This is a genomic window from Streptomyces sp. NBC_01381 (genome assembly GCF_026340305.1).
In the GTDB taxonomy this organism is placed as follows: Bacteria; Actinomycetota; Actinomycetes; order Streptomycetales; family Streptomycetaceae; genus Streptomyces.
Window position 1 is genome coordinate 3,702,565 of the sequence record NZ_JAPEPI010000001.1, and the last position, 227,036, is coordinate 3,929,600.

At 70.7% G+C, this 227,036-nt stretch carries 210 protein-coding genes, 8 tRNA genes and 3 pseudogenes (2 of these 221 only partly in view); 136 read left to right on the forward strand and 85 right to left on the reverse strand.

Going from position 1 to position 227,036, the window contains the following annotated elements:
• The 3 genes from OG453_RS17255 to OG453_RS17265 all read right to left on the reverse strand — a co-directional run.
• On the reverse strand, positions 1-683 hold the 5' portion of the coding sequence (locus OG453_RS17255) for an SDR family oxidoreductase (RefSeq protein ID WP_266869905.1). Its footprint begins 82 nt before the window's first position; only the first 683 of its 765 coding nucleotides appear in the window; the start codon lies at positions 681-683; its stop codon lies off the left edge, out of view.
• A 5-nt stretch (positions 684-688) separates the two neighbouring features.
• Complete coding sequence (locus OG453_RS17260; RefSeq protein WP_266868775.1) at positions 689-1,327, reverse strand: TetR/AcrR family transcriptional regulator; 639 nt, start codon at positions 1,325-1,327, stop codon at positions 689-691.
• Positions 1,328-1,751: 424 nt separating this feature from the next.
• Positions 1,752-2,648, reverse strand: a complete 897-nt coding sequence (locus OG453_RS17265) for a DMT family transporter (RefSeq protein WP_266868776.1) — start codon at positions 2,646-2,648, stop codon at positions 1,752-1,754.
• Between the two features lie 221 nt (positions 2,649-2,869).
• On the opposite strand from OG453_RS17265, the gene OG453_RS17270 reads away from it, so the two are divergent.
• The 5 genes from OG453_RS17270 (at position 2,870) to OG453_RS17290 (ending at position 8,710) form a co-directional block, all read left to right on the forward strand.
• Positions 2,870-4,525, forward strand: a complete 1,656-nt coding sequence (locus OG453_RS17270; RefSeq protein WP_266868777.1) for an FAD-binding dehydrogenase — start codon at positions 2,870-2,872, stop codon at positions 4,523-4,525.
• 211 nt (positions 4,526-4,736) lie between these two features.
• The gene (locus tag OG453_RS17275) at positions 4,737-5,696 is read left to right on the forward strand and encodes a hypothetical protein (RefSeq protein ID WP_266868778.1); all 960 of its coding nucleotides are present in this window, start codon (positions 4,737-4,739) and stop codon (positions 5,694-5,696) included.
• Between the two features lie 42 nt (positions 5,697-5,738).
• Positions 5,739-7,325: an APC family permease gene (locus tag OG453_RS17280; protein ID WP_266868779.1), complete on the forward strand. Its 1,587-nt coding sequence runs from the start codon at positions 5,739-5,741 to the stop codon at positions 7,323-7,325.
• A gap of 136 nt (positions 7,326-7,461) precedes the next feature.
• Positions 7,462-8,130, forward strand: coding sequence for a molybdopterin-dependent oxidoreductase (locus OG453_RS17285; RefSeq protein WP_266869907.1), 669 nt, complete (start codon positions 7,462-7,464; stop codon positions 8,128-8,130).
• The gene (locus tag OG453_RS17290; RefSeq protein ID WP_266868780.1) at positions 8,099-8,710 is read left to right on the forward strand and encodes a cytochrome b/b6 domain-containing protein; all 612 of its coding nucleotides are present in this window, start codon (positions 8,099-8,101) and stop codon (positions 8,708-8,710) included. The genes OG453_RS17285 and OG453_RS17290 overlap by 32 nt, the downstream gene beginning before the upstream one ends.
• A gap of 323 nt (positions 8,711-9,033) precedes the next feature.
• Here the strand turns inward: OG453_RS17290 and OG453_RS17295 are convergent, their stop codons facing one another.
• The gene (locus OG453_RS17295; RefSeq protein WP_266868782.1) at positions 9,034-10,440 is read right to left on the reverse strand and encodes a gluconate:H+ symporter; all 1,407 of its coding nucleotides are present in this window, start codon (positions 10,438-10,440) and stop codon (positions 9,034-9,036) included.
• Positions 10,441-10,529: 89 nt separating this feature from the next.
• On the reverse strand, positions 10,530-11,039 hold the full coding sequence (locus tag OG453_RS17300; RefSeq protein WP_266868783.1) for a gluconokinase: 510 nt from the start codon (positions 11,037-11,039) through the stop codon (positions 10,530-10,532).
• 190 nt (positions 11,040-11,229) lie between these two features.
• On the opposite strand from OG453_RS17300, the gene OG453_RS17305 reads away from it, so the two are divergent.
• The 8 genes and pseudogenes from OG453_RS17305 to OG453_RS17340 all read left to right on the forward strand — a co-directional run bounded on the left by OG453_RS17305 (position 11,230) and on the right by OG453_RS17340 (position 19,172).
• Positions 11,230-11,931 (forward strand): FadR/GntR family transcriptional regulator, encoded by a 702-nt coding sequence (locus tag OG453_RS17305; protein ID WP_266868784.1) that lies wholly within the window; start codon positions 11,230-11,232, stop codon positions 11,929-11,931.
• Positions 11,932-12,048: 117 nt separating this feature from the next.
• Complete coding sequence (locus OG453_RS17310) at positions 12,049-12,459, forward strand: YchJ family protein (protein ID WP_266868785.1); 411 nt, start codon at positions 12,049-12,051, stop codon at positions 12,457-12,459.
• 457 nt (positions 12,460-12,916) lie between these two features.
• Entirely contained in the window at positions 12,917-15,802 is a 2,886-nt protein-coding gene (locus OG453_RS17315; RefSeq protein ID WP_266868786.1) for a peroxidase family protein, read from the forward strand.
• Positions 15,789-17,186 carry a hypothetical protein gene (locus tag OG453_RS17320; protein WP_266868787.1) on the forward strand — a complete coding sequence of 466 codons (1,398 nt, stop codon included), beginning with the start codon at positions 15,789-15,791 and terminating at the stop codon, positions 17,184-17,186. The genes OG453_RS17315 and OG453_RS17320 overlap by 14 nt, the downstream gene beginning before the upstream one ends.
• A 291-nt stretch (positions 17,187-17,477) precedes the next feature.
• Complete coding sequence (locus tag OG453_RS17325; protein WP_266868788.1) at positions 17,478-17,804, forward strand: hypothetical protein; 327 nt, start codon at positions 17,478-17,480, stop codon at positions 17,802-17,804.
• A 328-nt stretch (positions 17,805-18,132) separates the two neighbouring features.
• Positions 18,133-18,438, forward strand: a complete 306-nt coding sequence (locus OG453_RS17330; protein WP_266868790.1) for a roadblock/LC7 domain-containing protein — start codon at positions 18,133-18,135, stop codon at positions 18,436-18,438.
• Positions 18,435-18,668: pseudogene (locus tag OG453_RS17335) on the forward strand (DUF742 domain-containing protein); the annotation flags it as partial. The gene OG453_RS17330 and the pseudogene OG453_RS17335, both read left to right, overlap by 4 nt.
• Positions 18,669-18,677: 9 nt before the next feature.
• Positions 18,678-19,172, forward strand: a complete 495-nt coding sequence (locus OG453_RS17340; protein ID WP_266869908.1) for an ATP/GTP-binding protein — start codon at positions 18,678-18,680, stop codon at positions 19,170-19,172.
• 124 nt (positions 19,173-19,296) lie between these two features.
• On the opposite strand, the gene OG453_RS17345 is transcribed toward OG453_RS17340, so the two are convergent.
• A tRNA-Leu gene (locus OG453_RS17345) sits at positions 19,297-19,381 on the reverse strand.
• A 238-nt stretch (positions 19,382-19,619) separates the two neighbouring features.
• Between OG453_RS17345 and OG453_RS17350 the strand changes: the two genes are divergently transcribed.
• From OG453_RS17350 to OG453_RS17360, 3 genes are all read left to right on the forward strand, one after another.
• Positions 19,620-20,918 (forward strand): M20/M25/M40 family metallo-hydrolase, encoded by a 1,299-nt coding sequence (locus OG453_RS17350; RefSeq protein WP_266869909.1) that lies wholly within the window; start codon positions 19,620-19,622, stop codon positions 20,916-20,918.
• A 184-nt stretch (positions 20,919-21,102) separates the two neighbouring features.
• Positions 21,103-21,336, forward strand: coding sequence for a chaplin ChpH (gene chpH / locus OG453_RS17355; protein ID WP_266868791.1), 234 nt, complete (start codon positions 21,103-21,105; stop codon positions 21,334-21,336).
• 140 nt (positions 21,337-21,476) lie between these two features.
• A complete protein-coding gene (locus OG453_RS17360; RefSeq protein ID WP_266868792.1) occupies positions 21,477-22,214 on the forward strand; it encodes a chaplin in 738 nt (245 codons plus the stop codon).
• A gap of 105 nt (positions 22,215-22,319) precedes the next feature.
• Here the strand turns inward: OG453_RS17360 and OG453_RS17365 are convergent, their stop codons facing one another.
• Entirely contained in the window at positions 22,320-22,508 is a 189-nt protein-coding gene (locus tag OG453_RS17365) for a DUF5703 family protein (RefSeq protein ID WP_266868793.1), read from the reverse strand.
• Between the two features lie 47 nt (positions 22,509-22,555).
• On the opposite strand from OG453_RS17365, the gene OG453_RS17370 reads away from it, so the two are divergent.
• Positions 22,556-23,353, forward strand: coding sequence for a hypothetical protein (locus tag OG453_RS17370; RefSeq protein ID WP_266868794.1), 798 nt, complete (start codon positions 22,556-22,558; stop codon positions 23,351-23,353).
• A gap of 179 nt (positions 23,354-23,532) precedes the next feature.
• Here the strand turns inward: OG453_RS17370 and OG453_RS17375 are convergent, their stop codons facing one another.
• Positions 23,533-25,653: a helix-hairpin-helix domain-containing protein gene (locus OG453_RS17375; protein WP_266869910.1), complete on the reverse strand. Its 2,121-nt coding sequence runs from the start codon at positions 25,651-25,653 to the stop codon at positions 23,533-23,535.
• A 149-nt stretch (positions 25,654-25,802) separates the two neighbouring features.
• Positions 25,803-26,783, reverse strand: a complete 981-nt coding sequence (locus OG453_RS17380; RefSeq protein WP_266868795.1) for an aldo/keto reductase — start codon at positions 26,781-26,783, stop codon at positions 25,803-25,805.
• Between the two features lie 164 nt (positions 26,784-26,947).
• On the opposite strand from OG453_RS17380, the gene OG453_RS17385 reads away from it, so the two are divergent.
• Entirely contained in the window at positions 26,948-27,997 is a 1,050-nt protein-coding gene (locus OG453_RS17385) for an LLM class F420-dependent oxidoreductase (protein ID WP_266868796.1), read from the forward strand.
• 227 nt (positions 27,998-28,224) lie between these two features.
• Complete coding sequence (locus OG453_RS17390) at positions 28,225-29,013, forward strand: ferritin-like domain-containing protein (RefSeq protein WP_266868798.1); 789 nt, start codon at positions 28,225-28,227, stop codon at positions 29,011-29,013.
• Positions 29,014-29,031: 18 nt separating this feature from the next.
• On the opposite strand, the gene corA is transcribed toward OG453_RS17390, so the two are convergent.
• Positions 29,032-30,030 (reverse strand): magnesium/cobalt transporter CorA, encoded by a 999-nt coding sequence (gene corA / locus OG453_RS17395; RefSeq protein ID WP_323178655.1) that lies wholly within the window; start codon positions 30,028-30,030, stop codon positions 29,032-29,034.
• A gap of 62 nt (positions 30,031-30,092) precedes the next feature.
• Between corA and OG453_RS17400 the strand changes: the two genes are divergently transcribed.
• The 5 genes from OG453_RS17400 (at position 30,093) to OG453_RS17420 (ending at position 36,911) form a co-directional block, all read left to right on the forward strand.
• Positions 30,093-30,779 carry a histidine phosphatase family protein gene (locus tag OG453_RS17400; protein ID WP_266868800.1) on the forward strand — a complete coding sequence of 229 codons (687 nt, stop codon included), beginning with the start codon at positions 30,093-30,095 and terminating at the stop codon, positions 30,777-30,779.
• 81 nt (positions 30,780-30,860) lie between these two features.
• Positions 30,861-31,451, forward strand: coding sequence for a DUF3090 domain-containing protein (locus tag OG453_RS17405; RefSeq protein ID WP_266868801.1), 591 nt, complete (start codon positions 30,861-30,863; stop codon positions 31,449-31,451).
• Positions 31,415-32,263 (forward strand): SCO1664 family protein, encoded by an 849-nt coding sequence (locus tag OG453_RS17410; RefSeq protein ID WP_266868802.1) that lies wholly within the window; start codon positions 31,415-31,417, stop codon positions 32,261-32,263. The genes OG453_RS17405 and OG453_RS17410 overlap by 37 nt, the downstream gene beginning before the upstream one ends.
• 235 nt (positions 32,264-32,498) lie before the next feature.
• Complete coding sequence (mshC, locus tag OG453_RS17415) at positions 32,499-33,728, forward strand: cysteine--1-D-myo-inosityl 2-amino-2-deoxy-alpha-D-glucopyranoside ligase (RefSeq protein ID WP_266868803.1); 1,230 nt, start codon at positions 32,499-32,501, stop codon at positions 33,726-33,728.
• Between the two features lie 111 nt (positions 33,729-33,839).
• Entirely contained in the window at positions 33,840-36,911 is a 3,072-nt protein-coding gene (locus tag OG453_RS17420; RefSeq protein WP_266868804.1) for an NPCBM/NEW2 domain-containing protein, read from the forward strand.
• A 73-nt stretch (positions 36,912-36,984) separates the two neighbouring features.
• Here OG453_RS17420 and OG453_RS17425 read toward each other — a convergent pair whose 3' ends face one another.
• The 4 genes from OG453_RS17425 to OG453_RS17440 form a co-directional block, all read right to left on the reverse strand.
• Positions 36,985-37,656 carry a hypothetical protein gene (locus OG453_RS17425; RefSeq protein ID WP_266868806.1) on the reverse strand — a complete coding sequence of 224 codons (672 nt, stop codon included), beginning with the start codon at positions 37,654-37,656 and terminating at the stop codon, positions 36,985-36,987.
• A gap of 79 nt (positions 37,657-37,735) precedes the next feature.
• Complete coding sequence (locus OG453_RS17430) at positions 37,736-39,520, reverse strand: S8 family peptidase (RefSeq protein ID WP_266868807.1); 1,785 nt, start codon at positions 39,518-39,520, stop codon at positions 37,736-37,738.
• A 269-nt stretch (positions 39,521-39,789) separates the two neighbouring features.
• Complete coding sequence (locus tag OG453_RS17435; protein ID WP_266868808.1) at positions 39,790-40,758, reverse strand: PAC2 family protein; 969 nt, start codon at positions 40,756-40,758, stop codon at positions 39,790-39,792.
• Between the two features lie 151 nt (positions 40,759-40,909).
• Positions 40,910-41,581, reverse strand: coding sequence for a FadR/GntR family transcriptional regulator (locus tag OG453_RS17440; RefSeq protein ID WP_249590945.1), 672 nt, complete (start codon positions 41,579-41,581; stop codon positions 40,910-40,912).
• A gap of 170 nt (positions 41,582-41,751) precedes the next feature.
• On the opposite strand from OG453_RS17440, the gene OG453_RS17445 reads away from it, so the two are divergent.
• Positions 41,752-42,294: a MarR family winged helix-turn-helix transcriptional regulator gene (locus tag OG453_RS17445; protein WP_266868810.1), complete on the forward strand. Its 543-nt coding sequence runs from the start codon at positions 41,752-41,754 to the stop codon at positions 42,292-42,294.
• On the opposite strand, the gene OG453_RS17450 is transcribed toward OG453_RS17445, so the two are convergent.
• Genes OG453_RS17450 through OG453_RS17500 form a run of 11 tightly spaced genes read right to left on the reverse strand, consistent with a single transcriptional unit; the run spans position 42,276 to position 53,031 of the window.
• The gene (locus tag OG453_RS17450; RefSeq protein ID WP_266868811.1) at positions 42,276-43,304 is read right to left on the reverse strand and encodes an aromatic ring-hydroxylating dioxygenase subunit alpha; all 1,029 of its coding nucleotides are present in this window, start codon (positions 43,302-43,304) and stop codon (positions 42,276-42,278) included. The genes OG453_RS17445 and OG453_RS17450 overlap by 19 nt on opposite strands.
• Before the next feature lie 5 nt (positions 43,305-43,309).
• Positions 43,310-43,534 (reverse strand): recombinase-like helix-turn-helix domain-containing protein, encoded by a 225-nt coding sequence (locus tag OG453_RS17455; RefSeq protein ID WP_266868812.1) that lies wholly within the window; start codon positions 43,532-43,534, stop codon positions 43,310-43,312.
• A 45-nt stretch (positions 43,535-43,579) separates the two neighbouring features.
• The gene (locus OG453_RS17460) at positions 43,580-44,518 is read right to left on the reverse strand and encodes a PDR/VanB family oxidoreductase (RefSeq protein WP_266868813.1); all 939 of its coding nucleotides are present in this window, start codon (positions 44,516-44,518) and stop codon (positions 43,580-43,582) included.
• Between the two features lie 13 nt (positions 44,519-44,531).
• Positions 44,532-46,850, reverse strand: coding sequence for a thiamine pyrophosphate-binding protein (locus tag OG453_RS17465; RefSeq protein WP_266868814.1), 2,319 nt, complete (start codon positions 46,848-46,850; stop codon positions 44,532-44,534).
• Between the two features lie 10 nt (positions 46,851-46,860).
• Positions 46,861-47,646 (reverse strand): SDR family oxidoreductase, encoded by a 786-nt coding sequence (locus OG453_RS17470; RefSeq protein ID WP_266868815.1) that lies wholly within the window; start codon positions 47,644-47,646, stop codon positions 46,861-46,863.
• A gap of 46 nt (positions 47,647-47,692) precedes the next feature.
• Positions 47,693-48,433 (reverse strand): SDR family oxidoreductase, encoded by a 741-nt coding sequence (locus OG453_RS17475; protein WP_266868816.1) that lies wholly within the window; start codon positions 48,431-48,433, stop codon positions 47,693-47,695.
• Positions 48,426-48,947, reverse strand: a complete 522-nt coding sequence (locus OG453_RS17480; protein ID WP_266868818.1) for a cupin domain-containing protein — start codon at positions 48,945-48,947, stop codon at positions 48,426-48,428. Before OG453_RS17480 ends, OG453_RS17475 begins: the two co-directional genes overlap by 8 nt.
• 10 nt (positions 48,948-48,957) lie before the next feature.
• The gene (locus OG453_RS17485) at positions 48,958-49,791 is read right to left on the reverse strand and encodes an alpha/beta fold hydrolase (RefSeq protein WP_266868819.1); all 834 of its coding nucleotides are present in this window, start codon (positions 49,789-49,791) and stop codon (positions 48,958-48,960) included.
• Positions 49,788-50,585 (reverse strand): aspartate dehydrogenase domain-containing protein, encoded by a 798-nt coding sequence (locus OG453_RS17490; RefSeq protein WP_266868820.1) that lies wholly within the window; start codon positions 50,583-50,585, stop codon positions 49,788-49,790. The genes OG453_RS17485 and OG453_RS17490 overlap by 4 nt, the downstream gene beginning before the upstream one ends.
• Positions 50,582-51,520, reverse strand: a complete 939-nt coding sequence (locus OG453_RS17495; RefSeq protein WP_266868821.1) for a VOC family protein — start codon at positions 51,518-51,520, stop codon at positions 50,582-50,584. The genes OG453_RS17490 and OG453_RS17495 overlap by 4 nt, the downstream gene beginning before the upstream one ends.
• Before the next feature lie 23 nt (positions 51,521-51,543).
• Entirely contained in the window at positions 51,544-53,031 is a 1,488-nt protein-coding gene (locus tag OG453_RS17500; protein WP_266868822.1) for an aldehyde dehydrogenase, read from the reverse strand.
• Positions 53,032-53,355: 324 nt separating this feature from the next.
• Here OG453_RS17500 and OG453_RS17505 point away from each other — a divergent pair, with 324 nt between their 5' ends.
• Positions 53,356-54,738: an MFS transporter gene (locus tag OG453_RS17505; protein ID WP_266868823.1), complete on the forward strand. Its 1,383-nt coding sequence runs from the start codon at positions 53,356-53,358 to the stop codon at positions 54,736-54,738.
• Between the two features lie 86 nt (positions 54,739-54,824).
• Here OG453_RS17505 and OG453_RS17510 read toward each other — a convergent pair whose 3' ends face one another.
• The 8 genes from OG453_RS17510 to OG453_RS17545 are packed head-to-tail and all read right to left on the reverse strand — an operon-like array spanning position 54,825 to position 63,140.
• Complete coding sequence (locus tag OG453_RS17510; RefSeq protein ID WP_266868824.1) at positions 54,825-55,577, reverse strand: ferredoxin reductase; 753 nt, start codon at positions 55,575-55,577, stop codon at positions 54,825-54,827.
• The gene (locus tag OG453_RS17515; protein ID WP_266868826.1) at positions 55,570-56,199 is read right to left on the reverse strand and encodes a sulfite oxidase-like oxidoreductase; all 630 of its coding nucleotides are present in this window, start codon (positions 56,197-56,199) and stop codon (positions 55,570-55,572) included. Before OG453_RS17515 ends, OG453_RS17510 begins: the two co-directional genes overlap by 8 nt.
• Positions 56,196-57,569, reverse strand: coding sequence for an amidohydrolase (locus tag OG453_RS17520; RefSeq protein WP_266868827.1), 1,374 nt, complete (start codon positions 57,567-57,569; stop codon positions 56,196-56,198). Before OG453_RS17520 ends, OG453_RS17515 begins: the two co-directional genes overlap by 4 nt.
• Positions 57,570-57,617: 48 nt before the next feature.
• On the reverse strand, positions 57,618-58,382 hold the full coding sequence (locus OG453_RS17525; protein ID WP_266868828.1) for a purine-nucleoside phosphorylase: 765 nt from the start codon (positions 58,380-58,382) through the stop codon (positions 57,618-57,620).
• The gene (locus tag OG453_RS17530) at positions 58,379-59,299 is read right to left on the reverse strand and encodes an ABC transporter permease (RefSeq protein WP_266868829.1); all 921 of its coding nucleotides are present in this window, start codon (positions 59,297-59,299) and stop codon (positions 58,379-58,381) included. Before OG453_RS17530 ends, OG453_RS17525 begins: the two co-directional genes overlap by 4 nt.
• Complete coding sequence (locus OG453_RS17535) at positions 59,296-60,393, reverse strand: ABC transporter permease (protein ID WP_266868830.1); 1,098 nt, start codon at positions 60,391-60,393, stop codon at positions 59,296-59,298. The genes OG453_RS17530 and OG453_RS17535 overlap by 4 nt, the downstream gene beginning before the upstream one ends.
• 1 nt (position 60,394) lies before the next feature.
• On the reverse strand, positions 60,395-62,110 hold the full coding sequence (locus OG453_RS17540; RefSeq protein ID WP_266868831.1) for an ABC transporter ATP-binding protein: 1,716 nt from the start codon (positions 62,108-62,110) through the stop codon (positions 60,395-60,397).
• Positions 62,094-63,140: a BMP family ABC transporter substrate-binding protein gene (locus OG453_RS17545; RefSeq protein WP_266868832.1), complete on the reverse strand. Its 1,047-nt coding sequence runs from the start codon at positions 63,138-63,140 to the stop codon at positions 62,094-62,096. The genes OG453_RS17540 and OG453_RS17545 overlap by 17 nt, the downstream gene beginning before the upstream one ends.
• Before the next feature lie 350 nt (positions 63,141-63,490).
• On the opposite strand from OG453_RS17545, the gene mtnA reads away from it, so the two are divergent.
• Entirely contained in the window at positions 63,491-64,552 is a 1,062-nt protein-coding gene (mtnA, locus tag OG453_RS17550) for an S-methyl-5-thioribose-1-phosphate isomerase (RefSeq protein ID WP_266868834.1), read from the forward strand.
• A gap of 166 nt (positions 64,553-64,718) precedes the next feature.
• Here mtnA and mtnB read toward each other — a convergent pair whose 3' ends face one another.
• The 9 genes from mtnB to OG453_RS17595 all read right to left on the reverse strand — a co-directional run bounded on the left by mtnB (position 64,719) and on the right by OG453_RS17595 (position 74,223).
• On the reverse strand, positions 64,719-65,324 hold the full coding sequence (mtnB, locus tag OG453_RS17555) for a methylthioribulose 1-phosphate dehydratase (protein WP_266868835.1): 606 nt from the start codon (positions 65,322-65,324) through the stop codon (positions 64,719-64,721).
• Positions 65,321-66,055 carry an acireductone synthase gene (gene mtnC, locus OG453_RS17560; RefSeq protein ID WP_266868836.1) on the reverse strand — a complete coding sequence of 245 codons (735 nt, stop codon included), beginning with the start codon at positions 66,053-66,055 and terminating at the stop codon, positions 65,321-65,323. The genes mtnB and mtnC overlap by 4 nt, the downstream gene beginning before the upstream one ends.
• Entirely contained in the window at positions 66,052-66,636 is a 585-nt protein-coding gene (locus OG453_RS17565; RefSeq protein ID WP_266868837.1) for an acireductone dioxygenase, read from the reverse strand. The genes mtnC and OG453_RS17565 overlap by 4 nt, the downstream gene beginning before the upstream one ends.
• A 58-nt stretch (positions 66,637-66,694) precedes the next feature.
• On the reverse strand, positions 66,695-67,759 hold the full coding sequence (locus OG453_RS17570; protein ID WP_266868838.1) for an LLM class flavin-dependent oxidoreductase: 1,065 nt from the start codon (positions 67,757-67,759) through the stop codon (positions 66,695-66,697).
• A 33-nt stretch (positions 67,760-67,792) separates the two neighbouring features.
• Complete coding sequence (locus tag OG453_RS17575) at positions 67,793-68,917, reverse strand: LLM class flavin-dependent oxidoreductase (protein WP_266868839.1); 1,125 nt, start codon at positions 68,915-68,917, stop codon at positions 67,793-67,795.
• Positions 68,918-69,048: 131 nt separating this feature from the next.
• Complete coding sequence (locus tag OG453_RS17580) at positions 69,049-70,671, reverse strand: glycerol-3-phosphate dehydrogenase/oxidase (protein WP_266868840.1); 1,623 nt, start codon at positions 70,669-70,671, stop codon at positions 69,049-69,051.
• Between the two features lie 13 nt (positions 70,672-70,684).
• The gene (gene glpK / locus OG453_RS17585) at positions 70,685-72,226 is read right to left on the reverse strand and encodes a glycerol kinase GlpK (protein ID WP_266868841.1); all 1,542 of its coding nucleotides are present in this window, start codon (positions 72,224-72,226) and stop codon (positions 70,685-70,687) included.
• Positions 72,227-72,295: 69 nt separating this feature from the next.
• On the reverse strand, positions 72,296-73,087 hold the full coding sequence (locus OG453_RS17590) for an MIP/aquaporin family protein (protein WP_266868842.1): 792 nt from the start codon (positions 73,085-73,087) through the stop codon (positions 72,296-72,298).
• 371 nt (positions 73,088-73,458) lie between these two features.
• Positions 73,459-74,223, reverse strand: a complete 765-nt coding sequence (locus OG453_RS17595) for an IclR family transcriptional regulator (protein WP_266868843.1) — start codon at positions 74,221-74,223, stop codon at positions 73,459-73,461.
• Positions 74,224-74,454: 231 nt separating this feature from the next.
• On the opposite strand from OG453_RS17595, the gene metH reads away from it, so the two are divergent.
• From metH to OG453_RS17615, 4 genes are all read left to right on the forward strand, one after another.
• Complete coding sequence (metH, locus tag OG453_RS17600) at positions 74,455-77,976, forward strand: methionine synthase (protein ID WP_266868844.1); 3,522 nt, start codon at positions 74,455-74,457, stop codon at positions 77,974-77,976.
• A 110-nt stretch (positions 77,977-78,086) separates the two neighbouring features.
• On the forward strand, positions 78,087-78,788 hold the full coding sequence (locus tag OG453_RS17605; RefSeq protein ID WP_266868845.1) for an HAD family phosphatase: 702 nt from the start codon (positions 78,087-78,089) through the stop codon (positions 78,786-78,788).
• A gap of 324 nt (positions 78,789-79,112) precedes the next feature.
• Positions 79,113-80,720, forward strand: a complete 1,608-nt coding sequence (locus OG453_RS17610) for an ABC transporter substrate-binding protein (RefSeq protein WP_266868846.1) — start codon at positions 79,113-79,115, stop codon at positions 80,718-80,720.
• Positions 80,721-80,810: 90 nt separating this feature from the next.
• On the forward strand, positions 80,811-82,397 hold the full coding sequence (locus tag OG453_RS17615) for an ABC transporter substrate-binding protein (RefSeq protein WP_266868848.1): 1,587 nt from the start codon (positions 80,811-80,813) through the stop codon (positions 82,395-82,397).
• Between the two features lie 77 nt (positions 82,398-82,474).
• On the opposite strand, the gene OG453_RS17620 is transcribed toward OG453_RS17615, so the two are convergent.
• Both OG453_RS17620 and OG453_RS17625 read right to left on the reverse strand, forming a co-directional pair.
• Entirely contained in the window at positions 82,475-83,146 is a 672-nt protein-coding gene (locus tag OG453_RS17620; protein ID WP_135332738.1) for a response regulator transcription factor, read from the reverse strand.
• 14 nt (positions 83,147-83,160) lie between these two features.
• Positions 83,161-84,042 carry a RecB family exonuclease gene (locus OG453_RS17625; protein WP_266868849.1) on the reverse strand — a complete coding sequence of 294 codons (882 nt, stop codon included), beginning with the start codon at positions 84,040-84,042 and terminating at the stop codon, positions 83,161-83,163.
• A gap of 128 nt (positions 84,043-84,170) precedes the next feature.
• On the opposite strand from OG453_RS17625, the gene OG453_RS17630 reads away from it, so the two are divergent.
• The 3 genes from OG453_RS17630 (at position 84,171) to OG453_RS17640 (ending at position 87,844) form a co-directional block, all read left to right on the forward strand.
• Complete coding sequence (locus OG453_RS17630; protein ID WP_266868850.1) at positions 84,171-86,057, forward strand: site-2 protease family protein; 1,887 nt, start codon at positions 84,171-84,173, stop codon at positions 86,055-86,057.
• 50 nt (positions 86,058-86,107) lie between these two features.
• Positions 86,108-87,010: a tRNA (adenine-N1)-methyltransferase gene (locus OG453_RS17635; protein ID WP_135335457.1), complete on the forward strand. Its 903-nt coding sequence runs from the start codon at positions 86,108-86,110 to the stop codon at positions 87,008-87,010.
• A 255-nt stretch (positions 87,011-87,265) separates the two neighbouring features.
• The gene (locus tag OG453_RS17640) at positions 87,266-87,844 is read left to right on the forward strand and encodes a hypothetical protein (RefSeq protein ID WP_266868851.1); all 579 of its coding nucleotides are present in this window, start codon (positions 87,266-87,268) and stop codon (positions 87,842-87,844) included.
• Between the two features lie 84 nt (positions 87,845-87,928).
• Here the strand turns inward: OG453_RS17640 and OG453_RS17645 are convergent, their stop codons facing one another.
• Entirely contained in the window at positions 87,929-88,240 is a 312-nt protein-coding gene (locus tag OG453_RS17645) for a ferredoxin (protein WP_266868853.1), read from the reverse strand.
• 254 nt (positions 88,241-88,494) lie between these two features.
• On the opposite strand from OG453_RS17645, the gene arc reads away from it, so the two are divergent.
• The 6 genes and pseudogenes from arc (at position 88,495) to prcA (ending at position 94,272) form a co-directional block, all read left to right on the forward strand.
• Positions 88,495-90,261 carry a proteasome ATPase gene (gene arc, locus OG453_RS17650; protein WP_266868854.1) on the forward strand — a complete coding sequence of 589 codons (1,767 nt, stop codon included), beginning with the start codon at positions 88,495-88,497 and terminating at the stop codon, positions 90,259-90,261.
• 213 nt (positions 90,262-90,474) lie between these two features.
• On the forward strand, positions 90,475-91,986 hold the full coding sequence (gene dop, locus OG453_RS17655) for a depupylase/deamidase Dop (protein WP_266868855.1): 1,512 nt from the start codon (positions 90,475-90,477) through the stop codon (positions 91,984-91,986).
• A gap of 125 nt (positions 91,987-92,111) precedes the next feature.
• A complete protein-coding gene (locus OG453_RS17660) occupies positions 92,112-92,330 on the forward strand; it encodes a ubiquitin-like protein Pup (RefSeq protein WP_055555575.1) in 219 nt (72 codons plus the stop codon).
• Positions 92,331-92,423: 93 nt separating this feature from the next.
• Positions 92,424-92,627 (forward strand): annotated as a pseudogene (locus OG453_RS17665) (endonuclease VII domain-containing protein); the annotation flags it as partial.
• Positions 92,579-93,424 (forward strand): proteasome subunit beta, encoded by an 846-nt coding sequence (gene prcB / locus OG453_RS17670; protein WP_266868856.1) that lies wholly within the window; start codon positions 92,579-92,581, stop codon positions 93,422-93,424. The pseudogene OG453_RS17665 and the gene prcB, both read left to right, overlap by 49 nt.
• Positions 93,425-93,477: 53 nt before the next feature.
• Positions 93,478-94,272: a proteasome subunit alpha gene (gene prcA, locus OG453_RS17675; RefSeq protein WP_266868858.1), complete on the forward strand. Its 795-nt coding sequence runs from the start codon at positions 93,478-93,480 to the stop codon at positions 94,270-94,272.
• Positions 94,273-94,346: 74 nt separating this feature from the next.
• Here prcA and OG453_RS17680 read toward each other — a convergent pair whose 3' ends face one another.
• Entirely contained in the window at positions 94,347-95,369 is a 1,023-nt protein-coding gene (locus tag OG453_RS17680) for a LacI family DNA-binding transcriptional regulator (RefSeq protein WP_266868859.1), read from the reverse strand.
• 132 nt (positions 95,370-95,501) lie between these two features.
• On the opposite strand from OG453_RS17680, the gene OG453_RS17685 reads away from it, so the two are divergent.
• From OG453_RS17685 to OG453_RS17740, 12 genes are all read left to right on the forward strand, one after another.
• Positions 95,502-96,761: an MFS transporter gene (locus tag OG453_RS17685; protein WP_266868860.1), complete on the forward strand. Its 1,260-nt coding sequence runs from the start codon at positions 95,502-95,504 to the stop codon at positions 96,759-96,761.
• Between the two features lie 9 nt (positions 96,762-96,770).
• On the forward strand, positions 96,771-98,132 hold the full coding sequence (pafA, locus tag OG453_RS17690) for a Pup--protein ligase (protein ID WP_135334215.1): 1,362 nt from the start codon (positions 96,771-96,773) through the stop codon (positions 98,130-98,132).
• 145 nt (positions 98,133-98,277) lie between these two features.
• Positions 98,278-99,279 (forward strand): FKBP-type peptidyl-prolyl cis-trans isomerase, encoded by a 1,002-nt coding sequence (locus tag OG453_RS17695; protein ID WP_266869911.1) that lies wholly within the window; start codon positions 98,278-98,280, stop codon positions 99,277-99,279.
• A gap of 61 nt (positions 99,280-99,340) precedes the next feature.
• The gene (locus tag OG453_RS17700) at positions 99,341-99,715 is read left to right on the forward strand and encodes an FKBP-type peptidyl-prolyl cis-trans isomerase (protein WP_266868861.1); all 375 of its coding nucleotides are present in this window, start codon (positions 99,341-99,343) and stop codon (positions 99,713-99,715) included.
• Between the two features lie 138 nt (positions 99,716-99,853).
• Entirely contained in the window at positions 99,854-100,807 is a 954-nt protein-coding gene (locus OG453_RS17705; protein WP_266868862.1) for a YafY family protein, read from the forward strand.
• A gap of 15 nt (positions 100,808-100,822) precedes the next feature.
• On the forward strand, positions 100,823-101,812 hold the full coding sequence (locus OG453_RS17710) for a YafY family protein (RefSeq protein ID WP_266868864.1): 990 nt from the start codon (positions 100,823-100,825) through the stop codon (positions 101,810-101,812).
• A gap of 11 nt (positions 101,813-101,823) precedes the next feature.
• Positions 101,824-102,075, forward strand: a complete 252-nt coding sequence (locus OG453_RS17715) for a hypothetical protein (RefSeq protein WP_266869912.1) — start codon at positions 101,824-101,826, stop codon at positions 102,073-102,075.
• 9 nt (positions 102,076-102,084) lie between these two features.
• Entirely contained in the window at positions 102,085-102,282 is a 198-nt protein-coding gene (locus tag OG453_RS17720; RefSeq protein ID WP_266868865.1) for a hypothetical protein, read from the forward strand.
• A gap of 249 nt (positions 102,283-102,531) precedes the next feature.
• Complete coding sequence (gene tatA / locus OG453_RS17725; protein ID WP_266868866.1) at positions 102,532-102,819, forward strand: Sec-independent protein translocase subunit TatA; 288 nt, start codon at positions 102,532-102,534, stop codon at positions 102,817-102,819.
• Positions 102,820-102,866: 47 nt separating this feature from the next.
• Entirely contained in the window at positions 102,867-103,820 is a 954-nt protein-coding gene (gene tatC / locus OG453_RS17730) for a twin-arginine translocase subunit TatC (RefSeq protein ID WP_266868867.1), read from the forward strand.
• A gap of 17 nt (positions 103,821-103,837) precedes the next feature.
• Positions 103,838-104,737: a diacylglycerol kinase gene (locus OG453_RS17735; protein WP_266868868.1), complete on the forward strand. Its 900-nt coding sequence runs from the start codon at positions 103,838-103,840 to the stop codon at positions 104,735-104,737.
• Between the two features lie 71 nt (positions 104,738-104,808).
• Complete coding sequence (locus tag OG453_RS17740; RefSeq protein WP_266868870.1) at positions 104,809-107,619, forward strand: RNA helicase; 2,811 nt, start codon at positions 104,809-104,811, stop codon at positions 107,617-107,619.
• A gap of 179 nt (positions 107,620-107,798) precedes the next feature.
• On the opposite strand, the gene OG453_RS17745 is transcribed toward OG453_RS17740, so the two are convergent.
• The gene (locus tag OG453_RS17745; RefSeq protein ID WP_266868871.1) at positions 107,799-108,905 is read right to left on the reverse strand and encodes an LLM class flavin-dependent oxidoreductase; all 1,107 of its coding nucleotides are present in this window, start codon (positions 108,903-108,905) and stop codon (positions 107,799-107,801) included.
• 525 nt (positions 108,906-109,430) lie between these two features.
• Between OG453_RS17745 and OG453_RS17750 the strand changes: the two genes are divergently transcribed.
• The 5 genes from OG453_RS17750 to OG453_RS17770 are packed head-to-tail and all read left to right on the forward strand — an operon-like array spanning position 109,431 to position 113,966.
• Positions 109,431-111,065 carry an ATP-binding protein gene (locus OG453_RS17750; RefSeq protein WP_266868872.1) on the forward strand — a complete coding sequence of 545 codons (1,635 nt, stop codon included), beginning with the start codon at positions 109,431-109,433 and terminating at the stop codon, positions 111,063-111,065.
• Positions 111,062-111,469, forward strand: a complete 408-nt coding sequence (locus tag OG453_RS17755; protein ID WP_266868873.1) for a roadblock/LC7 domain-containing protein — start codon at positions 111,062-111,064, stop codon at positions 111,467-111,469. Before OG453_RS17750 ends, OG453_RS17755 begins: the two co-directional genes overlap by 4 nt.
• Positions 111,466-111,843 (forward strand): DUF742 domain-containing protein, encoded by a 378-nt coding sequence (locus tag OG453_RS17760; protein WP_266868874.1) that lies wholly within the window; start codon positions 111,466-111,468, stop codon positions 111,841-111,843. The genes OG453_RS17755 and OG453_RS17760 overlap by 4 nt, the downstream gene beginning before the upstream one ends.
• Positions 111,824-112,447 carry an ATP/GTP-binding protein gene (locus tag OG453_RS17765; RefSeq protein ID WP_266868875.1) on the forward strand — a complete coding sequence of 208 codons (624 nt, stop codon included), beginning with the start codon at positions 111,824-111,826 and terminating at the stop codon, positions 112,445-112,447. Before OG453_RS17760 ends, OG453_RS17765 begins: the two co-directional genes overlap by 20 nt.
• A 34-nt stretch (positions 112,448-112,481) precedes the next feature.
• Complete coding sequence (locus tag OG453_RS17770) at positions 112,482-113,966, forward strand: cytochrome P450 (RefSeq protein WP_266868876.1); 1,485 nt, start codon at positions 112,482-112,484, stop codon at positions 113,964-113,966.
• Here the strand turns inward: OG453_RS17770 and OG453_RS17775 are convergent.
• The 4 genes from OG453_RS17775 to OG453_RS17790 form a co-directional block, all read right to left on the reverse strand.
• Positions 113,960-114,919, reverse strand: a complete 960-nt coding sequence (locus OG453_RS17775; protein WP_266868878.1) for an RluA family pseudouridine synthase — start codon at positions 114,917-114,919, stop codon at positions 113,960-113,962. The two genes, OG453_RS17770 and OG453_RS17775, sit on opposite strands and share 7 nt — an antisense overlap.
• Before the next feature lie 38 nt (positions 114,920-114,957).
• The gene (locus tag OG453_RS17780) at positions 114,958-115,554 is read right to left on the reverse strand and encodes a GNAT family N-acetyltransferase (RefSeq protein ID WP_266868879.1); all 597 of its coding nucleotides are present in this window, start codon (positions 115,552-115,554) and stop codon (positions 114,958-114,960) included.
• A 155-nt stretch (positions 115,555-115,709) separates the two neighbouring features.
• Complete coding sequence (locus OG453_RS17785) at positions 115,710-116,543, reverse strand: siderophore-interacting protein (RefSeq protein WP_266868880.1); 834 nt, start codon at positions 116,541-116,543, stop codon at positions 115,710-115,712.
• A 52-nt stretch (positions 116,544-116,595) separates the two neighbouring features.
• On the reverse strand, positions 116,596-117,501 hold the full coding sequence (locus OG453_RS17790; protein ID WP_266869913.1) for a 5'-3' exonuclease: 906 nt from the start codon (positions 117,499-117,501) through the stop codon (positions 116,596-116,598).
• Positions 117,502-117,780: 279 nt separating this feature from the next.
• On the opposite strand from OG453_RS17790, the gene OG453_RS17795 reads away from it, so the two are divergent.
• The 7 genes from OG453_RS17795 (at position 117,781) to OG453_RS17825 (ending at position 125,378) form a co-directional block, all read left to right on the forward strand.
• Positions 117,781-118,896 (forward strand): glycine betaine/L-proline ABC transporter ATP-binding protein, encoded by a 1,116-nt coding sequence (locus OG453_RS17795; RefSeq protein WP_266868881.1) that lies wholly within the window; start codon positions 117,781-117,783, stop codon positions 118,894-118,896.
• Complete coding sequence (locus OG453_RS17800; protein ID WP_266868882.1) at positions 118,889-121,501, forward strand: ABC transporter permease/substrate binding protein; 2,613 nt, start codon at positions 118,889-118,891, stop codon at positions 121,499-121,501. The genes OG453_RS17795 and OG453_RS17800 overlap by 8 nt, the downstream gene beginning before the upstream one ends.
• A gap of 305 nt (positions 121,502-121,806) precedes the next feature.
• Complete coding sequence (locus OG453_RS17805; protein ID WP_266868883.1) at positions 121,807-122,148, forward strand: helix-turn-helix transcriptional regulator; 342 nt, start codon at positions 121,807-121,809, stop codon at positions 122,146-122,148.
• A 148-nt stretch (positions 122,149-122,296) separates the two neighbouring features.
• Entirely contained in the window at positions 122,297-122,821 is a 525-nt protein-coding gene (locus OG453_RS17810) for a phospholipase A2 (RefSeq protein WP_266868884.1), read from the forward strand.
• Between the two features lie 150 nt (positions 122,822-122,971).
• Positions 122,972-123,964: a hypothetical protein gene (locus OG453_RS17815; RefSeq protein ID WP_266868885.1), complete on the forward strand. Its 993-nt coding sequence runs from the start codon at positions 122,972-122,974 to the stop codon at positions 123,962-123,964.
• Between the two features lie 105 nt (positions 123,965-124,069).
• On the forward strand, positions 124,070-124,642 hold the full coding sequence (locus tag OG453_RS17820) for a helix-turn-helix domain-containing protein (protein WP_266868887.1): 573 nt from the start codon (positions 124,070-124,072) through the stop codon (positions 124,640-124,642).
• 13 nt (positions 124,643-124,655) lie between these two features.
• Positions 124,656-125,378 (forward strand): helical backbone metal receptor, encoded by a 723-nt coding sequence (locus OG453_RS17825; protein WP_266868888.1) that lies wholly within the window; start codon positions 124,656-124,658, stop codon positions 125,376-125,378.
• Here the strand turns inward: OG453_RS17825 and OG453_RS17830 are convergent.
• A complete protein-coding gene (locus OG453_RS17830) occupies positions 125,347-126,465 on the reverse strand; it encodes a TDT family transporter (RefSeq protein ID WP_266868889.1) in 1,119 nt (372 codons plus the stop codon). The genes OG453_RS17825 and OG453_RS17830 overlap by 32 nt on opposite strands.
• A 70-nt stretch (positions 126,466-126,535) precedes the next feature.
• On the opposite strand from OG453_RS17830, the gene OG453_RS17835 reads away from it, so the two are divergent.
• On the forward strand, positions 126,536-127,477 hold the full coding sequence (locus OG453_RS17835; protein WP_266868890.1) for a LysR family transcriptional regulator: 942 nt from the start codon (positions 126,536-126,538) through the stop codon (positions 127,475-127,477).
• A gap of 328 nt (positions 127,478-127,805) precedes the next feature.
• On the opposite strand, the gene OG453_RS17840 is transcribed toward OG453_RS17835, so the two are convergent.
• The 3 genes from OG453_RS17840 to OG453_RS17850 all read right to left on the reverse strand — a co-directional run bounded on the left by OG453_RS17840 (position 127,806) and on the right by OG453_RS17850 (position 130,877).
• Positions 127,806-128,519, reverse strand: a complete 714-nt coding sequence (locus OG453_RS17840; protein ID WP_266868891.1) for a gamma-glutamyl-gamma-aminobutyrate hydrolase family protein — start codon at positions 128,517-128,519, stop codon at positions 127,806-127,808.
• Between the two features lie 2 nt (positions 128,520-128,521).
• A complete protein-coding gene (gene eat, locus OG453_RS17845) occupies positions 128,522-129,970 on the reverse strand; it encodes an ethanolamine permease (protein ID WP_266868892.1) in 1,449 nt (482 codons plus the stop codon).
• A gap of 160 nt (positions 129,971-130,130) precedes the next feature.
• A complete protein-coding gene (locus OG453_RS17850; protein WP_266868893.1) occupies positions 130,131-130,877 on the reverse strand; it encodes a FadR/GntR family transcriptional regulator in 747 nt (248 codons plus the stop codon).
• A gap of 77 nt (positions 130,878-130,954) precedes the next feature.
• Here OG453_RS17850 and OG453_RS17855 point away from each other — a divergent pair, with 77 nt between their 5' ends.
• From OG453_RS17855 to OG453_RS17880, 6 genes are all read left to right on the forward strand, one after another.
• Complete coding sequence (locus OG453_RS17855; RefSeq protein WP_266868895.1) at positions 130,955-132,325, forward strand: glutamine synthetase family protein; 1,371 nt, start codon at positions 130,955-130,957, stop codon at positions 132,323-132,325.
• A gap of 8 nt (positions 132,326-132,333) precedes the next feature.
• Positions 132,334-133,725, forward strand: coding sequence for an aldehyde dehydrogenase (locus OG453_RS17860; protein WP_266868896.1), 1,392 nt, complete (start codon positions 132,334-132,336; stop codon positions 133,723-133,725).
• A 6-nt stretch (positions 133,726-133,731) separates the two neighbouring features.
• On the forward strand, positions 133,732-134,514 hold the full coding sequence (locus tag OG453_RS17865; protein WP_266868897.1) for a 3-oxoacyl-ACP reductase: 783 nt from the start codon (positions 133,732-133,734) through the stop codon (positions 134,512-134,514).
• Positions 134,515-134,617: 103 nt separating this feature from the next.
• Positions 134,618-135,910 carry a haloacid dehalogenase-like hydrolase gene (locus tag OG453_RS17870; protein WP_266868898.1) on the forward strand — a complete coding sequence of 431 codons (1,293 nt, stop codon included), beginning with the start codon at positions 134,618-134,620 and terminating at the stop codon, positions 135,908-135,910.
• Between the two features lie 34 nt (positions 135,911-135,944).
• Positions 135,945-137,249 (forward strand): haloacid dehalogenase-like hydrolase, encoded by a 1,305-nt coding sequence (locus tag OG453_RS17875; RefSeq protein WP_266868899.1) that lies wholly within the window; start codon positions 135,945-135,947, stop codon positions 137,247-137,249.
• 28 nt (positions 137,250-137,277) lie between these two features.
• Positions 137,278-138,231, forward strand: coding sequence for a DUF2510 domain-containing protein (locus OG453_RS17880; protein WP_266868900.1), 954 nt, complete (start codon positions 137,278-137,280; stop codon positions 138,229-138,231).
• Positions 138,232-138,238: 7 nt separating this feature from the next.
• On the opposite strand, the gene OG453_RS17885 is transcribed toward OG453_RS17880, so the two are convergent.
• Positions 138,239-139,441 (reverse strand): amino acid deaminase/aldolase, encoded by a 1,203-nt coding sequence (locus tag OG453_RS17885; protein ID WP_266868901.1) that lies wholly within the window; start codon positions 139,439-139,441, stop codon positions 138,239-138,241.
• A 138-nt stretch (positions 139,442-139,579) separates the two neighbouring features.
• On the opposite strand from OG453_RS17885, the gene OG453_RS17890 reads away from it, so the two are divergent.
• The 3 genes from OG453_RS17890 to OG453_RS17900 are packed head-to-tail and all read left to right on the forward strand — an operon-like array spanning position 139,580 to position 142,981.
• Positions 139,580-141,034, forward strand: a complete 1,455-nt coding sequence (locus tag OG453_RS17890; protein ID WP_266868903.1) for a hypothetical protein — start codon at positions 139,580-139,582, stop codon at positions 141,032-141,034.
• Entirely contained in the window at positions 141,031-142,194 is a 1,164-nt protein-coding gene (gene mycP / locus OG453_RS17895) for a type VII secretion-associated serine protease mycosin (RefSeq protein WP_266868904.1), read from the forward strand. The genes OG453_RS17890 and mycP overlap by 4 nt, the downstream gene beginning before the upstream one ends.
• Before the next feature lie 52 nt (positions 142,195-142,246).
• On the forward strand, positions 142,247-142,981 hold the full coding sequence (locus tag OG453_RS17900) for an SseB family protein (protein ID WP_266868905.1): 735 nt from the start codon (positions 142,247-142,249) through the stop codon (positions 142,979-142,981).
• 4 nt (positions 142,982-142,985) lie between these two features.
• On the opposite strand, the gene OG453_RS17905 is transcribed toward OG453_RS17900, so the two are convergent.
• Positions 142,986-143,363, reverse strand: coding sequence for a DUF1844 domain-containing protein (locus tag OG453_RS17905; protein WP_266868906.1), 378 nt, complete (start codon positions 143,361-143,363; stop codon positions 142,986-142,988).
• A 321-nt stretch (positions 143,364-143,684) separates the two neighbouring features.
• Between OG453_RS17905 and infC the strand changes: the two genes are divergently transcribed.
• The 10 genes from infC to OG453_RS17955 all read left to right on the forward strand — a co-directional run bounded on the left by infC (position 143,685) and on the right by OG453_RS17955 (position 154,804).
• Positions 143,685-144,428 (forward strand): translation initiation factor IF-3, encoded by a 744-nt coding sequence (infC, locus tag OG453_RS17910; RefSeq protein ID WP_266869915.1) that lies wholly within the window; start codon positions 143,685-143,687, stop codon positions 144,426-144,428.
• Between the two features lie 120 nt (positions 144,429-144,548).
• The gene (gene rpmI / locus OG453_RS17915; RefSeq protein WP_135330421.1) at positions 144,549-144,743 is read left to right on the forward strand and encodes a 50S ribosomal protein L35; all 195 of its coding nucleotides are present in this window, start codon (positions 144,549-144,551) and stop codon (positions 144,741-144,743) included.
• Positions 144,744-144,840: 97 nt separating this feature from the next.
• Positions 144,841-145,227, forward strand: coding sequence for a 50S ribosomal protein L20 (gene rplT / locus OG453_RS17920; protein ID WP_266868907.1), 387 nt, complete (start codon positions 144,841-144,843; stop codon positions 145,225-145,227).
• 167 nt (positions 145,228-145,394) lie between these two features.
• The gene (locus OG453_RS17925) at positions 145,395-146,240 is read left to right on the forward strand and encodes an RNA methyltransferase (RefSeq protein WP_266868908.1); all 846 of its coding nucleotides are present in this window, start codon (positions 145,395-145,397) and stop codon (positions 146,238-146,240) included.
• 52 nt (positions 146,241-146,292) lie between these two features.
• A complete protein-coding gene (locus OG453_RS17930; protein ID WP_266868910.1) occupies positions 146,293-147,408 on the forward strand; it encodes an ATP-binding protein in 1,116 nt (371 codons plus the stop codon).
• A gap of 167 nt (positions 147,409-147,575) precedes the next feature.
• A complete protein-coding gene (gene pheS, locus OG453_RS17935; protein WP_266868911.1) occupies positions 147,576-148,727 on the forward strand; it encodes a phenylalanine--tRNA ligase subunit alpha in 1,152 nt (383 codons plus the stop codon).
• On the forward strand, positions 148,727-151,237 hold the full coding sequence (gene pheT, locus OG453_RS17940; RefSeq protein ID WP_266868912.1) for a phenylalanine--tRNA ligase subunit beta: 2,511 nt from the start codon (positions 148,727-148,729) through the stop codon (positions 151,235-151,237). The genes pheS and pheT overlap by 1 nt, the downstream gene beginning before the upstream one ends.
• A 211-nt stretch (positions 151,238-151,448) precedes the next feature.
• A complete protein-coding gene (locus OG453_RS17945) occupies positions 151,449-152,537 on the forward strand; it encodes a PP2C family protein-serine/threonine phosphatase (protein ID WP_266868913.1) in 1,089 nt (362 codons plus the stop codon).
• 298 nt (positions 152,538-152,835) lie between these two features.
• Entirely contained in the window at positions 152,836-154,185 is a 1,350-nt protein-coding gene (locus tag OG453_RS17950; RefSeq protein WP_266868914.1) for a transcriptional regulator, read from the forward strand.
• 76 nt (positions 154,186-154,261) lie between these two features.
• Complete coding sequence (locus OG453_RS17955) at positions 154,262-154,804, forward strand: NUDIX hydrolase (protein WP_266868915.1); 543 nt, start codon at positions 154,262-154,264, stop codon at positions 154,802-154,804.
• Here the strand turns inward: OG453_RS17955 and OG453_RS17960 are convergent.
• Positions 154,801-155,058, reverse strand: a complete 258-nt coding sequence (locus OG453_RS17960; RefSeq protein ID WP_266868917.1) for a hypothetical protein — start codon at positions 155,056-155,058, stop codon at positions 154,801-154,803. The genes OG453_RS17955 and OG453_RS17960 overlap by 4 nt on opposite strands.
• A 177-nt stretch (positions 155,059-155,235) precedes the next feature.
• Positions 155,236-156,096: a 3-hydroxybutyryl-CoA dehydrogenase gene (locus OG453_RS17965; protein WP_266868918.1), complete on the reverse strand. Its 861-nt coding sequence runs from the start codon at positions 156,094-156,096 to the stop codon at positions 155,236-155,238.
• A 180-nt stretch (positions 156,097-156,276) separates the two neighbouring features.
• Here OG453_RS17965 and OG453_RS17970 point away from each other — a divergent pair, with 180 nt between their 5' ends.
• Positions 156,277-157,509 carry a glycoside hydrolase family 10 protein gene (locus OG453_RS17970; RefSeq protein ID WP_266868919.1) on the forward strand — a complete coding sequence of 411 codons (1,233 nt, stop codon included), beginning with the start codon at positions 156,277-156,279 and terminating at the stop codon, positions 157,507-157,509.
• A gap of 26 nt (positions 157,510-157,535) precedes the next feature.
• Here the strand turns inward: OG453_RS17970 and OG453_RS17975 are convergent, their stop codons facing one another.
• Together OG453_RS17975 and OG453_RS17980 are read right to left on the reverse strand one after the other, a co-directional pair.
• Complete coding sequence (locus tag OG453_RS17975) at positions 157,536-157,730, reverse strand: DUF1918 domain-containing protein (protein WP_266868920.1); 195 nt, start codon at positions 157,728-157,730, stop codon at positions 157,536-157,538.
• A 77-nt stretch (positions 157,731-157,807) separates the two neighbouring features.
• Positions 157,808-158,773 carry a DMT family transporter gene (locus tag OG453_RS17980; RefSeq protein WP_266868921.1) on the reverse strand — a complete coding sequence of 322 codons (966 nt, stop codon included), beginning with the start codon at positions 158,771-158,773 and terminating at the stop codon, positions 157,808-157,810.
• On the opposite strand from OG453_RS17980, the gene OG453_RS17985 reads away from it, so the two are divergent.
• The 3 genes from OG453_RS17985 to OG453_RS17995 all read left to right on the forward strand — a co-directional run bounded on the left by OG453_RS17985 (position 158,772) and on the right by OG453_RS17995 (position 161,395).
• Positions 158,772-160,217: a PLP-dependent aminotransferase family protein gene (locus OG453_RS17985; RefSeq protein WP_266868922.1), complete on the forward strand. Its 1,446-nt coding sequence runs from the start codon at positions 158,772-158,774 to the stop codon at positions 160,215-160,217. The genes OG453_RS17980 and OG453_RS17985 overlap by 2 nt on opposite strands.
• A 62-nt stretch (positions 160,218-160,279) precedes the next feature.
• Entirely contained in the window at positions 160,280-160,720 is a 441-nt protein-coding gene (locus tag OG453_RS17990; protein ID WP_266868924.1) for a GNAT family N-acetyltransferase, read from the forward strand.
• Between the two features lie 81 nt (positions 160,721-160,801).
• Positions 160,802-161,395 (forward strand): histidine phosphatase family protein, encoded by a 594-nt coding sequence (locus OG453_RS17995; RefSeq protein ID WP_266868925.1) that lies wholly within the window; start codon positions 160,802-160,804, stop codon positions 161,393-161,395.
• A gap of 5 nt (positions 161,396-161,400) precedes the next feature.
• Here the strand turns inward: OG453_RS17995 and OG453_RS18000 are convergent, their stop codons facing one another.
• From OG453_RS18000 to OG453_RS18010, 3 genes are all read right to left on the reverse strand, one after another.
• Positions 161,401-161,862, reverse strand: a complete 462-nt coding sequence (locus OG453_RS18000) for a DUF6314 family protein (RefSeq protein WP_266868926.1) — start codon at positions 161,860-161,862, stop codon at positions 161,401-161,403.
• A gap of 35 nt (positions 161,863-161,897) precedes the next feature.
• On the reverse strand, positions 161,898-162,884 hold the full coding sequence (locus OG453_RS18005; protein ID WP_266868927.1) for an aldo/keto reductase: 987 nt from the start codon (positions 162,882-162,884) through the stop codon (positions 161,898-161,900).
• Between the two features lie 93 nt (positions 162,885-162,977).
• A complete protein-coding gene (locus OG453_RS18010; protein WP_266868928.1) occupies positions 162,978-163,451 on the reverse strand; it encodes a VOC family protein in 474 nt (157 codons plus the stop codon).
• A 341-nt stretch (positions 163,452-163,792) separates the two neighbouring features.
• Between OG453_RS18010 and OG453_RS18015 the strand changes: the two genes are divergently transcribed.
• From OG453_RS18015 to OG453_RS18040, 6 genes are all read left to right on the forward strand, one after another.
• Entirely contained in the window at positions 163,793-164,209 is a 417-nt protein-coding gene (locus OG453_RS18015) for a hypothetical protein (RefSeq protein ID WP_266868929.1), read from the forward strand.
• A 126-nt stretch (positions 164,210-164,335) separates the two neighbouring features.
• On the forward strand, positions 164,336-165,376 hold the full coding sequence (argC, locus tag OG453_RS18020) for an N-acetyl-gamma-glutamyl-phosphate reductase (protein WP_266868930.1): 1,041 nt from the start codon (positions 164,336-164,338) through the stop codon (positions 165,374-165,376).
• Entirely contained in the window at positions 165,373-166,527 is a 1,155-nt protein-coding gene (argJ, locus tag OG453_RS18025; protein WP_266868932.1) for a bifunctional glutamate N-acetyltransferase/amino-acid acetyltransferase ArgJ, read from the forward strand. The genes argC and argJ overlap by 4 nt, the downstream gene beginning before the upstream one ends.
• A complete protein-coding gene (argB, locus tag OG453_RS18030) occupies positions 166,524-167,435 on the forward strand; it encodes an acetylglutamate kinase (RefSeq protein WP_266868933.1) in 912 nt (303 codons plus the stop codon). The genes argJ and argB overlap by 4 nt, the downstream gene beginning before the upstream one ends.
• The gene (locus OG453_RS18035; protein WP_266868934.1) at positions 167,432-168,658 is read left to right on the forward strand and encodes an acetylornithine transaminase; all 1,227 of its coding nucleotides are present in this window, start codon (positions 167,432-167,434) and stop codon (positions 168,656-168,658) included. The genes argB and OG453_RS18035 overlap by 4 nt, the downstream gene beginning before the upstream one ends.
• Before the next feature lie 7 nt (positions 168,659-168,665).
• Entirely contained in the window at positions 168,666-169,220 is a 555-nt protein-coding gene (locus OG453_RS18040; RefSeq protein WP_135330399.1) for an arginine repressor, read from the forward strand.
• A 110-nt stretch (positions 169,221-169,330) separates the two neighbouring features.
• Here OG453_RS18040 and OG453_RS18045 read toward each other — a convergent pair.
• The 3 genes and pseudogenes from OG453_RS18045 to OG453_RS18055 all read right to left on the reverse strand — a co-directional run.
• A pseudogene (locus OG453_RS18045) lies at positions 169,331-170,310 on the reverse strand (bile acid:sodium symporter family protein); the annotation flags it as partial.
• A gap of 92 nt (positions 170,311-170,402) precedes the next feature.
• A complete protein-coding gene (locus OG453_RS18050; protein WP_266868935.1) occupies positions 170,403-171,119 on the reverse strand; it encodes a L,D-transpeptidase in 717 nt (238 codons plus the stop codon).
• Positions 171,120-171,122: 3 nt separating this feature from the next.
• Positions 171,123-171,710: a pyridoxamine 5'-phosphate oxidase family protein gene (locus OG453_RS18055; RefSeq protein ID WP_266868936.1), complete on the reverse strand. Its 588-nt coding sequence runs from the start codon at positions 171,708-171,710 to the stop codon at positions 171,123-171,125.
• Positions 171,711-171,869: 159 nt separating this feature from the next.
• Here OG453_RS18055 and OG453_RS18060 point away from each other — a divergent pair, with 159 nt between their 5' ends.
• The 5 genes from OG453_RS18060 to OG453_RS18080 all read left to right on the forward strand — a co-directional run bounded on the left by OG453_RS18060 (position 171,870) and on the right by OG453_RS18080 (position 177,800).
• A complete protein-coding gene (locus tag OG453_RS18060) occupies positions 171,870-173,063 on the forward strand; it encodes an argininosuccinate synthase (protein WP_266868937.1) in 1,194 nt (397 codons plus the stop codon).
• A 59-nt stretch (positions 173,064-173,122) separates the two neighbouring features.
• Positions 173,123-174,553 (forward strand): argininosuccinate lyase, encoded by a 1,431-nt coding sequence (argH, locus tag OG453_RS18065; RefSeq protein WP_266868938.1) that lies wholly within the window; start codon positions 173,123-173,125, stop codon positions 174,551-174,553.
• An 87-nt stretch (positions 174,554-174,640) separates the two neighbouring features.
• Positions 174,641-175,615 (forward strand): aldo/keto reductase, encoded by a 975-nt coding sequence (locus tag OG453_RS18070; protein WP_266868939.1) that lies wholly within the window; start codon positions 174,641-174,643, stop codon positions 175,613-175,615.
• A gap of 95 nt (positions 175,616-175,710) precedes the next feature.
• Positions 175,711-176,262 (forward strand): TetR/AcrR family transcriptional regulator, encoded by a 552-nt coding sequence (locus OG453_RS18075; protein ID WP_266868940.1) that lies wholly within the window; start codon positions 175,711-175,713, stop codon positions 176,260-176,262.
• Positions 176,259-177,800, forward strand: a complete 1,542-nt coding sequence (locus tag OG453_RS18080) for an MFS transporter (protein WP_266868941.1) — start codon at positions 176,259-176,261, stop codon at positions 177,798-177,800. Before OG453_RS18075 ends, OG453_RS18080 begins: the two co-directional genes overlap by 4 nt.
• A gap of 70 nt (positions 177,801-177,870) precedes the next feature.
• Here OG453_RS18080 and OG453_RS18085 read toward each other — a convergent pair whose 3' ends face one another.
• A complete protein-coding gene (locus OG453_RS18085) occupies positions 177,871-178,491 on the reverse strand; it encodes a 1-acyl-sn-glycerol-3-phosphate acyltransferase (protein WP_237330157.1) in 621 nt (206 codons plus the stop codon).
• Positions 178,492-178,908: 417 nt separating this feature from the next.
• On the opposite strand from OG453_RS18085, the gene OG453_RS18090 reads away from it, so the two are divergent.
• The 3 genes from OG453_RS18090 (at position 178,909) to OG453_RS18100 (ending at position 181,209) form a co-directional block, all read left to right on the forward strand.
• Positions 178,909-180,078: a glycerophosphodiester phosphodiesterase gene (locus OG453_RS18090; RefSeq protein WP_266868942.1), complete on the forward strand. Its 1,170-nt coding sequence runs from the start codon at positions 178,909-178,911 to the stop codon at positions 180,076-180,078.
• A gap of 74 nt (positions 180,079-180,152) precedes the next feature.
• Positions 180,153-180,668, forward strand: coding sequence for an RNA polymerase sigma factor (locus OG453_RS18095; protein ID WP_266868944.1), 516 nt, complete (start codon positions 180,153-180,155; stop codon positions 180,666-180,668).
• Between the two features lie 37 nt (positions 180,669-180,705).
• Entirely contained in the window at positions 180,706-181,209 is a 504-nt protein-coding gene (locus tag OG453_RS18100; protein WP_266868945.1) for a GNAT family N-acetyltransferase, read from the forward strand.
• Here OG453_RS18100 and OG453_RS18105 read toward each other — a convergent pair.
• On the reverse strand, positions 181,199-181,636 hold the full coding sequence (locus OG453_RS18105; RefSeq protein WP_266868946.1) for a hypothetical protein: 438 nt from the start codon (positions 181,634-181,636) through the stop codon (positions 181,199-181,201). The genes OG453_RS18100 and OG453_RS18105 overlap by 11 nt on opposite strands.
• 1 nt (position 181,637) lies before the next feature.
• A complete protein-coding gene (locus tag OG453_RS18110; protein WP_266868947.1) occupies positions 181,638-181,997 on the reverse strand; it encodes a hypothetical protein in 360 nt (119 codons plus the stop codon).
• 71 nt (positions 181,998-182,068) lie between these two features.
• On the opposite strand from OG453_RS18110, the gene OG453_RS18115 reads away from it, so the two are divergent.
• The 10 genes from OG453_RS18115 (at position 182,069) to OG453_RS18160 (ending at position 195,203) form a co-directional block, all read left to right on the forward strand.
• Positions 182,069-182,716: an HAD family hydrolase gene (locus OG453_RS18115; RefSeq protein WP_266868948.1), complete on the forward strand. Its 648-nt coding sequence runs from the start codon at positions 182,069-182,071 to the stop codon at positions 182,714-182,716.
• A gap of 402 nt (positions 182,717-183,118) precedes the next feature.
• Positions 183,119-184,174 (forward strand): methionine ABC transporter ATP-binding protein, encoded by a 1,056-nt coding sequence (locus OG453_RS18120; protein ID WP_266868949.1) that lies wholly within the window; start codon positions 183,119-183,121, stop codon positions 184,172-184,174.
• On the forward strand, positions 184,171-184,890 hold the full coding sequence (locus tag OG453_RS18125) for a methionine ABC transporter permease (protein WP_266868950.1): 720 nt from the start codon (positions 184,171-184,173) through the stop codon (positions 184,888-184,890). Before OG453_RS18120 ends, OG453_RS18125 begins: the two co-directional genes overlap by 4 nt.
• 91 nt (positions 184,891-184,981) lie before the next feature.
• Complete coding sequence (locus OG453_RS18130; RefSeq protein WP_266868951.1) at positions 184,982-185,821, forward strand: MetQ/NlpA family ABC transporter substrate-binding protein; 840 nt, start codon at positions 184,982-184,984, stop codon at positions 185,819-185,821.
• 2 nt (positions 185,822-185,823) lie between these two features.
• Positions 185,824-186,651 carry a MetQ/NlpA family ABC transporter substrate-binding protein gene (locus OG453_RS18135; RefSeq protein WP_266868952.1) on the forward strand — a complete coding sequence of 276 codons (828 nt, stop codon included), beginning with the start codon at positions 185,824-185,826 and terminating at the stop codon, positions 186,649-186,651.
• A 135-nt stretch (positions 186,652-186,786) separates the two neighbouring features.
• Positions 186,787-187,431, forward strand: coding sequence for a GNAT family N-acetyltransferase (locus OG453_RS18140; RefSeq protein ID WP_266868953.1), 645 nt, complete (start codon positions 186,787-186,789; stop codon positions 187,429-187,431).
• 118 nt (positions 187,432-187,549) lie between these two features.
• Positions 187,550-188,761, forward strand: coding sequence for a precorrin-6y C5,15-methyltransferase (decarboxylating) subunit CbiE (cbiE, locus tag OG453_RS18145; protein ID WP_266868954.1), 1,212 nt, complete (start codon positions 187,550-187,552; stop codon positions 188,759-188,761).
• Between the two features lie 354 nt (positions 188,762-189,115).
• The gene (cobT, locus tag OG453_RS18150; protein ID WP_266868955.1) at positions 189,116-192,817 is read left to right on the forward strand and encodes a nicotinate-nucleotide--dimethylbenzimidazole phosphoribosyltransferase; all 3,702 of its coding nucleotides are present in this window, start codon (positions 189,116-189,118) and stop codon (positions 192,815-192,817) included.
• A gap of 227 nt (positions 192,818-193,044) precedes the next feature.
• Entirely contained in the window at positions 193,045-194,277 is a 1,233-nt protein-coding gene (cobA, locus tag OG453_RS18155) for a uroporphyrinogen-III C-methyltransferase (protein ID WP_266868956.1), read from the forward strand.
• Positions 194,278-194,384: 107 nt separating this feature from the next.
• Complete coding sequence (locus OG453_RS18160; RefSeq protein ID WP_135336239.1) at positions 194,385-195,203, forward strand: RNA methyltransferase; 819 nt, start codon at positions 194,385-194,387, stop codon at positions 195,201-195,203.
• On the opposite strand, the gene OG453_RS18165 is transcribed toward OG453_RS18160, so the two are convergent.
• Positions 195,194-196,486: a serine/threonine-protein kinase gene (locus OG453_RS18165; RefSeq protein ID WP_266868957.1), complete on the reverse strand. Its 1,293-nt coding sequence runs from the start codon at positions 196,484-196,486 to the stop codon at positions 195,194-195,196. The genes OG453_RS18160 and OG453_RS18165 overlap by 10 nt on opposite strands.
• 195 nt (positions 196,487-196,681) lie before the next feature.
• Between OG453_RS18165 and OG453_RS18170 the strand changes: the two genes are divergently transcribed.
• The 4 genes from OG453_RS18170 (at position 196,682) to OG453_RS18185 (ending at position 198,926) form a co-directional block, all read left to right on the forward strand.
• The gene (locus OG453_RS18170; protein ID WP_266868958.1) at positions 196,682-196,948 is read left to right on the forward strand and encodes a hypothetical protein; all 267 of its coding nucleotides are present in this window, start codon (positions 196,682-196,684) and stop codon (positions 196,946-196,948) included.
• 198 nt (positions 196,949-197,146) lie between these two features.
• Positions 197,147-197,353: a hypothetical protein gene (locus OG453_RS18175; protein WP_266868959.1), complete on the forward strand. Its 207-nt coding sequence runs from the start codon at positions 197,147-197,149 to the stop codon at positions 197,351-197,353.
• A 247-nt stretch (positions 197,354-197,600) separates the two neighbouring features.
• Positions 197,601-198,551: an aminoglycoside phosphotransferase family protein gene (locus tag OG453_RS18180; RefSeq protein ID WP_266868960.1), complete on the forward strand. Its 951-nt coding sequence runs from the start codon at positions 197,601-197,603 to the stop codon at positions 198,549-198,551.
• Between the two features lie 69 nt (positions 198,552-198,620).
• Positions 198,621-198,926, forward strand: coding sequence for a zf-TFIIB domain-containing protein (locus tag OG453_RS18185; RefSeq protein WP_266868962.1), 306 nt, complete (start codon positions 198,621-198,623; stop codon positions 198,924-198,926).
• Positions 198,927-198,979: 53 nt separating this feature from the next.
• Here the strand turns inward: OG453_RS18185 and OG453_RS18190 are convergent.
• The 5 genes from OG453_RS18190 to OG453_RS18210 all read right to left on the reverse strand — a co-directional run bounded on the left by OG453_RS18190 (position 198,980) and on the right by OG453_RS18210 (position 199,461).
• Positions 198,980-199,054, reverse strand: a tRNA-Val gene (locus tag OG453_RS18190).
• Between the two features lie 29 nt (positions 199,055-199,083).
• Positions 199,084-199,155, reverse strand: a tRNA-Val gene (locus OG453_RS18195).
• A gap of 46 nt (positions 199,156-199,201) precedes the next feature.
• A tRNA-Val gene (locus tag OG453_RS18200) sits at positions 199,202-199,273 on the reverse strand.
• A 1-nt stretch (position 199,274) separates the two neighbouring features.
• Positions 199,275-199,348 (reverse strand) — tRNA-Cys (locus tag OG453_RS18205).
• A gap of 40 nt (positions 199,349-199,388) precedes the next feature.
• A tRNA-Gly gene (locus tag OG453_RS18210) sits at positions 199,389-199,461 on the reverse strand.
• 199 nt (positions 199,462-199,660) lie between these two features.
• Between OG453_RS18210 and OG453_RS18215 the strand changes: the two genes are divergently transcribed.
• The 3 genes from OG453_RS18215 (at position 199,661) to OG453_RS18225 (ending at position 202,391) form a co-directional block, all read left to right on the forward strand.
• On the forward strand, positions 199,661-200,683 hold the full coding sequence (locus tag OG453_RS18215; RefSeq protein WP_266869916.1) for a chorismate-binding protein: 1,023 nt from the start codon (positions 199,661-199,663) through the stop codon (positions 200,681-200,683).
• Positions 200,684-201,505, forward strand: coding sequence for an aminotransferase class IV (locus tag OG453_RS18220; RefSeq protein WP_266868963.1), 822 nt, complete (start codon positions 200,684-200,686; stop codon positions 201,503-201,505).
• A gap of 61 nt (positions 201,506-201,566) precedes the next feature.
• Complete coding sequence (locus tag OG453_RS18225; RefSeq protein ID WP_266868964.1) at positions 201,567-202,391, forward strand: N-acetyltransferase; 825 nt, start codon at positions 201,567-201,569, stop codon at positions 202,389-202,391.
• On the opposite strand, the gene OG453_RS18230 is transcribed toward OG453_RS18225, so the two are convergent.
• Positions 202,388-202,912, reverse strand: coding sequence for a DsbA family protein (locus OG453_RS18230; RefSeq protein ID WP_266868965.1), 525 nt, complete (start codon positions 202,910-202,912; stop codon positions 202,388-202,390). The two genes, OG453_RS18225 and OG453_RS18230, sit on opposite strands and share 4 nt — an antisense overlap.
• A gap of 155 nt (positions 202,913-203,067) precedes the next feature.
• Here OG453_RS18230 and OG453_RS18235 point away from each other — a divergent pair, with 155 nt between their 5' ends.
• Positions 203,068-203,532: a hypothetical protein gene (locus OG453_RS18235; protein ID WP_266868966.1), complete on the forward strand. Its 465-nt coding sequence runs from the start codon at positions 203,068-203,070 to the stop codon at positions 203,530-203,532.
• 69 nt (positions 203,533-203,601) lie between these two features.
• Here the strand turns inward: OG453_RS18235 and OG453_RS18240 are convergent, their stop codons facing one another.
• On the reverse strand, positions 203,602-205,140 hold the full coding sequence (locus tag OG453_RS18240; RefSeq protein ID WP_266868967.1) for a DUF4874 domain-containing protein: 1,539 nt from the start codon (positions 205,138-205,140) through the stop codon (positions 203,602-203,604).
• Positions 205,141-205,323: 183 nt separating this feature from the next.
• On the opposite strand from OG453_RS18240, the gene OG453_RS18245 reads away from it, so the two are divergent.
• Positions 205,324-205,500 carry a hypothetical protein gene (locus OG453_RS18245; RefSeq protein ID WP_167828961.1) on the forward strand — a complete coding sequence of 59 codons (177 nt, stop codon included), beginning with the start codon at positions 205,324-205,326 and terminating at the stop codon, positions 205,498-205,500.
• Positions 205,501-205,516: 16 nt separating this feature from the next.
• Here the strand turns inward: OG453_RS18245 and OG453_RS18250 are convergent, their stop codons facing one another.
• On the reverse strand, positions 205,517-206,080 hold the full coding sequence (locus OG453_RS18250) for a CGNR zinc finger domain-containing protein (RefSeq protein ID WP_266868969.1): 564 nt from the start codon (positions 206,078-206,080) through the stop codon (positions 205,517-205,519).
• A 198-nt stretch (positions 206,081-206,278) separates the two neighbouring features.
• Positions 206,279-206,692, reverse strand: coding sequence for an SsgA family sporulation/cell division regulator (locus OG453_RS18255; RefSeq protein WP_003959770.1), 414 nt, complete (start codon positions 206,690-206,692; stop codon positions 206,279-206,281).
• 191 nt (positions 206,693-206,883) lie between these two features.
• Here OG453_RS18255 and OG453_RS18260 point away from each other — a divergent pair, with 191 nt between their 5' ends.
• Positions 206,884-207,315, forward strand: coding sequence for a TIGR02611 family protein (locus OG453_RS18260; protein ID WP_266868970.1), 432 nt, complete (start codon positions 206,884-206,886; stop codon positions 207,313-207,315).
• A gap of 66 nt (positions 207,316-207,381) precedes the next feature.
• Positions 207,382-207,453, forward strand: a tRNA-Val gene (locus tag OG453_RS18265).
• Between the two features lie 105 nt (positions 207,454-207,558).
• On the opposite strand, the gene OG453_RS18270 is transcribed toward OG453_RS18265, so the two are convergent.
• Positions 207,559-210,324 (reverse strand): SCO7613 C-terminal domain-containing membrane protein, encoded by a 2,766-nt coding sequence (locus OG453_RS18270; protein WP_266868971.1) that lies wholly within the window; start codon positions 210,322-210,324, stop codon positions 207,559-207,561.
• A gap of 90 nt (positions 210,325-210,414) precedes the next feature.
• Between OG453_RS18270 and OG453_RS18275 the strand changes: the two genes are divergently transcribed.
• Positions 210,415-210,861: an SRPBCC family protein gene (locus OG453_RS18275; RefSeq protein ID WP_266868972.1), complete on the forward strand. Its 447-nt coding sequence runs from the start codon at positions 210,415-210,417 to the stop codon at positions 210,859-210,861.
• 62 nt (positions 210,862-210,923) lie between these two features.
• Positions 210,924-210,995 (forward strand) — tRNA-Val (locus OG453_RS18280).
• A gap of 95 nt (positions 210,996-211,090) precedes the next feature.
• On the opposite strand, the gene OG453_RS18285 is transcribed toward OG453_RS18280, so the two are convergent.
• Positions 211,091-211,816: a 3'-5' exonuclease gene (locus tag OG453_RS18285; protein WP_266868973.1), complete on the reverse strand. Its 726-nt coding sequence runs from the start codon at positions 211,814-211,816 to the stop codon at positions 211,091-211,093.
• A gap of 167 nt (positions 211,817-211,983) precedes the next feature.
• On the opposite strand from OG453_RS18285, the gene OG453_RS18290 reads away from it, so the two are divergent.
• The 3 genes from OG453_RS18290 (at position 211,984) to thrS (ending at position 215,885) form a co-directional block, all read left to right on the forward strand.
• The gene (locus OG453_RS18290) at positions 211,984-212,550 is read left to right on the forward strand and encodes a DUF4365 domain-containing protein (RefSeq protein WP_266868974.1); all 567 of its coding nucleotides are present in this window, start codon (positions 211,984-211,986) and stop codon (positions 212,548-212,550) included.
• The gene (locus OG453_RS18295) at positions 212,547-213,779 is read left to right on the forward strand and encodes a hypothetical protein (protein ID WP_266869917.1); all 1,233 of its coding nucleotides are present in this window, start codon (positions 212,547-212,549) and stop codon (positions 213,777-213,779) included. Before OG453_RS18290 ends, OG453_RS18295 begins: the two co-directional genes overlap by 4 nt.
• A gap of 129 nt (positions 213,780-213,908) precedes the next feature.
• Positions 213,909-215,885: a threonine--tRNA ligase gene (gene thrS, locus OG453_RS18300; RefSeq protein WP_266868975.1), complete on the forward strand. Its 1,977-nt coding sequence runs from the start codon at positions 213,909-213,911 to the stop codon at positions 215,883-215,885.
• Between the two features lie 40 nt (positions 215,886-215,925).
• Here thrS and OG453_RS18305 read toward each other — a convergent pair whose 3' ends face one another.
• Positions 215,926-216,582: a potassium channel family protein gene (locus tag OG453_RS18305; RefSeq protein ID WP_266868976.1), complete on the reverse strand. Its 657-nt coding sequence runs from the start codon at positions 216,580-216,582 to the stop codon at positions 215,926-215,928.
• A gap of 67 nt (positions 216,583-216,649) precedes the next feature.
• Between OG453_RS18305 and OG453_RS18310 the strand changes: the two genes are divergently transcribed.
• The gene (locus tag OG453_RS18310; protein ID WP_266868978.1) at positions 216,650-217,210 is read left to right on the forward strand and encodes an HIT domain-containing protein; all 561 of its coding nucleotides are present in this window, start codon (positions 216,650-216,652) and stop codon (positions 217,208-217,210) included.
• A 92-nt stretch (positions 217,211-217,302) separates the two neighbouring features.
• On the opposite strand, the gene OG453_RS18315 is transcribed toward OG453_RS18310, so the two are convergent.
• Positions 217,303-218,970: a hypothetical protein gene (locus tag OG453_RS18315; protein WP_266868979.1), complete on the reverse strand. Its 1,668-nt coding sequence runs from the start codon at positions 218,968-218,970 to the stop codon at positions 217,303-217,305.
• 174 nt (positions 218,971-219,144) lie between these two features.
• On the reverse strand, positions 219,145-221,343 hold the full coding sequence (locus tag OG453_RS18320) for an elongation factor G-like protein EF-G2 (protein WP_266868980.1): 2,199 nt from the start codon (positions 221,341-221,343) through the stop codon (positions 219,145-219,147).
• Between the two features lie 258 nt (positions 221,344-221,601).
• Here OG453_RS18320 and pgsA point away from each other — a divergent pair, with 258 nt between their 5' ends.
• The 7 genes from pgsA to OG453_RS18355 form a co-directional block, all read left to right on the forward strand.
• Positions 221,602-222,297, forward strand: a complete 696-nt coding sequence (gene pgsA / locus OG453_RS18325; RefSeq protein WP_266868981.1) for a phosphatidylinositol phosphate synthase — start codon at positions 221,602-221,604, stop codon at positions 222,295-222,297.
• Positions 222,294-223,220 (forward strand): phosphatidylinositol mannoside acyltransferase, encoded by a 927-nt coding sequence (locus tag OG453_RS18330; protein ID WP_266868982.1) that lies wholly within the window; start codon positions 222,294-222,296, stop codon positions 223,218-223,220. Before pgsA ends, OG453_RS18330 begins: the two co-directional genes overlap by 4 nt.
• The gene (locus OG453_RS18335; protein WP_266868983.1) at positions 223,217-224,377 is read left to right on the forward strand and encodes a glycosyltransferase family 4 protein; all 1,161 of its coding nucleotides are present in this window, start codon (positions 223,217-223,219) and stop codon (positions 224,375-224,377) included. Before OG453_RS18330 ends, OG453_RS18335 begins: the two co-directional genes overlap by 4 nt.
• A 74-nt stretch (positions 224,378-224,451) precedes the next feature.
• Positions 224,452-224,997, forward strand: a complete 546-nt coding sequence (locus OG453_RS18340) for a hypothetical protein (protein ID WP_135333393.1) — start codon at positions 224,452-224,454, stop codon at positions 224,995-224,997.
• A gap of 136 nt (positions 224,998-225,133) precedes the next feature.
• Positions 225,134-226,048 carry a pyridoxal 5'-phosphate synthase lyase subunit PdxS gene (gene pdxS, locus OG453_RS18345; RefSeq protein ID WP_266868985.1) on the forward strand — a complete coding sequence of 305 codons (915 nt, stop codon included), beginning with the start codon at positions 225,134-225,136 and terminating at the stop codon, positions 226,046-226,048.
• The gene (gene pdxT / locus OG453_RS18350) at positions 226,048-226,650 is read left to right on the forward strand and encodes a pyridoxal 5'-phosphate synthase glutaminase subunit PdxT (protein WP_266868986.1); all 603 of its coding nucleotides are present in this window, start codon (positions 226,048-226,050) and stop codon (positions 226,648-226,650) included. The genes pdxS and pdxT overlap by 1 nt, the downstream gene beginning before the upstream one ends.
• A gap of 78 nt (positions 226,651-226,728) precedes the next feature.
• Positions 226,729-227,036, forward strand: partial view of a YebC/PmpR family DNA-binding transcriptional regulator gene (locus tag OG453_RS18355; protein ID WP_190082512.1) — the 5' portion only. Its footprint extends 445 nt past the window's final position; the window shows 308 of its 753 coding nt (coding positions 1-308); its start codon is at positions 226,729-226,731; its stop codon lies off the right edge, out of view.

Sequence of the window (227,036 nt, forward strand, 5' to 3'; positions counted from 1 at the left end):
GCGGCGTCCGACAGGAGGAAGACCATGGCACCGGCGATCTCGTGCGGCTCGCCGACCCGGCCCATCGGGGTGTTGGGGTACTTGCCCTCACCCTTCTCGATGCCGAGCTCGGCCGTCATCGGGGTGTACGTCATGCCCGGGTGGACGGAGTTGACGCGGATCCGCGCGGTGCCGAGCTCCACGGCACCGATCTTGGTGAGGCCGCGCACGCCCCACTTGGAGGCGCCGTAACCGGCGGTGAGAGCGAGGCCCATGAGCCCGGCGGCGGAGGAGATGTTGACGATCGACCCGCCCCCGTTCTCCTTCATCACCGGGATGACGCTCTTCATGCCGATGAAGACGCCGGTGAGGTTGATGTCGAGGACCTTGCGGAAGTGCTCGACCGACTCCGACTCCAGGAACTGGCCGGTGGATATCCCGGCGTTGTTCACGAGCCCGTGGATCCCGCCGAACTCGGCGACCGCGAACTGGGCGACGCGCTGCCAGTCCTCCTCGGACGTCACGTCGTGGTGCGCGAAGCGGGCGCGCTCGCCGAGTTCGGCGGCGGTGGCCTTGCCCTCCTCGTCGAGCACGTCCGTCAGGACGACGTTGGCGCCCACCGCGACCGCCTGCCGCGCGGCCTCGGCGCCGAGTCCGCGGGCGGCGCCGGTGATGATGACGGTCTTGCCGGTGAGGTCGTGCAGCTCGCTCATGGTTCTCTCCGCGGGGTGGGGGCCCCAAGCAGGGCCGTGGTGGTCTCGACGAGGTCCGCGAGGAAGAGCGGCTCGTCGGTCAGGGGGGTGGTGCCGGCCAGGTACTGGCGGGCGCGGTCGCCCATGGCGGCGCCGATGAGGGTGAGCGCGAGGTCGAGCCGCTCAAGGCGTACGGGCTCGGGGAGCCGGGCCGTCAGGCAGTCCTCCACACGGCCGATCAGCTCCCAGTAGACGGTGCCGTCGATGGTGGGGTGCGGGGTCCGGGTGCGTACGCCGCTCTCGTGGCTGAGCTGGGCGGAGATGCGCAGGCAGCGGCGACCCCGCTCCGAGCGGAGCTCGGTGGCTTCGGCGTTCACCAGGGCGGTGAGGAGGCGGGGCAGGCTGTCGGACGCGTCGCCGAGCTGCGCGAGTTCGGCCTCGAGGACCTGCTCGGTGCGGGTCTGGCGGGCGGCCATCACGGCGTCGAGCAGTCCTGCGCGTGAGCCGAAGTGGTACTGGACGGCGGAGGGATTGCTCTGCCCGGCGCTCCGCACGATGTCCCGGAGCTGGGCGCCGTCCACGCCTTGCGCGGCGAAGAGTTCTTCCCCGGCGCGGATCAGCTTCTCCCGGGTGTCGGATCCTGAGGTCCTGGCCATACGGCCACTGTAATGCTGCCCATTATTAAAAGCGAGGGAGTCCCTGCTCAAGCCCGCCGCTCCGCGGCGGATCTTTCCCGCCCACCCACCCGATTGCCCCGCAGCGGCCCCGGTCTGCCCACGCGCCGTCGTCGGCCGCGCCGCCGTACCGCCGCTTCGCGGCGAGTTTTCCCGCCCACCCGCCCGATTGCCCGGCAGCGGCCCTGGTCTGCCGACGCGTCGTCGTCGGCTGCGCCGCCGTACCGCCGCTTCGCGGCGAAAGCTTTCCCGCCCGCCCACCCGATTGCCCGGCAGTTGCCCGCCCATCCGTCGGTAGCTCTTTCAGCCCGTCCGGCGTTTGAGGACGAACTCGGCGGAGCCGGTGATGACGGCACGCGAAGCCCCCGCGCAGCGGGTTTTCGGGAAGGGGCGGGGTTGGGGAAAATCACCTGCGTTCCAGTTGCCGCACCCCTAAGCGCGTCTTGGCCCGCGGCATCGCCGGGTGCAACCCGAGCAGCACGATGCCGCCCACGATGGCCGCGAGGCCGACCACCTGCCAGGTCAGCGCGGCCGCATCCATCCGCAGCTGGTCCCCGAGAAAACCCACCCCGCACACAATCCCCGCCAAGGGCTGCGCAGCAGTCAGCGCAGGCAGCGACATCCGCAGCGGCGCGGTCTCGAACGCGCTCTGGACGAGCAGCAGCCCCGTCACGCCGAGCACAAGCACCGCGTACGGCTGCCACCCCGTGAGCAGATGGGTCAGGCCCCCGTCGTCGAACCGCTGCCCGCTCACCCGCGTCAACGCGTCCTGCACCCCGTAGAGGAGACCCGCCGCCACCCCGAGCAGCACGGGCCCGACCGTCCACCGGTGCCGGGACGCCTTCGCGTACGCCGTGAGGAGCATCGCCGTACCCACCATCACGCCCATGATCAGCCACTGCCGCAGCTGACCGGACTCCGCGGTCCCGCCCTGCGGCTGCCCCGCCACGATGAACGCCGTCACCCCGCCCGCGAGCAGCACGAGACCCGCCCAGCCCTGCCGCCCCAGGGGCTGCTTCGTCCGGTACCGGGAGAGCGTCAGGGCGAACAGCAGGTTCGTGGCGAGGAGCGGTTCCACCAGGGAGATCTCACCTTGGGCCAGCGCGAGCGCGCCGAGGACCATGCCGCACACCATCAGGCCGATCCCGCCGAGCCACTCCGGCACCTTCACCAGGTCGAGCAGGAGCCGCGGCGAGAGGAAGTCGCTCAGCGGGGCGCGCTGGGCGGCGTCCTGCTGGAACACGAAGCCGAAGCCCAGGCAGCAGGCGGCCGATACGCCGAGGACGAGGATCAGGACCGACACGTCGTACCTCGAGACGGGGGACGGGACAGGTGCTCAAGGCGGGCCACGGGGTGGGGACTTGGCGGGTACCAGGCCGACGATAGTCCCGTTCTCCGTGCCCCGCTCCGCGAGTGACCCGAACCGGGTAGTTGACGTGGGTCACCTGGGTACTCAGGATCTGACTCACCAGTAACTCCCCCCTTTGGTGCGCCCCCGCCCCCGTACTAGGAGGAACGACCCTTATGGCCTACGACGCAGATGTGATCGTGATCGGCGCGGGTCTCGCCGGGCTCGCCGCGACGGCCGAGCTCGTCGACGCCGGCCGCCGGGTCATCCTCCTTGACCAGGAACCCGAACAGTCCATCGGCGGGCAGGCGCACTGGTCCTTCGGGGGACTGTTCTTCGTGGACTCGCCGGAGCAGCGGCGCCTGCGGATCAAGGACTCGCACGCGCTTGCCCTGCAGGACTGGATGGGCACGGCCGCCTTCGACAGACCCGAGGACCACTGGCCGCGGAAATGGGCCGAGGCGTACGTCGACTTCGCGGCCGGCGAGAAGCGGTCCTGGCTGCACGGGATGGGCGTGCGGTTCTTCCCCGTCGTGGGGTGGGCCGAGCGCGGCGGGTACGACGCGCAGGGGCACGGGAACTCCGTGCCGCGCTTCCACATCACCTGGGGGACGGGACCGGGTCTAGTCGCACCGTTCGAGCGACGGGTTCGAGAAGGCGTCGCCCGCGGTCTCGTCCAGCTCAAGTTCCGCCACCGCGTCTCCGGTCTCTCCCGCAGCGCGGGCAGCGTCGACACCGTCACCGGAGAGGTCCTTGAACCCTCCGGTGTCGAGCGCGGCAAGGCCAGCAGCCGTGAGGTCACCGGATCCTTCGAGTACCGGGCCCAGGCGGTGATCGTGACGTCCGGCGGCATCGGCGGCAACCACGATCTCGTACGTGCCAACTGGCCCGAGCGGCTCGGCACTCCGCCCGAGCGGATGATCGCGGGCGTGCCCGCGCACGTCGACGGGCGGATGCTCGGCATCGCCGAGGGCGCGGGCGCCCGCCTGATCAACCGCGACCGCATGTGGCACTACACCGAGGGCATCCAGAACTGGAACCCCATCTGGGAGAACCACGGCATCCGCATCCTGCCGGGCCCCTCGTCGCTCTGGCTCGACGCGCGCGGCGACCGCCTGCCGGTGCCGCTCTTCCCCGGCTTCGACACGCTGGGCACGCTGGAACACATCATGAAGTCCGGGTACGAGTACACGTGGTTCGTGCTCAACCAGCGCATCATCGGCAAGGAGTTCACGCTCAGCGGCTCGGAGCAGAACCCCGATCTGACCGGGAAGTCCGTGCGCGGTGTCATCGAGCGCGCACGTGCCGATGTGGCGGCCCCCGTCAAGGCGTTCATGGACCACGGCGCCGACTTCGTCGTGGAGAAGGAGCTCGGCGCGCTCGTGCGCGGCATGAACGCGCTGACCAAGGAGCCCCTCATCGACGAGGCGGCGCTGCGCCGCACGCTCCAGGCGCGCGACCGCGAGATCGTCAACCCCTTCACCAAGGACCTGCAGATCACCGCGATCCGCGGCGCCCGCAAGTTCGTCGGGGAGCGGCTCATCAGGGCGGCTCCCCTGCACCCGATCCTCGACCCGAAGGCGGGCCCGCTCATCGCGGTGCGGCTCAACATCCTCACCCGCAAGACACTCGGCGGCCTGGAGACCGATCTCTCGTCGCGCGTCCTGGCGCAGGGAGGGGATCCGCTTCCCGGTGTGTACGCCGCCGGCGAGGCCGCCGGATTCGGCGGCGGGGGAGTGCACGGCTACCGCTCGCTCGAAGGCACCTTCCTCGGGGGCTGTCTCTTCTCGGGGCGCGCGGCCGGGCGCGCGGCCGCCAAGTCCGTGAGCTGAGAGGTCCGTTCGCCGCTGCCGCCGAGCGATCGGCGGCAGTTGTCCGAATCGTGTCCAAACGGGCGACCGCGCAGGTCGGGGTGAAGTCTGAGGGATTTGAAACGAGTTGGTGAAGGCCGCGACAGTGGGCTCACCTTGACTGGAGCGCTGCCTACCGCTTTGCTAAGCGTGATCATCCGTAAGCGAGCCGCGCCGGGGAGGAAGTCCCGCGGTGTCACCACCCCCACCCCCCTTGGGCCGTTCCCGCAAGCGAGCGGCGCACACCTTCGACTCCGCGCTCGACGACGCCGAACTGGTCACCGCCCGCACCGCGTTGGCCCAGGGCCGTTGGACCGAGGTCCGTACGCTGTTCGCCGACACCGGCGACGACTGGGACCGCAGGGGCCACCGGTTCGACGTACTCGCGCAGGAGCACTCCACCACCGCCTGGACCCGTGACTGGCGGCTCGCCGAGCCCGAGAGCACCGACGCCGCCGTGCTGCTCGGCTTTGCCGCGGTGCATCTCGCGCTGCGCGGCAAGGGGCGCCCGGAGAAGGCGCGGGAAGCCTGCCGGGATGCGGCGGCGCTGGTCCCCGCCGACCCCACGCCCTGGCTCGCGCTGCTCACCCTGGAGCGCACCCTTGGCCGCGAGGAGGACGTCGTGCGGCTCTTCGACGAGGTCCGCCACCGCCACCCCGAGCACCACCACGCCCACCATCTGATGGTGGCCAGGCTCGCCGAGCGGCGCCCCGCCGCGGGCCAGGACCCGCTGCACGAGGTGTACGACTTCGCCGCCTGGGCGGCCGAACAGGCCCCCGAGGACTCGCCGTTGGCGGTCCTGCCCGTCATCGCGCACGCCGAGCGCTACCGCGTCCTCGCCACCATCGGCAGCGAGCCCGCCGACCCCGCAGCCTCCGGGCACTGGACGGGCCGCCGGGCCCGCCAGGTCATGAAGGCGGCCTTCGACTGGTGGCTGGAGTGGGAGATGCCCGAGAGCAGGGCCCATCCGCGCTGCCGCGTCGACCTCAACTTCCTCGCCCACGCGAAGTTCTGCGAGGGCCGGGCCGCCGAGGCGGCCGCGCTCTTCCACCGCATCGGGCGGCACGCGACCAAAGACCCCTGGTCGTACCCGGACCGGGACCCGTACACGGCGTTCACCGCCGCGCGCGACGTCGCGCGCGGAGCAGCCTGACCCACCGCACCAATTCGTCCCCCCTGAAAGGACCACCGCGCCATGGCGACGGGAAGTTCGAGCAGTACGAGCGGCAGCAGAGCCGCCGGCGCACCCGCCACGAGCGCCGCCACCGACAGCGGGATCAGCACTTACGTGGGCGAGGAGCGGGCCCTGCGCGCGGGCCGCCTCGGCACCGCGGGACTGCTGCTCTCCGTGCTCGCCGCGACAGGCCCCCTGATGGTCGTCGCCGGTGTCATGCCCACGACGTACGGCGTGATGGGCGTCGTCGGACAGCCGCTGCTCTTCCTCATTCTCGGCGTGGTCCTCGGTCTCTTCAGCTTCGGGTACGCCGAGATGAGCCGTCACGTGCACAACGCGGGCGCCTTCTACGCGTACATATCGCGCGGCCTCGGCGGCACCGCGGGCGCCGGCGCCTCGCTGGTCGCGCTCGTCGCGTACAGCGCGCTGCAGGCGGGCCTCTACGGCCTCCTCGGCTTCGAGGTCTCCGGGCTGCTCAACACGTACTTCGAGGTCGAAGTCGCCTGGTGGATACCGGCACTTGTCACCGTCGCCGTCGTCGGCGTGCTCGCCTGGCTGAAGATCGACCTGAACGCGCGGGTCCTCGGCGTGCTGCTCCTGGTCGAGGTGGCGCTCGTCGTCATCTTCGACATCGCGGCCATCGCCGACCCGGCCAAGGAAGGCCTGTCCCTGCACGCCTTCAACCCCGACACCCTGACGGGCGCGGGCCTCGGCACCGCCCTGTGCTTCTGCATCGCGGCCTTCCTCGGCTTCGAACAGGCGCCGGTGTACGCCGAGGAGACCAGCCGTCCGCAGGTCGTCGTCGCCCGCGTGATGTTCTTCGCGGTGGGCTTCGTCGCGGTCTTCTTCGCGATCAGCTCCTGGGCGCTCACGGTGGCGGCGGGCCCGTCCGGCATCGTCTCCGCCGCACAGGAACAGAGCGCGGGGCTGCTCTTCGGGCTCACCGAGTCCCGGCTCGGCTCCACCTTCACCGACGTACTCCATGTCCTGTTCGTCACGGGCATGTTCGCCGCGCTCCTCTCCTTCCACAACGTGGTCGCGCGGTACGCCTTCGCCATGGGCCGCGAGGGACTGCTGCCCGCCGCTTTCGGGAAGACCAACACCTCCACCGGCGCCCCCGGCACCGGCTCCCTGCTCCAGACGGTCGTCTCCGTCCTGATCGTGGTGCCCTTCGCTGTGACCGACGACGGCCCGTTCGGCGACCCCACCGCGCCGGTCCTGCACCTGTTCACCTGGCTCGGCAACATCGGCGCCCTGGGCGTCATCCTCCTCATGGCCACGGCGTCCGTCGCGGTTATCGTCTTCTTCGTGCGCCGCGGCGCCGCCCGCGCCCAGGCCTGGCGCATCACCGCGTCCGCGCTCGCCGCGATCGGCCTGCTCGTCATCGCCGGCTACACGGTCAAGGACTTCGACGTCCTGGTCGGCGCGGGCCCCGGCTCGACGCTCAGCTGGGTGCTGCCCGGCATCATCCTGCTGGCCGCCCTGATCGGCGTGGTCTACGGCGCGGTCCTGCGCTCCACCAGGCCGGACGCGCACGCCAGGATCGGCCTGGGCAACGAGGCGTTCCAGCTGGAGAAGGCGGCGCGTCCGGATATGACGGAACGCTGACGGACACCCGTGGCCCCTGTACCCCGGGGGCCGCGGGTGCTCGAATCGAAGGGTGACAACTCCCCATCCGCACCAGCCCGAAGAAGACCTACGCGAGCGCGGCGGCGCACCGGTCGGCCGCCGTCTTGTCCTCGGGATGCTCGGCCTGGGCGTCGCGGGCGTGGCCGCCGCGCCGCCCCTCCAGCGGGGCCTGGAGTCCTTCCTGGGCGCCGCCTCCGACAAGGACCCCACCGGCCTGACGGACCTGCTCCCCAACGGCGGCGGCTTCCGCTACTACTCGGTGGCCTCGTCCGTCCCGCACCGCGACGCGTCGTCGTACCGCCTGAAGATCGACGGCCTGGTGGACAGGCCGACAACGCACTCGCTCGCGGACCTGCGCGCCCTCCCGCAGACCCGCCTGGTCCGCGACGTCCAGTGCGTTACGGGCTGGCGGGTGCCGAGCACCCCCTTCGAGGGCGTACGGCTCTCCCGGCTCCTGGACGCGGCGGGCGTGCGCCCCACGGCCCGCGCCGTGCGCTTCACCTGCTTCGACGGGACGTACAGCGAGAGCCTGACGTTGCGGCAGGCGCGGCGGGCGGATGTGCTGGTGGCCCTGCGCATGCAGGACAAGGACCTGGGCCACAGCCACGGCGGCCCGGTCCGCCTCTATGTCGCCCCCATGTACTTCTACAAGTCGGCGAAGTGGCTCTCCGGGATCGAGCTCACCGACGAGGTGGTGCCGGGGTACTGGGAGCGCCGGGGTTACGACGTGGACGCCTGGGTGGGTGATTCGAATGGCCGTGACGACGAGCCGACGGCGGTCTGAGGTCGCGCGGTTCAGCCCTGCGCAACGGTGGGCGCATCGACTGACGGCGCTCTTGATGGGCGTCTGCGTGGCGACGGCGGCCTGCCTCTACCTCCCGTTCCTCGCCGAACTGGTCGGCCGCCGGGCCCTGGTGGTGACCCTCCACACATGGTCGGGCCTGCTGCTTCCGGCCCCCTTCCTGGCGGGCCTGGCCTCCCGCGCCTTCCGCGGCGACCTGCGGCTCCTGAACCGCTTCGGCGCGCACGACAAGGTCTGGCTCCGGTCCGCCCTGCGCCGCAGGGCCGCGCCGCGCCCCGCGGGCAAGTTCAACGCGGGGCAGAAGCTGTACGCCGGCTGGATCGGCGGGGCGGTCCTGGTGATGCTGGGCACGGGCCTGCTGATGTGGTTCACGCATGTCGCCCCGCTGGCCTGGCGGACGGGAAGCACGTTCGTCCACGACTGGCTGGCCCTGGCGATGGGGGTGGTGCTTGCCGGGCACGTGGGGATGGCACTGGGGGACCCGGAGGCGAGGCGGGGAATGCGGACCGGGTCGGTGGACCCGGAGTGGGCGCAACGGGAACACCCACTGTGGCGCAGGTAGCCACCGCCCCGCTCCGCGGCGGATCTTTCCCGCCCACCCACCCGATTGCCCGGCAGCGGCCCCAGCCCGCCGACGCGCCGTCGTCGGCCGCGCCGCCGTACCGCCGCTTCGCGGCGAGTTTCCCGCCCACCCGCCCGATACCCGGCACTTGCCCGCCCACCCATCGGTAGGTCTTCGAGCCCGGCCGCAGGTATTTCAGCCCGTCCGGCGTTTGAGGACGAACTCGCCGGAGGCGGTGATCTGCGGCCACCTCGCGGCCGGCGGAGCCGGAAGTGATTCGGGTAGGGGCGGGGTTGGGGAAAAGAACCCCGCCCTGACCCCGGCTAAAGCACCAGCGAAAGCAGCAGCACGAACCCACCCGCGACCACGGAGATGATCGTCTCCATGACCGACCAGGTCTTGATCGTCTGCCCCACGTCAAGCCCGAAGTACTCCTTCACCAGCCAGAACCCCGCATCGTTCACATGCGAGAAGAACAGCGACCCCGCACCGATCGCCAGCACCAGCAACGCCGTGTGCGAGTCGGACATGTCCGCCGCCAGCGGAGCCACAAGCCCCGCCGCGGAGATCGTGGCCACCGTCGCCGACCCCGTGGCGAGCCGGATCACCACAGCGATCAGCCACGCCAGCAACAGCGCCGGAATCGACCAGTCCTTGGAGATGTCAAGGACCATCTGACCGACACCCGAGTCGATCAGCGTCTGCTTGAAGCCACCACCCGCACCGACGATCATCAGCACACCGGCGATCGGCGCGAGCGACTTCTCGACTGTCGTCGAGAGACGGTCCTTGGTGAAGCCGGCCGCCCGGCCCAGCGTGAACATGCCCACGATGACCGCGGTGAGCAGCGCGATCAGCGGCGACCCGATGACGTCGAAGACGCGCTGCACGGTGTGCTCGGGGTTGTCGACGATGATGTCGACCAGCGCCTTGGCCAGCATCATGACCACCGGAAGAAGGATGGTCGCGACGGAGGCGCCGAAGCTGGGGCGCTTGTCCAGGTTGTCCGAGGTGCGCTCGGGGATCATGCGGTCGGGCACCGGGACGTCGACCCAGCGGGCGGCGTACTTCGAGAAGACCGGACCCGCGATGATCACCGTCGGGATGGCGACCAGAACGCCGAGCGCCAGCGTGATCCCCAGGTTCGCGCCCACCGCGTCGATCGCGACGAGCGGACCGGGGTGCGGTGGAATGAGGCCGTGCATCACGGACAGGCCGGCGAGGGCCGGGATGCCGATCCGCATCAGGGAGTAGTTGCCGCGCTTGGCGACCATCAGGACGACCGGGATCAGCAGCACGATGCCGACCTCGAAGAAGAGCGGAAGGCCGATCACCGAGGCGATGAGGACCATCGCCCAGGGCATCGAGCGCCCGCCGGAACGCCCCGCCTTGGCCAGGATCGTGTCGACGATCTGGTCCGCGCCGCCGGAGTCCGCGAGCAGCTTGCCGAGGATCGCGCCGAGGGCGATCAGGACACCCACGCCCGCGACCGTGGTACCGAGCCCCGTCGTGAAGCTGACGATCGCCTTGTCGAGCGGAGCACCCGCGAAGGCGCCGAGGGCGAGCGACCCGATGGTCAGGGCCAGGAACGCGTGCAGCTTGAACTTCGTGATGAGCAGGACGATGACGGCGATGCCCGCGAGGACGGCGATTCCCAGCTGGGCATGGCCAGCGGAGGTGATCGGCTCGAGGGGGTCCGCTGCCAGCATCTCAACGCTGAGACCGGTCACGGTGTCTTCCTTGTACGTCAGGGGGAGGGGACGGGGGTGCGGGGGGTGTGAGGGGGGTTTCCGCCGGCGGAGCCACCCGCCGGGCGGGTCTACTTGTCGAGGGCGAGCAGGGCCTCGTACGCCCGCTCGCTGATCTCTTGGGGAGTGCCGGTGACATCGACGGCGACGCCCGCCTCGTCCGCGCCGAGCGGCTGGAGCGTGGCGAACTGCGAGTCGAGGAGGGCCGTCGGCATGAAGTGGCCCTGCCGGTGGGACATCCGGTCCTCGATGAGATCGCGGGTGCCGGTGAGGTGGACGAAGACGAGGCCGGGGGCCTCGGCCCGCAGCCGGTCGCGATAGCTCCGCTTGAGCGCCGAGCTGCTGACCACACCGCCGCGTCCGGCGCGGCCGTGCGCCCAGGCGCCGATGGCGTCGAGCCAGGGCCAGCGGTCGTCGTCGGTCAGCGGGGTCCCGGCCGACATCTTGGCGATGTTCGCCGGGGGGTGGAAGTCGTCGCCTTCGGCGTAGGGAACGCCGAGCCGATCTGCGAGCAGGGGGCCGATCGTGGTCTTGCCGGTTCCTGCCACGCCCATCACTACGACGACGTGTGGGGTGCTCATCGCTGTCCTGCCTCGCTGTCCTCATCGACATCTTCGACGTCATCGACATCGGTCGTGCACGGACCGCCGGTCGGGGGAGAGCCGACGGTCCGTTCACGTCACTGAAACCCATTAGGTCTGACGAATTCAAGAGTCTGTGACGCAAAAGTCTGACTTTTTGTTCCCGAGGGTCCCCACATACCCTGACGTCATGACCGAACCTGCCCGTGGGCTGCACGCTCGTGTACTGGAAAGCCTCGGGCCCGCCATCACCGGCGGTGAGTACCCGCCGGGCAGTGTGTTGCGCACGGATGAACTGGCGCAGCGCTTCGAGGTGTCACGTTCCGTCATCAGGGAAGCCGTGCGGGTGCTCGAATCCATGCACCTCGTCGAGTCCCGCCGCCGGGTGGGCGTGACCGTACGGCCCACCGAGGAGTGGAACGTCTACGACCCGCAGGTCATCCGGTGGCGGCTCGCGGGCGCCGACCGGCCGCGCCAGCTGCGCTCCCTCACGGTCCTGCGCTCGGCGGTCGAACCGGTCGCCGCGGGGCTCGCCGCCGAGCACGCCACGCCCGAGCAGTGCGCCGCCCTCACGGAGTGTGCGCTCGGCATGGTCGCCACCTCGCGGGGTCAGCAGCTGGAGGGCTACCTCTTCCACGACATCAACTTCCACCGCATTGTTCTGAACGCGTCGGGCAACGAGATGTTCGCCCGGCTCGGCGATGTCGTCGCCGAGGTCCTCGCGGGCCGTACGCATCACCAGGTGATGTTCGAGGACCCGGATCCGGCTGCCGTCACGTTGCACGTGCGGGTCGCCGAGGCGGTGCGGGAGGGGGACGCGGCCCGTGCGGAGGCGCTGACGCGGGAGATCGCGGTGGGTGCGCTGCACGAGCTGGACATTCTTGCCCCGTAGCGGCTCTTCCCCTGCGGGCGGGTCGTCTGTATCTGCGGGTGCGTGGTGGCTGGTCGCGCAGTTCCCCGCGCCCCTGAAGGGGCGCCCCCTCCGCGCCATTTCCGGCCGTCGGGGACAATGAGCCGCATGTCCCGACGCCCCACCCGCCCCAAGACCTGCCCCTGCGGGCACCCCGAGCCGTACGAGTCGTGCTGCGGACGGCTGCACCGGGGCGAGGCGAAGGCCGCCGTGCCCGAGGAGCTGATGCGCTCCCGCTACAGCGCCTTCGTGAAGCGGGACGAGGCGTACCTCCTGCGTACCTGGCACCCGAGGACCCGGCCGCCCCGCGTCGAGTTCGATCCGGGCATGCGCTGGGTGGGCCTGGAGATCCTGGCGACCGCCGAAGGCACGGCGTTCCACAGCACGGGCACGGTCGAGTTCCGGGCCCGGTACACCGACGGGGGTCGCCAGGACGCGCTGCACGAGCGCAGCAGGTTCGAGCGGGTCCACGGGGCCTGGGTGTACGTCGACGGCGACTTCATCGAGTAGCGGGGGGCGCGCGGCGACCCGTACGGGACCGGCCATCAGCGCCCTCTCGCTCTTGGGGCTGCTGGGAGTGGAGGCCCCAGAGGGACTCGCGGACGATCACACGCGCCACGCCACAGGCCCGCCACGGCCCGCCGACGGGCCCAAATACCGCCGCCCGCCTGCCTGTTCGAGCTGCGACGCAGGCCCCACACATAGGCGAGATCCCGCGCTGCGGCCGTCCGGTGCCGCCACTAGCGTCCTAGGCCCTGTCGTCGGACTCCCGCCTGCCCCGCGACGCCTGGCACGTACTCTCGCCGCACCAGGCGAAAGCCCGAGTACGCCCAGTACGAGGGCTTCCGCCCGGCACGCCGATAGCACGCACCAGACGCCGTGAGGCCCGCCCTTCAGGCGGACGGCGGGAGTCCGACGACAGGGCCTAGCCCCCGTCCCGTACGCCTGCGTGCGAAGGAAGCGCCTGATGGCCGACACCGGACAGTACGAGCAGAGTTACGAGCGTTACGTGGGCGGCAGCCCCGAGGCGGAGCGGCGGCTTTTCGAGCGCCTGGCACACGAACTGATGAAGGTTCAGGTCAAGAACCGGCGGGCGGGCGGCGCCGGTTCGCTCGCCCGCACCCAGCACGCGAAGTCCGCACTCGGCGTGGAGAACGCCCGCCTCTCCTTCCGCGACGATCTGCCCGATGCGCTGCGCACCGGGTTCGCCCGGCCCGGCGCCGAGTACCCGGCGACCGTGCGGCTCTCCAACGCGAGCGGCATCCGGCAGGGCGACGGGGTGGCCGATCTGCGCGGCGTCGCCGTGCGGGTGACGGTGTCGGCCGAGGAGAGCCACGACCTGCTCGCCACCAACTACCCGGTGTCGCACGCCCGTGACGCCCGCGAGTTCGTCGCCTTCGCCAAGGCCATGGCGGGCGCGACGAGCCCGCTGAAGAAGGCCCTGGGCCTGTTCGTGAAGCTTCCGCTCGCCGTCGGTCTCTCCGCCGCGACGCGGATGCGCCGCAACATCCAGGCCGCCACCCGCCACAAGGTCGACAGCCTTGCCAGGGAGACCTATTGGAGCCGCGGCGCGATCCTGTGGGGTGACGCGGGCCCGGTCCGCTATCTGCTGCGCCCCGTCGTGGGCAGCGCCCCCGAGCCCAGGCCCGAGCGCCGCGACCCCCGCTTCCTGCACCGCGAACTCGCCCACCGCCTCGTCACGTCGGACGTCGCCTTCGAACTGTGCGTACAGCGCTACGTCGACGAGCGGCGCACGCCCGTCGAGGACGGCTCCGTGGACTGGAAGGACGCCATCACCCCCGCGGTGCCCATCGGGCGCCTCACCGTGCCACGCCAGGACATCAGCACCGCCGAGGCGCAGGCCGCGGCCGGGCGCGTCGAAGAGCTCGCCTTCAACCCCTGGTACACCACCGACGAGTTCCGCCCCCTGGGCAACCTCAACCGCGCCCGCAAGGCCGCGTACGAAGCAAGCGCCGCCCACCGCCAGGGGCTGCGCTTCACCACCCAGGAGCCGCTGCGCAACAAGGTGCTCGGCATCCCGGTCGGCGGCTTCTTCCGCGCGCTCAACCGCTATGTCCCCTGGCACCGGCTGCCGTTGGAGCCGAGCCTGCTGAACCTGGTCTTCCTGCGCAAGGTGCTCAGGCGCCTCAACCTCATCGACACCGACGTGCACGAGGCGCCCCCGAAGGCCGTTCCCGTGCCCGCGCCCGTAGACGAGCGGCTGCGCACGGCCCGGTCCTACGACGGCACGTACAACGATCTCTCCGCGCCGTCCATGGGAGCCGTCGGCGCGGCCTTCGGACGCAACCTGAAGCCGGACTACCGGCCCGACCTCTTCGACACCCCGAACCCGGTCACCGTCAGCCGCGAACTCCTGCAGCGCGACACCTTCGTACCGGCGACCACGCTCAACATCCTGGCCGCCGCCTGGATCCAGTTCCAGGTCCACGACTGGGTCAACCACCGCCGCTACCCGGCCGGCGGCAAGACCGTCGAAGTCCCGCTGCCGCCCGGCAGCACCTGGCACAACACCCCCGGCGGACCCCCCGAGAACGTGATGCGCTTCGCCGAGAACGAAGGCAGCCCCCTACCTGGCCTACCCGGCGACCGTCCCCCGGTCCTCTTCGCCAACACCGCATCGCACTGGTGGGACGGCTCCGAGGTGTACGGCGCCGACGAGCGCACCGCCAGGTTCCTGCGCGCCCCGGACGGCGGCGCCGACCTGCGCCTGGAGGACGGGCATCTGCCCATCGGCCAGAACGGCGTCCCGCTCACCGGCTTCAACGACAGTTGGTGGCTCGGCCTCAGCGCGATGCACACCCTCTTCGCCCGCGAGCACAACGCGGTCTGCGCGGCGCTGCGCAGCGAGTACCCGGCGATGAGCGAGGACAGCGTCTACCACACGGCACGCCTGGTCGTCTCCGCCCTCATCGCCAAGATCCACACGGTGGAGTGGACCCCGGCGATCCTCGCCACCAAGGCCATCGACCTCGGCCTGCACACCAACTGGGAGGGCCCGCCCGACAATTGGCTCAACAAGCTGGGCCTGTGGCTCCTGGAGTCCCACTCGCTGACCGGCATCCCCAAGACCCTGCCGGACCACCACGCGGCGCCGTACTCCCTCACCGAGGACTTCGTCACCGTCTACCGGATGCATCCGCTGATCCCCGACGACTACGTGATGCGCGAGCACCACTTCGGGCAGCGCCTGGAGAGCCTCGGCTTCAACGACATCCAGGGCGCCGCCGCCGAGGCCGCCATCCGCAAGACGGGCCTGGCCGACACCCTCTACTCCTTCGGCATCGCCCACCCCGGCGCGATCACCCTGAACAACTTCCCGCGCGCGCTGCAGCGCTTCGAGCGCGACGGGGAGATCATCGACCTGTCCGTCGTCGACCTCGTGCGCACCCGCAGGCGGGGCGTGCCGCGCTACAACGACTTCCGCGCGGGCCTGCACAAGCCGCGGATCAGCCGCTTCGAGGACCTGACCCAGGACCCCGAGACCCTCGCGCGCCTCAAGGACGTCTACGACTCGGTCGACGAGATCGACACTGTGGTCGGCCTGTTCGCCGAGAACCCGCCGACCGGCTTCGGCTTCAGCGACACCGCCTTCCGCATCTTCATCCTGATGGCCACGCGCCGCCTGCAGAGCGACCGCTTCCTGACCGTCGACTACCGCCCCGAGATCTACACGCCGCTCGGCATGGACTGGGTCGAGAAGGGCGGCATGAAATCCGTCATCCTGCGGCACGCCCCGGACCTCGCGGGGCTGCTGCCGCGCGACGCGAGCGCGTTCGCGCCGTGGCGGCAGGTGCAGCCGATGCGGGACGGCGGCAGCGATGCCGCGGGATGACGGCGGGGACGGGCCCCGGGCGGACGGGCACCACCCGGGGCTCGACGACCTCTTCGTACGCCCCCTCCTGGAGACGGTCTGGCGCCGCCGCACCCACCGGGTGAGCCGCGGCGCCAACGTCCCCGCGGGGTCGATGAGTCACGTGTCCGAGCAGGCCCCGCAGCCGCTCACCGAACTGGAGGAGGCGGTCCTGATCGCCCTGACCGGCTGCACCGGTCTGACGATGCCGGACCGCCCCTTCGACGACCCCCGCAACGGCAAACCGATCATGGCGAAGCCGAACCTGACGATGGCGGGGCGCACGGCAGGCAGCCCCGACAACGCGCAGGGCACGCACTTCTTCCTGATCAACGACACGGGGACGTACTACCTGCGCAAGCTGGACCCGGCGCCCGGGGAACCCTTCGACGCGCTGACCCTGACCGACCGCGCACGGCAGTCCAAGGTCCAGGTCCTCGACCACCGTCTCGACGTCGCCGAGGGCCTGCGGGACTTCCCCGCCTACCTGGACTCGAACCGCTTCCTGTCCAACCTTCCCGGTACGACGCTGCTGTTCCCGGTGGTGGACCTCTCCCACCAGTACATCAACGCCCTGATGTACCTGCTCACGCAGCCGGACGGCGCCCGCCCCACCCTGGTCGACGACCGCAACTTCTACCGCCCGGCGGGCGTGAAGAAGTGGATCCGCAACGGCTTCCTGAACGAGAAGCTGAAACTGCCCCTGGGTGCGCTCGGCCCCCTGCGCACCCAGATCGAGGCGGACCTGCTCCTCCAGAACCTCATGCTGGTGGCCGACGCGATGGGCCTCGGCGCCTGGATCCACGCCTCCATCAACCCCCAAATAGCCCTGGGCGACCCGAAGTTCAGCCGCGCCTACGGCAAGATGCTGGGCTTCACCTTCGTCACCCCGCGCTGGCGCATCGCCGACCTGTGGCGCTGGCACATCCCTCTTCCCAAGTACGCCAACGTCCGCTCGCACCCGGTGGGCCTCAAGGCACCGAATGGCGAGCAGCTGATCTCCGCCATGTGCCCGCCCGCGTTCGCGTCGATGTCCGACGCGGTGGATGCCGTCATCCGCGAGAAGTTCGGCCCCGGCGGCGTCTACGGCGACAAGGACGTCTTCTCCCGCATCTACCGCGAGGACTACGGCCGGCGCTACCTGGCGGAGGCGAGCGAGTACGAGGACCGGGTCGTCGAATGCGCCCGCGACATCTGCGCGTACATCCTGCGCACCCACCGCCGCTTCCCCGCGCACACGGACGCGATCCACGTCCCCGGCGTCTGGCTGCAGGCGCACCACGTGGAGCGGCCCTACTACGAGAAGTACTTCACGAACGGCCTGACGGACGCGCATCGCCGGCACGGGGAGCTGTGGGACGACTAGCCCTCATACCGTCCAACTCACCCTCCCTTGGCCGAAGATCACCCACGGCCCTCGGTCAGTAACCCACAGGGTTGATCGATACCACTGCCTACCCGATAAGCTCCGTGCCGGCACCCCGAGTTGACCCGATTTGCGGTCTGTCGCGTCCCGCGGCGCTGTCGCTCTGTCGCACGGGGGATCACGCAAAGGCGTGGCAGTGGCGGCTCGACCGGCAGCAGGCCCTCATGGCCCGCTTGGCGGACGACTTCCTGCCCAAGGCCTTCGAGGGCCTGCGAGGCGATCGACGACGTCATGCCGCTCGCGCCCGATCGAGAGACCGAGATCACACCGGAGTTCAGGCTCGAACTCCGCAAGGTCCTGCGAACCGCCCTGATCGCGGTCGAGGAAGAGTTCAACCGCAGCACCTCCGCCGAGCAGGTCGTCATCAGCATCGGAAGCCGGATCCACGTACTGACCGGAAAGATCCGTGGCCGTCTGCACGAGATGCAGGGCGAGCACGGCAGGACCCCGGCCGTCGCCCAGGGCCTGATGGAGCTCGACCAGGCGATCGGCCCCGCCGACTGTCTGGCCGCCAGCATCGGCGTGCTCGGCGGCACGGACCGTCCTGGACGTCAGTGACAGGAGTCGTACTTCAGCCCGCTACCCGCCGTCTCGGTGACGGGACCGACTGAAGCCCAGATGAAGCCCCAGCCGCCCGCCGGTCAGGACGAGCCCGTCGCTGTACTCGCCCAGCCGGGAGAGACCGATGTCGAGGACGCCGCGGATGTCACGCCGGGCGGCCTGCCCAGGCGCAGGAGAAGGCGCACCGATTCCCCGAGAGGGGCCGAAAGCAGGTCAGAAGCCACGACGGCCACTCCCGCGCAGCCCGTAGCGCCACCGGACGCGGCCTTCGCCACCGCTGGACGAGAGACCGACGAGCCCCGCACCGAAGAGAGCGACTAGCCACATGACGCAACACGAAACCGACGTGAGCTGGGCGCTCCGCGATCTGACCGAGAGCATCCAGGAGATCCGCTTCGCCCTGGTCGCGTCGAGCGACGGCAAGGCCATCACGTCGTACGGAGCCGACGACCCGGACGACGTGGACGGCGGGCATCTGTTCGTGGTGCGGGCCGGAGTGGAGACGTACCTCGGCGTCCTCGCCAAGGAAGGGCTCGATCAAGGGCTGCTCGGTCACCAGATGAGGGACCTGTCCCGCAGGATGGGTGAGCTCCTCGGCACCACTCCGCGCCAGGAGGAGCAGTCTGGATGAGCGGCCCTCACCGGTCCGGCCCCCCACGGCCCACGGAACCGCCCGGTCTCGAGCGCTACTACGTGCTCACCGGCGGTCGCAGTGGTCCCGGCGGGCCGGCCGCCGGTCTCGACGTGGCGACCCTCATCATCTCTCGCTCCGCCCCCTCCCTCGCCCACGGCATGCAGCACGAGCACAAAGAGATCGTCCGCCGGTGCCGGGATCCACTGTCGGTGGCCGAACTGGGCGCCCATCTCGGACTGGAGTTCAAAGGCTTTGACCGTCCGGACCAGCCGACGACAGATGGCTCACAACTGCCCGCCGAGAGCCGCTCGGTCAAAGTGATGATCGCCGGGGGCTTCGGCACCGGCAAGACCACCATGGTCCGCTCCGTGAGCGACATCAAACCGCTCACCACCGAGGAGACCCTGACCCAGGCGAGCATCGACGTCGGCCACCTCATCGGCGTCGCGGACAAGACCGAGACCACGGTCAGCCTGGACTTCGGACGGATCGGACTCGACGAACAGCTGGTGCTCTACCTGTTCGGCACGCCGGGCCAGGAGCGCTTCCGGTTCCTGTGGAACGGCCTGTTCAAGGGGGCGCTCGGCGCGGCCGTCCTGGTGGACACGCGGCGCCTCGCGTCCAGCTTCCGGGCGATCGAGGAGATGGAGCGGCAGGGCGTGCCGTTCGTCATCGCCCTGATCCGCCATCTCAAGGAGCGGTCCGCCGCCATCCTGGAGGCCGCTCGATGAAGTCCCCGCTCCCGGACGTCGATGCTGTGGGGTGTGGGTCGCGCTCCAGACTGGTGGGGCCCAGGGAGCATGACGCGAAGAGCGGGCCAGGAGATCCTGGCCCGCTCTTCGCGGTGTAACTCTGTGTCCGAGGGGGGACTTGAACCCCCACGCCCGATAAAGGGCACTAGCACCTCAAGCTAGCGCGTCTGCCATTCCGCCACCCGGACCAGGTGGTGTCTGTCGCGGTTTCCCGCGGCGACGTGGAAAACCATAGCAAACATTCGGGGCCCTCTGATCACACAGGTCACGCGCGTGAACGGCGTATGTCGGCCGGTGCCCGGCCTTGGGTGTCAGGGGGTGGGCGCGGGAGGATGAAGGGGACCACCAGGAGCGATAGCGGGAGGAACCAGCGTGAGCGAGTCGAGCAGGGCCGACAGGGCAGGCAAGACGGACCGGTCGCAGCCCGTGACCGGCGAGGACGAGGTCGTCGATCTCTGCCGCGATCTCATCCGCATCGACACCAGCAACTACGGCGACCACTCCGGCCCCGGCGAGCGCAAGGCGGCCGAGTACGTCGCGGAGAAGCTCGCCGAGGTGGGTCTGGAGCCGCATATCTTCGAATCGCACCCCGGACGGGCCTCCACGGTGGCGCGCATCGAGGGCGAGGACCGCTCCCGGCCCGCGCTGCTCATCCACGGCCACACCGATGTCGTACCGGCGAACGCCCAGGACTGGACGCACCACCCCTTCTCCGGGGAGATCGCGGACGGCTGTGTCTGGGGCCGTGGCGCCGTCGACATGAAGGACATGGACGCGATGACCCTCGCGGTCGTGCGCGACCGCATGCGCAGCGGCCGCAAGCCCCCGCGCGACATCGTGCTGTCGTTCATGGCCGACGAGGAGGCCGGCGGCACGTACGGCGCCCGGTACCTGGTCGACAACCACCGGGAGCTCTTCGACGGCGTCACGGAGGCGATCAGCGAGGTCGGCGGCTTCTCCTTCACCGTCAACGAGCAGCTGCGGCTCTACCTCGTCGAGACGGCCCAGAAGGGCATGCACTGGATGAAGCTGACCGTGGACGGCACCGCGGGCCACGGTTCGATGATCCACAAGGACAACGCCATCACCGAACTGTCCGAGGCGGTCGGGCGGTTGGGGCGGCACAAGTTCCCGGTGCGGGTCACCAAGACGCTGCGGCACTTCCTCGACGAGCTCGGCGACGCCCTCGGCACCGAGCTCGACCCCGAGAACATGGACGAGACGCTCGCCAAGCTCGGCGGCATCGCCAAGCTCATCGGCGCCTCGCTGCAGAACACCGCCAACCCGACCCAGCTGGGCGCGGGCTACAAGGTCAACGTCATTCCGGGGCAGGCGACAGCGCATGTCGACGGGCGCTTCCTGCCGGGGTACGAGGAGGAGTTCCTCGCCGACCTGGACCGGATTCTCGGCCCGAACGTGAAGCGCGAGGACGTGCACGCGGACAAGGCCCTGGAGACCACCTTCGACGGCGCGCTCGTCGACGCCATGCAGACGGCGCTGCAGGCCGAGGACCCCATCGCCCGCGCCGTCCCGTACATGCTCTCCGCGGGCACGGACGCCAAGTCCTTCGACGACCTCGGCATCCGCGGCTTCGGCTTCGCGCCGCTGAAGCTGCCGCCGGAACTGGACTTCGCCGGCATGTTCCACGGCGTGGATGAGCGAGTGCCCGTGGACGGCTTGAAGTTCGGCGTGCGCGTGCTCGACCGGTTCATCGACGCGTCCTGAAAGCCGGTCCGCGCGCCCCCGATTGACCGTATTGTGCGCTGAAACGACACATCGGTAATCGTCAGCGCGTACGCACCGGACTGAAAAGAGTGAAAGCGACCATAAGCTCGTAGCCTCATTAGTTCCTCCTCGTTACAGGTGGTGCGGTCCGCGGCTGGGATCGCATTGCCAACAAGGAGGAATAATGATCAAGAAGGTCGTCGCTGCTGCGGCTGCCACTGGTGGTCTGGTGCTCGCGGGTGCGGGCATGGCCGTCGCCGACGCCGGTGCCCAGGGTGCCGCCGTGAAGTCTCCCGGTGTGCTTTCGGGCAATGTCGTTCAGGCCCCGGTGCACGTTCCGGTGAACGTCTGTGGCAACACGGTCTCCGTGATCGGGCTGCTGAACCCCGCCTTCGGCAACACCTGCGTCAACAAGTGACGTTGCTGTGCCTCACCCCATGAGGGTCTGAGTCGGTCGGCCCCGGAGTGCGTGCCATGCGCTCCGGGGCCTTCGGGCATTCCGCGCACGTACCCCAAGGCGCGTGCGCATTCCAGAAGGTCATAAGGCAGGTAGAACCTATGCGACAGGTCACTCGAAAAGGCCTGATCACAGTGGCGGCCGCGACCGGCGTACTCGCCATCGGCGGTGGCTACGCGCAGGCCGACTCGGGCGCCGCCGGAAGCAGTTCGGATTCGCCGGGGGTACTCTCCGGCAATTCCGTGCAGCTCCCCGTGGACATTCCGGTCAACGTGTGCGGCAACAGCGTCAATGTGGTCGGCGTACTCAATCCCGCGGCGGGCAACAGCTGCGCCAACACCTCGGACAGGGGCGACAGCGGTGCGCGGCCCTCGGGTGGCGGCGCGCAGGCCGAGGCGCACACCAGTGACTCGCCGGGCGTCGGCTCCGGCAACAGCGTCCAGGTGCCGGTCGACGTGCCCGTGAACGTCTGCGGCAACAGCGTCACCATCGGCGGTCTCGGCAACGCGACCACCGGCAACGAGTGCGCCAACGACTCGGGCGAAGCGGCCCCGCCGGGCGGCGAGAAGCCGCCGACGGAGCCGCCGGGCAAGCCTCAGCCGCCCGAGAAGCCGCAGGAACCGGGCGACCCGGAGGACCCCGGTACGCCGGGGGAGAAGCCGCCGGGCGACCGGACCGAGCCGAACCGGCCGGGTACGCAGCTCGTCACCCCGCCCAAGGGCTCCGACCAGCTCGCTCAGACCGGCAGCTCGCTGCCGGTGGGTGTGGCGCTGCCGGTGGGCGCGGGCATGCTGCTCGCGGGGACGGTGCTGTACCGCAGGGCGCGGTCCGCGGCCTGATCGCGGGCGCCGGGCGCCGGGCGTCAGCGCGGAACGGAGTGGGCCCCGCCTCGGCGGGGCCCACTCCGTTCCGTACGTATCAAGTCACTCTGTGTCCGTCTCGCGTTACCAAGTGGCCCGCAGCTGGCGGATGATCCGCCGCTTCAGCCGCACCCTGCGGCTGCCGTCCGAGTGCAGGCTCAGGCGGTCCAACTCCCAGTGTCCGTACTCCGCGTGGTCTGTCAGCAGACGCGTGGTTTCCTTGCGGGTGAGCCCGCGTGGCACATACACGTCGACAAATTCGTATTCCGGCATCGCATCTATTGTGCAAGTACAGCCCCGGTACGGATAGCGTCTGCACTATGTCTGATGCTGCGCAGCCCACCGCTGCCGAGGTACGTGCCGCCGCCGAGGCGGTCAAGACCGCGCTCGACCGCCACCTTGCCGCGGTCGAACGCAGGTCGGGGGAGGACGACCCGGCCGTCTACGAAGCGTTCAATGAGCTGGCCGCCGCGGCCGAGACCTATGACGAGCTGCTCTACGACCGCTACGACGAGGTCACGCCCTTCGAGATCCCCGGCGCGGACGGCGACGTGCCGCCGTACCAGGGGCCCGAGGAGCCGAACGCGCTCAGCGTGCTGATCCGCAGGGACTACACCGTGGCGGAGCCGCATCGGCTGCTCGCCCAGGCCCAGCGGGTCGCGGATCTCGACGCGGACACGGTGGCGGGCGAGAGTCCGGCCGCCGTGGCGGCCGGCAGCAGCGTGCACGCCGCGCTCGGCGTGCTCTTCGGCGAGTTCGAACCGGACGAAATCGCCTCCCGGCACAAGGAGTTCGGCCTGGAGGAGGGCGACTCCACGCTCTGGGTGACCGCCCTCGACGAGCCCGCCGAGCCGGGGGAATGGCTCGAGCTCCCCTTCGACCAGGCGGACCCGCACCGGATCGTCTGCCGCTTCGACGTCAGCACCGTCTTCGACGACGAACTGGACGACGAGGACCTCGACGCGGAGGTCGCGGCGGCGGCCGCGCTGGCGCTGGAGGCGGTGGAGGAGCTGGACGAGGCCGATGACCTCGACGATGCGGACGATGCGGGCGGGGCGGACGCGGTCGACGTCGTCGACGTGGACGACGACCGCAGTCCGCTGGACGCCGATCGCTGATTTCCGCGGGCCCGGGGGCCTGGGGGCGGTGCGGTGCCGTCCGCTGCTGTGGGCAGGCGTTCCGCAGGGCGGAACGGGTGGGCACAGCGCCAATCGCCGGGTGAGCGATTGACCAGGCGGTCAGGCCAAGGTGGAGGCCGGGGAGCCGGGGTTTCCCCCGCCTCCCCGGCCGCCCGCGGTCAGGTGGTGGACGGGATCTGGGGGCGCAGGAGGGGCTGCAGGCGGGTGGTGCGGTCCTTCGGGAGGACTTCCGCCACCGCCCGCGGCAGCGCCTGTTCCGCGCCCTGGACCACCGACAGGTGGCGCTCTCCGCGGCTGAACGCGGTGTAGACCCAGGCCCGGGTCAGCGCGGCCGTCGCGTCACCCGGCAGCACCACGACCACCGCGGGCCACGTCAGACCCACCGCCTGGTGCGCGGTCAGCGCCCAGGCGTGGCGGACCGTCTGCTCCACCCGCTCCTTCGGTACGACGACGGGCGCGCCGTCACACTCCAGGTGCAGCCCCTCCGCGTCGGCCCGGACCACCCGGCCCAGAGTCGTGCGGCCCGGCGCCGGGACGTGGGCGACGCGGTCGCCCGGGTCGAAGCCGCCGAACCGGCCGGGGCCGGGGTTCAGCCGCTCCTTGAGCGCCGCGTTCAACGCGCGCGTACCCGCCGCCCCGCCGTGCCCGGGGGTGACGACCTGGGTGTCCTGCGGGGGCACCCCGATCGCCCGCGGCACCGAGTCGGCCACGAGCTGCACCGTGCGGTGCACCGCCTCGCCCGCGTCCCGCACGGGGACGATCACGACCTCCTTGCCCGGCGCGTCGACCTGGTTCAGCTCGCCGATGCCGACACCGGAGACCAGCTCCCCGATGGGGCCCGGATCCGGCGTGCGGGAGACGACCTGCGGGCAGCAGCGCGCCGTGACGAGGTCCGCGAAGACCCGTCCGGGGCCCGCCGACCACAGCACCCCCGGGTCACCGCTGAGCACCAGACGGGCGCCGTCCGGCAGGGACTCCACCAGCATCGCGGCGCTCTCCACGTCCAGCTGCGGCGCGTCCAGGACCACCAGGAGGTCGAGGGCGAGCGCACCGTCCCTGTCCCGCCCCGGCCCCTCCGCCCCGGAGAGCAGCCCCGCCACGGTCACGGCGGCCGCCTCGTCCGAGCCGACGAGCCCGGCAAGGCGCCGGCGCCCCGCGGTGCTGTGCGTGGCGGCGCACACCCGCAGGCCGAGCGCCTCGGCGGCGGCCGCCAGGGCGGCGGGCTCCGCGCGGGCCGTTTCGCCGCCGGTGTGCAGGACAAGCCCGTGCCCGGCGACCTCGCGGATCAGCTCGGCGGTGGAACCGGACGCCTCGCCCGCGGCGGACTCCCAGTCGGCCGCCGACGGTCCCGAACCGTCCTCCTTCGGCAGGGAGTTGATCACCCGGGCGAGCCCGTCGGCGAGGCTCTCCTCGGCCAGTGCGTACTGCTCGAGGCCCACCAGGACGCGGACCGGGCGCTCGGTCTCCTCGCCCTCGCCCTCGTCGTCCGCCGGTGCCGGTGCAGGCGCTCCCGGCGTCTCGATGGCGTCCTGGAAGACGAGGATGTCGCCCTCCGCGATGGCACCCTGGACCGCCGCGTCCGGGTCCGGCACGGCACGCTGCCCGAGCGCGGCGGTGAGCGCCGACGCGTCCAGGGCCGTGTGCCCGGCGACGGCCGCCTGCTCCAGGAGCCATACGGTGATCGCGCGCCCCCTGCGCTCGTCGTCGGGCCCGCACTCCGCGCCGAGCAGCGCCCGCGCGAACCCGTCTGCCTGCTCGGTTCGCACGCCGCCGACCCGGAGCAACTGCCAGGGGTCGTCCCGCAGTTGAGCGTCGGCCCCCTCGCCGAGCGCCGCCGCCGTGCGCGAGGCGAGGGCTGCGGGGCCCCCGCCCTCGGCGAGCACGGCACGGACCGCCTCGATGGCCTCGTCGTCGGGCCCCGCGGCGGCCGCCACGGGCTGCGGCCGACGCACCGGCTGGGGCTCGGGCGCCCTGCGCGGTGCCGGCGCGGGCTCGGTGAAGGCGCTGGCCACCGGTTGCTCGCCGCTCTCCACGGCCCGGACGGCCGCCAGCAGGTCGGCGGCCTTGCCGCTGAGCTTCGCCCCCGCGTCGACGGGTCCGTGCTTGGCGGCCTTGCGCTCCTCGATCCGCTCCCGCAGCTCACGCTGGGCGGCGATCTCGGCTTCGGTCTCGGAGAGTTCCTTGGCTTCGGCGGCGGCTTCGGTGGTGGAAGCGTCCCCCGCGTCGCTCTCGCCCGCACCCTCCTGCGTCTCCGCGTCCGGCACGCTCCGTGCGGCGATCTTGCCCGCGGAGAGCTCCGCTGCCGCGGTGCCCCCCGCGGCAGCAGCATCGCCCTCGGGCGCGTCCGCGTCCGGCACGCTCGGGGTCTCCGGCTCGGTGCCCTCGGGGGTGGCGGTTTCCTCCGCGGCAGCGGTCGGCGGCTCCGTACTCACAGCGTGCTCCAGTCCTGATCGGGGTAGCGGTGCACGGGCGCCGACACATCGTCGAGCGCCTGGCAGATCTCGTCAGGAAGACTAAGGGTCTCCACTGACAAAGCGGCCGTGAGCTGCTGCGCGTTGCGCGCGCCGACGATCGGCGCGGTCACTCCGGGGCGGTCGCGCACCCAGGCGAGGGCGACTTGGAGGGGCGTCGCGGCGAGGCCGTCCGCCGCCGTGGCGACCGCGTCGACGATGCGGCTCGCGGCGTCGTCGAGATACGGCGCGACGAACGGTGCGAGATGTTCGGAGCCGCCGCGCGAGTCGGCGGGAGTGGAGTGCCGGTACTTGCCGGTGAGCACCCCGCGCCCCAGCGGCGACGACGGCAGCAGGCCCACCCCCAGGTCCTGCGCGGCGGGCAGCACTTCGCGCTCGATGCCGCGCTGCAGCAGGGAGTACTCCATCTGCGTACTGGCCAGGCGGGTGCGGGTGCCCGGCGCCGCGAGCTGCCATGTCGCCGCCTTGGCGAGCTGCCAGCCGGAGAAGTTCGAGATGCCCGCATAGCGCGCGCGGCCGCTGCTGACGGCGATGTCCAGGGCCTGGAGCGTCTCGTCGAGCGGTGTGGCGGGGTCGAAGGCGTGCACCTGCCACAGGTCGACGTGGTCCGTGCCGAGCCGGGCGAGCGAAGCGTCGAGCGCGGAGAGCAGATGGCCCCGCGAGCCGTCGAAGCGTCGCTCCGGGTCGGGGACGCTGCCCGCCTTGGTGGCGATGACCAGGTCACGCCGCGGCACGAGCCGTTCTATGAGCCTGCCGAGCAGATACTCGGCCTCCCCGTCGCCGTACACATCCGCCGTGTCGACGAGGCTGCCGCCCGCTTCCCAGAACACCTTCAACAGGTCGGCGGCGTCGCTCTCGTCGGTATGCCCCCAGGTGAGGGTGCCGAGTCCGATCCGGGACACGCGAAGGCCGGTACGGCCGAGATGCCTCTGCTCCATGGGCGCTGAGATTACTGGCCGGGCCCCCGCGGCGGGTGGGGCTGTGGGCAAACCGGCGCCTGTGGACAACTCCGCCACCCGTCCGCCCGCCCCTGACGGCCCTCACCGGCACGCGCTACAGTCCCCGGCACAGGGACGTTACTGCGCAGTAAGGGGATTCGGCCATGCAGCTCGGGATCAACCTCGGCTACTGGGGCGCGGGAATGGACGGCGACAATCTCGCCGTCGCCAAGGAGGCCGACAAGCTCGGCTACGCGGTCTGCTGGGCCGCCGAGGCGTACGGCTCGGACGCCGCGACGGTGCTGTCCTGGGTGGCCGCACAGACCGAACGTATCGACATCGGATCCGCGATCTTCCAGATCCCGGCCCGGCAGCCCGCGATGACCGCCATGACGGCCGCCACGCTCGACTCGCTCTCCGGCGGCCGCTTCCGCCTGGGCCTCGGTGTCTCCGGACCGCAGGTGTCCGAGGGCTGGTACGGCGTCAGGTTCGACAAGCCGCTCGCCCGCACCCGTGAGTACGTCGAGATCGTCCGCAAGGCGATGACGCGCGAGCGTCTCTCCTACGAGGGCGAGCACTGGACGCTGCCGCTGCCGGAAGGCCCCGGCAAGCCCCTCAAGCTCACCGTCCACCCGCAGCGCGAGCACATCCCCCTGTACATCGCGGCGATCGGCCCCAAGAACCTGGAGCAGACCGGCGAGATCGCCGATGGCGCCCTGTTGATCTTCCCTGCGGCCGAGCACCTGGAGGAGACCGCGATCCGCCACCTGCGCGCCGGGCGCGAGAAGGCGGGCAAGACCATGGACGGCTTCGACATCGTCCCGACGCTGCCGCTCGCGGTCGGCGACGACGTGCCCGGCCTCGCCGACATGTTCCGCCCCTACACCGCCCTCTACGTGGGCGGCATGGGCAGCCGCAAGCAGAACTTCTACAACCAGCTCGCCCAGCGCATGGGCTACGAGAAGGAAGCCGCCGCGATCCAGGACAAGTACCTGTCCGGCGACAAGGACGGCGCTGCGGCCGCGGTGCCGCACGAGCTGATCGACTCGACCACGCTGCTCGGCTCAGTGGACCGCATCGCCGAGCGGATGCAGGCCTACGCGGCGGCCGGCGTCACCACCCTCACGCTGTCCCCGGCGGGCTTCACCCTGGAAGAGCGGATCAAGGCCCTGCGCGCGGGCACGGAAGCACTGGAGCGCGCCGGACTGGCGTAAGGGGGAGGGGGAAAGTTTCTGCGGCCGTGGTGGGGGCTCGGGGGGTCTTCCCCGCCACGGCCGTCACGGGGAACAACGCGCCGTGGAGCCCGTCGGTTACGGCCTGGTCCGGCCTTGACCGTCCTCCGTTTGGCGGAGCGGCCTCGTACCCCTGTTGCCCGGAGGTCGACATCGCCTTTGACTAGTTCTTTGCGGACGTCCGCGCGGAGGGCATGGAGGTGCCACTGATGCTTTCGGCCAAGAGTGTCTTCGACGAGATCCTCGACAACGACGAGTCGTTCCGGCTGTTCTGCTCCATCGCGGCCAGCGGCGAGTCGCAGGGTGGCTGGGAGAACGGGCGCATCGCGGAGCTGATCCCCGCGAGCGAGCGCGCCCTGGCACCCAAGGTGGTCCGGCACGGCGCCGACGAGGACAAGCACGGGCGGATCTTCAACGCGCTGATGCGCAAGCGCGGCCTCGAACCGGTCGAGGTCCCGCACGAGACCGACTACACGATGCTTCTGGAGAAGCACGGCATCGGCCTCGCGCACGAGCAGCTGAAGGCCGACGAGCCGCTGACCGTGCAGGACATCGTCACGTACCTCGCGCACAGCAGGGTCACCGAACAGCGCGCCTCCGAGCAGATGCGGCTGCTGCGCAAGTACTTCTCCGACCACCCCGACATCGGCCGCGCGGTCAAGATGATCTCGAACGACGAGGACAACCATCTGGCGTACTGCCACGAGGAGTTGCTCCGCTTTGCCCACGCCGGGCACGGCCGTGCCATCCAGCGCACCCTGCGCGAGTGCGCGCTCGCCGAGATCCGCGTCTACCGCGACGTCAGCCTCGCCGTGATGGACCACATGGGGCGCATCTTGGGCTGGCCGAAGGCCAAGTCGGCGGTGCTCGCCGCGGGCATCCACGGCGTGTACGCGTACGAACGTCTTGGCGGCTGGCGGCGGATGGTGTCCCTGGAGATGCCCGAGCGGCGTGACGCGCTGGGCGGGCCCGCCACCTCGGCGCCCGAGTTCGCCTGACCGCGGCCGCGGCCGCCCCTAGAGCCAGTCGCGGCTCTTGAACATCCGGTAGAGGAACACTTCGAGCGCCGCCATCAGCAGGATCACGGCCGGGTACGCCCACACCCAGTGCAGCTCGGGCATGTGGTCGAAGTTCATGCCGTAGACCCCCGCGAGCATCGTGGGGACCGCGACCATCGCCGCCCACGCCGAGATCTTCCGCATGTCGTCGTTCTGTCGCACGCTCATCTGCGCCAGATGCGCGGAGAGGATGTCGGACACCAGACGGTCGAGGCTGTCCACCGAGTCGTTCACCCGCGTCAGATGGTCGCTGACGTCCCGGAAGAACGGCCGGGCCGTGTCGTCCACGAACGGCACGTCGGGCGCGAAAGGGCCTACTCCGGAGAGGCGCATCATGGGCATCGCCAACGGTCCCGTGGCCCGGCGGAACTCGACGATCTGACGCTTGAACGTGTAGATCCGCGACGCCGAGTTGCGGGTGCCGCCGCGGTCCGGCGAGAAGACCTCCGTCTCCAGGACCTCCAGGTCCGTCTGCAGCTCGCCCGCCACGTCCAAGTAGTGGTCGACCGTGGCGTCGGCGATCGCGTACAGGACGGACGTCGGGCCGTGCCTGAGCACCTCGGGGTCCGCCTCCATGCGATGGCGTACGGCCGCGAGCGGTGACCCCTCGCCGTGCCGGACGGTCACCACGAAGGAGTCGCCGATGAAGACCATGATCTCGCCGGACGAGACGACGTCGCTCTCCGGCTCGTACACCACCGGCTTCAGGACCACGAAGAGCGAGTCGTCGAAGACTTCGAGCTTGGGCCGCTGATGCGCCTTCAGGGCGTCCTCCACCGCCAGCGGATGCAGCCCGAACTCCTCGCTGACCTGGTCGAACTCCGGCTCCGTCGGCTCGTACAGACCGATCCAGACGAACGCGTCGCCGGTGGCGCGCGCCTCGGCGAGCGCGTCCGAGAAGTGGCCGGAGCACTCGGTCCTTCGCCCGTCGCGGTACAGCGCACAGTCCACGATCACGGAGCGCATTCTTCCGAACCTCCGCTCGGGGCGCACCCCGTCGGCGGCTTAGGCTGGCCCGCATGCCCACGCTGATCCTCGTCCGGCACGGACGATCCACCGCCAACACCGCGGGCCTGCTCGCCGGGTGGACCCCCGGCGTGGCCCTGGACGAGCGCGGCGCCGCGCAGGCCGCCGCGCTCCCCGGACGCCTCGCGGACCTGCCGCTCGCCGAAGTCGTCACGAGCCCGCTGCAGCGCTGCCAGGAGACCGTCGCACCGCTGCTCGCCGCGCGGCCGGGACTGCGGTCGCACACCGACGACCGCATCGGGGAGTGCCACTACGGAGACTGGTCGGGCCGCAAGCTCGCCGAGCTGTCCGACGAACCGCTCATGGAGGTCGTGCAGCAGCATCCGTCGGCGGCCGCCTTCCCCGGCGGCGAGTCCATGCGGGCCATGCAGACGCGCGCCGCCGAGGCGGTACGCGAGTGGAACGCGCGCGTGGAGCGCGATCACGGCGCGGACGCGGTGTATCTGATGTGCTCGCACGGCGACATCATCAAGTCCCTGATCGCCGACGCCATCGGGCTCCACCTCGACCTCTTCCAGCGCATCTCCGTAGAGCCCTGTTCCGTCACCGCCATCCGGTACACACGCCTTCGCCCGTTCCTCGTACGTCTGGGCGACACCGGTGACTTCGGGTCGCTCGCGCCCCGCGAGGCGCCCGCCGGGGGCGACGCGGCGGTGGGTGGCGATGCGGGAGCACCGTGATCGTCCGCCGCAGTAGGGTGCAGAGGTCACGCCGCACCACCGCAAGTGATCCATCGCAGTCGATCCCAATGGAGACAGGACGTGTCGCGTCAGGTGTTCCTCTACGACCCGCCGGAACGCTTCGTGGCCGGAACGGTCGGGCTCCCCGGTCGGCGTACCTTCTTCCTCCAGGCCACCGCCGGAGCCCGGGTGACCAGCGTCGCCCTGGAGAAGACCCAAGTGGCCGCGCTCGCCGAACGCATGGAGGAGCTGCTCGACGAGGTCGTGCGCCGCAGCGGCGGCAACGCCCCTGTGCCGGCCGTCGCGCCCAGCGAGGTCAGTGACAGCGCGCCCCTGGACTCGCCCGTCGAGGAGGAGTTCCGGGTCGGCACGATGGCGCTCGCCTGGGACGGCGACGAGGAGCGGATGATCGTCGAGGCGCAGGCTCTGGTGGAGCTGGACGCTGAATCGGACGAGGATCTCGCCGAGGCCGAGGAAAGGCTTCTGCAGGACGAGGAGAACGGGCCGCCGATGCTGCGCGTCCGGCTCACCGGCGCGCAGGCCCGTGCCTTCGCCAAGCGCGCCCTCGACGTCGTGAACGCGGGGCGGCCGCCGTGCCCGCTGTGCAGCCTGCCGCTCGACCCGGAAGGACACGTATGCCCGCGCCAGAACGGATACCGGCGGGGCGCGTGAGTCCGGCCTCCGGCGCCGACGCCATGGAGCTGCTCACCCGCGGGGAGCTGACCGTGCGCGGGCAGATCCGGGAGGCGTCGAACGCGGTGCTGTACTGCACGGTCGCGTACGAGGGCGAGACGGCGGCCTGCGTCTACAAGCCCGTCGCCGGGGAGCGGCCCCTGTGGGACTTTCCCGACGGGACCCTCGCGCAGCGCGAGGTGGCGGCGTACGAGGTCTCCGAGGCGACGGGGTGGGGTCTTGTGCCGCCGACCGTCCTGCGGGACGGGCCGCACGGCGAGGGCATGTGCCAGCTGTGGATCGAGGGCTCCGAGGCGGAGGCCGACTCCGCGGAGCTGCTTGCCCTCGTCGAGGGCGAGGAGCCGGGGGAGGGCTGGAAGGCGATCGGGTTCGCCGATGTGGGGGAGGGGCGGACCGCGCTGCTCGTCCACGCGGACGATGTGCGGCTGCGGCGGCTTGCCGTGCTCGACGCGGTGATCAACAACGCGGATCGCAAGGGCGGGCATCTGCTGGTCGCTTCCGGGGGGCGGTTGTACGGGATCGACCACGGGGTCACGTTCAACGCCGAGGACAAGCTGCGGACGCTGTTGTGGGGGTGGGCGGGGGAGCCGCTGGCCGCCGAGGCGGTGGAGATTCTCCGCTCCCTGCGGGGCGCGCTGGAGGCGACTCAGCCGCTGTGCCTCCGGCTGGGCAAGCTGATCACTGGGGCTGAGGTGGACGCGCTCCGCGCGCGGGTGGACGCCTTGCTGGCCTCTGGCCTGTATCCCGCGCCGAGCGGGGAGTGGCCGGCGATTCCCTGGCCCCCGGTCTGATCCCCCTGCCCTTCGTCTGCGGGCCGTCTCCGAGCTGTCCCGCCGCTCCGCGGCGGGGAGGTCGCCGCGGAGCGGCGGGGTGCCCGTGGTGCGGGGTAATCGGGTGGGTGGGAGGGAAAGATCCGCCGCGCAGCGGCGGTGCAGTCGGCCCGCAGAGGCGCCTCCGCCGGCGAAGGCCCGGATAAACCTTGATCCCCGCTCGTATACGGATGGCCCGTCCGGTTAGGCTCATGGCATGCATGCCTGGCCCGCTTCTGAGGTCCCCGCCCTTCCTGGCAAGGGCCGCGACCTCCGGATCCACGACACCGCGACCGGCGGTCTTGTCACCCTTGACCCCGGTCCCGTCGCCCGTATCTACGTCTGCGGCATCACTCCGTACGACGCGACCCACATGGGTCACGCGGCGACCTACAACGCGTTCGACCTTGTGCAGCGCGTGTGGCTCGACACCAAGCGGCAGGTTCATTACGTCCAGAACGTGACCGACGTGGACGACCCGCTCCTCGAACGCGCGAACCGCGACGGCAAGGACTGGGTCGAGCTCGCCGAGGGCGAGACCGCGCTGTTCCGCGAGGACATGACCGCGCTGCGGCTCCTGCCGCCCCAGCACTACATCGGAGCCGTCGAGGCGATACCCGGCATCGTGCCGCTCGTCGAACGGCTCCGTGACATGGGCGCGGCCTATGAGCTGGAGGGGGACGTCTACTTCTCCGTCGAGTCCGACGCCCACTTCGGCGAGGTCTCCGGCCTCGACCGTGCCGCGATGAAACTGCTCTCCGCCGAGCGCGGCGGCGACCCGGAGCGCCCCGGCAAGAAGGACCCGCTCGACCCGATGCTCTGGATGGCCGCCCGTGAGGGCGAGCCGAGCTGGGACGGGGCCTCGCTCGGCCGCGGCCGGCCCGGCTGGCACATCGAGTGTGTGGCCATCGCCCTCGACCACCTGGGGATGGGCTTCGACGTGCAGGGCGGCGGATCGGATCTCGCCTTCCCGCACCACGAGATGGGCGCCTCGCACGCGCAGGTCCTGACCGGCGAGCACCCGTTCGCCAAGGCGTACGTGCACGCCGGCATGGTCGCCCTGGACGGCGCGAAGATGTCCAAGTCCAAGGGCAACCTCGTCTTCGTGTCGAAGCTGCGGCGGGACGGGACCGACCCGGCCGCCATCCGCCTCTCCCTGCTCGCGCACCACTACCGCGCGGACTGGGAGTGGACCGACGACGTCCTGCGGGACGCCGTCGAGCGCCTCGGGCGCTGGCGCGCCGCCGTCTCCCGCCCCGACGGGCCGTCGGCCGACGCGCTGGTCGAGGAGATCCGCGAGGCCCTCGCGAACGACCTGGACGCACCGACGGCGCTCGCCGCCGTCGACCGCTGGGCCGCCCGCCAGGACGCCGACGGCGGTACGGACGAGGGCGCCCCCGGCGTCGTATCGCGTGCCGTCGACGCACTGCTTGGCGTGGCCCTGTAAACCACCGGGTCACCTGATCACCGGTTTCATCGCATGGGCCGCTCCGGAAATCCAGGAGCGGCCCATCAAAGTCCATGGCCGCGGCGGCCGTTGAAGCGCTAGACCTCCGCCATGAGATCACCCACTCGCTTCAGACGGGCGGCGCTCGCCGCCGCCCTGCTAGGACTCCTCGCGGCGTTCGCCGGACCCGGCGGCGCTGCCGCGCGGGCCGCCGACGAGCCCGCGACCACCGTCGGGGACGTCACGGACTTCGCCGCCGACGAGTCCGTCTACCGGATCGGCGCGGGCAAGGCCGAGGCCCGCGTCAGCTTCGTATCGAAGGAGACGTTCCGGCTCGAACTCGCCCCCGAGGGCGACTTCACCGACCCGACCGGCAAGGACATCGTCCTTCCGCAGGGCGAGCCGCCGAGCACCAAGTGGGCCGACAAGGGCGACCGCTACGAACTGAGCACCTCCGAAGTGACCCTGCGCGCCTACAAGTCGCCCCTCCGGTTCGCGCTCCACCGCGCCGACGGGACCGAGATCTGGGCCGAGTCCAAGGGGCTGTCCTGGACGAAGGACGCCACCACGCAGAGCCTGGCGCGCGGCGCCGACGAGCAGTTCTACGGCGCCGGGATGCAGAACGGGCGCGGCAACACCTCGCACCGCGGCAAGAAGGTCGAGGTGAGCGTCGACTACAACTGGGACGACGGCGGGCACCCCAACTCCGTGCCCTTCTACCTGTCTTCGGAGGGGTATGGCGTCTTCCGTAATACGTACGCGCCCAACACCTACGACTTCGCCGAGCCGGTGACGGCCACCGCCAAGGAACAGCGCTTCGACGCCTACTACTTCGCGGGCCGCGGCGGCGACGCCGCCAAGGACGTCATCGGGCAGTACACGAAGCTCACCGGGAAGCCCTTCCTGCCGCCCGTCTATGGGCTGGAGATCGGTGACGCCGACTGCTATCTCCACAACGCCAACCAGGGGGAACGGCACACCCTGGACTCCCTGAAGGTCGCCGACGAGTATCTGAAGCACGACATGCCGGGCGGCTGGATGCTCGTCAACGACGGCTACGGCTGCGGCTACGAAGACCTCGCCGAGACCGCCGAGGGCCTCCAGGACCGCGATATGCAGCTCGGTCTGTGGACCGAGGACGGCATCGACCAGATCGCCGACCAGGTCAAGGCGGGCCAGCGCGTCGCCAAGCTCGACGTCGCCTGGGTCGGCGACGGTTACAAGAAGGCGCTCGACGGCTGCAAGGACGCGTACAAGGGGATCGAGGACAACAGCGATGCGCGGGGCTTCACTTGGGCCCCGGAGAGCTGGTCGGGCGCCCAGCGCTGCGGGGTGCAGTGGTCCGGCGACCAGAGCGGCAGCTGGGAGTACATCCGCTGGCAGATCCCCACGTACGCGGGCGCGACCATGTCCGGCCTCGCCTACACGACGGGTGACGTGGACGGCATCTTCGGCGGCAGCGCCAAGACGTACGCGCGTGATCTGCAGTGGAAGTCGTTCCTGCCGGTCACGATGACGATGGACGGCTGGGCCGCCACCGACAAGCAGCCCTTCCGGTACGGGGAGCCCTACACCTCCATCAACCGCAAGTACCTCAAGCTGCACGAGTCACTGCTGCCCTATCTCTACTCGTACGGGCACGAGGCGACGAAGACGGGAGTCGGCGCCGTACGGCCGCTGGCCCTCGAATACCCCGACGACCCGAAGGCCGCCACCGACGCCGCCAAGTACGAGTTCCTGACGGGTGAGGACTTTCTTGTGGCGCCCGTCTACAAGGACACCACCGTCCGGGACGGCATCTACCTCCCGAAGGGGACGTGGACCGACTACTGGAGCGGCCGTACGTATCAGGGTCCGACGACCGTCGACGGGTACAGCGCGCCCATCGACACCCTGCCGCTCTTCGTCAAGGGCGGTGCCACCGTGCCGATGTGGCCCGGCGGCATCAGGTCCTACAAGGACCGCACCGCCGATTCGCCGCTCGCCTGGGACATCTACCCGCAGGGCACGTCCTCCTTCGAGCTGTACGAGGACGACGGCGTGACCCGGCAGCACCGCGACGGCAAGTACGCCACCCAGCGCGCCGAGGTCGACGCGCCCCGCGCGGGCAAGGGCGACGTGCGGGTGCGGATCGGCGCGAGCAAGGGGGAGTTCAGCGGGAAGCAGACCAAGCGGCCTTACGCCTTCACGCTGCACACCGGGGACGCGCCCAGCGGCGTGGAACTCTCCGGCAGGGAGCTGCCCCGGCTCGCATCGAAGGACGCGTACGAGAAGGCGGCGCAGGGCTGGTTCTACGACCGGGACGACCGGGGCGGGGTCGTCAAGGTGAAGACGGCTGCTCTCCGCACCGACCGGGCCTTCGAGCTCGACCTGGACGACACCAGCGCGGTCGGCGGCGCTGTGCCCGGCGCGACCGCGGCGGTGAGCGCCCCCGCGGGCCAGGAGCTCGGCGCGGGAGCCGCCGGCAAGGTCGCCGTCGACGTCACGGCGGGGACGCGGGACGCCACGGGTGTCGAGGTCACCCTCGACGCACCCGAGGGCTGGACGGTCGGATCCGCGAAGGCCGACCGCGTACCCGCAGGAACCACCCGCCGCGTCGAGGTGGCCGTCACCCCGGCCAAGGACGCCGACCCCGGTGAGCAGCCGCTCGACGCGAGCGCCCGCTACCGCTCGGCGGGACAGGACCGCACCGCGGGACAGCGGATCGCGGTCGCCGTCATGCCGCCGGCGCCGACGGCTGACACCTGGGCGAGCGACATGGCCTGGCTGAAGGCCACCAATGGCTACGGACCCGCCGAACGCGACCGCAGCAACGGCGAGTCGGGAGCCGATGACGGCCACACGCTGACCCTCGCGGGAAAGACGTACGAGAAGGGGATCGGCGTGCACGCCGACTCCGTGATCGAGGTCTACACCGGCGGGCGGTGCACGAAGTTCACCGCCGACGCGGGCATCGACGACGAGATCAACGGCTACGGAGAGGTGGCCTTCTCCGTAGAGGCCGACGGCAAGGTGCTGTGGACCTCGCCGAAGGTGACGGGTGCCTCGGCGACCGTGCCCGTGGACGTCGATGTGAGCGGGGCCCGGCACGTGGAGCTGAAGGTGACCGACACCAACGGTTCCAAGAGCGGGGACCACGGGGACTGGGCCGAAGCCAGGTTCACGTGTACGTCCGGTAGCTGACAGGGGACGGCGCCGGGCGAGGGTGCTCTCCGTCGCCCGGCGCCGCCGGTTCTCGTGGTCGGCCCGGATCAGCTCAGCGGGTGATGAGCACGCCGAGGATCAGGCCGGGGTTGTTGGCGTTGTCGTAGTAGGCGAAGACCCGCTGCCCGTAGGCGAACGCGTTCTGGACCATCGTGTGCGTCTCGTCGAACGGGTTGACCAACACGCGCCAGGCGTTGTCCACGAGCAGGTACAGCAGCTCGGCCTGGCCGGGCAGCGGCTGCACAAAGTCCTGGAAGTTCAGCGCGACGCCGACGGTCAGGGCCTGTGTCGAGACCTCCGGGATCTGCGCCTGCGGGACCTGGATCTGCTGGCCGCCCTGCTGCTCGGGGCCCATCTCCTGCAGCAGTTGCTGGAACGGCTGCTGCTGGCCGAGCTGCTGGAGCTGCTGCTGCAGGTGCTGCGGGATCTGCTGCTGGCCCTGGATGCCGGGCTGCATCTGCTGGCCGAACTGCCGCTGACCGAACTGCTGCTGCTGTTGCTGCGGCGGCGCGGTGCTCAGGCCCGGCTGCTGGCCGTACTGCTGCTGGCCTTGCTGCTGGGGGCTGAACGGCTGCTGGCCTTGCTGCTGGGGGCTGAACGGCTGCTGGCCGTACTGCTGCTGCCCGAACGGCTGCTGCCCGAACGGCTGCTGGCCGTACTGCTGCTGAGGTCCGTACTGCTGGCCTTGCTGCTGCATGGGACTCATTTGCGGGGTGGTGCTCATGCGGGTGCCACCTTCCCTCAATGGTTGTGGTGCTTCAGCAATGCGTGTGGTGCTGCGGCCCCCGACGGCGCGTCGTGCGTCAGCCCGTGACGACCAGGCCGACGACCTCGTCGTCGGAGAACCAGACCCGTACGTCGGGATGTCCCCCCGCGAAGGCGGCGTGCACCGCCTGGCGGATGTCGGGGGACGGGGCGTTGAGGTTGCGCCACTCCCCGGCGACGAACAGCCGGAGCCGTGGCGGGAGTTCGGGCGGATAGGGCAACAGCTCGTCCCAGTAGCGCTCGGCACGTCCGGAGCCCACCGCGGAGGGCAGCAGGTTCGTGACCGCCGCCTTGATGTCGGGCCGGTTGCCGATCCGCTGGGACGCGGGGCGCCCCGGTGCGTCCTGCTGCACAGAGCCCGTCGACCTGAGCATCGCCCGCGCCCGGTCCGGGGTCATCAGCTGCTGGCCGGCGGCCTTCAGCATGCCCTGCAGACAGGCGAGGGCGCCGACGACGATCGGCGATGCGGACGAGGTGCCGGAGAACGTGTCCGTGTACCAGGCGATCTCGTCGGCGCCGCCCTGGAGGTCCCCGGGGCGGTCCCAGAAGCCGCCGGTCGTGGTGGTCTCGCGGCCCCAGCCCTGGGCGTCCACGCGGGCCCCGTAGTTGGAGAACGCGAGGCGCGAGCGGTCCGGGCCGTGGTCGCGGCCGTGGGTGCCGGGCGGCGGCGCGCCCGCGCCGACCAGGACGGCGCCCGAAGGCCGGTTGGACGGGTTGAAGGGGTTGCGCCACCACTCGGGGAATGCGTCGGGCTTGCGCTCGTACACCGCGTCGTCCAGGGACTCGGCGCCGTTGCCGGCCGCGCCGACGACGATGACGCCCTTCGCGGTGGCGTACCGGATCGCCGCGTAGTCGTCCGGCCACCACTCCAGGGCGATGTAGCCCTTCTGGTCGTCGCGCGGCTCGAAGTCGAACCGCGGTCCCGGGCGGTGCAGTTCGATGAGGATGATGTCGCCGGGGGACAGGCGCTCCGCCGCCGCGTGGATCGTGGCCGAGGTGCCGAGCGGCTGGAAGGAGGCGGCCGCGGTCACCGACTCCGGCGCGATGCCGGAGATGCCCACGTAGTTGCGGTCGCCGCCGATGACGCCGATGACGGCGGTGCCGTGGTTGCGCCACGCGATGTCCTGGATGGGGGTGCCGATGACCACACCGGCGAGCTTGGAGGTCAGGTCCTCGTGGCCGAGCTGCCAGGCGCCCTCGATGTCGATCACCGTGACGCCCTCGCCCGAACCGCCGAGCCGCTGCCAGGCCCAGTGGGCGTCGACGCCCTCGGGGGCCGGGCGCAGATAGCCCTGGCGGCCGGTGAAGTCGGGGGTGACGGGGGCGCCCTCCTTGCGCCGCCCGGACTCGCCCGCCTCCGGGGACGACTCCTGGCGCTGCGGCGGGGGTCCCGGCCTGCCCGTCGCGCCGATCGAGGCGGGGACGGCGCCCGGCTTGACGTACGCCGTGTCGATCCCGGGCAGCGCCGCCATCCGCGAGCGCAGCTCCTGGGCGCGGCTCTCGCCGCCGCGGACCCGGTAGAAGAGCGCCAGATCCGGTACGTCGTCGCCGCCGTCACCGTCCCGCTCCATGGCGGACCGCAGTCGGTCCTCGTTGCCGAACAGCGGCTCCAGGGCGAGCTGTTCATCGCTGAGGAACATGTTCAGGGCCGACACATCGGAGCCCGCCGCCGAGCGGATGCCCTGCGTACCGGCCCGCAGCCGGGCCTCGGGCCGTGCGACGACGATCAGCTCCTGCTCGGCCGGCCGGTAGGTGAATCCCGCTCCGTCGGGCCCAGGGCCACTGGCTCCCGGGCCTCCCGCGGGCTCTGCCTGGTCGGTCATCGCTTCACCGCTCCCTTCGGTACTCGGGGTCCTGCGGGTGCCGTGCTGCGCGCTGTGGCCGCGCCTTCGGGGCACACCTTGCTACCGCCCGGCGCGCTCGTCCACCCCCCATTGCCCCAACTGAGTTTGAAATCAAGGTGGTCGGGGAAGCCGGTGCAATTCGTCCGGAAGGCGATGTCACGGTGCGATCCGGCCAAGTTCGGGGCAACGCGACGGGGCGGCATCCTTCAGGATGCCGCCCCGCGCTCGTTCAGTCCTCGTGTCCTCGTTCAGTCCTCGGAGGAATCAGAGGGTCCGGATTCCTCGCCGGTGCCGCCGCTGCCGCCGCTGTCCTCGTCCGTCCCCGGCCGCTGCTGAGGCTTCGGCGGCCGGGTGCGCTCACCCGGCGTCGGACCGCCGCCGTCGCGCCGCCGCAGATAGCGCTCGAACTCGCGGGCGATGGCCTCGCCGGACGCCTCCGGCAGCTCGGCCGTGTCCCTGGCCTCCTCGAGCGACTGGACGTACTCGGCGACCTCGCTGTCCTCGGCCGCGAGCTGGTCCACGCCCACCTGCCAGGCGCGGGCGTCCTCGGCGAGGTCGCCCAGCGGGATCCGCAGGTCGATGAGGTCCTCCAGGCGGTTCAGGAGCGCGAGCGTGGCCTTCGGGTTCGGCGGCTGCGATACGTAGTGCGGCACCGCGGCCCAGAGGCTGACCGCCGGGACGCCCGCGTGCGTGCACGCCTCCTGGAGGATGCCGACGATGCCCGTCGGGCCCTCGTACTTCGTCTCCTCCAGGTCCATGGTCCGTGCCAGGTCCGGGTCGGAGGTGACGCCGCTGACCGGCACCGGGCGGGTGTGCGGGGTGTCGCCGAGCAGCGCGCCCATGATCACCACCAGCTCCACGCCCAGCTCGTGGGCGAAGCCCAGGATCTCGTTGCAGAACGACCGCCAGCGCATCGACGGCTCGATCCCGCGCACCAGGACGAGGTCGCGCGGCTTGTCGCCGCCCACGCGGATCACCGAGAGCCGGGTCGTCGGCCAGGTGATCTTGCGAACGCCGCCCTCCAGGAAGACCGTGGGGCGGTTGACCTGGAAGTCGTAGTAGTCCTCGGCGTCCAGCGCCGCGAAGACCTCGCCCTTCCACTCCTTGTCGAGATGCGCGACCGCGGTGGAGGCGGCGTCGCCGGCGTCGTTCCAGCCCTCGAACGCGGCCACCATGACCGGGTCGACCAGCTCGGGTACCCCCTCGAGCTCGATCACCCAGGCCTCCTTCCGACGTCCTTTACGTACGCCCCAACCTTACGGCGTCCGCCGGGGCCCTCCGCAGCCCCCTTGTGGCCGCTCGGTGACCGGATCACTGCCCCGCCGGAGGGCCGCGCACTCCCTCGGCGGCGGGGGCTTTGCAGGTGCTTTACAGCGTCGAGCGCAGCCACTGCTCCACGCTCGCGATGTGCACCGTCGCCCACGACCTGGCCGCCTCCGCGTCACGGTCCCGCAGCGCGGTGAGAATCGCCCGGTGCTCGTGCAGGGTGCGGCTGACGGCGTCCTCCTGGGTGAGGCCGCGCCAGATGCGGGCCCGGGTGGTGGGCCCGGAGAGACCGTCGAGGAGCGAACAGAGCACCGAGTTGCCGGACGACTGCACGATGCCCCGGTGGAACTCCAGGTCGCAGGCGACCAGTTCCTCCACCGAAGGGGCCGCGCCGAGGGCGTCCAACTGGGAGGTCAGCACGTCCAGTTCGGCCTCGGTGATGTGGACGCTCGCCATGGCCGTGGCCGCCGGCTCCAGGATGCGGCGCACCGCGAGGAACTCCAGGACCGTGTCGTCGCGGTGGAAGTCGACGACGAAGCTCAGTGCTTCGAGCAGCAGTTGCGGATCCAGGCTGGTGACGTAGGTGCCGTCGCCCTGTCGTACGTCGAGGATGCGGATCAGGGAGAGCGCGCGCACCGCCTCGCGCAGTGAGTTGCGCGAAAGGCCCAGGTCGGCGGCGAGTTCGCTCTCCTTGGGCAGCCGGTCGCCGGGGCGCAGCGCGCCGGAGACGATCATGCCCTTGATCTTTTCGATGGCTTCGTCGGTGACAGCCATGGGGACCTCGCCTCACAAGACAGAAGACATCCGATGTATCGGACGATTATGGCGTGTCCTGGGGCTCTTGCGCACGGGGGTCAGGCGAATACGTACATCTCTCAGGGCTAAGATTTCCGTACTGACGTTCCGTACTGACCGCGGGACGGGCGAGAGGGAGGCTACGGCACATGGCCGTGAAGAAGTCTGCGGGGGCCCACCAGGACGCGGTCGCGTCCATCATCGAGGACTGGGCCAGGGAGCGGCCCGAGCTCGACACCTCGCCCTTGGAGGTGCTCGCCCGGCTGCACCGCACCTTCCTGCGCTACAACACCAGGCTCACCACCGCGATCGAGCGGCACGGCCTCGCGGTCGCCGGATTCGACGTGCTGACCGCGCTGCGCAGGGCCGGGGCGCCCTACCGGCTCACCGCGGGACAGCTCGCGGACTCCGGGCTCGTCTCGTCGGCCGGGGTGACGCTGCGCATCGACCGTCTGGAGAAGGACGGCCTGATCGTGCGGGAGCGGGACGCCGACGACCGCCGGGTGGTCTACTCGCGGCTCACGGACGAGGGCCTCGCCAAGATCGACGAGGTGTTCGCCGAGCATCTCGACAACGAACGCCGGATGCTCGGCGGACTCTCCCCTGCCGAGTGCCGCCAGCTGGCCCGTCTGATGTCCAAGCTGGAGCGGTCGATCACGGACTCCGACGGACCTCACGGAGCAGAGGCCTGAGCCTCCGCCTCCGCGCGGTACATCCGGCGCAGCCGCACCACGCCCAGGTCGTGCTGGTAGAGGTTCTCGCGCTGGTCCGCGTCGGCGGGCATCGCCTCCAGCATCACCCGGTCCTGCTCAAGGACCTGCCAGTGGCGCTCCTCGATGAGGGTCTTGTAGAGGAAGCGCCAGGTGTCGCGCTGCCAGCCCTGGACGCGGCGGTAGCGCCAGAAGAAGACGCCGGTGCGGGTCTCGTCGACCGGGCAGACCATGCCGACGATGCCGAACGGGCCGCCGGGTCCTGCCGACGGCGGGTACGGGATGGTCAGGTCCACCCAGTCGACGCCGGTGCGGCACAGCTCGACCCAGTCGAAGTTGACGCCCCGCTGGTCGGTCTTCTCGAAGAAGTAGCCGCGGTCCGTCTCCCGGATGCGGAACTTGGCGGTGGTGTCGCCGTCGTACATCGTGTGCGACTCATGGTGGAGGAACGCGCCGTGCATCGGGTCGAGGAGGTTCTCCACCGCGAACCGCCACGGGCCGTTCCACTCCGCGTAGCAGAGGAACGCGTCGACGTCGGGGTCGGTGAGCGGATCCGGCAGCGTCAGCTCGGCCGGCTCCGGGTGCCGCTCGTCGCCGAAGTAGGCGAGGATCGCGCCGCCGATCTCCCGCACGGGCAGTGACGTGACGAGTTTCTTGCCCTCCAGGTTGCAGCCGGGCAGGCCCGGTACGGAGGAGACGGTGCCGTCGGTCTCGACCTCCACCCCGTGGTACCAGCAGGCCACCCGGTCGCCGAGGTGTTTCCCGAGCGACAGGGGAGCCCCGCGGTGCGGGCAGCGGTCCGCGAGCATCGACAGGGTGCCGTCCGAGCGGCGGAAGAGCAGCCACTGCTCGCCGAGGGCGGTGACCTTGCGCATCGCGCCGGCGGCGACGAAGTCCGAGGGGACGACGGGGTGCCACTGGTTGCGCAGACCGGTGGCGTAGATGTGGTCCGCGGAAGCGGCGGGGCCGACGCGGGGGGTCAGGGTGGTCATCGGGGTCACGCTCCCAGTCGGTTCATCTCGGCACGGAAGGATTCCTCGGTCCACGGGGCGCCGTCCGGCGCGTGGACCTGACGGGCGTTCAAGCCCCGTACGACATCCGCGAGTTCGTGCCCGTCCTTGGTGAGGACCTCTTCGAGGGTGGCGGCGAGCTTGTACTCGTACGGGGTCGGCTCATGGGTACGGGACTGATGGACGTCCAGGTACGGCCAGGTGGTGGTCACGGGTGCCTCCAGGGGGATTTACGGGTCTTACAGGTCTTACGGGTCTTACAGGTCGAGGACGAGGCGGCGGCCCGATGTGCAGCGCGAGACGCAGATCATCATCGAGGCGTTCGCCGCGTGCTCGGCGTCGCTGAGCAGGAAGTCGCGGTGGTCGGGTGTGCCTTCGAGTACGCGGGTCTCGCAGCTGCCGCAGATGCCTTCCTGGCAGGAGCTGCTGACGTTCAGGCCCGCGTCCTCGGCGGCCCGCAGGATCGAGGTGTCGGCGCCGACGGAGAGCGTGAGCCCGGACGCCCGGCACTCCACCTCGAACGCGGAGTCGTCCCCGGCCCGCTCCACGACGGGCGCGGCGAACCGCTCCACGCGCAGCCGCTCGGCCGGGCAGACCGCCTCCGCGGCGGCGAGCAGCGGCTCCGGGCCGCAGCAGTACACGAGCGTGCCTTCGGCACAGCCGTCGAGCGCCGCGGCGAGGTCGATGTGTCCGTGCTCGTCCTGCGGGACGACGGTCAAGTCGCCGTCCAGTGCGGCCAGTTCATCGGTGAACGCCATGGAGTCGCGGTTGCGTCCGCCGTACACCATGTGCCAGTCGGCCCCGCGCCGTGCCGTCTCGCGGGCCATCGCCAGGAGGGGGGTGACGCCGATGCCGCCCGCGATGAACAGATAGCCCGGCGCGTCGTCGAGGGGGAAGTGGTTGCGCGGTTCGGACACCTTCACTGTCTGGCCGGGCCGCAGCGTGGTGTGCACGTGCCGTGAACCGCCGCGCGACGACGGCTCGTTGAGGACACCGATGCGGTACGCCGATACGTTCCGCGGGTCGCCGCAGAGGCTGTACTGGCGTATGTGGCCTCCGGTGTGGACGTCGAGGTGCGCGCCGGGGGTCCACGCGGGCAGCGGCTTGCCGTCCGGGTGGGCGAGCTCGACGGAGAGGACTCCGTCCGCCTCCCAGGTCATACGGCGCACCAGCAGCGTCAGTTCGCTCTCATTCATGGCAGGGCCCTCCTCACTGGCCGGGGATCTTGACGGGCGGGGTGAACGGGTTCTTCATCGGGCCGAGCCGGGCCAGGTCGACCTCGACGAGGGTCGGGCCTTCGGAGGCGACGGCATGGCTGATGACCGGCTCCGCATGCTCCTCGGCGGCGATCCGCGCGTACGCCAACCCGCAGGCCTGGGCGAGGAGTTCGAAATCGGGCGTGGCGAGGTCCACGCCACTGCGGCGCTCGCTGTAGCGGTCCTGCATGTTGCGGAGCACGCCGTACCCGCCGTCGTTGAAGACGATCAGGGTGAGCCGGGGCCGCTCCTGGGCGAGCGTGAGGAGCTCCCCGAGGTGGACGGCGAGCCCGCCGTCGCCGGCGAGGACGACGGTGGGCGCGTCGGTCCTGGCGAGCGCCGCGCCGATGCCCATGCCGAGCCCCTGCCCGATGCCGCCGCCGCGCGGGAAGACGTTGTCGCGCGGGTCGTACATCTCCAGGAGCCGGTTGCCCCAGCTGCTGGAGGGGATGGTCACATCGCGGGCGACGACGGCCTCGCGGGGCAGGGCGGCCCGGATGGCGTCGCAGATCGCGGCCTGCGGGCCGATGTTGTCGTGCAGGGTGGCGCGGACGTCCTCGCGGACCTCGGTGATACGCCGCGTCCAGCTCTCCTCGGCCCGTCGCGCGTGCGGCAGCAGGGCCGCGAGCACGTCGGGCGCGTGACCGTGCAGGGGGTGCCGCGCCGGGTACACACGGCCGAGCGCGGCGGCGTCGATGTCGATCTGGATGTGCGCGGCGGGCAGTTCAAGGCCGTAGTCGGCAGTCTCGTTGGACCGGAAGTGCGTGCCGATGGTCAGCAGGACGTCGGCGTCGGCGAGGAGGGCGCGGGCGGCCGGGGTGGTGGCGAAGTTCCCGATGACCTGCGGGTGGTCCTCGGGCACGGAGCCCCGCCCGGAGTTGGAGGTCAGCAGTCCCGCACCGGTGGCGTCGAGCAGCTCGGCCAGCTCGCGGCGGGCCCGCGTGGCTCCGCCACCGGCCCAGATGAGGGGGCGCCGGGCGGAGGCCAAGAGGGCCTGGGCGGCGGCGAGTTCGCCCTCGGCGGGAAGCGGGCGGCTGGGGCGCGGGGCTGCGAACGGCGAAGGTGCGGCGGCGGACCTGCGGTCAGCGGGTGCCGGAAGCGGCGAGTGCGCAGGGGCGGAGATTCCGGCGGGGTCCCCTGCGGGGGTGGGCCCGGGCGGTGTGGGGAAGCCGGTGGTTTCCTGGCGCGCGGGCGTCGCGAGGGCCGGATCGGTGGCCTGGAGCGTCTCGGCGCCGGCCGGTTCTTCTTCCGGCCGCACGGGAGCTGACGCGGGCACGTGGCCGGCCGGCCTGCGCGGCGGGACGGCGTCCGCCGGGCGGGCCGGGCCTGTGCCTGCCGGGTCGGTCGGACTCGCGCCTGCTGAGGCTGCCGGGCCGGTCGGACTCGCGTCCGCCGGGCGGGCGGGGCCTGTGCCTGCCGAGCTGGTCGGACTTGCGTCCGCCGAGGCTGCCGGGCTGGTCGGACTCGCGTCTGCCGGGCGGGCGGGGCTTGTGCCTGCCGGGCTGGTTGGACTCGCGCCTGCCGGGTCTGCCGGGCTGGTTGGACTCGCGCCTGCCGGGTCTGCCGGGCTGGTCGGACCCGCGTCCGCCGGGCTGGCCGGGCTGGTCGGACCCGCGTCCGCCGGGCTGGCCGGGCCTGTGCCTGCCGGGCCGGTCGGACTCGCGCCCGCCGGGCCTGCCAAGTCGGTCGGACCCGCGCCCGCCGTGCCTGCCGGACCCGCGCCCGCCGAGCCCCTATCCGCCGAGCCCCCCACATCCGTCTGCGCCGCGTACTGCAGATCAACCGGCCACTCCACGCTCGCCGGGCCGCCCGGATCCGTCAGCGCCGCGCGGGCCGCCTCGCGCAGGATGCGGCCCGCGGCGTTCGCCGACGGGACGGAAGCCGCGTACGCGGAGACCGCGCGCAACATGCCGAGCTGGTCCTTGGTCTCGTGGATGAAGCCGCGGCCGCTGCCGAGGAACTCGCTCTCCACCTGGCCCGTGATGTGGAGGACGGACGTGCCCGAGCTGAGCGCCTCGACCAGCGAGCCCGCCGCGTTGCCCGCGCCCGTGCCCGTCGAGGTGAGCGCGCAGCCCAGCGAGCCGCGGGCCCGGCCGTAGGCGTCGGCCGCGTTCACCGCGGTCGCCTCGTGGCGGACCGGGACGAACCGCAGCTCCCGGTCGACCGCCTCGACCAGCGGCAGATTGTGCACGCTGACGATGCCGAACACCGTGTCGACGCCGAGTTCGCGCAGGACGGCGACGAGGAGATCGCCTCCGGTGGCGTAGTGCATGGGGAACTCCTCAGAGGATGGAGCGGCCGACGCCGCCGCAGACGTCGATGCTGGTGCCGGTGGTGTACGAGGCGCGGGGCGAGAGCAGCGTGACGATCGCGTACGCGACCTCCTCCGCCCGCCCGAGCCGGCCGAGCGCGATCCCGCGGTCGGCTGCCAGCTCCGCCTGCCAGTCCTCGTAGGAGAGGCCGGAGTCGGCGGCCGCGTGGCGTCGCGTCCACTGGCCGGTGTCGATGAGGCCCAGGCAGACCGAGTTGACGCGGATGCCCTCGGGAGCGAGCTCCACCGAGAGGGACTTGGAGAGGTTGAGGATGCCCGCGCGGGCCGCGCTCGTGGTGATCAGGCGCGGCTCGGGCTGCTTGGCCAGGACCGCGTTGACGTTCACGACGCTCGCCGCGCCGGACGCCGCGAGGTACGGGCGGGCCGCGTGCAGGGGGTTCAGGACCCCGGCGAACTTCAGGTCCAGCTCGTCGCGCCAGTCATCGGCGGTCGACTCGTCCAGACCCTTCATACGGGACTGGCCCGCGTTGTTCACGAGCCCGTCGATCGCGCCGAACGTGTCCGCCGCGTGCCGCGTGAACTCCCGTACGGCGTCCGCGTCCCGTACGTCGCACACCCTCGTGAGCAGCCGGTCGCCGCCGCCCAGCGAGGCCGCGGCCTTGCCGAGCCGCTCGGCGTCACGCCCGCAGGTGGCGACCCGCGCGCCCTCGTCGAGCAGGGCGCGGACCGTGGCCAGGCCGACGCCCGAGCTGCCGCCGGTGACCAGGACGGTCCGGTCGGCGAGGCCCAGATCCATGATTCATCGCTCCTGTACGTCAGTTCAGTCAGTGCAGTGGGTTCAGTCAGTGCATGGTGAAGCCGCCGTTGACGGCGACCGCTTGTCCGGTGAGATAGCGGGACTCCTCGGAGAGGAGGAAGGAGACGAGCCCGACCATGTCGTCCGGCTGCTGCGGGCGGGAGATCGCCCGGTTGCCCCGGTAGAGGGCGTGCCGCTCGGCCGGTACCGTCTCGGTGGCCTCGACCTCGGTGAGCCCGGGCGCCACCGCGTTCACGGTGATCCCCTTCTCGCCGAGCTCCCGCGCCATGGCCCGCGTCAGCGCGATGACCGCGCCCTTGGAGGCGATGTAGTGCGCGAGGCGGGGCGATCCGTAGAGCGCCGCGTCGGATGCGATGTTCACGATCCGGCCGGGGGAGGCGAAGAGCGGGTGCAGGGCCTTGGCGACCAGCCAGGGGCCGCGGGCGTTGACCGCCATCAGGCGGTCCCACACCTCGACGTCGATGTCCTGGAACTCCTTGCCGCCCACCCCGTTGGCGAGCGCCGCGTTGTTGACCAGGCCGTACAGCGGGCCCAAGTCCCGTACGGAGGCGGCCAGTTCGTCGACCGACGCGGGGTCGGCCACATCACAGCGCACGAAGTGCGCGTCGAGCCCATCCGCCCGCAGTCCTGCGACGGCTTCCGAGCCGCGCGCGGGATCCACCTCCGCGACGACGACCCGGAAGCCGTCCTCGCCCACCCGGCGGGCCATGGCCAGGCCAAGGCCACGGCCCGCTCCGGTGACCACGACCGTGGGCACGTCAGTCACGGGTGACGCCGTGCATCGGCGAGTGCTCGGGGTAGGTCGGCACCTGCGGCTTCTGCGTGCCGATGACGACGCAGAACAGGGCGTCGGTGTCGCCCTCGTTCTTGAGGGAGCGGGCCACACCGGCCGGCACGACGATCATGTCGCGGTAGCCGAGCGTGCGGTACTCCACCTCGTCGGCGCCGCGGTGGATGCCGACCTTGACCCGGCCCTCCAGGACGAAGAACGCCTCCTCGACGTCGTGGTGGGTGTGCTCGGGGCCCTCGGCGCCGGGCGGAAGCAGCATGTTGGAGAAGGTGAAGCCGCCGGACGGCAGGATGCGGCTGTCGTTCTCGTGGTTGCCGGTCGCGCCGGAGCCGACGTAACGGATCTGCCCGCGGCGGTACTGCGGGCCCGCCTTCTCCTGGAAGGAGAGGGTGCTGAAGTCCGCGACGCGGGACTCCTTGGTGGCGATCAGCGAGTCGGTGTACTTGCCGAGGTCGCCGCCGTCGTCGTACTCGGTGGTGGTCAGAGGCATGAGAAGGCTCCTACTCAGTGATGTGGGCTTGCCCGGCGGCCTGGGCCTGCTCGGGGATACGGGCGGTGATGCGGAGGTGGGAGAGCACCCAGGCGTTGAAGGCCCCGGGCCGCTCCTGGTTGGCCAGGTGACCGGCGTCCTTGACGATCACGTAGGCGGTCTTGTGCAGGGACCCGGCGATCGCCTGCGAGGCCTCGACGCCGGTGACCCGGTCCTGGTCGCCGCAGAGGACGAGGGTGGGCGCGGTGATCCGGGCGATTTCGGTGCGCAGGTCGGCCGCGGCCATGGACTCGGCGGCGTACGCGTATCCGGGCAGGCGCACCGACGCGGCCATGGTGTCGACGACCCGCCGGACCAGCTCGGGCGGCGCGTCCGGTGAGACGAGCCGGGGCCCGCGCCGCTCGGCGAACGCCCGCGGCCCGAGCTCCGCGAGCTCGGCGGCCCGCTGCCGCATGCCGTCGGCCTTCGCCGGATCGGTCCCGGAACCGGCGCTGGAGTCAGCGACGATCAGCGAATCGACCAGCTCGGGGTGGCGGGCGGCAAGGCGCAGTGCGATCACGCCGCCCCACGAGACGCCGAGCACATGGGCGCTCGCGCCGCGCTCGCGGATCACCTCGGCCGCCGCGTCGGCGAAGCCGTCCAGGTCCAACGGCCCTTCAGGATCGGGTGACTTGGCGTACCCGGGAGCATCCCAGGCCACCACACGCACGTACGCGGACAGCTCGGCGAGCTGTGGTGCGAAGGCGGCGGACGACGAACCGATGCCGTGCAGGCACAGCAGCAGCGGACCGCCGGAACCCGCCTCCTCGACATGCACGGGCACGCGCACGGGCTCGGCCGTCACAGGATCTGCCCCGTACGCCCGGCGAGCGCGGCGAGGCTGCGCAGGACCGCGTACGGCACGACCTGGCTGGTCGCCGGGTTGCCCGGGTCCGGCAGATGCGCCACCTCGAAGCGGTACGCCCCGTGCGGTCCCGACGCCTCGACGACGTGCCGCGTGTGGTGGGCGCCGGGGTCGGCGACGACCCGGACCCGCACAGCGTCCAGGTCGCCGACGGCCAGCGCGACCGACGCCGCGACGTTCGTCGACTTGGGGAACTTCACCGGGACGTCGCGCGCGGTCCCGGACATCACCTCGACGGGCTCGGTGGCGGTCCGCATGCGGGACAGCAACTCCTCGTCCATCCACGGTTGTTCGAGGGTGGACGGCAGCTTGGTGGTGGTGAGGGCGACCTCGTCGAGCGGGCCGAGGGAGCGCACCGCCTGGAGCAGATCGAGACCGCCGACCGCGCCCCCGGTGAAGTACACCCGGCCGGGCCCCGCGGCGAGGAGCCGTTTGGCAAGGTCATCGTCGGTGAGCGCGCCGGTCGAGGCGATCAGGAGATCGGTCCCGGAGGCGAGCACGCGCTCGCCCCATTCGCGTACGACACCCTGGCCCGCCGCCTCCACGACGAGATCGCAGCGCTCCATGGCCTCGTCGAAGGAGACCTGCGGGGCCGGGGCGCTCTCGCCGAGCGGACGGTTGTCGACGAGACAGGTCAACTCGGCGCCGGGCACGTGCTGTTCGGCGAGCGCTGTGCCGACGACCCGGCCGATCGCGCCCCAGCCGACGATGCCGACCTTGCGTACGCGCGTCATGCCTGAACCTCCAGTTTCTTGTGGGCGGAGAGCGGGCCGGGGTCGGGCGACCCCGCCATGTGGCAGCGGATCTCCTTGGAGGGCGGCCCGGCCGTCCCCCACAGGTCGGAAAGCTCCGGGACGCGCCGCCAGACCCGTGCGATCCACTGGTCCTCGACGATCTGCGCGACCTCGGACGTGTACTCGCAGACGAGCCCGGAGGGGTCGGCGAAGTAGGAGAAGGTGTTGTTGCCGGGGCCGTGCCGGCCTGGCCCCCACTGCGGGACGACGCCGTGGTGCCGCAGCCGGCCGAGGCCCCGCATGAAGTGGTCGACCGAACTCATCTCGTACGCCACGTGGTTGAGGGAGACCCACTCCGCCTGGTTGAAGGCGATGCAGTGGTGGTCGGCGTTGCAGCGCAGGAACGCCATCTGGTGCTCGGACCAGTCGGAGACGCGCAGGCCGAGGACGTCGCGGTAGAAGGCGACCGAGGCGTCGATGTCCGTGGTGTTGAGGACCGCGTGCGTGACACCGACCGGCACGGCGCCGTCCCGGCCGCGCGGGGCGACCGCCTCGACCTCCGCGCTGATCTCGATGAGCCGGTGCTCGTGGTCGGTGAAGCGCAGGCCGTAGCCGCCGCCGACCTGGTCGAGCGGGCCTGGCCCGGCGACCGGTGTGATGCCGCGCGCGAGCAGCCGCCGCGCCGCCTCGTCGACCTCGGCGGGTGTGGCCACCGCGAAGGAAATCCTGCCGAGTCCGGTGCGGTCGGCGCGGGTGAGCTGGAGTGCGTGGTGCTCGGCGCCGGTGCCGCGCAGCCAGGCGGCCGTGCCGCGCTCCGACTCGACGGTCTCCAGACCCCAGACCTCCTGGTAGAAGTCGGCGGCCTCGGTGAAGGCGGGGGTGAGCAGTTCGACGGAGCGCAGGGCGCGCAGTCGGGCGATGGGAGGTTGGGACATGACCTACTCCAGAGGTACGGGGATCAGTTGGCCCAGGGGAGCGGCGCGTCCGAGACGCCCCAGTACAGGGACTTCTGGCGCTGGTAGGCGCGGATGCCGTCGCGGCCCTTCTCCCGGCCGAGACCGCTCTCCTTCATGCCGCCGAAGGGCGTGGCGATGCTGAACTGCTTGTAGGTGTTGATCCAGACGGTGCCCGCGTCGACGCGGCGCGCGATCTGCCAGGCGGCCCGGTGGTCGCGGGTCCAGATGCCGCAGGCCAGGCCGTAGACGCTGGAGTTGGCCTGTCGTGCGAGGTCGTCCTCGTCGTCGAAGGGCAGCGCGACGAGGACGGGTCCGAAGATCTCCTCCTGGCAGGTGCGGGAGGAGTTGGGAAGACCGTCGATGACGGTGGGCAGGTAGTACGCCCCGTCGCGGTACTCGGCACCCTCCGGAACCGCCCCGCCGCACAGCACCCTCGCGCCTTCCGAGCGCGCGAGATCGACGTACGCGGCGACCGAGTCCCGGTGCCTGTGGTGCACGAGCGGCGCGACCTGGGTGTCGGGGGCGGTGCCGGGACCGACCCGCAACTTCCGCACCCGCTCGACCAGTTCACCGACGAACTCGGCGTAGATCTCCCGCGCCACGAAGAGCCGCGACCCGGCGATGCAGGACTGCCCGCTGGAGGAGAACACCCCGAACATCACCCCGGCCAGAGCCTGTTCGACATCGGCGTCGGCGAGGACGACCGTCGGCGACTTGCCGCCCAGCTCCAGCGAGACCGGCATCAGCTTCTCGGCGGCCGCGTGGGCGAGCGTACGGCCCGTGCTCGTGCCGCCGGTGAAGGTGACCTTGCCGACCCGCGGATCGCGCACGATCGCGTCGCCGACGATGCTGCCGCGCCCCGGCAGGACGGACAACAGGCCTGCGGGCAGGCCGAGTTCATCGAGCGCACCGGAGATGATCCGGCCGAGCGAGAGCGAGACGAGCGGGGTCCACTCGGCGGGCTTGAGCAGCACCGCGTTGCCGCCCGCGAGCGCCGGGGCGAGCTTCTGGGCATCGCTGGCGACGGGGGAGTTCCAGGGGTTGACCGCGCCGACGACGCCGATTGGCTCGTACACGCTCATCGTCACGTAGTCGCCGCGCGAGGGCGTGATCGCCTCCTCCGCCGTCTCAAGGGCGGCCGCCGTGTAGCGGAACGTAGCCGCGGCGCTGGCCACCAGGGCGCGGGTCTCGGTGAGGGCCTTGCCGGTGTCGGCGGTCTGCAGAGCGGCGAGTTCTTCAGCCGACTCCTCGATCAACTCGGCTATGCGGTGCAGCAGTTGGGCGCGCTGATGGGGCAGGAGCCGGCGCCACCGCGGGTCGGCGGCGGCCTGTGCCGCCCCTTGCGCCGCCTCGGCGACCTCGTCGGGGGAGACCGCGTGCACGGTGGCGAGCGTGCGGCCCGTCGCCGGGTCGACGGTGTCGGCCGGGCCGCCCGAACCACGACGCCACCGGCCCGCTATGAGGGCTTCGTCGGCTGGGATGCGGGGCATGGGGGCCTCCTGGCGCGCTGGGTCTGATCCGGGGTGGACCACGCGGTGTTCAGCGGTGGGTTCATCCGGTCCGGATGCTCTTCGGTAAGCGCTAGAAATCTAAGGGCTTAAATATCTGGAACGCAAGACCCATCCGTGACCGTTCTTCGATGATTTCCCCTGCGGAGGCTCTTGACGGGCTCCGGTGTCCGGACGGTACAACTTAAGCGCTTAGAAACTTTGCGCTTACTTGCTCCTCGACTCGGGTTTCCCCAGACTCCGCAGTCGGAGCGTTCCCTCCCCCGCTCGTCCCCGCCCTCGTCCCCTCAGCAGCGGAGTACCCGCATGACGATCGACGCTTCCCCGGACCATGCGGTCCGGGCCGCCATAGCCGCCCGCTTCGAACGGCTCCCCCTGTGCCGCTGGCACGTCACCGTCCGGCTCATCGTGGGCGCGGTCACCTTCTTCGAGGCCTTCGACCAGCTCCTGATCGCCTACGCCCTGCCGGGGCTGCGGCAGGAGTGGGACCTCAGCACCTCCGCAGCGACCCTGCTGCTCACCGTCGGCTCCATCGGCATGCTGGTCGGGGCGCTGCTCTCCGGGCGGCTCGCGGACCGGATCGGCCGGGTGAAGGTCATCGCGCTGTGCATCGCGCTGTCCAGCGCCGCCAACCTGGCCCTGTCCCTGGCCACCTCGCCCGAGATGTTCATGGGCCTGCGCTTCATCCAGGGCCTGGCGATCGGCGGCGAGGTTCCGGTGGCGGCGACCTTCATCGCCGAGATCACCCGCAGCCACAAACGCGGCCGCTTCGTCCTCCTCTACGAGCTGGTGTTCCCGGCGGGCCTGACCGTGGGCGCGCTCGTCGCGGCCTGGGTGGTGCCGATCCTCGGCTGGCGCTGGATGTACGCCCTGGCCGCGCTCCCGGGGCTGCTCTGCATCCTCGTACAGCGCAAGGTGCCCGAGTCGCCGCGGTGGCTCGCCGACCACGGCAGGGCGCAGGAGGCCGCCGATGTGATGAGCGGGATCGAGGCCGAGGTCGAACGGGTGACGGGGAAGCCGCTGCCGCCGCCCGCACCCGAGCCGCTTCCGGCCGTGGCGCCGGGGGAGGGGGAGCGAGGGCTGCGAGGCCTGTTCACCGGCCGCTACCGGCGGCGCACCCTCGTGATCGGCGTCCTCTGGTTCACCGGCTACTTCGTGAACTACGGCATCACGTCCTGGCTCCCCACGATCTACCAGAACCGCTACGGCCTCTCCCTCTCGGACGCGCTCCTCTACTCCACGGTCACGTCCTGTGCGGGGCTGCTCGGCTGCCTCGTCGCGGCGCTGACCGTCGACAGGGCGGGGCGCCGGCGGGTCATCACCGGGTGTCTTGGCGGGGCGGCGGCGATGCTGCTGGTCCTCGCGTTCCTGGGGGCGGGCACGCCGCTGCAGGTCCTGGCGTGGACCTCGCTCGCCGCGGTCTTCTTCTTCGGGTCCAACATCTGCCTGTACCTGTACACGCCGGAGCTCTTTCCCACGCGGATGCGCGCGCTGGGGAGCAGTGTGGGCGGGGCGATGAATCGGCTGGGGGTCATCCTGGGGCCGATTGTGGTGGGGGCGGTGTACGCGGGCGGTCGTGTGTCGACGGTGTTCGTGGTGCTGGGGGCCGTCGCGGTCGTGGGGGCGGTGGTCGCCGCGCTCGGGGCCGAGGAGACCGCGGGGCGGCGCTTGGAGGAGGTTTCGCCGTAGGGCGGGGAAGTATCAGCCCGTCCGGCGTTTGAGGACGAACTCGGCGGAGCCGGTGATCGACGGTGCGCAGAACCCCGGTGGAGCCCTCAGCCGAACCGCTCGATCCGGACCCGGTCCACCGGCTGGCCCGCGGCCACCAGCAGGCGCGACGCGTGCTCCGCGAATCCGTTCGAGCCGCAGATGTACGCCTCCCAGCCGCCCTCGGGCAGCGAGGACGAGGAAAGCAGCGGGGCCAGGTGCCCCGCTGCCAGGCGGCCCTCCGTACCCGTGAGGATCACCCGCGTCTCGTCCCCGTACTCATCCGCGTAGATGAGATCCGACGGCGTACGGGCGGAGACCAGGAGCCGCAGCGGGACACTCGGCCCCGCCTTCCGCCAGTGCCGCAGCATCGACATCAGGGGGACCACCCCTGAGCCTGCCCCCAGGAGCAGTGCCGGCCGGTCTCCAGGCCAGGCGAAGAAGCCGGACAGCGGGCCCCGCACCTCGACGGTGTCGCCGACGCGGGCCACCGTGTGGAGGTGCCCGGACACCTCGCCGCCCGGCACATGGTCCAAGGTCAGTTCGATCTCGCCGGACGCCTCCGCGTCCTCTGGAGCAGACGCGATCGAGTAGTGGCGCTGGGCGACATAGCCGTCCGGAGCCGTCAGGCGCAGCATCAGGTGCTGGCCCGGCAGATGTCCCTGCCAGTCGGGCACCTTGAGGCGGAACGTCGAGGCGGCGGGCGTCTCCCGGCGGATCTCGACGACCGTCGCCCGCTGCCAGACGGCCGCCGCGCGATTGCTCACCGCGATCCTGCCGGGCACGGCGAACCGCGTAGGGGGTACGAAGGTGTCAGTCACCGGAGTAGCGCTCCTCCCGCCAGGGATTGCCCCGGTGGTGATAGCCGTTCTGTTCCCAGAAGCCCGGCTCGTCGTGGTCGAGGAGCCGCAGCCCCGCGATCCACTTCGCGCTCTTCCAGAAGTAGAGGTGCGGGACGATCAGGCGGGCGGGCCCGCCGTGCTCGGGCGGCAGGGGCCCGTCCCCGTACTCCCAGACGATCCAGGCCTTGCCGTCCGTGACGTCGGACAGGGGGAGGTTCGTGGTGTAGCCGGTGTGCGAGTACGCGACGACGTGCGTGGCCTCGGGGCGCGGCCCCGCGGCGGCCAGGAACGCGTCGAGGCTCACCCCGCCGAAGCGCACCCCGAACTTGGACCAGCTGGTCACGCAGTGGATGTCCCCGCGGTACTCGGACGCGGGCAGCGCGTGCGCCTCGTCCCACGTCCAGGTGCGGGGGGACGTGACCAGGCCGTCCACGCGGAACGTCCAGTCCGCGGGCGTCAGGTCTGGCGTCACCTCGGCAGAGAGGACCGGCCAGCCGTCGGCCGCGTCGTACTGGCCGGGCGGCAGCCGCGGATCGCGGTCGGCGGCGCGGGCGCGGCCGGTGAAGCCGCGGGTGGGCTCGAAGGCCGTTTCGGAGGTCATACGGTGCTTGCCACTTCGGAGGTGCTGATCGGTGCGGTGGATGCCGCCGCGTCCCGCAGGGTGCTGAGCGCGTGCTGTTCGTCCACGGTTTCCAGCGTACGGTCGCGCATCAGGACCCGGCCGTCGACGACCGTGTCGCGGACGTCGGAGGACGCGGCGCTGTACGCCAGCATCGACCACGGGTCGTGCCGGGGCGCGAGGTGCGGCCGGGAGAGGTCCAGGACTATCAGGTCCGCGCGCTTGCCGGATTCGAGCGAGCCGAGCTGGTCGGCGAGGCCCAGCGCCCGCGCCGACTCGATGGTCGCCATGCGGACCGCCTGCTCGGCGCCGACCGCCGTCGGGTCGCCGCCCGCCTTGTGCACCAGCGCCGCGAGGTTCACCGCGCCGAGCAGATCGAGGGTGTTGGAGCTCACCGCGCCGTCCGTGCCGAGGCCCACCGTGACGCCCGCGTCGAGGAGGTCGGGGACGCGGGCTATGCCGCAGCCCAGCTTCAGGTTCGACACCGGGCAGTGTGCGACCGCCGTGCCGGTGCGGGCGAGCATCGCGATTTCCGCGTCGGTGAGGTCGACCGCGTGCGCCAGCAGCGTGTCGGGGCCGAGCACGCCGAGCGATTCGAGCAGCTCCACGGGGCGCATGCCGTGCTGCTCGACGACGGTTGCCACCTCGCCCGCGTTCTCGGCGGCGTGGATGTGCAGGAGGGCCCCGTGCTCACGGGCGAGCGCGGTGATCGCCGTCAGCTGCTCGGGCACCAGGGTGTACGCGGAGTGCGCGAAGAGCACCGGGCGTGTGCCCGGCGCCGGGGTGCGGGCGGCGAGGTCGGCCGCCGCCCAGCCGAGTCGGTCGGCGTAGGCGCGGCCGTCCGGCGGGCCCGGCACGTCCATGAACGTGGGTCCGGTGAGCAGCCGCCACCCGGCGTCGCGGGCCACCGCCTCGGCCGCCTCGTGGAACCAGTACATGTCGAGCGCGGCGGTGACCCCGGCGCGTACGGACTCGGCGATCGCACCGAGCATCCCCGCCGTGACCGTCTCCGGTGAGAGCCGCTCCGCCTCGGCCGGGATCACGCGGGCCAGAAAGCCCTGCAGCGTGACGTCGTCGGCGATGCCGCGGAACAGCGTCATCGCGAGGTGCGTGTGCGTGTTGATGAGGCCGGGAAGGACGAGACAGCCCTCGGCGTCCAGCTCCTCGGCCGCCTCGTACGTGGCCCGCAGCCGCTCCGCCGGGCCGACCTCGACGATCTTCCCGGCGCGGACGGCGACCGCGCCGTCCGTCACGACGGTGCCCGACGGGTCGACGGTGAGTACGTCGCCGCCGTGGACCAGGAGATCGACGGAGCCGCCCCGGTCCTGGGCCGGCAGGTCAGTGGGGTGCATCGGTTCCGTTCTCCGTGGTCTTCGTCGGCCTGGGGGCGGGCGCGCGGCTCAGTGGTCGGCGCCGGCCAGCAGGCGCAGCGCGTCCAAGGTTATCCGGGCGCCCCGGTCTACTCCCTCGGCGACCACGTCGCGGTGCGGGTTGTAGCCGCCGGTGGCCTCCTCGTCTACCAGCTCGTCGGCGTTGGCGCCGTCCACGACGAGCGCGCCGCCCGCGACCAGGCCGTGCGTGGCGGCGAAGACGAGCAGCGCCGAGAGCTCCATCTCGATGGCGGCGATCCCGGCCGCCGCGTACGCCTCGCCGGGCAGCGGCAGGAAGCCCGGCTGGAACGCGGCCCGCGTCCACACCACGCCCCGGTGGTACGGCGCGCCGGCCGCCCGCGCGGCGCGCTGCAGCGCGATGACCGCCTCCGGGGTCGAGAACGCCGGGTACTCGGCGGGGATCAGCTGCCCCGTCACGCCGTCGTCGCGCACCGCCGCGTCGGCGATGACCAGGTCGCCGTCGCCGATGCCGGGGCGGATCGCGCCCGCTGTGCCGAGCCGCAGGATGGTGGTGACGCCCGCCTCTGCCAGCTCCTGGAAGAGGAGGATCGCCCCCGGTGCGCCGACGCCGTGCGATGCGACCACGACGGGCGTGCCCTGCCAGGTGCCGGTGAAGGTGCGGTACTCGCGGTGGTACGACACCTCCTTCGCGTCGGCGAGGAGGTCGGCGACGGCCGCCGCGCGGGCCGGGTCGCCGACGACGACCGCGCTGGTGGGCAGGCCGGTGCGGGGGACGCGGGTGATGGGCAGTGTGTCGCCGGGCGACGTCGTCATGCGGGTTCTCCTACCGGGGATGGCGGGGATGCCGGGGATGGCGGGGACTTGCGGCGGCGCCTGCGCGCCGTGGACAGGAAGAGGGCGACCAGCGTCACCACGTACGGAGCCGCGTCGGTCGCCTGCTGCGGCATGCCGAGCCCCTGCAGCCGGAAGCCGACGGCCTCCGCGATGCCGAAGAGCAGCCCCGCGAGCAGCACGCCAAGGGGCAGCGCGCGGCCCAGCATCACGGCGACCACGGCGATCCAGCCACGGCCCGCCGTCATGTTCTCGGAGAACAACGTGACGTTGCCGAGGGCGAGTTGAGCGCCCGCGAGCCCGCACAGGACGCCGGACGTCAGGACGGCCGCGTACTGATACTTCGCCGGACTGACGCCCAGCGTCGCCGCCGCGTCGGGCGCCTCGCCGACGCCGCGAAGCCGCAGGCCCCACGGGTGGCGGGCGAGGAACACCGCCGCCACGGCGACGGCGGCCCACGACAGATACACGAGGGCGGAGTGCCCGGACAGGACGGGACCGACGAACGGGATGTCGATGCCGCCGAGACCCGCCAACTCCGGGTCGGAGAAGGTGCCTTGCACGCCGAAGACCGTACGCAGCAGGAATCCGGTGAGGCCGACCGCGAGGAGGTTCAGCGCGACGCCGAGGACGACGGCGTCGCCGCGCAGCCTGATCGTCCCGACGGCCAGAATCATCGAGTACGCCGCCGAAGCCAGGGCGGCGAACGCGACACCCAGCCAGGCGCTTCCGGTGAACCAGCTGCCCGCGACGCCGCTGAAGCAGCCGACCAGCATCATGCCTTCGAGGCCGATGTTGAACACGCCGGCCCGCTCACAGATCGCGCCGCCGAGTGCGGCGAGCAGGATCGGGGTGAGCGCGAGCAGCGCGGAGTGGAACAGGGCGGAGTCGACGCTCATCGCACGCTCACTTCCTTCGCATCATGCGTGTCGGCGGGCTTCTTCCTGGCGCGCCGCCAGGTCAGATTCAGCCGGGCGGCGAGGAAGACGATGACGACGGCCTGCAGGACCTGGGTCAGCTCGCGCGGCACCTCCGTGGTCCGCTCCATGGCGAGCCCGCCCACTTCGAGCGCGGCGAAGAACAGCGCGGCGAGCGCGGTCCCGATGGGCGCGGCGGCGGCGAGCAGGGCGGCGGTGAGGCCGGTCCAGGTGTGTCCGGCGGCGGTGAGCGACCCGTCGATGAAGCGGTACGGGAAGCTGAGCACGCCGATCGCGCCGACCAGGCCCGCGACGGCGCCGGACAGCGCCATCAGACGCAGCGTCAGCTTGGGCCGGTCGACCCCGGCGTACGCGGCGAAACGCGGATTGAGCCCCGTCATGCGGACCTCGTAACCGGCGGCGGTACGGGCGTCCGCGAAGAGGTACACGGCGGCGGCGACCGCCACGAGCACAAGGCCCACGGTCACGGTCGAGGCCCCGAAGGCGGGCAGCTCCACCCCGTCCGGCAGCCGCCGGGTCTGCGGAAGGCTCGACCCCTCCTCCTTGAGCGGGAAGCGCGCGAGATAGGAGGCGAAGGACATGGCCGGATACCCGAGCAGCAGACTGCTGACCAACAGCGGTACGCCGAACCGGTTCTGGCACACCGCGGCGAGCGCGGCGTACGCGCCGCCGGCCGCCATCCCCGCGAGCAGCGCGGCGACGACGGTGAGCGGCGCGGGCAGCGGCGAGTAGAGCCCCGTGGCGGCGGCCGCGATCCCGCCGAGCACCAACTGCCCGTCCCCGCCGAGGTTCAGCAGCCCGGCCCGCATCGGAATCGCGAGCGCGACGGCGAGCCCGATGATGCTGGTCCCGGTGGTCAGCGTGGACCCGATCCCGTCGGGCCCGAGCGCCCCACTGACGACGGAGCCGTACGCCCCGATGGGATCGGCCCCGGTCCCGATGAGGAAGAGCGCGCCGACGAGAACGGCGGCGACGACGGAGTGCAGGGCGGGCGCGCGAAGCACGCGCGCGCCGAGCGCCCCCAATGTGCCGGGGGACTGCGTCTCGACGGCCATGTCAGGGGCCCTCCTTCACGGGCGCGGTGTCGTCACTCTCGCGCGGAGCGGGGACGACGGAGGGATCGCCATCGGACCGGCCGCCGAGGGAGACAGCGGCATCGGCCGGGCTGATATCGCCGCCATCATCACGACGCAAGCGAGGAGCCACCTCTGCCGGGGCGTTGCCCGCCGCGCCGTCGGCGTCGTCCGCCGGGCCCGTCGCCGCGTTCGCGTCTGCTCCGCCCGCCATCGCGAGGCCGAGCGTCTGCTCGTCCGCGTCGTCGCGGGCGTACTCCGCTGCCACCCGGCCCTCGTACATCACCAGGACGCGGTCCGAGAGGCCGCGGATCTCGCTGAGTTCGGCGGAGACCAGGAGGATCGCGTGGCCCGCGTCGCGGTGGGCGATCAACTGGTCGTGGATGGTCTGGATGGCGCCGATGTCGACGCCTCGGGTGGGCTGTTCGACGATCAACAGGGGGGATTCATGGGCCAGTTCGCGGCCGATCACCAGTTTCTGGAGGTTGCCGCCGGACAGTGAGCCCGCCGTGTGCCGGGACGAGGCCGCCTTGACGCCGAAGCGGTCGATCAGGACGCGGGCATGTTCGCGGAGCCAGGACGGGCGGAGCAGGCCGTGGCCCCGGTGGTGGCCCATGGCCAGGTTCTCCGCGATCGTCGCGGCCGGTGCCGTGCCGACCGCCGTGCGGTCCTCGGGGACGTACGCGAGACCCGCCGCACGGCGGCCCGCGGCCGTCGCCTCGGTGATGTCCTGCCCGGAGAGGGTGACTTGGCCGGCGGTGAGCGGACGCAGGCCCGTGATCGCCTCGGCCAGTTCGGACTGGCCGTTGCCCGCCACGCCCGCGACGCCGACGATCTCCCCGGCCCGCACGGTGAGCGAGACGTCATGGACGGCGTCCGTGCTCAGGGCTGTGACAGTAAGGACTTGACCGCCGGGTGTGCCCGACGTGTGCACCCGGTCCAGTTCGACCGCGCGGCCCGTCATCGCCGCCGCGATCCCGTCCGCCGTGGTGTCAGAGGTGCGCATCCGCGCCGCCACCCGGCCGTCCCGCAGGACCGTCACCGCGTCGCTGCCCTCCATCACCTCACGGAGCTTGTGGGTGACCAGGAGGACCGTGCGGCCGTCGTTCGCGAGAGACCGCAGCACGCCGAACAGCGCGTCGGCCTCCGCCGGGGTCAGCACCGCCGTCGGCTCGTCGAGGATGAGCGTACGGGCGCCCCGGTAAAGGAGTTTGAGGATTTCGACGCGCTGTCGCACACCGACCGGCAGGTCCCCGACCTTCGCCGCCGGGTCCACCGCGAGCCCGTGCTCCTTGGCGAGCGCACCCACACGCCGCACCGCCTCCGCCCGGTCCGTCAGACCGAAGCGGCGCGGCTCGGCGGCGTACACGACGTTCTCCGCGACCGTGAAGGAAGGGAACAGCTTGAAGCTCTGGTGCACCATGCCGAGCCCGGCGGCGATCGCCTCGCTCGGACTGGCGAACGTCACCTCGCGCCCGTCGAGCAGGATCTGCCCGGCGTCCGGCCGCTGAAGGCCGTAGAGCACCGACATCAGCGTCGACTTGCCCGCGCCGTTCTCGCCCATCAGGGCGTGGATCTCACCGCGCGCGACGGTCAGATCCACCCGGTCGTTGGCGAGCGTGCCGGGGAACTCCTTGGTGATCCCGCGGAGTTCGACGGCGGGCGTATCGGCCTTGACGGACTCAGGCCGCGGGGTCATTGACCTTCAGCTTCCCGGCGACGATGTCGTCCCGCAGCGACTCGACACGCTTGAGCACGTCCTTGTGGTCGGCGATCAGGCACTTGGAGTCCGCGAGCCCCGGCTCGAGCGCCGTCAGCGACATGCCGCCCTCCTTCAGGCCGTACGACACCGTGCTGCCGCCCTTGCCCTTCAGGATCTGCGCGATGCCCTTCTCGACGGCGACATCGGTCTTCTTGAGTACGTTGTCCACGACGTCGCCGGGGCTCGTCAGGCACTGGTTGGCGTCCACGCCGTACGCCTTGAAGCCACCGGACTTCGCCGCCTGGAAGACGCCCGTGTTGCCGCCCGCCGCGGCCGCCATCACCTGGTCGGCCCCGCCCGAACCGAGCGTCGCCGCCTGGTCCTTGGCGCGCGCGGCGTCATTGAACGGCGACTGCCCGCCCACGAACAGCGTGCGCGACTTGGCCTTCGGCTGGACCTTCTTCGCACCGGCCGCGAACGGCTCGCTGTAGCGCCGGAACTGCGGGGTGTCGAGTACGTCGACGGCGCCCACCTTCTTGCTCTTGGTGAGCAGACCCGCCTCCGCGCCCGCGAGGTACACCGCCTCGTGCTCCCGGAAGACCGCGCAGGTGACGTTCTTGTACGTCTTCTTCGTGCACGCGTCGACGAGCAGGAACTGCTGCTTGGGGTGCGCCTCGGCCTGCTGCGCCGCGATGTCCGAGAACTCGAAGCCGACCAGCACGATGACGTCGGGCGCGGAGTCCACGGCCGACTGCACGTTCTGCTGCCGCGAGGACGTGTCGCTGCTCTGGAAGACCTTCGGCGTCCCGGCGCCCTGCGCCTTCGCGGCCGACTTCACACCGGAGACGGCCAGTTTGAGGAACTCGTTCTGGGCCACGGGGTCCGGCGTGACGAGCGTGAACGCCTTGGCGCCCTTGTCGCCGTCGGAGCCACCCTTGTCGGCGGCGGCGTTGCAGCCGGAGGCGAGGAGGACGGCACCGACGGTGGCGGCGGTGATCCTGAGGGATATGCGCGTGGAGAGGGACATAGGGGAGCGCCTTCTCGAAGGTGCCTGGGAGCCCAGGCGGTGGCGGGGAGCGGACGGTGCGGAGCAGTGTCGCTCAGCGGCGACAGGAGCGACAGCCACGACAGCGGCACATGCGCCGGGCGTCGAAGGACACGGCGGGGCAGCGCATGACGTCCGTGCCGTTGATGGCGTCGTACATGGCTGTCCTCCTCGCACCGTGGGTCGATCCGTCCTGGGTGGCGGTGAGGGTAACACCGGATTTCGGACAGCCGCACGAACGTCTCGAAATATGGTTCGAGCCCGTCGGGTACGGTGACGACACCCCTCCTCCCACGGCCCCAATCGCCCCTGTTTCTTCGGAGTTGACCACCATGACCAGCCAGGATCTGCGCGCCGTCACGTGGACGGCGGCCGCGGAGGGCGGCGCTGTCCCGTCCCTCTCGCTCATCGACCAGACCGCGCTGCCGCACGCCCTGAACCGCCTCGACGTCACCACCGTCGACGAGCTGATCGACGCCATCGTGCGGCTCGTGGTGCGCGGCGCGCCCGCGATCGGCGCGGCCGGTGGTTATGGCGTCGCGCTCGCCATGGCGCAGGGCGAACGTGAGGGCTGGGACCGTGCGCGCCTTGACGCGGAGGTGGCCCGCGTGCGGGCGGCACGACCCACTGCCGTGAACCTGATGGTCTGCGTGGACCGGGTCGCCCCGCTCATCGACGCGGGTCTGCCGGCGGTGCTCGCCGAGGCGGACGCGATCGTGCGGGAGGACCTGGAGGCGAACCACGCGATGGGCGCGTTCGGCGCCGACTGGCTCCTCAAGCGCGTCCCCGCGGCCGCCGAGCGTCCGCTGCGGATCCTCACCCACTGCAACACGGGCGCGCTCGCCACGGCGGGCTGGGGCACGGCGCTCGGCGTCATACGCGAACTCCACGGCCGTGCCCGCCTGGAGACCGTGTACGCCGACGAGACCCGCCCCCTGCTGCAGGGCGCGCGGCTCACCGCGTGGGAGCTGGTGCAGGAGGGGATACCGCACTTCGTGCAGGCGGACGGCGCCGCAGCGGGGACGATCCTGCGGGGTGAGGTGGACGCGGCGATCGTCGGGGCGGACCGGATCGCGGCGAACGGCGACACGGCCAACAAGGTCGGCACGGTGGGGATCGCGCTGGCGTGCGCGCACGCGGGGATCCCGTTCGTGGTGGCAGCGCCGACGACGACGGTCGATCTCGCCACGGCGACGGGTTCGGACATCCACATCGAACTGCGGGGCGAGGACGAGGTGTTGGAGTGGGCGGGCGTCCGCACGGCACCGGCCGGCTCGCGCGGCCACAACCCCGCGTTCGACGTGACACCGGGTTCGCTGGTGACGGCGCTGGTGACGGAGCGGGGCGTGCGGGAGGTTTCGGCGGGCGAGTTGCCGGTGGGCGGGCTGAGCTAAGGGCGCCTGGACCCCCGTACAAGATGGCCTCAAACGCCGGCCGGGCTGGAGATGTCCAGCCCGGCCGCAATCTTTCAGCCCGTCGAGGGGGTCCCCTGCTCTTTAAGAGCTTGGGGGAGTTTGAGGACGAACCCTGCGGAGCCGGTGATCGACGGCCCTCGCAGGGCTAACCCCGGGTCAGCTCCAGCTCCAGGAGCCACTCCACGACCTCCGTACGGTGCCGCGCCTCGCGAGGATCCGCACCCCAGACGTAGATCCCGTGCCCGGCGACAACAACCGCCGGCATCCCGGGCGAAAGCGCGGCCTCCAGCCGATCCCCCAGCACCGCCATGTCCTGGCTATTGGCAATCACCGGCAGCGTCACGGAAACCTCATGCGTCCCGTGCCCAAGCCCCTTCAGCATCTCCAGGTCCCGGAACACCACCCCCTCCGGCTTCCGGTGCCCCATGGCCACCGACGCCACCGTGTGGACATGGACGACCGCCCCCGCCCCGGTGAGCCGCGCCACCCGCGCATGCAGCGCGGCCTCCGCCGACGGCCGCCCCGGCCCGAGCGCGGCGCCCGAAGCGTCCGTCAACACCACGTCCACAGAGGTGAGTTCACCCTTGTCCCGCCCGCTCGCCGTCACGGCAAGCTGCAGCGGCGTACGCGAGAGGACCACGGACAGGTTCCCTGACGTACCCCGCATCCACCCGAACGAGGCGAACCGCGCCGCCTCGGCGGCCAGGACGGCGCCCGCCTCCTCCAGGTCCAGCGCAGTGGTCTCGCTCATGCCGTGCTCCTCGAAGCCGAAACAGTGATCTCGTCGAAGGCGAACGCCTCCGGATGCCCGCCGACCCCGGCGGCGAAATAGGGCTCCCCGGCCCGCCGCACGCCCACCGTCAGCCACCCGGCCTCCCGCGCGGCGTCCAGCTCACCGGGCCGGTCGGACAGGAAGAGCGTGCGACCGGAAGGCACGCCCACGGCCGCCGAAATGGCCCGGTAGGAGTCCGCCTCCTGCTTGGGCCCCGCGTTCTCGGTGTCGTAGAAGCCACTCACGAGCTCCATCAACGACCCCTCGGGCGAGTACGTGAACCACGCGCGCTGCGCGGCCACCGACCCGGACGAGTAGACGTACAGCCGCACTCCGTCCGCCGCCCACCCCCGCAGCACCCCGATCACCTCGGGGTAGAAGTGCGAGACCAGCTCGCCGCGCGCGAAGCCCTCCGCCCAGAGGATCCCCTGGAGGGTCTTCAGGGGCGTCGCCTTGCGGTCCTCGTCCACCCAGCCGTGCAGGATCTTCTCGATCCGTCCCGCATCGGCGTCCGGCTCGCCGGCCAGCTCCCGCACCTGCGCGACGGCCCGCGCCACCTCCGGCTCATCGCCCCGCGAGGCAAGGAGCGTCCCGAACCGTTCGCGCGCGTACGGATAGAGCACGTCCACCACGAACCCCGTGGCGCTCGTGGTGCCCTCGATGTCGAGCACCACGGCATCCACGGAGCCCGCGCTGAAGGAGACACTCACGCGGCGTACCCCGCGTGGATCGTGTCGAAGTCCGGGAAGCGGTCGGCGATCGGGCTGCCGGTGAACGTGCCGATCCAGCCGTCCTCCTCGTGGAAGAAGCGGATCGCGGTGAACGCGGGGGAGGTGCCCATGTCGAACCAGTGCGTCGTGCCGCGCGGAACGCCGAGCAGGTCGCCCTTCTCGCAGTAGACCGCGTGCACTTCGCCGCCGACGTGGAGGTAGAAGATCCCGGCGCCCGCGACGAAGAACCGGACCTCGTCATCGTCGTCGTGCGTGTGCTCGGCGAGGAACTTCTGCCGGGCCGCCTTCGCCTTCTCGGGCCACTCGGGGTCGTTGCTGGGGTGCAGTGCCACCACGTCGACCGTCTGGAAGCCCTCTTCGGCGTTGAGCTTGTCGATCTCCGTGCGGTACGCGGCGAAGACCGTGTCGCTGTCCGCGTCGGCGGGCACGTCCTCGCGCACCGGCCACTGCTCGTAGCGCACGCCGACGGGGGCGAGTGCGGCGGCGATCTCGGCCGGGTCCGATGTGCGGCGTATGACGGTCTCGGGGCCGGACTCGGCCCACGTCGTCAGGAGAGTCATTGATCACTCCAGGGCAGGTCAGGGATGTCTTCGGATCGTAGCTCCCGGTGTCTACCCGTCACACGGCGTCCCACAGCGTGGACGGCGCGGCCCTGCGCACCACCGGCGCGATCTCCTCGGCGAACCGCTGCAGCGTCTCGATCTGTTCGGCCCGCTCCAGGCCGAACCCGTCCACGGTGATGGACTGCAGGTCATGGCCGTACACCTCGTGGTAGCCGAGGATCTTGTCGATGATCTGCTGCGGGGAGCCGATCAGCTGGGGCCCGTCCGCGATGGCGTCCTCGATGGTGCGGAAGGGCGTGTTGTAGCCCGCCTTGCCCTCCAGGTGTGGCTTGAAAGACTGCCGCACCTTCGCCTCGTACAGCTCGCGGTAGCGCGCGACCGCCTGCTCCGCCGAGTCCGCGATGAGCAGACCGCCCGAGCCCGCCGCGACATGGGCGCGCGCCGGATCATGTCCGTACGCCTCGAACCGCTCGCGGTAGTGCGCGATCAGCTTCGCGTACGCGGCGCGCGGCTGGATGGCGTTGGCGGTGAAGAGCGGATCCCCGTGTCTGGCCGCCAGATCGGGGGAGTTGAGGGACGTCGCCGAGCCGTGCCAGACCCGCGGCACTCCCGCGTACGGACGCGGCACCGTCGTCACGTTCTTCAGGGCGGGCCTGAACTCGCCCTCCCAGTCGACGTTCTCCTCGCTCCACAGCCGCCGAAGGAGCTCGTACTTCTCCTTCTGCAGATCCCACTGCCGCTCCTCGTCGAGTCCGAAGAGGTCGAAGTGGCCCGCCTCCGCGCCCTTGCCGATGACCAACTCGATGCGCCCGCGCGAGATCTGATCGAGCGTCGCATAGTCCTCGGCGACCCGCACGGGGTCGAGGATCGCGACGACGGTGACTCCGGTGAGCAGCTTGATGCGTGTGGTCCGCGCCGCCAGCGCGCCGAGCACGACCGTCGGGCTCGACGACAGGAAGGCGCCCGCGTGCCGCTCGCCGACGGCGTACGCGTCATAGCCGAGCTCCTCCGCGGCCACACCGACCTCGATCACATCGGCCAACCGGTCGGCGGGGGAGGGGAGTTGGCCGGTCAGTGGGTGCGGGGCATGACCGATGATCGACAGTACCTGGAACTTCATGATGTCTCTTCCTTGTCTCAGGCCTGCTTGGTCTCAGGCCCGCTTGAACCAGGCCTGGGCGAGCAGCTCGTACGAACGCAGCCGGTCCGCGTGGTCGTGCGTGATGGTGGTGATCAGCAACTCGTCGGCTCCGGTGGCCCGTTGGAGCACGTCGAGCTGCTCCGTCACCGTCTCGGGCGCGCCCACGAACTGGGTGTCGACGCGGTCGGCCACCAACTCCCGGTCCTCGTCCGTCCATTCATGGCGGGCGGCTTCCTCGGGCGTCGGGAACGTGATCGCGCCCTCGGCGCTGCGGATCGACCGCACCCACGGCGCGTATCCGGCCGCGAGCCGCCGCGCCGTCTCGTCGTCCGGCGCGACGACGACATCGGCGGACACCGCCACATACGGCTCCGACAGCACGGCGGAGGGCCGGAACGCCGCGCGGTAGGCCTCCACGGCCTCCACCACCGTGCCCGGACTGACGTGGTAATTCGCCCCGAAGGGCAGGCCACGCGCGCCCGCGACCTCGGCGCTCTCCCCGGCGCTGCTGCCCAGGATCCATACGTCGACGTCGGCGCCGTCACCCGGCGTCGCGTGCGCCTCGACGCCGTCCGCGTCGCGGTAGGTCCCGGCGAGGAGCGCGAGAATGTCGTCGACCTGCTCGTCGTACGCCGGGGTCTGCGCGCCCGGCTGCTGGAGCAGGCTCAACTGCAGCCGGAAGCGCGGCGATCGAAGGAGTCGGGCGAAGCCCGTGAACTTGGGCGGCAGATAGAGGCCCTCGTCCGTGAACGTGCCCCCGCGCTCGGCTGCGGGTGCCGCCGGAGGAGTGCCGCGCGGCCGCCCCGACCGCCCCACGCCCAGGTCGATCCGGCCCGGATACAGCGCGTCCAGGATCCCGAACTGCTCCACGACCGACAGCGGCGTCTGATGCCCGAGCAGCACCGCGCCCGAACCCACCCGGATCTCCCGCGTCGCCTGCGCGACGGCCTGGATCACCAGGGCGGGCGCGGAACCGGCCACACCCGGATTGAGATGGTGCTCGGCCAGCCAGTAGCGGCCGTAGCCGAACTCCTCGGCGGCGCGGGCCAGTTCGACGGTGTTGCGCAACGCCGTCGGGGCATCGGAGCCGGAGCTGATGGGGACCAGGTCAAGGACTGCGAGAGGAACCGGAGGCATCCTCCAACTCTCCCCGCGGCGTATTGCACGCGTATGTACGCGGTATGGCAGCCCGCCGGGTACGCGGCCCGGCCGGGTACGCCGAAGGGGCGGCCCCCTCAAGAGGGAGCCGCCCCTTCGACGATCAGTGCCTACTTGTTGTCGAGCACGTCCTGGACCTTCGCGCGGACGTCGTCCGACGCGAGGCCACGGATCGTCAGCGTCGTACGGCGGCGAAGCACGTCGTCCGCCGTCTCGGCCCACTCCTGGTCACGGGCGTAGACGACCTGCGCCCAGATCTCCGGCGCGTCCGGCGAGATCCGCTCGGCGAGCGCCGGATCCTCGTTCGCCAGGCGGGCGATGTCGAAGGAGAGCGAGCCGTAGTGCGTCGCCAGGTGCTTGGCGGTGTCGGCGGCCATCCGCGGGCCGGGCGCGGGGCCGTCCACCAGGAGACGGTGTGCGACGGCGCGCGGGTTGGCGATGCCGGGCAGCGGAAGCCGCTTCTGCAGCTGCGAGATCGGCTCGTAGTCGTCACCGAGCGGGTGGCCCGGAAGCGACTCCAGCTTCTTCATCACCGTACGGCCGATGTGGCGGAAGGTCGTCCACTTGCCGCCCGCGACGGAGAGCATGCCGCCCGCGCCCTCGGTGACGACCGTCTCGCGCTTGGCCTTCGAGGTGTCGCCGGGGCCGCCGGGCAGCACCCGCAGACCCGCGAAGGAGTACGTGATCAGGTCACGGGACAGCTGCTGGTCGCGGATGGAGAACGCGGCCTCGTCCAGGATCTGCGCGGTGTCGGCCTCGGTGACCTTGACGTCCGCCGGGTCGCCCTCGTACACCTCGTCGGTGGTGCCGAGCAGGAGCATGTCCTCCCAGGGGAGGGCGAAGGTGATGCGGTACTTGTCGATCGGCGTCGCGAGCGCGGCCTTCCAGGGGGCGGTGCGCTTGAGGACCAGGTGCGCGCCCTTGGAGAGACGGATGGAGGGCGCCGCGTCGGGGTTCTCCATCTTGCGCAGGTGGTCGACCCACGGGCCGGTCGCGTTGAGCACGAGCCGCGCGTTGACGCCGAACTCGTCGCCGCTCATGCGGTCCTTGAGCTCCGCGCCGGTGACCCGGCCCTTGGTGAAGCGCAGGCCCGTGACCTCGGCGTGGTTGAGGACGGAGGCACCGGCCTCGACGGCCGCGCGGACCGTCATCAGGGCCATGCGGGAGTCGTTCATCTGGTCGTCGCCGTACACGGCAACGGCCTTCAGGTTGTCCGTGCGCAGCTCCGGCACGTCCTGCGCGGCCTTCGACGGCGAGAGCAGGTGGCCGACGCCGTCGCCGAACGCGGACAGCGCGCTGTACGCGAAGACGCCCGCGCCCAGCTTGGCCGCGCCGTGCGGGCCGCCCTTGTAGACGGGCAGGTAGAAGGTGAGCGGGTTCGCCAGGTGGGGGGCCACCTGACGGGACACCGCGCGACGCTCGAAGTGGTTCTCCGCGACCAGCTTCACCGCGCCGGTCTGCAGGTAGCGCAGACCGCCGTGGAGGAGCTTGGAGGAGGCGGAGGAGGTGGCGCCGGCGAAGTCGCCGGCGTCCACCAGGGCCACCCGCAGTCCCGACTGCGCGGCATGCCAGGCGGTGGAGATGCCCAGGATCCCGCCGCCGATCACCAGGAGGTCGTACGTCGCCTTGGAAAGCTGCTCCCGGGTCTCGGCGCGGCTCGCCACTCCAAAGGAAGCGCGCGAACCGGCAGCCGGATGCGTCCCGAGGGCGGGGACGCTCTGCAGGGTGGTCATGACTTACTCCTCGTCAGCTTTCGTCCTCGAGCCAGCCCATGGTCCGCTCGACGGCCTTGAGCCAGCTCTTGTACTCACGGTCGCGGGTGTCCGCGTCCATGCGGGGGGTCCACTCCGCCGCCCGGCGCCAGTTGGCGCGCAGCTCGTCGGTCGAGGACCAGAAGCCGACGGCGAGACCGGCGGCATAGGCGGCACCGAGGCAGGTGGTCTCGGCGACCATCGGGCGCACCACGGGGGCGTCCAGGAAGTCCGAGAGCGTCTGCATCAGCAGGTTGTTGGAGGTCATGCCGCCGTCGACCTTGAGGGCCGTGAGCTCGACGCCGGAGTCCTTCGTCATGGCGTCGGTGATCTCACGGGTCTGCCAGGCCGTGGCCTCCAGGACGGCGCGCGCGATGTGCGCCTTGGTCACGTACCGGGTCAGACCGGCGATCACACCGCGGGCGTCGGAGCGCCAGTACGGGGCGAACAGGCCGGAGAAGGCGGGTACGAAGTAGGCACCGCCGTTGTCCTCGACCGACGACGCGAGCGTCTCGATCTCGGCGGCGGAGTTGATCAGGCCCATCTGGTCGCGCATCCACTGCACCAGCGAGCCGGTGACGGCGATGGAACCCTCGAGCGCGTAGACCGGCTTCTGCTCGCCGATCTGGTAGCCGACCGTGGTCAGCAGGCCCGAGTAGGAGTTGATGGCCGTCTCACCGGTGTTCATCAGCATGAACGTGCCGGTGCCGTACGTGGACTTGGCCTCGCCCTCGGCGAAACAGGTCTGGCCGAAGAGGGCCGCCTGCTGGTCGCCGAGCGCGGAGGCGACGGGGATGCCGCCGAGGACGTCGCCGAGGGCGCCGCCGGTGACCTCGCCGTAGACCTCGGCGGAGGAGCGGATCTCGGGGAGCATCGCGAGCGGCACGCCGATGGACTCGGCGATCTTCTCGTCCCACTGCATGGTGTGCAGGTTCATCAGCATGGTGCGCGAGGCGTTGGTGACGTCGGTGACGTGCCGGCCGCCGTTGACACCGCCCGTCAGGTTCCAGATGACCCAGGAGTCCATGGTCCCGAAGAGGATGTCGCCGGCCTCGGCGCGCTCGCGCAGGCCCTCGACGTTGTCGAGCAGCCAGCGGGCCTTCGGCCCGGCGAAGTAGCTGGCCAGCGGCAGGCCCGTCTCACGGCGGAAACGGTCCTGGCCGACGTTGCGGCCGAGCTCCTTGCACAGGGCGTCGGTGCGGGTGTCCTGCCAGACGATGGCGTTGTGCACCGGCTCGCCGGTGTTCTTGTCCCAGAGCAGCGTGGTCTCACGCTGGTTGGTGATGCCGATCGCCTTGATGTCGTCGCGGGTGATCTCGGCCTTCGCGATGGCGCTGGCGACGACTTCCTGGACGTTGGTCCAGATCTCGGCGGCGTCGTGCTCGACCCAGCCCGGCTTCGGGAAGATCTGCTCGTGCTCCTTCTGGTCGACCGAGACGATCCGGCCGTCCTTGTCGAAGACGATGCAGCGGCTGGACGTGGTGCCCTGGTCGATGGCCGCGATGAAGGGGCCTGCGGTGTGTGCGTCGGTGGTCACGGTGTGCTCCAGAGTTCTTGCTCGGCGGTCTCAGGCAGTCTCAGGCGGTCATCGGTAGCGGTCGCGGTCCTACTTGAACGCGAGGTTGTAGATACCGCCCGCGATGGCTCCGCCGATCAGCGGACCGACGACCGGCACCCATGCGTACGTCCAGTCCGAGCCGCCCTTGTTCGGCAGCGGGAGCAGGGAGTGCACGATGCGCGGACCCAGGTCACGGACCGGGTTGATGGCGTATCCGGTCGGGCCACCGAGGGAGAGGCCGATGCCGACCACGACGAGCGCGGTGACCAGGGCGCCGAGCACGCCGATGCCGTTGCCGCCGTCGTTCAGGCCCTGGGTGAGGATCGCCAGGACCAGTACGACGGTCGCGATGACCTCGGTGAGCACGTTCTGCGCGTAGTTCCGGATCTCGGGTCCTGTCGAGAAGATGCCGAGCACGGGGCCGGCCTTGGGCGCGGCCTTCTCGTCGACCATGCCCTCCTCGTGGGGCTTCGAGGCCAGGATCTCCGGGTCGGTCAGATGCGCCTGGAACTGGCCCAGGTAGGTGAGCCACACCAGGACGGCGCCGATCATCGCGCCGAACAGCTGCGAGACCAGGTAGAGCGGAACGTCGCTCCACTTGGTGCCGCCCTCGATCGCGAGACCGACGGTGACCGCCGGGTTGAGGTGCGCACCCGAGACGCCGCCGGCCAGGTAGGCAGCCGTCAGCACCGCGAAGCCCCACCCGAAGGTGATCGCGAGCCAGCCTGCGTCCTTGGCCTTGGAGCGCTTGAGAGTGACGGCGGCGCAGACGCCACCGCCGAGCAAGATGAGTACGGCGGTACCGATGGTCTCGCCGATGAAGATGTCGGAGCTGGACACCCGCGACTCCTTTGTCCTTCGTCCAGGGGAAGGCGAACCCCGGGTCCCTCCGGTGGTCCGCGACCTCAGGTGAGGTCGTTGCCGGCCCTTGGCCTTGCCACACTCTAGCGCGTAATGCCGGTAGGTGTTCGACAATGCCGACCGATGGACGCGAGTCTCACCCCGGGGTCAGTTGCTCGTCAAGAGCTCTGTTATTGAAAGCACGATCGTTATTGATCGTTCCGGGTTATCGGTGACCACGGGGTGAAACCGTCCATCGATGGTCGCTCAGAAAGGTGTCCCCTGCACGTTGAGCGCCCCCGAAGGGGCGCGGGGAACTGCGCGACCAGCCACGACGGACCCGCAGGTGATGGACCGCCCTACCAGCGGAGCTAAAACCGCCCAGCGCCCAGGTCCCGCGACACAGCGCGCGCACAATCCCGAACGGCGGCAATCAGGTCAGGCCGGAGCTCGCCGTCCTTCTGGACGCGCTCAACCGCACCCGTGATCCCGACCGCACCGACCGGCATGCGCCGCCGGTCGTGGATGGGGGCCGCCACCGAGGCGATGCCCTCCCAGGTCTCCTCGACATCGGCCGCGTACCCGCGCGCGCGGGTCAGATCGAGTACGCCCTCGAAGTCGTCGGGGTCGACGACGGTGCGCGAGGTGAAGGTCTGCCAGTCGGCCTCGGCGGCCTCGCTGTGCGCCACCGGGTCGTACGCGGCGAGCACCTTGCCGAGCGCCGTGGAGTGCAGCGGCTGCATGGCGCCCACCTCCAGGACCTGGCGGCTGTCGTCGGGCCGGAAGACGTGGTGCACGATCAGGACGCCCTGCTGGTGCAGGACCCCCAGATAGACGCTCTCGCCGCTCGAGCGGGCCAGGTCGTCGGTCCACACCAGGGCGCGGGCCCGCAGCTCGTGCACGTCCAGATAGCTGTTGCCCAGGCGCAGCAGTTCGGCGCCGAGCTGATAGCGGCCCGACGCGGAGTCCTGCTCGACGAAGCCCTCCGCCTGCAGGGTGCGCAGAATGCCGTGGGCCGTGCCCTTGGCCAGGCCAAGGGCGGAAGCGATTTCCGAGAGGCCGAGCCGTCGCTCCCCGCCCGCGAGCAGCCGTAGCATCGCGGCGGCCCGCTCGAGCGACTGGATGTTGCGTGCCATCGCAGCCCCTTCCTCCGTCCCCTCAGATATCAACGTTCGACAATGCTGAACACTATCGGTCGTTGTCGACCTCCCGCTAATGAGTGGCAGGCGGTGTTTCTCGCCGTTTCCCTTAGCGCGTCCGGCACGTGAACACCTGAGCGCCCTGGACCTTCGTCCGGCTACCCTGACCGAGTGCGCCTCCAACCGAAGCGCAAAGCCGACAGCCGTCGCACCTCAGGGAGCTCTTTCATGGCCTCGTTGCCGACCCCCTCGTCCGGTCTCTACGACGGGACCCGAGTCGAAGCCTTCCGCGAAGCCCTCGCCACCAGGGTGGTGGTGGCCGACGGAGCGATGGGCACGATGCTCCAGGCGCAGGACCCGACGCTCGACGACTTCCAGCAGCTCGAGGGCTGTAACGAGATCCTGAACGTGACCCGGCCGGACATCGTCCGCTCGGTCCACGAGGAGTACTTCGCCGTCGGTGTCGACTGTGTCGAGACGAACACGTTCGGTGCGAACTTCGCCGCCCTGAACGAGTACGACATCCCCGAGCGGAACTTCGAGCTCTCCGAGGCCGGCGCCCGCATCGCCCGCGAGGTCGCCGACGAGTTCACCGAGAAGACCGGGCAGCAGCGCTGGGTCCTCGGCTCCATGGGCCCCGGCACCAAGCTGCCGACCCTGGGCCACGCCCCGTACACCGTGCTGCGCGACGCCTACCAGATCAACGCCGAGGGCATGATCGCCGGCGGCGCCGACGCGCTCCTGGTGGAGACCACCCAGGACCTCCTGCAGACGAAGTCCGCGATCCTCGGCGCCCGCCGCGCCCTGGACGCCACCGGCGCGAACCTCCCGCTGATCTGCTCGGTCACGGTCGAGACCACCGGCACGATGCTCCTCGGCTCCGAGATCGGCGCAGCCCTGACGGCCCTGGAGCCGCTCGGCATCGACATGATCGGCCTGAACTGCGCCACGGGCCCGGCCGAGATGAGCGAGCACCTGCGCTATCTCGCCCGCCATTCGCGCATCCCGATCTCCTGCATGCCCAACGCGGGCCTGCCGGTCCTGGGCAAGGACGGCGCCCACTACCCCCTGACGGCGCCCGAGCTCGCCGACGCCCAGGAGACCTTCGTACGCGAATACGGCCTCTCTCTGGTCGGCGGCTGCTGCGGCACCACCCCCGAGCACCTGCGCCAGGTCGTCGAGCGGGTGCGCGGCGTGCAGACGCCCGTCCGTCAGCCGCACCCCGAGCCGGGTGCCGCCTCGCTCTACCAGACCGTGCCGTTCCGCCAGGACACCGCGTACATGGCGATCGGCGAGCGCACGAACGCCAACGGCTCGAAGAAGTTCCGCGAGGCCATGCTGGAGGGCCGCTGGGACGACTGCGTGGAGATGGCCCGCGACCAGATCCGCGAGGGCGCGCACATGCTCGACCTGTGCGTCGACTACGTCGGCCGTGACGGCGTCGCCGACATGGAGGAGCTTGCGGGCCGCTTCGCCACCGCCTCCACCCTGCCCATCGTCCTGGACTCCACGGAGCTGCCCGTTCTCCAGGCCGGCCTGGAGAAGCTCGGCGGCCGCGCGGTCATCAACTCGGTCAACTACGAGGACGGCGACGGCCCCGAGTCGCGCTTCACGAAGGTCACCGCGCTCGCCAAGGAGCACGGCGCCGCGCTGATCGCGCTGACCATCGACGAGGAGGGCCAGGCCCGCACCGTCGAGCACAAGGTCGCCATCGCCGAGCGGCTCATCGAGGACCTGACCGGCAACTGGGGCATCCACGAGTCGGACATCCTCATCGACACCCTGACCTTCACCATCTGCACCGGTCAGGAGGAGTCCCGCAAGGACGGCATCCACACCATCGAGGCCATCCGGGAGCTCAAGCGCCGCCGCCCGGACGTGCAGACCACCCTGGGTCTGTCCAACATCTCCTTCGGCCTCAACCCGGCCGCCCGCGTGCTGCTCAACTCCGTCTTCCTCGACGAGTGCGTCAAGGCGGGCCTGGACTCGGCGATCGTGCACGCCTCCAAGATCCTGCCGATCGCGCGCTTCGACGACGAGCAGGTGAAGGTCGCAAGCGACCTCATCTACGACCGCAGGGAAGAGGGCTACGACCCCCTCCAGAAGCTCATGGAGCTCTTCGAGGGCGTCTCCACCAAGTCCATGAAGGCGGGCAAGGCCGAGGAGCTCCTGGCCCTGCCGCTGGACGAGCGCCTGCAGCGCCGCATCATCGACGGCGAGAAGAACGGCCTGGAGGCGGACCTGGACGAGGCCCTCCAGGACACGCCCGCCCTCGACATCGTCAACAACACCCTCCTCGAGGGCATGAAGGTCGTCGGCGAGCTCTTCGGATCCGGCCAGATGCAGCTGCCGTTCGTGCTGCAGTCCGCCGAGGTCATGAAGACCGCGGTCGCCCATCTAGAACCGCACATGGAGAAGTCGGACGCCGAGGGCAAGGGCACCATCGTGCTCGCCACCGTGCGCGGCGACGTGCACGACATCGGCAAGAACCTCGTCGACATCATCCTGTCCAACAACGGCTACAACGTGGTCAACCTGGGCATCAAGCAGCCCGTCGCCGCGATCCTGGACGCCGCCGAGGAGCACCGCGCGGACGTCATCGGCATGTCGGGCCTCCTGGTCAAGTCGACGGTGATCATGAAGGAGAACCTGGAGGAGCTCAACCAGCGCAAGCTGGCGGCCGACTTCCCGGTGATCCTCGGCGGCGCGGCCCTGACCCGTGCGTACGTCGAGCAGGACCTGCACGAGATCTACGAGGGCGAAGTGCGCTACGCCCGCGACGCGTTCGAGGGCCTGCGCCTGATGGACGCCCTCATCGCGGTCAAGCGGGGGGTGCCCGGCGCGACCCTGCCGGAGCTCAAGCAGCGCCGGGTCCAGAGCAAGGCATCCGCCGCCGTCCTGGAGGTCAACGAGGACGAGGGGCCCGCCCGCTCGGACGTCGCGGTCGACAACCCCATTCCGGAGCCGCCGTTCTGGGGCACCCGCGTCGTCAAGGGCATCCAGCTCAAGGAGTACGCGTCCTGGCTGGACGAGGGCGCCCTCTTCAAGGGCCAGTGGGGTCTCAAGCAGGCCAGGACCGGTGACGGTCCGACGTACGAGGGGCTGGTGGAGACCGAGGGCCGTCCGCGCCTTCGCGGCTGGCTGGACGAGCTGCACACCAAGAACATGCTCGAAGCGGCCGTCGTGCACGGCTACTTCCCGTGCGTGTCCAAGGGCGACGACCTGATCCTCCTGAACGACGACGGCTCGGAGCGCACCCGCTTCTCCTTCCCGCGCCAGCGCCGCGGCCGCCGGCTCTGCCTCGCGGACTTCTTCCGCCCGGAGGAGTCCGGCGAGATCGATGTGGTCGGTCTGCAGGTCGTCACCGTCGGCTCGAAGATCGGCGAGGCCACGGCCAAGCTGTTCGCCGCCGACTCCTACCGCGACTACCTCGAACTGCACGGCCTGTCCGTGCAGTTGGCCGAGGCGCTCGCCGAGTACTGGCACGCCCGGGTCCGTGCCGAGCTGGGCTTCGGCGGCGAGGACCCCGCGAACGTCGAGGACATGTTCGACCTCAAGTACCGCGGCGCGCGCTTCTCGCTCGGCTACGGCGCCTGCCCCGACCTGGAGGACCGCGCGAAGATCGCCGAGCTCCTTCAGCCGGAGCGGATCGGCGTACAGCTCTCCGAGGAGTTCCAGCTGCACCCCGAGCAGTCCACGGACGCGATCGTCATCCACCACCCCGAGGCGAAGTACTTCAACGCGCGCTGATCCGCCGCAGTCGTACACTGGTCGGTCCAGTGCAGGCCGGTTGCCCTCTGTCAGAAATGTCTGTCAGAAGGGCGGCCGGCCTTCTCGTCCCTCATGGAAGGTGTGGTCGCATGACCAGTACGGTTTCAGCGCTCGGCACCCGAACGGCCGAAGGCTCCGCCCTGCAGGGCGTTCTTCTCGACATGGACGGAACCCTCGTCGACACCGAGGGATTCTGGTGGGACGCCGAGGTCGAGGTCTTCGCCGCACTCGGACACACGCTCGACGAGGCCTGGCGCGACGTGGTCGTCGGCGGCCCCATGACGCGCAGCGCGGGTTTCCTCATCGAGTCCACCGGTGCGGACATCACCCTCGCCGAGCTGACCGTGCTGCTCAACAACGGCTTCGAGGACCGCATCGGCCGCTCGCTGCCGCTGATGCCGGGCGCCGCGCGGCTGCTCGCGGAACTCGCCGCGCACGAGGTGCCGATGGCGCTGGTGTCCGCGTCCCACCGGCGCATCATCGACCGCGTACTTGACTCGATCGGATCCCACCACTTCGCGCTGACCATCGCGGGCGACGAGGTGGCGCGGACCAAGCCGCACCCGGACCCCTATCTCCTCGCGGCGGCCGGAATCGGTGCGGAACCGGCCAGATGCGCGGTCATCGAGGACACCGCGACCGGTGTCGCCGCGGCCGAGGCCGCGGGCTGCCGGGTGGTCGCCGTACCATCTGTCGCGCCGATTGACCCCGCGTCCGGCAGAACCGTCGTTCCCTCGCTCGAACACGTCAACCTGCCTTTCCTGCAAGGCCTGATGGCCGGAAATCGCTGAACCGACGCGGGTGTGACCTTTCCCACTCGACGGGGCATCGACAGTCTTCCTGGACTGTGCAGGGGAACCGAAATGCGCCAGTTGTCGCGTGGCGTTGTGTCCCGTTTCAGGGGAACCTGCACGAATCCTTCCGGTGTTGGGTTATCGGTGCGTCCACGCCCGGTTTCGCTGTGTGATTGAGGGTCAGCTCCGGTCTCTTCCGGCGCTTGTGGTGGTGCGGACTAATGTCGTCGCGAGAACATCGCCCCACCCCCCAAGAACCGGCTGACCCCACCCCTCGTTGCCGGTTCGTGCGGGATTCAACAGCTCTGGAGAACGTCGAGCATGAACCGTAAGACTTTGGTGCTGCCGGCCGTCATGGGTCTGCTCGCCCCCGCGCTCGCCGCGTGCGGCGGGGCGGGTGGTGGAGGGGGCGACGACGCGATCGCCGTCGGCACCACGGACCGGTTCGCCACCTCGGCCGAGGTTCCGGCGCCCTTCGACCCGGCGTACGCCTATGACGCGGGCTCCTGGAGCGTCCTGCGCCAGACCCTCCAGACGCTGATGATCATGCCGCGCGGCGACGGCGACCCGGAGCCGGAGGCCGCCGAGCGGTGCGGCTTCACCGACACCGGCAACGAGCGCTACGAGTGCACGCTGCGCAAGGGCCTGACGTTCGCCGACGGCACGGCGCTGACGGCCGCCGATGTGAAGTTCTCCATCGAGCGCGTGCGCGACATCAAGATCAAGAACCCCAGCGGTTCGGACGGCCTGGTGGCCAACGTCGACGCGATCGAGACGCAGGGCGACCGCGGTGTCGTCTTCCACCTCAAGAGCCCCGACGCGACGTTCCCGTACAAGCTGGCCACGCCCACGGCGGGCATCATCAGCAAGGACAAGTACAGCAAGAACAAGCTGCGCGACGGCTTCGACGTCGACGGCTCGGGCCCCTACACCGCCCAGCACGAGGTCAAGGACGGCCAGCTCGTCAAGACGACGTTCTCCAAGAACGCCAACTACAAGGGCGCGTTGACGCCCAAGAGCGACACGATCGAGATGCGCAACTACGCCTCCACCGAGGCCATGGGCGAGGCGCTCGAGAGCGGCGACATCGACATGATGACCCGCACCATGTCGCCCGAGCAGATCAAGGACCTCGACGAGACCCCGTCGAAGAACATCGAGCTGGTCGAGATGCCCGGCCTCGAGATCCGCTACCTCGGCTTCAACACGGACGCAAGGACCGTCAAGTCCAAGGCCGTCCGCCAGGCCATGGCACAGGTCGTCGACCGCGGAGCCCTCGCGTCCGGCGTGTACGGAACCGCCGCAGAGCCGCTCTTCTCGCTGGTGCCGACCACCGTCACGGGCCACACCAACTCGTTCTTCAACAAGTACGGCAACCCCAGCCCGGCCAAGGCCCGCGCCCTGCTGCAGCGGGCCGACATCACCACCCCGGTGAAGCTCACCCTGCATTACACGACCGACCACTACGGCCCGGCCACCAAGAAGGAGTTCGAGTTGCTGCAGAAGCAGCTCAACGCCAGCGGCCTGTTCGACGTGTCGATCAAGGGCGGGCCGTGGAGCACCTTCCGCGCCGCCGAGCAGAAGGGCGCGTACGACGTCTACGGAATGGGCTGGTTCCCCGACTTCCCCGACGCCGACAACTTCCTCGCGCCGTTCCTCGACAAGGACAACTTCCTCGGATCGCCGTACGAGAACAGCACCATCAACGAAGAGCTGATCCCGCACTCGCGCCGCGAGGCGGACCGGCTCACGGCCTCCAAGAGCATCAAGAAGATCCAGGACATCGTCGCCGAGGACGTGCCGGTGCTTCCCCTGTGGCAGGGCAAGCAGTACATCGCCGCCCGCGACGACATCACCGGCGTCGAGTGGGCCCTCAACTCCTCGTCGAATCTGCAGCTGTGGGAGCTCGGCCGCGGTGTGAGCGGCTGACCTCCGCACGCACCGGCAGCGAACGCCGAGCTCCGCTCAGCGCATGCCGAGTTCCGCTCCACCGATGGACAACAACGACAAGGTACGTACGTGAACTTGCGTAACCAGTGGCTGGCCCTTCCCCTCATGGGAGGGCTGGCCGCCGCCCTGCTGACCGGCTGCGGTTCGGAGACGGGCGATGCGGGGGAATCCGGTGACGCGGTGGTCGTGGGGATGTCCGACGACATCCTGGCCACCGACCCGGCGTCCGGCTATGACCCGGGGTCATGGCTGCTCTTCAACAACGTCTTCCAGTCCCTGATGAGCTTCCCGAACGGGGCCACGGAGCCGGAGCCCGAGGCCGCCAAGGAGTGCGGTTTCACGGACACGGAGACCAAGGTCTTCAAGTGCACGCTCCGTGACGGCCTCAAGTTCAGCAACGGAAAGTCGCTGACCTCGAAGGACGTCAAGTTCTCCTTCGACCGCATGCGCACGATCGGCGACGACGCCGGTCCCGCGATCATGTTCCCGATGCTCGACCGCGTCGAGACGCCGGACACCAAGAGCGTCGTCTTCAAGCTCAAGTACCCCGACGCGACCTTCCCCAGCAAGATCGCGTCCGGCGCCGGTTCCATCGTCGACCACCGCTCGTACGACATGAACGCGCTGCGCGGAGACGCCCAGGCCACCGGCTCGGGGCCGTACAAGCTCGACTCCTTCACCAAGGAGGAGGCGGTGTTCTCGGTCAACCCCGAGTACAAGGGCACCGCCAAGGTGAAGAACAAGGGCCTCACCATCAAGTTCTTCCACAACGACCGGAAGAGCCTGAAGCAGGCGATCCTGGACAACAAGGTCGACATCGCCTACCGAGGCCTCGCCGCCTCCGACGTCGCGGACATCGAGCAGGACACCTCCAGCGAGAGCCAGAGCATCGACGTCGTCGAGGGCACGAGCGCCGAGGTGCAGCACCTGGTCTTCAACATGAAGGACCCGGTCGCGGGCAAGCTCGGCGTCCGCAAGGCCATGGCCTATCTCCTGGACCGGGACGCCCTGGTCCAGGAGGTCTACCAGGACACGGCCACGCCGCTGTACTCGATCGTCCCGGCCGGCATCGGCGGTCACAACACCGCCTTCTTCGACACCTACGGCGCCCGCCCGCAGCGCTCCAAGGCCGCGGCCGCCCTGCGCGCCGACGGCGTGAGCGGCAAGGTCAAGCTCACGCTCTGGTCCACGCCCTCGCGCTACGGCCCCTCGACGGACGAGGAACTGAAGGCGATCGCCAAGCAGCTCAACAAGAGCGGCCTGTTCGACGCCGACGTGAAGTCCATCGAGTTCAAGCAGTACGAGAAGGACATCAAGGCCGGCAAGTACGGCGTGTACGTCAAGGGCTGGGTGCCGGACTACCCGGACCCGGACAACTTCACCCAGCCGTTCTTCGGCAAGGGCAACGTCCTCGACAACGGCTACACGAACAGCGACATCACCGGGAAGATCATCCCCGACACCGCGGCCCAGAGCGACCGCACCAAGACGAACAAGGACTACGCGAGGCTCCAGGACACGGTCGCGAACGAGCTGCCGATCCTGCCGGTCTGGCAGGCCAAGCAGTACGCGGTGATCCGCGACGACGTGTACGGCGTGGAGTCCTGCCTCGACGCGTCGACGGTGTTCCGCTTCTGGGAGATCAGCAAGGGCTGATTCCGGCCGCGTACGTCCGCATACAGAAGAAGGTGGCCGCCCCTCGGGGCGGCCACCTTCTTCTGTCACCTGTTGAACTACTGCGCGCCGGGACGCACCAGACCGCTCTCGTACGCGTACACCGCGGCCTGCACCCGGTCGCGCAGGCCCAGCTTGGTGAGCACATGGCCCACATGCGTCTTGACCGTCGTCTCGCTGACGAACAGGTCCGCCGCGATCTCCGCGTTCGACAGACCGCGGGCCACCAGCTTCAGCACCTCGACCTCGCGCTCGGTCAGCGTGTGCAGGGTGTCCGGCACCGGCTCGTCGCCCGACGGGAGATGCCCGGCGTACTTGTCCAGAAGCCTGCGGGTGATGCTCGGCGCGAGCATCGCCTCGCCGGAGGCGACCACCCGGATCGCCTGCACCAGCTCGTTCGCCGGGGCGTCCTTGAGCAGGAAGCCGCTGGCGCCGGCGCGCAGCGCCTCCACCACGTACTCATCCAGGTCGAAGGTGGTCAGGACCAGGACCTTCGCCGGGCCGTCCCGGCCGGGCCCGGTGATCTGCCGGGTCGCCTCGACACCGTCCATCCGCGGCATGCGGATGTCCATCAGGACCACGTCGGGCTGCAGCGCCCGCACCTGGTCGAGAGCCTGCAGGCCGTCTCCGGCCTCGCCGACGACCGCGACGTCCTGCTCGGCCTCCAGAATCATCCGGAACCCGGTGCGCAGCAGTGGCTGGTCGTCGACCAGTAGGACACGGATCGCCACGTAACTCTCCTTCGCTAGCCCGGCCCCATTCTGCCCTGCGCGCCCTCTCCGGACTCGGGCACCCTCACCGCAAGCGGGTACGGCGGGGGAGTCCCGCCGAATTCCGGACATACGGCCTGGTGGTCGCACCAGCCGCAGAGCTTGGTCGGCCGCGGCCGCCAGTCACCCGTCTCGGTGGCGAGCGTGATCGCCTCCCAGAGCGCGTGCAGCTTCCGCTCGACCTGCTCCAGGTCGGCGATCACCGGGTCGTACGTGATGACGTCGCCGCTGCCCAGATAGACGAGCTGGAGGCGGCGCGGGACCACGCCCTTCAGGCGCCACACCACCAGGGCGTAGAACTTCATCTGGAAGAGCGCGCCCTCCGAATACTCGGGGCGGGGGGCCTTGCCCGTCTTGTAGTCGACGATCCGCACCTCGCCGGTGGGCGCCACGTCCACGCGGTCGATGATGCCGCGCAGCTTCAGGCCGGATTCCAGCTCGGCCTGCACGAACAGTTCCCGCTCGGCGGGCTCCAGACGCGTCGGGTCCTCCAGCGTGAACCACCGCTCGACGAGCTTCTCCGCGTCCTCGAGCCAGCGCGCGAGCCGCCGGCCTTCCTCGTCGTCCGCGAACAGCTCCGTCAGCTCCGGTCTGGCCTCCCGCAGCTTATCCCACTGCCCTGGGATCAGCGCCTTGGCACGCGGCGCGGTCCGCTCACCGGCCGGGGCGTCGAAAAGCCGCTCAAGGACGGCGTGCACCAGCGTGCCGCGGGTCGCCGCCTCGCTCGGCTTCTCCGGCAGCTTGTCGATCACCCGGAACCGGTAGAGCAGCGGGCACTGCATGAAGTCGCTGGCGCGCGAGGGCGACAGAGACGCCGGGCGCACGGCCGCCACGGCACCGTCGGTGCTGGTTTCCATGAGGACAGACCCTACGACCCGCCACTGACAACGGCCGCATACCATCGACGACAGACCCTCTCGCCCTGCATGATCGTGCGTGTACCGCGCCGGACAGGGGCGAGGGACGCTTCGAACGAGGGGACATCGTGGACGAAAGCGGCGGGAGCGGCAGGCCGCGGTCCGACGGCACGGACGGCCGGCGGCCGGGCGCGGGCCACGTGAATCCGCCGCGCCCGGTGGACTCGGCCGAGCCGGCGGGCCCGACCCGGAGCGCACCGGACGGCGCCGCACACCCCGGCCCGGAAGCCACGCCGGACGACACGAACCCCGAACGCCCGACCGCCGACGCCACCGCGCGTCCCGAGGCTGGGGCCGCCGACGCCACCGCGCGTCCCGAGGCCCGCGAGGAGACCCCGGGGCAGAAACCCGCCGAGGACACACCACGGCCGCCCCGCGAGAACGAATCCAGGCCTGCTGATCCCGCCACGACTGGCTCCGCCGAGCCCGGGTCCGCCGAGCCGGGCGCTGCTGAGCTCGGCTCCGTCGAGTCCGGTTCCGCCGCGCCCAATCCCGGCGAGACGCCCCCCACCCCGCAGCCCGGCGACGGCCCAGCCGGGGCCCGGTCCGGTGACCGGCTCGTGAAGTCGTCCCGCACGGAAGCACCGGGCGACGCCACGTCCGGCGACGCCGCGCCCGGCCCCGGCGATGCGCACCCCGCCCCCCAGCCCGGCGACGGCCCAGCCGGCCCCCGGTCCGGCGACCGGCTCGTCAAGGCTCCCCGTACGGAGCCCACCGGCGACGCCGCGCCCCGCTCCACCGACACCCACCCCGAGTTCGCGCACGCCAGCCACGGGCCCGCCCCGAAGCCCAAGGCGCAGAAGGGGCCCGGGGGAGGGCTGCTCATGGGGCGGCCGTTCGGCGTGCCGGTGTATGTGGCGCCGAGCTGGTTCCTTGTCGCCGCCCTGATCACCTGGGTCTTCGGCGGGCAGCTCGACCGCGTGCTGCCCGAACTCGGCGGCGCCCGCTATCTCGTGTCGCTGTTCTTCGCCGTCGCCTTCTACGCATCCGTACTCGTCCACGAGCTGGCCCACACCGTCGCCGCCCTGCGCTTCAAGCTGCCGGTGCGCCGTATCCAGCTGCAGTTCTTCGGCGGCGTATCCGAGATCGAGAAGGAGAGCGAGACCCCGGGGCGCGAGTTCATCCTCGCCTTCGTCGGGCCGCTGCTCTCCCTCGTGCTCGCCGGGGTGTTCTACGCCGGCATGCGCGTCGTCGAGCCCGGCACCGTCCCAGGCGTACTCCTCGCCGGCCTGATGATCTCCAACCTCATCGTCGCCGCCTTCAACCTCCTGCCGGGGCTGCCCCTGGACGGCGGCCGCATGCTCCGCGCCGTCGTCTGGAAGATCACCGGCAAGCCCATGAGCGGCACGGTCGCCGCAGCCTGGGTCGGCCGCGCCCTCGCCATCTCCGTCCTCATCGGGCTGCCCATCCTCAACCAGTCCGGCGCGCTCGGCGGCGAGGCCCAGGACATCGGCGGCATGGACACCGTCACGGACGCCCTGCTCGCCGCGATCCTTGCCGCGATCATCTGGACCGGTGCGGGCAACAGCCTGCGCATGGCCCGCCTGCGCGAACACCTGCCCGAGCTGCGGGCCCGCGCCCTGACCCGCCGCGCCGTCCCGGTCGAGACCGACACCCCGCTCTCCGAAGCGCTGCGCCGCGCCAACGCCGCGGGGGCCCGCGCCCTGGTCGTGGTCGACGCCGACGGCGACCCCATGGCCGTGGTCCGCGAGGCCGCGATCGTCGGCGTGCCCGAGCACCGGCGCCCCTGGGTGACCGTCAGCGGCCTCGCGCAGGACATCACCGAGGGCATGCGCGTCTCCGCCGAACTCGCGGGCGAGGAACTGCTCGACACCCTGCGGGCGACACCCGCCACGGAGTACCTGGTCGTCGAGGACTCCGGCGAGATCTACGGAGTGCTCTCCGCCGCCGACGTGGAGCGCGCCTTCGTGAAGGCCATGGCCCGCCCCAGCTGACGTACGCCACCGTGGTCGGCGGCCCCCGCAGGGGCCGGTAGGCTGGTCACATGTCCGAACCGACCGGTGCCGCCCGCCGACGCGGGCCCTTCAAGGTCGGGGACCAGGTTCAGCTGACCGACCCCAAGGGCCGCCACTACACGTTCACGCTCGAGGCCGGGAAGAACTTCCACACCCACAAGGGTTCCTTCCCCCACGACGAGCTGATCGGTGCTCCCGAGGGCAGCGTTGTCCGCACCACGGGAAACGTCGCCTACCTCGCGCTGCGCCCCCTGCTCCCCGACTATGTCCTGTCCATGCCCCGCGGCGCCGCCGTGGTCTACCCCAAGGACGCGGGGCAGATCCTGGCCTTCGCCGACATCTTCCCCGGCGCCCGCGTCGTCGAGGCCGGCGTCGGCTCAGGATCGCTGAGCAGCTTCCTCCTGCGCGCCATCGGCGACCAGGGCATGCTGCACTCCTACGAGCGCCGCGAGGACTTCGCCGAGATCGCCCAGCAGAACGTGGAACGCTACTTCGGCGCCCCGCACCCCGCCTGGCAGCTCACCGTCGGCGACCTCCAGGACAACCTGAGCGACACCGACGTCGACCGCGTCATCCTCGACATGCTCGCCCCCTGGGAGTGCCTGGACGTCGTCTCCAAGGCGCTCGTCCCGGGCGGCATCCTCTGCTGCTACGTCGCGACGACCACCCAGCTCGCCAGGACCGTCGAGTCCATCCGCGAGATCGGCGGCTTCAACGAGCCGACCGCCTGGGAGTCGATGATCCGCAACTGGCACATCGAGGGCCTCGCCGTCCGCCCCGACCACCGCATGATCGGCCACACCGGCTTCCTGCTCACCGCCCGCCGCCTCGCGGACGGCGTCGAGCCCCCCATGCGCCGCCGCCGCCCCGCCAAGGGCGCGTACGGCGAGGACTACTCGGGTCCCAACGCCGACGGCGGCACCCCGCGCTGACCCGCGCGGCGAGCCCCGTCCAACAAGCAGGCGCCGCCGCCGAGTTCCCCGACCGACCGGGGAACTCGGCGGCGGCGCCTTTTCGTTGACAGGACGCCAGACGCGTACCAGAAGAACATCGGCGTCCCAGAAAGCCATCGACGCACCAGAAGAACGGCGATCCCCACCGGACCCCGGTGTTCCACCTCACTGTGAGGTATGGCACGATGCTGGCCACCTCCCCCACCGGCACAGCCCTCACAGGAGACCCTCCTAGTGCAGAACCCCGCCGTCCCGGAACTGGCACACACCACCACCCGCCCCATCCACTGGCTGGCCACCGCGGCCGCACTCGCCGCCGTCATCGCGGGCTCCTCCTTCCTGCAGCCCGACCCGGCGAACGCCGCACAGGCCGGCTCCAAGCCCTCCGCCAAGAGCGCGGCCGCCCCCGCGCCCGCCCCTGACGCCGACGCCGTCACGTACCCCATCACCTGCGGAAACGTGAAACCCGTCGTCAAGAAGAAGGCCTCCGGCGACCTCGACGGCGACGGCAGACCCGAGACCGTCGCCGTGGTGCACTGCGCCGCCGGATCGGGCACCCCGCCCGACGGCATCTACGTGATCACCCGCGCCACGGAGGGCAAGCCCCGCGTCGTCGCCACCCTCGTCGACCCGCACGACCGGCAGAACGTCAGCGACTTCGCCGTACGTGACGGAGCGATCACCGCCACGCTCCTCGGCTACTCCTCGACCGACGTGCCCCGCTGCTGTCCCGATCAGCAGGACGACGCCAAGTGGCAGTGGAAGGACGGCACGTTCGCACGGTCCACACCGGCCGGAGCACACAGTGTGTGACGGAACCGACACGAGTAAGGGGTCTGTGCCCGCCGGTCACCGGCGGGCACAGACCCCTTACTCATGCGTGAGTTCGCGGCGGCCTCAGGCCGCGTCGGGACCGTAGACCTCGACGCTGTCCGAAACGCGACGCACATGAATGCAGTCGCCCGGACACTCCTTCGCCGAGTCCACCACATCCCGCAGAAGCGTCAGCGGAACGGGCGTTGTGGCCCCCGGCGCCTGCAACAGCTCGTCGTCGGAGCTCTTCACGTACGCGAGACCGTCGATGTCGAGCTCGAAGACCTCGGGCGCGTACTGCGCGCAGATGCCGTCGCCGGTACAGAGGTCCTGGTCGATCCAGACCTCCAGGGGATCGCCCTCAGGGCCGGTCCCAGCCTCGTTCTGCACGGTCATCTCTCCTGCCGATCGCTGCGTCGAGCCAACCGACTTTGCGGTAAGTCGGGCCAGCCCTGACGGGTGTTGAACGCTTCGACGATACAACCGCCCGCTTTCCGATGTTGTTGGGTGGGTATTCACCTGGCGTGAGGGAGAGCGCAAGGGTGAAGATCGGACACACCCCGACCGTCTTTGTGATCTAGGGGTTTCAATCGACACCCACCCAGGTAGGGTCTGGAAGCGTCCAGCTCCCCTTGGAGGAGGTGAGGACCGTGGCAGCCCACGACGACGACATCAACCGCGGCATCCGGCCGGGGCGAGGGTCTGAAGACCCCGCCGGTCAGGTTGCCTATCTCGAGCAGGAAATCGCCGTCCTGCGACGCAAGCTCGCCGACTCTCCGCGTCATACGAGGATTCTCGAAGAGCGGATCGTCGAGCTGCAGACCAACCTGGCCGGCGTATCCGCACAGAACGAGCGGCTCGCCAACACGCTCCGTGAGGCCCGAGACCAGATCGTGGCCCTCAAGGAAGAGGTCGACCGGCTCGCACAGCCACCGGCCGGCTTCGGAGTCTTCCTCGTGGCGAACGAGGACGGCACGGCGGACATCTTCACCGGGGGCCGCAAGCTCCGGGTGAACGTCAGCCCCAGCGTGGAGCTCGAAGAGCTCAGGCGCGGCCAGGAAGTCATGCTCAACGAAGCGCTCAACGTGGTCGAGGCCATGGAGTACGAGAGCGTCGGAGACATCGTCACCCTCAAGGAGATCCTCGAGGACGGCGAGCGAGCCCTGGTGGTCGGACACACCGACGAAGAGAGGGTGGTCAGGCTCGCCGAACCACTCCTCGACGTCACCATCAGGCCCGGCGACGCACTCCTGCTCGAACCCCGCTCCGGCTACGTATATGAAGTGGTCCCCAAGAGCGAGGTCGAAGAGCTCGTCCTCGAAGAGGTTCCGGACATCGGCTACGAACAGATCGGCGGCCTGGGCAACCAGATCGAGCTGATCCGTGACGCGGTCGAACTGCCCTACCTCTACCCGGACCTCTTCAGGGAGCACGAACTGCGGCCGCCCAAGGGCGTGCTGCTCTACGGGCCCCCCGGCTGCGGCAAGACGCTGATCGCGAAGGCCGTCGCCAACTCCCTTGCCAAGAAGGTCGCCGAGGTGACCGGACAGGCCGCGGGGAAGAGCTACTTCCTCAACATCAAGGGACCCGAACTCCTCAACAAGTACGTCGGCGAGACCGAGCGCCACATCCGCCTGGTCTTCCAGCGTGCGAGGGAGAAGGCGAGCGAGGGCACCCCCGTCATCGTCTTCTTCGACGAGATGGAATCCCTCTTCCGCACCCGCGGATCCGGTGTCAGCTCGGACGTGGAGAACACCATCGTCCCCCAGCTGCTCGCCGAGATCGACGGCGTGGAAGGCCTGGAGAACGTCATCGTCATCGGCGCCTCCAACCGCGAGGACATGATCGACCCCGCGATCCTGCGCCCCGGACGACTCGACGTGAAGATCAAGATCGAGCGCCCGGACGCCGAGGCGGCGAAGGACATCTTCGCCAAGTACCTCACCGAGCGGCTCCCGCTGCACGCGGACGACCTCGCCGAGCACAGCGCCGACCGGCGCGCCACAGTGGTCGGCATGATCCAGTCCGTCGTGGAGCAGATGTACGCGGAGTCCGAGGAGAACCGCTTCCTCGAGGTGACGTACGCCAACGGCGACAAGGAAGTCCTCTACTTCAAGGACTTCAACTCCGGCGCCATGATCGAGAACATCGTCGGCCGCGCCAAGAAGATGGCCATCAAGGCCTTCCTCGAAGCCAACCAGAAGGGCCTCAGGGTCTCCCACCTCCTCCAGGCTTGCATCGACGAGTTCAAGGAGAACGAGGACCTGCCCAACACCACCAACCCGGACGACTGGGCCCGTATCTCCGGCAAGAAGGGCGAACGGATCGTGTACATCCGTACGCTCGTCACCGGAAAGCAGGGCGCGGACACCGGACGCTCCATCGACACGGTGGCGAACACCGGTCAGTACCTGTAGAAGACAGGGCGGCTGCGGGTGTCCTTCGTGGGTACCCGCAGCTGTCTGTTTTTCAATGAAGACAATGATCTCCCCACCAGCGCAAAGGCGCTCTAGGCTCTTCGGTACCGCCGAGTCGCGCAGTGCGGGGACGGGCACCGCACACGCACCGGAGAACCAGCGGTACTTGAGCGCCGTTCCTGAAGGGGAGCGCCGCCGGGCAAGGAGGGCCGCATGACCGTACGGCGAGTAATGGGCATCGAGACGGAGTACGGCATCTCCGTCCCCGGGCACCCCAACGCCAATGCCATGCTCACCTCGTCCCAGATCGTCAACGCCTACGCCGCGGCGATGCACCGGGCGCGACGCGCCCGCTGGGACTTCGAGGAGGAGAACCCCCTGCGGGACGCTCGGGGCTTCGACCTCGCACGCGAGTCCGCCGACGCCAGCCAGCTCACCGACGAGGACATCGGCCTCGCCAACGTCATCCTCACCAACGGGGCGCGTCTCTACGTAGACCACGCGCACCCCGAATACAGCTCGCCCGAGGTCACCAATCCCTGGGACGCCGTCCTGTGGGACAAGGCCGGCGAGCGCATCATGGCGGAGGCCGCCGAGCGCGCGGCCCAGCTCCCCGGCGCCCAGCCGATCCACCTCTACAAGAACAACACCGACAACAAGGGCGCCTCCTACGGCACGCACGAGAACTACCTGATGAAGCGGGAGACCCCCTTCTCGGACATCGTGCGCCACCTCACGCCGTTCTTCGTCTCCCGCCAGGTCGTCACCGGCGCGGGACGCGTCGGCATCGGCCAGGACGGCCACGAGCACGGCTTTCAGCTCAGCCAGCGCGCCGACTACTTCGAGGTCGAGGTGGGCCTGGAGACCACCCTCAAGCGGCCCATCATCAACACCCGGGACGAGCCGCACTCCGACGCCGAGAAGTACCGCCGGCTGCACGTGATCATCGGCGACGCGAACCTCTCCGAGATCTCGACGTACCTGAAGCTGGGCACGACATCCCTGGTCCTCGCCATGATCGAGGACGGCTTCATCGCGGTGGACCTCGCCGTCGACCAGCCCGTGCGCACCCTGCACCAGGTCTCCCACGACCCGACCCTCAAGCGTCTCGTCACGCTCCGCAGCGGCCGGACACTCACCGCGGTCCAGCTCCAGATGGAGTACTTCGAGCTGGCCCGCAAATACGTGGAGGAGCGGTACGGCTCCGACGCCGACGAACAGACCAAGGACGTCCTCACCCGCTGGGAAGACGTCCTGGGCCGCCTGGAGACCGATCCCATGAGCCTCTCCGGGGAGCTCGACTGGGTCGCCAAGCGGGAGCTCATGGAGGGCTACCGCCGCCGGGACAGCCTCGACTGGGACGCCGCGAGGCTCCACCTGGTCGACCTCCAGTACGCGGACGTACGCCCCGACAAGGGCCTCTACAACCGCCTGGCGGCCCGCGGCAAGATGAAGCGGCTCCTGGACGAATCACAGGTCGAGCGCGCCCAGAGCAAGCCTCCAGAGGACACCCGTGCGTACTTCCGCGGCCGCTGTCTGGAGCAGTACGCGGACGACGTGGCTGCCGCCTCGTGGGATTCGGTCATCTTCGACCTGCCCGGTCGCGATTCCCTCCAGCGTGTGCCCACTCTGGAGCCGCTGCGCGGCACACGGAACCATGTCAAGGAGCTCCTGGACCGCTGCCGCACGGCGGAGGACCTGGTTCGGGTGCTCTCCGGAGGCTGAAAGACCCGGCGTATGGGAATCATCGAGGTGGTCCCCGGACGTTGAGGAAAGTGCGGGGCCGATGTCAGACCTGGCTTATAGGGTCTGATCACGTACATCGAACCGAAATGAGCGGGGTGAGGTACATGGCGACCAAGGACACCGGCGGCGGACAGCAGAAGGCGACACGTTCCACCGAGGAGACCGAGGAGCAGACGCAGGAAGCGCAGGGCTCCGAGGACCTCAAGGAGCGCCAGGAGAAGCTGAGCGACGACGTGGACTCCGTTCTGGACGAGATCGACGACGTCCTCGAGGAGAACGCCGAGGACTTCGTGCGGTCCTTTGTGCAAAAGGGTGGTCAGTAACGGGCATGGCGGAGCCGGGGGCGAGCGGTGCCGGGAATGCGTGGCGCACGACCGGGCCGCGCATGACCGGCGGCGTCGACGAGCGTCGATGTGATCCGTCTCAACGCCCCTGCCGTACATGTGGATCACCGCCATGAGACGGGTAGGGTCCGTGGCGTACTGTGCTTCAACTGCAATTCGGCCATCGGCAAGTTGGGGGATGAACCCGACACCGTCCGCCGCGCGGCCGCATACCTGGAAGGAAACGCGTGGAAGCCAACACTCGTAGCACCGGGCGTCTACCAGCTGCCTTCCTGACGCCTGGTTCTTCGTCCTTCATGGACTTTCTGTCGGAGCATCAGCCCGAGATCCTGCCGGGCAACCGGCAGTTGCCTCCCACGCAGGGTGTGATCGAGGCGCCGCACGGCACGACGATCGTGGCGACGACGTTCCCCGGGGGCGTGGTGCTCGCCGGTGACCGGCGGGCGACGATGGGCAATGTCATCGCTCAGCGCGACATCGAGAAGGTCTTCCCGGCCGACGAGTACTCGGCCGTCGGCATCGCCGGCACCGCCGGTCTCGCCGTGGAGATGGTCAAGCTCTTCCAGCTGGAGCTGGAGCACTTCGAGAAGGTCGAGGGGGCCACGCTCTCCCTGGAGGGCAAGGCCAACCGTCTTTCCACGATGATCCGGTCCAACCTGGGCATGGCACTGCAGGGGCTGGCCGTCGTCCCGCTCTTCGCGGGGTACGACGTGGACCGCGAGAAGGGGCGCATTTTCTCGTACGACGTCACGGGCGGGCGTTCCGAGGAACACGGCTTCGCGGCCACCGGTTCCGGTTCGGTCTTCGCGCGTGGTGCGATGAAGAAGCTCTACCGCAACGATCTGACGGAGCAGGAAGCGACGACGCTCGTCGTGCAGGCGTTGTACGACGCGGCGGACGACGACTCGGCCACGGGTGGTCCGGATGTCGCCCGCCGGATCTATCCGATCGTCACCGTGATCTCCGACGAGGGTTTCCGGCGGCTGGGGGACGAGGAGTCCTCCGAGATCGCCCGCTCGATCCTTGAGCGGCGCCTGGAGCAGCCCGACGGCCCGCGGGCCTCGCTGCTCTGATCGATCCGTATTCGCCACTGACTGAGTCACTGACAGAAAGGGACGGATAGCCGGTGTCGACGCCGTTCTATGTCTCACCCCAGCAGGCCATGGCCGACCGGGCGGAGTACGCCCGCAAGGGCATCGCCCGTGGTCGCAGCCTTGTTGTGCTGCAGTTCGCCGATGGCATCGTGTTCGTCGGCGAGAACCCGTCCCGTGCGCTGCACAAGTTCAGCGAGATCTATGACCGGATCGGCTTCGCGGCCGCCGGCAAGTACAACGAGTACGAGAACCTGCGGATCGGTGGCGTGCGCTATGCCGATCTGCGCGGATACACCTACGACCGCGACGATGTGACGGCCCGTGGGCTCGCGAACGTCTACGCCCAGACGCTGGGCACGATCTTCTCGAGCCAGGCGGAGAAGCCGTACGAGGTGGAGCTGGTCGTCGCCGAGGTCGGGGAGACGGCCGAGGGCGATCAGATCTACCGCCTGCCGCATGACGGTTCGATCGTGGACGAGCACGGCTCGGTCGCGGTCGGCGGCAACGCGGAGCAGATCAGTACGTATCTGGATCAGCGTCACCGGGACAACATGACGTTGGCCGAGGCGCTGAAGCTGGCGGTGCAGGCGCTGTCCCGTGACACCAACGGCAGTGAGCGGGAGATCCCCGCGGAGCGGCTCGAGGTGGCGGTGCTCGACCGGACGCGGCCGCAGCAGCGGAAGTTCAAGCGGATCGTCGGGCGGCAGCTCGCGCGGCTGCTCGAAGGGGACGCTTCGGCGCCCACGGATGCCGCTTCCGACACGGAGGAGACGGACGCGGGTTCCGACACCGCTTCCGGGTCCGAGTCCGGGGCCGGCGAGGAGTAGTTCGGTTCGGCGTACGCCCCGTGTCCTGGCCTTCGGGCCGGGGCGCGGGGCGTACGTGTGTGCGCAGTACGTGGCTAGGGCGCGGGGGCGGTCGAGCCGCGGACGATCAGCTCCACGGGGAGGGTGTCGAGGCGGGGTGTGCGGCCGTCGAGGACGGCGAGCAGTGAGGTCATGCCGTGTTCGCCGAAGCGCTCGGCGGGCAGCCGGACGGTGGTGAGCTCGGGCTCCACGGCGGTGGCCAGGGTGAGGTCGTCGAAGCCGGTCACCGAGAGGTCTTCGGGCACCCGCAGGCCCAGTCTGCGGGCCGCTTTGCAGGCGCCCGCGGCGAGGATGTCGTCGTCGCAGACGAGGGCGGTGGGGCGGGGTCCCGGCGCGGCGAGGGCGGTCTCTGTGACGGCGCGGGCGTCGTCGACGGTGAGGGGTGCCCGCACGGTGCGTACGGCGGCTCCGGTGCCGTGCAGCGCCCCGGCGAGGGCGTCGGCGCGTACGTCGAAGGTCCAGGTGTCGACGCCTGCCGCGAGGTGCAGGAAGTCGCGGTGGCCGAGGGACAGCAGATGTTCGGTGACGCGGCGCATGCCGTCGGCGATGTCGAGGTTGACGGTGGCGGTGCCGAGGCTGCCCGCGGGGTCGCTGTCGAGCATGACCAGGGGGAGTTCGTCGCCCCGGATGGCGGCGAGGGCGTCGGAGGCCATGGAGGAGGCGAGGACGCCGTCCAGGGAGGCGCGCGCGGAGTCGAAGGGGTCGCGGGCGGGGCCGATGCCGTCGGGGGAGGGGTAGAGCACGACGCCGAAGCCGTGCCGGGCGGCCAGGCGGGCGGCGCCGGTGTAGACGCGGGCGAAGAATTCGTTGGTGAGGGCGGGGACGACGAGGAGCGCCGTCCTGGTCCTGCCGAGGCGGAGGTTGCGGGCCGCGAGATTGGGCCGGTAGCCCAGGTCGCGGGCGGTGGCGCGGACCCGCTCGGCGGTGCGCTCGGCGACCCGGCCGCGCCATTTCTCGCCGAACACGAGGGAGACGGTGGCCTGGGACACCCCGGCGGCGCGCGCGACGTCGCGGCTGGTGGGGCGCGGCCCCGCGGTCTCCTGCTGTGGCCCGGCCACTCCTGGTACCTCCCCGGTCGGTGCCGCGGGACGTCGGTGAGGTGGACCCGCGGTGAGCGCTCATGGTACGTATGACGCTCGACGTTATACGTAAAACCTCGGCGCGTCGGTGCCGGGCGAGGGGCGGGAAGCATGGCTGCCGGATACGCGGAGATCCTCCGGACGAGATACGCCGGGCGGCTGCTCGCCGGCACGCTGGTGGGCCGGCTGCCGAACGCGACGGCCGCGATCGCCATCGTGCTGTTCATCCGCGCCGAGGGCGGGACGTACAGCCTGGCCGGCGGTCTGGCCGCGGTGTACGGCGTGGCCAACGCGGTGGGGCAGCCGCTGCTCGGCCGCCTGGTGGACCTCTACGGCCAGCCGCGGATCCAGCTCCCGGCGGCGGTGCTCTCCGCGCTCGGCATGGGGGCCTTCGCGTTCACCGGGCCCGACTCGCTCGGCGCGGCGTATGTGGCGGTGGGCGCGGCCGGGCTGTTCACGCCGCCTCTGGAGGGCGGCCTGCGCGCGCTGTGGCCCGGCGTCCTCGGCAAGGAGGAGCAGGTGCATACGGCGTACGCCATGGACGCCATAGCCCAGGAAGTCATGTTCACCGTGGGCCCGTTGATCGTCACCGGCAGCGTCGCGCTCTGGTCGGAGCAGGCCGCGCTGCTCGTCGTGAACGCCATCGGTGTCCTGGGCGCCCTCTCCGTAGTGGTGTCGAAGCCCTCGCGCGCGTGGCGCTCGGCGCCCCGCGAGGCGCACTGGCTCGGCGCGCTGCGCTCCAACGGGCTGCTCGCGCTGCTCGGCGCGTTCCTCTTCATCGGCATGGCGCTGGGCTCCATCACCGTGGCCGGCGTCTCGTACGCCGACGGGCACGGCGGTGACGCGGTCTATGGCTGGATGATGGCGGCGATAGGTCTCGGCGCCCTGGTGGGCGGTTCCGTGTACGGGGCGCGGCAGTGGAGCGGCGTACCGGAGAAGCGTCTTACGGTCCTGGTGGCTCTCCTGGCGCTTTGCTACTGGCCGTTGACGCTGGTCCCTGGGCCGGTCGCCATGGTGGCGCTCACGGCCGTGGCGGGTGTCTTCCTGGCGCCGGCGCTCGCCTGTGCGTTCATCATCGTCGACCGGCATGCACCGCGGGGCACGGTCACCGAGGCGTTCTCCTGGCTCGTGACCACGTTCACCGTCGGCGCGTCCCTCGGAACGGCCGCAGCGGGCCCGGTCGTCGAGTGGGGCGGGACGGTGTGGGGCTTCGCGGTGCCGGGCCTCGCCGGTGTGGCCGCGCTGCTTGTTCTGCTGGCCACGGGCCGGGTGCTCGCGCTGCCCGTGGATTCGGCGGTCGTTGCGGGTTCATCGGAAAATGATCGAAACGGTGCTGTCGAACCCGGTTTCAGTGCAGGGCATAAGGCGTAATGTTCAGTCATGGACCGCCGCATTTTCGGGCTGGAGAACGAGTACGGCGTCACGTGCACGTTTAGGGGGCAGCGCCGTCTGTCACCTGACGAGGTGGCGCGCTACCTCTTCCGCCGTGTTGTGTCATGGGGCCGCAGCAGCAACGTCTTTCTGCGGAACGGCGCCCGCCTCTATCTTGACGTCGGGTCACATCCGGAATACGCGACACCGGAATGTGACAACGTGACCGAGCTGGTCACCCACGACAAAGCGGGCGAGCGCATTCTGGAAGGCCTGCTCGTCGACGCCGAACGCCGCCTGCACGAGGAGGGAATCGCGGGCGACGTCTATCTCTTCAAGAACAACACCGACTCGGCGGGAAACTCCTACGGCTGCCACGAGAACTATCTGGTGGCCCGGCACGGGGAGTTCTCGCGGCTCGCGGACATCCTCATTCCGTTCCTGGTCACGCGGCAGCTGCTGTGCGGCGCGGGCAAGGTGCTGCAGACTCCGCGCGGCGCCGTGTACTGCGTCAGCCAGCGGGCCGAGCACATCTGGGAGGGGGTCTCCTCCGCGACCACCCGCTCCCGGCCGATCATCAACACCCGCGACGAACCGCACGCGGACGCCGAGCGCTACCGCAGGCTGCACGTCATCGTCGGCGACTCGAACATGTCCGAGACGACCATGCTCCTCAAGGTCGGCGCCACCGACCTCGTGCTCCGCATGATCGAGGCGGGCACCGTCATGCGCGACCTCACCCTGGAGAACCCGATCCGGGCCATCCGTGAGGTCAGCCACGACATCACGGGCCGCCGCAAGGTGCGCCTGGCCAGCGGCCGCGAGGCCTCGGCCCTCGAGGTACAGCGCGAGTACTACGAAAAGGCCGTGGACTTCGTGGAGCGCCGCGGCATCCGCACGGGCACGGTCGAGCAGGTCCTCGAACTGTGGGGCCGCACGCTCGACGCGATCGAGGCCGAGGACCTCGACAGGATCGGCACCGAGATCGACTGGGTCATGAAGTACAAGCTCATCGAGCGGTACCGCGCGAAGAACAACATGACCATGTCGCACCCCCGGGTCGCGCAGATAGACCTCGCGTACCACGACATCCACCGTCGTCGTGGTCTGTACTACCTCCTGGAGCGAAAGGGACAAGCCGCCCGTATCTGCAACGACTTGAAGATCTTCGAGGGCAAGTCGGTGCCCCCGCAGACCACCCGCGCGCGGCTGCGCGGTGACTTCATCCGCCGGGCCCAGGAGCAGCGCCGCGACTTCACGGTCGACTGGGTGCACCTGAAGCTCAACGACCAGGCGCAGCGCACGGTTTTGTGCAAGGACCCCTTCCGGTCGGTGGACGACCGGGTGGAGAAGCTCATCGCCGGTATGTGATCGCCGGTATGTAAACCCCTGAGACGGGTGGTGCGTTGCGGGAACGCAACGCGGGGCGCCGTACGTTCCTCGTACGGCGCCCTTCTCGATGCGTAGAGTTGCGCGCACGCCAACCGACAAGATCGACCGATACGAGGCCCCCACCGTGCGCCGACGCTCACTTCTCCTTGCCGTTCCGGCCGGCCTGCTCACGCTGGCCGGGTGTGGTGACGACAAGGCCGACAAGGCCAAGTCCAGCGACAGCCCGTCCCCCACCAACTCGACCTCGGCCGCGCCGACGGCGAAGATCGTGGACGGGCCTGTGCCCGAGATCACGAAGGGGACGAAGTTCGGCCAGAAGCCGACCGTCGCGAAGGGGAACGGCAAGCCGTCCTCCGACCTCGCGGTCAAGACCCTGATCCAGGGCAAGGGTGCCGAGGTCAAGAAGGGCGACTACCTCCAGGCCAACTACCTCGGCCAGATCTGGGCCACGGCGAAGGTCTTCGACAACTCCTACGACCGGGGCAACCCCACGGTCTTCCCGATCGGCGTCGGCCAGGTCATCCCCGGCTGGGACCAGGCCCTGGTCGGCAAGAAGCTCGACAGCCGAGTGGAGCTCGCCATCCCCCCGAAGCTGGGGTACGGCACGGAGGGCAACAAGCAGGCGGGCATCAAGGGCGACGACACCCTGGTCTTCGTCGTCGACCTGGTGGGCACGTTCAACGCCAAGAGCTCGGTCAAGGGCAAGGAGGTCGCGCAGTCCAACATCGACCTGCCCAAGGTCGGTACGAACACGGACGGCAAGGCCCCCTCGATCGACGTCCCGAAGAAGAAGGACGCCCCCAAGAAGCTCGTCGCGACGTACGTCCTGGAGGGCGACGGCGACGAGGTCAAGGAGACCGACAGTCTCCTGTGCCAGTACAAGGGCGTGCTGTGGGCGGACGGCAAGGAGTTCGACTCCTCGTACAAGAGCGGCCAGCTCGCCCAGTTCCAGCTCGCGCAGGTCGTCAAGGGCTGGGCGCAGGGCCTGACCGGCAAGAAGGTCGGCAGCCGCGTCCTCATCGTCATCCCGCCGGAGCTGGGCTACGGTGACCGGCCGCCGCAGGGCAGCACCATCAAGAAGGACTCGACGCTGGTCTTCTCCGTGGACATCCTCGCGAAGGCGTGACGCCGGGCGAGGATGTAAGACTGTCCGCGCATGACCATCCGTATCAAGCAGGAGCATTTTCGTGAGCATTGACAAGCCCGAGGTCGACTTCCCGGGCGGCGAGCCGCCGGCCGATCTGCAGATCAAGGACATCTGGGAGGGTGACGGGGAGGTCGCCAAGGCGGGCGACTTCGTCAAGGTCCACTACGTGGGCGTCGCCTTCAGCACCGGCGAGGAGTTCGACGCGAGCTGGAACCGCGGCAACCCGCTGGAGTTCCAGCTCGGTGCCGGCCAGGTCATCTCCGGTTGGGACCAGGGCGTCCAGGGCATGAAGGTCGGTGGCCGGCGCGAGCTGATCATCCCCGCCAAGCTCGCCTACGGCGACCGTGGCGCCGGCGGCGGCCGTATCGCCCCGGGCGAGACGCTGATCTTCGTCTGCGATCTCGTCTCCGTCTGAGCGACGACTGAGGTCAGGGTCTGATCAGACCTGTCCATCGAGGGTCCATGCCTGTCCTGGCATGGGCCCTCGGCTTTTGCCAGGACACCCCAGGGCGGTACGGTCGGCGGTCGGAAGCACTGTTGAGAAAGGGCGTCGATGGCCATTGCCAAGGCCGAGCGGCTGATGAACCTGGCGCTGTGTCTGCTCGGGACGCGGCGGCCGCTCAGCAAGCGCGAGCTGCGCGAGTCCATCGAGGCCTATCTCGAAGCGGGGAACGACGACTCCTTCAACCGGATGTTCGAGCGCGACAAGGACGATCTGCGCGAACTCGGCCTGGTCATCGAGACGGTGGAGAATCTCGACGGTGACGTGGGCTATCTCGCCCGGCGCGACAGCAACCGCCTTCCGCCCATCACCATCGACGCCGAGGAAGCCGCCGCGCTCGGCCTCGCGGCCAAGGTCTGGCAGCAGGCCCGCCTCGCCGGAGCGGCCAGCGGCGCCCTGCAGAAGCTGCGCGCCGCCGGGCTGCCCGAGGACGTCGACCCGTACGAGGCACACAGCGCCCTCGAACCGCGCATCCCCGTGCACGAGGCGTCCTTCGAGCCGCTGATGCTCGCCTGCCGCGACCGCCGCCCCGTCGCCTTCGACTACCGCAAGGCCACCGCGGCCCGCCCCGAGCAGCGGCACGTCGAGCCGTGGGCGCTCGAATGCTGGCGCGGCCACTGGTACCTGGCCGGCTGGGACCGCGACCGCGGTGCCGAGCGGGTCTTCAGGCTCTCCCGCATCACGGGCAAGGTGCGCTCCCGCGCCGGAAGGTTCACCGCCGACGTCCCCGACGTGGTCACGGTGCGCGAGACCGTGGCCAGCTGGGCGGGGGAGAGCGCCGACCGCTCCGCCCTCATCCGGCTGCGCACGGGCGCGGGCTATCCGCTGCGGGCCAAGGCCGCCCACATACGCGAACTGGGCGAGGGGTGGGACGAGTTGGAGATTCCGTACGGGCACGGGCTCGATGCCTGGCTGGTGGAGTTCGGGCCCGATGTGGTGGTCCTGGAGCCCGCGGAGCTGCGGGCCGACGTCGTGGACCGGCTGCGCGCCGTGGCCAAGGGCTGAGGGGACGTACCGAGAATGGCCTCGAACGCCATCGACCAGACCCGGCGGATGCTCTCCCTGGTGACCTATCTGCGCGAGCGCCCCGGCGCCCACGTCAGCGACGTCGCCCGCGCCTTCGGGATCACCCAGGACGAGCTGATCTCCGACCTGGACGTGCTGCCGCTGTGCGGGACCAGCTTCCGCGGCGGCGACCTCCTCGACATCGACACCGACGGCGACCGCATCTGGTGGCACAACCCGGACGACGTGGCGGCCCCCCTGCGGCTCGCCGCCGACGAGGCCACCGCGCTCCTGGTGGCCGCCCGCGCGGTGTCCACCCTGCCCGGGCTGCGCGAGAGCGACCGGCAGGCGCTCCTTCGCGCCACCGCCAAGCTGGAGACGGCTGCCGGCGAGGCCGCAGGGGCCAGCGCACGTCTTTCGGTCACCTTCGAGTCCGAGGGCGGCGTCTTCGCGGACGTCGACCGCGCCATCTCCGAGCGGCGCAGGCTCTGGCTGCGCTACTACTCGCCCGCGCGCGACGAGCTGACCGAGCGCGAGGTCGACCCGATCCGTCTCTTCGCCGTCGGACACACGTACATGGAGGCGTGGTGCTACCTCTCCGAGGCGCGCCGCACCTTCCGCCTCGACCGGGTCGCCGAGATCAGGATCATGGACGAGGCGTCGTCGCCGCCCGAGGTCGAGCTGCGTGATCTCTCCGAGGGGCTCGTGCAGCCCGCCGCCGAGGACCCCGAGGTGGTCATCGAGGTGGGGCCCGGCGGCCGCTGGGTCGCCGAGTACTACCCGCACGACAGTGCCGAGGAACTCCCCGACGGCGGACTGCGGATCACGCTGCGCACCCCGGACCCCACCTCGCTGCGCAGGCTCGCGCTGCGGCTGGGCGGCGACGGGCACATCGTCTCCCCGGCCGATCTCGCGGACAGCGCGCGGCAGGCGGCGCGTAAGGCCCTAGCGGCCTATGACCGACACCCGGAAGGGCCGTACGACAGGCAGGAGCAAGGACGTTGAACACCAGCATCATGTCCGAGATTCCCGGAATGTCGAGAATCGCCCCCGTGCTCTTCAAGGCCGCCTGCCCCGACTGCCGCGCCCGCTTCGAACTCTCCGCGGGCGCCCTGCGGTTGGCCATCGGCGCATCGGCCCGCACCACCTTCTACTCCTTCACCTGCCCCGAGTGCGGCGTCGCGGTGCGCAAGCCCGCGGGCGAGCGCATCGTCGAACTCCTCACCGGCGGCGGGGTGCGGACGCTGCGTCTGCACTCGACCGTCTAGGCTCGGCGCATGTTCTGGGCGATGCTGGCGATTGCTGTGGGGTTCTGCGGCCTGGCCGTGCTCGGCGTTCTGGCGATCCGGGTCTTCCTGGAGGCGCAGCGTCTGAGCCGTCAGGTGACGGAGACCACACAGCGGATCAATCGCGCGGCGGAGGATCTTGAGGCGGCTGCGACGGGCGTGGCCCGTGCGGGCCGGGATGTCCTTTAGATCCTGTGAATCCCACAGGTGCCGGGGAGACGCGCATCGACACCGCGGCCTGTCAACTTCCCTTGTACGGCAGGTACGCTGCTGACGTGGCCCGGAGTGCGAGGCGCGGGCCGCGACTGGGAGTACGCACAGGGATTGCCCTGCGTTCACCCCTGAGCGTTACGATCGCTGCCAGCACGGTGGCCGGACAGCAAGTCCGGCCTGTCCGGCAGCCCCGCCCCTGCCGCCTCGGTGAGAAGGTAAAGACCTATGTTCGGAAAGATCGGCGCCCCCGAGATCATTCTCATTCTCGTCGTCATCGTTCTGCTGTTCGGCGCGAAGAAGCTTCCCGACATGGCCCGGTCGCTCGGCAAGTCCGCGCGCATCCTCAAGAGCGAGGCCAAGGCGATGAAGACGGACGGCAAGAAGGACGAGGCCGCCCCGGCCGACCCGCCGAACGAGCCTTCCGCCCAGCAGCGCACCATCCAGGCCGCGCCCGGCGACGTGACCAGCTCGCGCCCGGTCACCGAGCCCACCGACAGCACGACTAAGCGCTGATCCAAGGCCGGCGACGGCCGGCCTGCCGCACGAGATGAGGACGTGGGTTGCTCAAGTCTGCCCGCAAGAAGGAACAGGATCCCGAGGGGCGGATGCCTCTTGCGGAGCACCTGCGTGAGCTCCGCAACCGGCTCGCGAAGGCCGTGCTGGCCATCATCGTCGTCGCGATCGTCGCTGCCTTCTTCTACAAGGACATCATCGAGTTCTTCACGGACCCGATCCTGAGTTCCGTAGGGTGCGAGTCCAGCTTCGCCGAGCTGGCGAAGAAGGGCGGGGACGAGACCTGCGCGCGCATCGTGCTGAACGGTCTGATCACGCCGTTCACCCTTGCCCTGAAGATCTCCCTGATGGCCGGCGTGGTGCTCGCGTCGCCGGTCTGGCTGTACCAGCTGTGGGCGTTCGTCGCCCCTGGCCTGCACAAGAGCGAGAAGAAGTACGCCTACGCATTCGTGGGCGCCGGCTTCCCGCTGTTCATGTGCGGTGGGTTCTTCGCGTACAAGACGCTGCCGACCATGGCGCGGGTGCTGCTCGACTTCTCACCCGGCGGCGTCGACAACCAGCTCCCGCTGGACGAACTGATCGACCTGGTCACCCGCATGGTGATCGTCTTCGGTCTCTCCTTCGAGCTTCCGCTGCTCCTGGTCATGCTCAACCTCACCGGAGCCATCACCGGCAAGCGGATGCTCGGCTGGTGGCGCGGGATGATCATGGGCATCACGGTCTTCGCGGCCGTGGCCACGCCCAGCACGGACCCGCTGACCATGATCATGCTCGCCGGGCCGATCTGGGTGCTGTACTTCGCGGCCACCGGCTTCTCGCTCCTGAACGACCGGCGCAAGGCCAGGATCGATGCCGCAGGGCCCGACGACGACGAGGCGTCCGACCTCGACCTGACGCCCGAGGACGTCGGCGAGATCGAATCCGTTTCGGCCAGTCGTGCCCTTCCGCAGCAGAGCAGCCCGGACCGGGACCGGGTAAACGGTTTCGACGACGTGACCTGACCTTGTAGGGTCCGGCCGTGACCAGCGAGATCACCCTCTTCGTCAATCCCACCGCGGGACGCGGCCGGGGCGCCCACGCGGCGCAGCCGGCCGCTTCCGCGTTGCGGGCAGCAGGCTTCTCCGTACGCACGGTCATCGGCGAGGACGCCGCCGATGCGCTGCGCAGGGCGCGGGACGCCGTCGAGGGCGGCACGGGGGCGCTGATCGCCGTCGGCGGCGACGGCATGGCGAGCCTCGCGCTGCAGGCCGTCGCGCAGACGGACACCCCGCTGGGGGTGATCGCCGTGGGTACCGGCAACGACTTCGCACGGGCGCTCGGGCTCCCGGTGCGGGACCCGGCGGCCGCCGGGGCGGTCGTCGCCGACGCGCTCGACGCGGGACGCACCCGCGCCGTCGACCTGGGGCGGGTCGGCAAGACCTGGTTCGGCACCGTGCTCGCGTCCGGCTTCGACTCGCGGGTCAACGACCGGGGCAATCGCATGCGCTGGCCGACGGGGCGCTTCAAATACGACCTCGCGATGCTCGCCGAGCTGGCCGCCTTCAAGACCGTCCCCTACCGGATCACCCTGGACGGCGGGGAGGTCCACGAGGTCGACGCGACGCTCATCGCCGTCGGCAACGGATCCTCGTACGGCGGAGGCATGAAGATCTGCGCCCGCGCAGACATGAGCGACGGTCTCTTCGACGTCACGGTCGTCGGCGACTGCAGCCGCACGACGCTCCTGAAGGTCTTCCCGCGCGTCTACAAGGGCACGCACCTGGACCATCCCAAGGTCACCGTCCACCGGGCGCGGAAGGTGGAACTGGCGGCCTCGGGCGTGACCGGGTACGCGGACGGAGAGCAGCTGGGGGCTCTGCCGCTGACGGCGGAGTGCGTGGCGGGAGCCGTGCGGATCCTGGTGCCCGAAGGGTCTTGAAGGGTCTTCGGGGCCGTAAGGCAGATAATGATCGTCCGTTGTCAGTGGTGGCCGGTAGGCTCGAAAGCACGATGACAGAGGACCTCTCACCGGCCGAGCGGTACGCGGCGGCGCGCGAGCGCGCTGCCGAGCAGGCCACCGCACTCGCGGGCTTCCGCGAGATGTACGAATTCGGCCTCGACCCCTTCCAGATCGAGGCCTGTCAGGCACTCGAGGCGGGCAAGGGCGTGCTCGTGGCCGCCCCCACGGGTTCGGGCAAGACGATCGTCGGCGAGTTCGCCGTGCACCTGGCCCTGCTGCAGGGCAAGAAATGCTTCTACACGACGCCGATCAAGGCGCTCTCCAACCAGAAGTACGCCGACCTGGCGAAGCGGTACGGCGCGGACAAGGTCGGCCTGCTGACCGGCGACAACAGCGTCAACTCCGATGCGCCGGTGGTCGTGATGACCACCGAAGTGCTGCGCAACATGCTGTATTCGGGCTCGCAGGCGCTCCTTAACCTCGGCTATGTGGTGATGGACGAGGTGCACTACCTCTCCGACCGCTTCCGGGGGGCCGTCTGGGAAGAGGTGATCATCCACCTCCAGGAGTCCGTCACGCTGGTCTCCCTGTCGGCGACGGTCTCGAACGCGGAGGAGTTCGGCGACTGGCTGGACACCGTGCGCGGCGACACCCAGGTGATCGTCTCCGAGCACCGGCCCGTGCCGCTGTTCCAGCACGTGCTTGCCGGGCGCCGGATGTACGACCTCTTCGAGGAGGGCGAGGGCCGGAAGAAGACGGTCAACCCCGACCTCACACGCATGGCGCGCATGGAGGCCAGCCGTTCGTACAACCCGCGCGACCGCCGCAAGGGCAAGATGGTCCGCGAGGCCGACCGTGAGCGCGAGCGCCGACAGCGGTCGCGGATCTGGACGCCGGGCCGCCCCGAGGTCATCGACCGGCTCGACTCCGAGGGCCTGCTGCCCGCCATCACGTTCATCTTCAGCCGCGCGGCCTGCGAGGCCGCCGTGCAGCAGTGTCTGCACGCGGGTCTTCGGCTGAACGACGACGACGCGCGGATGAAGGTCCGCGAGATCGTCGAGGAGCGCACGGCCGCCATCCCGGACGAGGACCTGCACGTCCTCGGCTACTACGAATGGCTCGAAGGCCTGGAGCGCGGCATCGCCGCGCACCACGCGGGCATGCTGCCCACCTTCAAGGAGGTCGTCGAGGAGCTCTTCGTACGCGGGCTCGTGCGCGCCGTCTTCGCCACCGAGACGCTCGCCCTGGGCATCAACATGCCCGCGCGCAGCGTGGTGCTGGAGAAGCTCGTCAAGTGGAACGGCGAACAGCACGCCGACATCACCCCCGGCGAGTACACGCAGTTGACCGGTCGCGCCGGGCGGCGCGGCATCGACGTCGAGGGCCATGCGGTCGTGCTGTGGCAGCGGGCCATGAGCCCGGAGCACCTCGCGGGGCTCGCCGGAACGCGTACGTATCCGCTGCGGTCCAGCTTCAAGCCGTCGTACAACATGGCGGTGAACCTGGTCGAGCAGTTCGGGCGGCACCGCTCGCGTGAGCTGCTCGAGACGTCCTTCGCGCAGTTCCAGGCCGACAAGTCGGTCGTGGGGATTTCGCGGCAGGTGCAGAAGAACGAAGAGGGGCTTGAGGGCTACAAGGCCTCCATGACCTGCCACTTGGGGGACTTCGACGAGTACGCGCGGCTGCGCCGCGAGCTCAAGGACCGGGAGACCGAGCTCGCCAAGCAGGGGGCCAACCAGCGCAGGGCCGCCGCGGCCGCCGCCCTGGAGAAGCTCAAGCCGGGCGATGTCATCCATGTGCCGACCGGCAAGTACGCGGGGCTCGCGCTCGTCCTCGACCCGGGGCTGCCCGCGGGACGGGTCAACGGCCACCGGGGCTTCGAGCACCAGGACGGTCCGCGGCCTCTGGTGCTGACCGCCGAGCGGCAGGTCAAGCGGCTCGCAGCGATGGACTTCCCGGTGCCGGTGGAAGCCCTCGACCGGATGCGGATCCCGAAGTCGTTCAACGCGCGTTCCCCGCAGTCGCGCCGCGACCTGGCGTCCGCGCTGCGCACCAAGGCCGGGCACATCGTGCCCGAGCGGCACCGCAAGGGGCGCGCTGCCGCCGCCGACGACCAGGAGATCGCCCGGCTGCGCGCGGAGCTGCGCGCGCACCCCTGCCACGGCTGTGACGAGCGCGAGGACCATGCGCGCTGGGCCGAGCGCTACTACCGCCTGCGGCGGGACACCGTGCAGCTGGAGCGGCGCATCGAGGGACGGACGAACACCATCGCGCGCACCTTCGACCGGATCGTCGCGCTGCTCACCGAGATGGACTACCTCCGGGGTGACGAGGTCACCGAGGACGGCAAGCGGCTCGCCCGGCTGTATGGAGAGCTGGATCTGCTGGCGAGCGAATGCCTGCGGGAAGGCGTGTGGGAGGGGCTCAGCCCGGCCGAACTGGCCGCGTGCGTCTCGGCGTTGGTGTTCGAGGCCCGGATGGCGGACGACGCGCTCGCGCCCAAGCTGCCCTCCGGGAAGGTGAAGGCCTCCCTCGGCGAGATGGTGCGGATCTGGGGGCGGCTCGATGCCCTGGAGGAAGAGTTCAAGATCAACCAGGCGGAAGGGGTCGGGCAGCGCGAGCCCGACCTCGGGTTCGCCTGGGCGGCGTACATGTGGGCGTCGGACAAGGGCCTCGACGAGGTGCTGCGCGAGATCGAGATGCCTGCCGGGGACTTTGTCCGGTGGTGCAAGCAGGTGATCGATGTGCTGGGGCAGATTGCGGCGGCGGCTCCGCGGGAGGGGTCCACTGTGGCGAAGAATGCGCGTAAGGCTGTGGATCAGCTGTTGCGCGGGGTTGTGGCTTACAGCTCGGTCGGCTGACGGTGAGTTGGGGCGGGCCGGGGGATTGGTTCTTTCCCCAGGCCCGCCCCTTCCCGAAACCAGGGGCAAGCCCCTGGACCCCAGTGCTTGGTGGCCGTCGATCGCGGCCTTCGGCCTGGCTCGTCCTCAAACGCCGGACGGGCTGAAACCTCCCCCGCGGCGGGCTGGAAGAGCCCGCCTTACGCCGCTGAGCTCGCCAGCGCAGCGTCCCGCTTCGCGACCTCCTCCCGGACGATCGGGATCACCTGGCGGCCGAAGTCGATCGCGTCGTCCAGGAGGTCGTAGCCGCGGGCCGAGAGGATGTCGACGCCCAGGTCGTAGTAGTCGAGCAGGGCCTGGGCGACCGTCTCCGGAGTGCCCACCAGGGCCGTGGAGTTGCCGGCGCCGCCGGTCTCCGCCGCGGTCGGCGTCCACAGGGCGCGGTCGTGCCGCTCGCCCGATGCCGCCACCGCCAGGAGCCGCTGCGAGCCCGAGTTCTCCGGGTTCTTCAGCGGGTGGCGGCGGGACGGCGGCGCGCCCGCCTTGCGTGCCTTGATGCGGGCCAGCGTCGCGTGCGCCTTCTCCCAGGCCAGTTCCTCGGTCGGCGCGATGATCGGGCGGAACGCCACCTGGATCCGGGGGACGTCGGTGCGGCCCGCGGCCCTCGCCGCCGCCTTCACCGACTCGATCTGCTCGGTGGTCTGCGCCAAAGGCTCGCCCCACAGGCAGTAGATGTCGGCCTCGGCGCCCCCGGCCGCGTACGCGGCGGGCGACGAACCCCCGAACGAGACGCGCGGATGCGGCTGTTGGACCGGGAAGGTGTCGCTGACGAAGTCCTTGAAGCGGTAGTGCGCGCCCTCGTGGTCGAAGGGCTCGTGCGAGGTCCACGCCTTCTTGATGATCTGGATGGCCTCGCGGGTACGCGCGTACCGCTCGTCCTTGGTGAGGAAGTCGCCCTCGCGCTGCTGCTCTTGGTCGTTGCCACCCGTGATGAAGTGCACCGCGAGGCGGCCGTCGCTGATCCGGTCCAGGGTCGCGAAGGTCTTCGCGGCGAAGGTGGGGTACGAGACGTTCGGGCGGTGCGCGACCAGGATCTGGAGCCGTTCCGTGCGGGCCGCGATGTAGGCGGCCGCGGGGGAGGGGTCAGGGGATCCGGATCCGTAGGCGAACAGGACGCGGTCCCAGCCGTGGTCCTCGTGGGCCCGGGCGAGCCTGAGCGTGTAGTCCTTGTCGAAGGAGGCACCGGAGCGCGCGGTGACTTCGGAACCTTCGTTGGTCGCTGCGATGCCGAGGAATTCGACGGGCATGGTGGAGCCTCATCTCAACTGGTCGTGGTGTGCGCTGACTTGGAAGCGGTCAGGAGCAACACGACGCGGACCACACACGACCGAAGTCGATGTGGTCGCGGGTGACCAGCCGGAGCTGAGGGCGCATGCGCCCAGTGGAACAGCCGTCCATACGGAGCGTCAACCACGGCCGGGCGGTGGTGATTCCCCTCCCGTCCAAGTCCCGCCCGAAGCCGTGTTCGCGCATGTTCGACGCCATCACTCCACGTGTTCGATTGATCGCCACGCGTGCAAATGGAGCCGAGTGTATGCCTGTCGGCAAGGCCGCTGCAGGGGGTTGCTGAATATGACTCGGCGATGATTCCGGCGGACTAAGCTCGCCCGGAGCGCGGCGAGTTGAAACGAGTTGCGATAGATTCGCGCGCTTGTTCCCAGTTCTCCAGATAGTTCGCATGCGTCTTCACCTCACAACTCCCCGTAAGATCCCCCCATTTCCCAGCATCAACCCCAATTCCTCCCCCCAAGACGAGTGTTCAGAGGGCATACATGGTGAGTGTTCAATCGCCTCCCGGTGGCCGAGAAGTCCCTTACGCACGTGTGTTGTTGCTGCCCGCCATGCTGATGGCCGCGGCAACCGGAGCCGCCGTCGCGGCGGTCACGGAACCCGCCCGCATCGCGGTCGGCTGGTGCGGTGCGATCGCGACCCTCGTGGTCATCGCGGTCGGCGCCGAAGCGGTGCGCCGCGGCCGGTCCATCCGTGAGCTCCACGCGCAGTACGGGCAGCGGCTCGCCTCCCTGGAGCGGCGCATCGCATCCCATGACGACGAGACCATCCGCCTGGGCAGGGAGATCATCCCCGAGGCCGTGTTCCGGCTCCGGCAGGGCGAAGCACCCTCGGAGGTGATCCGTCATCTGGTCGACGGTGACGAGTCCTTCGCCGAACTCCCCGAGTCGCAGCGGCAGATGCTCCGCAACGTCCTGGACACCCTGGACACCGGAGAGGCGATGCGCGAGTCCTCGCAGCGCGCCTTCGTCAACATCGCCCGGCGCGTCCAGTCCATCGTCCACCAACAGTCCGCGGAACTGCGCGAGATGGAGGAGTTCCACGGCCGCAACCCCGAGGTCTTCGACGACCTGCTGCGCATCGACCACGGCACCGCGCTGATCGGCCGCCTCGCCGACTCGATCACCGTGCTCGGCGGCGCCCGCCCCGGACGCCAATGGCCCAAGCCCGTACCGCTGTACAGCGTGTTGCGCGGCGCCATGTCGCGGATCCTCGAGTACCAGCGCGTCGATCTGCACTCGATCGCCAAGATCGCCATCCGCGGCATCTCGGTCGAACCGCTCATCCACGCCTGCGCCGAGCTCCTCGACAACGCCACCCGCTACTCGCCGCCGCAGACCCGCGTCCATGTGACCGCCGTCGAGGTGCAGACCGGCATCGCGATCGAGATCGAGGACGGCGGCGTCAGCCTCAGTGAGGAGGCCAGGGCGCGGGCCGAGCGCATGCTCGCCCAGGCCCAGGCCGGCATCGACCTGAACGACCTCGGTGAGACCCCGCGCCTGGGCATGGCCGTCGTGGGCCGGCTCTCGCAGATGTACAACCTGCAGGTCTCGCTGCGGCAGTCCGCGTACGGCGGGGTCCGCGCGGTCCTCATCGTCCCGCGCGAGATGATCAGCACCGGTCCCGCGCCCGGCCTCGCGCACGGCATCGGCGCCTCCGCGGTGCCCCGGGTGAACGCGGACGGCGAGCCCATCAAGGAGCCCCACGGCATCCGGCGCAAGAAGCCCCGCGTCATGACGGCGGGACCGCCGCTCTCGAAGTCGCAACTCACCGCGGCCATGGAGGACGACGTCCCCGAGGTCACCGAGTGGACGTCGAACGGCCTGCCCCAGCGCCGCAGCCGGGTCCGCACATCGTTCAGCCAGCGGGTCGCCCAGGAGGCCGAGGACGCGAAGTACGCGGCCCAGGCCGCGCAGTACGCCCAGCCCCCGACGACACCGGTCGTACCCGAACCGGTGAAGAAGAGGGAGGAGAAGGAGCCCGGTCTGTGGATCGAGGCCTTCATGAAGGGCGTCAAGGGCGACGAGACCACCGCCGGCGATCCGCCGTCCTCCGGGGACCAGACCGAGAACGACCACGGCAACGCCGACAGCACCGACGAGGGGGGCTGGAAGTGATCCAGCAACGGGCCAATTTCGACTGGATGCTCAAGGAGCTCGCCGACGGGGTGCCGCAGACCCGGCAGATCGTGGTGCTCTCCGCGGACGGTCTGCGGATCGCACGCTACGGCGGCGACCCCGACGGAGCCGACCGGATCGCCGCCGCCTGCGCGGGACTTCAGTCCCTGGCCGCCGCCGTCGCCACCGAGATCCCGCACAGCGAAGGCGGGATGCGCATGGTGATCATCGAGATCGACGGCGGCTACTTCTACATGATGGCCGCGGGCGCCGGTGCCTATCTGGCCGTGCTCGCGGAGGAGACCGTGGACGCGGGCCTCATCGCCAACCGCATGCGGGACCTGGTCGTCCGGATCGGCGCCCATCTGACGAGCCCGCCCCGGCGAGACGGGCAGGCCGTATGACTCCTCCGCAAGGCAACCCCCCCGACCCTCCCAAGCGTGAACGGCGCAGCCCGGACAACCCCGAGCGGCTCTACACCATCACGGGCGAGGACACGGAACGGGCGCCGATCGACCTGGTCACCCTGATCGTCGCGCACGGCGAGGCGGCACCCGCGGCGCAGCCGGAGCACTCCGTCGTGCTGCGGTTATGCAAGCAGCCGCTGTCCGTCGCCGAGCTTTCGGCCTATCTGGCGCTGCCGTTCAGCGTGGTGACGATTCTGCTGACGAGGATGCTCGCCATAGACCTCGTACAGGCGCGCGAGCCGATCGTCCGCTCCACGCTCCCCGATCGTTCCCTCCTCGAAGCGGTGATGCATGGACTTCAGAAACTCTGAGAACACCGACACGATCACCGGACCCAGCAGCGAGGACGTGCTGCCGCACACGGCCGCGGCCGCGGTGAAGGTCGTGATCGTGGGCGGGTTCGGAGTCGGCAAGACGACGATGGTCGGCTCGGTCAGCGAGATCAGGCCGCTGACCACCGAAGAGACCATGACCCAGGCCGGCATCGGCGTGGACGACAACTACGGCTCCGAGTCCAAGACGGCCACAACCGTGGCGATGGACTTCGGCCGGATCAGCATCTCCGAAGAGCTGGTGCTCTATCTGTTCGGCACCCCGGGCCAGGAGCGCTTCTGGTTCCTGTGGAACGGGCTCTTCGAAGGCGCGCTCGGTGCGGTCGTCCTCGTCGACACCCGACGCCTGGAAGTCAGCTTCGACGTGATCGGCCGCCTCGAGGAGCGCGGAGTGCCCTTCGTCGTCGCGATCAACGACTTTCCCGACGCGCCGCAGCACGCGATCCCGGCGTTGCGCAGCGCACTCGACCTGGACGAGGTGGTGCCGATCGTGAAGTGCGACGCCCGGCAGCGCGCGTCGAGCCGGGACACCTTGCTGACCCTCATGCGGTATCTGCACTCCCTGACCGTGGCCCGCGTCTGACCCTCATCTCATCCGCAACCCCGGAGCGACGAACGTGACGACCCCCTCCCACTCCCACCCCGGCACGGACGACCCATCCCTGCCGCCCCCCGGCTGCCCCGCCCACGGCCTCGGACCCGGCGGCCTGCGCCGCCTCTTCGGTCCCGAGGCGGACACCGACCTCGCAGGCGTGTACGAGAAGCTGCGCGCCGAACACGGCGCGGTGGCCCCGGCCCTGCTGCACAACGACGTACCGATCTGGGCGGTCCTCGGCCACAGCGAGAACCTGCACATGGTGCGCACCCCCTCGCAGTTCACCCGCGACTCGCGCCAGTGGCGGGCCGTCCTGGACGGCTCCATGGGCCCCGACAACCCGCTCGCCCCCGTCGTCACCTGGCAGCCCATGGCCACGTTCGCGGAGGGCGCCGAGCACGAGCGGCTGCGCGGCGCGGTCACCGGCGCCATGGGAGGCCTCGACCACCGGGGCATCCGCCGCTACATCAACCGCTACAGCAACCTGCTGCTCAACGACATCTGCCAGGACGGCAAGGCCGACCTGGTGAGCGGGTACGCCGAGCATCTGCCGATGATGGTGATGTGCCATGTCCTCGGCATGCCCGAGGAGTACAACGAGCGCATGGTGCAGGCCGTCCGCGACATGATCAGGGGCACCGAGACCGCCATCGCCAGCAACGCGTACATCATGGAGGCGCTGATGCGCCTGGTGGCGCGGCGCCGGGCGAAGGCGGAGGAGGACTTCACCAGCAACCTCATGGCCCAGCCCGCCCAGCTCACGGACGACGAGGTGGCAGCGCATCTGCGGCTCGTGCTCTGCGCCGCGTACGAGGCGACGGCCAACCTCATCTCCAACGCCCTGCGGATGGTGCTCACCGACCCGCGCTTCCGTGCCCAGCTCAGCGGCGGCCAGATGACCGTCCCGGAGGCGGTCGAGCAGTCCCTGTGGGACGAGCCGCCGTTCAGCGCCATGGTCGGCTACTTCGCCAAGCAGGACACGCAGCTCGGCGGCAAGCAGATCAAGACGGGCGACGGTCTGATCTTCGGCATCGCGCCGGGCAACGTGGACCCCGTCGTACGCCCGGATCTCGCCGCCAATATGCAGGGCAACCGCTCCCATCTGGCGTTCGGCGGCGGTCCGCACGAGTGCCCGGGGCAGGACATCGGGCGCGCCATCGCCGACACCGGTGTCGACGCGCTTCTGATGCGCTTCCCGGACGTGGAACTCGCCGTAGAGGAACACGAGTTGAGGTGGAACTCGTCGATCCTCTCGCGGCATCTGGTGTCGCTGCCGGTGCATTTCGCGCCCAGGCCGCCGCAGGATGTGACGGCCCGGCCGATGGCGAAGGTGCCGGGTCCGCGCAACGACTGGCAGGTGTCGTCCCCGGCGCCCCGGCCCGCCCAGCCGGCGCCGGTCGTGCCCCAGCCGGGGCCCACGCCGCCGCCCGCACCGGAGCCGGTGGCCGCGGCCGTGCCGCGGCGGGGCGCGTGGCGGCGCTTCGTCACCTGGTGGCGCGGCTACTGACGGGCGTCCGACCCCTGCCAGGTGTCGTACGCGGTCCAGGCGTCGAGCTCGCGCGCGCTGACGAAGCGGTGCTCGGCGCCCGTGACGGGGTCGGTGAACTCCAGGACGCGGGAGAGGAGTTGGAGCGGCCGCCGGAAATCGTCCGGCGGCACGGGCCCGCGCACCACGGGGTAGATCGGATCGCCGAGGATCGGCAGACCCAGGGTGCTCATATGGAGGCGCAGCTGGTGGGTGCGGCCGGTGTGCGGGGTCAGCAGGTAGCGGGCCAACTCGCCGTTGTGTTCGGCGAGTTGGATCTCGCTCTCACTGTTCGGCTCGGCGCCCGGCACCTCGTAGGCGGCGATGACACCGCGCTCCTTGACGATGTGACTGCGTACGGTGCGGGGTAGTTCGGTCGCCGGGTCGTACGCGGCCACGGCCTCGTACTCCTTGCGGACCCGCCGCTCGCCGAACAGCGTCTGGTAGGCGCCGCGTTCGGCGGGCCGCACGGTGAACAGGATCAGGCCCGCGGTGAGCCGGTCCAGGCGGTGCGCGGCGCCGAGCGTGGGCAGATCGAGCTCCGTGCGGAGCCGGGCGAGCGCCGTCTCGGTGACATGGCTGCCGCGGGGTGTGGTGGCGAGGAAATGCGGTTTGTCGGCGACGACGATGTGCTCGTCGCGGTAGACGACGTCGATGTCGTACGGCACCGGGACCTCGTCCGGCAGATCGCGGTGGAACCACACGAAGGCGCCGGGCGCATAGGGCGCGTCCGCCGTCACGGGCACGCCGTCGGCCCCGACGATCCGCCCGTCCCGCAGCATCCCGTCGATCACTCCCGGCCCGGCCTTGAGCCGTGCCACGAGGTGATCCCGCACGGTCTCCCACGCCCCGTCGACCGGCAGTTTGACCCGCACGGGGTCGACGCCACGGCGCTGGGGCAGGGGAGAGGGCGGGATACGGGGCTTGCGGGTCACATCTTGAAGGGTACGGGGGCTGGCGGGGGCGCCTTGATCTACGGGGTCTTGGTACCGCTGCTTCTGATCAGGGCGTGCAGATGCATGTCATGCCAGCCGTCCGCGTGGAGGACCGCGCTGCGCTTGGTGCCCTCCGGTTCGAAGCCCGTCTTGAGGGCCACGCGGCACGAGGCCTCGTTGGCGGTGGAGTGGGTGAGTTCGAGGCGGTGCAGGCCCACCTCGTCGAAGGCCCAGTCCGACAGCGCGGTCAGGGCGCGCGGGGCGATGCCCCGGCCGCGGGCCGACGGCATGGTCCAGTAGGCGACTTCGGCCTGTCCGTCGGCGAGCACGATCAGGCGCAGCGCGATCCGGCCCACCAGCTCGTCCGTGGCGGCGTCGGCGATCGCCCAGTACGCGTCCTTCTCCTCGGACCAGGCCTTGCGCCAGCCTTCGATCCAGCCCCGGGTCTCGTCGACCGACTCGGCGTCCCGCGCGTGCCAGCGCTGTATCAGCGGGTCCTGGAACGCCTCGTACACGGCGGGCGCGTCATCGGGCGACCAGGGTCGGATGACGAGTCCGCCGGGGACGGGGATGGTGGGCTGTGCCTGCCGGGCGAGCGTCCCCGCTGCGACTACGTCAGAGATCTTGAAGGGCATGGGCACATCGTGACAGCGGGCCGATGATGAGGGGACTGGTTTTCGGCACAGGCCCCGCGACGTGCCCCGTAAGGGGCGCGGGGCTGTGCCGATATGCGGCTCCGCCGCGTGGGCGCGCCCAGCCCCCACCGGCCCGCGGCAGGTACTGATACCGACTAGGCCGCTTCCTGCTCAGCCTCCACCTGCGCGTTCCACTCCCGCTTCGACGCCTGCCACCCATCCTCATTGTGGCCAAGCCGCCAGTACCCGGAGATCGAAAGCCGCTCGCGCGGCACCTCCCGCTCCACGCGCAGATAGCGGCGCAGCTCCTTCACGAAGCCTGCCTCGCCATGTACGAACGCCTGGACATCGCCGTCGGGGAAGTTCAGCGAGCGCACCGCTTCGACCAGGGCCTGGCCGACGGGGCGCTGCCCGCGGTGCAGCCACTCGATGTCCGCGGCCGACTCGACCTTCTGCTCCTCGTCCGCGTCGCCGATCTCCACGAAGGCGTACGCCTTGGCCCCCTCGGGAAGCGCCTCCAGCGCGGCGGCGATCGCGGGCAGCGCGCTCTCGTCACCGGCGAGGAGGTGCCAGTCGGCCGCGGCGTCCGGGGCGTAGCCGCCGCCCGGGCCGAGGAAGCGCACCGTGGTCCCGGGTTGCACGCGCCGGGCCCACGGCCCTGCCAGGCCCTCGTCGCCGTGGATGACGAAGTCGAGGGCCAACTCGCGGGCCTGCGGATCCCACCGGCGGACCGTGTACGTACGCGTCACGGGCCACTGGTCGCGCGGGAACTCCGCACGGATCCGCTGGATGTCGAAGGGCTCCGGATACGTCGCACCCTCGGCGGGGAAGAGCAGTTTCACGTAGTGATCCGTGGAATCGCCCGCCGTGAACTCGGCGAGGCCCTCGCCGCCAAGGACCACGCGCTGCATGTGTGGGGTGAGGCGTTCGGTGCGCACGACCTGCGCCACATGGGTCTTGGGTGCTGTGCGTGCAGGACGTTCTGCCATGGCGGACGCCTCCCCTGATCAAAAGTTGCTTAGGCTTACCTAAGCTAGCACCTCAGTCCTGAAGGGTGGACAACAACCGCTGGAGCGCGCCACCGAGTCCCCATCGCGCCGCGAGCTCGTCCAGGGCCGCCGGATCACGCGGCTCGCTCGGCAGCGCGAGGTCGATGTCCGGCAGCGGTACGTCGTCAGCGACGCGGACCACCGTCGGCGCGACCGCCACATACGGCCGGGATTCGTCGAGCCGCTTGCGCTGCGAGGGCGTCAGCTTGCTCTTCGGGTCGTCCACGGCGGCCATGATTCCGGCCAGATTTCCGTATGCGTCCAGGAGCTTGGCCGCGGTCTTCTCGCCGATGCCGGGCACACCGGGCAGCCCGTCGCTCGGGTCGCCGCGCAGCAGCGCGAGGTCGACATAGCCGCCGCCGTCCACGCCGTACTTCTCCCGCAGCCAGTTCTCGTCCGTGAGCTGGAGGCTGCCGACGCCCTTGAGGGGGTAGAGGACGCGGATGCCGCGCTCGTCGTCGACCAGCTGATAGAGGTCGCGGTCGCCGGTGACGATGTCGACCGGGCCGGTGGCCCGGGCGGCGTACGAACCGATCACGTCGTCGGCCTCGTACGACGCCGCGCCCACGCGGGCGATGCCGAGTGCGTCCAGGACGTCCTCGATGATCGGGACCTGCGGCGAGAGCGTGTCCGGGGTCTCCTCGGCGTCCGGGCCCTGCTCGACCTCCTCGGCGACGCGATGCGCCTTGTAGGAGGGGATCAGCTCGACCCGCCAGTGCGGGCGCCAGTCCGCGTCCCAGCAGGCGACCAGGTCGTCGGGCCGGTGGTCCTGGACGAGCCGGGCGATGAAGTCGAGCAGACCGCGCACCGCGTTGACCGGGGTGCCGTCCGGGGCCTTCACGGAATCCGGGACCCCGAAATAGGCGCGGTAGTACAGAGAGGCCGTGTCGAGCAGCATGAGCCGTCGCGTTTGCTGAGTCACCTTCGCATCATGCCGCACGGCACTGACAGCGCAGGGTCCGTTGCGTATCGCGCCGCGCAGTGCAGAGCGTGCAACAAATGTGAACTGGAACACCCCTGCGTTTGATTCTTGTATGCACGGGCAGGCGCGGATGCGGAGCGCTCCCGGTCGATGATTCAACTATTGCATCGGGCATGTAAGCGGGCAGAACCCGCGTCGCTCCACGGCCCGTCGGCGGGGGAGGCGGGCCGTTGCGGTTCAACCCGAGAGGTGTATGTGTCCAGGCTGCAAGCCGAGCACTTGTACAAGGTGTTCGGCAGACGACCCGCTGACGCGGTGGAGAAACTCCGCCACGGAACCGACCGAGAGGAGCTGCGCGCCGAAGGCACCACTGCCGCGGTGATCGACGCCTCCTTCACGGTCGAGCCGGGCCAGATCTTCGTCGTCATGGGTCTCTCCGGATCCGGCAAGTCCACGTTGCTGCGCATGCTCAACGGTCTGTCGGAACCAACGGCCGGACAGGTGCTCTTCGACGGACAGGATCTGACCGGTCTGAGCGCCCGTGAGCTGCGCGAGGTGCGTTCCAAGAAGATCAGCATGGTCTTCCAGCACTTCGCCCTCTTCCCGCACCGCAGCGTCCTGGAGAACGCCGGTTACGGCCTCGAGGTGCAGGGCGTGCCGCGCGCCGAGCGCGAGGAGCGCGCCACGGTCGCGCTCGAACTCGCAGGCCTGAAGGGCTGGGAGAAGTCCTGGCCCGACGAGCTCTCCGGCGGCATGCAGCAGCGCGTGGGCCTGGCCCGCGCCCTGGCCACCGACGCCGATCTGCTTCTCATGGACGAGTCGTTCAGCGCGCTCGACCCGCTGATCCGCCGCGACATGCAGGACCAGCTCCTCGAACTCCAGAAGCGGCTGAAGAAGACCATCGTCTTCATCACCCACGACCTGAACGAGGCCATGCGCCTGGGCGACCAGATCGCCGTCATGCGCGACGGCCGCATCGTCCAGATCGGCACCGCCGAGGACATCCTCGTGACCCCGGCCAACGACTACGTCGCGTCGTTCACGCAGGACGTCGACCGGGCCCGCGTGCTCACGGCGGGCGCGATCATGGACGAGCCGGAGACGGCGTACGGCACGAAGACGCCCGAGGGCAAGGAGCTGCAGACCGCATCGGACGTGCTCGGCGCCGCCCCCGCCACCGTCACGGCGGACACGCCGATCATCGAGCTGTTCACGCCGTGCTCCACCAGCTCCGTCGCCGTGGCGGTCATCGACGGCGAAGGCGAGCTCATCGGTGTCGTACCGAGTGAGCGGCTGCTCGCCGTGCTCGGCGAGCCGATGCCCTCGGTGGAGGCCTCGGTGGAGGAGAGCAAGGTGATCGCCAGTGCCTAGGATCCACATCGGCGACTGGGTCGCCTCCGGCGTCGACTGGCTGCGCGACAACTGCGAGTGGCTCTTCGACTTCATCAAGCTGGTCGTCGGGAACGCCTACGACGGCGTCAACGCGGTCCTCACCTCGCCCGAGCCGCTGATCCTCATCGGCATCTTCGCCGTGCTCGCCTTCTGGCTGCGCGGGCTGCTCGCCGCAGTGGCGACCTTCGCGGGATTCGCGCTGATCGACTCGATCGAGCAGTGGGAACCGGCGATGAACACGCTGTCCCTCGTGCTCGTCTCCTGCGTGATCATCTTCCTGTTCGCGCTGCCGATCGGCATCTGGGCGGCCAAGAACCGCACCGTCAGCGGTCTGATACGCCCGGTGCTCGACTTCATGCAGACCATGCCCGCCATGGTCTATCTGATCCCGGGCATCTTCTTCTTCGGCGTCGGCCCGGTCCCCGGCATGGTCGCGACCATCGTGTTCGCGATGCCGCCGGCCGTCCGTCTCGCCGAGCTCGGCATCCGGCAGGTCGACGAGGAACTGATCGAGGCCGCCGAGGCGTTCGGCACGCACCCGCGCAACACGCTGTGGCGCGTCCAGCTCCCGCTGGCGCTGCCCACGATCATGGCGGGCGTCAATCAGGCGATCATGCTTGCCCTGTCCATGGTGGTCGTCGCCGGCATGGTCGGCGGTGGCGGTCTCGGCTCCACCGTGTACGACGGCATCAGCTCGGTCGACGTCGCGCTCGGCTTCGAGGGCGGTATCGCGGTGGTCATCCTCGCGATGTACCTGGACCGTATGACCGGCGCCCTCAACCAGCGGGTCTCGCCGCTCGGCCGACGCGCCCTGGCCAAGGCCAACTCCGCGCTCGGCGGCCTGAAGATCATGCAGTGGAAGCCGGCCACGCCGGTCGCCATGGTCGGTGTCCTGGTCCTGGCGCTCGTCGCCGGTGGCCTGAACATCTTCGGCAAGGACGACGAGGGCCCCAAGGTCTCCGCGAACGTCGGCCAGGGCCGCACGATCAACATGGGCTACATCGACTGGCCCGAGGGCACCGCCTCCACGTACCTGTGGAAGAACGTCCTCGAGCAGCGCGGCTTCAAGCCCGATGTGAAGGCCCTCGAAGTGGGCGCCCTCTACAACGGCCAGGCGCAGGGCAGCATCGACGTGCAGACCAACTCCTGGCTGCCGGCCACGCACGCCCCGTACTGGAGCAAGTACAAGGACCAGCTCGAGGACTACGGCAGCTGGTACAAGCCGACCTCGCTCGAGATCGCGGTGCCCAAGTACGTCAAGGGCGTCAAGACGCTCGACGACCTCAAGGGCAAGAGCGACGTCTTCAAGGGCAAGATCTACGGCATCGAGCCCGGCGCCGGCGAGACGAAGCTCTACGAGGACAAGGTTCAGAAGGACTACGGCCTCAAGGGCAAGTACGAGCTGGTGAAGTCCAACACCTCGGCGATGCTCGCCCAGCTCGACCGCGCGTACGCGAAGAAGGAGCCCATCGCGGTCACGCTCTGGTCGCCGCACTGGGCGTACGACAAGTACGAGCTGACCAAGCTGAAGGACCCCAAGGGCTCCTTCGGTTCGGGTGACGGCATCCACACCCTCGGCCGCAAGGGCTTCGCCGAGAAGGAGCCGCAGGTCGCGCAGTGGCTGAAGGACTTCAAGCTCAGCGAGGCGCAGCTGACCTCCCTCGAAGGCGCGATCCAGGACGCCGGCAAGGGCAAGCAGGACCAGGGCGTCAAGGCCTGGATGAAGAAGAACCCGGGCATCGTCGACAAGATGGCCCCGGTCGCCAAGGCCACGTACGAGAAGGGCGAGCAGGCCGGCGCCGCGCCGAACATCGGCTACCCGGCGTGGGACGAGGGCATCGCCGCCACGTACCTGTGGAAGAACGTCCTGGAGAAGCGCGGCTACAAGCCGAAGACCACCAAACTCGACGTCGGCCCGCTGTTCACGGGCCTGTCCACCGGGCAGATCGACGTCGAACTGGACGGCTGGCTGCCGGTCGCGCAGAAGCAGTACTGGGAGAAGTACAAGAAGGATCTCGTCGACGTCGGTGCGTGGTACGACAAGACGTCGCTCGAAATCGCGGTCCCGTCCTACGTCAAGGGCGTGAAGACCATGGACGATCTGCGCAAGAACAAGGACAAGTTCAAGGGCAGGATCGTCGGCATCGAGCCGGGCACCGGCCAGATGACGCGCCTCAAGGACAAGGTCATGCCGGCCTACGGCCTGGACGACTTCAACCTGACCAGCGCGGGCACGAGTTCGATGCTCGCCGAGCTGGAGCGCGCGTACGCGAAGAAGGAGCCGGTCGCGGTCGTGCTCTGGTCGCCGCACTGGGCGTACAACAAGTACGACCTCACGCGTCTTGAGGACCCCAAGAAGACCTGGGGTGCCAACAACCAGATCAAGACGCTCGCCAACAAGGGCTTCCCGAAGAAGTACTCGGAGCTCAACGGCTGGCTGAAGAACTGGCACATGAGCCCTGACGAGCTGATGAGCCTCGAGCAGGCCGTCCAGAAGGCCGGCAAGGGCAAGGAAGAAGCCGGCGTGCAGAAGTGGGTCGAGGCCCACCCGGGCATCGTCGACAAGATGGCGCCGGTGAAGTAGCCGGAACAGCAGCAGAGTTGAGCCCCGCCGACGGCAGTGTGCCGTCGGCGGGGCTCAAGTCGTTCATGGGCTCAGTCGTTCATGGGCTCGGGCATGCTGGTCGCTTTCGCAATGTGCGGGCGTAAGAGCACATCAGAGGCTTTGGGTGACATTGGCTCCTTTCGCAGATCCAGGCAGCAACAGGACGGTCGGCGCCCGCAGTTGGTCGGGGACGAGACGGTGACATTCCTGCCTCACTATTGCGAACGCCTTGGCCTACAGTGCGTGTTGAGAGTCATGACAACGGGGAACGGGGAACGGGGAAAGTGACCATCGAAGTGACGACTCAGAACACCGAACTGGAGCCGCAGTTGGGGCAGGAGCAGGAGCCCCACTGTCCGTGCCGGTCCGCACTCCACTCGGGTGTGGAGCCGCCGGTCGTCAGTGATCTGACGGTCCGTGAGAGGGAAGTGATGCTGCTCCTGGGTGCCGGGTTGCCCAACCCCGCGCTCGCTCGGCAGCTCGGCATAGCGGAGCGCACAGTGAAGGCGCATGTCGCGCGCATCATCGAGAAGTTGGGGCTCAGAACCCGTCTCGACGCCGTCGTGCTCGCCATAGTCCACCACGGCCTTTTGTGCCCGGACGGGGCAAAGGGTTCCTTGCACTAAGGGCTCCATGCACCAAGGGTTCTTGCATCAAGGCTCCTTGCACTAAAGGGCAGTGCACAAAGATTCACTATGAAGCGTTCTCCGGGATTCATACGATCTTGCCGGTTGGTCGAGCAGGATCGATGAACGATGAACGGGGAACAACAGAATGGTCATCTCGCGCATCACCGTCGCGTCGCTGGCTGCGGCGGGAGCTCTGGTCGCGGGTTCGGGCGTGGCCGCGGCCACGCCCGAACCCAGTCCCGAGGTCACGGCGGCCACGGCCGGCGGCGCCGCATCGGCGGCGGGCGGCCCGAGCAAGCTGCGGCGTCTGTACGAGCTGACCCGCTCCACGGAGACGAGCGTCACGGACTGGCGTCAGGCGCGCAAGCTCGCCAAGGCAGGGGTCGACCGCTGGAACTTCCGGTGGGGCACCGACTGGTGCACGCGTCTCGCCGACAAGCCGGGCGGCTTCGACTTCCGCCTCTCCTGCGCGCGGCACGACTTCGGGTACCGCAATTACAAGGAACTGATAGGCAAGAAGGCGTTCGCGGGCTCGACGCACGAGCGCCGCGTCGACAAGGCGTTCCTCTTCGACATGAACCGGCAGTGCGCCGCCCAGCCGAACAAGACCAAGGCCGAGCGGGCGCAGTGCCGCAAGAAGGCGAAGGCGTACTACGACCGGGTCAGCTGACCCGGGTGGCTTGACGCCGCTCGAGGCTGCTTGACGGGGGCGGGGTGGGACGTGCCGTGTGGCGCATCCCACCCCGTCTTCCGTACCGGTCGACGGGACGATTCCTTAGCCTCGGTGAGGTTCCCGCCAACCTCTGTGAGCCCCTTCCCCGTGACCGTCACCCGCTCCTCCCGGGCCCTGCCGCTCCTGGTCACCCTGGCCCTCGCCCTCATCGGGGTGCTGCTCATCTCGCGCATGCCGACCGCGAGCGCGGCCCCCGCGTCCGCCGGCACCGCACGGTTCGCCGCGCTCGCCGGTGACGTGCGCGCCGCTGACGGGCACCGCTACAACGCCCGGGACGACACCGGCCGCACCATGGACGCGGCGCAGATCACCCAGCGCTCCGACGGCAGCTATCTGGCCGTCTACCACGCGCTTCTGGACGACGGCCGCTTTCACGCCGCCGTCGCCACCTCCACCGATCTGCGGCACTGGCAGCGCCGCCACGACTTCGGCCCCGGCACCCATCAGGCGTCCCTCGCCGATGACGGGCGCGGTGGATATGTCCTTGCGTACGAGAAGGACCCGAAGAACCACATCGCGGTGCGCGCGTACGCCGACGAGGACGCGCTGCTCGACGGGCGCGCGACACGGGCCTACGACGCCCCGCGCACCCTCTCGCGGTGCGCGGAGGGCACGCCCGACATCACCGCCGTACACGGCGACACCATCCACCTCACCGGGCACTACCGCGCCGGCTGCGACACCGACCGCCAGCTGCGCGCCACGCTCACCGGCTTCCGGCACTGGCACGCGGAGCCGGACCGGCGGCTCGACCGGGCCCTGCAGACCTGGGGCAACAGCGGGAACCTCGGCGACCGGGCGCCCGTCGAGCTCGACGGGCGGCGGGTGCTCCTCGTGGAGGGGCAGCGGTGGCGCGGCGACTTCGGGAGCTGGCGGACCTATGCCTACGATCCCGCGAGCGGCCGCGCGGACCGCCTCGCGATCCGCACGCACGGCGGCAGCCAAGCCTTCGCCAATCCGTCGGCGTCACTCCTGACGAACCCCCAAGGGCGGCCGGCTCTGCTGGTCAGTCTCTTCATTCCGGGGGAAGGGGCGGCTCCCGGAGAGGCGGGGCAGCTTATCTACTGGCGCAAGCTGTAGGCGGCGGTCCTCGCAACGGGGCAAAACCGTTTGGCGAACATGCGTAGGGTGCAGAGAACCCAACAGGGTTGAGAGTGGACCGACGCGCAGAAGGGAGCCGAGGCGATGGACGAGCAGAAGGAAACCCTCCGAGTGGGCTCGGCCGTGCGGCGCCGCCGCCGGCAGCTGGAGCTCACCCTCGCCGTGGTGGCCGAGCGCAGCGGTCTCTCGGTGCCTTTCCTGAGCCAGGTCGAGAACGAACGGGCGCGGCCCAGCAGGCGTTCCCTGCAGCGCGTCGCCGACGCGCTCCTGACCACCGACGTCGAACTGCTCGCCGCCGCCGACCCCGCCTGCACGGTCGACCTGGTGCGCGCCGACGAGGGCGACCGGGAGGGCTCGACGCCCGACGCCCGCGTCCGCAATCTGGTGCGCGGCCACCATCAGCTGCACGCGATCGAGTTCTCCGGCGACCATGACGAGGGGCGCGAATTCCAGCACCGCAACGACGAGTTGATGTACGTCGTGGGCGGTGCCGTCGAGGTCGAGGCGGAGGGCAGGGCACACCGGCTCGGCCGCGGCGACAGCCTGTATCTGACCGGCGGTGTGCGCCACCGCTGGCGGGCGACCGTGCCCGACAGCCAGATCCTCGTCGTGGCCGTCGCCGACCACATCGAGGCGACGGACGACGCCCGCCGCTGAGGGAGGCCCTGCCATGCCCGGTACGCGGGTCGTCTCCCTCGTCCCGTCCCTGACCGAGGCGGTCGCCGTGACCCTGCCGGGCGCGCTGGTGGGGGCCACGGAGTGGTGCAGCCATCCGGCGGAGCTCGACGTGGTCCGCGTCGGCGGCACGAAGAACCCTGACGTACGGGGCATCGTCGCGCTCGCCCCGGACCTGGTGATCGCCAACGAGGAGGAGAACCGCGCCCCCGACCTCGCGGAGCTGCGGGCGGCGGGGATCGAGGTGCTCGTGACGGAGGTGCGCGATCTGCCGGGCGCCTTCCGCGAGCTGGCCCGGGTGCTCGCCGCGTGCGGGTCGGGGCGGCCGCGGTGGCTGGACGAGGCGGAAGAGGCGTGGGCGCGGCTCCCGGCGCCGGAGGTCAGGCTGCGGGCGGTGATCCCGATCTGGCGGCGCCCTTGGATGGTCCTGGGCCGCGACACGTTCGCCGGTGACCTGCTGCGGCGCCTCGGCGTCGACAACGCGTACGCGACGCACACCGAGCGCTATCCGCGCATCCCGCTGGAGGAGCTGCGGGCCGCGGCACGCGACCTGGTGGTCCTGCCCGACGAGCCGTACCGCTTCACGCACGAAGACGGCCCCGAGTCGTTCCCCGCTCCCGCGGCGCTGGTCAGCGGCCGCCATCTGACCTGGTACGGACCGTCGTTGGGGGAGGCGCCGGGTGCGCTCAGCGGGGCGCTGCGAGCAGCTTTCCGGTGAGGAGGCCGCGTGCGGTGTGGGTGAGGGCCACCGTCCAGGCCGCCACCAGGACGATGAACAGGGCGACGGCCAGCCAGTCGTAGACCGCGAGGCCGGTGTGCTTGCCCAGGCCCTCGGCGCCCGTGACGCAGGTACCGACGGGGAAGGTGAACGCCCACCAGGTCATCGCGAAGCGCATGCCCCGGCGTCGGGCCCGCAGCACCATCGCGGCCGCGAGGGCGAGCCAGAGGAGGGCGAAGCCCATCACCGGGACGCCGTAGAGCACGGCGAAGACCGCGAAGCCCTGGTCGTAGGGGGCGGGGACGACGCCCGAAGCGGCCGTGTCGGCGAACTTGTTGACCGCCGTGGTCGACTGGCCGAGCGGGCCGAGGACCAGGAAGAGCGTGGGTGTGAGCGCGAGCGGCAGGGGGCCGCCGGTCATCAGGCGGGCGAAGATCATGGGCAGCATCACCAGGGTGGCGAGCAGGCTCAGGCCGAACATCGCGAAGCAGGCGAAGAGCAGCGTCTCCTGCGCCTGTCCCGCCGGGAGATGGGGTACGAGGAGGGGGCCGACGGCGGCGGACACCATGGGCGCCACGATGGGCAGGAGCCAGACGGGGGATGCCTGGCCCGGCTCTATTCGGTGCCTGACCACCATCAGGTAGGGGATCGCCACGGCCACCGCGAGGCCGATGACGCTGCCGGCCGTGAACAGCACGGTGCCGAGCGCCACCGCCGCGCCCGTACCGATCCAGTCCTCGCCCAGGAGGAGTGCGCCGCCGCCGACCGCCACCAGGGCCATGGCGAGACAGCCGTAGAAGGGAGCGACGGCCGGGTCGAGGAGATGGGCGCGGGCCTGGTCGCGGTGGTGGACCCAGTGCAGGGTGCGGGCGGCGAGCAGCGCGGTGAGCATCAGCAGGGAGAGCGCCCAGACCGCCGTGCAGGCGGTCCGCAGACCGGGCACGTGGAGGGGGAGCGTGGCACCCGCGTTGGCGATGATCGCCGTGCCCATGACGGCGGCGTACCAGTTCGGGGCGAGGTGACGGGTGGCGGGGGCGCTGCGGCGGACGCTGCGCGCGGGGGCCTGCGGGTGGGCGACGGTGACCATGTGTCCACGGTCCTTCCTCGCCGGGTCCCCCACCAGGAGTCATGCCCCTATGAGGGCATAACCTGGGCTTATGAGTACGACGTCAGCCACTCCTGCCGAGTTCTCCGATACGCCGCCGGGGGCACCGCTCGCCCATCGCGTGCCGGACCTCGGAGCGCTCGAACTGCTGCTCGCCGTGGCGCGGCTCGGCAGCCTGGGGCGGGCCGCGCGGGAGCTCGGCATCACCCAGCCCGCCGCGAGCAGCCGCGTCCGGTCCATGGAGCGGCAGCTCGGGGTGGCGCTCGTGGACCGGTCGCCGCGCGGTTCGCGGCTCACCGACGCGGGGGCGCTCGTCACGGACTGGGCACGGCGGATCGTGGAGGCGGCGGAGGCGTTCGACGCGGGGGCGCAGGCGTTGCGGGACCGACGGGACTCGCGGCTGCGGGTCGCGGCGAGCATGACGATCGCGGAGTATCTGCTGCCGGGCTGGCTGATCGCGCTCCGCTCGGCGCGGCCCGACACGGCGGTGTCGCTCCTCGCGGGCAACTCCACGGTGGTGGCGGAGCGGCTGCTCTCCGGGGAGGCTGACCTCGGCTTCGTCGAGGGTCTGACCGTGTCGAGCGGGCTCGACTCGGCGGTCATCGCCCACGACCGGCTGATCGTCGTCACCGCGCCGGGGCATGTGTGGGCGCGGCGCCGGAAGCCGCTGGGGGCCTCGGAGCTCGCGGCGACTCCGCTGATCCTCCGGGAGGAGGGGTCGGGGACCCGGCAGGTCCTCGACGCGGCGCTCGGCGGGCTTGCGCGGCCGCTGATCGAACTGTCGTCCACTACGGCGGTGAAGGCGTCCGCGGTGAGCGGGGCGGGGCCCGCTGTGCTCAGCGAGCTGGCGGTGGGGGAGGAGTTGGCTTCGCGGCGGCTGGTGGAGATTCCGCTGGCGGAGGTGCGGTTGCGGCGCGAGCTGCGGGCGGTGTGGCCTACGGGGCACCGGCCTACTGGGCCGGCGCGGGATCTTTTGTCTTTGACGCGGGCTTAGCGCCCCCGGGGGTGCGTTGCCTCTGGCCTGTGCTGAGGGCGCCCGGGGTGCATTGCCTCTGACCCGTGCTGAGGGCGCCCGGGGGTGTCCTGTCGCCGCCCGCCTTCGCCGAAAAGCTCTCCCGCCCACCCACCCGAGTACCCGGCGGTATCGGGTGGGTGGGCGGGAAAGTCTTGGCGGAGGCGGGCGCAGGGGCTGCGACGTCCCACGGCAGAGGCGCCAGCCGCGCCTGGGCGGCCCGCCAACCGCAGGTGCCGAGGCGTCCCGGCCCCGCTCCTTGGCGCCTCCTGGAGGCAGGGCCCGCGGCGCCGAAGCCCCGGCAGGATGCCTACGCCGCCCCCGCCGCCCGCACCAGGGCCCGCATCACCCGCAGATCCTCCCCCATCTCCGGGTGCCACTGAACCCCCAACGTCCAGGCGGAGCCCGGGAGTTCGACAGCCTCCACCGTGCCGTCGTCCGCGTGGGCCGAGACCACGAGATCCCGGCCCAGACGGGCCACCGCCTGGTGGTGGTACGTGGGGACGTCCGTCGACGCCTCCGGCACGATCGACGCGTACAGCGTGTCGGGCACCGGCTTCACCTCGTGCGTGCCGAAGACGCCGACCGCCTCGACATGCCCCTCCATGTGCTGGGTGAGCGTTCCGCCCAGCGCCACGTTCAGGAGCTGCATCCCCCGGCAGATGCCGAGCAGCGGCGTCCCCGACGCCAACGCCGCCTCGATCAGGGCCAGTTCCCACGCGTCCCGCTCCCGCGCGGGCGGCCCCGTGTGGTCCTCGGGCTCCGCGCCGTAGCGGACCGGCTCGACATCGGGGCCGCCCGCGATGACCACGCCGTCGACACGGGCGACGACCTCGGCGGCGTACGAAGGATCGTCCGGCGGAAGCATCGCCGCGCTGCCGCCCGCCGCCTGGACCAGGCGCGGGTAGCCCGCAGGCAGCAGCGCCGCATCGAGCTCCCACACACGCCAGCGCGCCTTCGACTCCAGGTAGGTGCTGATGCCGATCAGTGGCCTGTCGGTCCCGCTCACCTTCGTCTCCCTCATGCTCAGCCGCGCTCCAGTTCCGCCTCCGCGGCGGCCAGCGCCGCGAACTCCTCCTCCGGCGCCCGTGCGACAAGCCGCTTGCGGCTGTAGAAGCCGAAGTACGCGATTGCCACCACATATACCCCCAGCGCGATGAGTGCCGCCGTCACGTCCACCAGGAACGTCGCCACCAGCGCCGAGCAGGCGAGGACCAGTGCGACGGAGGAGGTCAGAGTGCCGCCCGGCGTGCGGTAGGGGCGCTCCAGGCCCGGCTCGCGGCGGCGCAGCACGATGTGCGAGAGCGACATCAGGGCGTACGAGATGGTGGCGCCGAACACCGCGACGTTCAGCATCCGGGCGCCGTCCCCGGTCGCCGCCGCAAGGCCGAAGCCGATCGCCCCCGGTACCAGGAGGCCCAGGTAGGGGGCCTTCCGGCTGCTCGTGAGCGACAAGAACTTCGGCAGATATCCCGCCCTCGACAGCGCGAAGAGCTGGCGTGATCCCGCGTAGATCAGGGAGAAGAAGGACGCCACCAGGCCCGCGAGGCCCGCGTAGTTGACGATGCGGCTGAGCGTCGTCGCCTTGCCGTCCGGCTGCAGCGCCTCCACCAGCGGATTGCCGGCCTCCTGGATGGCGTTCGCGCCGCGTGCCCCGGCCGATGCGAAGAACGTGAGGAGCGCGAGGACGATGAGGATGGCCATCGACCAGCGGATCGCACGCGGCAGCGTACGGGCCGGGTCCTTGGTCTCCTCGGCCGCGAGCGGGACGCCCTCCACGCCCAGGAAGAACCACATGCCGAACGGGAACGCCGCCCAGATGCCCAACAGGCCCATCGGCAGCCAGGAGTTGGACCCGAAGGCCGAGGAGTCCACCGCGATGTCGTTCAGCTTCGACGCGTCGAAGTCCATGAACGCCCCGACCGCGAAGACGAGCAGCGCCGCCACCGCGATACCGGTCACCACGAAGCTGAAGCGCAGCGCCTCGCCGACACCCCAGAGATGGATGCCGATGAAGATCACGAAGCAGGCCAGGTACACCGGCCAGCCGGAAGTGAGGCCGAAGAGGCCGAGGGATTCGACGTAGTCGCCGATGAAGATGGCGATGGCGGCCGGCGCCAGGATGTACTCGATGAGGATCGCCGTGCCGGTCAGGAAGCCGCCCCAGGGGCCGAGTGCCCGGCGCGCGAAGCCGTAGCCGCCGCCCGCGGTGGGGAGCACCGACGACAGCTCCGCCAGCGAGAACACCATGCACGCGTACATCAGGCCCATGAGCGCCATGGCGATCGCGAGGCCGCCGAAGCCGCCCTCCGCCAGGCCGAAGTTCCAGCCCGAGTAGTCGCCGGATACGACGTACGCGACGCCGAGCCCGGTGAGCAGGAGCCAGCCCGCGCTGCCCCGGCGCAGCGTTCTTCGCTCCAGATAGTCGTCCGCCGGCTCGGCGGTGGTGGGTGGCTTGGTGGACTCCACGGTCATGGCACGGCTCCTATGCGGCGGCGGCACTGCGGCTCGGCGGCTGGATCACTCAGGCGAACTCAGGTGACTCAATGGAACGGATCCATACCTTTGCCGTGCCACCGGCGAGAAATCAAGACCCCTGCGTTACACCGCGGTTAATCACCCCTCACCGCGCCCCTTATGTCAGAAAACCCCGCAGCAAGGCGGCCGTCCCGGCGCAGTGCTCGCGCATGATCTCCCGCGCCCCGTCCGCGTCCCCGTCGAGCACCGCCTCCACGAGCGCGGTGTGCTGGCGCTGCGAATGCTCCAGGTTCCGCACCAAGAGGGGGATGCAGTCCAGGAGGTCGTTCACGGTCGCGCGGACCGCCGCGTACTGCGCCGTGAGCGTGGGCGAGCCGCAGAGCTCGGCGAGCGTCAGGTGCAGGAGGGTGTCCAGGCGGCGGTACTCGGACAGGGGCGCGTCATGGGTCTGGGCGAGCGCCGCGCGCAGCCGCTCCTTCTGCTCGTCGTCCAGGCCGTGCGCCGCGCAGAGACCGGCCGCTCCGACCTCCAGGACCTCGCGGAAGCGCAGCGCGTCCTCGACGTCGACGTCCGCCACGCGCCGCCGCAGCTCGTCCTCGCCGGCCGCCTCGGGGCGCGGGCGCACGAACGTGCCGCCGTAGCGGCCGCGCCGCGACTCGACGAGGCCCTGGTCCTGGAGCACCTTCAGGACCTCGCGCAGCGTGACCCGGCTGATGCCGAGGCGGTCGGCCAACTCCCGCTCCGACGGCAGGCGTTCACCGCCGGGCACCAGGCCGAGACGGACGACCTGGAGGATCTGCTCCAGGGCCTCCTCGAAGCCGTTGCCCGCCCGCACGGGACGCAGGACCGGCGTGAGCCGGTCATCGGTCGCGGCGCTCGCGTCGTCGGCATCCGTCTGCGACATCTGGCCGTACCCCCTTCCCAATCAATGGTTCTCGGCAATACCTTATGGCTCTCGGCTGACCCAAGGAGGATTTTCCCGTGGCAGACCGCACACCCCCGCTCGGGGTCGAAGAGCTGCGTGCTCTCGTCACGAGCGGCGAGATCGACACTGTCGTCCTGGCCTTCCCCGATATGCAAGGGCGGCTCCAGGGCAAGCGGTTCGCCGCACCTTTCTTCCTGGACGAGGTCCTGGAGCACGGCACGGAGGGCTGCAACTACCTCCTGGCCGTCGACACGGAGATGAACACCGTCGACGGATACGCGATGTCCTCCTGGGACCGCGGCTACGGCGACTTCGCGATGCACGCCGACCTGAGCACCCTGCGCCGCGTCCCCTGGAACGAGGGCACCGCGATGCTCATCGCGGACCTCGCCTGGAACGACGGCTCACCCGTCGTCGCCGCGCCCCGGCAGATCCTGCGCCGCCAGCTCGACCGGCTCGCCGAGCTCGGCTACACCGCCAACGTCGGCACGGAGCTCGAGTTCATCGTCTTCAAGGACACGTACGAGCAGGCCTGGGACTCCGGCTACAAGGGCCTGACCCCGGCGAATCAGTACAACATCGACTACTCCGTGCTCGGCACCGGCCGCATCGAGCCGCTGCTGCGCCGCATCCGCAACGACATGACCGCCGCGGGCCTGGTCGTCGAGTCGGCCAAGGGCGAGTGCAATCCCGGCCAGCACGAGATCGTGTTCAAGTACGACGACGCCCTCGTCACCTGCGACCAGCACGCCATCTACAAGACCGGCGCCAAGGAGATCGCGTCCCAGGAAGGTGTCTCGATCACCTTCATGGCCAAGTACAACGAGCGCGAGGGCAACTCCTGTCACATCCACCTCTCGCTCGCGGACGCCGACGGCAACAACGCCATGGCCGGTTCCTCGGACGACCCCGGCGGAATGTCGCCCGTCATGCGCCACTTCCTGGCCGGGCAGCTCGCCGCGCTCCGGGACTTCTCGCTCCTCTACGCGCCCAACATCAACTCCTACAAGCGGTTCCGGCCGGGATCGTTCGCGCCGACCGCCGCCGCCTGGGGCTACGACAACCGCACCTGTGCCCTGCGCGTCGTCGGCCACGGCCGCTCGATGCGCTTCGAGAACCGCCTGCCGGGCGGCGACGTGAACCCGCACCTCGCGGTCGCCGGACTCGTGGCCGCGGGCCTGCACGGCATAGAGCAGAAGCTCGAACTGCCGGAGGAGTGCACGGGCAACGCCTACACCGGCGACTACGCACACGTGCCGACCACGCTGCGCGAGGCCGCCGAGCTCTGGGAGAACAGCCCCATCGCCAAGGCCGCCTTCGGCGACGAGGTGGTCGCGCACTACAGCAACATGGCGCGGGTCGAACTGGACGCCTTCGACTCCGCGGTGACCGACTGGGAGCTCCGCCGCTCCTTCGAACGTATGTGAGGAAGCACGTGCTCGACGTACAGAACCTCGACGTACTGAATCCGGCGACGGAAGAGGTCGTCGCGACCGTCCCCGCCGCCACCGCACAGGACATCGACGCCGCGGTCGTGCGCGCCACCGCGGCCCAGGCGAAGTGGGCCGCCGTCGTCCCTGCCGACCGCGCCCGCCTGCTGCGCCGCTTTGCGGTCACCGTCGATGAACACCTGGAAGAACTCGCCCAGTTGGAGGTGCGCGAGGCCGGTCACGTCATCGGCAACGCGCGCTGGGAGGCGGGCAACGTCCGCGACCTCCTCGACTTCTCGGCCGGGGGAGTGGAGCGGCTGAGTGGCCGTCAGATCCCCGTGCCCGGCGGTCTGAACGTCACGGTCCTCGAACCGCTCGGCGTCGTCGGCGTCATCGCGCCCTGGAACTTCCCCATGCCGATCGCCGCCTGGGGCACCGCCCCCGCGCTCGCGGCCGGCAACGCGGTCATCCTGAAGCCCGCCGAGACGACCCCGCTCACCGCTCTCCGGCTCGCCGAACTCGCCCTGGAAGCAGGCCTTCCCGAGGGTCTCTTCCAGGTCCTGCCCGGCACCGGCGCCATCGCGGGCAACGCCCTGGTCGAGCACCCCGGCGTCGCCAAGATCGTGTTCACCGGGTCGACCCGTGTCGGCAAGCAGATCATGAGCAAGTGCGCCGACCGCGTGAAGCGGCTGACGCTCGAACTCGGCGGCAAGAGCCCGAACATCGTCTTCGCCGACGCCGACGTGGAAGCCGCCGCCCTCGCCGCCCCGATGTCGTATCTCGACAACTCCGGCCAGGACTGCTGCGCCCGCACCCGCATCCTCGTGCAGCGCTCGGTGTACGACCGCTTCCTGGAGATCGTGCGGCCCGCCGTCGAGTCGATCGTCGTCGGCGACCCGTCCGACGAGAAGACGCAGATGGGCCCGCTGATCTCCAAGTCCCAGCTGGAGCGGGTGCGTTCGTACGTCCCGGAGGGCAGCGGAATCCACGGCACGGCCCCCGAAGGCCCCGGCTTCTGGTTCCCGCCGACGCTGCTCACCGACGTCGACGCGGACGCGCCGGTGGCGACGGAGGAGGTCTTCGGCCCGGTCGCCGTCGTCCTGCCCTTCGACGACGAGGCCGACGCGATCCGCCTCGCCAACGCGACCGAGTACGGCCTGTCCGGCTCCATCTGGACGCGGGACGTCGGCCGCGCACTGCGGGTGTCCGGGGCCGTCCAGGCCGGGAACCTGTCCGTCAACTCGCACTCCAGCGTGCGCTATTGGACCCCGTTCGGGGGTTACAAGCAGTCCGGACTCGGCCGCGAGCTCGGCCCGGACGCGCTCGCCGCCTTCACGGAAACCAAGAACGTCTTCATCAGCACGGAAAGCACCAGCCCGGAAAGCACGGAGGCCTGAGCACCCATGACCGAACAGAACATCTGCCGCCGCCTGGTAGGCCGCACCGCCGTCATCACCGGTGCCGGCAGCGGCATCGGCCTCGCCACCGCGCGCCGCCTCGCCTCCGAGGGCGCCAACGTCGTCTGCGGCGACATCGACGAGACCGCGGGCAAGGCCGCCGCCGAGGAGGTCGGCGGGACCTTCGTCAAGGTCGACGTGACCGACGCCGAGCAGGTCGATGCGCTCTTCAAGACCGCGTACGACACCTATGGCTCGGTCGACATCGCCTTCAACAACGCGGGCATCTCGCCGCCCGACGACGACTCCATCCTGGACACGGGCCTCGAGGCCTGGAAGCGCGTCCAGGAGGTCAACCTCACCTCCGTCTACCTGTGCTGCAAGGCCGCCATCCCCTACATGCGGGAGCAGGGCAAGGGCTCGATCATCAACACCGCCTCATTCGTGGCGAGGATGGGCGCGGCGACGTCCCAGATCTCGTACACCGCGTCCAAGGGCGGCGTCCTCGCCATGTCCCGTGAGCTGGGCGTGCAGTTCGCCCGCGAGGGCATCCGCGTGAACGCGCTCTGCCCGGGCCCGGTCAACACCCCGCTGCTCCAGGAGCTGTTCGCCAAGGACCCCGAGCGCGCCGCGCGCCGCCTCGTGCACATCCCCGTGGGCCGCTTCGCCGAGCCCGAGGAGATGGCGTCCGCGGTGGCGTTCCTCGCCAGCGACGACTCCTCGTTCGTGAACGCCACGGACTTCCTCGTCGACGGCGGGCTCACCGGGGCGTACGTCACCCCGCTGTAGGCCCCACGCGCGGTTCACCCCGCAGTTCACCCAGCAGCCACCCACCCGTCAGCCGGGCGTCGCACGACGCCCGGCTGACCTGCGTAAACACTGGAGTGTGTTCGTGAACTTCAAGCGCCGCGCCACCGCGGCCGCAGCCGTCATCGCCGTCGCCGGAGCCGGTCTCGTCACCGTCCAGGCCACCGCGGAGGCCACCCAGCCCACACGGTCCAAGGCCGCGCACTGCCCCGACCTCACCGTCTCGAAGGGCTGGTACGGCGAGAACAAGGCCCGCATCCAGAAGATGATCGACACGTACGGGAAGTGCGGCGAGCAGCATCGGAGAGGCGGCGCCAAGCCCGTCGCCACCTTCGACTGGGACAACACGGTCATCAAGAACGACGTCGGCGACGCCACCATGTTCTGGCTGCTGCGCAACAGCAAGATACGTACGCCGAAGAACGCCGACTGGCACACCACCAGCCGCTACCTCACCGACCCCGCGGCCAAGGCCCTCACCAAGGCCTGCCCCGCCACCGGCACCACCCTGCCCACCGGCCGCGACACGGACTGCGCCGACGAGATCACCTCCGTCTACGCCGAGGGCACCACCAAGAGCGGGGAAGCGGCCTTCGACGGCTTCGACCACCGCCGCATGGAGCCCCAGTACGCCTGGCTCGCCCAGCTCACCCAGGGCTGGTCCGCCCGCCAGATCAAGGGCTTCGCGGCGGCCGCCCGCAAGGAGAACCTCGCGGCGCCCATCGGCACCGAACAGACCGTCGGCACCGGCAAGTTCACCGGCTGGGTCCGCTACTACGACCAGCAGCGGGATCTGATCCGTACGCTCAAGAAGGCCGGATTCGACGTGTACGTGGTCTCCGCGTCGCCCGAGCCCGTCGCCGAGGTCTGGGCGCGGAGCGTGGGCATCGACGCCCGGCACACCATCGGCATCCGCAACGTCACCGCGCACGGCACGCTCACCCGGCACCTCAAGGGCTGCGGCACCGTCAAGGACGGCGACGACTCGATGATCACGTACATCGACGGCAAGCGCTGCTGGATCAACCAGGAGATCTACGGAGTGCGGGGCGCCGCCGCCGAGAAGGTCCAACCGGCGGAGAAGCGACAGGTGTTCGCGGCCGGCGACTCCGACACCGACATCTCCTTCCTGCGCGACGCCACGGCCCTGCGCCTCGTCCTGAACCGCAACAAGAACGAGCTGATGTGCCGCGCTTACGACAACGGCGACGGCCGCTGGCTGGTCAACCCCATGTTCATCGAACCCAAGGGCAGGCTCGCCGAGCCCTACCCGTGCGCCACCACCGGCTACACCGAACGCGACGGCGCCGAGGGCCCGGTGCGCCGCACCGACGGTTCCGTCATCCCCGACCAGCAGGACACGGTGCATGGGACCTGACCAGGCCTCAGAGATTGATGTACGGTCCATGCGCATGCGCAACAGACATGCTTTGGCGTTGACGCTGGCCACGGCCGCCACTCTGGCGGCCGTGCCGGCTGCACTCCCCGCGGCCGCCGCCACGCCCGCGAACTCCCCCGCTGTGAAGGCCCATTGCCCGCAGCTGTCCAAGAAGCTGACCTGGTACGGCGACAACCGTGACCGGCTCCAGCAGATGATCGACGAGCGCGGCCGCTGCGGCCCCCACCGGGGCCACGACGAGAAGCGTCCGGTCGCCGCCTTCGACTGGGACAACACCGTCGTCAAGAACGACATCACCGACGCGACGATCGCCTGGTCCCTCCACCACGACAAGATCCTGCGTCCGGCCGGCTGGAAGTCCACCAGCAAGTGGATGACGGACGAGGCCGACAAGGCGCTCACCGCCGCCTGCGGCACGGACGTGCCGGTCGGCAAGCCGCTGCCCACGTCCACGGACACCGACTGCGCCGACGAGATCTTCGAGGTCCGCGAGGACGGCAAGACGATGAGCGGCGCCGCCGCCTTCGCGGGTGAGTGGGACCACCGGCACACCGTGCCCCAGTACGCCTGGGTGCCCCAGCTGTTCGCCGGGCACACCGTCCCCGAACTGGAGTCGTACGCCGCGAAGGCCCGCAAGGAGGCCCTGGCCGCCCCCGTCGGCGCCACCCAGACCGTCGGCACGCACGTGATCCCCGCGTACGCCCGCTACTACGACCAGCAGCGCGACCTGATCCGCACGCTCAAGAAGGCCGGTTTCGACGTCTACATCGTCTCGGCGGGCTCGGAGCCGGTCACCGAGGTCTGGGCTGCCGGTAAAGGGGGCGTCGGCATCGACCGCAAGCACACCATCGCCATCCGCTCCGTCCTCGACCGCAAGGGCCGCATCACCACCTGGAACCAGGGCTGCGGCGACGTCCCCGTCAACCAAGGCGAGGCCATCCCCTACATCGACGGCAAGCGCTGCTGGATCAACCAGGAGATCTACGGCGTCCAGGGCAAGTCGGCCTGGGACAAGCAGGACTGGTCCCACCGCATCACGCTCGGCGGCGGCGACGCCGACACGGATGTGACGTTCGTGGGCGACGCGACCGGCGCGCACCTGGTCCTGAACCGCAACAAGAGCGAGTTCATGTGCCGCGCCTACGACAACGCCGACGGCCGCTGGCTGGTCAACCCCATGTTCATCGAGCCGCTGCCGGGCAAGACCGACCCGTACCCGTGCTCGACGGCCGCGTACAACGAACACGACGGAAGCAAGGGCCCGGTCCTGCGCGAGGACGGCTCGGTCGTGCCTGATCAGGCGGACTCGGTGTTCTGATCTTCGGGGCACGACTTAGAGTGCCGGGATGAGCATGTCGCCCCCTCCCGGCTGGTACGCGGACCCGTCGGCCCAACCGGCACAGCACGTCGAGCGCTGGTGGGACGGGTCCGCCTGGACCGAGCACCGGCGCACGCCCGAAGCCCCTCACCTGGGCCAGGCGCAGCCGGGGTTCGGCCCGCCGACACAGCAGCTGCCGGTGCCTTCAGGGGGAGGCGGCGGCCGGGCCAAGGTCGTCGCGCTCGCCGTCGCCGGGGTCGTCCTGGTCGCGTCGATCGTCACCGGTGCCGTGGTGCTCGGCGGCGACGACGGCGAGCCGACGGGCGGCGATCCCGCGCCGACCACGTCGGAGCCGGTGGACACCCCGTCGCCGACCTCCCCGACGCCCACCACGTCGGCGCCCGACCCCGACCCCTCCCACCTCGTGGACCAGCTGAACGGCATCACGATCCCCGTCCTCGACGGCTGGGAGAAGGCCGACAACACCGTCGGCAGCGACCCGACCATCCAGACGCCGGACACCTACGACTGCCCCGGCGAGGGCGGCTTCTGCCGGCACGGCACGGTGTACTCCCGCACGGCGACGGCCACCGACGAACGCTCGCCCAAGGCGCTGGCGCTCGGGGACATCAAGGACGCGGCGGACCGGGCGTACGACCAGGACGCGATCGGCCGGGAACTGTTCGGCGGCATCACGCGGCACGAGAAGGTGAAGGAGGGGAGCGTGGCGGTCGCAGGACGCTCCGGATACCTCGTCCGCTGGCGCGTCTACACCGCGAAGGGCCCCGGCGGATACGTCCAGTCGCTCGCCTTCCCCTCAAGCCTCGGGTCCGAGGCGCCGGTCATCGTCCGCTTCGCCATCGACGCCGGGGACGGCGCGCCGCCCCTCGCCGACCTGGACAAGATGACCAAGGGCATCAGGACGATCGGCGAAGGCGAGACCAGCGGCGGCGTGGGCAACAGCGTGGGCGCCACACCGTGACTCCGCACTAGAGGAACGTGTGGCCCTCGCCCCGATACGTCGGCACGGTCGCCGTCACGCGGTCGCCCTGCACGAGGTGCAGCGCATCGAACCGCTCGCACATCTCCCCGGCCTTGGCATGCCGGAACCACACCTTGTCGCCGATCAGGAGGTCGTCGGCGGGGGCGCCGAGCAGCGGGGTCTGCACCTCGCCCGCGCCTTCCTGCGGGTCGTAGCGCAGCCCTTCCGGGAGGTACGGCACGGGGGAGCGGTCGGGGCCCGCGGCGCCCGACGCCGGGTAGCCGCCGCCGAGCACCGTCACCGTGCCGACGCCGGGCCTGCGCACCACGGGCTGCCCGAAGAGCGCGGCCGGACGCCCGCTGAACGACGTGTAGTTGTCGAAGAGCCGCGGTACGTACAGACCCGACCCGGCGGCGATCTCGGTCACCGCGTCCTCGGCCGCCGTGTGCTGGACGCTGCCCGTGCCGCCGCCGTTGACGAACTCCAGGTCAGGCGCGATCGCGCGCACCGTGCGGATGGTCTCCGCCCGGCGGACCGCGAGCTCCTTGCGGGCCGCGCTCTGCATCATCCGGATCGCCCGCGACCTGACCGGATGCCCCGCGACCGCGTCACCGACCCCGGCCACATGCCCCTCGTACGCCATCACGCCCACGAGCCGGAAGCCGGGCCGCCGGGCCACGGCGCGGGCCAGGGCGGCGACCTGGACGGGAGAGTGCAGCGGGGAGCGCCGTGCCCCTATCCGCACCTGCCCCCCGAGGGCCTTGAAGGCGGTGTCCAGTTCCAGACAGACCCGCACCTCTTCGGTCCCGTCGCCCCTGGCCTCGTCGATGAGCTTCAGCTGCGCCGGGTCGTCGATCATCACGGTCACCGACGCGGCCAGCTTCGGGTCGGCGGTGAGCTCGGCGAATCCGGCGCGGTCGGCAGACGGATAGGCGAGAAGCACGTCGTCGAACCCGGACCGGGCGAGCCAGATCGACTCGTCGAGCGTGAACGACATGATCCCCGCGAAGCCGTCCTTGGCAAGGACCCGCTCAAGCAGGGCCCGGCAGCGCACGGACTTGCTCGCCACCCGGATCGGCTTCCCGCCGGCCCTGCGCACGAGATCGTCGGCGTTGGCGTCGAACGCCTCCAGATCGACGATCGCGAGCGGGGCGTCGAGGTGTGCGGTGGCCCGGTCGTAGCGGGCTCGGTCTGCGGCACGGCCAGTCATGACCGAAGCCTGCCAGACGCGATTACCCGAGGGTAGGGGGACGATCCGGGCAGATCGCCCCGGCCCGCGGACTGGTTCCCTGCCGACCTGTGTCTGCCTCTAGAGTTACGCGCACAAGAGCGAGGAAACGGGGGGTGCATGAGCACGGAAGCGCGGCGGACTCCCGTCCCGCCACAGCCCGCGACTCCACCCCCGCCGCCGCAGCCGCCCGCCGCGGCCCGCTTCCCGGATCTGCGCCCGCCGGTGCCACCCGTGGACCCGGACGCCGAGCCCGCCGACCGGGCGCCCGACGGCGACTCCGTCCTCGGGGACCTGCTTGCCCCCTTCGACCGCGTACGGCAGCCCGTTTCCCCGGCCCCGGCGCATCCCCCGAAGCCGGTGGACCAGGAGGGTGACGCGGCATCCGTGACCCCGGCGTCCCCGCCACCACCGCCCGCATCGGCCCGCTTCCCCGATGCGCCGCCGCCGTCGGCGACGACGGGTACGCCGGGCACGACGCGGATACGGGAGCCGGAGCAGGAGCCTGCCCTGGCCGCCCCTGCCGCCCCTCCGGCCGTCCCGCCGCAGCCTCCCGTCCCGCCCCGCCTCGCAGAAACCGGAACAGGCGCCGAGCCCGTGAACGAGACCGCCGCGGACGCCGCCGATTACCGATTGCCCCCGCCGGTGCCGCCGAAGCCCGCTGCGGTGTCCGAGGCGCCTTCCCCCCGAACCGCCGCCGCCCGCAGGGCAGTTGGTGCCGTAGACCTGACACCGGGCCCCGGTGCCGGGCGCCCCTTCGTGACCTTCGCGCGGCCGGTGCTGTACGACGACAGCACCACCCGGCTGCGGCCCGTCCGCTCCTGGGCGCGCCCCAGGGCGGCCGCCGCCGCTGCCTGTGTGGTGCTCGGCCTCGGGCTCATCGGCGGTGCGGCCACGGGGAGTTGGCTGACCGGCGACGCCGAGGGAGCGGGCAGCACGCAGTCCGCGTACGCCGTCGCGGGCGAGCTCTGGCACAGCGTGCCCGTCGACCAGCTCTTCCCCGTCACCATCAAGGGAGAGGGCGCGGGCCCCGGCGGCGCCGACCGCACCTGGACCCGGATAGCCGTCGCCCCCGACAGCGGCTGCAAGGCGGCCTTCGACCCGCTCCTGCGCAAGGCGCTCGCCCCGGCAGGCTGCCTGCGGCTGCTGCGCGCCACGTACACGGACGCGACCCGCAGCCATGTCACCACGGTGGGCCTGCTGTTCACCAAGGCCGACGCCGACGCGATGCGCTCCCTGCGCACCCGCTTCACGGAGGAGGGCCTCGACCGGCGCGCCGACCTGATGCCACGGCCGTACGCCGCCAAGGGCACCCCGGCCGCCGGCTTCGGCGACGCCCAGCGCGCCTCCTGGACCGTGTCCGTCCTGCCGGACGCCCCCGTCGTCGCCTTCGCCGTCTCCGGCTTCGCCGACGGCCGCACGGTCACCGAACCGGAGCCCGCCGAGGAAGCCATGAAGACCTCCGCCACCAGCGCCCCCGCCCAGGCCGGCCTCGGCAACGAGGCGAAGGGCATCGCCGACCGCGTCGAGCGAGGCCTGCGCAAGACCATCGCGGCCACGGAGAAGTCCTCATGAGAATCCGTCAGTTGACGACCGCAACCCTGGTCGCCGGATCGCTTGCCCTGCTGCCCACCATCGCGCACGCCGACGACGGCATCCGCGCCCAGCAGTGGGCCCTGGACGCCATGCACACCGACCGGGCCTGGCAGACGACCAAGGGCAAGGGCATCACCGTCGCCGTCCTGGACACCGGCATAGACGCCGAACACCCCGACCTGAAGGGCAACGTCCTGCAGGGCAAGGACATGGTCGGCTTCGGCGCGAAGCGGGGCGACCGCCCCTGGGCCCGGCACGGCACCGCCATGGCCGGCATCATCGCCGGCCACGGACACGGCGCGGGCGGCGGCGACGGCGTGCTCGGCATCGCACCGGAAGCGAAGATCCTGCCGATCCGCGTGATCCTCGAGGACGGCGACCCGGCCCGCGCGAAGGCCCGCAACACCCGGGGCAACGCCCTGGCCGACGGCATCCGCTGGGCCGCCGACCACGGCGCCGACGTCATCAACCTCTCCCTGGGCGACGACTCCAAGTCCGCCCACCCCGAACCCGCCGAGGACGCGGCCGTCCAGTACGCCCTGAAGAAGGGCGCCGTCGTCGTCGCGTCCGCGGGCAACGGCGGCGAGCGCGGCGACCACATCTCCTACCCGGCGGCCTACCCCGGCGTGATCGCCGCCACCGCCGTCGACGAGGACGGCGACCGCGCCTCCTTCTCCACCCGCCGCTGGTACGCCACCGTCAGCGCCCCCGGCAAGGACATCGTCATCGCCGACCCGGACCGCGAGTACTACGAGGGCTGGGGCACCAGCGCCGCATCCGCGTTCGTCTCCGGCGCCGTCGCGCTGATCCGCGACGCCCACCCCGGCCTGACCCCCGCCCAGATCAAGCAGCTCATCGAGGACACGGCCCGCGACGTCCCGGGCGGCGGCCGCGACGACTCCCGGGGCTTCGGCTTCATCGACCCGGCGGCCGCGATCGCCGACGGCGGCAAGCTGAAGCCGCAGGGGCTGACCTCGGCGGCGTACGAGAAGAAGTACTTCGGTACGGGACCCGACCCCGACCGGGGCGACGACGGCCCCGCCGGCTGGGTCGGCCCGGTCGCGGGCGGCCTGGGCGTGGCTCTCCTCGCGGCGGCGGTCTACCTGTGGCGCGGCCGGCGGGGAAACCCCGTCCGCTAGGAGCGGGACCGCGGTCGTCCGGCTCCCTGCCACGGTCGATAGGGTCGGGACCGTGGCGAACAAGAACATCCCGGACCCCGGCTTCTCCGACGACAACGGGTCCGCCGACCCCCGGCTGACCAGCGCGCTCGCCGCCTGGGCCGATGACCGCACCGCGCACGGCCCGGTCCTCGAAGCACTCGCGGGCGCCCGCCTTCTCGTCCCCGTCGTCGCTGTCCTCGGCGAGGTCGAGGAGGACGAGAACGGCCTGCGCCGCGAGAAGACCAGCGACATGGCGGTCCCCACCCTCAAGGCGGGCGACCGCAAGGCGCTGCCCGCCTTCACCTCGACCGCGTCCCTCGCCCTGTGGGACCCGGAGGCCCGGCCCGTCGCCGTGCCGCTGCACCAGGCGCTCGCGGCCGCCGCCCACGAGCAGGCCGACACCATCGTGCTCGACCTCGCGGGCCCGGTCCCGTACGAGATCAACCGCTCCGCCCTGATCGCCCTCTCCGAGGGCCGCCGCAGCCAGGACCCGCTGGGCGACCCGGCCGTGACCGCGGCCGTGCGAGCCGCCGTCGCCGCCGAGCCCGCCGTCCTGCGCGCCTACCTCGGCGCGGGCAGCGCGGACGGCACTCTCGCCCTCGTCATCGACCCCTCCGCGGCCCCCGGCGAAGCCGCCCAGCGCGTGGCCCGGCACCTGGCGGCCGACGAAACACTGAGGGCCCGCCTGGTGAGCGGCCTCGACCTGGCACTGCTGCCGGCCGAGGCGACGCCACCGGGCGAGCCCCTTTACGTACGTACGGTGTGAGGACTCAGCCGAAGACCGGGCCCGTGTACTTCTCGCCCGGGCCCTGACTCGGCTCGTCCGGCACGTCGGAGGCCTCGCGGAAGGCCAGCTGCAGCGACTTCAGGCCGTCGCGCAGCGGGGCCGCGTGGAACGAGGAGATCTCCGTGGCGCTCGCGTCCATGAGACCGGCCAGGGAGTGGATCAGCTTGCGGGCCTCGTCCAGGTCCTTGTGGCCCTCGCCGCCCTCGGCGAGTCCCAGGTTCACGGCCGCGGCGCTCATCAGGTGGACCGCCACCGTGGTGATCACCTCGACCGCGGGGACGTCCGCGATGTCGCGGGTCAGGGTGTCGAAGTCGGGGGAGTCGCCTGCGGGGGACTCGGGGGTGGGGGTCGCGTCGCTCATGTCCCACACGATAAGCGGAGCCCCGTACGGGCGGCGCCGCGGGACTCCGCGTGCACGCTGGTTAGCCGCACCCCCGGGGACCTGCTAACCTTGTGTAACGACCGGCCGGATACTCGCGTCCAAACGCAAGGAACCCGGCCCACAAGTGGAGGCTCCGCTTCCCACCTGGCCGCTCCCCGGAGCGGCGGGTCACCGGTCAGGCGGCCACAGTCCCCGAGACTATGGTCCGCCCGAGTTGCGCCCCGCGATCATCGCGGAGGTGCTCCGGTAGTAATGGAGCCCCTTCCTGTGATCGGCTGGGGCATTTTTTATGCGCCGAAGCTGTTGGTCCGAATACACAGACGTAACGCGGCTGTCCGCCAGACCGCCGCGTGGTGCTACCGAGGAGGATCCATCAGCGCCGAGCCCCGCATCAACGACCGGATTCGCGTTCCCGAGGTGCGACTTGTCGGTCCCAGCGGCGAGCAGGTCGGGATTGTTCCGCTTGCCAAGGCCCTGGAGCTTGCACAGGAGTACGACCTCGACCTGGTCGAGGTGGCGGCTACCGCCCGTCCGCCCGTGTGCAAGCTCATGGACTACGGGAAGTTCAAGTACGAGTCGGCCATGAAGGCCCGTGAGGCGCGCAAGAACCAGGCGCACACGGTCATCAAGGAGATGAAGCTCCGGCCGAAGATCGACCCGCACGACTATGACACCAAGAAGGGTCACGTCGTCCGGTTCCTCAAGCAGGGCGACAAGGTCAAGATCACGATCATGTTCCGTGGTCGCGAGCAGTCCCGCCCGGAGCTCGGCTACCGACTCCTGCAGCGTCTCGCGAACGACGTCGAAGACCTCGGGTTCATCGAGTCGAACCCGAAGCAGGACGGCCGAAACATGATCATGGTCCTCGGTCCGCACAAGAAGAAGACCGAAGCCATGGCCGAGGCCCGCGAGGCCCAGGCCGCCCGCAAGGCCGAGCGACAGGGCCGCACGGACGACTCCGCGGAGGAGACGCCCGACGAGGCCGAGGCCGTCGAGGCCGCAGCCGAGGTCGAGGCGCCCGCCGAGGAGCCTGCCGAAGCCTGATCCGGGACGCGCCTCCCACGCGCGCCTTGGATGACAACCGATACATCTGACGCTCCCTGCCTCCGATTCGCAGGAACCGGAAACGGCAGGGAGTGCCACTGACGAGGAGAGAACGGCGCTATGCCGAAGAACAAGACGCACAGCGGTGCCAGCAAGCGCTTCAAGATCACCGGCTCCGGCAAGGTGCTCCGTGAGCGCGCCGGCAAGCGCCACCTGCTCGAACACAAGTCGTCCCGTCTGACGCGTCGCCTCAGCGGCAACGCCGAGATGGCCCCGGGCGACGCCAAGAAGATCAAGAAGCTTCTCGGCAAGTGAGTTCGGGCGCCGAAGACGGCGCCTGAATTCTGACCGGGACCCAATCGATACCGGGTCGTGTGAAGACAACCACGGCCCCGCTACAAGGAGTTAACAAGTGGCACGCGTCAAGCGGGCAGTCAACGCCCACAAGAAGCGTCGGGCGATCCTCGAGGCGGCCAAGGGTTACCGCGGCCAGAGGTCGCGCCTGTACCGCAAGGCCAAGGAGCAGGTCACCCACTCCCTGGTCTACAACTACAACGACCGCAAGAAGCGCAAGGGCGACTTCCGTCAGCTGTGGATCCAGCGCATCAACGCCGCTGCCCGCGCCAACGGCATCACCTACAACCGCTTCATCCAGGGTCTGAAGGCCGCCAACATCGAGGTGGACCGCAAGATCCTCGCGGAGCTGGCCGTCAACGACGCGAACGCCTTCGCGGCGCTCGTCGAGGTTGCGCAGAAGGCTCTGCCGTCGGACGTCAACGCCCCCAAGGCTGCCGCCTAGGCTTTGCGTTTCTGAGCGTCCCGGACCCGCAGGCCAACTGGCCTGCGGGTCCGAGTGCGTTCGGCTTCTCGTCTGCCGTCGTCTGTCGTCTGCCGTCCGCGGGTTGTTCTCGGCTGGTCGCGCAGTTCCCCGCGCCCCTTCGGGGCGCTCTTCCTGAGGTGAGTTTCATGGTTGCCGCTCCCGAGTTGATCTCCCCCAAGTCGCCCCGAGTCAGCGCCGCACGGCGGCTGGCCAAGCGGAACTTCAGGGGTAAGGAGCGGCTGTTTCTTGCTGAGGGGCCACAAGCCGTGCGGGAGGCTGCTGCCTACTCGGACACGCTGGTGGAGCTGTTCGCGACCGTCGACGCCGCCGAACGGTACGCCGACATCGTGGGGGAGGCCCGCGCCGCCGGAGCCCGGGTGCACCTCGCCGACGAGGACGTCATCGCCGACATCTCGACGACCGTGACGCCTCAGGGGCTCGTCGGGGTCTGCCGGTTTCTGGACACGCCCTTCGAGGACATCCTCGCCGCCCGGCCCAAGCTCGTCGCCGTGCTCGCGCACGTCCGCGACCCCGGGAACGCCGGCACCGTGCTGCGGTGTGCCGACGCCGCGGGTGCCGAGGCGGTGATCCTCACCGACGCCTCCGTGGATCTCTACAACCCCAAGTGCGTGCGCGCTTCGGTCGGTTCGCTCTTCCATCTGCCCGTCGCCGTCGGCGTACCCGTCGAGCGGGCCGTGCAGGGGCTCAAGGACGCGGGCGTACGCATCCTCGCCGCCGACGGCGCGGGCGAGGACGACCTCGACGACGAGCTCGACAAGGGCACCATGGGCACCCCGTCCGCCTGGGTCTTCGGCAACGAGGCGTGGGGGCTTCCGGAGGAGACCCGCGCACTCGCCGACGCCGTGGTGCGCGTTCCGATCCACGGCAGAGCCGAGAGCCTCAACCTCGCGACGGCGGCGGCGGTGTGCCTCTACGCCTCCGCCCGTGCACAGCGTGCCGTGGGAGGGTGCCGTTCCGTAACCCCCAGCTAGTAGTGTGACGGACTCGGGGGCCCACGCCAGTCCTAGAGGTGGGATACGGGGAATGACCATCGGCACGAGCAGATCACCGGGAGCGCAGACCGTCCTGCGCACCCGCGCGGACCCGGGCGGCCTCGGCAGCCTGGGCCTTGACCCGGACGAGCTGCCCGACGGCCTCGTCGTCGCGGACGAGACGGGCCACGTCATCTGCTTCAACACCGCGGCCGCACGCATCACCGCGGTCCGTGCCGCCGACGCCCTGGGCTCACCGCTGGAGCTCGCCCTGCCTTTAGAGGACCTCGAAGGGCGCCGCTGGTGGCAGCTCACCGATCCCTACGGCGGCCTCGCCACCCGCTTCGCCCAGCCCGAGCGCAATCTGCTGCTCCCCGGCGGGCGTGAGGTCCTCGTCTCCGCGCGCTATGTGCGCACCGCGCCCACCGGGCCCGTCCGCCGTGTCGTCGTGTCCATCCGCGACACCGAGGCCCGCCGCCGCACCGAGCGCAGCCATGCCGAGCTGATCGCCACGGTCGCCCATGAGCTCCGCTCGCCCCTCACCTCCGTCAAGGGCTTCACGGCGACACTGCTCGCCAAGTGGGAGCGGTTCACCGACGACCAGAAGAAGCTGATGCTGGAGACGGTGGACGCCGACGCCAACCGCGTCACCCGGCTCATCGCCGAGCTCCTCGATATTTCAAGGATCGACTCCGGGCGGCTCGAACTGCGCCGGCAGCCCGTCGACATCGGCGCCGCCGTCGGCCGCCACGTCCAGGCCCATGTCGCATCCGGCCAGGACGCCGACCGCTTCCTCGTACGGATAGAGCAGCCGCTGCCCGACCTCTGGGCCGACCCCGACAAGATCGACCAGGTGCTCAGCAACCTCCTGGAAAATGCCGTGCGGCACGGCGAGGGAACGGTCACCATTGATGTGGCGTCCTCGGTGACCTGCTCGACGGCCGTGACCGTGAGCGACGAGGGCCCCGGCATTCCGGAGGAATCGATGGGCCGTGTCTTCACCCGCTTCTGGCGGGGCAGCAAGCGCGGCGGGACGGGACTCGGCTTGTACATCGTGAAGGGCATCGTGGAGGCGCACGGCGGGACGATCACCGTCGGCCGCGCGCCCGCCGGCGGCGCCGAATTCCGATTTACGTTGCCCGTGGGCACTCCGGCGTATCTGCTCTGATCATCACTGATCACCTTTGATCCGCCCGAGCACCGCCCGCGGGCTCATTCACCTGCGCCACCCCCGTTAGACTCGATCCTTGGCACGTTTGCGTCCCCCTATGTGGACGATTCGTCTCCGAGTCGTAGACGGGGACCATCACCAGCCAACCGGAAGCACGGGAAGAGATGTCGGCACCGAACAAGTCGTACGACCCTGTTGAGGTCGAGGCACTGAAACCTGAAGAGATCGAGCGCATGCGGGACGAGGCGCTCGCCGCCTTCGCCGCCGCGGGCGACCTCGAACAGCTCCAGGAGGCCAAGGTCGCGCACACCGGCGGCACCTCGCCGCTGGCGCTCGCCAACCGCGAGATCGGTGCACTGCCCCCGCAGGCCAAGGCCGAGGCCGGCAAGCGCGTCGGCATGGCGCGCGGCGCCGTGAGCAAGGCGCTGGCCGCCCGCCAGACCGAGCTCGAGGCCGAGCGCGACGCGCGGGTCCTGGTCGAGGAGGCGGTGGACGTCACGCTGCCGTACGACCGCGTCCCCGCCGGTGCCCGGCACCCGCTGACCACGTTCATGGAGCGCGTCGCGGACGTCTTCGTCGCCATGGGCTACGAGATCGCGGAGGGCCCCGAGGTCGAGGCGGAGTGGTTCAACTTCGACGCCCTGAACTTCACCCCGGACCACCCGGCCCGGCAGATGCAGGACACGTTCTTCGTCGAGGGCCCCAAGGCTGCATCTGATAGCGGCTCCGCCGCGGGTTCGGGCGATGAGTCCGGTGTCGTACTGCGGACGCACACGTCCCCCGTGCAGGCCCGCGCGATGCTCGACCGTGAGCCGCCCGTCTACATCGTCTGCCCCGGCCGTGTGTACCGCACGGACGAGCTGGACGCGACGCACACCCCGGTCTTCCACCAGATCGAGCTGCTCGCCGTGGACGAGGGCCTGACCATGGCCGACCTCAAGGGCACCCTGGACCACATGGTCCAGTCGCTCTTCGGCGCGGGCATGAAGACGCGGCTGCGCCCGAACTACTTCCCGTTCACCGAGCCGTCCGCCGAGATGGACATGGTCTGCTACGTGTGCCGTGGCGAGTCCGTGGGCAACCCCGACCGCCCCTGCCGCACCTGCGGCAGCGAGGGCTGGATCGAGCTGGGCGGCTGCGGCATGGTCAACCCGAAGGTGCTCACCGCCTGCGGCGTCGACCCCCAGAAGTACAGCGGATTCGCCTTCGGGTTCGGCATCGAACGGATGCTGATGTTCCGCCACAACGTCGAAGACATGCGAGACATGGTCGAGGGTGACATCCGGTTCACCCGGCCGTTCGGGATGGAGATCTGATGCGGGTCCCGCTTTCCTGGCTGCGGGAGTACGTCGACCTCCCCACCACCGAGACCGGCCGTGACGTACAGGCCAAGCTGATCGACGTCGGCCTCGAGGTCGAGACCGTCGAGCAGCTCGGCGCGGGCCTCACCGGCCCCCTGGTCGTCGGCAAGGTCCTCACCATCGAGGAGCTGACGGAGTTCAAGAAGCCCATCCGCTTCTGCACCGTCGACGTCGGCCAGGCCAATGGCACCGGCGAACCGCAGGAGATCGTCTGCGGCGCGCGCAACTTCGCCGTCGGCGACAAGGTCGTCGTCGTGCTGCCCGGCGCCGTCCTGCCCGGCGACTTCAAGATCGCCGCGCGCAAGACGTACGGCAAGACCTCGCACGGCATGATCTGCTCCGGCGACGAGCTGGGCATGGGCGACGACGGCAGCGGCGGCATCATCGTCCTTCCGCCCGAGCACGAGGTCGGCACCGACGCCATCCAGCTGCTCGAGCTGGTCGACGAGGTCCTGGACATCGCCGTCACGCCCGACCGCGGTTACGCCCTGTCGATGCGCGGCGTCGCCCGCGAGACCGCCACCGCGTACGGCCTGCCGCTGCGCGACCCGGCGCTCCTGGACGTGCCCGCGCCGAACTCGTCCGGCTACCCGGTCAAGATCTCCGACCCGCGCGGCTGCGACCGCTTCACCGCGCGCACGGTCACGGGCCTGCAGCCCGAGGCCCGCTCGCCGATCTGGCTCAAGCGCCGCCTGCAGAAGGCGGGCATGCGCCCGATCTCGCTCGCCGTCGACATCACCAACTACGTGATGCTGGAGCTCGGCCAGCCGCTGCACGCCTACGACCACTCCCGCATCGAGGGCACGATCGGTGTGCGCCGTGCCGAGCAGGGCGAGAAGTTCACGACGCTCGACGGCGCCAAGCGCGTCCTCGACGCCGAGGACCTGGTCATCACCGACGACCGCGGACCGATCGGCCTCGCGGGCGTCATGGGCGGCGCCAACACCGAGATCGCGGATCACGCCGAGGACGCCGGTACCACCGACGTCATCATCGAGGCCGCGCACTTCGACGCGATCTCCATCGCCCGCACCGCCCGGCGCCACAAGCTGCCCTCCGAGGCGGCCAAGCGCTACGAGCGCGGCGTCGACCCGCAGGCCGCGTCCGCCGCCGCGCAGCGCACGGTCGACCTGCTCGTCCTGCTGGCGGGCGGCACCGCCGACGCCGGGGTCACCGAGGTCATCGCGCCCTCCGCGCCCCGCACGATCAGCATGCCCGCCGACCACCCGGACAAGGTCGCGGGCATGGACTACGGCCGCGAGACCGTCGTCCGCCGCCTGCAGGAGGTCGGCTGCGACGTCTACGGCCAGGACGCCCTGACGGTCACCGTGCCGTCCTGGCGCCCCGACCTGACCGAGCCGAACGACCTCGCCGAAGAGGTCATCCGGCTCGAGGGGTACGAGAACCTCCCCTCGACTCTGCCCAAGCCCCCCGCCGGCCGCGGCCTGACCGCCCGGCAGCGGCTGCACCGCCGCATCGGCCGCGCCCTCGCCGGCAGCGGTTTCGTCGAGGCGCCGAACTACCCGTTCATCGGCGAGCAGGTCTTCGACCAGCTCGGCCTTGAGCCCGGCGACCCCAAGCGCCGCGTCGTGAAGCTGGTCAACCCGCTCTCCGACGAGGAGCCCGCTCTTCGTACGACGCTGCTTCCGGGGCTGCTCGGCGCGCTGCGCCGCAACGAAGGCCGCGGCAGCCACGACCTGGCGCTCTTCGAGACCGGCCTGGTCTTCGAGCCGCGCGACGAGCGAGGGATCGCCGTTCGGCTGCCCGTCGACCGGCGCCCCACGGACGAGGAGATCGCCTCCCTGACCGAGGCGCTCCCCGTCCAGCCGCGGCACGCCGCCGTCGTCCTCGCGGGCGCCCGCGAGCAGGCCGGCTGGTGGGGCAAGGGGCGTCCGGCGGACTGGGCGGACACGGTCCAGGCCGCGCGCACCCTGGCCGCCGAGTCGGGCACCGAACTGCTCGTGCGCCAGGGCCAGTACGGTCCCTGGCACCCGGGCCGGTGCGCCGAGCTCGCCGTCGTGATCGATGGCGCCGAGCAGGTCATCGGGTACGCGGGTGAGCTGCACCCGCGGGTCGTCAAGGCGCTGTCGCTTCCCGCGCGCACCTGCGCGATGGAGCTCGACCTCGACCGCCTGGAGGACGCGAGCACCGGTGTCCCGCAGGGGCCGAAGATCTCCACGTTCCCGGTGGCCACGCAGGACGTCGCGCTCGTCGTCGACGGGGACGTCCCCGCCGCCGATGTCGAGAAGGTCCTTCGCGAGGGCGCGGGTGAACTCCTGGAGTCCATCCGGCTGTTCGACGTCTTCACCGGCGAGCAGATCGGCGCGGGCAAGAAGTCCCTGGCGTACGCGCTGCGCTTCCGCGCGGCCGACCGCACGCTGACCGTCGACGAGGCCTCCGCGGCCCGTGACGCGGCCGTCGCCCTCGCGGCGGAGCGGACGGGTGCGGTGCTGCGCGGAGCGTAGTCACCGCTTGTAGTCGCCGCCAGGCGCACAAGAGGCGCAAAGAAGGGCGTATCCGGACCTCCGGGTGCGCCCTTCACTCGTTTGAGTGACTAGTAAGCCCTCTCTGGCCCGATCGGCCCATGTGGTCGACAGAATCTATCCGGCCGCAGGGGCTGATCCGCGCGGCTGCACGGCCTGCACGCTGAACAGGGCCTTAAGGGGGGCCGTCGGCATGATCCGTATGAGGGCTGGAGCTCCCCGCCGGACCGGGCGGAGGCTGCCCCGTGTCGAACCGACGCGGATCCGGCGCGCGCTCACGCTCGGACTGCCGACGGTGTGGGGCGCCGTCGCCATCACGTACAAACTCGCCTGTCCGCTCGCCCAGCAGGACGGACTCGGTGCCCGGATCGTCACCAGCGCCGTCTTCTTCGCGGTCGGCACGGGTCTGATACTGCACGTCCGGGGCGGGCTGCTGCGGGAGTTGCGGCAGCTGCGCGAGATCGCGGGCGCCGCCCAGAACGTGCTGCTTCGGCCGCTGCCGCCGCGCGTCGAGGGCCTCACCGTCGCGGCCGGGCGGCTCTCCGCATCCCGGGGCGCGTCCGTCGGCGGCGACCTGTACGAGGTCGCGGCCACCGACCATGGTGTCCGCGTCGTCATGGGCGATGTCCGCGGGCACGGCCTCGCCGCGCTCGCGACGGCCGCCGCCGTGCTCGGCAGCTTCCGCGAGGCGGCCTACGAGGAACCCGAACTGCCGCTCGTGCTGCGGCGGTTGGAGCGGGCCCTCGGGCGGCATCTGCGCGAGCGGTCGCGGGCCGAGCACCCGGCCGGCGGTGGAGCGGCGCCGGAGAGTCCCGTGGCCGAGGAGTTCGTGACCGTACTCCTGATGGAGATCGGCCCGGACGGTGAGGTGACCGCACTGAACTGCGGCCACCCCTGGCCGCACCGGCTGAGCGGCCGTGCCGAGCCGGTCCGCGGCGGTGAGCCGCTGCCGCCGCTCGGGCCCTTTCCGCTGCCGCCCGAACTGCCCCTGCTGCACTGCGGTTCACTCCTTCCGGGGGAGGCGCTCGTGCTGCACACGGACGGCATGGAGGACGCGCGGGACGCCGCGGGGCGGTTCTTCCCGTTACGGGAGGCGCTCACCGAAGCGGTGCGGGTCCCGCCGGTGGTGCCGCAGGCCGTGATCTGTGCGGTGTACGACCAACTCCTGCGCCACGCCGGACGGTTGCCCGCCGACGACGCGGCGCTGCTCGTCCTGCGCAACGACCGCAAGCTGGTGCCCTTACAGGGTGAGGCGGTGGGCAGCGCGAGCACGATGAGCTGACGGCCGGTCACGATGAGCTGACGCCCGGTCAGCGGCCCGTTGGTGCGCCGGCCATGCGCCGCCCGGCCCCGCCTTGGAGTTGTCGGGCAGACAGCGGGGCGGACGGCGCCAGTGAGGGCCGCCGCACTTTTCGAGGGGGAGCCGGCGGCCCGGCCGGCCTCCTTGTGAGGAACCTCAGTCAAGCGTGACGGGAGTTGCCGCGGCAGAGCGCGCACCCCCCGGATTCGCGCACTCCGTTCACACCCCGTGTGAAGACACCTCTACTACGCTGGCGACACCGAGCCACCGGAGGGCCTCCATGCAGCCCAACACCCTGCTCGACGCGATCCTCGACGAAGCCGGAATCTCCCACGCGGGCCTGGCCGCCCATGTCAACCAGGCCGGGAAGCGGCGAGATCTCGCGTTGCGCTACGAACACACCGCCGTCTCCCGCTGGTTGAAAGGCCAGCGTCCGCGCGGCCAGGTGCCCGACCTGATCTGTGAAGTCCTCGCGGGGCGGCTCCAGCGCCCCGTGACCCTCGACGACATCGGCCTCGGCGTGCCGGGCCTGCCCGCCGCGAGACTCGGCTCCGCGGCCTCGACGCTCTCGGGGTTCGTGGAACGGGCCACCGCCCTGTGGCGCTCCGACGAACAGCAGCGCCCGCATCTGCTCGGCGCCCCGGCGGTCACCGGCACGCCCGCGGTAATGCCCGTGTGGGAGTGGGAGAACCCGCCCGAGGACGTGGACGTATCGCGTGGCGGGCGGCACCCCGTCAGCACGGCCGACATCGACATGATGCGCGCGGCCCGTGCCCACTACGAGCAGATGTACCGCAAGACGGGCGGCATCGCGACGCGCACCCGCATCGTCGGCTTCCTCAACGCCGAGGCGGCGCCGCTGCTGCGCGGCAGCTACACCGACGCGACCGGACGCCAACTGCACCGCTCCACGGGCGGGTTGGTGGCCATCGCGGGCATCTGCGCCTACGACTCGGACGCGCACGGGCTCGCCCAGCGCTACTTCCACCAGGCCCTGCGCCTGGCAAAGGCCAGCGGCGACAGGGGACTTGGCGCCTACGTCATCGCGCTCCTCGTCAACCAGTCCCTTTTCATGCGGGAGTTCCGGCAGGCGGTGGCCTTCGCGGAGGCCGCGCTGCGCGCCGCGGGGCGCGACCTCACCCCGGCGCTCGCATCCGATCTGTACGCCATGCAGGCCAAGGCGTACGCGCATCTGGGTGACGGCAGGAGCGCGCTGTCCTGCATCCGGCGTGCGGAGGCCGCGGCGGACCGGATCCGGCGGGGACGCGAGCCGGCCGAGACCGGCTATGTCCAGCCCGGACTGGTCAACGTACAAGTGGCGGAGGCGCTGCTCAGCCTCGGCGACCTCACGGGAGCACGTGAGCACGCGGCGGCCGCCGTGGACACCCCGGCGCACGACCGGGGCCGGGTCCACCGGCTCGCCATGCTCAGCCAGATCGAACTGCGCCAGGGGAACACCGACGAGGCCGTGGCCACGGCGGTGGAAATGGCAGAACAGGCACGGGGGATGGAGTCCCAGCGGCTGCGCGACCGGCTGCGGGCTGTGCGTGAACATCTCGTACGCAGCGACTGCGCCGGCACGGCCGAGGCGGCCGAACTCATTGACGGGGCACTGCGCGTACCTCTGTGACGTGCACCGCGTACCACTGCTCTGAAACCCCCGCTGCTGCGATATTGCCATCTACTCGGCGGAAGGTGGCAGAACCGTGCAGTGGACGAAACAAAGCGAACAAACTGTGTATGGAAACCGTTGGTTCACCGTCAACCTCGCGGATGTCGAACTGCCGGACGGCCGGCATCTCGACCACTTCCTGATACGGCTGCGGCCGGTCGCCGTGGCCACCGTCGTCAATGAGGCCAACGAGGTGCTGCTCCTTTGGCGGCACCGCTTCATCACCGACAGCTGGGGCTGGGAACTGGCCGCGGGCGTCGTCGAGGACGGCGAGGACATCGCGTACGCGGCGGCCCGCGAGATGGAGGAGGAGACCGGCTGGCGGCCGGGCCCGTTACGGCTCTTGATGAGTGTCGAGCCGTCCAACGGACTCACCGATGCCAGGCACCACATCTACTGGTCGGACGAGTGCACCTACATCGGCCATCCCGAAGACGACTTCGAGTCCGACCGCCGTGAATGGGTCCCACTCAAACTCGTCCCCGACATGGTGGCCCGTGGTGAGGTCCCGGCCGCCAACATGGCGGCGGCGCTCCTGCTCCTGCACCACCTGCGACTTGGCCAGGACGCGCACTAGTGGCCGATGGCCTGCCAGACCGCCACGGCGAGCGCGCCTACCGCCGTGAGGGCGAGAAGGGCGGGCAGCGGCCAGCGAGTGTGCTCGAGTGCGGCGATCCGCACGGTCAGTTCGTCCTGGTTCTTTACGCTCTGTTCGTCGTGTTGGGTGAGCAACGCCAGCTGTCCGTCGACGCGGGCCAGACCCACGTCCAAGCTGCGGCGTAACTCGGCGAGTTCTTGCGGGACCACGCGATGCTCGGGGTCGGCGGTCACGAGTCCGCTCCTTTCTGTAGCTGTCCATCCCCCTGATGCGCACGGAAAGTCAACTCGCCTGGTGGCCAAGGCGGGAGAGTGTGCGAAGGGCATATGCGAGCCCACGGCGCACACGGTGTGTGAACGCCGCGGGCCCGGCACTCTGTCGAGTGCCGGGCCCGCGTGCGGTACGAGATGTCAGGCGTAGGGGTAGAAGCCCGAGCCGGACTTGCGGCCGAGCCGGCCCGCGTCCACCATCCGCTGGAGCAGCGGGGGAGCGGCGTACAGCGGCTCCTTGTACTCGGCGTACATGGAGTCGGCGACCGAGGCGACCGTGTCGAGGCCGATCAGGTCGGCGAGCTTGAGCGGGCCCATCGGGTGGGCGCAGCCCATCTCCATGCCGTTGTCGATGTCCTCGCGGCTGGCGATGCCCGACTCGAACATCCGGATCGCGGAGAGCAGATACGGGATGAGGAGGGCGTTGACCACGAAGCCCGAGCGGTCCTGGGCGCGGATCGCGTGCTTGCCGAGAATCTTCTCGACCATGGCCTGCGCGCGGCTGATCGTCCCCTCGGACGTCGTGAGCGCGGGGATCAGCTCGACGAGCTGCTGCACCGGGGCCGGGTTGAAGAAGTGGATGCCGATGACCTGGTCGGGACGCGAGGTCGCGACGGCCAGCTTCACCAGCGGGATGGAGGAGGTGTTGGAGGCGAGGATCGCGTCCTGCCGGGTCACCACCTGGTCGAGCACCTGGAAGATCTCGGTCTTGACCGCCTCGTTCTCGACGACGGCCTCGATCACCAGATCGCGGTCGGAGAACTCCCCGAGGTCGGTGGTGAAGCTGAGCCGGGCGAGCGTCTCGTCCCGCTCCTCCTCGGTGATCTTGCCGCGTTCGGCGGCCTTGGAGAGGGAGTTGTAGAGCCGGGTGCGGCCGATCTCCAGGGCCTCGCCGGTGGTCTCCGCGACCTTCACATCCAGTCCGGAGCGGGCGCAGACCTCCGCGATCCCGGCGCCCATCTGGCCACAGCCCACTACTCCGACGCGCTCGATGTCGGGCATAGAGTCGGTCACCTCGTGCCTTTCGCTGATCAACGGGCCGGCAGGTCCCCCGTTCGAGTGCGGTGCCTGCCCCGCCGATGAACGTTACTCCCGAACCTCCGGTGCATGACGTGCCGGGTCGGGCATGCTGTCCGGTACAAGCAGCGGTTCTGGCGAATATCGGGCCCAGGGGGCGAGCGGATGAGGCGTATGTCACGCCGTGGATTCACGGTTGCGGCGGCCGCGATGGTGGCGGGGCTCACAGCGGCGGGCGACGCGGCGGCAGTTCCCGGACGCGCTCCGTCACGACGTGAGCTGCGGGGGATGTGGCTGGCGACCGTCGCCAACCGGGACTGGCCCTCGAAGCCGGGCCTCACCGCGGACGAGCAGCGAGCCGAGCTGATGGCGCATCTCGACACGGCCGTGCGGCGCCGCCTCAACGCCGTGATCTTCCAAGTGCGGCCCACCGCCGACGCGTTGTGGCCCTCGCCGTACGAGCCGTGGGCGGAGTACCTCACCGGAGTGCAGGGCAAGGACCCCGGCTGGGACCCGCTGGGCACGGCGGTGCGCGAGGCACACCGCAGGGGGCTCGAACTGCACGCCTGGTTCAACCCCTTCCGCATCGCCAACCACACCGACCCCTCGCGCCTGGTGCCGACGCATCCCGCACGGCTGCACCCGGAGTGGGTCGTGCCGTACGGCGGGAAGCTCTACTACAACCCCGGCCTGCCCGAGGTACGGCGCTTCGTCCAGGACGCGATGCTCGACGCCCTGCGCCACTACGACATCGACGCGGTGCACTGGGACGACTACTTCTACCCGTACCCGGTCGCGGGGCAGGTCTTCGACGACGACGAGGCCTTCGCGCGCTACGGCGGCGGCTTCCCGGACCGGGCCGCCTGGCGCCGGGACAACATCGACCGCCTGGTGCGCGAGATGGGCAAGCGGGTGCACAAGCTGCGCAAGGGCGCGGAGTTCGGGATCAGCCCCTTCGGGGTCTGGCGCAACGCCTCGACCGACCCGCTCGGTTCGGACACCCAGGCGGGCGTGCAGACCTACGACAACCTGCACGCCGACACCCGCGGCTGGGTCAAGAAGGGCTGGATCGACTACGTCTGCCCGCAGCTCTACTGGAACATCGGCTTCACCGTCGCGGACTACGGCAAGCTGCTGCCCTGGTGGGCCGATGTCGTCGAGGACACGGGCGTACGCCTCTATGTGGGCGAGGCCCTGTACAAGGCGGGCGACCCGGCGCAGGCCGCGCCCTGGCAGGACCCGGCCGAGCTGTCCCGCCACCTCACCTACGCCAAGGGGTACCCGCAGGTGCGCGGGCACGTCTACTTCTCGGCGAAGGAGGTGGGCGTCGACAAGATCGGCGCCATGGCGCGGGTCGTCGCCGACCACTATCAGGAGCGCGCCAGGCCGCCACGCTGAACCACGCGGGCGACCCGTGCGCCGGTCTACTGAGCCGGGTCCTGGTGCCGTACGACGGTGTCGGGGCCCGGTGACATCACCGTCTCGTGGCCGTCCTCGAGGCGGACGCGGTACGGCGGGGCGCCGTCCGCGCCAAGCACCTCGACGACCTCCGCGATCCGGTCGTGCTGGCCGACGACCCTGCCGTGCACCACCAGCTTGTCGCCTACGGTTGCGCGCATGTGGAGCGACCTCCTTGTCCCACCCGGCGGTAGCGATCCGTGGCCATCAGTCTACGTCGAGTGGTGGGATCAGGCCCCTATCCGCGGGCCCGTTGGGTGACGGCGATGCACACGAGGACGGCGGCGGCCGTCAGCGGCGCGGCGACGGTGAGGTGTTCGCCGAGCAGGAACACCGACCAGACCAGGGTCAGCAGCGGCTGCGCGAGCTGGAGCTGGCTCGCCTTGGGTACGCCGATCATCGCCATGCCGCGGTACCAGACGACCAGGCCGAGGAACTGCGAGCCGATGGCCGCGTAGAGCAGCCCGGCGGTGCTGTGCCCGGTGAGCTCGAAGGACTCGTACTGGAGGGCGACGGCCGCCCCGGCCACGGCGAGCGGCAGGCACAGCACGAGCGCCCAGCCGACCACCTGCCAGCCCGGCATCTCGCGGGCGAGCCGGCCGCCCTCGGTGTAGCCGGCCGCGCAGATCAGGAGCGAGCCGAAGAGGTAGAGGTCGGCGGTGCTCAGGGCGCCGCCGCTCTGCTGCACGGTGAACGCGATCACCGCGGCCGCGCCCGCGAGGGCCGCCGCCCAGAACATCCGCGAGGGGCGGGCCCCGGTCCGCAGCGCCGAGAACACGGCGGTCGTCAGCGGCAGCAGGCCCACGACCACGGCCGCGTGCGCGGTGGTGGAGGTCTGCAGGGCGAGCGTGGTGAGCAGCGGGAAGCCGACGACGACGCCGGCGACGACGACCGCGAGCCCGGCCCAGTGGCGCCGCGCGGGGAACGGGACCCGCAGGGCGAGCAGCGCGCCGCCCGCGATGACCGCGCTGAGGACGACCCGCAGGGCCACGAACGACCAGGGGCCGAAGCCTTCCAGGCCCCAGGCGGTGGAGGGGAAGGTGAGCGAGAAGGCGGTGACGCCGAGCGCGGCCATGACGGTGCCGGCGCGGCGGGAGCCGTGCGCTGCGGGCTCGGGGCTTGTGACGGTCCCGCTCGTGGTGCTGCTCGCGGCCTCGGCAACTGCTATCCGGCTCGGGCGAGTAGCGCTATCCTGTGCTGTCATGCATGAGAGTAACAGTGTGGCTGAGTTGGCGAAACGGCTGAGGGATGAGCTTGACCGCTACTCTCCGGGTGGAAAGCTGCCGTCGAGCCGGGCTCTGGTCGACCGCTTCAGGGTGAGCCCGGTGACCGTGTCGCGGGCCCTTGCCCAGCTGGCCGCCGAGGGTCTCGTCGTCACCCGGCCCGGGGCCGGTGTGTTCCGCGCCGAGCCGCAGGCCGCCCCCGCGCCGGTGGGGGACACCTCGTGGCAGGAGGTGTCGCTGAGCGCGGACTCGGCCGCGGAGCTGGTGCCGCGCGCGGTGGACGCCTCCGGTGTCCTGGTCACCCTCACGGCGCCGCCGCCCGGGGTCATCGAGTTCAACGGCGGCTATCTGCACCCCTCGCTGCAGCCCGAGCGCGCGATGGCGGCGGCCCTCGCGCGGGCGGGGCGGCGGCCCGGCGCGTGGGGGCGGCCGCCGGTCGACGGGCTTCCCGAGCTGCGGGAGTGGTTCGCGCGGGGCATCGGCGGCGCGATCACGGCCGCCGAGGTGCTGGTCACCGCGGGCGGGCAGAGCGCGCTGACCACGGCGCTGCGGGCGCTCGCACCGCCGGGCGCCCCGGTCCTCGTCGAGTCGCCGACATACCCCGGCATGCTGGCGATCGCCCGCGCGGCGGGCCTGCGTCCGGTCCCCGTGCCGGTCGACACCGACGGCGTACGCCCCCAGCTGCTCGCGGCGGCGTTCAAGGCCACCGGGGCGCGGGTCTTCGTCTGCCAGCCGCTGTTCCAGAACCCCACGGGTACCGTGCTCTCCGCCGGGCGCCGGCCCGAGGTGCTGCGCATAGCCCGTGAGGCCGGGGCCTTCATCGTCGAGGACGACTTCGTGCGCCGCCTGGTCCACGACGACGCGGGGCCGCTGCCGCGACCGCTCCAGTCCGACGACCCCGACGGTGTCGTGGTGCATGTCTGCTCGCTGACCAAGGCGACGTCGCCGAGCTTCCGGGTGAGCGCGCTCGTCGCCCGCGGCCCGGTCCTCGAACGGCTGCGCGCGATCCAGGTCGTCGACCACTTCTTCGTACCGAGACCGCTCCAGGAGGCGGCGCTCGAACTGGTCGGCTCGCCGGCCTGGCCGCGTCACCTGCGCCAGGTGGCGGGCGAGTTGAAGGACCGCAGGGACGCGATGGCGGCGGCCCTGCGCATCGGCCTGCCCGAACTGGCCGTGCCGCACATCCCCGCCGGCGGCTACAGCCTCTGGCTGCGCCTTCCCGACGGCATGAACGAGGCGGCCCTGGTGGGCGCGGCCCTGCGCGCGGGCGTCGCCGTCGCACCCGGCCGCCCCTACTTCGCGGCCGAACCCCCGGCGGGACACCTGCGGTTGAGCTTCGCGGCGCTGGCGGGCGTGGGGGAGATCAAGGAGGGGGTGCGCAGGCTGCGTACGGCATGCGACGAGGTGTGGGGCACCACCGGGTGACGGCCCTTCCGGCAGGCGAAATCCGCTCGACGGCCAGCCGTGGCGGCTGCCAGCCTGCCCCCATGACCGATACGCACCAGGCGCTTCCCGCCGGCTACGAGCTGTCCACCGATCCCGCCCGACTCGACGCCGAGCGCGTCCACCGGTGGCTCTCCACCGACGCGTACTGGGCCCTTGACCGGCCCCGCGAGACGCAGGACCGGGCGATCGCCGGATCGCTCAACTTCGGTGTGTACGAGGAGGTTTCCGGTGATCAGGTCGCCTATGCGCGGATAGTGACCGATCGCGTCACCTTCGCCTGGCTCTGTGATGTGTACGTCGACCGGTCGGTCCGGGGGAAGGGGCTGGGGAGCGCGCTCGTGGCGGGCGTCCGGGACCACTTGGCGCCGTACGGTCTGCGCCGGATCCTGCTGGGTACGGCCGACGCGCACGGGGTGTACGAGAAGGTCGGCTTCAAGGCCCTTGAGGCCCCGGGGAATTGGATGGCGCTGGGGCGGCAGTGAGCGGGCTCGGGGGCGCCCGGGTCATTCGCGTACGCACAGTAAAACCTTGACCTGGGCTGCCGGGCACTCCACGATCACCGCATGCACGTACGCGTCACGCTCATCGCCGCCGCACGCAGCGCCTCGCTGCTCGCGGAGCGCTTCGACGACGACCGGCCGCTCGACCAGGCGGGCTGGCACGAGGTGCAGCTCGCCGCCCCCGCGCTGCTTCCGCTCGCCGCGGCCGAGCTGCGCTACTGCTCGCCCACGTCGCGCAGCCGCGGCACCGGCGACGCCCTGGGCTTCGCGCCGCTGGCCCAGCCCGCCCTGCGGGACTGCGACATGGGGCGGTGGCGCGGTCTGACCCTCGCGGATGTGACGGCGCGCGAGCCGGCCGCGGTCGACGCCTGGCTGCGGGATCCGCGCTCCGCGCCGCACGGCGGCGAGTCGCTCCTGGCCTTCATCTCACGGGTCGGCGGCTGGCTCGACACCCGCCCGGTCGGCGACGGCTCCCGGATCATCGCCGTGGCGGAGCCCGCGGTGGTCAGGGCGGCCCTCGTCTACGCCCTGAAGGCGCCCCCGTCGACGTACTGGAACATCGACGTCCGCCCCCTGTCGACGGTCACCCTGACCGGGCACGGCGGCCGCTGGAACCTGCGGATCGCGGGCCAGGGGGAGAGCGCCGCCGCGGTGTAGCCCGGTCAGTCCCGCCGCCGGGTGTACTCGGTGGTGAGGATCAGGTCCTTGGCCGGGCCCGCGACCCGCCAGCGCGTCCACCAGTGGTCCTCGTCGTACACCTCGAACTCGCCCCGGTAGAGGTCGAGCGCGCACGGATGGTCGGTGCGGTGCCGGCCGGTGCGCAGGTCCAGGCCGTGGAAGGGGCGCCCGTCGGCGAAGCGGACGTCCGCGGTGCCGGGCTCTTCGCCGGGCAGGAAACGCAGGGTGCGCTCGGCGGGGCGTGCGGTGCCCTGCCAGGTGAAGGTGCCCGACTCGTGGTGCACCAGGCCACCGTCGGCCCAGGTGAAGGCCGTCGTCCCTGAGAAGTGCCCCGCCGCGTCCCCCGCCAGGTCCCGCGCCGTCCGCTCCACCTGCCAGGACCCGGCCAGGTACGCCAGCACGTCGCGCACGCCGTACGGCTCGGCTGCTTCATCCGGAAAGGGCATGCCCCGCAGGCTACGCGGGGCCACACCGGGGATGTCTACTTGTCGACGAACGTGAAGCTGCCCTCGTCGTACCGCGTCCCGGCGACCGCGCCCGCAGGCGCCGCCGCGTCGATCGCGGTGAGCTCGTCGGGGGAGAGTTCGAGGGTGGCGGCGGCCAGGTTCTCCGTGAGGTACTTCTCCCGGCGGGTGCCCGGGATCGGCACCACGTCGTCCCCGCGGTGCTGCACCCAGGCCAGGGCGAGCTGCCCGGCGGTGACGCCCTTCTTGGCGGCGAGTTCCTCCAGGGCCTCGACCACGGCCAGGTTCCGCTCCAGGTTCCCGTCGGCGAACCGCGGCTGGCCGCGCCGCATGTCGCCTTCCTGCAGGGCGTCGGTCGAGGTGTAGCGCCCGGTCAGGAAGCCGCGGCCGAGCGGCGAGAAGGGCACGAGCCCGATGCCGAGCTCCCGGCAGACGGGGGCGATCTCCTCCTCCAAGTCCCGGGTCCACAGCGACCACTCGCTCTGCAGCGCGGCGATCGGATGCACGGCGTGCGCCTTCCGGATGGTCCGCGCGCTCGCTTCGGAGAGCCCGAGGTGGCGCACCTTCCCGGCCTCGACGAGCTCGGCCATCGCGCCGACGGTCTCCTCGATCGGCACGCTCCGGTCCACGCGGTGCAGGTAGTACAGGTCGATGTGGTCGACGCCGAGGCGCCGCAGCGACGCGTCACACGCTTCTCGTACGTACGCCGCGTCGCCCCGGATCTGAATCGGCTCGCCGAGCTTGTTGGCGAAGCCGAACTTCGTGGCGAGGACGGCGTCGTCACGCCGCCCGGCCAGGGCACGGCCGATCAGCTCCTCGTTGTGGCCGTTGCCGTAGAAGTCGGACGTGTCGAGGAGGGTGACGCCGAGGTCGAGCGCACGGTGGATGGTCGCGATGGACTGGGTGTCGTCCGAAGCGCCGTAAGCGTGACTCATCCCCATGCAGCCGAGTCCCTGCGCCGAGACGGTGAGTGCGCCGAGACGGCGCGTGGGAAGGGTGGTCATGCCGGTACCTCCAGGTGGAGCAAGGTGGACGTCTCCGACCCTAGGAGCTGGAGCCGACTCCAAGTCAAGCCGATTAAGCGGTGGTTGCGGCGCTCAGGCCTGGTCGGCCGCCTTGTGCAGCTCCGCCACGACGATCTTCTTCATGCCGAGCATGGCCTTCATGGCGCGCTGCGCCCGCCCCGCGTCCGGGTCGGCGAGGAGCTTGACCAGGTCCTCGGGAACGACCTGCCAGGACAGTCCGAACTTGTCCTTGAGCCAGCCGCACGGGCCTTCCTCGCCGCCCTCGGAGAGCTTCGTCCAGTAGTGGTCGACCTCTTCCTGGTCGGCACAGTCGATGCTGAGGGAGACCGCCTCGTTGAAGGTGAACTCGGGGCCGCCGTTGAGCGCCAGGTACGGCTGCCCGTCGAGCACGAATTCGACGGTCAGCACGGTCCCGGCCGGTCGCGGGCCGGCCTCGCCGTAGTGGGAGACATTCGTGATCTTCGAGTTCGGGAAGACCGACACGTAGAACTTGGCGGCTTCCTCGCCCTGTGTGTCGAACCAGAGGTTGGGCGTGATGCGGGGCATGGCTCTCTCCTGTCGCTCGGGTCTGTCTGCCTCTACTGGTCTGTCTGCCTCTACTGACCGTGCCCCCTGCGGAAACTCATCGCTGTGACGGGGGCCGGATGGGTGGCCCGGCGAGGTGAATTTGTCTGCGGAATATGCCGATTCCGCGTATAATTGCGGCTACTTCGAGCTATGAGCCGGTTGTCGTGTACGTCGAGTCTGTGTGCGTCACATGTCATGGCCCGGGCGCTCGCCAAGTGAACAGTGCGCCGGGCCGTGGGCCCGCTCGATCCCAAGGGTGTCTGCCGCTCCACGCGCGGCCGGCGCCCCTTTCTCATGCGTGCGCCAAGAGGTGAATCTCCATGAGACGCATACTGCTCCTCGTCTCGGCCGTGCTGCTGGGTCTGGGAGCCGTCTTTGCTCCCAGTGCCTGGGCCGGCAGCCCCCACTTCGTGTCGGTCGACGCCCAGCGCGACGGCAACAGCCTGACCGTCTCCGGCAAGGAAGCGGGGCTCGGCAACGAGAGCCAGGTGACCATCGAAGTCAGCGCCACCGCCAACTGCATCAACCCCGGCGGCCATGGCCCCAAGGCTGCCAACAAGCAGTCCGTGAGCAACGAGGGCACCTTCCCGGTCCAGAACGGCAAGGCCGTGTTCACCCTGACGGTCACAGCCTCGTTCCAGCCCGAATGCAGTCCTCCCATGACGGTGACCTTCACCAACGTCGTGGTTGCTGACACCGCACACGGTGTCGTCGCCAAGGTGCCCGGCACCTTCTAGTCGCTCTCGCGGCACCCCTCCATCGGCGGCCCGCGCTGCGACCGCGCTCGCGGGCCGCGGTCTATGCGGTGCGTTGCATAAACGTGCATCGAGACGTATAGTCATGCCATCCAAGAGGAGGGTTCCATGGCGGTACGCGCAGCAGTGGCAGGGGCGAGTGGGTACGCGGGCGGAGAGCTTTTGCGTCTGCTGCTCGTCCACCCCGAGGTGGAGATCGGCGCTCTGACCGCCAACTCGAACGCGGGCCAGCGCCTGGGTACGCTCCAGCCGCATCTGTTCCCGCTCGCCGACCGCGTCCTGGAGCCGACCACCACCGAGGTCCTCGCGGGCCAGGGCCGTCGGCATGATGTGGTCTTCCTGGCACTGCCCCACGGGCAGTCCGCGGCCGTCGCCGAGCAGCTCGGCCCTGACGTCCTCGTCGTCGACATGGGCGCCGACTTCCGGCTGAAGGACGCGGGGGACTGGGAGAAGTTCTACGGCAGCGAGCACGCCGGTACGTGGCCCTATGGGCTGCCCGAACTGCCGGGCGCCCGCGCGGCGTTGGAGGGGGCCAAGCGCATCGCGGTGCCCGGTTGCTATCCGACGGCCGTCTCGCTCGCGCTCTTCCCTGCGTACGCGGCGGACCTCGTCGAGGCCGAAGCGGTGATCGTCGCGGCGTCCGGCACCTCCGGCGCGGGCAAGGCGGCCAAGCCGCACCTCCTTGGCTCGGAGGTCATGGGGAACATGTCGCCGTACGGAGTCGGGGGCGTGCACCGGCACACACCCGAGATGATCCAGAACCTCTCCGCCGCCGCGGGCACCCCCGTCTCGGTCTCCTTCACGCCGACCCTCGCCCCGATGCCGCGCGGCATCCTCGCCACCTGCAGCGCGAAGGCGAAGGACGGCGTCACCGCCGCATCCGTCCGGGCCGCGTACGAGAAGGCCTTCGCCGACGAGCCGTTCGTCCACCTGCTCCCCGAGGGGCAGTGGCCCGCGACCGCCGCCGTGTACGGCTCGAACGCCGTGCAGATCCAGGTCGCGTACGACGAGGCGGCGGGCCGCGTCATCGTGATCGGCGCCATCGACAACCTCACCAAGGGCACCGCGGGCGGCGCCCTGCAGAGCATGAACATCGCCCTCGGCCTCGACGAGGCCACCGGGCTCACTACGATCGGAGTCGCGCCGTGAGTGTGACGGCAGCTAAGGGATTCACGGCCGCGGGCATCGCCGCCGGGATCAAGCAGAACGGCAACCCGGACCTGGCCCTCGTGGTCAACACCGGGCCCTGCCTGGCCGCCGCGGGCGTCTTCACCTCCAACCGCGTCAAGGCCGCCCCCGTCCTCTGGTCGGAGCAGGTCCTCAAGGGCGGCCTGGTCTCCGCCGTCATCCTCAACTCCGGTGGCGCCAACGCCTGTACGGGCCCGCAGGGCTTCCAGGACACGCACGCCACCGCGGAGAAGGTCGCCGAGGTGCTCGACGGGGTGAACGCCGGCGAGGTCGCCGTCGCGTCGACCGGACTCATCGGCGTCACGCTGCCCATGGACAAGCTGCTGCCGGGCGTCGAGACGGCCGCCGGTGAACTCTCCGCGCACGGCGGCGAGAAGGCCGCCATCGCCATCAAGACCACCGACAGCGTGCACAAGACCTCCGTCGTCACCAAGGACGGCTGGACGGTCGGCGGCATGGCCAAGGGCGCGGGCATGCTCGCGCCGGGCCTCGCCACGATGCTCGTCGTCCTCACCACCGACGCCGACCTCGGGGCCGACGTCCTGGACCGGGCGCTGCGGGACGCCACCCGGCTCACCTTCGACCGGGTCGACTCCGACGGCTGCATGTCGACCAACGACACGGTGCTGCTTCTCGCCTCGGGCGCGGCCCAAGTCGCCCCGGAGTACGCCGAGTTCGCCGATGCCGTGCGCGAGGTCTGCGACGACCTGGGGCGGCAGCTGATCGGTGACGCCGAGGGTGCCAGCAAGGACATCAAGGTCGAGGTCGTGAACGCGGCGAGCGAGGCCGACGCCGTCGAGGTCGGCCGGTCCATCGCCCGCAACAACCTCCTCAAGTGCGCCCTGCACGGCGAGGACCCCAACTGGGGCCGGGTGCTCTCCGCGATCGGCACCACGTCCGCGGCCTTCGAGCCCGACCTGCTGAACGTCGCCATCAACGGCGTCTGGGTCTGCAAGAACGGCTCCGTCGGCGAGGACCGCGAGCTGGTCGACATGCGCTACCGGGAGGTCGTCATCACCGCCGACCTGGCCGCGGGCGACGAGACCGCCACGATCTGGACCAACGACCTCACCGCCGACTACGTCCACGAGAACAGCGCGTACAGCTCATGAGTACTCCCACCGCCCGGAAGCACACCGCCCTGCCCAAGGCGCAGATCCTCATCGAGGCGCTGCCCTGGCTGACCCGGCACCGCGGCAAGACCGTCGTCATCAAGTTCGGCGGCAACGCCATGATCGACGAGGAGCTGAAGGCCGCCTTCGCGCAGGACGTCGTCTTCCTGCACCACGCGGGCCTCAGGCCCGTCGTCGTGCACGGCGGCGGACCGCAGATCAGCAAGGCCCTCGACCGGCACGGCATCGTCAGCGAGTTCAAGGCGGGCCTGCGCGTCACCACCGAGGACGCCATGGACGTCGTACGCATGGTGCTCGCCGGACAGGTGCAGCGCGAGCTCGTCGGCCTGCTCAACCAGCACGGCCCGCTCGCCGTCGGCCTCACCGGCGAGGACGCGCACACCATCACCGCCACCAAGCACACGCCCCGCATCGAGGGCGAGCTGGTCGACATCGGCCGGGTCGGCGAGATCACCGAGATCGACACCGGCGCCATCGAGGCCCTGCTCGCCGACGGCCGCATCCCGGTCGTCTCCTCGATCGCCCGCTCCCAGGACGACGGACATGTCTACAACGTCAATGCTGATACGGCGGCTGCGGCACTCGCTGCGGCGCTGGACGCCGAGACCCTGATGGTCCTGACGGACGTCGAGGGCCTCTACGAGGACTGGCCCAACAGCGACGAGGTCATCAGCCGCCTCACCGCCGCCGAGCTGGAGAAGCTCCTGCCCGAGCTGGCCAGCGGCATGGTCCCGAAGATGGAGGGCTGTCTGCACGCCGTGCGCAACGGCGTGGAGACGGCCCGCGTGATCGACGGCCGCGTCCAGCACTCGATCCTCCTTGAGATCTTCACCGACGAGGGCATCGGCACGATGGTCGTGCCCGACGCAGAGGGGGAAGCGGAATGACCGGCAACCAGGAGCTGACCGCGCGCTGGCAGGGCGCGCTCATGGACAACTACGGCACTCCCCGGCTGCCCCTCGTGCGCGGCGCGGGCAGCAGGCTGTGGGACGCGGACGGCAATGAGTACGTCGATTTCGTCGGCGGCATCGCGGTCAACGCGCTCGGCCACGCCCACCCGGCGATCGTCGAGGCGGTCAGCGCCCAGATCGGCTCCCTCGGCCACGTATCGAACCTCTTCGTCGCCGAGCCGCCCGTCGCGCTCGCCGAGAAGCTGCTCCAGCTCTTCGGCCGCGAGGGGAAGGTGTACTTCTGCAACTCCGGCGCGGAGGCCAACGAGGGCGCCTTCAAGATCGGCCGCCTGACCGGCCGTTCGCACATGGTCGCCACCGAGGGCGGCTTCCACGGCCGGACCATGGGCGCGCTCGCGCTCACCGGCCAGCCCGGCAAGCAGGAGCCGTTCCTGCCGCTGCCCGGCGACGTCACGCATGTCCCGTACGGCGATGTCGAGGCGCTGCGCGCGGCGGTCACCACCGACACCGCCCTCGTGATCATCGAGCCCATCCAGGGCGAGAACGGCGTCGTCGTGCCGCCCGCGGGCTATCTGAAGGCGGCCCGGGAGATCACCGCGGCCACCGGGACGCTGCTCGTCCTGGACGAGGTGCAGACCGGAATCGGCCGTACCGGCCACTGGTTCGAGTACCTCGCGCACGAGGGCGTCCAGCCGGATGTCGTCACGCTCGCGAAGGGCCTGGGCGGCGGACTGCCGCTCGGCGCGACCGTCGCGTTCGGTGCGGCCGCGGAGCTCTTCAAGCCCGGTCACCACGGCACGACGTTCGGCGGGAACCCGGTCGCGTGCGCCGCGGGGCTCGCCGTCCTCGACACCATCCAGGCCGAAGGTCTCCTGGAGAACACCAAGCGGGCGAGCGAGAAGCTGCGGGACGGAATCGAGTCACTCGGCCACCCGCTCGTCGGCCATGTCAGGGGCGCGGGCCTGCTGCTGGGTATCGTGCTCACCGAGCCGCTCGCGCCCCAGGCGCAGCAGGCGGCTCAGGACGCCGGCTTCCTGGTGAACGCGCCCGCCCCCGATGTCGTACGGCTGATGCCGCCGCTGAACGTCCGCGACGACGAGGTGGACGCATTCCTCCAGGCACTGCCCGGCGTCCTGGAAACGGCTGCCGAGGCTTTGAAGGCCGCTGAAGCCAACGGGGACGGACGATCCGGAGAATGAGACGACGATGAGTCATGCGCAAGGCAACGAGCACGCGGAGCACCCGGATCACACCGGGCCCGCGGTGCCGCAGACCCGCACCGCGCGCCACCGCCGGATCGTGGACATCCTCAACCGGCAGCCGGTCCGCTCCCAGAGCCAGCTGGCGAAGCTGCTCGCCGACGACGGCCTGACCGTCACGCAGGCGACGCTCTCCCGGGACCTGGACGAGCTGAACGCGGTGAAGATCCGCAACGCCGAGGGCGACCTCATCTACGCGGTGCCGAGCGAGGGCGGCTTCCGCACGCCGCGGGCCCCGCTCGGCGAGTCCGCCAAGGAGGAGCGGATGCGCCGCCTCTCCGCGGAGCTGCTGATCTCGGCGGAGGCCTCGGCGAACCTCGTCGTCCTGCGCACCCCGCCGGGCGCCGCCCAGTTCCTGGCTTCGGCGATCGACCAGGCGGAACTGCACGACATCCTCGGGACGATCGCGGGCGACGACACGCTGATGCTGATCAGCCGGGAGGCTACGGGGGGTCAGGCGTTGGCGGATCATTTGCTGCGGTTGGCTTCCAACGAGCACTGAGGCCGGCCCCTGGGCCTTGGGCGCCGTTGATCACCGGCTTCGCCGAGTTCGTCCTCAAACTCCCCCAAGCTCTTAAAGAGCAGGGGGGACCCCCTCGACGGGCTGGAATTCCGCCGTGCCATCCACGCCGCCACCAGGGCCCCGGACACGTTGTGCCACACGGAGAACACCGCAGAGGGCAGCGCGGCGAGCGGGCTGAAGTGGGCCGTGGCCAGCGAAGCCGCGAGGCCGGAGTTCTGCATGCCGACCTCGAAGGCCATCGCGCGGGAGGCCGGCTGCCCGAGCCGGGCCAGCTTGCCCGCGCCGTAGCCCAGCGCAAGGCCGAGGCCGTTGTGCAGGAAGACGGCGAGGAACACCAGTGCCGCGGCCGGCTTGATGGCCGCGGCACTGCCCGCGACCACGATCGCCACGATGGCGGCGATCGTCAGGGCGGACAGCCATGGCAGCGCGCTCAGGATTCGCCCGATGTGGCGCCCGAAGAGCAGCCGCACCACGAGACCCGCGATGACCGGAAGCAGCACGGTCTTGAGGATGTCGGTGACCATCGACCCCGCGTCGACGGGCAGATACTCGCCGGCGAGGAGCAGCGTCAGCGGCGGAGTGATGAGCGGCGCGAGCACGGTCGAGACGGTGGCGACGGAGACGGAGAGTGCCACGTCACCGCGCGCCAGGTACGTCACCACGTTCGACGCGGTGCCGCTCGGCGCGCAGCCCACCAGGATCACGCCGGCCGCCAACTGCGGTGAGAGGCCGAGCGCGTGGGCGATCAGCCAGCCGAGGCCCGGCATGATCATGGATGGGGTCTCCCCTGCTCCTTAAGAGCTTGGGGAAGCGCGACCAGGCCGAGCGCGACGGCCCAGGGCCGTTTGACGACGCCCTGGAAGTCGAGCGGGGTCATCGTGAGCCCCATGCAGAACATCACGACGCCCAGGAGGTACGGGACGTTCGTGCCCCAGCCCTTGAAGGCGTCCGGCGCGGCGAGGCCGAGCGCGCCGGCGGCGAGCACGAGGACGGGGAAGACCGTGACGGCGAGCCGGGCCGCCTTGTCGCCGCTCTCCGTCGAGTTGGGGATCGTCTGTTCGGTTTGCACCCCGCGATGCAACGCCGCCGCAGAGCGCGACCGCAACCGCGTCTCGATATGTGGTCGCTACACCTACGATGGAAGCGTCGAGTGCGCTGTGCTCAGTACTGCGTGATGGCCGTAGCCCCCGACACCGTCCCGATCGCGATGTGCGGCCGCCGCCCCTCGTCGGCCCACCGCAGGATCCGCCGCATCGCGTCCGCGGAGACCGACACGCAACCCGCCGTCGCCCCGCGCCCGTTGACGTGCAGGAAGATCCCAGCGCCGCGACCCCGCGCCGGACGGTCGTAGTTGAAGCCGATCACCAGGGCGTGCGCGTACTGGGGGTCGTACGTGACGAGGTGTTCGGACTCGGCGGCGCGGCAGTCGGCGGCGCGTGGCTGGGTCCAGCGGTTGTAGGAGCGGGACTTGTTGTCCTGGCACCACCAGGACGTCCTCGTCACGCGGCGGTAGGTGTAGTCCGTGCCCGACGGTGCGCGCTCGATGCCGAAGGCGTAGGGGAGGCGGAAGAGGCCCGTGGGTGTCGTGTTCGTGCCCTGTTTGCGCGAGCCGCCCTCCGTCAGGCCCTGCGCGCCGAACCGCGCGGCCGCAGAGCCGGCCTTCGCCCACCGCCCGGCACGCCGGTCCCACCACGTGACCGTGCCGGTGGTGGAGCCGGTGCGTGCGGCCAAGGCGGTGATGAGCTGGGTGCCGCCGCCGGTGTCGGCCATGCGGTCCGGGAGCGGTGGTCCTGCTGCGGATGTGCCGGGCGCGGACGCGACGGTCGCGGCGGTGGCGAGCAGGGCTGCGGACGCGAGGGCGGCGGCACGTAGGCGCATGGTTCAGACGGTAAGGGGCGGCAGCGGCAACGGCAGGCCCGGCAGGCCGTCGATGCTCTGCGCGATGTGCTCCTTCTTGGTGAAGTACGCGCTCAGCGACGCGTCGTCCTCGCGCCCGAAACGCTTGGCGTGCAGATCGCGGTCCTCGTCGTACGACATGAAGGGAACGTTGTAGCCGCAGGTGTCACGGACGAGTTCGGCCGTCACGACGATGATCGCGCGCAGGCCGTGCGGGGTGGGGTCGATGTCGGGGAAGTGCCCGAGCAGCTCCGCCCAGCGCGGGTCGTCGCGGAAGACGGGCTCGCCGCGCCCGTGCACCCGGACGATGTTCGGCGGGCCCTGGAAGGCGCACCACATCAGGGTGATGCGGCCGTTCTCGCGCAGATGCGCCACCGTCTCCGCGTTGCTGCCCGCGAAGTCCAGGTAGGCGACGGTGAGCTCGTCGATGACCACGAAGGATCCGGTCAGGCCCTTGGGGGAGAGGTTGACCGTGCCGTCGTCCGCGAGCGGCGCGGTCGCCGTGAAGAAGACGGGCTGTGCCTCGATGAACGTGCGGAGCCGGCCGTCTATGCGTTCGTAAGTCTTTCCCATGCCTAAGGATTATTCATCAGAGATCGTTCGCCTGTCTAACAACTTCGCGCGACGTCTCGGGGGGAGGGTGAGATTGACGAATCATGCAGAGGTCTGCATACTCATGCATAACAGAGTGTGCATCGAGCACCGTGATTCGAGCACCGTGAGGAGAGAGCCATGACCGAGCGCGTCGTACTCGCCTATTCAGGCGGTCTGGACACCTCCGTCGCCATCGGCTGGATCGCCGAGGAGACGGGCGCCGAGGTCATCGCCGTCGCCGTGGACGTCGGCCAGGGCGGCGAGGACCTGGACGTCATCCGCAAGCGCGCGCTCGCCTGCGGTGCCGTGGAGGCCGAAGTGGCCGACGCCAAGGACGAGTTCGCCGAGGAGTACTGCCTCCCGGCGATCAAGGCCAATGCCCTCTACATGGACCGCTACCCGCTGGTCTCCGCCCTCTCGCGGCCGACCATCGTCAAGCACCTCGTGGCCGCCGCCGAGAAGCACGGCGCCGGGATCGTGGCGCACGGCTGCACCGGCAAGGGCAACGACCAGGTCCGTTTCGAGGCCGGCATCTCCGCGCTCGGCCCCGACCTGAAGTGCATCGCCCCGGTCCGTGACTACGCGATGACGCGGGACAAGGCGATCGCCTTCTGCGAGGAGAAGCAGCTCCCGATCGCCACCACCAAGAAGTCCCCGTACTCCATCGACCAGAACGTCTTCGGACGGGCCGTCGAGACGGGCTTCCTGGAGGACATCTGGAACGCGCCGATCGAGGACATCTACGAGTACACCGCGAACCCGGCCGAGCCGCGCGAGGCCGACGAGGTCGTCATCTCCTTCAAGGAGGGCGTCCCGGTCGCCGTCGACGGCAGGCCCGTCACCGTCCTGCAGGCGATCCAGCAGCTCAACGAGCGGGCCGGAGCCCAGGGCATCGGCCGGATCGACATGGTCGAGGACCGGCTGGTGGGCATCAAGTCCCGTGAGGTGTACGAGGCGCCGGGCGCCATCGCGCTCATCACGGCGCACCAGGAGCTGGAGAACGTCACCGTCGAGCGCGAACTGGCCCGCTACAAGCGGCAGGTCGAGCAGCGCTGGGGCGAGCTGGTCTACGACGGCCTGTGGTTCTCCCCGCTCAAGCGCGCCCTCGACGGCTTCATCGACGAGGCAAGCCGGCACGTCACCGGCGACATCCGGATGACCCTGCACGGCGGCCGCGCCGTCGTCACAGGGCGGAAGTCCGGCGCGTCCCTCTACGACTTCAACCTCGCGACCTACGACTCGGGCGATACGTTCGACCAGTCCAAGGCGCAGGGCTTCATCGAGATCTTCGGTCTGTCCTCGAAGATCGCCGCCAAGCGGGACCTGGCGTAACGGCGATCGCGTAGCCATCCTCGTATCGCGTAACCATCCTCATCAAGGAGCACGTGCAAGTGAGCAACAACAACGGCGGTGACGTCCGGCTCTGGGGCGGCCGGTTCGCGGACGGCCCGGCGGAGGCCCTGGCCAAGCTGTCGGCATCGGTCCACTTCGACTGGCGCCTCGCGCCGTACGACATCGCCGGTTCCCGCGCCCACGCGCGCGTGCTGCACAAGGCGGGGCTGCTCACCGAGGACGAGCTGACGCGCATGCTGGCCGGGCTCGACAAGCTTGAGGCCGATGTCGCCGACGGCTCGTTCGTCGGCACCATCGCCGACGAGGACGTGCACACCGCCCTGGAGCGCGGCCTGCTCGAGCGGCTCGGCCCGGATCTCGGCGGCAAGCTGCGCGCGGGGCGGTCGCGGAACGACCAGGTGGCGACGCTCTTCCGGATGTATCTGCGGGACCACGCCCGGATCATCGGCGGCCTGATCGCCGACCTCCAGGGCGCGCTCGTCGGCCTCGCCGAGGCGCACCCGGACGTCGCCATGCCGGGGCGCACGCACCTCCAGCACGCCCAGCCGGTGCTCTTCGCCCACCACGTCCTCGCGCACGTCCAGTCCCTCTCGCGGGACGCCGAGCGGCTGCGGCAGTGGGACGCGCGGACGGCCGTTTCGCCGTACGGCTCGGGAGCGCTCGCCGGATCGTCCCTCGGCCTCGACCCGGAGGCGGTCGCCAAGGACCTCGGCTTCGAGCACGGCAGCTCGGGCAACTCCATCGACGGGACGGCATCCCGGGACTTCGCGGCGGAGTTCGCCTTCATCACCGCGATGATCGGCGTGAACCTCTCCCGGATCGCGGAGGAGATCATCCTCTGGAACACGAAGGAGTTCTCCTTCGTCACCCTCCACGACGCCTTCTCGACCGGCTCGTCGATCATGCCGCAGAAGAAGAACCCGGACATCGCGGAGCTGGCGCGCGGCAAGTCGGGGCGTCTGATCGGCAACCTCACCGGGCTGATGGCGACGCTCAAGGCGCTGCCGCTCGCGTACAACCGCGACCTCCAGGAGGACAAGGAGCCGGTCTTCGACTCCTGCGACCAGCTGGAGGTCCTGCTCCCCGCCTTCACCGGCATGATGGCCACGCTCACCGTGCACCGCGAGCGCATGGAGGAGCTGGCCCCGGCCGGCTTCTCGCTCGCCACGGACATCGCCGAGTGGCTGGTCAAGCAGGGTGTGCCGTTCCGTGTCGCGCACGAGGTGGCCGGTGAGTGCGTCAAGGAGTGCGAGGCGCACGGCATCGAGCTCGACCAGCTGACGGACGAGCAGTTCGCCAAGATCTCCGAGCACCTCACCCCCGAGGTGCGCACCGTCCTGAACGTCCCCGGCGCCCTGGCTTCGCGCAGCGGCCGCGGCGGCACCGCGCCCTCGGCCGTCGCCGTCCAGCTCGCCGAGGTCAAGGCCGATCTGACGGTTCAGCAGGAGTGGGCCGCGGCGCGTAAGTGACGCCGCCGCAGCGCGTGCCGCGTTGACGTGGGCATCGCGGGTTACGTTGGTCGCCATCCGCAAGGAGCCGACCGAACGGAGCCCGCGATGCCCTTCGCACGTCTGGCCGCAGCGACCACCCCCACCGCCCACATCGGGTTCGGCCTCGCCGCCGTCGGCAGGCCCGGCTACATCACGCTCGGCCGCGACGCCGACCTGCCGCCTTCGCGCAGCGTCGAGGCCCTGCGCGAGCGCTCCCTCGAACTCCTCGACGCCGCCTACGCGTCGGGGGTCCGCTACTTCGACGTGGCGCGCTCCTACGGCCGCTCCGAGGAGTTCCTCGCCGACTGGCTGCACGCAAGGCCCGACATCCGGGACGTCGTCGTCGGCAGCAAGTGGGGGTACACGTACACGGCCGCCTGGCACACCCAGGTGGACGGGCCGCACGAGGTCAAGGACCACAGCGTCGCCGCGTACGTCCGTCAGCGCGAGGAGAGCGCCGAACTGCTCGGCGACCGGCTCGACCTCTACCAGATCCACTCCGTCACGCCCGAGAGCCCGGCCCTCACCGACAAGGACCTGCACGCCAGGCTCGCCGAACTGGCGGCCGACGGCGTGACGGTGGGCCTCTCGGTGAGCGGCCCGGAGCAGGCCGCCGCGATCCGCGCCGCGCTCGCCGTGACCGTCGACGGCGAGCCCCTCTTCCGTACCGTCCAGGCCACGTACAACGCCCTGGAGACCTCGGCGGAAGCCGCGCTCGCCGAGGCGCATGACGCGGGGCTCACCGTCCTGGTCAAGGAAGGCATGGCCAACGGTCGCCTCGCGGGGGAGCACGCACCGGCGGCCCTGCGCGAGGTCGCCGAGGCGACCGGGCTCGGCTGCGACGCGGTGGCCCTCGCCCTGGTGCTGCGCAAGCCGTGGGTGGGCGTCGTCCTCTCCGGGGCGGCCACCCCCGTACAGCTCGTCTCCAATCTGCACGCGGCGGCCGTCGACCTCGACGCGGACCAGCTGGAGCGGCTCGCGGGGCTCGTGGAGGAGCCGGCGGCGTACTGGGAGCGGCGCGGGCAGCTGCCCTGGAGCTGACCGACCTCGGCTCGACCCCACCGGTGACCCCTCGCCGGTGAGAGCCGCGCATATCTCGTGAGACAAATCTGTCTCACACGGTCTATGCTTGTCTCATGTCAGTCGATCGCGACCAGGTGCTGCGCAGCGCCGCGGCGCTCCTCACCCGCAAAGGCTCCGCCACGATGGACGAGGTGGCCCGCGCGGCGGGGATCAGCCGAGCCACGCTGCACCGGCATTTCGCCGGGCGCGACGCCCTCGTACGAGCCCTCGAAGAGCTCGGGATCCAGGAGTTCGAGGCGGCCATCGACGCGGCCCGGCTCGGGGAGGGGAGCGCGGCGGACGCGGTGCGCCGGCTCGTCAAGGAGATCGAGCCCGCGGCGGGACTGCTCGCGTTCCTCGTCACCGAGAACCAGCTCTTCGAGGGCGAAGAGCAGCACGAGGGCTGGGCCCGCCTCGACGCCTATGTGGCCGCGCTCTTCCGGCGCGGCCAGGAGGACGGCGAGTTCCGCATCGACCTGACCCCCGTGTGGCTCACAGAGGCGCTGTACGGACTGATCGGCTCGGGCGCCTGGGCCGTACTGGACGGCCGCGTGGCCGCCAAGGACTTCTCATACATGATCGCCGAGCTGCTGATCGGCGGCGCGCAACGGAGAGTGGAATCATGACCAGCACCCAACAGCGGACCTCCCAGGCGGAGGTGGAGCGCAGTCCCGGGCGTTGGCTCGCGCTCGCCGTACTGGTGCTCGCCGTGCTCCTCGTCGCCGTCGACGCGACCGTCCTCGGTCTCGCGACGCCGTACATCAGCGAGGACCTCGAACCGACCGGTACGCAGCTGCTGTGGATCGGCGACATCTACTCGTTCGTCATCGCCGGTCTGCTCGTCTCCATGGGCAGCCTCGGCGACCGCATCGGCCGCAAGAAGCTGCTGCTGACCGGAGCGGTCGCCTTCGGCGCGGTCTCGGTGCTCAACGCCTATGCGACCTCGCCCGAAATGCTCATGCTGGCACGGGCGTTGCTCGGTGTCGCGGGTGCGACGCTGATGCCGTCCACGCTCGCGCTGATCCGGAACATCTTCCACGACCCGCGCGAGCGCAGCCTCGCGGTCGGCATCTGGGGCGCCATGGCGTCGGCCGGTGCCGCCGTCGGCCCGGTCGTCGGCGGTTTCCTGCTCGAACACTTCTGGTGGGGCTCGGTCTTCCTGATCAACCTGCCGGTGATGGCCGTCCTGGTCCTGGTCGGCATCAAGTTCCTGCCAGAGTCGAAGAACCCGGCGCCGGGTCCCTGGGACCTGATCAGCGTCGTGCTCTCGCTCATCGGCATGATCGCCATCGTGTACGCCATCAAGGAGGCGGCGGCGCACGGCATCCGCTGGGACGTCGGGGTGGCGGGCCTGCTCGGCGTGACCGCGCTGACCTGGTTCGTGCGACGCCAGCTCACGCTGACCGCGCCGCTCCTGGACATGCGGCTGTTCCGCAACCGCGGCTTCTCAGCGGCGGTGCTCGCCGATCTGCTGACCATCCTCGGCCTGTCCGGCCTGGTCTTCTTCCTCTCCCAGTTCCTGCAACTGGTGCAGGGGAGGCCGCCGTTCGAGGCGGGCCTCGCCGAACTGCCCGCCGCGGTGGGCGCGGTGGGCGCCGGTCTGATCGCGGGCATGGTCGCGCGGCGGTTCTCCGTCCGCGTGGTGGTCGCGGGCGGACTCGCGGCGGTCGGCGTCGCGCTCGCGGCGCTCACCACCCTGAGCCAGTCCACCGGCTATCCGATCCTGGGAGCTCTGCTCCTGATCGTCGGCATCGGCGCGGGCTTCTCGTTCACGGTGACCGCCGACGTCATCCTCTCCGGCGTTCCGAAGGAGCAGGCCGGCGCGGCCTCCGCGGTCTCGGAGACCGCGTACGAACTGGGCGCGGCGCTGGGTATCGCGTTGCTCGGCACCATTGTGACCGGGGTGTACCGGGACTTCACCGCCCCGGCCGGCACCCCGCCCGAGGTGGCTTCGGCCGCGCACGAGTCACTGGGCGGCGCGGTCGAATCGGTGGCGGGGCTTCCGGCCCAGCAGTCCCAGGAGCTGTTGGCCTCGGCGCAGGAGGCCTTTGTCGACGGGCTGCGCTTGGCCGCCGGGGTCGGCGCGGCGGTGCTGCTGGCGACTGCGGTGGCGGCGTGGTTCCTCTTGAAGGGCTCGAAGCTGGAGGACGGCGTGGAGCACTGAGAGGAGCGCCCCGGAGGGGCGCGGGGAACTGCGCGACCAGCCACATGCGGCCCGCAGGCGAAGGCAGAAGCTACGCAGCTTTCGCCTTCGTGGCGTACATGTCCACGTACTCCTGACCGGACAGCTGCATGACCTCCGTCATCACGGAGTCCGTCACCGCCCGCAGCACATAGCGGTCGCGGTCCATGCCCTCGTAGCGGGAGAACTCCATCGGCTCGCCGAAGCGGACCGTCACCCGGCCGGGCCGGGGGAGTCCCTTGCCGCCGGGCTGGAGCTTGTCCGTGCCGATCATCGCGAAGGGGACGACGGGCGCGCCGGTCATCAGGGTGAGGCGCGCGATGCCCGTGCGGCCGCGGTACAGGCGGCCGTCGGGGGAACGGGTGCCCTCCGGGTAGATGCCGAAGAGCTTGCCCTCCTCAAGCACGCGCCGCCCCGTCATCAGCGCCGCGACACCGCCGTGGCCGCCGTCGCGGTCCACGGGGATCATTCCGGAGCCGGTGAAGAACCAGGCCATCAGGCGGCCCTTGAGCCCCTTGCCCGTGACGTACTCGTCCTTGCCGATGAAGAACACCGGACGCGGGCACACCAGAGGCATGATCATCGAGTCGATGAACGTGAGGTGGTTTCCGGCCATGATGACCGGACCGGTGCCCGGAATGTTCTCGGCGCCTTCCACCCGTGGGCGGAACATCAGACGCAAGATCGGTCCGAGTACTGCCTTGATGAGCGCGAGACGGGACAACGGGCCCTCCGGTGTCAACGGGTCGACGACGAGTATGTGCAGGTGAGGACGATACTCGCGGGTCCCCGCTCTCCGCACATCGGGTTCATGCACTCGATACGCAGAGTTGACCTGAGTTTGCGTGGTGTTGCCCTTGGAACGTCCTCCCTGGGGCGACCGTATCCCCGTGGGGCACAAGTGGCGCGTACTAGTGGTCCTTGTCACGCGCCGCAGTCACCCGCAGCCATGACGTGACGGGCCCCGCACACCAGTGGCCATCCCGCATCACCCTTCCGTTCGGCCCAGGGTCTCCCATCCGTCACGCGGCGGCACCTACGATCGTGCCGCTTTGTCAGGTGCAAGGCAGCACATCGGGAGGAGCGCTCAATGGCTACGCAGAAGTCGAGGCAGTCGGGGTCGGGGGAGCAGCGGCCGGGGCGGCGCGCGGTGCTCGGGGCGGCGGTGCTCGGGGCGGGCACGGCCGTCGTGGGGCTGCCCGGCGTGGCGAGAGCCGACGCGAAGCACGGACACGGGGGTTACAAGACCCTGCCGGTGCCGACGATCGTCGCGCACCGCGGTACCAGCGGGTACCGCCCCGAGCACACGCTCGGCTCGTACCAGCTCGCCCTCGACATGGGCGCCCACGTCATCGAGCAGGACGTCGTGCCCACCAAGGACGGCCATCTCGTATGCCGTCACGAGAACGACATCACCGCGACGACGGATGTCTCGGCGCACCCCGAGTTCGCGTCCCGCAAGACCACCAAGTCCGTGGACGGCACCTCGTTCACGGGCTGGTTCACCGAGGACTTCACGCTCGCCGAGCTGAAGACGCTGCGCGCCAAGGAGCGCATCCCGGGCACCCGCCAGCGCAACACGCTCTACGACGGCCGCTGGGACGTGCCCACCCTGGAAGAGGTCTTCCAGTGGGCCGACAAGCAGGGGCGCAAGCACGGCAAGCAGATCTGGCTGCACATCGAGACCAAGCACCCCACGTACTTCCGCAAGCTGGGCCTCGGCCTGGAGGAGCCGCTCGCCAAGCTCCTGCGCAAGTACGGCCGGCACAAGAAGGACGCGCCGAACTTCCTGCAGTCCTTCGAGCCGAGCAGCATCCAGCGCCTGAACAAGCTGGTCGACGCGCCGCTGGTGGTGCTCCTGTCCACCGCGGCCTCCCGCCCCTGGGACTTCGTCGAGGCGGGCGACCCGCGCACCGTCGCCGATCTCATCAAGCCCGATGGCCTCAAGTGGATGGCGTCGTACGCACAGGGCATCGGCCCCACCCTCGACCTCGTCATCCCGAAGAACCCGGACGGCAGCCTCGGCACCCCGTCCACGCTGGTCAAGGACGCGCACGCGGCGGGCCTTGTCCTGCACCCGTACACGATGCGCAACGAGAACACCTTCCTGCCCACGAACTTCAAGAAGGGCACCGACCCGGCCGCCTACGGCGACGCCTTCGGTGCCTTCAAGGCGTACTTCGAGACGGGCATCGACGGCATCTTCTCGGACAACCCGGACACCGCGCTGCTCGCGGCCGCCGACTTCGTCAACAGCTGATCGCCCGGCCCCGGTTGGGGTGAGAGACGGCCGCTCCGGCAACCTGCCGCCGGGGCGGCCGCGTCACGGCGGGCATGACCACCCAGCTCATCCCCGCACTGCGTCCGCTCCTCGCCGCCGAGGCGTCCGCCGCCGCCCTCGGCTCCGGCGCAGACCCCGGTGACCTCGAACAGGCCGTCTGGCTGCGCCTCCTGGAGCGGATGGACGCCGACGGCCCACCCGCCGACCCGGCCACCTGGCTGCGCGGCGCCGTCGCCGCCGAGGCGCGGCGCAGCCGGCGTACGGCGGAGCGCGAGGTGCGGTACGCGACCGAACCCGCCGACGACATCGAGTGCGGCCCCGAGCAGCGCGCCCTGCGGGCCGACCGGGACCGCACCCTGTACGCGGCGGTCCGCAGGCTGCCAGGACGCTGCCCCGGCCTCATGGCGGCACTCCTGTCCCCCGAGGACCTCACTTACCGGGAGATCGCAGGCGAGTTGGGAATGTCACAGGGCAGTCTGGGGCCGGAACGTTCCCGATGCCTGGGATGCCTGCGCAGAATGCTCGCGGCGGAGGTTGCAGCTCCTGAACCGCGGGGAAAGGAGCGTTAGACAACCGGCGGAGCAGGTGAGCGGGAGGCATGCACACATGGGCATGAGTGTGACGATCTCGGCGGCGGACGGACAGGACGCCGAGAAGATCCTCAAACTGCAGTACCTGTGCTACCAGAGCGAGGCCGAGCTGTACGGCGACTACTCCATCGAGCCGCTCACGCAGACCCTCGACTCCATCAAGGCCGAACTGGCCACGGGCGACGTCCTGGTGGCGCGGCTCGGCGACGAAGTGGTGGCTTCCGTGCGCGGCACGGTCGACCCCGACGGCACGGCGCGGATCAACAAGCTCATCGTCCATCCCCGGATGCAGCGGCACGGCCTGGGCGGCCGGCTCCTGGAGGCGATAGAGCAGCGGCTCGGCGCGGGCGGCAGCACCAAGTGCTTCCAGCTCTTCACCGGGCACCGCAGCGAGCAGAACCTGCAGCTCTACCGCAAGCACGGCTACACCGCGGTGGGCACCCGGCGGGTCAACGAACGCCTGACGCTGGTCACGCTCTCCAAGGACGCGGAGGCCAACACCTACGTCGCTAGCGCGTAGCCCTGCGCGCCTTGTTCAGCCAGAATATGGCGGTGACCGGCAGGATCACCGGGATGAAGAGATAGCCCATGCCGAAGTCCGACCAGACCGTCGCGTCGGGGAAGGCGGACGGCTCGACGAGCGTCCACGTGCCCACGGCGAGGACGCCCACCAGCTCGGCGGCGCAGCACACCAGCGCCGCCCTGCGGGCCTTCTCGCCGCCACGGACCAGCGAGTACGTGATGAAGCCGTAGACGAGCCCGGCGATCGCGGACAGCGTGTACGCGAGCGGGGCCTTGTCGAAGTCCGACGAGATCTGCACGGCGGAGCGCGACATGGCGCCGACGACCATCACGCCGTACAGCCAGACCAGGAGGATGCCGGGTCCGGCGATGAGCTTCTGGCGGGCCGGAGCCGCCCCGTCCTTGTCGGGCTCGGTCACCGCCACCTCAGCCTCCCCAGATGTCGTAGAGCCGCACTTCGAGCACGGCGAGGACCACGCCACCGGCGGCGACGGTGATCGAGCCCCAACGGGTGCGCTCCGCAAGCGACATGAAGCCCGCCGCCGGGATGCAGGCGAACGAACCGATCAGATACGCCACGAAGATCGTCGTGCCCTGTGCGGGCTCCTCGCCGCGGGCCAGCTGGACGATGCCGACGATCAGCTGGACGGTGGCGAGCAAGGTCACCACGCCCATCCCGATGAAGTGCCAGTCCTTGGTCGGCTGGTCCCGGTAGGCGGCGAAACCGCACCACGCGGCGAGCGCGAGCGCGGCCACCGAGGTCGCGATCGTCAGGGCAACAAGCATGCCGTCGACTTTATTACGGGCCCTTCGACCCGATGCGCCCGCCCCAGGGGTGCCCCTTAGGCTCGGACACCATGAAGATCCAGGCTGAAGCGCTCTTGTTCGACAACGACGGAACCCTCATCTCCTCCATGGAGTCGGTGTACCGCTGCTGGACGCGCCTGGCGCAGGAGTACGGGATCACCGCCGAGGAATTCGCGCGGGTCGAGCTGCACGGCAGGCCCGCCGCCGAGATCATCGCCGATCTGCTGCCCGCCGAGCGCGTGGCCGAGGCCGTGCTGCGCATAGAGGAGCTCGAAGTCTCGGACGTCGCCGGCGGCGTCGTCCTGCTGCCCGGCACCCGCGAGCTCCTCGAGTCGCTGCCCCCGGAGCGCTGGGCTGTAGTCACCTCCGCCGGGCGCCGCCTCGCCGAGGCCCGGCTCGCGGAGGTCGGCATCCGCCCGAAGATGCTCATAGCCGCCGACGACATCACGCGCGGCAAGCCCGACCCGGAGCCCTTCCTGCTCGCCGCACGGAAGCTGGGCGTCGATCCGGCGCGCTGCGTGGTGTTCGAGGACGCGCCCGCCGGTCTCACGGCGGGGCGCGCGGCCGGCATGACGACCGTGGCCTTGACCACAACGCACCAGGCCCACGAGCTCTCCGCGGACGTCCTCGTCAAGGACCTCTCGGGCGTGTCCGCGCAGGCCATCGCGGGTGGCGTGGAGATCACCACCCAGGACTGAGCACAGGACCGCCGGTGTCCGCGCCTGTCCACCGGCTGTCCGTATACCGGACAGCGGTGGCGGGCGGCGAGCGCACGCGTGTTTTACTTGTCCGCATGACCACGACGAGCTACCGCAGCCCTGCGACCGAGGCGATCACGACGCCCGGTGCTCGTTGTATGTGTCGAATGTGCGCCTTCTGAGGGCCCCCGCACCACCCCTGAGCCTCGCGCCCCGAAGCGAAGCCGCTGTGCCACGCCCCTACGCGACGTACGCCCGATGTACATGACGTAGGAAGCGAGCCTGCCCCGCGCACACGTCCTCCGGTTCTTTTCGCCACCGCGAGAAACCGTGCCGCGTTCCCCACGAATGCCCCGTGCCCGGCTCCACCCGGCCGCGCACTCGACAGTGACGGAAACCCCTGTGATCACCACTTCCGGCCTCACCAAGGTCTACCGCTCACGCGGTCGTGAAGTAACTGCTCTCGACGGCGTCGATCTGCACGTCCGCGAAGGCGAGGTGTACGGCGTCATCGGCCAGTCAGGCGCCGGTAAATCCTCGCTGATCCGCTGTGTCAACCTCCTTGAGCGTCCCACCGCCGGCACCGTGACGGTGGCCGGCCAGGACCTCACCGCGCTCGCCGGCCGCGGGAGCCGCGCGAGCAAGGACCTGCGCCGCGCCCGCAGCCGCATCGGCATGGTCTTCCAGCACTTCAACCTGCTGTCCTCGCGCACCGTGCAGGACAACGTCGAACTGCCCCTGGAGATCCTCGGCCTCAGCGGCGCCGAGCGCTCCCACAAGGCCCTTGAACTGCTCGACCTGGTCGGCCTCGCCGACAAGGCCAAGTCCTACCCGGCGCAGCTCTCCGGCGGTCAGAAGCAGCGCGTCGGCATCGCCCGCGCGCTCGCCGGCGACCCGAAGGTGCTGCTCTCCGACGAGGCGACGAGCGCCCTCGACCCGGAGACCACCCGCTCCATCCTCCAGCTCCTTCGCGACCTCAACCGGCAGCTCGGCCTGACCGTCCTGCTGATCACGCACGAGATGGACGTCGTCAAGAGCGTCTGCGACTCCGCGGCCCTCATGGAGCGCGGACAGATCGTCGAGTCCGGCACCGTCACCGAACTGCTCGCGACGCCCGGCTCCCAGCTGGCCGCCGCGCTCTTCCCGGTCAGCGGCGACGCCACGGGCGAGGACCGCACCGTCGTCGACGTGACCTTCCACGGCGAGGCCGCGACCCAGCCGGTCATCTCCCAGCTCTCGCGCACGTACAACATCGACATCTCGATCCTCGGCGCCGCGATGGACACCGTCGCGGGCCGGCAGGTCGGCCGCATGCGCATCGAACTGCCGGGACGCTTCGAGGAGAACGTCGTCCCGATCGGCTTCCTGCGCGAACAGGGCCTTCAGGTCGAGGTCGCCGGACATGAAGCGCCTGTACCGCAGGACGCCACGCTGCTGGTCAAGGAAGGTGCCAAGTGACCTGGTCGGAGACGCAGCCCCTGCTGGAGCAGGCCTGTTGGGACACCCTCTACATGGTCGGCTGGTCGACGCTGATAGCCGTCGTCGCCGGACTGCCGCTCGGCATCCTGCTCGTCCTCACCGAGCGCGGCGGTCTCCTGCAGAACGCCTTCCTCAACAAGGCGATCGGGCAGATCGTGAACATCGTCCGCTCGATGCCCTTCATCATCCTCATGGTCGCGCTGATGGGCTTCACGCGCTGGATCGTCGGGACCACGATCGGCCGCGAGGCCGCCCTGGTGCCGCTCGCCATCGGCGCCATCCCGTTCTTCGCGCGGCTCGTCGAGACCTCGATCCGTGAGGTCGACGGCGGGCTCGTCGAGGCCGTCCAGTCGATGGGCGGCTCCACCTGGACCGTCGTACGCAAGGTCCTCGTCCCGGAGTCGCTGCCCTCGCTGATCGCGGGCGCCACCACCACGATCGTCGCCCTCATCGGCTACTCCGCGATGGCGGGCACGGTCGGCGGCGGCGGCCTCGGCGACCTCGCGCTGCGCTACGGCTACCAGCGCTTCGAGACCGAGCTGATGTGGATCACCGTGGCGATCCTCGCCGTGGTCATCTCGATCATCCAGTTCGCGGGCGACTACGCGGCCCGCAGCCTGCACCAGCGAGGCGGCAAATCCGGCGCGGCGCCGCGGCTGCGCTTCCTCAAGGTCGCACCCTCGAAGGCTTCCTGAAACTGACGCTCCCGAAGGCTTCCTGAACCCACCCCGCACACCCACGCGGGGCTGCACCACACAGCACCATCCATGGAGAAAGGCACTTTTCGTGCGTAACACCGCCAAGATCACCACCGCTGTCCTCGCCACCGGAGCCCTCACCCTCGGGCTCTCCGCCTGCGGCTCCGACAAGGACTCCGCCGGCGACAAGGACGGCAAGCTCGTCGTCGCCGCGACCCCGACGCCGCAGGGCGAGATCCTGGACTACGTCCAGAAGAACCTCGCCAAGAAGGCGGGCCTCGACCTCGAGGTCAAGGAGTTCACCGACTACGTCACGCCGAACACCGCCGTCCAGCAGGGCGAGGTCTTCGCGAACTACTTCCAGCACAAGCCGTACCTCGACGACTTCAACAAGAAGAACGGCACGGACATCGTGCCCGTCCCCGGGGCCACGGTTCACCTGGAGCCGCTCGGCGTGTACTCCAAGAACCTCAAGAAGCTCGGTGACCTGAAGGACGGCGCCACCGTCGCCGTCCCGAACGACACCACCAACGAGGCCCGCGCGCTCAAGCTCCTCGCGGACAACGGCCTCATCGAGCTCAAGAAGGGCGTCGGCTACGAGGCCACCCCCAAGGACATCGCCAAGAACCCCAAGAACATCAAGTTCAAGGAGCTCGAGGCCCCCACGCTGCCGCGCAGCCTGGGTGACGTCGACGCCGCGGTGATCAACGGCAACTACGCCCTGGAGGCCAAGCCCGCGCTCAGCCCCGCCAAGGACGCCCTCGTCGCCGAGAAGGCCAAGGACAACCCCTACGGCAACTTCCTCGCCGTGAAGAAGGGCGACGAGAACGACCCGCGCGTGAAGAAGCTCGCCAAGCTCCTCACCTCGCCCGAGGTCAAGAAGTTCATCGACGACAAGTACGACGGCGCCGTCGTCGCGGCGTTCTGATCATGCGTACGCCCGTCATAGCCGCCGCGGCCGGGGCGCTCGCCCTGTCGCTCGGCCTGACCGCCTGCGGCTCCGAGTCGGGCTCGGGAGGCGGCGACGGCGACACGCTCGTCGTCGGCGCCACCCCGACCCCGGCCGGCGAAGTCCTCACGTACATCAAGGACAACCTCGCGAAGAAGGAGGGACTCGACCTCCGGATCACGGAGTTCACCGACTACGTCGCACCGAACACCGCGCTCCAGGAAGGGTCCCTCGACGCCAACCTCTACCAGCACGCCCCGTACTTGAAGGACTTCAACGAGTCCAAGAAGACGGATCTCGCGCCGGTGACCGAGGTCTATCTGCCGCCGATGGGGGTGTACGCGAAGAAGACGAAGGACGTCGCCGACCTGCCGGCCGGTGCGACCGTCGCCGTTCCCAACGACACCACCAACGAGGGCAGGGCGCTGCAACTCCTCGCGTCCAAGGGCGTCATCGGGCTCAAGAAGGGCGTCGGCGGCACCGCGACGCCCCAGGACATCACGTCCAACCCGAAGAAACTCACCATCAAGCCGTTGGAGCCCGCCCAGTTGCCGCGTTCCCTGGAGGACGTCGACGCCGCGGTCATCAACAACAACTACGCCCTCGACGCCGACTTGAGCCCCAAGAAGGACGCCATCCTTCTGGAGTCGCCCAAGGACAACCCGTACAACAACGTGCTCGCCGTCAAGAAGGGCGACGAGGACGATCCACGGGTCAAGAAGCTGGCCAAGCTGCTCACTTCACCCGAGGTGAAGCAGTTCATCGAGGACAAGTACAAGGGCTCCGTCCTGCCCGTCGCAGCGAGCTGACGCACAGTCGGTTTCCGCCCTCACCACGGGGTCCTCTCCTGATGAAGGAGCGGACCCCGTGGTGCGTCTGCGCGGCGACATGCTGCATGCTGGGCTCTTCAGCAGGCCCGAGGGTTCCAGGTTACGGAGCAGCGCATGACTACCACCTTCCCCGACATCTCCATCAGCACGGAGCGGTTGGTGCTGCGCCCGTTCGAGGACGCCGACGTCTCCGCGTACGCGGAGATGATGAACGACGAGATGGTCACCGCCTGGACGTCCGTGCCCCAGCCCTACACCGAGGCCGACGCCCGCGACTGGATCACCCGCCTCGCGCCCGCCGAGCGCACCGAGGGCCGCGGCATCGTCCTCGCCGTCACCGAGTTCCTCACCCAGCGCCTGGTCGGCATCGTGCAACTGCGGGACACCGACTGGCGGGTGCGCTCCAGCGAACTCAGTTACGTCATAGCTCCCTGGGCCCGCGGCGAGGGCTACGCCTCGGAGGCGGCGCTCGCCACCGCCCAGTGGCTCTTCAACGACCAGCGCTTCGAGCGCATCGAGCTGCGCACCGCCGCCGACAACACCGCCGCCCAGCAGGTCGCGCAGAAGATCGGCTGCATCAGCGAGGGCGTCCTGCGGGGCGCCTGGATAGCGCGTACGAGGAACGGCGGCGATCCGTTCGGCGGCTGGCTCGACGTCCGTACCGACCTCATCGTGTGGAGCCTGCTCCCCGAGGACCTGGAGGGCGTCGGCGAGCAGCTCGCGGACAGCGGGTTCAGCGCGTTCTCCGACTGGAACTGACCCCTCGGCCACCGCCGGATCCCACCAGGTACGCTCGCCCCTGGCCGCAGGCGCGGTTGCCCCCTGCACCTAACCGGCCCGCACTGCCGACCCGCGAGAACCCAGGAGACCGACGAAGATGGCCGACCGCGTCACGGTGATCGGCTGGGACGGCTCGCCGCTGACCGCCGCCGCGCGCTCGGCGCTCGGCGCCGCCACCCTCGTCGCGGGCGCCGCCCACCACCTGGCGCTCGCCGAAGTGCCCGCGGCCGCCGAAAGGATCCGCCTGGGCAGCGTGAGCCTGGCAGCCCGCCGCATCGCCGCCCACCGCGGCACCGCCGTGGTCCTCGCCGACGGCGACCCCGGCTTCTTCGGCGTCGTACGCACCCTGCGCGCCCCCGAATTCGGCCTCGAGGTCGAGGTCGTGCCCGCCGTCTCCGCCGTCGCCCAGGCCTTCGCCCGCGCCGGGATGCCCTGGGACGACGCCCAGGTCGTCGTCGCCCACCCGCGCACCCTGCGCCGGGCCGTGAACGTCTGCCGCGCGCACACCAAGGTCGCCGTCCTCACCTCGCCCGGCGCGGGCCCCGCCGAGCTCGGCCTGCTCCTCCAGGGTGTCCACCGCACCTTCGTGATCTGCGAGGAGCTCGGCACCGAGCGCGAACAGGTCACCGTCCTCACCTCGGACAAGGCCGCCGACCACACCTGGCGCGACCCGAACGTCGTGATCGTCATAGGCGGCCCGGTCGCCGCGTCCGACACCGGCTGGATCGCCGGACGCGACCCGGGCACCCCGCGCGGCTGGGCGCTGCCCGCATCCGCGTACGGCGGCGACGCCCAGCTCGGCGAGGGCGAGAGCGACCGTCTCCGGGCCGCCCAACTCGCCCGCATCGGGCCGCGCGTGGGCGACCTCGTCTGGGACATCGGCTGCGGCAGCGGCGCCTTCACCGCGGAGGCCGCCCGGTTCGGCGCCGCGGTCATCGCCGTCGACCGCGACCCCGACGCCTGCGCCCGCACCACGGCCATTTCCCGCCATTTCGGCGTACAGCCGCAGATCGTGCACGGCACGGCCCCGCACATCCTCGAAGACCTGCCCGAACCCGATGTCGTACGCGTCGGGGGCGGGGGAGCCGCGGTGGTCTCCGCCGTCGCCGACCGCCGCCCCGCGCGCATCGTGACGCACGCGTCGACGCGCGACCAGGCCGAACTCATCGGCAGGGACCTGACGGAGCACGGATACGTCGTGGAGTGCGCCCTGCTGCAGTCCGTCGAGCTCGACACGCGCGCGTGGACGGAGCGGGAGCGGACGGTCGTCTTCGTCCTCTCCGGACAGTTGGCCGATCGCGCCCCGTGACCCTGCCACCGCAGGGCGCGAGGTAGGCTGGCCGATCGTTGTACCGCACCAGGGTGTCCGGCAAATAGTTGGTCAATGTCCGGAAAGCTCGCCCGTTTTGGGGGGTGTGTGGTACGGCATGACCGGAGGGCGCGCAACGTGGCGCAGTCCACAGCGGGCCGTTGCGGATCAAGCTGCCATGACGGCAGGCCGACCGGGACAATGCCTGTTGTCCGTACGCGGTTCGTGCCGCGCGGCGCGCACGCTCGTTGAGAATGACGGGCGGTTGGTGCGCCGCTCCGGGCAATGGGGCTTCCCCGGCCGAAGGCCGATGGGTGGTCGAAGAAGCACTAACCGATGGGCGAGGGGTTAAGCATGACCGACACCGGCCAGGTCCCGGCCGAGGGACTGCCGGAGAACGCAGGCTTGGTGGAGCAGCCGGGCGTCGCCGCCCCGGGTGCGTACACCTACCTCGACCCCTCCGAGAATCCCGCCGAGGGCGTCGCCTCCGCCGAGGACGACGACCTGCTCCTGATGCCGGGCGCGCAGGGCGCCTGGAGCGAGGCGCAGCCGGCACCGCAGCAGCCGCAGGCCGCCGCGTACGCCGTCGCCCCGCAGGGGAGCGGTCAGCAGCCTGTGGCAGCCGATCCGTCCCTGGGTGGCCAGCCCGTGGCCGCGCAGCCGCAGAGCGCGCAGCCGCAGGCCGCGCACCAGCCGGGACCGCACGAGACGGCGGGCCGTGACAGCGGCTCGGTCGATCTGAACGGCGTCCAGCTGCCCGGCGCGACGGGCCCCGTGCCCGCCTCGCACGCCGGTCCCGCCCGCCGCCCGCTGCACCGGGGTCCTTCGGGCCCCGCCGTGCCCGACGGCACGGGCAGCCCCGTACGTTCGCTCGCCGACCGCGGGCCCGCCGGTGCGCCGCAGCACGCCGTGCCCGCGCGGCATGCGGGGCCGCCGACCGTCGGCCCCGAGTACCTCGACATCCCGCGCGACGGCGAGGGGATACTGCCGGGTCCGCAGCTCGGCGAGATCCCGCCGCAGGGGGCGACGCCGTGGACGCCGCAGCCTCAGGCCGAGCAGTTCGCGCAGCCTGCGCAGCAAGGGCAGCCGGTCGCACCAGCAGAAACGGTCGTCCCGGACGCCACACCCGCACCTCAGAACACACAGCCCACACCGGACGCACAGGTCGCGCAGGACGCACAGGTCCCGCAGAGCACGCCGGACGTACTCGCGCCCGAGGCCCCGCAGCCCGCACCGGCCGCCGCCGAGCTGCCCGAACCCACGCCCGCCGCAACGCCCGTCGCCGGCACCCCCGCAGCCGCTTTCCCGCAGGCCGCGGACGGCGGTGAGCCCGCGTTCGCCGCCGAGGCGCTGGACGTCCCGGGTGCGCAGGACGCCGATCAGCTGTCGGCCACCGGCCAGGCCGTGCTGCCGCCGGTCGTGGACCAGCAGGTACCCGTGCCGGAGGCGAGCCAGGAGTTCCCGCTCGCCCCCGACGACGCGCAGTTGTCAGCCGTGGGCGTGCCCGCCCACGAGGCTGCCGCCGGTCAGCAGCAGTTCGCCGTGGCCGCCGCGCAGCCCTGGGCGGACGCACCGGTTCCGGGCGACGGGCACCTCCCGCACGCCGGGCAGGGCCCGCAGATCCCGCAGGCCGTCCAGCACACGGACGCCCCGATGGCCCCCACGCCCGCGCCGCTCGGCCAGTTCGTGCCGGTCGAGGGCTCGGTACCGATGACGCCGCACCTCGCACCGACGCCTCCGCATCCGCACCCGGTGGCCGTGCCCCCGGAGCCCTTCGAGGCCCCGCAGCCGGAGCCCGCCGAGGCCGAGCCGGCCGCAGAGGCCGCACCGCAGGCGGACGCCCCGGAGACGCCGAGCACCCCGGAGACCCCGGCCCCGGTGGAAGCCGCCGAGGTCCCCCAGGTCGTCGAGGCCCCCCAAGTCGCCGAGGTCATCGAGACCGCCGAGGCCCCCGAGCCCGCGGTCCGGCCCGCACCCCAGCCCGCGGTCACCGTGCCGGCCCCTCGTGACGGCGCGGCGTCCATGGCGGGGACGCCCGTACCGGACGCGGCGGCAACTCCCGTACCGGACACGGCAGAAGCACCCGTCGCCGCCGAGGCGCCGGAGCCCGTGGCCGAGACAGCCGAGTCGGCAGCGGAACCGGAACCGGCGGTCGAAACCGAAGCCGAAGCCGAAACCGCAGCAACAGCGGCAGCCGAGCCCGAGCCCGCCGAACTGCCCGAGCCCGCCACCCCGGTGGAGCTCGCGGACGAGCCCGCTCCCGTTCAGGCGGCAGAGCCCGCCGAGCCCGTGGACCCGGCTCAGCCGGCCCACCCGGTGGAGTCCGCCGCGGCCCCCGGCTACGACGACGCCGAACGCGAAGCCGTCCTGCGCGTCATGCGCGAGCGCCGCGACATCCGCAACGGCTTCCGCGGCGACCCGATCCCGCACGAGGTCCTGCTCCGTGTCCTCGAGGCGGCCCACACGGCGCCGTCCGTCGGCCACTCCCAGCCCTGGGACTTCGTCGTCATCCGCTCGGCGGAGACCCGCCGCACCATGCACGAGCTGGCCATGCGCCAGAAGGACGCGTACGCCAAGTCGCTCCCCAAGGGCCGTGCCAAGCAGTTCAAGGAACTGAAGATCGAGGCGATCCTCGACACCCCGGTGAACATCGTGGTCACCGCCGACCCGACCCGCGGCGGCCGCCACACCCTGGGCCGCCACACGCAGCCGCAGATGGCTCCGTACTCCTCGGCCCTGGCCGTCGAGAACCTCTGGCTCGCGGCGCGCGCCGAGGGCCTCGGCGTCGGCTGGGTCAGCTTCTTCGACGAACGCGAGATGGTCAGAACCCTCGGTCTTCCCGAGCACCTCGAAGTGGTGGCCTATCTCTGTGTCGGATACGTCGACGAGTTCCCGGAGGAGCCCGAGCTGATGCAGGCAGGCTGGTCCAAGCGCCGCCCGCTCTCCTGGGTCGTACACGAGGAGACGTACGGCCGCCGCGCGCTGCCCGGCGAGGACCCGCACGACCTGCTGGCCGAGACCGTCTCCAACATCCGCCCGCTGGACGCGAAGGCGCTCGGCGAGGCGTGGGAACGCCAGAAGCGGATGACGAAGCCGCCGGGCGCACTCGGCATGCTGGAGATCATCTCCGCGCAGCTTTCGGGGCTTTCCCGGCAGTGCCCGCCGCCGATCCCGGAGCCCGCGGCCGTCGCGATCTTCGCGGGCGACCACGGCGTGCACGCCCAGGGCGTCACCGCCTGGCCCCAGGAGGTGACGGCCCAGATGGTCGCCAACTTCCTCGGCGGCGGCGCGGTCTGCAACGCCTTCGCCAACCAGGTGGGCGCCGAGGTCTGCGTCATCGACGTGGGCGTGGCCAGTGAACTCCCGGCGACGCCGGGCCTGCTGCCCCGCAAGGTGCGCGCGGGTACGGCGGACATGACGACCGGTCCCGCGCTGACCCGCGAGGAGGTCAAGGCTGCGATCGAGGTAGGCATCGAGACGGCCCGCGACCTCGTCGCGGCAGGCAACAAGGCCCTGCTCACCGGCGAGATGGGCATCGCGAACACGACGGCGTCCGCGGCGCTCATCTCCGTCTACACGGACGTGGACGCGGCGGAGGTCACCGGCCGCGGCACCGGCATCAACGACGAGATGCACGCCCGCAAGGTCGAGGTGGTCCGGCGCGCCCTGGACCTCCACAAGCCGGACCCGGCCGACCCGATCGGCGTCCTCGCGGCGATCGGCGGCCTGGAGCACGCGGCGATGGTCGGCCTCCTCCTCGGCGGAGCCTCCCTCCGAACCCCCGTCATCCTGGACGGCGTGAGCGCCGGCGCGGCGGCCCTGGTCGCCCGCGCCATCGCCCCCGAGGTCCTCGCGGCCTGCATCGCGGGCCACCGCAGCGCGGAGCCGGGCCACGTGGCAGCCCTGAACAAGCTGGGCCTGCGCCCCTTGGTAGACCTGGACCTCCGCCTGGGCGAGGGCACAGGAGCCCTGCTCGCCCTCCCGGTGGTCCAGAGCGCGGCAAGGGCGATGCACGAGGTGGCAACGTTCGACTCGGCGGGAGTCACGGAGAAGTAGCAACGCCGGCCCACCCGTCCCGCCCGCGCGTTTGTGGGCAGGCGTTCCGCCTGGGGGTCCCCCCAGGCCCTTCAGGCACTGGGGGATGGAACGGGTGGGCCCAAACGCCCACGGCCCGCAGACGAACGGGGCCGTAAAGTGAACCGCACCCAGAACCCGCACCTCAGCGCCGCTCCACCGCCGCAGCGGCCCGCACAACCCCCCGCCTCGCGAGGAGCCGCAACGCCATGGCAGAAAACCCCGCCTACCCCGTAGGCCTCCGCCTCACCGGCCGCCGCGCGGTCGTCCTCGGCGGCGGCCAAGTGGCCCAGCGCCGCCTCCCCGCCCTCATCGCGGCAGGCGCCGACGTCCTCCTCGTATCGCCGACCGCGACACCCTCCGTAGAGGCGATGGCGGACGCGGGCGAGATCACCTGGGAGCGCCGCCCCTATGCGGAGGGCGACCTCAAGGACGCCTGGTACGCCCTCATCGCCACCGGCGACACCGAGGCGAACACCGCGGCCTCCGCGGAAGCGGAAGCGCACCGCGTCTGGTGCGTACGTTCCGACGACGCCGACGCGGCCACGGCCCTGACCCCCGCGACCGGCCGCTCCGAAGGCGTCACGGTCGCCGTCCTCACCACGGACATCCACGGCCGCGACCCCCGCCGCACCGCCGCCATCCGCGACGCGGTCGTCGAGGGCCTGCGCGACGGCACGCTCGTGGCCCCCCACCACCGCACCCGCACCCCCGGCGTCGCCCTGGTCGGTGGCGGCCCCGGCGACCCGGACCTGATCACGGTCCGCGGCCGCCGCCTGCTCGCCGAGGCGGACGTGGTCATCGCCGACCGGCTCGGCCCGCGCGACCTCCTCGACGAACTGCCGCCGCACGTCGAGGTGATCGACGCCGCGAAGATCCCGTACGGCCGTTTCATGGCCCAGGAAGCCATCAACAACGCCCTCATCGAGCACGCCAAGCAGGGCAAGTCGGTCGTCCGCCTCAAGGGCGGCGACCCCTTCGTCTTCGGCCGTGGCATGGAGGAGGCCCAGGCGCTCGCCGAGGCCGGCATCCCCTGCACGGTCGTCCCCGGCATCTCCAGCTCGATCTCGGTCCCGGGCGCCGCGGGCATCCCCGTCACGCACCGCGGCGTCGCCCACGAGTTCACGGTCGTCAGCGGCCACGTGGCCCCGGACGACGAGCGCTCCCTGGTCGACTGGCCGTCCCTGGCCAAGCTGCGCGGCACCCTCGTCGTCCTGATGGGCGTGGACAAGATCGGCAAGATCGCCGAGGCGCTCACCGCGCACGGCAGGTCACCCGAGACCCCCGTCGCCCTCATCCAGGAGGGCACGACCGCGGCCCAGCGCCGCGTGGACGCCACCCTCGCCACGGTCGCCGCCCAGGTCGCGGCGCACGAGGTGAAGCCGCCGGCGGTCATCGTCATCGGCGACGTGGTGAACGTGGGCCCCGGCCGCTCAGCGTGACGGTGTGCACAGCCCCGCGTAACCACCACGAGCCCCAACGTAACCACCGGTAACCCAACCCGCCCCCGGGCGTTGGCACCACACCCAGGACAAGGCAGTATCACCCTGTGGCTGATCTCATCACCGTTGACGACCCCGCCGACCCGCGCCTGCGCGACTACACGGGCCTGACCGACGTAGAACTGCGCCGCAAGCGCGAGCCCGCCGAGGGCCTGTTCATCGCCGAGGGCGAGAAGGTGATCAGGCGCGCCAAGCAGGCGGGCTACGAGATGCGCTCGATGCTGCTCTCCGCGAAGTGGGTCGACGTCATGCGGGACGTCATCGACGAGGTCCCGGCTCCCGTGTACGCGGTCAACCCGGACCTCGCCGAACAGGTCACCGGCTACCACGTGCACCGCGGCGCCCTCGCCTCGATGCAGCGCAAGCCGCTGCCGACCGCCGACGAACTCCTGACCACGGCCCGCCGTGTCGTGGTCATGGAGTCGGTCAACGACCACACGAACATCGGCGCGATCTTCCGCAGCGCCGCCGCCCTCGGCATGGACGCGGTCCTGCTCTCACCGGACTGCGCCGACCCGCTCTACCGCCGCTCGGTGAAGGTCTCCATGGGCGCGGTCTTCTCCGTCCCGTACGCCCGCCTCGAATCCTGGCCCAAGGGCCTGGACGGCGTACGCGAAGCGGGCTTCAACCTCCTCGCGCTCACCCCGGACGAGAAGGCGAAGACCCTGGACGAGGCGGCCCCGCACCGCATGGACCGGGTGGCGCTGATGCTGGGAGCGGAGGGCGACGGCCTCTCCACCCAGGCCCTGGTCGCCGCCGACGAATGGGTCCGCATCCCGATGGCCCACGGCGTCGACTCGCTCAACGTGGGAGCGGCCGCGGCGGTCGCCTTCTATGCCGTGGCGACGGGCCGCCCTCAGCTCTGAGAGCCCGGCCCCGGGCCTTCGGCCGGCTGCGCCGCACGCACATCGTGTACGCCGCTGTCGCCGAGCCCCTGCGCGGGCCCCTGGCACCCCTGCGCCGCCGCGATGCCGAGGGCCACCAGGAGCGTCACGACGACGAACACGAAGAGCCGCTGCCGCAGCAGCCGCGGATTGGCCGGCCTGCGGCCCGTGCCGGTGGCCCGGGGCCCGGATCTGCCACCGGAGCGGGTGGTGTTCCTGGACGGCGCGGGACGTGAACCCGACCGGGAAGAACCGGTACCGGCACGCGATGAACCGGTCCGTGACGCACCCGGCCGCGACGAACTGGGCCGCGGCGGGGGAGTGCCCTGCGGATGACGCCGCTGCGTGCGCTGGTCCGCGTACTCCTCGGTGAGCCGTCCCGTGGGCCTGTCCTGGTCGTGCCGGGGCGCGGGCGGCCGTACGTCGCTCAGCCCGCCTTGGGCCTCACGGGCCGCGATCTCCTTGAGTCTGAGCGACAGTTGGAGGGTGCTTGGCCGCTCCTCCGGGTCCTTGGCGAGGCAGGCCCGGATGAGCGGGGCGAGCGCGTCCGGCACCCCGCCGAGCTGCGCCTCCTCATGGACGACCCGGTAGAGCATGACCTCCGAACTGCCGTGCCCGAAGGGCGAGTCCGCCATCCCCGCGTACGCGAGCGTGGCGCCCAGGGCGAACACGTCGGTGGCGGGGGTGACGGCGGCGCCGCGCACCTGCTCGGGCGCGAGGAAGCCGGGCGACCCGACGGCCGTACCGACGTGGGTCAGCGTCGAGGCGCCGGTCGCCCAGGCGATCCCGAAGTCAATGATCCGCGGCCCCTTCGGGGACAGCAGGATGTTCGACGGCTTGAGATCACGGTGTACGACACCGGCCTCGTGCACGGCGACAAGACCCTCGGCAAGCGCCGAACCGACCACCGCCACCTCGGCCGCGGTGAGCGGCCCCTCGGCGGCGACCTTGTCGTGCAGGGAGGGCCCGGGAACGTACTGCGTGGCGAACCACGGCCGGTCGGCGTCGAGATCGGCGGCGACGAGGCGGGCCGTACAACCGCCCCTGATCCGGCGGGCCGCGGAGACCTCCCGCGCGAAGCGCGAACGGAACTCCTGATCCTCCGCCAGATCGGGCCGGATCACCTTCAGGGCGACGCGCTGCCCCCGCCGGTCCGACCCCAGATAGACGACACCCATGCCGCCTGCGCCCAGCCGCCTGTGCAGTCTGAACGAGCCGACGACACGCGGGTCCTCGCGCCGGAGCCGCATCATCGCCATGTCCATCCCCGCTGCCCGGTCCGTTGTCGAGCCACAGCTTACGTTTCCGCGGCCGGGCAGGTGCAGAGGCCGCGCCCTCGCGGCCCGACCGATTGTCAGTGCCGGGTGGGAAACTTGAAGAGTGCTCAGGGGACCGGGGAGGAACGGGCGTTGGCTCTGCCCTGCCTCCCAACCATCCATCGCTGAAGGGGGATTGATCCCGTGAAGGGTGATCGCGTGGAGATAGTCGTGGACGCCGGGGACACGACGCGAACGTACGAGGTGGTGGCGAGCCGAGCGGGCCGGCGGGTGGAGACGGCGGTCCGCAGAGGAGTGGTCGAAGTGAGCGAAGTCACCCGCAGCGGCTCCGTCGTGCGGACGGCACGGTTCATGGCGACGCGGGTGCTCGCCCTCGTCGAGCAGCCCGTCCCGCGGGAGGACACATCCGAGCAGGCCGCCCGCCCCCTCCGGGAAGACCCTGAGACCTAGGACCCCGTCTCCACCCATGGGAGTACATGAGGGGCGATCGGTCATCCTTCGGGAGGCCCGGCAATCGGTACGAGGGCATGACGCCCAGGAAGCTCCGCGCACCTAGATTTGAGGTCAAGCGGCGGGTGCAGCACTCGTCCCCCGAGGTCAGACACCCGCCGCTGCCAAGTTCATACAGACTCGGTCAGGAGAGGAACCATGGCGGACACGGCATCGCGGACGATGATCCGCACGCAGGGACGTAGGGCTTTCGCCACGTTCGGCGTCCGCCCGTCCGGCACGCGCCATCCCTTGGTGGCGACGGCCATGGTTCTTCCCTTGGCGGCCCTGCTCGTAGTCGTCTTCGGCGGCTGGGAAGCGGTGGTCACACAGGCGTCGTCCGTGGGCGTGATGCTGGGGCGCTGAGCGGCGCCCCGGGCCCGGATGAGCGGTCCGGGCGGGGACATCCGGCCAGGAAACCCCGTGGGGACGGGGGTGCGGCGGACGGCAATGAGAAATGCCCGCGCAGCTGGGGAGCTGCGCGGGCCTTTCTTTGCGCGGGGCTCCGCCGGGGTCCTTGGGCGCCGTTGATCACCGGCTCCGCCGAGTTCGTCCTCAAACGCCGGACGGGCTGGAAATCCAGCCCGCGTACGCTCACGGGCAGCACCGATCGATGTATGCCGGGGGACCCGTGACCGCCTTGCTGCCCGCGCTGACCGCCAAGGTCCGCCACACAGCTCACCGCACCACCTGCGCCTGCGGATCCGAGGCCGTCCTCGCCGACCGCGACGACGCAACCGTCATCCGGCACGGCAACATCGTCGCCAAGGCCCACGCCCCCGACACGGACGCCACAGAGTTGGCGGCCCGCCTCAAGGTCGCCGCCGCCCTCCCCGGCACGCTCCTCCCACCGCTCGGCGAGACGGTGACCCAGCTCCACGGGCGCCTGGTCACCCTGTGGGAGGCCGGCACCCCCGTGGACCGCGACAACCCCGACGCCGCCCCTTGGGAAGCCGCCGCCACCCTCCTCGCCGGCCTGCACAAGGTGCCCGCCGCCAGGCTCCCGCACTCGCTCCCGGAGATGCGCGGCCCGGCGAAGGCCGCCCGCGCCATGGGGCGGATGCGCGCGGCGGGCCCGCACCCCGCCGCCGCCCCCGTCGAGCGCGCCTGGGCCACCCTCCCGGCCTGGGCCAGGGCCGAGGCTCCCGCGCCGTCCCGCAAGCACCTGTGCCACGGAGATCTGCACCTGGGCCAGCTGGTCCGTACCCCCGAAGGGCAGTGGCTGCTGATCGACGTGGACGACCTCGGCCTGGGGGAGCCGGCCTGGGACCTGGCCCGCCCCGCCGCCTGGTACGCCTGCGGCCTCCTCGGCCCCGATGAGTGGACCCGCTTCCTGACCGCCTACCAAGGCGCCGGCGGGCCCGCGATCCCCGCGGCGGGCGCCGATCCCTGGCCCGCCCTGGACGTCCCGGCCCGCGCCCTCACCGTGCAGACCGCTGCCCTGGCCGTCGCGAAGTCCGTCGCCGAGCAGCGGCCCCTCGACGAGATCGAGCAGGCGGTCGTCGACGCCTGTGATCGAATGGCCGCCCTCCCGCCGGAGTTGGCTCCCACCTCCACGAAGTAGGGTGCAACGCACCGAAGCCGGGCAGAGATCCGGCGAAGCAGTCACGACCGGCGAGGAGTTGAGCCGACCATGCAGTGTCCCAAGTGCCATGCACCGATGCACACGTACAACCGCAATGGCGTCCAGATCGAGCAGTGCAGCGGTTGCCGCGGGATATTCCTCGACTACGGCGAGCTCGAGGCCCTGAGCCGGGTCGAGTCCCAGTGGGGCGGCCAGCAGGCCCCGCCCCCGCCGCCGGCCCCGCAGGCGTACCCGGCCGCTCCCGCCCCGCAGTGGGGCGCTCCCCAGCACGGCGGCCACCACGGCGGCCACGGTGGGCACTACGGCCACAACAAGCGCCACAAGAGCTTCGGGCACATGCTCTTCTCCTCCTGACCGAGGAACGACGAAGCCCCCGGCCGTGGAGACGGCCGGGGGCTTCGTACGGATGGTGCGCGATACTGGGATTGAACCAGTGACCTCTTCCGTGTCAGGGAAGCGCTCTCCCGCTGAGCTAATCGCGCAGGTCAACCTGCGTGTGCTGCGTACTGCGTGCGCGATACTGGGATTGAACCAGTGACCTCTTCCGTGTCAGGGAAGCGCTCTCCCGCTGAGCTAATCGCGCGGGACGGTCCCACACCATACGGGACCAGGGGTTATTCAGTTCTGCGTGCGCGATACTGGGATTGAACCAGTGACCTCTTCCGTGTCAGGGAAGCGCTCTCCCGCTGAGCTAATCGCGCTTGGAGGTGGAGACGGGATTTGAACCCGTGTAGACGGCTTTGCAGGCCGTTGCCTCGCCTCTCGGCCACTCCACCAGGAGTGCGGGGTCTCGGGAAGATCCCCCACTTTCCTGCGAGCGGACGACCAGGTTCGAACTGGCGACCTCAACCTTGGCAAGGTTGCGCTCTACCAACTGAGCTACGTCCGCTTGTCTTTCCCGGTCCGCTTGCGCGTCCCGGCGACGTGTTGAACTCTAGCGGATTCCTGGGCCAGTACAAAAACGCGTTTGCGCAGCGTGCTGCGCTGTCACCGGCCCGGGGCGCCACCATGACGCCGGTCATAGACTCGCAAGCGTGCACAGCCCCCCTCAGACGTCCTCCCAGCGGCCCTCCGGGGCGCCCCTGCCCATGGCGCGCTTCGGCGGCCTGGTGGCGACCGGCCTCACCGACGTGACCAGCGATCCCTCGGCCCTGGACTCCAGCGGCTTCTGGGCGGTCGCCGCGGATTTCGAGGGCGGCCTCGTCTGCGCCCGCTTCGCCGACGTACGTGAAGAGCCGGTGCCCGCCCCGGTGCCGGGGGCCTGGCGGGGGCCCACCGCCGGTGACTGGACGTCCTCGCTCGACCGCAGCGCGTACACGGAAGGCGTGCGGCGCGTGCGCGCGCACATCGCGGCCGGCGACGTCTACCAGGCGAACCTCTGCCGCGTGCTGTCCGCGCCGGTCCCGGACGGCGCCGACGTGGACGCCCTGACCGCTCTCCTCGCGCGCGGGAACCCCGCTCCGTACGCCGGAACGATCCGCCTGCCCGAGCACGGCGTGGAGATAGCCACGGCGTCCCCCGAGCTGTTCCTGAGGCGTGCGGGGCGCGTCATCGAGTCGGGTCCGATCAAGGGCACGGGCCGTACCGAAGCGGATCTTCTTGAGAAGGACTACGCCGAGAACGTCATGATCGTGGACCTCGTCCGCAACGACCTCGGGCGGATCTGCGAGACCGGCTCCGTGACCGTCCCCGACCTGTGCGTGATCGAGAAGCATCCTGGGCTGGTCCACCTCGTCTCCACCGTCCGGGGCGAGCTCCGCCCCGACGCCGGCTGGCCCGAACTCTTCGCCGCGGCTTTCCCGCCCGGTTCCGTCACCGGCGCCCCCAAGTCCAGCGCCCTGCGCATCATCGACGCCCTGGAGACCGCGCCCCGCGGTCCGTACTGCGGCGGCATCGGCTGGGTCGACGCCGACCGGGGCACCGGTGAACTGGCCGTCGGCATCCGCACCTTCTGGATCGACCGCGCCGAGGGAGTGCTGCGGTTCGGCACCGGAGCGGGCATCACCTGGGGCTCGGACCCCGAGGGGGAGTGGCGGGAGACCGAGCTGAAGGCGGAAAGGCTGCTGGCGGTAGCGTCGGGGGCGTACGAAGTGAGTGGAGGGACCTCTTAAGTGAAGATCTGGCTCAATGGCGGACTGCAGGACCTCGATACCGCCCGTGTCTCCGTGCTCGACCACGGCCTGACCGTCGGCGACGGCATCTTCGAGACGGTGAAGACGGTCGAGGGGCGGCCCTTCGCGCTGACCCGGCACCTGGACCGGCTCGCCCGCTCGGCGCGCGGCCTCGGCCTTCCCGAGCCGGACCTGGACGAGGTGCGCGCGGCCTGCGCCGCCGTGATCGACGCCAACCCGATGCCGCTGGGGCGGCTGCGCATCACCTACACCGGAGGCCTCTCGCCGCTCGGCTCGGACCGAGGTGACCAGGGCCAGACGCTGGTCGTCGCCCTCGGCGAGGCAGACAGGCGCCCCGACGCGACCGCCGTGATCACGGTGCCGTGGACCCGCAACGAGCGCGGCGCGCTGACCGGCCTGAAGACCACGTCGTACGCCGAGAACGTCGTCGCCCTCGCGCGCGCCCACGAACAGGGCGCCTCCGAAGCGCTGTTCGGCAACACCGTGGGGCAGCTCTGCGAAGGCACCGGTTCGAACGTCTTCGTCGTGCTCGACGGTGAGATCCACACGCCGCCGGTCGCCTCCGGCTGTCTGGCGGGCATCACGCGCGCGCTGGCCGTCGACTGGACGGGCGCGCAGGAGACCGATCTGCCGCTCGACGTCCTGGACCGCGCAGACGAGGTGTTCCTGACCTCGACGCTCCGTGACGTCCAGGCCGTGCACCGGATCGACGGACGCGAACTGCCGGGCACGCCGGGCCCGGTGACCGCCAAGGCGATGCGGATCTTCGACGAGCGTGCGGCGGACGACCTCGACCCGTGAGCCCCGAGAACCGGTGAAATCCTGGTGACGGAGCGGCCGCGGGGCGGGTACAACACCACTGATGACCACGACCCTGCGGCCGACCGGGCCGCTCCGAAAGAGCGCTGACGGCGCGAAGTCACGCACGTACGAAGTGTGTGTGAACAGCCGTCCGGTGGGCGGGATAGAACTCGCCACGCACCCCGTGTTCGGTCCCGCCGTCGCACAGATCAAGGATCTGCGCATCGAGGAACCGGACCGCAGGCGCGGCCGCGGCACCGTCGCCGCGCTCGCCGCCGAGGAGGTGGCGCGCGGCTGGGGCTGCCGGCGGATCGAGACGATCGTGCCCGCAGCGGCCACGGCGGCCCACCGCCTCGTCACGTCCCTGGGCTATGTGGAGCGCAACCGCCACATGGCCAAGACACTGCCCGCCGAGCCGCCCGTCCTGCCCGCGGGCGTCGAGTGGCGGCCGATGACCGAGGCCGCGTACGAGGTGTGGCTGGCGCGCAAGAAGGACGACTACGCGCGCGACTGGATGGAGCGCGGCGTCCCCGAGGCCGAGGCGCGCGCCAAGTCCGACAGGGACCACGCCGACCACCTGGGGCAGGGGATCGCCACCCCCGGGGTGCGGCTCAGCGTCCTCACCCACGCGGGCACGGAGGTCGGCGCCCTGTGGCTGGCCGTGTACGACGACCCCGCGTTCGTCTTCGACGTCGAGGTCGACGCGGAGCACCGCGGCCAGGGGCACGGCCGTTCCCTGATGCTCCTCGCCGAGGCCCAGGCCCACGAGGCGGGCAGCAGCCGCATCGGCCTCAACGTCTTCGCGGGCAACGCCCCGGCACTGCGCCTCTACCAGTCGCTGGGCTACGAGCCGGTCACGTACTACGTCTACAAACCGCTGCTCTAGGCCAGCAGCCGGTCCGTGATCTCCTCGACGCGCTCGCGCAGGCCCTCCTGGCTCTTGCCGCCGTCGAGGCGTTGGCCGTCGACGACGTACGTCGGTGTGCCGGTGACGCCGATCGCCTTGCCCTCGGCCTGGTCGGCGTCGACGATCAGGATGTGCCGGCCGTCGATCAGGGCGGTGTCGAACTCCTCCGCGTCCAGGCCCAGTTCACGGGCCGTCTCGACGAGGACGGCCTCGCCCTTCTTGTCCAGATCCGCGACCTTCCCGAGCACCGCCTCGACGTACGGCCAGCCCTTGCCCTGCTCGAAGGCCTCCTCGGCGGCCTGGGCGGCGGCGAAGGCGTGCTTGTGCTTCTCGAGCGGGAAGTGGCGAAGGCGCAGTTCGACGCGGTCGCCGTACCGGGCGCGCAGGGCGTGTACGTCGTCGAGGGCGCGGGTGCAGTCCGGGCACTGGAGCTCGCACCAGACGTCGATGACCACGGGTCCTGCGGGGCCGGTGAGGTCGGCGGGGGAGGAGTCGTTCATGGGTTCAGTCTTCCACCGACCGGGACCTGCGGAGGATGCCGGACCCGGATATGTCCCTGAGGTCCGCCCAGGACGTGGCTCGGGAGGGCCCACCCGGTGCAGGATGGAAGGGACGACATTGTCACCGTTCACGCCCGCGTGCCCTGGAGGACCGGATGATTGCCGAGACCGTCTGTTCCGCCGTGTCCGTGGCCGGCCTGGGCATCGCCGCTGTCACGGCCTACCGAAAGCGTTTCCTCGCGGCGACGCGCCTCGCCGCGTACTCCCTGGTCCCGATCGGCCTCGTCATGACCGGCGTCGTGGGATGGCTGGCCGACACCGCCTTCAGCATGAAGGCGTGGGCGGGCTTCGGCGTCCTCGGTGTCGCCTGGCTGCTCTTCATGACCACCCGGGCCGTGGAGCGCCGCAGCGTCGGCACCCGCAAGGAGCGCAAGGAGGCAGCCAAGGCAGCCCAGCGCGAGGCCGTCGCCCCTGCGGCGTCGGCGCCCTCGCTGGGGCAGGGCGCACGCCCGGCCGCCAAGGCCGAGGTCCAGGCCAAGGCCAAGGGCAAGCCGAAGGCGGCCGCGCCCACGGAGGACTTCAGCGACATCGAGGCCATCTTGAAGAAGCACGGCATCTGACAGCCCCATCTGACACCCCCGAACCCCCGAGGGCGGGCTGCGTGAGCTGGGCGGCGAGGCCGAAGGGGCTCAGCCGCCCAGCCGCATCTCGGCGAGGACGTTCACACCGTCGACCCACTTCACGGACCCGTTGGCGCACCGCACCGCGCGCCCCTTGCCGGGGAAGGCCGGGTCGGGCAGGGCGAGTCCCAGGCGGTGGCGGCCGCGCACGCCGGACGGCAGGGCGAGCTCTCCGCGCACGGTCGTGACCTTCGGGCCCGAGTGGTCGTCGCCGGTCTCCGCGCGGCCCTGCGGCCGCCAGTCGCGCCAGTCCGCCCCGGTGTCCGCCGAGGCGACCGTCCGCCCGTCCGCGTCCAGGAGCGCCAGCCTCACCGGACGCGGGTGCTTCGGTGCCGCGAAGCCGCGGTTGACCACGTCGACCTCCACGGGGATGCGGCCGCCACGGGCGCCAGACAGGTCGTAGCGGGCCTCGCGCACCTCGATGCGGTAGCCCAGGTGGTCCCGCAGATATTCGAACTGCGTGCGCGCCACCAGCCGCCCGTCACGCTCCCGGAAGTAGCCGTCCGAGACCGGAAGCAGCGCGTCCGCTGTCTGCCGCTCGGTCAGCTCCGCCGCCTTCCAGGCCGGCACGGTGACCGTGGCGTTGTGCACCAGGGACAGGCTGTCGAAGCGCAGCGTCTGCAGCCGCCGGGCGGCGGGCACCCCGGGGATGACGGTGCTCCACGCGTAGGGGTCGGCGCTCTGGCCCTTGTCCCAGGGCATCTCGCCGTCCATCATCCGGGTCGGCGACACGTCGAGATAGCTCGGCCAGCCGGGGTTGTCCGGGACGTAGTAGTCCCACTCGCCCTCGCCGAGCGTCACGTAGTCGTTGTGGAAGCCGACCCGGTCCAGGATCGCCTTGTCAGTGATCATGTCGCGCTTCTCCGCGTACCGGACCTGGGTGTGCATGCCCGGCGGGAGCGCGGCGACGAGCGTCGTCATGATGGCGGTGACGGCGTCGGGGTACGTCTCGTGCCGGTAGTAACTCCCGTGCCACTCGCCCCAGGCGCCCAGGAAGCCGGCCTGCCACACGGCCACCACGTCGCTGTTGCGCGCGACCAGCGGCGCGAGCTGCCCGATGTGCCGCTGGATGTCCTGCACGGTGTAGCGCCGGTTCTCCCGCACCCCGTCGTCGTACACGAAGCGCAGGACCGCCGCGTATCCCTTGCGACGCAGCCCGCGGAAGACGCTCTCGATGTTGTCGAGCGCGCTCTGCGGGATCGTGGAGGTCGCGAAGTCCCAGAGGTAGAAGTACAGCTGGGTCAGGTTCGCGCCGGGGCCGTACTCGCGCTCCAGGAGGTCCAGGGTCTTCGCTGCGTCGGGGGAGTGGTCCGCCTCGTTCGGCCAGGGGCTCGTCAGGTCGATCGCGTTGTACGACATCTCGTAGCGGAAGCCGCGGCGCGGGTTGGCCAGCGGGGCGCGGCCCTCCGGGTCGTCCGGGCGGATGCCGCGATGCGGGACCCGCTGCCAGCCGGCCGCGCGGGCGGGGGAAGCCGCGCCGAGCGGCACCATCGCGGCCGCGGCAGTGCCGAGCGCGGTCGTCAACAGCCGTCTGCGTTCCATGCGCATGTGTGGCTTCCTCGTTCGCGTGGACGGCGGGGGTGCCGAGTCTGACGAGGCGCCGTGCTGGTGAGCCATGGACGGAACGCGCGGGGCACTGGACTTTTCTGGTCACGGATTTAAGCGAACTCCCGGCCTTTCCGGGCGTGTTGGTCGGCGGTGGTGTCCCGACTGCGTCATCATCGCCGCGAGATGCTGGACACCACCACACCGGGCGATGCCGCCCCGCCGACCGATGAGCGAGCAGCGCCGACCGAGGAGCCGCAGGGCTGTCTCTTCGCGCTCTCCCAGCCACCCCTGATGATCTTCCTGGCGGTGATCGGCTTCCTGCTCCTGATGGGCTCGCTGCACGATCTGCTGAGGCTGTAGCCGCCGGCGCAGGGGCTCAGCCCGCGGCTTCCTTGCGGCGGGCCCGGTAGGCGGCCACGTGCAGCCGGTTCCCGCAGGTCCGGCTGTCGCAGTAGCGGCGCGAGCGATTGCGGGAGAGATCCACGAAGGCGCGTCGGCAGTCCGGCGCCTCGCAGCGCCGCAGCCGCTCCTGCTCACCGGCGACCACGAAGAACGCCAGCGCCATCCCGCAGTCCGCCGCGAGGTGGTCGGCGATGGAGGCGCCCGGCGCGAAGTAGTGCACGTGCCAGTCGTAGCCGTCGTGGTCGGTGAGCCGGGGCGTGGTGCCCGCCGCCGCGACCAGTTCGTTGATCACCGCCGCCGCGGCCTGTGGCTCGGGGGAGGCGAAGACCTCGTAGAAGCGGCTGCGGATCTGCCGAACGCCGGCGAGGTCACGTTCGGTGAGCACTCCGACGTCGCTGATGTCGTGGCTTCGTACGAACTCGCCAAGCGCTGCTACGTCCGCGAGCCCCTCGGTCTCGGCGCTCTCGTCGTCCGATGCGGTGTTCACCAGATCGACCACGGCGTCGAGCGCACACCGGGTGTCGTGGGTGATCAGCACGATTCGCTCCCTGGCCTGGGGGGTCGGGCAGGTCTGCCCGCCGATGCTGGCCGATGCTAGCGGCTTCCCGGAACACAGCACCGGCGCCGTCCCCGCGGGAATCCGCGGCGACGGCGCCGGTGCCTGGCCTATGCGGTTGTCGTGCCCGAGCCGTCGCCCCGAGTCGGACGGCGCCGGGCGCTCTCGCGCCGCCTGGATCTAGCTTTCGGCCAGGATGTGCGAGAGCTCCGTATCGAGATCGAAGTGGCGGTGTTCTGTGCCGGGCGGCACGGCCGCGTCGGTTCGCTTGAGGAACGATTCCAGTGCCCGCGCCGGGGCCTCGAGCAGAGCCTCACCCTCGGGGGAACTCAGGGCGATGCAGACAACACCCTGACCGTGGCTCCGGGACGGCCAGACTCGGACGTCGCCGGTACCGGTGGGCCGGTGCAGGCCCTCGGCGAGGAGGTCGCGGGCGAACACCCACTCGACGGTTTCCTCGGCTCCGGTGTGGAAGGTGGCGTGCACGGCATAGGGATCGGCCGTGTCATACCGCAGTCCTGCGGGTACAGGCAGTGAGGACTCGCTCGACACAACGAGGCGCAGGTGCAGCTCGCAGCTGACCGTGGTGTTCATAAGCGCCAGGGCCTTTCGCTCAGTGTGCGCTCGGGGATTCGCACGTCGGCGAAATCGACATGCCACCTACGGTGCCGTTGTAAACCCCTCTGAGGGTTTTGCGTGTCTTTAGGTAGCTCGTACGGCGGGGTGTTTGTCCGGGACGTGCGCCCATTCCGGTGACGGGTTTCCGTCCGGTAGGGTTTGGCCGTATGAATACGGGGAGTAACGAGCCGGGGGTCGCGGCCGCGACCGACGGTGAGAAGGCCGAACAGCCGCTTGGGTCGCGCGCTCCTGCGTTCGTCCAGGCCCGCAAGACACTGCACCTCAGCTGGCAGGTGGGCGTCTTCATCGTGGGGTTCGCGGTGGTTGCCGCGGGCATCGTGATGCTGCCGTTGCCCGGTCCTGGCTGGCTGGTGATCTTCGGTGGCATGGCGATCTGGGCCACCGAGTTCGTCTGGGCCCAGCTGGTGCTTCGCTGGACGAAGCGGAAGGTCACCGAGGCTGCGCAGCGCGCCCTCGATCCCAAGGTGCGCCGCCGGAACATCATCCTGACGACCATCGGTCTGGTGATCGTCGCCGTGCTGGTCGCGGTCTACGTATGGAAGTTCGGCCTCGAGATGCCATGGAAGATCAAGGAGTGACCCACGGGTGACTCCGGGGCGGTCGGAGGCACCCGCTGACATGCGGTAATGTTCTCCGTGCGCCCGGGGCGATTAGCTCAGTGGGAGAGCGCTTCGTTCACACCGAAGAGGTCACTGGTTCGAACCCAGTATCGCCCACCCCGGAACTGCGGCCCGGAGGCTTTAAGCCTCCGGGCCGCAGTCGTATTCACGGCCGTTTTACGGGAATTGACGGACCGTCCGAAAAAGTGGACGGAAAGCGGATCAGTGCATTCTGCCGAGTACGTCGCGGACTTTGCGCGCGTCGCGCAGTCGTTGTTCGTACGTCGCGCCGATGGCGAGGAGCAGCATTCCGGCCAGCGCGGGCGGCAGCCAGCGGGGCAGGGTGTCCACCACTTGGACGATGTAGGGCGCAAGTTCGTGCAGTGCGTCCAGGGCGAGGACCGTGCCGCCGATGACGAGCGGTGCCTGGAGCCGGTGCCGCGCGCCGGTCAGCGTCACCAGGAGCGCCGCGGTGCCGAGGAGCAGCGGCCGCTGCCAGTGGGCGTCGCCCCATGCGGCGGCGAGGCTGGGCAGCAGGGTCGCAGCGAGGCCCGGGCCGTACGCCGTCCAGGAGGACGCGGCGGGGTCGCGGCGGCGCCGCAGGAAGCCGACGACGAGGGCCGGGACGGTGGCGGGCAGCGTGTACGCCTCCGGCATGGTGACGTCCCACGACGCGAGGCGTACCCAGGTCGCCAGGAGGAACAGCGCCCCGGCCGCGTACCCGACCCGGCGACGGTCCGCGCGCACGGCCGTACCCGCGGCGATGACACCGCCGAGGGCGAGGGCCGTCGCGAGAGTCGGCGCGTGCCCCACGGTGAGCACGATCCCGAGCCCGCCCGCCGCAGCCCCGGTGATCTCGACGACCGGCGTCAGCGGGTGCCGACCGAGCCGCGCCGCGGCACCGGCGGCGAGCGCCGGGACGACGAGGACCAGGAGCCCCGTGTGGTCGACGCGCAGGTCCAGTGCGGCGCCCGTGGCGCAGATGAATGCGGTGGCGTACGCGATGCCGGCACCGGCGGCGACGGCGGCCACGCCGGTCGCCGAGCGCCGGGAGGCGAGGACGGCGGCGGCCAGGAAGAGCCCGGTGAGGGCGCCGAGCGTGCAGAGGGTCGCCGACGTGGTGGCGAGGGAAAGGAACGCGACACTCCCGGAGGAGGCGAGCCCAAGCCCCAGCGAGGTGCGGGCGAGCACCGCCGCATCGCTCCGGACCGCGAGGCCGAGCAGCGCCGCGGTCACGGCGCAGTGGACGAAGAGCCCTGCGGCGTAGGGGAGTTCGAAGGCGAACGGCAGGGTGAAGACCGCGGCCCAGGCGAGGGCGAGGGCGGCGGGGCGGGCGGCGGCGAGGAGGGCCGCGGAGGGGGAGGGGCGCACGGTGGCCGCACCGAATCCGCCGGTTGCGTCGGCGCCAGGGGTCCCGCCGATTGCGGGGTCTCCGGATGGTCCTGCGGCCTGGGAGCTACCCGCAGGTCCGGGGGTCCGGCCGGCTTGGCCTGTCTCCGCGGCCGGGGCGGTTCCGGTGGCTCCTGTGGTCGCGGTCGCTCCGGCTGGTCCTGCAGGCCTGTCGCTTCCGGCGGTTGAGGGGGCCTGGGCGGCTCGGCCGGTGTCCGCGGCCGGGGCGGTTCCGGCGGCTCCATCCGGTCCCACAACCGCGGTGCTTCCCGCAGCCCCGCCTGCTCCGGCACCCCCGATGCCCGTGGCCCCGCCCACAGTCGTTTCCGCTGCCCAAGCCGCACCCATCCCCCCGGCCAGGTAGCCCACGACCGCGACGACCCCCAACACCAGCGAAGCCATTGCGGGTTCGGACACCGGCAGGTCTGACAAGGAGGAGAAGCCGTAGGCGGTGTGGGGCGGGGTGGTCGACGACCAAGGGTCGGTGGCCCAGTGCGTGGGGCCGAGCAGCGCGGCGGTGACCGTCGGCAGCGTCCACAGGACCGCGAGGCCATGCACCAGGAGGGCCGCGCCCGCGATCCCCTTGCGCAGGGGGTGCGGCAGCGTGATCCGTACCGTCGCCAACAGGGCGATGGCGCACGCCAGATGAGCCGGTACGGACCAGCCGCCGGGCAGCGCCTCCCGGGCGACACCGCCGGCCGCGGCCACCGCGGTCAGCGCGCCGGCGAACGCCGTGCCCGTCGCCGTCGCGGGCGAGGCGTGCGACGTCAGCCACGCCGTGGCGAGCGCGATCGACGTGGCAAGGGCGAGCAGCACGGCCGCCCTTGCCGCCTCGGGTACGTCCGTCGCCGACCAGGACAGCCATCCGGCGCCCATCGCGCCCCACAGGCCCGTCGCACACGCCCCGACGGTGGCGACGACGCGTACGGCGGCGTCGGTGGCCCGCAGCGCGAGCGCCGTGTCGAACGCCGCCGTCACCAGGAGCGCGGCCCCGATCGCGTGGGTGCCGGAGTCCGACGCCCAGAGGAACAGGGGGAGTTGAGCGGTCACCACGGCCACCGGCAGCGGCAGTCGCAGCTCGCCGAAGACCCTTCCGTACGCCGCCCACAGCGCGGCGAGCACCGCCGACGCGGCCGCCGCGTACCCCACCGGGTCCGCGTCGGGCACGGCGACGGCATGGAGGGCGTACGCGTCCAGGACGGTCAGGGCGAGACCCAGGGCCGCCACCGTCTCCGCCGTCGAGCGCAGCGAGCGGTGCAGGAGCAGCGCCGGCACGCCGAGTGCCGTGAGGGTCAGCAGGGCCAGTACGGCGCTGCGGCCGCCGATGCCCAAGTGCCCCCAGCTCGCCAGCGTGAAGGCGATCGCCGCGACGGTCAGGAGGACGCCCCCGAGGGTGAGCAGCGCGTTCTGCACGTTCGGCGGCGTGGCCTCGGGCGCGTGCCGCGGGTGCGGCGGGGCCGGCGGCGGTGGGGCCGCTGCCCGCAGTGCGCTCAGCAGCCAGGCGCGGCGGTGCAGCAACTGCGCCCTGCGCGCGTCGAGCCGGTGCAGCTCCAGGTCGAGGATCCGCAATTCCTCGGCCGGGGGCGGAATGTTCGTCATGGTTGTGGAGTGTGGTCCGGGACACAGTGCCGGACATCGGTGCGGATACTCAGGACGTACTCAGATCAGCGCGTACGGCAGACTCGGTCCATGGACTGGTGTCACTACCGCTTCCGCAGCGTCTGGAATCTGCCGGCGCCGCGCACCGACGTGTTCGCCGCCCTGGAGCGGGCCGAGGACTATCCCGAGTGGTGGCCGCAGGTCCGCGCCGTGACGCCGGTCGACGAGCGCAGTGGCACCGCCCGCTTCCGCTCCTTGCTGCCGTACGACCTGTACGTCACCGCGGAGGAGCGGCGGCACGACCCCGGCGCCGGGATCCTGGAGATCGCGATGACGGGGGACCTGGAGGGCTGGGCGCGTTGGACGGTGACGACCGTGCCGCGCGGTACGCGCGCTCTCTACGACCAGGAAGTGGTGGTGCGCAAACCGCTGATGCGGCGCCTCGCGGTGCCCGGGCGCCCCGTCTTTCTCCTCAACCACGCCCTGATGATGCGCGCGGGCGAGCGGGGTCTGAAGGGGTACTTGAGGCGGAGCTGACTGCTCACCTGGAAGCGGTTTGATGGAAACCCGCGAGGACCTGTATTGTTCAGTCCGTTCCCGGGCGATTAGCTCAGTGGGAGAGCGCTTCGTTCACACCGAAGAGGTCACTGGTTCGAACCCAGTATCGCCCACCCGGAGAATGCCGGTCCGTCACCGACGGACCGGTTTTTTCATGCCCGCCTCATGCCTATCTCATGCCCGCTCCATGGCGGCACGGCGTCGACGGTCAAGCTGCCGCAGGCAGTTCGGGCCGCAGCGGCCACGCAGGGTCCACCGCTTCCGGAGTGCCGCTGCGGGCGAACCACGCCTGCAGCCCACGCGCCTGTGCCGCGTGCCACACCGCCTGCAGCGCGTGCAGCTCGGCCGGCGAGAGCCGCTCGAGACGGGACGCGAAACGGCGTCCCACCGCACGGACGACGTCGAGCGCGGCCTGCGCGTCGGCCGCCGCGTCGTGCGCCTCGTCAAGATCCACCGCGTAGTGCGCGCACAGATCGGTCAGCGTGCGGCGGCCCTTGCGATAGCGGTCAAGCTGCTTGTCCAGGACGCGCGGGTCCAGGACGCACAGCGGTGAGCCCGCCATGTAGTGGCCGAGCGAGGACGCGCGGTGCCTGCGCAACTCCCGGTCCAGGATCGTCAGATCGAAGGGCGCGTTCATGACGACGATCGGGCGGCCGGCCGCGCCCTGCTCCGCAAGCTCCCGGGCTATCTCCTCCATCACCGGCGCGGGCCAGCGGCCGTTGCGCTGCAGATGATCCTCCGTCAGGCCGTGCACCGCGGTGGCGCCCTCGGGCACCGGGACGCCCGGGTTCACCAGCCAGCGGGTGATGCGCGGGCGGGTTCCCGCGCCTTGCTGGACGACGACGGCGGCCGACACAATGCGGTCGGTCTCGACGTCGACGCCCGTGGTCTCCGTGTCGAATGCGGCCAAGGGCCCCTCGTACCAGCACGTCATGTGACGCAACTCCTCGTTCTTGTCCGGCAGATGGCTTGCCTCCCCTGCCCACACCGGTGATACCCGGGCCGTTTGCGCTGTACGCGGGCCGGAGACAACAGAGGTACAGGGCCCGGAAGTTGACCGGCCCGCAGCGGGGATTCACTGGTTCGGAAGGCTCGTTGGACATGGCGCTCGCGCAGCCCGAACAGGGTGGGCTGCTGCCCGAGCGGATCGCACCGCCGCGCGGCACACTCGCCACCACCGCCTGTATGGAGACCCTTCAGGTGGGCTATCTGCACGCCGTCGCCGCGGCCGCGGGGTGCTCGCTCTCACAGCCCTTTCCGGACAACGGAATCGACTGGCACGTCAGCCACAGCGCCCCCGGGCACACGGTCGACGACGAAGTCACCATCAAGGTGCAGCTCAAGTGCACGTACCAGATAGCCCCGAACCCTCCGGGGCCCGCCTTCTCCTTCACGCTGGACAACCCGCACCTGGAGAAGCTCGCCCGCACACCGGTCTCGGTGCACAAGATCCTGGTCGTGATGCTGGTGCCCCGGTCGCAGGACGACTGGCTGCGCGCCGGCCACGACCGCCTCGACCTGCGGCACTGCTGCTACTGGACCAACCTCGCCGGACACCAGGTGACCGGCCGGCGCAGGACCACCGTGCGCGTCCCGACCTCGCGGATCTTCGACGACAGGGCCCTCTGCGAGATCATGACGCGGGTCGGGACGGGAGGGAGACCCTGATGCACCGCCCGATCGATGAGCCAGTACGCCCCGTTCGCCCGCACCCCATCGAGGCCGCGGGCCCTTGGTCCGATCCGCCCGGAGCGCCCGCCCCCGCCCAGGTCGACCCCGCCGTGCTCGGCGCGCTGCTCGACCGGCACGGCTGGCACCGGCGCGGGGGAGCGGCAGGGCGCTATGCCCGGTGGACCCCGCCGGGACCGGGAAGCGGCGGCACCAGCCTGCTCGTACCGGAGAGCAGGGCCTTTCCCGACTGCGAGGACCTCATCGGCGAGGCGCTCGTCGCGCTGTCCCGCAGCGCGTCGCCGTCCGCCCGCGACGTGCTCGTGGGGCTGACCGTGCCCAGCGACGAGATCCGCTGGTGGCGGGATGTCCCGGCAGGTCCCGCCGGCACCGCGACCTGGACGGCCGAGGAACAACTGCGGGCCGCGGCACGGCAGATGCTGCTCGCGGGCGCCCTGGCGGCGCGCGGCCGCGCCGGGTACTACGGCGCACGGCACCGCGGGCCGGCCGCCGCGTCCCTGGAGAACGTCCTCGTCGGGCCCGCCCCCGGCGGGCGGCAGCTCACCGCGTTCGTGCCCGTCCTGACCGGGCGGCAGCTCGCGGTGCGGCTGCATCAGGCGCTGTACGCCGCCCGCGAGGCCGTCGACTATCAGCGCGCCACGGGCGGCATGGACGCCTTCGACGGTGCGGTCGAGGCGGGCGTCAGCCATGAGCTGACGGAGGCGATCGTGGCCCTGGTGCGGGGCACGGAAGGCGCGCGGATCGCCGTGGCGTGGGCGCCAGCCGCCGGAGTGCCCGATGGCTGCGCCCAGCACGCCGAGCCCGTCGAGTTCTCGCCCGGTGACCTGCCGGTCCTTAGGGAGGCGGGCGCCCGCTATCTGCGGGACGAGCCTGCGGTGGCGGTGCGGATCACGGGGGCCGTGGTGCGGATGCGGCGGTCGGGACCGCGCGGGAACGGCACGGTGCGGGTCCGTGTGCTCGCCGGGGCGGACGTCCATCACGTACGGATGACCTTGGACGAGGAGGCGTACCGCATCGCCGGGCACGCGCACCTGGTGGGCCTGCCGATCCGGGTGCACGGACGCCTGGAGAGCCGGGGCGGCTTCCGGCGGCTCACCGGGGCGTCCGGGGTGGTGCCCGTGCAGGTCGACGAGTCGGAGAAGGACCGTCTGATGAAGTCGCTCCAGGAGAACCTCGACTTCTTCGAGGAGGCCTGCAGCGGCGACTAGGGGCGTCTGGGGCGGGGCGCGGCCGGGGCCCGGGGGATAACCGTTTCGCGATGGGCGCCCCCGGCTCGGTACGATTCGTTTCGCGTGCAGGAGCAGATCTGCCGCGACCCCTTCAGCAAGGAGAGACCGGTGTCAGACGTCCGTGTGATCATCCAACGCGATTCCGAGCGGGAAGAGCGCGTGGTGACGACGGGCACTACGGCCGCGGAACTCTTCCCCGGTGAGCGCACCGTCGTCGCCGCCCGCGTGGCCGGCGAGCTGAAGGACCTCGCGTACGCCGTGCAGGACGGCGAGGAGGTCGAGCCGGTCGAGATCTCCTCCGAGGACGGCCTGAACATCCTGCGGCACTCCACCGCGCATGTGATGGCGCAGGCCGTGCAGGAGCTCTTCCCGGACGCCAAGCTGGGCATCGGCCCGCCGGTCAAGGACGGCTTCTACTACGACTTCGACGTCGAGAAGCCGTTCACGCCCGAGGATCTCAAGGCCATCGAGAAGAAGATGCAGGAGATCCAGAAGCGCGGCCAGCGTTTCTCGCGCCGCGTCGTCACCGACGAGGCCGCTCGCGAGGAGCTTGCGAACGAGCCGTACAAGCTGGAGCTCATCGGCATCAAGGGCTCCGCGTCCAGCGACGACGGCGCGGACGTCGAGGTGGGCGGCGGCGAGCTGACCATCTACGACAACCTCGACCCGAAGTCCGGCGACCTGTGCTGGAAGGACCTCTGCCGCGGTCCCCACCTGCCCACCACCCGCAACATCCCGGCGTTCAAGCTGATGCGCAACGCCGCGGCGTACTGGCGCGGCAGCGAGAAGAACCCGATGCTCCAGCGCATCTACGGCACCGCCTGGCCGACCAAGGACGAGCTCAAGGCGCACCTGGAGTTCCTCGCCGAGGCCGAGAAGCGCGACCACCGCAAGCTCGGCAGCGAGCTGGACCTCTTCTCCATCCCGGAGCAGATCGGCTCCGGCCTCGCGGTCTTCCACCCCAAGGGCGGCATCATCCGCCGGGTCATGGAGGACTACTCGCGGCGCCGCCACGAGGAGGAGGGGTACGAGTTCGTCTACACCCCGCACGCCACCAAGGGGAAGCTCTTCGAGACCTCGGGCCACCTGGACTGGTACGCCGACGGCATGTACCCGCCCATGCAGCTCGACGAGGGCGTGGACTACTACCTCAAGCCCATGAACTGCCCGATGCACAACCTGATCTTCGATGCGCGCGGGCGTTCCTACCGTGAACTGCCGCTCCGTCTCTTCGAGTTCGGCACCGTGTACCGGTACGAGAAGTCCGGCGTCGTGCACGGTCTGACCCGTGCCCGCGGCTTCACCCAGGACGACGCGCACATCTACTGCACCAAGGAGCAGATGGCGGACGAGCTCGACAAGACGCTCACCTTCGTCCTGAACCTGCTGCGCGACTACGGCCTGACCGACTTCTACCTGGAGCTGTCCACCAAGGACCCGGAGAAGTTCGTCGGCTCGGACGAGATCTGGGAAGAGGCCACCGCGACGCTGCAGCAGGTCGCCGAGAAGCAGGGCCTGCCGCTGGTCCCCGACCCCGGCGGCGCCGCGTTCTACGGCCCGAAGATCTCCGTGCAGTGCAAGGACGCCATCGGCCGCACCTGGCAGATGTCGACCGTGCAGCTCGACTTCAACCTGCCGGAGCGCTTCAACCTGGAGTACACCGGGCCTGACGGCACCAAGCAGCGGCCGGTCATGATCCACCGTGCCCTGTTCGGTTCCATCGAGCGGTTCTTCGCGGTGCTCCTCGAGCACTACGCGGGTGCGATGCCGCCGTGGCTTGCCCCGGTCCAGGCGGTGGGCATCCCGGTCGGCGACGCACACGTCCCGTACCTGCAGGAGTTCGCGGCCGACGCCAAGAAGAAGGGCCTGCGGGTCGAGGTGGACGCCTCGTCCGACCGCATGCAGAAGAAGATCCGGACGCAGCAGAAGCTGAAGGTCCCGTTCATGATCATCGTCGGTGACGACGACATGAACGCGGGCACGGTCTCCTTCCGCTACCGCGACGGCTCGCAGGAGAACGGCATTCCCCGCGAGGAAGCCCTTGCCAAGCTCGCCGACGTGGTGGAGCGCCGCGAGCAGGTGTGACCTTCCCCCCGCGGACGCGGGTTCGAGGCCCCCGGGAGGTTCAGCTTCCCGGGGGCCTCTTCTCGTCCTCGCGCGTGAAGATCTGCAGCAGCCAGGACGAGAACGACCCGGTCACCGCGCCGAGCAGGGCGAGCCCACAGAACATCAGGGCGACCGCGATGAGCCGTCCCACCGGAGTCACCGGCGTCGCATCGCCGTATCCGACCGTCGACAGCGTGGTGCAGGCCCACCACACGGAGTCGCCGAACGTACGGATCGTGGCGTCGGGCGCCGATTGCTCCTGCTGATAGACGGCCAGCGAAGCCGCGAAGCCGAGCAGCAGCGCGCAGAGTCCCGCATAGGCGATCACGCGCGCGTGCAGGGTCAGGCGCGGCGCCTCGTTCCGGCGCTGGACGGCGTCGTAGAGCTTGACGATCCGCAGCGGCCGCAGCAGCGGGAGCACCAGGACGACGGTGTCAAGCCAGTGCTTTCGTACGAAGCGCAGCCGCTGCCCGCTCAGCCGCCACCGCACCGCGTAGTCCACGGCGAACGCCGCCCAGGCGGCCAGGGTGAGCGCGAGGCACAGGTCCTTCCACGCCTCCGGAAGCCCAGGGGCGAGCACCCGGACCGCGTACGCGGTCAGGAACAACATCGACGCCATGGCCAGCGGTACCTCGGTGCGGTTCTCCCAGCGTGCCTGACGGCTGTCATCGGTCATCGGCCCAGCTTCGCCGCGAGGCACCGGGCGGCTGCCCCGCCGACACGCTCCGAACGGGCGAAGTCATATGCTGCACAGCATGACGAGTGAGCCGGAGCAGCAGATCGGAGTGGGGACGCAGGACGCGTTCCAGCGCCTGTGGACGCCCCACCGGATGGCGTACATCCAGGGCGAGAACAAGCCGAGCGGTCCGGGGGCCGACGACGGCTGTCCCTTCTGCTCCATCCCGGCCAAATCCGACGAGGACGGCCTGGTCGTCGCGCGCGGTGAGCAGGTGTACGCGGTGCTCAACCTCTACCCGTACAACGGCGGCCATCTGATGGTCGTGCCCTACCGGCACGTCGCCGACTACACGGAGCTGACGGCGCTGGAGACGGCCGAGCTCGCCGAGTTCACCAAGCAGGCGATGACGGCGCTGCGGGCCGCCTCCGGCGCACACGGCTTCAACATCGGCATGAACCAGGGGACGGTGGCGGGCGCCGGCATCGCCGCGCATCTGCACCAGCACATCGTGCCGCGCTGGGGCGGGGACACGAACTTCATGCCGGTCGTCGGGCACACGAAGGTGCTGCCGCAGCTCCTCGCGGACACCCGCAAGATGCTGGCGGACGCCTGGCCCGCGGCCTAGGGCCGGCACCGCGCCCCTGAAAGGGGCGCGGGGAACTGCGCGACCAGCCACACCCGGCCCGCAGATGGTGAACCGCTCCTCCAGCGGAGCGTTCACGCGTCGTAGACGTCCGCCTTCCTCGGCATCGGGTCCTGGACCATGCCGCTGAGGAAGCCGGAGCGGGCACCGAACTTCGCGGTGTCGACGCCGTTCTCCTGAAGGACCTTGATGGCCGCCGAGTGCACCACGCGCAGCACCGGCGTGGCCGCGCGCAGCGCGTCGTCGGCCATGAAGCGGTGCCGCCACGGCTTGTCCGCCCAGGCGTGCCGCAGGCCGAAGGGCTCGGGCAGGACCAGCTTGCCGCCGAGGTAGTCCAGGAGCGGCGGGTACCACGTGAAGGGGGCGCGGACCGCGAGGCGTACGACCTCGTCCGCGTCGACCAGCGGCAGCTTGCGGTCGACGGTCTCCCAGAACTTGATCGGCTTGGCGACGGTCTTCGTCTTGGGGTCGGGCTTGCTGGTGAACAGGGAGTGCACCGGGCCGAGCGCGTGTCCGGTGACCTCGATGCGCAGCGTCTCGTGCAGGACGGTCACCGTGATCAGCATCGTGATCACCAACTGGCCGTCCCAGAGCGTGAACTGGACGCCCAGATAGTGGCGGTCGCCGCTGCCGAACTGCTGCTCGTTGCAGATCCGCTGTATCTCGTGGCCGCGGACCTGGAAGGCCTCGACGTCCGTGCCGCTGGGGCGGGCCACCGCCTTCGCGTTCTCCCCGATGGGGGAGACGACCCAGTGCTTTATCGACGGGGTCGGGAAGCCGCCGGTGTGCAGCGGGCCGCGCTCCAGCATGCGCAGCTGGTCGTGCACCGCCCGTATGACGTCCCAGCTGCGGAACGGGTGGATCTCCGTGCCGTCCTTCTCGGCGACCAGGTCCTCGGCGAGCTGCCAGCTGCCCCAGCGGGTGCCCATGCCCAGAATTCCCTTGGGGCCCGCGTAGAAGACCGAGTTGCTCTGCTGCTCCGCGGAGAGGCGCGCGAGGCCCTGGCGCAGCCGCTCGGCCGCCGTCTCGCCCGGGCTGCCCGGCACCGCCTCGGGGATCTTGGCGCCGATGCCGCCGCCCGCGAGCAGACTGTCCCAGCGCTCGCGCAGATCCCTTGCCGTGCGCTCGGCGATCAGCTTGGCCCAGAACCAGCCGACCACCGGGACCACGATCGCGGCCCGTACGTACCAGGCCCAGAAGCCGCCGAACGGCAGCTTCAGGAGGAAGATCACGGCGAGCACGCCCACGGCGACCAGGACGGCCGTCGCGATCGCGTTCGCCCGCTTGTCGTCCTTCTTCATCACCGCCTGGCGGCCCGCGAAGACAAGGAGCCAGGCGAGCAGGCCCGGCAGGAAGAGCAGTCCGCACAGCGCCATCACGGCGGTGAGCCAGCGGTCGCGGTCCTTGCGGATGTTGTTCGCCGCGAGGCAGTGCTCGACGATCGACTGCGGCTCCGTCCCGAAGGACTGGATGAGCGGCTTGCGGGCGCCGCCGAGCATCCGCATCTGGACGGCGCGCGCGAACGCCTCGCCCAGGTTCGGTGCGAAGAGCTTGAACAGGCCGCTCTTCACCTCGGACTTGTGCCACTCGCTGTTGGCGTCGAGGATCTTGTCGGCCTTGCTGTCGCGGTACGCGGCCGACGCGAGGGCATGCGTCGCCGCTGTCTGGCCCGCGGCTCCCGACAGCGGGACCTGCGCGCCGGGCTTGAAGTCGAATACGTCGTCCGCCACTGCCGCCCCCATCGCCGCAAGAATCCCGCTCCTGCGGCTTTTCCCGACTTCCGTACCTGGCACACCTGTTGATCAGGTCATCAGCGTATCGGTGCGCACCGACATCCGACATGGGGCGGCCGGATGCCGCTCACCCGGAGGGGAGAGAGCCAGCGGCATCCGGCCAGATCCCTGACGGGATCTCAACTAGGAGACGTCCTGGGCCTGTTCACGGATCCTCTCGGAGAGCTGCGGGGGCATGGGTTCGTGCCGGGCGTAGCTGCGGCTGAAACGTGCGGTGCCCTGCGAGAGCGACCTCAGGTCGACCGCGTACCGGCCGATCTCGATCTCGGGGACCTCGGCCCGTACGAGCGTGCGCCCGCCGGGCGCCTGCTCGGTGCCGACCACCCGCCCGCGCCGCCCGGACAGGTCGCTCATCACCGAGCCCACGTGGTCGTCGCCGACCAGGACCTGCACCTCGGCGACCGGCTCCAGGAGATGGATCCTGGCATCGGCCGCGGCCTCACGCAGGGCGAGCGCGCCCGCCGTCTGGAACGCGGCGTCGGAGGAGTCCACCGAGTGCGCCTTGCCGTCGAGCAGCGTGATCCGTACGTCGATGAGCGGGTAACCGGCGGCCACGCCCTTCGCGGCCTGCGCCCGTACGCCCTTCTCGACGGAGGGGATGAACTGCCGGGGCACGGCGCCGCCCACGACCTTGTCGACGAACTCGATGCCGCTGCCGCCGGGCAGCGGCTCGACCTCGATCTCGCAGATCGCGTACTGCCCGTGGCCGCCGGACTGCTTCACATGACGACCGCGGCCGCCGGACTTGCCCGCGAACGTCTCCCGAAGGGAGACCTTGTGGGCGACGACGTCGACCTGCACGCCGTACCGGCTGCGCAGCCGCTCCAGGGCGACATCGGCGTGCGCCTCGCCCAGACACCAGAGGACCACCTGGTGGGTGTCCTGGTTCTGTTCCAGGCGCATCGTCGGATCCTCGGCGACCAGCCGGGACAGGCCCTGGGAGAGCTTGTCCTCGTCGGCCTTGCTGTGCGCCTGGATGGCCAGCGGAAGGAGCGGGTCGGGCATGTCCCAGGGCTCCATCAGGAGCGGGTCGTCCTTCGCCGACAGGGTGTCGCCGGTCTCGGCGCGGTTCAGCTTGGCGACGCAGGCCAGATCGCCCGCGACGCACTGGGCGAGGACACGCTGCTGCTTGCCGAAGGGCGAGGAGAGCGCGCCCACGCGCTCGTCGACGTCATGGTCCTCGTGGCCGCGGTCCGCGAGGCCGTGCCCGGACACATGCACGGTCTCGTCGGGGCGCAGGGTCCCGGAGAAGACCCGGACCAGGGAGACGCGTCCTACGTAGGGGTCGGACGCGGTCTTCACGACCTCGGCGACCAGCGGTCCTTCGGGGTCGCAGCCGAGCGCGGGCCGCGCCTTGCCGTCCGGTGTGGTGACGACGGGCGCCGGGTGCTCCAGGGGGGTCGGGAAGCCGCCCGTGATCAGCTCTAGAAGCTCGACCGTTCCGATGCCCTGCCGGGCGCCCTCGGCGGCGGGCGCCGCCGCGAGCACGGGGTGGAAGATGCCGCGCGCCACGGCCCGCTCCAGGTCGTCCACCAGCGTCTTGAAATCGATGTCCTCGCCGCCGAGATAGCGGTCCATGAGGGACTCGTCCTCGCTCTCGGCGATGATCCCTTCGATCAGCTGGTTACGGGCCTCCTCGATCAGCGGCAGCTGCTCCTCGCCCGGTTCGGACTCCTTGCGCTCCCCGGAGGCGTAGTCGAAGACCCGCTGTGAGAGCAGCCCGATCAGGCCCGTCACCGGCGCGTGCCCGTCGGGGCCCTTGGCGCCGTGCAGCGGCAGGTACAGCGGAAGGACGGCGTCGGGGTCGTCGGCCCCGAAGGCCTCGGCGCAGGTCCGCGTCATCTCGGTGAAGTCGGCGCGGGCCGCCTCCAGGTGGGTCACCACGATGGCCCGCGGCATGCCGACCGCCGCGCACTCCTCCCACACCATGCGGGTCGCGCCGTCCACGCCGTCGGCCGCCGAGACCACGAAAAGGGCCGCGTCCGCGGCGCGCAGACCGGCCCTGAGCTCCCCGACGAAGTCGGCGTATCCGGGTGTGTCCAGCAGATTGATCTTGAAGCCGCCCCATTCCACCGGGACCAGCGACAGCTGCACCGAGCGCTGCTGGCGATGCTCGATGTCGTCGTAGTCGGAGACGGTGCCGCCGTCCTCCACGCGGCCCGCCCTGTTCACCGCCCCCGCCGTCAGCGCGAGGGCTTCCACCAGAGTCGTCTTGCCCGATCCGCTGTGGCCGACCAGCACCACATTCCGTACGGACGCGGGGTGGTCGGCCGTCGCTGCCCTGCCGGCGGCTCCGGGGTGTGCGTGTGCCTTGTCGCCCATGCCTTGGCCTCCCGGTCACGTGCTCGAAGAGGAGGCTCAGCCCCCTCGGGGATGCTGGCTGCTATCGGACACGCGGGGCCGCGTGCGGGTCGGCTCCGGCGACGCCCGCTGTGCTTTCGAGCTTTCCACTCGGGTCACGGTGCGTCCATACGTCGTACGCGATCGTGAGGGGGCGAGCCGGTCCGTCAAGGGCGTGACTACGATGGGCCAGCCGGTGGCCAACAGGGCCGCGCGGCTCACCGACCCCTCGGGAAGGCCATGCTGAACAAGTACGCGCGTGCATTCTTCACGCGTGTTCTCACACCGTTCGCCGCGTTTCTCATCCGCCGCGGGGTCAGCCCCGACGCGGTCACGTTCATCGGCACGGCCGGTGTGGTGGCGGGAGCGCTGGTCTTCTTCCCCCGCGGGGAGTTCTTCTGGGGCACGGTCGTGATCACGCTCTTCGTGTTCTCCGACCTGGTCGACGGGAACATGGCGCGGCAGCTCGGCCGCTCCAGCCGCTGGGGCGCCTTCCTGGACTCGACGCTCGACCGGGTCGCCGACAGCGCGATCTTCGGTGGGCTCGCCCTCTGGTACGCGGGCTCGGGCGACAACAACATCCTGTGCGCCGTCTCCATCTTCTGCCTGGCCAGCGGCCAGGTGGTGTCGTACACGAAGGCGCGCGGCGAGGCGATCGGCCTGCCCGTCGCGGTCAACGGCCTGGTGGAGCGCGCCGAGCGCCTGGTGATCTCGCTGGTCGCCGCGGGCCTCGCGGGGCTGCACAAGTTCGGGGTCCCCGGCATCGACATCCTGCTGCCCATCGCGCTGTGGATCGTCGCGGTCGGCAGCCTCGTCACCCTCGTCCAGCGCATGGTGACCGTGCGCCGAGAGTCCGCCGAGGCGGACGCGGCGGCCGCCGCCGAGACCAAGACCGGGGCCGAGACCGAGGCACAGGGCAGCGAGGCGACGTCGTGAAGGACCGGCTGACCGACGCTCTCTACGGGGCCGGCTGGAGCACGGTCAAGAAGCTCCCCGAACCAGTGGCCGTGCGGCTCGGCCGGACCATCGCCGACGCCGTGTGGAAGCGCCGCGGCAAGGGCGTCCTGCGCCTTGAGGCCAACTACGCGCGCGTGGTGCCCGACGCGAGCCCCGAGCGCCTTGCCGAGCTGTCCCGCGCGGGCATGCGCTCGTACCTGCGCTACTGGATGGAGTCCTTCCGGCTGCCGTCCTGGAGCCGGGAGCGCATAAAGGAAGGCTTCGTCCCCAAGGACGTGCACCATCTGACCGACGCTCTCGCCTCCGACAAGGGCGTCATCCTCGCGCTTCCGCACCTGGGCAACTGGGACCTGGCGGGCGCGTGGGTCACCACGAAGCTGGAGACGCCGTTCACGACGGTCGCCGAGCGGCTCAAGCCCGAGAAGCTGTACGACCGTTTCGTCGCCTACCGCGAGGGCCTCGGCATGGAGGTCCTGCCGCACGAGGGCGGCTCCGCCTTCGGCACGCTTGCCCGGCGGCTGCGCGACGGCGGCCTGGTCTGCCTCGTCTCCGACCGGGACCTCTCGGCCTCCGGTGTCGAGGTGAAGTTCTTCGGCGACACCGCGCGGATGCCCGCGGGGCCCGCGCTGCTCGCCCAGCAGACCGGCGCGCTGCTGCTTCCGGTCACGCTCTGGTACGACGAATCCCCGATCATGAAGGGGCGCGTCCATCCGCCCATCGATGTCCCCGAGACAGGTACCCGTGCGGAGAAGACGTCTGTCATGACGCAGGCGCTGGCAGACGCCTTCGCCACGGGTATCGCCGACCATCCGGAGGACTGGCACATGCTGCAACGCTTGTGGCTCGCTGATCTGGACCCCGCGAAGGGGCCCGGTCAGGGGTCTGACGAGGCGACGCCGTGAAGATCGGGATCGTCTGCCCCTACTCGTGGGACGTCCCGGGCGGCGTCCAGTTCCACATCCGTGACCTCGCGGAGCATCTGATCCGCCTGGGGCACAAGGTGTCCGTGCTCGCCCCGGCGGACGACGAGACACCGCTTCCCTCGTACGTCGTGTCGGCGGGCCGCGCCGTTCCTGTGCCGTACAACGGCTCGGTGGCCCGGCTCAACTTCGGGTTCCTGTCGGCCGCGCGGGTGCGTCGCTGGCTGCACGACGGCACCTTCGACGTGATCCACATCCACGAGCCGACCTCGCCGTCGCTCGGGCTGCTCAGCTGCTGGGCGGCGCAGGGCCCGATCGTCGCGACGTTCCATACCTCCAACCCGCGCTCCCGGGCCATGATCGCCGCGTATCCGATCCTGCAGCCCGCCCTGGAGAAGATCAGCGCGCGCATCGCGGTGAGCGAGTACGCGCGCCGCACCCTGGTCGAGCACCTGGGCGGCGACGCGGTCGTCATCCCGAACGGCGTCGACGTCGACTTCTTCGCCAACGTCGAGCCCAAGGCCGAGTGGCAGGGCGGCACGATCGGCTTCATCGGGCGCATCGACGAGCCGCGCAAGGGCCTGCCGGTGCTGATGCGGGCGCTGCCGAAGATCCTCGCCGAGCGGCCGGGGACCCGGCTCCTGGTCGCAGGGAGGGGCGACGAGGAGGAGGCCGTCGCCTCGCTGCCGGCCGAGATGCGTTCGCGCGTCGAGTTCCTCGGCATGGTGAGCGACGAGGACAAGGCGCGGCTGCTGCGCAGCGTCGATGTGTACGTGGCGCCCAACACCGGCGGCGAGAGCTTCGGGATCATCCTGGTCGAGGCGATGTCGGCGGGCGCACCCGTCCTCGCCAGCGATCTGGACGCCTTCGCGCAGGTCCTCGACCAGGGCGCGGCGGGTGACCTCTTCACGAACGAGGACGCCGACTCGCTGGCAGCGGCCGCCCTGCGGCTGCTCGGCGACCCCGAGCGCCGCGAGGAACTGCGTGAGCGCGGCAGCAAGCACGTACGCCGCTTCGACTGGTCGACGGTGGGCGCGGACATCCTCTCCGTGTACGAGACGGTGACGGACGGCGCGGCGGCGGTCGCCGCGGACGAACGGACGGGCCTGCGGGCGCGGTTCGGACTCGCGCGGGACTGAAAGCCAAGGTGCCGCCGGGCGTTCGGCGCGCCCGGCGGTGAAGCGGCCCGGCCGCCTCGACTAGCCTCAGGCCGGTGACCTCCACACTGATCTGGATCGCGGTAGCCCTCTTCGCGATCGGCCTCTATCTGAGCTGGACCGCCGGACGGCTCGACCGGCTGCACGCGCGCATCGACGCGGCCCGCGCCGCCCTCGACGCGCAGTTGCTGCGCCGCGCCTCGGTGGCCCAGGAGCTGGCCACATCGGGGGTGCTCGACCCCGCGGCCTCCATCGTGCTCTACGAGGCGGCGCACGCCGCCCGGCAGGCGGAGGAGGAGCAGCGCGAGGTCGCCGAGAGCGAGCTCAGCCAGGCGCTGCGCGCGATCTTCGGCGAGGCCCAGCAGGTCGAGGCGGTGCGCGAGGCGCCGGGCGGCGACGAGGCGGCGAGCGAGCTGGCCGCGGCCGTGCGCCGGGTGCCGATGGCCCGGCGCTTCCACAACGACGCCGTACGCGCGGCCCGCGCCCTGCGCAGGCACCGCAAGGTCCGCTGGTTCCGCCTGGCAGGACACGCGCCGTTCCCGATGGCCTTCGAAATGGACGACGAGCCGCCGGTGGCGCTCGCGGACCGCGCGACCACGTAGCGCCACCGCACGGCTCTGACCAGGGGCGTACGGGAAAAATGAGCCACCGGTCAATCATTGGCCCTTGCTGTGGACTGGTCGCGGGGCGTTATCTCGTAGAAGTAGGCACCCGTCTTCAGCAAGCGAGGTCAACTCCGTGTCCAGCACCCTCTCCAGCAGCAACCAGTCGCCCGAGACCGGCACCGCGCGCGTCAAGCGCGGCATGGCCGAGCAGCTCAAGGGCGGCGTCATCATGGACGTGGTCAACGCCGAGCAGGCGAAGATAGCCGAGGACGCCGGCGCCGTCGCCGTCATGGCCCTGGAGCGGGTCCCGGCCGACATCCGCAAGGACGGCGGCGTGGCCCGGATGTCCGACCCGAACATGATCGAAGAGATCATCGAGGCCGTCTCCATCCCGGTCATGGCCAAGTCCCGCATCGGCCACTTCGTCGAGGCCCAGGTGCTGCAGTCCCTCGGCGTCGACTACATCGACGAGTCCGAGGTCCTGACCCCGGCCGACGAGGTCAACCACAGCGACAAGTTCGCCTTCACGACCCCCTTCGTGTGTGGTGCCACCAACCTGGGCGAGGCCCTGCGCCGCATCGCCGAGGGCGCGGCCATGATCCGCTCCAAGGGCGAGGCCGGCACCGGCAACGTCGTCGAGGCCGTCCGCCACCTGCGCCAGATCAAGAACGAGATCGCCAAGCTGCGCGGCTTCGACAACAACGAGCTGTACGCCGCCGCCAAGGAGCTCCGCGCCCCGTACGAGCTGGTCAAGGAGGTCTCCGAGCTGGGCAAGCTGCCGGTGGTCCTCTTCTCGGCCGGTGGCGTCGCCACCCCCGCCGATGCCGCGCTGATGCGCCAGCTCGGTGCCGAGGGTGTCTTCGTCGGCTCCGGCATCTTCAAGTCGGGCGACCCGGCCGCGCGCGCCGCCGCCATCGTGAAGGCCACCACCTTCTACGACGACCCCAAGATCATCGCGGACGCTTCCCGCAACCTGGGCGAGGCCATGGTCGGCATCAACTGCGACACCCTGCCCGAGGCCGAGCGCTACGCGAACCGGGGCTGGTAATGACCACTCCCGTAGTGGGCGTCCTCGCCCTTCAGGGGGACGTACGGGAGCACCTGATCGCCCTGGCCTCGGCTGACGCCCTGGCCAGGCCGGTCCGGCGCCCCGAGGAGCTCGCCGAGGTGGACGGCCTGGTCATACCCGGCGGCGAGTCCACCACCATCTCCAAGCTGGCCACGCTGTTCGGCCTCCTGGAGCCCTTGCGGGCACGCGTGCGTGCCGGTATGCCGGTGTACGGCACCTGCGCGGGCATGATCATGCTCGCCGACAAGATCCTGGATCCGCGTTCGGAGCAGGAGACCGTCGGCGGCATCGACATGATCGTGCGGCGCAACGCCTTCGGCCGGCAGAACGAGTCCTTCGAGGCGGCCGTCGACATAGCCGGCATCGAGGGCGCTCCCGTGGAGGGTGTCTTCATCCGCGCCCCCTGGGTGGAGTCCGTCGGCGCCAGTGCCGAGGTGCTCGCCGAGCACGAGGGGCACATCGTCGCCGTACGCCAGGGCAACGCGCTCGCCACGTCGTTCCACCCCGAGCTGACGGGCGACCACCGGGTGCACGAGCTGTTCGTCGGGATGGTGCGCGGGAACGCGGCGGCGGGATCCTAGTAGGATCTCCGGGGGTTCCCCGGGCCTTAAGGTGTCGGGGAGTTCGTACTGGTTGGGTAACGCGAAGGAGACAGGCAGATGTCCGGCCACTCTAAATGGGCTACGACGAAGCACAAGAAGGCCGTGATTGACGCCAAGCGCGGCAAGCTCTTCGCGAAGATGATCAAGAACATCGAGGTCGCGGCCCGCACGGGCGGCGCCGATGTGTCCGGCAACCCGACGCTCTTCGACGCCATCCAGAAGGCCAAGAAGAGCTCGGTTCCGAACAAGAACATCGACTCCGCGGTCAAGCGCGGCGCCGGTCTCGAAGCCGGCGGTGCCGACTACGAGACGATCATGTACGAGGGCTACGGCCCCAACGGTGTCGCGGTGCTCATCGAGTGCCT

Bases quoted from the DNA above. Each gene is read 5' to 3' on its own strand.
- OG453_RS17260 (WP_266868775.1), bottom strand. From the start codon at position 1,327: ATGGCCAGGACCTCAGGATCCGACACCCGGGAGAAGCTGATCCGCGCC.
- OG453_RS17270 (WP_266868777.1), top strand. From the start codon at position 2,870: ATGGCCTACGACGCAGATGTGATCGTGATCGGCGCGGGTCTCGCCGGG.
- OG453_RS17280 (WP_266868779.1), top strand. From the start codon at position 5,739: ATGGCGACGGGAAGTTCGAGCAGTACGAGCGGCAGCAGAGCCGCCGGC.
- OG453_RS17285 (WP_266869907.1), top strand. From the start codon at position 7,462: ATGCTCGGCCTGGGCGTCGCGGGCGTGGCCGCCGCGCCGCCCCTCCAG.
- OG453_RS17290 (WP_266868780.1), top strand. From the start codon at position 8,099: ATGGCCGTGACGACGAGCCGACGGCGGTCTGAGGTCGCGCGGTTCAGC.
- OG453_RS17300 (WP_266868783.1), bottom strand. From the start codon at position 11,039: ATGAGCACCCCACACGTCGTCGTAGTGATGGGCGTGGCAGGAACCGGC.
- OG453_RS17305 (WP_266868784.1), top strand. From the start codon at position 11,230: ATGACCGAACCTGCCCGTGGGCTGCACGCTCGTGTACTGGAAAGCCTC.
- OG453_RS17310 (WP_266868785.1), top strand. From the start codon at position 12,049: ATGAGCCGCATGTCCCGACGCCCCACCCGCCCCAAGACCTGCCCCTGC.
- OG453_RS17315 (WP_266868786.1), top strand. From the start codon at position 12,917: ATGGCCGACACCGGACAGTACGAGCAGAGTTACGAGCGTTACGTGGGC.
- OG453_RS17320 (WP_266868787.1), top strand. From the start codon at position 15,789: ATGCCGCGGGATGACGGCGGGGACGGGCCCCGGGCGGACGGGCACCAC.
- OG453_RS17325 (WP_266868788.1), top strand. From the start codon at position 17,478: ATGCCGCTCGCGCCCGATCGAGAGACCGAGATCACACCGGAGTTCAGG.
- OG453_RS17330 (WP_266868790.1), top strand. From the start codon at position 18,133: ATGACGCAACACGAAACCGACGTGAGCTGGGCGCTCCGCGATCTGACC.
- chpH (WP_266868791.1), top strand. From the start codon at position 21,103: ATGATCAAGAAGGTCGTCGCTGCTGCGGCTGCCACTGGTGGTCTGGTG.
- OG453_RS17360 (WP_266868792.1), top strand. From the start codon at position 21,477: ATGCGACAGGTCACTCGAAAAGGCCTGATCACAGTGGCGGCCGCGACC.
- OG453_RS17365 (WP_266868793.1), bottom strand. From the start codon at position 22,508: ATGCCGGAATACGAATTTGTCGACGTGTATGTGCCACGCGGGCTCACC.
- OG453_RS17370 (WP_266868794.1), top strand. From the start codon at position 22,556: ATGTCTGATGCTGCGCAGCCCACCGCTGCCGAGGTACGTGCCGCCGCC.
- OG453_RS17380 (WP_266868795.1), bottom strand. From the start codon at position 26,783: ATGGAGCAGAGGCATCTCGGCCGTACCGGCCTTCGCGTGTCCCGGATC.
- OG453_RS17385 (WP_266868796.1), top strand. From the start codon at position 26,948: ATGCAGCTCGGGATCAACCTCGGCTACTGGGGCGCGGGAATGGACGGC.
- OG453_RS17390 (WP_266868798.1), top strand. From the start codon at position 28,225: ATGCTTTCGGCCAAGAGTGTCTTCGACGAGATCCTCGACAACGACGAG.
- OG453_RS17400 (WP_266868800.1), top strand. From the start codon at position 30,093: ATGCCCACGCTGATCCTCGTCCGGCACGGACGATCCACCGCCAACACC.
- OG453_RS17410 (WP_266868802.1), top strand. From the start codon at position 31,415: ATGCCCGCGCCAGAACGGATACCGGCGGGGCGCGTGAGTCCGGCCTCC.
- mshC (WP_266868803.1), top strand. From the start codon at position 32,499: ATGCATGCCTGGCCCGCTTCTGAGGTCCCCGCCCTTCCTGGCAAGGGC.
- OG453_RS17420 (WP_266868804.1), top strand. From the start codon at position 33,840: ATGAGATCACCCACTCGCTTCAGACGGGCGGCGCTCGCCGCCGCCCTG.
- OG453_RS17425 (WP_266868806.1), bottom strand. From the start codon at position 37,656: ATGAGCACCACCCCGCAAATGAGTCCCATGCAGCAGCAAGGCCAGCAG.
- OG453_RS17430 (WP_266868807.1), bottom strand. From the start codon at position 39,520: ATGACCGACCAGGCAGAGCCCGCGGGAGGCCCGGGAGCCAGTGGCCCT.
- OG453_RS17440 (WP_249590945.1), bottom strand. From the start codon at position 41,581: ATGGCTGTCACCGACGAAGCCATCGAAAAGATCAAGGGCATGATCGTC.
- OG453_RS17445 (WP_266868810.1), top strand. From the start codon at position 41,752: ATGGCCGTGAAGAAGTCTGCGGGGGCCCACCAGGACGCGGTCGCGTCC.
- OG453_RS17450 (WP_266868811.1), bottom strand. From the start codon at position 43,304: ATGACCACCCTGACCCCCCGCGTCGGCCCCGCCGCTTCCGCGGACCAC.
- OG453_RS17460 (WP_266868813.1), bottom strand. From the start codon at position 44,518: ATGAATGAGAGCGAACTGACGCTGCTGGTGCGCCGTATGACCTGGGAG.
- OG453_RS17465 (WP_266868814.1), bottom strand. From the start codon at position 46,850: ATGCACTACGCCACCGGAGGCGATCTCCTCGTCGCCGTCCTGCGCGAA.
- OG453_RS17470 (WP_266868815.1), bottom strand. From the start codon at position 47,646: ATGGATCTGGGCCTCGCCGACCGGACCGTCCTGGTCACCGGCGGCAGC.
- OG453_RS17480 (WP_266868818.1), bottom strand. From the start codon at position 48,947: ATGCCTCTGACCACCACCGAGTACGACGACGGCGGCGACCTCGGCAAG.
- OG453_RS17490 (WP_266868820.1), bottom strand. From the start codon at position 50,585: ATGACGCGCGTACGCAAGGTCGGCATCGTCGGCTGGGGCGCGATCGGC.
- OG453_RS17495 (WP_266868821.1), bottom strand. From the start codon at position 51,520: ATGTCCCAACCTCCCATCGCCCGACTGCGCGCCCTGCGCTCCGTCGAA.
- OG453_RS17500 (WP_266868822.1), bottom strand. From the start codon at position 53,031: ATGCCCCGCATCCCAGCCGACGAAGCCCTCATAGCGGGCCGGTGGCGT.
- OG453_RS17505 (WP_266868823.1), top strand. From the start codon at position 53,356: ATGACGATCGACGCTTCCCCGGACCATGCGGTCCGGGCCGCCATAGCC.
- OG453_RS17515 (WP_266868826.1), bottom strand. From the start codon at position 56,199: ATGACCTCCGAAACGGCCTTCGAGCCCACCCGCGGCTTCACCGGCCGC.
- OG453_RS17520 (WP_266868827.1), bottom strand. From the start codon at position 57,569: ATGCACCCCACTGACCTGCCGGCCCAGGACCGGGGCGGCTCCGTCGAT.
- OG453_RS17525 (WP_266868828.1), bottom strand. From the start codon at position 58,382: ATGACGACGTCGCCCGGCGACACACTGCCCATCACCCGCGTCCCCCGC.
- OG453_RS17530 (WP_266868829.1), bottom strand. From the start codon at position 59,299: ATGAGCGTCGACTCCGCCCTGTTCCACTCCGCGCTGCTCGCGCTCACC.
- OG453_RS17535 (WP_266868830.1), bottom strand. From the start codon at position 60,393: ATGGCCGTCGAGACGCAGTCCCCCGGCACATTGGGGGCGCTCGGCGCG.
- OG453_RS17540 (WP_266868831.1), bottom strand. From the start codon at position 62,110: ATGACCCCGCGGCCTGAGTCCGTCAAGGCCGATACGCCCGCCGTCGAA.
- OG453_RS17545 (WP_266868832.1), bottom strand. From the start codon at position 63,140: ATGTCCCTCTCCACGCGCATATCCCTCAGGATCACCGCCGCCACCGTC.
- mtnA (WP_266868834.1), top strand. From the start codon at position 63,491: ATGACCAGCCAGGATCTGCGCGCCGTCACGTGGACGGCGGCCGCGGAG.
- mtnB (WP_266868835.1), bottom strand. From the start codon at position 65,324: ATGAGCGAGACCACTGCGCTGGACCTGGAGGAGGCGGGCGCCGTCCTG.
- OG453_RS17565 (WP_266868837.1), bottom strand. From the start codon at position 66,636: ATGACTCTCCTGACGACGTGGGCCGAGTCCGGCCCCGAGACCGTCATA.
- OG453_RS17570 (WP_266868838.1), bottom strand. From the start codon at position 67,759: ATGAAGTTCCAGGTACTGTCGATCATCGGTCATGCCCCGCACCCACTG.
- OG453_RS17575 (WP_266868839.1), bottom strand. From the start codon at position 68,917: ATGCCTCCGGTTCCTCTCGCAGTCCTTGACCTGGTCCCCATCAGCTCC.
- OG453_RS17580 (WP_266868840.1), bottom strand. From the start codon at position 70,671: ATGACCACCCTGCAGAGCGTCCCCGCCCTCGGGACGCATCCGGCTGCC.
- OG453_RS17595 (WP_266868843.1), bottom strand. From the start codon at position 74,223: ATGGCACGCAACATCCAGTCGCTCGAGCGGGCCGCCGCGATGCTACGG.
- metH (WP_266868844.1), top strand. From the start codon at position 74,455: ATGGCCTCGTTGCCGACCCCCTCGTCCGGTCTCTACGACGGGACCCGA.
- OG453_RS17605 (WP_266868845.1), top strand. From the start codon at position 78,087: ATGACCAGTACGGTTTCAGCGCTCGGCACCCGAACGGCCGAAGGCTCC.
- OG453_RS17610 (WP_266868846.1), top strand. From the start codon at position 79,113: ATGAACCGTAAGACTTTGGTGCTGCCGGCCGTCATGGGTCTGCTCGCC.
- OG453_RS17625 (WP_266868849.1), bottom strand. From the start codon at position 84,042: ATGGAAACCAGCACCGACGGTGCCGTGGCGGCCGTGCGCCCGGCGTCT.
- OG453_RS17635 (WP_135335457.1), top strand. From the start codon at position 86,108: ATGTCCGAACCGACCGGTGCCGCCCGCCGACGCGGGCCCTTCAAGGTC.
- OG453_RS17645 (WP_266868853.1), bottom strand. From the start codon at position 88,240: ATGACCGTGCAGAACGAGGCTGGGACCGGCCCTGAGGGCGATCCCCTG.
- dop (WP_266868855.1), top strand. From the start codon at position 90,475: ATGACCGTACGGCGAGTAATGGGCATCGAGACGGAGTACGGCATCTCC.
- OG453_RS17660 (WP_055555575.1), top strand. From the start codon at position 92,112: ATGGCGACCAAGGACACCGGCGGCGGACAGCAGAAGGCGACACGTTCC.
- OG453_RS17685 (WP_266868860.1), top strand. From the start codon at position 95,502: ATGGCTGCCGGATACGCGGAGATCCTCCGGACGAGATACGCCGGGCGG.
- pafA (WP_135334215.1), top strand. From the start codon at position 96,771: ATGGACCGCCGCATTTTCGGGCTGGAGAACGAGTACGGCGTCACGTGC.
- OG453_RS17705 (WP_266868862.1), top strand. From the start codon at position 99,854: ATGGCCATTGCCAAGGCCGAGCGGCTGATGAACCTGGCGCTGTGTCTG.
- OG453_RS17710 (WP_266868864.1), top strand. From the start codon at position 100,823: ATGGCCTCGAACGCCATCGACCAGACCCGGCGGATGCTCTCCCTGGTG.
- OG453_RS17715 (WP_266869912.1), top strand. From the start codon at position 101,824: ATGTCCGAGATTCCCGGAATGTCGAGAATCGCCCCCGTGCTCTTCAAG.
- OG453_RS17720 (WP_266868865.1), top strand. From the start codon at position 102,085: ATGTTCTGGGCGATGCTGGCGATTGCTGTGGGGTTCTGCGGCCTGGCC.
- tatA (WP_266868866.1), top strand. From the start codon at position 102,532: ATGTTCGGAAAGATCGGCGCCCCCGAGATCATTCTCATTCTCGTCGTC.
- OG453_RS17740 (WP_266868870.1), top strand. From the start codon at position 104,809: ATGACAGAGGACCTCTCACCGGCCGAGCGGTACGCGGCGGCGCGCGAG.
- OG453_RS17745 (WP_266868871.1), bottom strand. From the start codon at position 108,905: ATGCCCGTCGAATTCCTCGGCATCGCAGCGACCAACGAAGGTTCCGAA.
- OG453_RS17750 (WP_266868872.1), top strand. From the start codon at position 109,431: ATGGTGAGTGTTCAATCGCCTCCCGGTGGCCGAGAAGTCCCTTACGCA.
- OG453_RS17760 (WP_266868874.1), top strand. From the start codon at position 111,466: ATGACTCCTCCGCAAGGCAACCCCCCCGACCCTCCCAAGCGTGAACGG.
- OG453_RS17765 (WP_266868875.1), top strand. From the start codon at position 111,824: ATGGACTTCAGAAACTCTGAGAACACCGACACGATCACCGGACCCAGC.
- OG453_RS17780 (WP_266868879.1), bottom strand. From the start codon at position 115,554: ATGCCCTTCAAGATCTCTGACGTAGTCGCAGCGGGGACGCTCGCCCGG.
- OG453_RS17785 (WP_266868880.1), bottom strand. From the start codon at position 116,543: ATGGCAGAACGTCCTGCACGCACAGCACCCAAGACCCATGTGGCGCAG.
- OG453_RS17790 (WP_266869913.1), bottom strand. From the start codon at position 117,501: ATGCTGCTCGACACGGCCTCTCTGTACTACCGCGCCTATTTCGGGGTC.
- OG453_RS17810 (WP_266868884.1), top strand. From the start codon at position 122,297: ATGGTCATCTCGCGCATCACCGTCGCGTCGCTGGCTGCGGCGGGAGCT.
- OG453_RS17820 (WP_266868887.1), top strand. From the start codon at position 124,070: ATGGACGAGCAGAAGGAAACCCTCCGAGTGGGCTCGGCCGTGCGGCGC.
- OG453_RS17825 (WP_266868888.1), top strand. From the start codon at position 124,656: ATGCCCGGTACGCGGGTCGTCTCCCTCGTCCCGTCCCTGACCGAGGCG.
- OG453_RS17830 (WP_266868889.1), bottom strand. From the start codon at position 126,465: ATGGTCACCGTCGCCCACCCGCAGGCCCCCGCGCGCAGCGTCCGCCGC.
- OG453_RS17835 (WP_266868890.1), top strand. From the start codon at position 126,536: ATGAGTACGACGTCAGCCACTCCTGCCGAGTTCTCCGATACGCCGCCG.
- OG453_RS17840 (WP_266868891.1), bottom strand. From the start codon at position 128,519: ATGAGGGAGACGAAGGTGAGCGGGACCGACAGGCCACTGATCGGCATC.
- eat (WP_266868892.1), bottom strand. From the start codon at position 129,970: ATGACCGTGGAGTCCACCAAGCCACCCACCACCGCCGAGCCGGCGGAC.
- OG453_RS17850 (WP_266868893.1), bottom strand. From the start codon at position 130,877: ATGTCGCAGACGGATGCCGACGACGCGAGCGCCGCGACCGATGACCGG.
- OG453_RS17865 (WP_266868897.1), top strand. From the start codon at position 133,732: ATGACCGAACAGAACATCTGCCGCCGCCTGGTAGGCCGCACCGCCGTC.
- OG453_RS17875 (WP_266868899.1), top strand. From the start codon at position 135,945: ATGCGCAACAGACATGCTTTGGCGTTGACGCTGGCCACGGCCGCCACT.
- OG453_RS17880 (WP_266868900.1), top strand. From the start codon at position 137,278: ATGAGCATGTCGCCCCCTCCCGGCTGGTACGCGGACCCGTCGGCCCAA.
- OG453_RS17885 (WP_266868901.1), bottom strand. From the start codon at position 139,441: ATGACTGGCCGTGCCGCAGACCGAGCCCGCTACGACCGGGCCACCGCA.
- OG453_RS17890 (WP_266868903.1), top strand. From the start codon at position 139,580: ATGAGCACGGAAGCGCGGCGGACTCCCGTCCCGCCACAGCCCGCGACT.
- mycP (WP_266868904.1), top strand. From the start codon at position 141,031: ATGAGAATCCGTCAGTTGACGACCGCAACCCTGGTCGCCGGATCGCTT.
- OG453_RS17905 (WP_266868906.1), bottom strand. From the start codon at position 143,363: ATGAGCGACGCGACCCCCACCCCCGAGTCCCCCGCAGGCGACTCCCCC.
- rpmI (WP_135330421.1), top strand. From the start codon at position 144,549: ATGCCGAAGAACAAGACGCACAGCGGTGCCAGCAAGCGCTTCAAGATC.
- OG453_RS17925 (WP_266868908.1), top strand. From the start codon at position 145,395: ATGGTTGCCGCTCCCGAGTTGATCTCCCCCAAGTCGCCCCGAGTCAGC.
- OG453_RS17930 (WP_266868910.1), top strand. From the start codon at position 146,293: ATGACCATCGGCACGAGCAGATCACCGGGAGCGCAGACCGTCCTGCGC.
- pheS (WP_266868911.1), top strand. From the start codon at position 147,576: ATGTCGGCACCGAACAAGTCGTACGACCCTGTTGAGGTCGAGGCACTG.
- pheT (WP_266868912.1), top strand. From the start codon at position 148,727: ATGCGGGTCCCGCTTTCCTGGCTGCGGGAGTACGTCGACCTCCCCACC.
- OG453_RS17945 (WP_266868913.1), top strand. From the start codon at position 151,449: ATGATCCGTATGAGGGCTGGAGCTCCCCGCCGGACCGGGCGGAGGCTG.
- OG453_RS17950 (WP_266868914.1), top strand. From the start codon at position 152,836: ATGCAGCCCAACACCCTGCTCGACGCGATCCTCGACGAAGCCGGAATC.
- OG453_RS17965 (WP_266868918.1), bottom strand. From the start codon at position 156,096: ATGCCCGACATCGAGCGCGTCGGAGTAGTGGGCTGTGGCCAGATGGGC.
- OG453_RS17970 (WP_266868919.1), top strand. From the start codon at position 156,277: ATGAGGCGTATGTCACGCCGTGGATTCACGGTTGCGGCGGCCGCGATG.
- OG453_RS17975 (WP_266868920.1), bottom strand. From the start codon at position 157,730: ATGCGCGCAACCGTAGGCGACAAGCTGGTGGTGCACGGCAGGGTCGTC.
- OG453_RS17985 (WP_266868922.1), top strand. From the start codon at position 158,772: ATGCATGAGAGTAACAGTGTGGCTGAGTTGGCGAAACGGCTGAGGGAT.
- OG453_RS17980 (WP_266868921.1), bottom strand. From the start codon at position 158,773: ATGACAGCACAGGATAGCGCTACTCGCCCGAGCCGGATAGCAGTTGCC.
- OG453_RS17990 (WP_266868924.1), top strand. From the start codon at position 160,280: ATGACCGATACGCACCAGGCGCTTCCCGCCGGCTACGAGCTGTCCACC.
- OG453_RS17995 (WP_266868925.1), top strand. From the start codon at position 160,802: ATGCACGTACGCGTCACGCTCATCGCCGCCGCACGCAGCGCCTCGCTG.
- OG453_RS18000 (WP_266868926.1), bottom strand. From the start codon at position 161,862: ATGCCCTTTCCGGATGAAGCAGCCGAGCCGTACGGCGTGCGCGACGTG.
- OG453_RS18005 (WP_266868927.1), bottom strand. From the start codon at position 162,884: ATGACCACCCTTCCCACGCGCCGTCTCGGCGCACTCACCGTCTCGGCG.
- OG453_RS18010 (WP_266868928.1), bottom strand. From the start codon at position 163,451: ATGCCCCGCATCACGCCCAACCTCTGGTTCGACACACAGGGCGAGGAA.
- OG453_RS18015 (WP_266868929.1), top strand. From the start codon at position 163,793: ATGAGACGCATACTGCTCCTCGTCTCGGCCGTGCTGCTGGGTCTGGGA.
- argC (WP_266868930.1), top strand. From the start codon at position 164,336: ATGGCGGTACGCGCAGCAGTGGCAGGGGCGAGTGGGTACGCGGGCGGA.
- argB (WP_266868933.1), top strand. From the start codon at position 166,524: ATGAGTACTCCCACCGCCCGGAAGCACACCGCCCTGCCCAAGGCGCAG.
- OG453_RS18035 (WP_266868934.1), top strand. From the start codon at position 167,432: ATGACCGGCAACCAGGAGCTGACCGCGCGCTGGCAGGGCGCGCTCATG.
- OG453_RS18040 (WP_135330399.1), top strand. From the start codon at position 168,666: ATGAGTCATGCGCAAGGCAACGAGCACGCGGAGCACCCGGATCACACC.
- OG453_RS18050 (WP_266868935.1), bottom strand. From the start codon at position 171,119: ATGCGCCTACGTGCCGCCGCCCTCGCGTCCGCAGCCCTGCTCGCCACC.
- OG453_RS18055 (WP_266868936.1), bottom strand. From the start codon at position 171,710: ATGGGAAAGACTTACGAACGCATAGACGGCCGGCTCCGCACGTTCATC.
- OG453_RS18060 (WP_266868937.1), top strand. From the start codon at position 171,870: ATGACCGAGCGCGTCGTACTCGCCTATTCAGGCGGTCTGGACACCTCC.
- OG453_RS18070 (WP_266868939.1), top strand. From the start codon at position 174,641: ATGCCCTTCGCACGTCTGGCCGCAGCGACCACCCCCACCGCCCACATC.
- OG453_RS18075 (WP_266868940.1), top strand. From the start codon at position 175,711: ATGTCAGTCGATCGCGACCAGGTGCTGCGCAGCGCCGCGGCGCTCCTC.
- OG453_RS18080 (WP_266868941.1), top strand. From the start codon at position 176,259: ATGACCAGCACCCAACAGCGGACCTCCCAGGCGGAGGTGGAGCGCAGT.
- OG453_RS18085 (WP_237330157.1), bottom strand. From the start codon at position 178,491: ATGTTCCGCCCACGGGTGGAAGGCGCCGAGAACATTCCGGGCACCGGT.
- OG453_RS18090 (WP_266868942.1), top strand. From the start codon at position 178,909: ATGGCTACGCAGAAGTCGAGGCAGTCGGGGTCGGGGGAGCAGCGGCCG.
- OG453_RS18095 (WP_266868944.1), top strand. From the start codon at position 180,153: ATGACCACCCAGCTCATCCCCGCACTGCGTCCGCTCCTCGCCGCCGAG.
- OG453_RS18100 (WP_266868945.1), top strand. From the start codon at position 180,706: ATGGGCATGAGTGTGACGATCTCGGCGGCGGACGGACAGGACGCCGAG.
- OG453_RS18110 (WP_266868947.1), bottom strand. From the start codon at position 181,997: ATGCTTGTTGCCCTGACGATCGCGACCTCGGTGGCCGCGCTCGCGCTC.
- OG453_RS18115 (WP_266868948.1), top strand. From the start codon at position 182,069: ATGAAGATCCAGGCTGAAGCGCTCTTGTTCGACAACGACGGAACCCTC.
- OG453_RS18135 (WP_266868952.1), top strand. From the start codon at position 185,824: ATGCGTACGCCCGTCATAGCCGCCGCGGCCGGGGCGCTCGCCCTGTCG.
- OG453_RS18140 (WP_266868953.1), top strand. From the start codon at position 186,787: ATGACTACCACCTTCCCCGACATCTCCATCAGCACGGAGCGGTTGGTG.
- cbiE (WP_266868954.1), top strand. From the start codon at position 187,550: ATGGCCGACCGCGTCACGGTGATCGGCTGGGACGGCTCGCCGCTGACC.
- cobT (WP_266868955.1), top strand. From the start codon at position 189,116: ATGACCGACACCGGCCAGGTCCCGGCCGAGGGACTGCCGGAGAACGCA.
- cobA (WP_266868956.1), top strand. From the start codon at position 193,045: ATGGCAGAAAACCCCGCCTACCCCGTAGGCCTCCGCCTCACCGGCCGC.
- OG453_RS18165 (WP_266868957.1), bottom strand. From the start codon at position 196,486: ATGGACATGGCGATGATGCGGCTCCGGCGCGAGGACCCGCGTGTCGTC.
- OG453_RS18175 (WP_266868959.1), top strand. From the start codon at position 197,147: ATGGCGGACACGGCATCGCGGACGATGATCCGCACGCAGGGACGTAGG.
- OG453_RS18180 (WP_266868960.1), top strand. From the start codon at position 197,601: ATGTATGCCGGGGGACCCGTGACCGCCTTGCTGCCCGCGCTGACCGCC.
- OG453_RS18185 (WP_266868962.1), top strand. From the start codon at position 198,621: ATGCAGTGTCCCAAGTGCCATGCACCGATGCACACGTACAACCGCAAT.
- OG453_RS18215 (WP_266869916.1), top strand. From the start codon at position 199,661: ATGGCGCGCTTCGGCGGCCTGGTGGCGACCGGCCTCACCGACGTGACC.
- OG453_RS18225 (WP_266868964.1), top strand. From the start codon at position 201,567: ATGACCACGACCCTGCGGCCGACCGGGCCGCTCCGAAAGAGCGCTGAC.
- OG453_RS18230 (WP_266868965.1), bottom strand. From the start codon at position 202,912: ATGAACGACTCCTCCCCCGCCGACCTCACCGGCCCCGCAGGACCCGTG.
- OG453_RS18235 (WP_266868966.1), top strand. From the start codon at position 203,068: ATGATTGCCGAGACCGTCTGTTCCGCCGTGTCCGTGGCCGGCCTGGGC.
- OG453_RS18240 (WP_266868967.1), bottom strand. From the start codon at position 205,140: ATGCGCATGGAACGCAGACGGCTGTTGACGACCGCGCTCGGCACTGCC.
- OG453_RS18245 (WP_167828961.1), top strand. From the start codon at position 205,324: ATGCTGGACACCACCACACCGGGCGATGCCGCCCCGCCGACCGATGAG.
- OG453_RS18255 (WP_003959770.1), bottom strand. From the start codon at position 206,692: ATGAACACCACGGTCAGCTGCGAGCTGCACCTGCGCCTCGTTGTGTCG.
- OG453_RS18260 (WP_266868970.1), top strand. From the start codon at position 206,884: ATGAATACGGGGAGTAACGAGCCGGGGGTCGCGGCCGCGACCGACGGT.
- OG453_RS18270 (WP_266868971.1), bottom strand. From the start codon at position 210,324: ATGACGAACATTCCGCCCCCGGCCGAGGAATTGCGGATCCTCGACCTG.
- OG453_RS18275 (WP_266868972.1), top strand. From the start codon at position 210,415: ATGGACTGGTGTCACTACCGCTTCCGCAGCGTCTGGAATCTGCCGGCG.
- OG453_RS18285 (WP_266868973.1), bottom strand. From the start codon at position 211,816: ATGACGTGCTGGTACGAGGGGCCCTTGGCCGCATTCGACACGGAGACC.
- OG453_RS18290 (WP_266868974.1), top strand. From the start codon at position 211,984: ATGGCGCTCGCGCAGCCCGAACAGGGTGGGCTGCTGCCCGAGCGGATC.
- OG453_RS18305 (WP_266868976.1), bottom strand. From the start codon at position 216,582: ATGACCGATGACAGCCGTCAGGCACGCTGGGAGAACCGCACCGAGGTA.
- OG453_RS18310 (WP_266868978.1), top strand. From the start codon at position 216,650: ATGCTGCACAGCATGACGAGTGAGCCGGAGCAGCAGATCGGAGTGGGG.
- OG453_RS18315 (WP_266868979.1), bottom strand. From the start codon at position 218,970: ATGGGGGCGGCAGTGGCGGACGACGTATTCGACTTCAAGCCCGGCGCG.
- OG453_RS18320 (WP_266868980.1), bottom strand. From the start codon at position 221,343: ATGGGCGACAAGGCACACGCACACCCCGGAGCCGCCGGCAGGGCAGCG.
- pgsA (WP_266868981.1), top strand. From the start codon at position 221,602: ATGCTGAACAAGTACGCGCGTGCATTCTTCACGCGTGTTCTCACACCG.
- pdxT (WP_266868986.1), top strand. From the start codon at position 226,048: ATGACCACTCCCGTAGTGGGCGTCCTCGCCCTTCAGGGGGACGTACGG.